Source organism: Pedobacter planticolens, from assembly GCF_014172375.1.
In the GTDB taxonomy this organism is placed as follows: Bacteria; Bacteroidota; Bacteroidia; order Sphingobacteriales; family Sphingobacteriaceae; genus Pedobacter; species Pedobacter planticolens.
Map to the genome: position 1 here is coordinate 1730143 of NZ_WNXD01000001.1, position 230686 is coordinate 1960828.

197 protein-coding genes, 2 tRNA genes and 1 other RNA gene (2 of these 200 running past the window's edge) are annotated in these 230686 nt (G+C 34.5%); 110 read left to right on the forward strand and 90 right to left on the reverse strand.

All coding sequences use genetic code 11. The features are described 5' to 3' along the window. From GM921_RS07045 to GM921_RS07080, 8 genes are all read left to right on the forward strand, one after another. Positions 1-453, forward strand: partial view of an IscS subfamily cysteine desulfurase gene (locus GM921_RS07045; RefSeq protein WP_182921888.1) — the 3' end only. The gene continues 759 nt to the left of window position 1, outside the view; the window shows 453 of its 1212 coding nt (coding positions 760-1212); its start codon lies beyond the left edge, outside the window; the stop codon is at positions 451-453. A 111-nt stretch (positions 454-564) separates the two neighbouring features. After that, a complete protein-coding gene (gene iscU / locus GM921_RS07050) occupies positions 565-978 on the forward strand; it encodes a Fe-S cluster assembly scaffold IscU (RefSeq protein ID WP_090992274.1) in 414 nt (137 codons plus the stop codon). Between the two features lie 86 nt (positions 979-1064). Beyond that, entirely contained in the window at positions 1065-1391 is a 327-nt protein-coding gene (locus GM921_RS07055; RefSeq protein ID WP_182921889.1) for a HesB/IscA family protein, read from the forward strand. Positions 1392-1525: 134 nt separating this feature from the next. Further along, the gene (locus tag GM921_RS07060; RefSeq protein WP_182921890.1) at positions 1526-3433 is read left to right on the forward strand and encodes an AMP-dependent synthetase/ligase; all 1908 of its coding nucleotides are present in this window, start codon (positions 1526-1528) and stop codon (positions 3431-3433) included. Between the two features lie 117 nt (positions 3434-3550). Continuing rightward, positions 3551-3844: a type II toxin-antitoxin system HigB family toxin gene (locus tag GM921_RS07065; protein ID WP_182921891.1), complete on the forward strand. Its 294-nt coding sequence runs from the start codon at positions 3551-3553 to the stop codon at positions 3842-3844. 2 nt (positions 3845-3846) lie between these two features. Continuing rightward, positions 3847-4203, forward strand: coding sequence for a helix-turn-helix domain-containing protein (locus GM921_RS07070; protein WP_182921892.1), 357 nt, complete (start codon positions 3847-3849; stop codon positions 4201-4203). Positions 4204-4305: 102 nt separating this feature from the next. Further along, the gene (gene lysS, locus GM921_RS07075; protein ID WP_182921893.1) at positions 4306-6015 is read left to right on the forward strand and encodes a lysine--tRNA ligase; all 1710 of its coding nucleotides are present in this window, start codon (positions 4306-4308) and stop codon (positions 6013-6015) included. A 123-nt stretch (positions 6016-6138) separates the two neighbouring features. After that, positions 6139-6351 carry a hypothetical protein gene (locus GM921_RS07080; protein WP_182921894.1) on the forward strand — a complete coding sequence of 71 codons (213 nt, stop codon included), beginning with the start codon at positions 6139-6141 and terminating at the stop codon, positions 6349-6351. 108 nt (positions 6352-6459) lie between these two features. On the opposite strand, the gene GM921_RS07085 is transcribed toward GM921_RS07080, so the two are convergent. Then, positions 6460-7002 carry an inorganic phosphate transporter gene (locus GM921_RS07085; protein ID WP_182921895.1) on the reverse strand — a complete coding sequence of 181 codons (543 nt, stop codon included), beginning with the start codon at positions 7000-7002 and terminating at the stop codon, positions 6460-6462. 83 nt (positions 7003-7085) lie between these two features. Here GM921_RS07085 and GM921_RS07090 point away from each other — a divergent pair, with 83 nt between their 5' ends. Together GM921_RS07090 and ung are read left to right on the forward strand one after the other, a co-directional pair. Continuing rightward, a complete protein-coding gene (locus GM921_RS07090; protein WP_182921896.1) occupies positions 7086-7610 on the forward strand; it encodes a TlpA family protein disulfide reductase in 525 nt (174 codons plus the stop codon). Between the two features lie 2 nt (positions 7611-7612). Continuing rightward, complete coding sequence (gene ung, locus GM921_RS07095) at positions 7613-8293, forward strand: uracil-DNA glycosylase (protein ID WP_182921897.1); 681 nt, start codon at positions 7613-7615, stop codon at positions 8291-8293. A gap of 21 nt (positions 8294-8314) precedes the next feature. Here the strand turns inward: ung and GM921_RS07100 are convergent, their stop codons facing one another. Next, positions 8315-8785 carry an Lrp/AsnC family transcriptional regulator gene (locus GM921_RS07100; RefSeq protein ID WP_182921898.1) on the reverse strand — a complete coding sequence of 157 codons (471 nt, stop codon included), beginning with the start codon at positions 8783-8785 and terminating at the stop codon, positions 8315-8317. A gap of 138 nt (positions 8786-8923) precedes the next feature. Here GM921_RS07100 and GM921_RS07105 point away from each other — a divergent pair, with 138 nt between their 5' ends. From GM921_RS07105 to smpB, 4 genes are read left to right on the forward strand one after another with little or no spacing between them, the layout of a single operon-like run. After that, the gene (locus GM921_RS07105) at positions 8924-9574 is read left to right on the forward strand and encodes a metal-dependent transcriptional regulator (RefSeq protein ID WP_182921899.1); all 651 of its coding nucleotides are present in this window, start codon (positions 8924-8926) and stop codon (positions 9572-9574) included. Positions 9575-9576: 2 nt separating this feature from the next. Further along, complete coding sequence (locus GM921_RS07110) at positions 9577-11436, forward strand: Nramp family divalent metal transporter (RefSeq protein ID WP_182921900.1); 1860 nt, start codon at positions 9577-9579, stop codon at positions 11434-11436. A 1-nt stretch (position 11437) separates the two neighbouring features. Continuing rightward, the gene (locus tag GM921_RS07115) at positions 11438-12268 is read left to right on the forward strand and encodes a transporter (RefSeq protein WP_182921901.1); all 831 of its coding nucleotides are present in this window, start codon (positions 11438-11440) and stop codon (positions 12266-12268) included. 9 nt (positions 12269-12277) lie between these two features. Further along, a complete protein-coding gene (gene smpB, locus GM921_RS07120) occupies positions 12278-12727 on the forward strand; it encodes an SsrA-binding protein SmpB (protein ID WP_173269703.1) in 450 nt (149 codons plus the stop codon). A gap of 93 nt (positions 12728-12820) precedes the next feature. On the opposite strand, the gene GM921_RS07125 is transcribed toward smpB, so the two are convergent. Beyond that, entirely contained in the window at positions 12821-13477 is a 657-nt protein-coding gene (locus GM921_RS07125) for a protein-L-isoaspartate(D-aspartate) O-methyltransferase (protein WP_182921902.1), read from the reverse strand. Positions 13478-13660: 183 nt separating this feature from the next. Here GM921_RS07125 and GM921_RS07130 point away from each other — a divergent pair, with 183 nt between their 5' ends. Then, the gene (locus tag GM921_RS07130; protein WP_182921903.1) at positions 13661-14341 is read left to right on the forward strand and encodes a hypothetical protein; all 681 of its coding nucleotides are present in this window, start codon (positions 13661-13663) and stop codon (positions 14339-14341) included. Here GM921_RS07130 and priA read toward each other — a convergent pair. Together priA and GM921_RS07140 are read right to left on the reverse strand one after the other, a co-directional pair. Then, the gene (priA, locus tag GM921_RS07135; RefSeq protein ID WP_182921904.1) at positions 14338-16815 is read right to left on the reverse strand and encodes a replication restart helicase PriA; all 2478 of its coding nucleotides are present in this window, start codon (positions 16813-16815) and stop codon (positions 14338-14340) included. The two genes, GM921_RS07130 and priA, sit on opposite strands and share 4 nt — an antisense overlap. Continuing rightward, on the reverse strand, positions 16815-17201 hold the full coding sequence (locus GM921_RS07140; protein WP_182921905.1) for a DUF423 domain-containing protein: 387 nt from the start codon (positions 17199-17201) through the stop codon (positions 16815-16817). The genes priA and GM921_RS07140 overlap by 1 nt, the downstream gene beginning before the upstream one ends. A 91-nt stretch (positions 17202-17292) precedes the next feature. On the opposite strand from GM921_RS07140, the gene GM921_RS07145 reads away from it, so the two are divergent. Both GM921_RS07145 and GM921_RS07150 read left to right on the forward strand, forming a co-directional pair. Next, positions 17293-18873: a hypothetical protein gene (locus tag GM921_RS07145; protein ID WP_182921906.1), complete on the forward strand. Its 1581-nt coding sequence runs from the start codon at positions 17293-17295 to the stop codon at positions 18871-18873. 4 nt (positions 18874-18877) lie between these two features. After that, entirely contained in the window at positions 18878-20290 is a 1413-nt protein-coding gene (locus GM921_RS07150; protein WP_182921907.1) for a DUF5723 family protein, read from the forward strand. Positions 20291-20397: 107 nt separating this feature from the next. On the opposite strand, the gene tsaB is transcribed toward GM921_RS07150, so the two are convergent. From tsaB to GM921_RS07185, 7 genes are all read right to left on the reverse strand, one after another. Further along, a complete protein-coding gene (tsaB, locus tag GM921_RS07155) occupies positions 20398-21087 on the reverse strand; it encodes a tRNA (adenosine(37)-N6)-threonylcarbamoyltransferase complex dimerization subunit type 1 TsaB (RefSeq protein WP_182921908.1) in 690 nt (229 codons plus the stop codon). 83 nt (positions 21088-21170) lie between these two features. Beyond that, complete coding sequence (yidD, locus tag GM921_RS07160; protein WP_182921909.1) at positions 21171-21401, reverse strand: membrane protein insertion efficiency factor YidD; 231 nt, start codon at positions 21399-21401, stop codon at positions 21171-21173. Further along, the gene (rnpA, locus tag GM921_RS07165; protein ID WP_182921910.1) at positions 21388-21783 is read right to left on the reverse strand and encodes a ribonuclease P protein component; all 396 of its coding nucleotides are present in this window, start codon (positions 21781-21783) and stop codon (positions 21388-21390) included. Before rnpA ends, yidD begins: the two co-directional genes overlap by 14 nt. Positions 21784-21845: 62 nt before the next feature. Next, positions 21846-22004: a 50S ribosomal protein L34 gene (gene rpmH / locus GM921_RS07170; RefSeq protein ID WP_055133745.1), complete on the reverse strand. Its 159-nt coding sequence runs from the start codon at positions 22002-22004 to the stop codon at positions 21846-21848. Between the two features lie 401 nt (positions 22005-22405). Next, entirely contained in the window at positions 22406-23140 is a 735-nt protein-coding gene (locus tag GM921_RS07175) for a LytR/AlgR family response regulator transcription factor (protein WP_182921911.1), read from the reverse strand. Next, complete coding sequence (locus GM921_RS07180; protein ID WP_235969791.1) at positions 23118-24179, reverse strand: sensor histidine kinase; 1062 nt, start codon at positions 24177-24179, stop codon at positions 23118-23120. The genes GM921_RS07175 and GM921_RS07180 overlap by 23 nt, the downstream gene beginning before the upstream one ends. 89 nt (positions 24180-24268) lie before the next feature. Continuing rightward, positions 24269-25078: a LiaF transmembrane domain-containing protein gene (locus GM921_RS07185; RefSeq protein WP_182921912.1), complete on the reverse strand. Its 810-nt coding sequence runs from the start codon at positions 25076-25078 to the stop codon at positions 24269-24271. 317 nt (positions 25079-25395) lie between these two features. Between GM921_RS07185 and GM921_RS07190 the strand changes: the two genes are divergently transcribed. Continuing rightward, positions 25396-27480, forward strand: coding sequence for a DPP IV N-terminal domain-containing protein (locus tag GM921_RS07190; RefSeq protein WP_182921913.1), 2085 nt, complete (start codon positions 25396-25398; stop codon positions 27478-27480). Between the two features lie 499 nt (positions 27481-27979). Next, a complete protein-coding gene (locus GM921_RS07195; RefSeq protein WP_182921914.1) occupies positions 27980-28852 on the forward strand; it encodes a ChaN family lipoprotein in 873 nt (290 codons plus the stop codon). A 42-nt stretch (positions 28853-28894) separates the two neighbouring features. Here the strand turns inward: GM921_RS07195 and mscL are convergent, their stop codons facing one another. Then, entirely contained in the window at positions 28895-29317 is a 423-nt protein-coding gene (gene mscL / locus GM921_RS07200) for a large-conductance mechanosensitive channel protein MscL (RefSeq protein ID WP_182921915.1), read from the reverse strand. A 163-nt stretch (positions 29318-29480) separates the two neighbouring features. Here mscL and rpoN point away from each other — a divergent pair, with 163 nt between their 5' ends. Next, positions 29481-30956 (forward strand): RNA polymerase factor sigma-54, encoded by a 1476-nt coding sequence (rpoN, locus tag GM921_RS07205; protein WP_182921916.1) that lies wholly within the window; start codon positions 29481-29483, stop codon positions 30954-30956. 71 nt (positions 30957-31027) lie between these two features. Here rpoN and GM921_RS07210 read toward each other — a convergent pair whose 3' ends face one another. The 3 genes from GM921_RS07210 to GM921_RS07220 form a co-directional block, all read right to left on the reverse strand. Continuing rightward, positions 31028-32041, reverse strand: coding sequence for a PorP/SprF family type IX secretion system membrane protein (locus GM921_RS07210; protein ID WP_182921917.1), 1014 nt, complete (start codon positions 32039-32041; stop codon positions 31028-31030). A 2-nt stretch (positions 32042-32043) separates the two neighbouring features. Then, entirely contained in the window at positions 32044-35697 is a 3654-nt protein-coding gene (locus tag GM921_RS07215; protein ID WP_182921918.1) for a PKD domain-containing protein, read from the reverse strand. Between the two features lie 74 nt (positions 35698-35771). Continuing rightward, a complete protein-coding gene (locus GM921_RS07220) occupies positions 35772-36227 on the reverse strand; it encodes a response regulator (RefSeq protein WP_182921919.1) in 456 nt (151 codons plus the stop codon). 119 nt (positions 36228-36346) lie between these two features. Between GM921_RS07220 and GM921_RS07225 the strand changes: the two genes are divergently transcribed. From GM921_RS07225 to GM921_RS07245, 5 genes are read left to right on the forward strand one after another with little or no spacing between them, the layout of a single operon-like run. Next, a complete protein-coding gene (locus tag GM921_RS07225) occupies positions 36347-38674 on the forward strand; it encodes an Rv1355c family protein (protein ID WP_182921920.1) in 2328 nt (775 codons plus the stop codon). Beyond that, positions 38661-39374, forward strand: coding sequence for a hypothetical protein (locus GM921_RS07230; protein ID WP_182921921.1), 714 nt, complete (start codon positions 38661-38663; stop codon positions 39372-39374). Before GM921_RS07225 ends, GM921_RS07230 begins: the two co-directional genes overlap by 14 nt. A 3-nt stretch (positions 39375-39377) precedes the next feature. Further along, complete coding sequence (locus GM921_RS07235; RefSeq protein WP_182921922.1) at positions 39378-41504, forward strand: sensor histidine kinase; 2127 nt, start codon at positions 39378-39380, stop codon at positions 41502-41504. Between the two features lie 9 nt (positions 41505-41513). After that, entirely contained in the window at positions 41514-42593 is a 1080-nt protein-coding gene (locus GM921_RS07240; RefSeq protein ID WP_182921923.1) for a hybrid sensor histidine kinase/response regulator, read from the forward strand. Continuing rightward, the gene (locus GM921_RS07245; protein ID WP_182921924.1) at positions 42583-42975 is read left to right on the forward strand and encodes a response regulator; all 393 of its coding nucleotides are present in this window, start codon (positions 42583-42585) and stop codon (positions 42973-42975) included. The genes GM921_RS07240 and GM921_RS07245 overlap by 11 nt, the downstream gene beginning before the upstream one ends. Before the next feature lie 447 nt (positions 42976-43422). Here GM921_RS07245 and GM921_RS07250 read toward each other — a convergent pair whose 3' ends face one another. The 4 genes from GM921_RS07250 to GM921_RS07265 form a co-directional block, all read right to left on the reverse strand. Further along, positions 43423-43719, reverse strand: coding sequence for a hypothetical protein (locus GM921_RS07250; protein WP_182921925.1), 297 nt, complete (start codon positions 43717-43719; stop codon positions 43423-43425). 272 nt (positions 43720-43991) lie between these two features. Then, positions 43992-44855, reverse strand: coding sequence for an OmpA/MotB family protein (locus GM921_RS07255; RefSeq protein ID WP_182921926.1), 864 nt, complete (start codon positions 44853-44855; stop codon positions 43992-43994). 160 nt (positions 44856-45015) lie between these two features. Then, positions 45016-47160, reverse strand: a complete 2145-nt coding sequence (locus GM921_RS07260; RefSeq protein ID WP_182921927.1) for a glycoside hydrolase family 97 protein — start codon at positions 47158-47160, stop codon at positions 45016-45018. Between the two features lie 136 nt (positions 47161-47296). Further along, positions 47297-47370 (reverse strand) — tRNA-Ile (locus tag GM921_RS07265). A 66-nt stretch (positions 47371-47436) separates the two neighbouring features. On the opposite strand from GM921_RS07265, the gene GM921_RS07270 reads away from it, so the two are divergent. The 4 genes from GM921_RS07270 (at position 47437) to GM921_RS07285 (ending at position 51783) form a co-directional block, all read left to right on the forward strand. Then, on the forward strand, positions 47437-48072 hold the full coding sequence (locus GM921_RS07270) for an HAD family hydrolase (protein WP_182921928.1): 636 nt from the start codon (positions 47437-47439) through the stop codon (positions 48070-48072). 50 nt (positions 48073-48122) lie between these two features. Then, complete coding sequence (locus GM921_RS07275) at positions 48123-48440, forward strand: DUF962 domain-containing protein (RefSeq protein WP_182921929.1); 318 nt, start codon at positions 48123-48125, stop codon at positions 48438-48440. 177 nt (positions 48441-48617) lie between these two features. Next, positions 48618-50891 (forward strand): catalase/peroxidase HPI, encoded by a 2274-nt coding sequence (katG, locus tag GM921_RS07280; protein ID WP_182921930.1) that lies wholly within the window; start codon positions 48618-48620, stop codon positions 50889-50891. Positions 50892-51393: 502 nt separating this feature from the next. Beyond that, positions 51394-51783, forward strand: a complete 390-nt coding sequence (locus GM921_RS07285) for a GreA/GreB family elongation factor (RefSeq protein ID WP_235969792.1) — start codon at positions 51394-51396, stop codon at positions 51781-51783. Between the two features lie 275 nt (positions 51784-52058). Here GM921_RS07285 and GM921_RS07290 read toward each other — a convergent pair whose 3' ends face one another. Beyond that, positions 52059-53243, reverse strand: a complete 1185-nt coding sequence (locus GM921_RS07290) for a proline dehydrogenase family protein (protein ID WP_182921932.1) — start codon at positions 53241-53243, stop codon at positions 52059-52061. A gap of 95 nt (positions 53244-53338) precedes the next feature. Here GM921_RS07290 and GM921_RS07295 point away from each other — a divergent pair, with 95 nt between their 5' ends. The 3 genes from GM921_RS07295 to GM921_RS07305 are packed head-to-tail and all read left to right on the forward strand — an operon-like array spanning position 53339 to position 55540. After that, complete coding sequence (locus tag GM921_RS07295) at positions 53339-53545, forward strand: RNA-binding S4 domain-containing protein (protein WP_182921933.1); 207 nt, start codon at positions 53339-53341, stop codon at positions 53543-53545. Further along, on the forward strand, positions 53545-54603 hold the full coding sequence (gene aroB, locus GM921_RS07300; protein WP_182921934.1) for a 3-dehydroquinate synthase: 1059 nt from the start codon (positions 53545-53547) through the stop codon (positions 54601-54603). Before GM921_RS07295 ends, aroB begins: the two co-directional genes overlap by 1 nt. A 1-nt stretch (position 54604) precedes the next feature. After that, positions 54605-55540: a sterol desaturase family protein gene (locus tag GM921_RS07305; protein ID WP_182921935.1), complete on the forward strand. Its 936-nt coding sequence runs from the start codon at positions 54605-54607 to the stop codon at positions 55538-55540. A gap of 808 nt (positions 55541-56348) precedes the next feature. Here the strand turns inward: GM921_RS07305 and GM921_RS07310 are convergent. Then, positions 56349-61244, reverse strand: a complete 4896-nt coding sequence (locus GM921_RS07310) for an MBG domain-containing protein (protein ID WP_182921936.1) — start codon at positions 61242-61244, stop codon at positions 56349-56351. A gap of 1140 nt (positions 61245-62384) precedes the next feature. Here GM921_RS07310 and GM921_RS07315 point away from each other — a divergent pair. The 6 genes from GM921_RS07315 to GM921_RS07340 all read left to right on the forward strand — a co-directional run bounded on the left by GM921_RS07315 (position 62385) and on the right by GM921_RS07340 (position 68696). Continuing rightward, on the forward strand, positions 62385-63218 hold the full coding sequence (locus tag GM921_RS07315; RefSeq protein ID WP_182921937.1) for a prephenate dehydratase: 834 nt from the start codon (positions 62385-62387) through the stop codon (positions 63216-63218). A 93-nt stretch (positions 63219-63311) separates the two neighbouring features. Continuing rightward, positions 63312-64448, forward strand: coding sequence for a chorismate mutase (locus tag GM921_RS07320; protein ID WP_182921938.1), 1137 nt, complete (start codon positions 63312-63314; stop codon positions 64446-64448). An 84-nt stretch (positions 64449-64532) separates the two neighbouring features. Then, complete coding sequence (aroA, locus tag GM921_RS07325) at positions 64533-65819, forward strand: 3-phosphoshikimate 1-carboxyvinyltransferase (RefSeq protein WP_182921939.1); 1287 nt, start codon at positions 64533-64535, stop codon at positions 65817-65819. 121 nt (positions 65820-65940) lie between these two features. Beyond that, positions 65941-67026, forward strand: a complete 1086-nt coding sequence (gene aroC / locus GM921_RS07330; RefSeq protein WP_182921940.1) for a chorismate synthase — start codon at positions 65941-65943, stop codon at positions 67024-67026. 164 nt (positions 67027-67190) lie between these two features. Beyond that, entirely contained in the window at positions 67191-67805 is a 615-nt protein-coding gene (locus tag GM921_RS07335) for a DUF1684 domain-containing protein (protein ID WP_182921941.1), read from the forward strand. Positions 67806-67949: 144 nt separating this feature from the next. Next, positions 67950-68696 carry a LytR/AlgR family response regulator transcription factor gene (locus GM921_RS07340; protein ID WP_182921942.1) on the forward strand — a complete coding sequence of 249 codons (747 nt, stop codon included), beginning with the start codon at positions 67950-67952 and terminating at the stop codon, positions 68694-68696. 350 nt (positions 68697-69046) lie between these two features. Here GM921_RS07340 and GM921_RS07345 read toward each other — a convergent pair whose 3' ends face one another. Beyond that, positions 69047-71386, reverse strand: a complete 2340-nt coding sequence (locus tag GM921_RS07345; RefSeq protein ID WP_182921943.1) for an ATP-binding protein — start codon at positions 71384-71386, stop codon at positions 69047-69049. 114 nt (positions 71387-71500) lie between these two features. Next, the gene (locus GM921_RS07350) at positions 71501-73927 is read right to left on the reverse strand and encodes an alpha-ketoacid dehydrogenase subunit alpha/beta (protein WP_182921944.1); all 2427 of its coding nucleotides are present in this window, start codon (positions 73925-73927) and stop codon (positions 71501-71503) included. 129 nt (positions 73928-74056) lie between these two features. Between GM921_RS07350 and GM921_RS07355 the strand changes: the two genes are divergently transcribed. Continuing rightward, positions 74057-74449 (forward strand): DUF1573 domain-containing protein, encoded by a 393-nt coding sequence (locus GM921_RS07355; protein ID WP_182921945.1) that lies wholly within the window; start codon positions 74057-74059, stop codon positions 74447-74449. 109 nt (positions 74450-74558) lie between these two features. After that, on the forward strand, positions 74559-75758 hold the full coding sequence (locus GM921_RS07360) for a pyridoxal phosphate-dependent aminotransferase (protein WP_182921946.1): 1200 nt from the start codon (positions 74559-74561) through the stop codon (positions 75756-75758). A gap of 55 nt (positions 75759-75813) precedes the next feature. Here GM921_RS07360 and GM921_RS07365 read toward each other — a convergent pair whose 3' ends face one another. After that, positions 75814-76377, reverse strand: a complete 564-nt coding sequence (locus GM921_RS07365) for a hypothetical protein (RefSeq protein WP_182921947.1) — start codon at positions 76375-76377, stop codon at positions 75814-75816. 100 nt (positions 76378-76477) lie between these two features. Between GM921_RS07365 and GM921_RS07370 the strand changes: the two genes are divergently transcribed. Continuing rightward, positions 76478-76813 (forward strand): winged helix-turn-helix transcriptional regulator, encoded by a 336-nt coding sequence (locus GM921_RS07370; protein ID WP_182921948.1) that lies wholly within the window; start codon positions 76478-76480, stop codon positions 76811-76813. Positions 76814-76926: 113 nt separating this feature from the next. Then, positions 76927-77293, forward strand: a transfer-messenger RNA (tmRNA) gene (ssrA, locus tag GM921_RS07375). Between the two features lie 73 nt (positions 77294-77366). On the opposite strand, the gene GM921_RS07380 is transcribed toward ssrA, so the two are convergent. The 5 genes from GM921_RS07380 to GM921_RS07400 all read right to left on the reverse strand — a co-directional run bounded on the left by GM921_RS07380 (position 77367) and on the right by GM921_RS07400 (position 81971). Then, entirely contained in the window at positions 77367-77984 is a 618-nt protein-coding gene (locus tag GM921_RS07380; protein ID WP_182921949.1) for a hypothetical protein, read from the reverse strand. 55 nt (positions 77985-78039) lie between these two features. Then, positions 78040-79329 (reverse strand): SMODS domain-containing nucleotidyltransferase, encoded by a 1290-nt coding sequence (locus GM921_RS07385; protein WP_182921950.1) that lies wholly within the window; start codon positions 79327-79329, stop codon positions 78040-78042. Continuing rightward, positions 79307-79903 (reverse strand): SLATT domain-containing protein, encoded by a 597-nt coding sequence (locus GM921_RS07390; RefSeq protein ID WP_182921951.1) that lies wholly within the window; start codon positions 79901-79903, stop codon positions 79307-79309. Before GM921_RS07390 ends, GM921_RS07385 begins: the two co-directional genes overlap by 23 nt. A 787-nt stretch (positions 79904-80690) precedes the next feature. Beyond that, entirely contained in the window at positions 80691-80891 is a 201-nt protein-coding gene (locus GM921_RS07395; RefSeq protein ID WP_182921952.1) for a hypothetical protein, read from the reverse strand. 216 nt (positions 80892-81107) lie between these two features. Further along, positions 81108-81971 carry a hypothetical protein gene (locus GM921_RS07400; RefSeq protein WP_182921953.1) on the reverse strand — a complete coding sequence of 288 codons (864 nt, stop codon included), beginning with the start codon at positions 81969-81971 and terminating at the stop codon, positions 81108-81110. A gap of 194 nt (positions 81972-82165) precedes the next feature. Here GM921_RS07400 and GM921_RS07405 point away from each other — a divergent pair, with 194 nt between their 5' ends. From GM921_RS07405 to GM921_RS07415, 3 genes are all read left to right on the forward strand, one after another. Beyond that, positions 82166-82456, forward strand: a complete 291-nt coding sequence (locus tag GM921_RS07405; protein ID WP_182921954.1) for a hypothetical protein — start codon at positions 82166-82168, stop codon at positions 82454-82456. After that, complete coding sequence (locus tag GM921_RS07410; RefSeq protein ID WP_182921955.1) at positions 82453-83028, forward strand: hypothetical protein; 576 nt, start codon at positions 82453-82455, stop codon at positions 83026-83028. The genes GM921_RS07405 and GM921_RS07410 overlap by 4 nt, the downstream gene beginning before the upstream one ends. Before the next feature lie 119 nt (positions 83029-83147). Next, complete coding sequence (locus GM921_RS07415; protein WP_182921956.1) at positions 83148-83780, forward strand: phosphatase PAP2 family protein; 633 nt, start codon at positions 83148-83150, stop codon at positions 83778-83780. A gap of 88 nt (positions 83781-83868) precedes the next feature. Here the strand turns inward: GM921_RS07415 and GM921_RS07420 are convergent, their stop codons facing one another. Next, entirely contained in the window at positions 83869-84384 is a 516-nt protein-coding gene (locus GM921_RS07420) for a hypothetical protein (RefSeq protein WP_182921957.1), read from the reverse strand. 323 nt (positions 84385-84707) lie between these two features. On the opposite strand from GM921_RS07420, the gene GM921_RS07425 reads away from it, so the two are divergent. The 3 genes from GM921_RS07425 (at position 84708) to GM921_RS07435 (ending at position 87498) form a co-directional block, all read left to right on the forward strand. Next, complete coding sequence (locus tag GM921_RS07425; RefSeq protein WP_182921958.1) at positions 84708-86096, forward strand: exonuclease domain-containing protein; 1389 nt, start codon at positions 84708-84710, stop codon at positions 86094-86096. A gap of 123 nt (positions 86097-86219) precedes the next feature. Beyond that, positions 86220-87098 (forward strand): AraC family transcriptional regulator, encoded by an 879-nt coding sequence (locus GM921_RS07430; protein ID WP_182921959.1) that lies wholly within the window; start codon positions 86220-86222, stop codon positions 87096-87098. After that, positions 87088-87498 (forward strand): DUF983 domain-containing protein, encoded by a 411-nt coding sequence (locus GM921_RS07435; RefSeq protein WP_182921960.1) that lies wholly within the window; start codon positions 87088-87090, stop codon positions 87496-87498. Before GM921_RS07430 ends, GM921_RS07435 begins: the two co-directional genes overlap by 11 nt. A gap of 90 nt (positions 87499-87588) precedes the next feature. On the opposite strand, the gene GM921_RS07440 is transcribed toward GM921_RS07435, so the two are convergent. Next, complete coding sequence (locus GM921_RS07440; protein ID WP_182921961.1) at positions 87589-88191, reverse strand: LURP-one-related/scramblase family protein; 603 nt, start codon at positions 88189-88191, stop codon at positions 87589-87591. Between the two features lie 170 nt (positions 88192-88361). Here GM921_RS07440 and GM921_RS07445 point away from each other — a divergent pair, with 170 nt between their 5' ends. Together GM921_RS07445 and GM921_RS07450 are read left to right on the forward strand one after the other, a co-directional pair. Further along, complete coding sequence (locus GM921_RS07445; RefSeq protein WP_182921962.1) at positions 88362-89207, forward strand: CvfB family protein; 846 nt, start codon at positions 88362-88364, stop codon at positions 89205-89207. Between the two features lie 399 nt (positions 89208-89606). Next, positions 89607-89810 carry a cold-shock protein gene (locus tag GM921_RS07450; RefSeq protein WP_182921963.1) on the forward strand — a complete coding sequence of 68 codons (204 nt, stop codon included), beginning with the start codon at positions 89607-89609 and terminating at the stop codon, positions 89808-89810. A 357-nt stretch (positions 89811-90167) separates the two neighbouring features. Here GM921_RS07450 and GM921_RS07455 read toward each other — a convergent pair whose 3' ends face one another. Next, on the reverse strand, positions 90168-91613 hold the full coding sequence (locus GM921_RS07455; RefSeq protein WP_182921964.1) for an ATP-dependent DNA helicase: 1446 nt from the start codon (positions 91611-91613) through the stop codon (positions 90168-90170). A gap of 52 nt (positions 91614-91665) precedes the next feature. Here GM921_RS07455 and GM921_RS07460 point away from each other — a divergent pair, with 52 nt between their 5' ends. The 3 genes from GM921_RS07460 to coaD all read left to right on the forward strand — a co-directional run bounded on the left by GM921_RS07460 (position 91666) and on the right by coaD (position 94018). Continuing rightward, positions 91666-92490 carry a DUF3822 family protein gene (locus GM921_RS07460; RefSeq protein WP_182921965.1) on the forward strand — a complete coding sequence of 275 codons (825 nt, stop codon included), beginning with the start codon at positions 91666-91668 and terminating at the stop codon, positions 92488-92490. Then, positions 92481-93023: an RsmD family RNA methyltransferase gene (locus GM921_RS07465; RefSeq protein WP_182921966.1), complete on the forward strand. Its 543-nt coding sequence runs from the start codon at positions 92481-92483 to the stop codon at positions 93021-93023. Before GM921_RS07460 ends, GM921_RS07465 begins: the two co-directional genes overlap by 10 nt. A 533-nt stretch (positions 93024-93556) precedes the next feature. Continuing rightward, positions 93557-94018: a pantetheine-phosphate adenylyltransferase gene (coaD, locus tag GM921_RS07470; protein ID WP_182921967.1), complete on the forward strand. Its 462-nt coding sequence runs from the start codon at positions 93557-93559 to the stop codon at positions 94016-94018. Between the two features lie 333 nt (positions 94019-94351). On the opposite strand, the gene GM921_RS07475 is transcribed toward coaD, so the two are convergent. Beyond that, on the reverse strand, positions 94352-94807 hold the full coding sequence (locus GM921_RS07475; RefSeq protein ID WP_235969793.1) for an NUDIX hydrolase: 456 nt from the start codon (positions 94805-94807) through the stop codon (positions 94352-94354). A 154-nt stretch (positions 94808-94961) separates the two neighbouring features. On the opposite strand from GM921_RS07475, the gene pyrE reads away from it, so the two are divergent. The 7 genes from pyrE to GM921_RS07510 all read left to right on the forward strand — a co-directional run bounded on the left by pyrE (position 94962) and on the right by GM921_RS07510 (position 108427). After that, entirely contained in the window at positions 94962-95627 is a 666-nt protein-coding gene (gene pyrE, locus GM921_RS07480; protein ID WP_182921969.1) for an orotate phosphoribosyltransferase, read from the forward strand. A gap of 22 nt (positions 95628-95649) precedes the next feature. Beyond that, positions 95650-96048: an SRPBCC family protein gene (locus tag GM921_RS07485; protein WP_182921970.1), complete on the forward strand. Its 399-nt coding sequence runs from the start codon at positions 95650-95652 to the stop codon at positions 96046-96048. 184 nt (positions 96049-96232) lie between these two features. Beyond that, positions 96233-98896 carry an alpha-L-rhamnosidase gene (locus GM921_RS07490; protein WP_182921971.1) on the forward strand — a complete coding sequence of 888 codons (2664 nt, stop codon included), beginning with the start codon at positions 96233-96235 and terminating at the stop codon, positions 98894-98896. Positions 98897-99317: 421 nt separating this feature from the next. Then, positions 99318-101912 (forward strand): ATP-dependent chaperone ClpB, encoded by a 2595-nt coding sequence (clpB, locus tag GM921_RS07495; protein WP_182921972.1) that lies wholly within the window; start codon positions 99318-99320, stop codon positions 101910-101912. A gap of 101 nt (positions 101913-102013) precedes the next feature. Continuing rightward, positions 102014-104524: a carboxypeptidase-like regulatory domain-containing protein gene (locus GM921_RS07500; protein WP_182921973.1), complete on the forward strand. Its 2511-nt coding sequence runs from the start codon at positions 102014-102016 to the stop codon at positions 104522-104524. 71 nt (positions 104525-104595) lie between these two features. After that, complete coding sequence (locus tag GM921_RS07505) at positions 104596-107121, forward strand: carboxypeptidase-like regulatory domain-containing protein (RefSeq protein WP_182921974.1); 2526 nt, start codon at positions 104596-104598, stop codon at positions 107119-107121. Between the two features lie 646 nt (positions 107122-107767). Further along, entirely contained in the window at positions 107768-108427 is a 660-nt protein-coding gene (locus GM921_RS07510) for an outer membrane beta-barrel protein (protein ID WP_182921975.1), read from the forward strand. Positions 108428-108500: 73 nt separating this feature from the next. Here the strand turns inward: GM921_RS07510 and GM921_RS07515 are convergent, their stop codons facing one another. Both GM921_RS07515 and GM921_RS07520 read right to left on the reverse strand, forming a co-directional pair. Continuing rightward, complete coding sequence (locus GM921_RS07515; protein ID WP_182921976.1) at positions 108501-110156, reverse strand: M28 family metallopeptidase; 1656 nt, start codon at positions 110154-110156, stop codon at positions 108501-108503. 82 nt (positions 110157-110238) lie between these two features. Next, positions 110239-112743 (reverse strand): S9 family peptidase, encoded by a 2505-nt coding sequence (locus GM921_RS07520; protein ID WP_182921977.1) that lies wholly within the window; start codon positions 112741-112743, stop codon positions 110239-110241. A 270-nt stretch (positions 112744-113013) separates the two neighbouring features. On the opposite strand from GM921_RS07520, the gene GM921_RS07525 reads away from it, so the two are divergent. Beyond that, entirely contained in the window at positions 113014-113895 is an 882-nt protein-coding gene (locus GM921_RS07525) for a polysaccharide deacetylase family protein (protein WP_182921978.1), read from the forward strand. 81 nt (positions 113896-113976) lie between these two features. On the opposite strand, the gene GM921_RS07530 is transcribed toward GM921_RS07525, so the two are convergent. From GM921_RS07530 to GM921_RS07540, 3 genes are all read right to left on the reverse strand, one after another. Then, positions 113977-114429, reverse strand: coding sequence for a 3-oxoacyl-ACP synthase (locus GM921_RS07530; RefSeq protein ID WP_182921979.1), 453 nt, complete (start codon positions 114427-114429; stop codon positions 113977-113979). A 107-nt stretch (positions 114430-114536) separates the two neighbouring features. Beyond that, positions 114537-115115, reverse strand: coding sequence for a nitroreductase family protein (locus tag GM921_RS07535; protein ID WP_182921980.1), 579 nt, complete (start codon positions 115113-115115; stop codon positions 114537-114539). A gap of 57 nt (positions 115116-115172) precedes the next feature. After that, complete coding sequence (locus tag GM921_RS07540) at positions 115173-115724, reverse strand: hypothetical protein (RefSeq protein WP_182921981.1); 552 nt, start codon at positions 115722-115724, stop codon at positions 115173-115175. Between the two features lie 95 nt (positions 115725-115819). Between GM921_RS07540 and GM921_RS07545 the strand changes: the two genes are divergently transcribed. After that, on the forward strand, positions 115820-117442 hold the full coding sequence (locus GM921_RS07545) for an ABC-F family ATP-binding cassette domain-containing protein (protein WP_182921982.1): 1623 nt from the start codon (positions 115820-115822) through the stop codon (positions 117440-117442). Positions 117443-117790: 348 nt separating this feature from the next. Here the strand turns inward: GM921_RS07545 and GM921_RS07550 are convergent, their stop codons facing one another. Then, the gene (locus GM921_RS07550) at positions 117791-118294 is read right to left on the reverse strand and encodes an FKBP-type peptidyl-prolyl cis-trans isomerase (RefSeq protein WP_182921983.1); all 504 of its coding nucleotides are present in this window, start codon (positions 118292-118294) and stop codon (positions 117791-117793) included. A gap of 214 nt (positions 118295-118508) precedes the next feature. Next, positions 118509-118706: a hypothetical protein gene (locus GM921_RS07555; RefSeq protein ID WP_182921984.1), complete on the reverse strand. Its 198-nt coding sequence runs from the start codon at positions 118704-118706 to the stop codon at positions 118509-118511. 110 nt (positions 118707-118816) lie between these two features. Here GM921_RS07555 and GM921_RS07560 point away from each other — a divergent pair, with 110 nt between their 5' ends. Continuing rightward, positions 118817-120358 carry a P-loop NTPase fold protein gene (locus GM921_RS07560; RefSeq protein WP_182921985.1) on the forward strand — a complete coding sequence of 514 codons (1542 nt, stop codon included), beginning with the start codon at positions 118817-118819 and terminating at the stop codon, positions 120356-120358. A 37-nt stretch (positions 120359-120395) separates the two neighbouring features. On the opposite strand, the gene GM921_RS07565 is transcribed toward GM921_RS07560, so the two are convergent. Beyond that, the gene (locus GM921_RS07565) at positions 120396-122405 is read right to left on the reverse strand and encodes a thioredoxin domain-containing protein (RefSeq protein WP_182921986.1); all 2010 of its coding nucleotides are present in this window, start codon (positions 122403-122405) and stop codon (positions 120396-120398) included. 148 nt (positions 122406-122553) lie between these two features. On the opposite strand from GM921_RS07565, the gene GM921_RS07570 reads away from it, so the two are divergent. Both GM921_RS07570 and GM921_RS07575 read left to right on the forward strand, forming a co-directional pair. Further along, positions 122554-123651, forward strand: a complete 1098-nt coding sequence (locus GM921_RS07570) for a mandelate racemase/muconate lactonizing enzyme family protein (protein WP_182921987.1) — start codon at positions 122554-122556, stop codon at positions 123649-123651. A gap of 227 nt (positions 123652-123878) precedes the next feature. Beyond that, on the forward strand, positions 123879-124472 hold the full coding sequence (locus tag GM921_RS07575; RefSeq protein WP_182921988.1) for a GIN domain-containing protein: 594 nt from the start codon (positions 123879-123881) through the stop codon (positions 124470-124472). A 46-nt stretch (positions 124473-124518) separates the two neighbouring features. On the opposite strand, the gene GM921_RS07580 is transcribed toward GM921_RS07575, so the two are convergent. Next, positions 124519-125349 carry a glycoside hydrolase family 25 protein gene (locus GM921_RS07580; RefSeq protein ID WP_182921989.1) on the reverse strand — a complete coding sequence of 277 codons (831 nt, stop codon included), beginning with the start codon at positions 125347-125349 and terminating at the stop codon, positions 124519-124521. Positions 125350-125433: 84 nt separating this feature from the next. Next, positions 125434-126804 carry a dipeptidase gene (locus tag GM921_RS07585; protein WP_182921990.1) on the reverse strand — a complete coding sequence of 457 codons (1371 nt, stop codon included), beginning with the start codon at positions 126802-126804 and terminating at the stop codon, positions 125434-125436. A gap of 175 nt (positions 126805-126979) precedes the next feature. On the opposite strand from GM921_RS07585, the gene GM921_RS07590 reads away from it, so the two are divergent. From GM921_RS07590 to murA, 7 genes are all read left to right on the forward strand, one after another. Then, positions 126980-127942: a GDSL-type esterase/lipase family protein gene (locus tag GM921_RS07590; protein ID WP_182921991.1), complete on the forward strand. Its 963-nt coding sequence runs from the start codon at positions 126980-126982 to the stop codon at positions 127940-127942. 54 nt (positions 127943-127996) lie between these two features. Further along, the gene (locus GM921_RS07595) at positions 127997-128530 is read left to right on the forward strand and encodes a PH domain-containing protein (RefSeq protein WP_182921992.1); all 534 of its coding nucleotides are present in this window, start codon (positions 127997-127999) and stop codon (positions 128528-128530) included. Next, positions 128530-130035 (forward strand): PH domain-containing protein, encoded by a 1506-nt coding sequence (locus GM921_RS07600; protein WP_182921993.1) that lies wholly within the window; start codon positions 128530-128532, stop codon positions 130033-130035. Before GM921_RS07595 ends, GM921_RS07600 begins: the two co-directional genes overlap by 1 nt. Positions 130036-130072: 37 nt before the next feature. Then, the gene (locus GM921_RS07605; protein ID WP_182921994.1) at positions 130073-130522 is read left to right on the forward strand and encodes a WapI family immunity protein; all 450 of its coding nucleotides are present in this window, start codon (positions 130073-130075) and stop codon (positions 130520-130522) included. Positions 130523-130671: 149 nt separating this feature from the next. After that, positions 130672-132957 carry an ATP-dependent helicase gene (locus GM921_RS07610; protein ID WP_182921995.1) on the forward strand — a complete coding sequence of 762 codons (2286 nt, stop codon included), beginning with the start codon at positions 130672-130674 and terminating at the stop codon, positions 132955-132957. A 269-nt stretch (positions 132958-133226) separates the two neighbouring features. Continuing rightward, positions 133227-133907 (forward strand): DUF4290 domain-containing protein, encoded by a 681-nt coding sequence (locus tag GM921_RS07615; RefSeq protein WP_182921996.1) that lies wholly within the window; start codon positions 133227-133229, stop codon positions 133905-133907. A gap of 41 nt (positions 133908-133948) precedes the next feature. Beyond that, positions 133949-135274, forward strand: coding sequence for a UDP-N-acetylglucosamine 1-carboxyvinyltransferase (murA, locus tag GM921_RS07620; protein ID WP_182921997.1), 1326 nt, complete (start codon positions 133949-133951; stop codon positions 135272-135274). Positions 135275-135455: 181 nt separating this feature from the next. Here murA and GM921_RS07625 read toward each other — a convergent pair whose 3' ends face one another. Together GM921_RS07625 and dprA are read right to left on the reverse strand one after the other, a co-directional pair. After that, the gene (locus GM921_RS07625; protein WP_182921998.1) at positions 135456-136817 is read right to left on the reverse strand and encodes a pyridoxal-phosphate dependent enzyme; all 1362 of its coding nucleotides are present in this window, start codon (positions 136815-136817) and stop codon (positions 135456-135458) included. Between the two features lie 132 nt (positions 136818-136949). Next, on the reverse strand, positions 136950-138041 hold the full coding sequence (dprA, locus tag GM921_RS07630; RefSeq protein WP_182921999.1) for a DNA-processing protein DprA: 1092 nt from the start codon (positions 138039-138041) through the stop codon (positions 136950-136952). A gap of 146 nt (positions 138042-138187) precedes the next feature. On the opposite strand from dprA, the gene GM921_RS07635 reads away from it, so the two are divergent. Both GM921_RS07635 and GM921_RS07640 read left to right on the forward strand, forming a co-directional pair. Continuing rightward, a complete protein-coding gene (locus GM921_RS07635; RefSeq protein ID WP_182922000.1) occupies positions 138188-138556 on the forward strand; it encodes a BlaI/MecI/CopY family transcriptional regulator in 369 nt (122 codons plus the stop codon). Beyond that, on the forward strand, positions 138556-140532 hold the full coding sequence (locus tag GM921_RS07640; protein WP_182922001.1) for a M56 family metallopeptidase: 1977 nt from the start codon (positions 138556-138558) through the stop codon (positions 140530-140532). The genes GM921_RS07635 and GM921_RS07640 overlap by 1 nt, the downstream gene beginning before the upstream one ends. Here the strand turns inward: GM921_RS07640 and rsmG are convergent, their stop codons facing one another. Then, complete coding sequence (gene rsmG / locus GM921_RS07645; RefSeq protein WP_182922002.1) at positions 140533-141168, reverse strand: 16S rRNA (guanine(527)-N(7))-methyltransferase RsmG; 636 nt, start codon at positions 141166-141168, stop codon at positions 140533-140535. Between the two features lie 39 nt (positions 141169-141207). Beyond that, a complete protein-coding gene (locus GM921_RS07650) occupies positions 141208-142329 on the reverse strand; it encodes a glycosyltransferase (protein ID WP_182922003.1) in 1122 nt (373 codons plus the stop codon). Positions 142330-142520: 191 nt separating this feature from the next. On the opposite strand from GM921_RS07650, the gene tgt reads away from it, so the two are divergent. The 7 genes from tgt (at position 142521) to GM921_RS07685 (ending at position 151882) form a co-directional block, all read left to right on the forward strand. Further along, the gene (tgt, locus tag GM921_RS07655) at positions 142521-143651 is read left to right on the forward strand and encodes a tRNA guanosine(34) transglycosylase Tgt (protein ID WP_182922004.1); all 1131 of its coding nucleotides are present in this window, start codon (positions 142521-142523) and stop codon (positions 143649-143651) included. After that, positions 143652-144755 (forward strand): LptF/LptG family permease, encoded by a 1104-nt coding sequence (locus GM921_RS07660; RefSeq protein ID WP_182922005.1) that lies wholly within the window; start codon positions 143652-143654, stop codon positions 144753-144755. It begins immediately after the preceding gene. A 1-nt stretch (position 144756) separates the two neighbouring features. Then, on the forward strand, positions 144757-145650 hold the full coding sequence (locus GM921_RS07665) for a DMT family transporter (protein WP_182922006.1): 894 nt from the start codon (positions 144757-144759) through the stop codon (positions 145648-145650). Between the two features lie 797 nt (positions 145651-146447). Beyond that, the gene (locus GM921_RS07670) at positions 146448-149258 is read left to right on the forward strand and encodes a TolB family protein (RefSeq protein WP_182922007.1); all 2811 of its coding nucleotides are present in this window, start codon (positions 146448-146450) and stop codon (positions 149256-149258) included. A gap of 37 nt (positions 149259-149295) precedes the next feature. Beyond that, positions 149296-149577: a LapA family protein gene (locus tag GM921_RS07675; RefSeq protein ID WP_182922008.1), complete on the forward strand. Its 282-nt coding sequence runs from the start codon at positions 149296-149298 to the stop codon at positions 149575-149577. 817 nt (positions 149578-150394) lie between these two features. Then, positions 150395-150808: an EamA family transporter gene (locus GM921_RS07680; RefSeq protein WP_182922009.1), complete on the forward strand. Its 414-nt coding sequence runs from the start codon at positions 150395-150397 to the stop codon at positions 150806-150808. A gap of 69 nt (positions 150809-150877) precedes the next feature. Further along, positions 150878-151882, forward strand: a complete 1005-nt coding sequence (locus tag GM921_RS07685) for a YncE family protein (protein WP_182922010.1) — start codon at positions 150878-150880, stop codon at positions 151880-151882. A 65-nt stretch (positions 151883-151947) separates the two neighbouring features. Here GM921_RS07685 and GM921_RS07690 read toward each other — a convergent pair whose 3' ends face one another. The 14 genes from GM921_RS07690 to ispE form a co-directional block, all read right to left on the reverse strand. Then, complete coding sequence (locus tag GM921_RS07690; RefSeq protein WP_182922011.1) at positions 151948-154983, reverse strand: efflux RND transporter permease subunit; 3036 nt, start codon at positions 154981-154983, stop codon at positions 151948-151950. Further along, positions 154983-155909, reverse strand: coding sequence for an HlyD family efflux transporter periplasmic adaptor subunit (locus GM921_RS07695; protein WP_182922012.1), 927 nt, complete (start codon positions 155907-155909; stop codon positions 154983-154985). Before GM921_RS07695 ends, GM921_RS07690 begins: the two co-directional genes overlap by 1 nt. Before the next feature lies 1 nt (position 155910). Then, positions 155911-157197, reverse strand: a complete 1287-nt coding sequence (locus GM921_RS07700) for a TolC family protein (RefSeq protein ID WP_182922013.1) — start codon at positions 157195-157197, stop codon at positions 155911-155913. A gap of 46 nt (positions 157198-157243) precedes the next feature. Continuing rightward, a complete protein-coding gene (locus GM921_RS07705) occupies positions 157244-158038 on the reverse strand; it encodes a phosphatase PAP2 family protein (RefSeq protein ID WP_182922014.1) in 795 nt (264 codons plus the stop codon). A 10-nt stretch (positions 158039-158048) separates the two neighbouring features. Continuing rightward, complete coding sequence (locus GM921_RS07710) at positions 158049-158456, reverse strand: hypothetical protein (RefSeq protein WP_182922015.1); 408 nt, start codon at positions 158454-158456, stop codon at positions 158049-158051. 329 nt (positions 158457-158785) lie between these two features. After that, positions 158786-160033, reverse strand: a complete 1248-nt coding sequence (locus GM921_RS07715) for a sensor histidine kinase (RefSeq protein WP_182922016.1) — start codon at positions 160031-160033, stop codon at positions 158786-158788. Continuing rightward, a complete protein-coding gene (locus GM921_RS07720) occupies positions 160030-160707 on the reverse strand; it encodes a response regulator transcription factor (RefSeq protein WP_182922017.1) in 678 nt (225 codons plus the stop codon). Before GM921_RS07720 ends, GM921_RS07715 begins: the two co-directional genes overlap by 4 nt. Positions 160708-160948: 241 nt before the next feature. Then, on the reverse strand, positions 160949-161539 hold the full coding sequence (locus GM921_RS07725) for an HD domain-containing protein (protein WP_182922018.1): 591 nt from the start codon (positions 161537-161539) through the stop codon (positions 160949-160951). 1091 nt (positions 161540-162630) lie between these two features. Beyond that, positions 162631-163515 carry a PorP/SprF family type IX secretion system membrane protein gene (locus tag GM921_RS07730; RefSeq protein ID WP_182922019.1) on the reverse strand — a complete coding sequence of 295 codons (885 nt, stop codon included), beginning with the start codon at positions 163513-163515 and terminating at the stop codon, positions 162631-162633. A gap of 1 nt (position 163516) precedes the next feature. After that, a complete protein-coding gene (locus tag GM921_RS07735) occupies positions 163517-168088 on the reverse strand; it encodes an MBG domain-containing protein (RefSeq protein WP_182922020.1) in 4572 nt (1523 codons plus the stop codon). A 343-nt stretch (positions 168089-168431) separates the two neighbouring features. Then, positions 168432-170168, reverse strand: coding sequence for a helix-turn-helix domain-containing protein (locus tag GM921_RS07740; protein ID WP_235969794.1), 1737 nt, complete (start codon positions 170166-170168; stop codon positions 168432-168434). A 174-nt stretch (positions 170169-170342) separates the two neighbouring features. Beyond that, the gene (locus GM921_RS07745; RefSeq protein WP_182922021.1) at positions 170343-171506 is read right to left on the reverse strand and encodes a trans-sulfuration enzyme family protein; all 1164 of its coding nucleotides are present in this window, start codon (positions 171504-171506) and stop codon (positions 170343-170345) included. A gap of 71 nt (positions 171507-171577) precedes the next feature. Next, the gene (locus GM921_RS07750; protein WP_182922022.1) at positions 171578-171994 is read right to left on the reverse strand and encodes an OsmC family protein; all 417 of its coding nucleotides are present in this window, start codon (positions 171992-171994) and stop codon (positions 171578-171580) included. Positions 171995-172070: 76 nt separating this feature from the next. Continuing rightward, positions 172071-172874, reverse strand: coding sequence for a 4-(cytidine 5'-diphospho)-2-C-methyl-D-erythritol kinase (gene ispE / locus GM921_RS07755; protein WP_182922023.1), 804 nt, complete (start codon positions 172872-172874; stop codon positions 172071-172073). Positions 172875-173085: 211 nt separating this feature from the next. Between ispE and GM921_RS07760 the strand changes: the two genes are divergently transcribed. From GM921_RS07760 to GM921_RS07785, 6 genes are all read left to right on the forward strand, one after another. Further along, positions 173086-173880, forward strand: coding sequence for a thymidylate synthase (locus GM921_RS07760; RefSeq protein ID WP_182922024.1), 795 nt, complete (start codon positions 173086-173088; stop codon positions 173878-173880). 88 nt (positions 173881-173968) lie between these two features. Beyond that, a complete protein-coding gene (locus tag GM921_RS07765) occupies positions 173969-174343 on the forward strand; it encodes a four helix bundle protein (RefSeq protein WP_182922025.1) in 375 nt (124 codons plus the stop codon). 28 nt (positions 174344-174371) lie between these two features. Next, the gene (locus tag GM921_RS07770) at positions 174372-174860 is read left to right on the forward strand and encodes a dihydrofolate reductase (protein WP_182922026.1); all 489 of its coding nucleotides are present in this window, start codon (positions 174372-174374) and stop codon (positions 174858-174860) included. Between the two features lie 111 nt (positions 174861-174971). Then, entirely contained in the window at positions 174972-177932 is a 2961-nt protein-coding gene (gene secDF / locus GM921_RS07775; protein WP_182922027.1) for a protein translocase subunit SecDF, read from the forward strand. A gap of 378 nt (positions 177933-178310) precedes the next feature. After that, positions 178311-179615: an NAD(P)/FAD-dependent oxidoreductase gene (locus GM921_RS07780; RefSeq protein WP_182922028.1), complete on the forward strand. Its 1305-nt coding sequence runs from the start codon at positions 178311-178313 to the stop codon at positions 179613-179615. Positions 179616-179686: 71 nt separating this feature from the next. Further along, complete coding sequence (locus GM921_RS07785) at positions 179687-180532, forward strand: hydroxymethylglutaryl-CoA lyase (RefSeq protein WP_182922029.1); 846 nt, start codon at positions 179687-179689, stop codon at positions 180530-180532. A gap of 17 nt (positions 180533-180549) precedes the next feature. Here GM921_RS07785 and GM921_RS07790 read toward each other — a convergent pair whose 3' ends face one another. Beyond that, on the reverse strand, positions 180550-180966 hold the full coding sequence (locus GM921_RS07790; protein ID WP_182922030.1) for a hypothetical protein: 417 nt from the start codon (positions 180964-180966) through the stop codon (positions 180550-180552). Positions 180967-181338: 372 nt separating this feature from the next. On the opposite strand from GM921_RS07790, the gene GM921_RS07795 reads away from it, so the two are divergent. Beyond that, a complete protein-coding gene (locus GM921_RS07795; RefSeq protein ID WP_182922031.1) occupies positions 181339-181515 on the forward strand; it encodes an RNA-binding protein in 177 nt (58 codons plus the stop codon). A 66-nt stretch (positions 181516-181581) separates the two neighbouring features. Here GM921_RS07795 and GM921_RS07800 read toward each other — a convergent pair whose 3' ends face one another. The 3 genes from GM921_RS07800 to fbaA all read right to left on the reverse strand — a co-directional run bounded on the left by GM921_RS07800 (position 181582) and on the right by fbaA (position 183698). Next, complete coding sequence (locus tag GM921_RS07800; RefSeq protein WP_182922032.1) at positions 181582-182007, reverse strand: GNAT family N-acetyltransferase; 426 nt, start codon at positions 182005-182007, stop codon at positions 181582-181584. Further along, positions 181973-182482, reverse strand: a complete 510-nt coding sequence (locus tag GM921_RS07805; protein ID WP_182922033.1) for a low affinity iron permease family protein — start codon at positions 182480-182482, stop codon at positions 181973-181975. Before GM921_RS07805 ends, GM921_RS07800 begins: the two co-directional genes overlap by 35 nt. 136 nt (positions 182483-182618) lie before the next feature. Further along, complete coding sequence (gene fbaA / locus GM921_RS07810; RefSeq protein ID WP_182922034.1) at positions 182619-183698, reverse strand: class II fructose-bisphosphate aldolase; 1080 nt, start codon at positions 183696-183698, stop codon at positions 182619-182621. Between the two features lie 186 nt (positions 183699-183884). Between fbaA and accD the strand changes: the two genes are divergently transcribed. The 3 genes from accD to GM921_RS07825 all read left to right on the forward strand — a co-directional run bounded on the left by accD (position 183885) and on the right by GM921_RS07825 (position 186685). After that, complete coding sequence (gene accD, locus GM921_RS07815) at positions 183885-184730, forward strand: acetyl-CoA carboxylase, carboxyltransferase subunit beta (RefSeq protein WP_182922035.1); 846 nt, start codon at positions 183885-183887, stop codon at positions 184728-184730. A gap of 395 nt (positions 184731-185125) precedes the next feature. Next, the gene (locus tag GM921_RS07820; protein WP_182922036.1) at positions 185126-185884 is read left to right on the forward strand and encodes a DUF6882 domain-containing protein; all 759 of its coding nucleotides are present in this window, start codon (positions 185126-185128) and stop codon (positions 185882-185884) included. Between the two features lie 318 nt (positions 185885-186202). Continuing rightward, entirely contained in the window at positions 186203-186685 is a 483-nt protein-coding gene (locus tag GM921_RS07825) for a hypothetical protein (RefSeq protein ID WP_182922037.1), read from the forward strand. Positions 186686-186843: 158 nt separating this feature from the next. On the opposite strand, the gene GM921_RS07830 is transcribed toward GM921_RS07825, so the two are convergent. Further along, a complete protein-coding gene (locus tag GM921_RS07830; RefSeq protein WP_182922038.1) occupies positions 186844-187452 on the reverse strand; it encodes a fibronectin type III domain-containing protein in 609 nt (202 codons plus the stop codon). A 1116-nt stretch (positions 187453-188568) separates the two neighbouring features. Here GM921_RS07830 and GM921_RS07835 point away from each other — a divergent pair. The 8 genes from GM921_RS07835 (at position 188569) to GM921_RS07870 (ending at position 194544) form a co-directional block, all read left to right on the forward strand. Then, positions 188569-189048: a hypothetical protein gene (locus GM921_RS07835; RefSeq protein ID WP_182922039.1), complete on the forward strand. Its 480-nt coding sequence runs from the start codon at positions 188569-188571 to the stop codon at positions 189046-189048. Positions 189049-189529: 481 nt separating this feature from the next. Further along, positions 189530-190234 carry a leucine-rich repeat domain-containing protein gene (locus GM921_RS07840; protein WP_182922040.1) on the forward strand — a complete coding sequence of 235 codons (705 nt, stop codon included), beginning with the start codon at positions 189530-189532 and terminating at the stop codon, positions 190232-190234. A 203-nt stretch (positions 190235-190437) separates the two neighbouring features. After that, on the forward strand, positions 190438-191061 hold the full coding sequence (locus GM921_RS07845; protein ID WP_182922041.1) for a hypothetical protein: 624 nt from the start codon (positions 190438-190440) through the stop codon (positions 191059-191061). A 251-nt stretch (positions 191062-191312) separates the two neighbouring features. Next, the gene (locus GM921_RS07850; RefSeq protein ID WP_182922042.1) at positions 191313-191747 is read left to right on the forward strand and encodes a hypothetical protein; all 435 of its coding nucleotides are present in this window, start codon (positions 191313-191315) and stop codon (positions 191745-191747) included. Positions 191748-191931: 184 nt separating this feature from the next. Continuing rightward, the gene (locus GM921_RS07855) at positions 191932-192285 is read left to right on the forward strand and encodes a ferredoxin (RefSeq protein WP_182922043.1); all 354 of its coding nucleotides are present in this window, start codon (positions 191932-191934) and stop codon (positions 192283-192285) included. Positions 192286-192298: 13 nt separating this feature from the next. Next, the gene (locus tag GM921_RS07860) at positions 192299-193072 is read left to right on the forward strand and encodes a hypothetical protein (RefSeq protein ID WP_182922044.1); all 774 of its coding nucleotides are present in this window, start codon (positions 192299-192301) and stop codon (positions 193070-193072) included. Between the two features lie 201 nt (positions 193073-193273). After that, complete coding sequence (locus GM921_RS07865) at positions 193274-193999, forward strand: N-acetylmuramoyl-L-alanine amidase (protein WP_182922045.1); 726 nt, start codon at positions 193274-193276, stop codon at positions 193997-193999. A gap of 80 nt (positions 194000-194079) precedes the next feature. Continuing rightward, positions 194080-194544 (forward strand): YciI family protein, encoded by a 465-nt coding sequence (locus tag GM921_RS07870; protein ID WP_182922046.1) that lies wholly within the window; start codon positions 194080-194082, stop codon positions 194542-194544. A 1037-nt stretch (positions 194545-195581) separates the two neighbouring features. Here GM921_RS07870 and GM921_RS07875 read toward each other — a convergent pair. The 7 genes from GM921_RS07875 to glmM form a co-directional block, all read right to left on the reverse strand. Then, complete coding sequence (locus tag GM921_RS07875; RefSeq protein ID WP_182922047.1) at positions 195582-196586, reverse strand: cytochrome d ubiquinol oxidase subunit II; 1005 nt, start codon at positions 196584-196586, stop codon at positions 195582-195584. A gap of 2 nt (positions 196587-196588) precedes the next feature. Next, positions 196589-197920, reverse strand: a complete 1332-nt coding sequence (locus GM921_RS07880; RefSeq protein WP_182922048.1) for a cytochrome ubiquinol oxidase subunit I — start codon at positions 197918-197920, stop codon at positions 196589-196591. A gap of 359 nt (positions 197921-198279) precedes the next feature. Continuing rightward, positions 198280-199179, reverse strand: a complete 900-nt coding sequence (locus tag GM921_RS07885; RefSeq protein WP_182922049.1) for an MBL fold metallo-hydrolase — start codon at positions 199177-199179, stop codon at positions 198280-198282. A 67-nt stretch (positions 199180-199246) separates the two neighbouring features. Beyond that, complete coding sequence (locus GM921_RS07890) at positions 199247-199450, reverse strand: hypothetical protein (RefSeq protein ID WP_182922050.1); 204 nt, start codon at positions 199448-199450, stop codon at positions 199247-199249. Between the two features lie 439 nt (positions 199451-199889). Then, entirely contained in the window at positions 199890-200090 is a 201-nt protein-coding gene (locus tag GM921_RS07895; protein WP_182922051.1) for a hypothetical protein, read from the reverse strand. 620 nt (positions 200091-200710) lie between these two features. Further along, entirely contained in the window at positions 200711-201859 is a 1149-nt protein-coding gene (locus tag GM921_RS07900; protein ID WP_182922052.1) for a cysteine desulfurase family protein, read from the reverse strand. A 26-nt stretch (positions 201860-201885) separates the two neighbouring features. Continuing rightward, positions 201886-203274 (reverse strand): phosphoglucosamine mutase, encoded by a 1389-nt coding sequence (glmM, locus tag GM921_RS07905; protein WP_182922053.1) that lies wholly within the window; start codon positions 203272-203274, stop codon positions 201886-201888. A gap of 270 nt (positions 203275-203544) precedes the next feature. Here glmM and GM921_RS07910 point away from each other — a divergent pair, with 270 nt between their 5' ends. Genes GM921_RS07910 through GM921_RS07920 form a run of 3 tightly spaced genes read left to right on the forward strand, consistent with a single transcriptional unit; the run spans position 203545 to position 205555 of the window. Next, entirely contained in the window at positions 203545-204276 is a 732-nt protein-coding gene (locus GM921_RS07910) for a class I SAM-dependent methyltransferase (protein ID WP_182922054.1), read from the forward strand. Continuing rightward, a complete protein-coding gene (locus GM921_RS07915) occupies positions 204273-204836 on the forward strand; it encodes a phosphatase PAP2 family protein (RefSeq protein ID WP_182922055.1) in 564 nt (187 codons plus the stop codon). Before GM921_RS07910 ends, GM921_RS07915 begins: the two co-directional genes overlap by 4 nt. Continuing rightward, entirely contained in the window at positions 204836-205555 is a 720-nt protein-coding gene (locus tag GM921_RS07920) for a ZIP family metal transporter (RefSeq protein WP_182922056.1), read from the forward strand. Before GM921_RS07915 ends, GM921_RS07920 begins: the two co-directional genes overlap by 1 nt. A 159-nt stretch (positions 205556-205714) precedes the next feature. On the opposite strand, the gene GM921_RS07925 is transcribed toward GM921_RS07920, so the two are convergent. The 9 genes from GM921_RS07925 to GM921_RS07965 form a co-directional block, all read right to left on the reverse strand. Further along, the gene (locus GM921_RS07925; RefSeq protein ID WP_182922057.1) at positions 205715-206164 is read right to left on the reverse strand and encodes a MarR family winged helix-turn-helix transcriptional regulator; all 450 of its coding nucleotides are present in this window, start codon (positions 206162-206164) and stop codon (positions 205715-205717) included. Continuing rightward, entirely contained in the window at positions 206164-206343 is a 180-nt protein-coding gene (locus tag GM921_RS07930; protein ID WP_182922058.1) for a DUF5522 domain-containing protein, read from the reverse strand. Before GM921_RS07930 ends, GM921_RS07925 begins: the two co-directional genes overlap by 1 nt. After that, entirely contained in the window at positions 206343-207299 is a 957-nt protein-coding gene (locus GM921_RS07935; RefSeq protein ID WP_182922059.1) for an MBL fold metallo-hydrolase, read from the reverse strand. The genes GM921_RS07930 and GM921_RS07935 overlap by 1 nt, the downstream gene beginning before the upstream one ends. Positions 207300-207315: 16 nt before the next feature. Next, positions 207316-207906, reverse strand: coding sequence for a dephospho-CoA kinase (gene coaE, locus GM921_RS07940; protein ID WP_182922060.1), 591 nt, complete (start codon positions 207904-207906; stop codon positions 207316-207318). Then, positions 207906-208853 (reverse strand): CdaR family protein, encoded by a 948-nt coding sequence (locus tag GM921_RS07945; protein WP_182922061.1) that lies wholly within the window; start codon positions 208851-208853, stop codon positions 207906-207908. The genes coaE and GM921_RS07945 overlap by 1 nt, the downstream gene beginning before the upstream one ends. Before the next feature lie 71 nt (positions 208854-208924). Beyond that, positions 208925-209251 carry a preprotein translocase subunit YajC gene (gene yajC, locus GM921_RS07950; protein ID WP_182922062.1) on the reverse strand — a complete coding sequence of 109 codons (327 nt, stop codon included), beginning with the start codon at positions 209249-209251 and terminating at the stop codon, positions 208925-208927. 111 nt (positions 209252-209362) lie between these two features. Then, entirely contained in the window at positions 209363-209812 is a 450-nt protein-coding gene (locus GM921_RS07955) for a DUF1573 domain-containing protein (protein ID WP_182922063.1), read from the reverse strand. 26 nt (positions 209813-209838) lie between these two features. Then, positions 209839-210789 carry a transcription antitermination factor NusB gene (gene nusB, locus GM921_RS07960; protein WP_182922064.1) on the reverse strand — a complete coding sequence of 317 codons (951 nt, stop codon included), beginning with the start codon at positions 210787-210789 and terminating at the stop codon, positions 209839-209841. Between the two features lie 40 nt (positions 210790-210829). Then, on the reverse strand, positions 210830-211918 hold the full coding sequence (locus tag GM921_RS07965; RefSeq protein ID WP_182922065.1) for a Glu/Leu/Phe/Val family dehydrogenase: 1089 nt from the start codon (positions 211916-211918) through the stop codon (positions 210830-210832). 103 nt (positions 211919-212021) lie between these two features. Between GM921_RS07965 and GM921_RS07970 the strand changes: the two genes are divergently transcribed. The 4 genes from GM921_RS07970 (at position 212022) to GM921_RS07985 (ending at position 216374) form a co-directional block, all read left to right on the forward strand. Then, entirely contained in the window at positions 212022-213812 is a 1791-nt protein-coding gene (locus GM921_RS07970) for an ABC transporter ATP-binding protein (RefSeq protein WP_182922066.1), read from the forward strand. A 39-nt stretch (positions 213813-213851) separates the two neighbouring features. Continuing rightward, complete coding sequence (locus GM921_RS07975; protein ID WP_182922067.1) at positions 213852-214397, forward strand: LemA family protein; 546 nt, start codon at positions 213852-213854, stop codon at positions 214395-214397. Between the two features lie 492 nt (positions 214398-214889). Further along, complete coding sequence (locus GM921_RS07980) at positions 214890-215222, forward strand: DUF3276 family protein (protein WP_182922068.1); 333 nt, start codon at positions 214890-214892, stop codon at positions 215220-215222. Positions 215223-215459: 237 nt separating this feature from the next. Further along, positions 215460-216374 (forward strand): serine hydrolase, encoded by a 915-nt coding sequence (locus tag GM921_RS07985; RefSeq protein ID WP_182922069.1) that lies wholly within the window; start codon positions 215460-215462, stop codon positions 216372-216374. Between the two features lie 134 nt (positions 216375-216508). On the opposite strand, the gene GM921_RS07990 is transcribed toward GM921_RS07985, so the two are convergent. Continuing rightward, on the reverse strand, positions 216509-216970 hold the full coding sequence (locus tag GM921_RS07990; protein WP_182922070.1) for a DUF5362 family protein: 462 nt from the start codon (positions 216968-216970) through the stop codon (positions 216509-216511). A 122-nt stretch (positions 216971-217092) separates the two neighbouring features. Between GM921_RS07990 and ychF the strand changes: the two genes are divergently transcribed. After that, complete coding sequence (ychF, locus tag GM921_RS07995; protein WP_182922071.1) at positions 217093-218187, forward strand: redox-regulated ATPase YchF; 1095 nt, start codon at positions 217093-217095, stop codon at positions 218185-218187. 703 nt (positions 218188-218890) lie between these two features. On the opposite strand, the gene mgtE is transcribed toward ychF, so the two are convergent. Continuing rightward, complete coding sequence (mgtE, locus tag GM921_RS08000; RefSeq protein WP_182922072.1) at positions 218891-220267, reverse strand: magnesium transporter; 1377 nt, start codon at positions 220265-220267, stop codon at positions 218891-218893. Positions 220268-220394: 127 nt separating this feature from the next. Here mgtE and GM921_RS08005 point away from each other — a divergent pair. Next, positions 220395-220466 (forward strand) — tRNA-Arg (locus GM921_RS08005). Positions 220467-220621: 155 nt separating this feature from the next. Here the strand turns inward: GM921_RS08005 and GM921_RS08010 are convergent. The 4 genes from GM921_RS08010 to GM921_RS08025 all read right to left on the reverse strand — a co-directional run bounded on the left by GM921_RS08010 (position 220622) and on the right by GM921_RS08025 (position 227187). Further along, positions 220622-222031, reverse strand: coding sequence for an efflux transporter outer membrane subunit (locus GM921_RS08010; protein WP_182922073.1), 1410 nt, complete (start codon positions 222029-222031; stop codon positions 220622-220624). Positions 222032-222135: 104 nt separating this feature from the next. After that, the gene (locus GM921_RS08015; RefSeq protein WP_182922074.1) at positions 222136-225303 is read right to left on the reverse strand and encodes an efflux RND transporter permease subunit; all 3168 of its coding nucleotides are present in this window, start codon (positions 225301-225303) and stop codon (positions 222136-222138) included. A gap of 9 nt (positions 225304-225312) precedes the next feature. Continuing rightward, positions 225313-226509: an efflux RND transporter periplasmic adaptor subunit gene (locus tag GM921_RS08020; RefSeq protein ID WP_182922075.1), complete on the reverse strand. Its 1197-nt coding sequence runs from the start codon at positions 226507-226509 to the stop codon at positions 225313-225315. Between the two features lie 78 nt (positions 226510-226587). After that, positions 226588-227187 (reverse strand): TetR/AcrR family transcriptional regulator, encoded by a 600-nt coding sequence (locus GM921_RS08025; protein WP_182922076.1) that lies wholly within the window; start codon positions 227185-227187, stop codon positions 226588-226590. 198 nt (positions 227188-227385) lie between these two features. Here GM921_RS08025 and GM921_RS08030 point away from each other — a divergent pair, with 198 nt between their 5' ends. Both GM921_RS08030 and GM921_RS08035 read left to right on the forward strand, forming a co-directional pair. After that, positions 227386-228621, forward strand: a complete 1236-nt coding sequence (locus GM921_RS08030) for a YaiO family outer membrane beta-barrel protein (RefSeq protein WP_182922077.1) — start codon at positions 227386-227388, stop codon at positions 228619-228621. 6 nt (positions 228622-228627) lie between these two features. Continuing rightward, on the forward strand, positions 228628-229785 hold the full coding sequence (locus GM921_RS08035) for a hypothetical protein (protein WP_182922078.1): 1158 nt from the start codon (positions 228628-228630) through the stop codon (positions 229783-229785). Between the two features lie 430 nt (positions 229786-230215). Here the strand turns inward: GM921_RS08035 and GM921_RS08040 are convergent, their stop codons facing one another. After that, positions 230216-230686, reverse strand: the final stretch of a protein-coding gene (locus GM921_RS08040) for an LTA synthase family protein (protein WP_182922079.1). 1581 nt of this gene lie beyond the right edge of the window; only the last 471 of its 2052 coding nucleotides appear in the window; the start codon falls outside the window, past its right edge; the stop codon is at positions 230216-230218.

Genomic DNA, 230686 nt, shown 5'->3' on the forward strand with positions numbered 1-230686 from the left:
GCTTGCGAATTGTGTCGTTTAGAAATGGATGAAGAAGCAACACGTTTATCCGCATTGCGTGATAAATTAGAAAGTTCTTTAACTACCATGGAAGAAAGTTATGTGAATGGTAACACAGCACATCGTTTACCACATGTTGCAAATATTTCTTTTAAATATGTAGAGGGTGAAGGTTTAATGATGGCGATGAAAGACTTAGCAGTATCTTCTGGATCTGCTTGTACATCTGCTTCATTAGAACCAAGTTACGTGTTAAAGAGTTTAGGTTTATCTGATGATTTGGCACACTCTTCTATCCGTTTCGGGTTAGGTCGTTTTACTACTGAAGAAGAAGTTGATTACGCAATAGAAAATACGAAGAAAGCCGTTAACCACTTAAGAGACCTTTCTCCACTTTGGGAAATGTTTAAAGAAGGTATCGACTTGAGTAAAATTGAGTGGGCTGAACACTAGAATTGAAATTACAATTGAAGATTGACGAATTACGATTTCAAATCTCCAATTAAAAATATTGAAAATGATTTTAGAAAATCGTAAATCTAAAATCGCAAATCCAAAATCAAAATGGCATATTCAGAAAAAGTAATGGAACATTATACCAACCCTCGCAACGTTGGTACTTTAAATAAAGACAGCAAATCTGTTGGTACAGGTTTAGTTGGCGCACCTGAGTGTGGAGACGTTATGCGTTTGCAAATTGAGGTTGATGACAATAACGTAATTACAGATGCGAAATTTAAAACATTTGGCTGTGGTTCTGCAATTGCATCTTCTTCTTTAGCTACAGAGTGGTTAAAAGGAAAAACAATTGACGAAGCGTTAACTATCGATAACATGGATATTGTGGAAGAATTGGCTTTACCACCAGTAAAAATTCACTGTTCTGTTTTGGCAGAAGATGCAATTAAATCTGCCATTAACGATTATCGCGTTAAAAATGGTTTAGAAGCATTTGAATTAGCTAAATCACACCACTAGTTTAATTTGAGGTTTTAGATTGACGATTTTAGATTAGCCACATGCCAGTCAAATCGTACATCAAAAATCGTAAATCGTAAATTAATATGATTACTATAACTGATAAAGCAAAAAGCAAAATTGATCACTTAATGCATGATTCTGAAATGGGTTCTGATTACTTTTTACGCGTTTCTGTAAAAGGTGGTGGTTGCTCTGGCTTATCTTATAATTTAGATTTTGATAACGAAGCGCAAAAAGGCGATCAATTTTTTGAAGACCGTGGTATTAAAATAGCCTTAGATATGAAATCATTTTTATACCTAGCTGGTACTGAACTTGATTTTACCGATGGCTTAAATGGCAAAGGATTTGCCTTTAATAACCCCAACGCTAGCCGCTCTTGTGGTTGTGGCGAAAGTTTTTCTGTTTAATATACATTTATTAAATTTCCTAGAGGGCATCGATTTTTCGGTGCCTTTTTTGTTACCCATTGTATAAGCTAGCTTGTATTATTAAAGCGAAAAGTTTATCATTGTTATTCCAAAACAAACCAAATAGTTAACACATGGTCTTATTTACTAAATTTTCTACTGTTCCTAGTTTATTACGTAACGTAGTAGAAAATATTCATCAACCTGAAGAAACCTTTTTAATTCATAAAAAAAATACAACTTGGGAGGAAATTTCTTTCAAGGATACTTTACTTAGAGCAGATTCTATTTCAGCTTTTTTTTTAGAAAAAGGTATTGCCAAAGGCGATAGATTAGGTTTGATGATTGAAAATTCACCAGAATATGTGTATTTCGATCAAGGTATACAACAAATTGGGGTAATTAATGTATCCATCTACCCTACTTTATCAGAACATGAAGTAGCCTATATTATTAATGATTCGGGCATAAAAGCTTTATTAGTTGGTAATCCATTTCTATTTAAAAAAGTATTAAAAATTGCCGAAAACTGTCAAGAGTTAAAATATATTATTCCTGCATTTGCAGGATATGAGAAAGTTGCAATCCCAGAAGGAAATAAAACCGAAATCATCAGTTTTACTACATTATTAGAAAAAACGGTAAGCAAAGCTGAACAAGAACAAATTGATACACGCAGAGCAGAAGTTTTACCATCAGATGTTTCCTCATTAATTTATACATCGGGCACAACTGGTACTCCGAAAGGCGTAATGCTTACACACAGTAATTTTGTAGAAAACGTAAATGTTTGCTTACAACAAATCCCTGTGATTGATGAAACTGAAACTTTCCTGTCATTTTTACCACTTTCTCATGTTTTTGAACGCACCGCGACTTATCATGTATGTTGTGCACAGGGTTGTAAAATTGCTTTTGCTCAGAGTTTAGAGTTATTGGCTAAAAATATGGGCGAAGTAAGGCCAACAGTAATGGCTTGCGTACCTCGTTTATTAGAACGTATTCACGATAAAGCCATTAAATCTGGCACTGCTGCTGGCGGATTAAAAGCAAATATCTTTAATTGGGCTTTAGAAACTGGAAAAAATTATCGTCATGCAAAAGAAGCTGGCAAAAATGCGGGTTTAATCTTAGGAGCAAAAAAAGCCATTGCAGAAAAATTAGTATTCAGTAAAATCAAAGAAAAAACTGGCGGCAGATTAAAATTCATGATTTCAGGAGGCGCTGCCTTACCTAAAAATGTGGGTGAGTTTTTTGGTGATTTAGGCATCAAAATTTTAGAAGGATTTGGTTTAACAGAAACATCACCAGTAATGTCAGTAACTGAATATCACCGTCAGGTTTACGGAACTGTAGGTCGGGTCATTCCTGGTATTGAAGTCGGAATTCAAGATATAGAAACAAAGCAAATCATTAATATACAAACGCATAATACATTTAATGAAGATTTTGAATGTGCCGAAGGTGAAGTAATTGTACGTGGGCATTGTGTGATGAAAGGTTATTTTAACAAACCTGCAGAAACTGCCGAAGCCATTGATAAAGACAAATGGTTCCACACTGGAGATATTGGCCGTTTTTACAAAGGTAATTTGCAAATTACAGATCGTTTGAAAAATATGATTGTAAATGCCTATGGCAAAAACGTGTATCCAACTCCTGTTGAAAACATCTATTTAAAAAGTCCAAAAATTGATCAGCTATTCTTAATTGGCGATAAACGCGAATTTATTACGGCTATAATTATCCCTAACAAAGAAACTTTACAAGAAACTTTTAATTTAAAGGAATCATTCTTCCAAGAGGAAGATTTATTTATAGAAAACCAAGAAATTAAAGATTGGTTTGAGAAGGATATTAAGAAAATTTCTAACGAGTTGGCCAAATTTGAACGCATTAAAAACTTCAAAATTAAACGAAATCCTTTTAGTATTGATGAGGGAGAAATTACCCCAACCATGAAAGTTAAGCGTAGGGTTGTAGAAAAGAAATATGCCGAAGCGATTAATGAAATGTACCAAGAAGGCGTTGAGGCAGACTAATTAACAAAAAAAAGATGTCATCCTGAGCCTGTCGAAGGAAATCTTTTTTGTTGCTCAAATTCCTTCATTAATTAATTTCCCAATTCGGGAACTTTTATCTACCTTTGAGTTAGTGTCTTGAGAATAATTGCTAAAAAAATCCTTCGAGAATTTTGGATTAAACATCCAGATTGTGAGGAACAGTTAAAAGCTTGGTATCAGGAAACTGAAAACTCAGACTGGATTAATCCTAATGACGTTAAAAAAGATTATCCTTCCGCCAGTATATTAGGCGATAATAGGATTGTTTTTAATATTAAAGGGAATCATTATCGAATAATTATTAAGATTAACTACGATTACCAGATGATTTGGATTCGCTTTATTGGTACTTACGCAGAGTATGACAAAATAAACGCAGATAAAATTTAGCAATGAATATTAAACCTATAAAAAACGAAACTGATTACGAACAAGCTTTAAGTAGGCTTGAGGTAATTTTCGATACAAAAAAAGGTTCTCCTGAAGGAGATGAATTGGAAGTATTAGGGATATTGATTGAAAAATATGAGAATGAGTATTTCCCTATAGGCTTACCCGATCCAATTGAGGCTATCAAGTTTAGAATGGAACAAATGGGCTATAATCAGACTGATTTAGCGAAAGTTGTAGGATTAAAAAGTAGAGCTAGTGAAATTTTAAACAGAAAACGCAAACTATCTTTAGAAATGATTAGGCAATTGCATGAAAGCTTAAAAATCCCGACAGAAGTTCTAATTCAAGCATACTAATTTTCTAAATTTCTAACCCAAAATCTGCGCATCTGCGGCTTTTATAATTAGCCATTACCATAAACGCTAGTAAATCATTACTTTTGCAAAAATATACAATACATGAGTACAGGATTATCAGAACAGGAAATATTACGTCGCGATTCATTAAAACAACTTCGCGAATTGGGCATCAACCCATATCCTGCAGAAGCTTACGAAATAAATGCTAATGCAGCAGACATTTTAGCTAATTACGAAAAAGATAAAACAGCCTATAAAACGATCAGCCTTGCTGGAAGAATAATGGGCCGTAACATAATGGGAGCGGCATCCTTTGCTGAGTTACAAGATGCAACTGGTCGTATTCAAATCTATTTAAAACGTGATGAGCTTTGCCCTGGAGATGATAAGACATTGTACAATACGGTATTTAAAAAACTATTAGATATCGGTGATTTCATTGGTATCGAGGGTTATGTTTTCACTACTCAAACTGGAGAAATTTCTATCCATGTAACTAAATTCACTGTACTTTCTAAATCTTTACGTCCTTTACCAATTGTAAAACGCGATGATGATGGCAACGTTTATGACGGGTTTACTAATCCAGAATTGCGTTACAGAATGCGTTATGTAGATTTAACTGTTAATCCAGATTACAAACAAATTTTCATTAATCGCTCAAAAGTGATTAATACCATGCGTAATTACTTCGACAACCAAGGTTGGATGGAAGTAGAAACACCAATTTTACAAGCCGTACATGGTGGAGCAGCAGCTCGACCATTCGAAACACATCACAACACCTTAGATATGCCATTATTTCTTCGCATTGCGAATGAATTATATCTAAAAAGACTAATTGTTGCTGGTTTTGATGGCGTATATGAGTTCGGTAAAATGTTCCGTAACGAGGGTATGGACAGAACACATAATCCAGAGTTTACATCAATGGAAATCTACGTAGCTTACAAAGACTACGTTTGGATGATGGGCATGGTAGAAGAATGTTTAGAGAAAATAGCAGTGGCCATTCACGGAACGCCTGTTGTAAAAGTAGGTGAACATGAGATTGATTTTGCTGGTCCGTACGAGAAACTAACTATGTACGAATCAATTCAAAAATATACAGGAATAGATGTTTCTGAGATGACTGAAGCTGAGCTTGTACAAACTTGTAAAGACTTAGGTATTGCTACCGATGATACGATGGGTCGTGGTAAATTGGTTGATGAGCTTTTCAGTGAGAAAGTGGAAGCAAATTTAATTCAGCCTACTTATATCACAGATTACCCAATCGAAATGACTCCGTTAGCCAAGAAACACCGTAGTAAAGATGGTTTAGTAGAACGTTTTGAATTATTTGTAATGGGTAAGGAAATTGGAAATGCTTATTCTGAATTGAACGATCCAATTGACCAAAAAGAACGTTTTGAAGAACAATTAAAATTGGCAGCCAGAGGCGATGATGAAGCAATGGCAATGGATGATGATTTCATTCGTGCATTAGAATATGGAATGCCACCAACATCAGGTTTGGGTATTGGAATAGATCGTTTGGTAATGCTAATGACGAATCAATCTACGATACAAGAAGTATTGTTTTTTCCGCAAATGCGTCCTGAAAAGAAGAAAATAGAACTTACACCAGAAGAAACAGAGTTGTTTACGTTGGTTAAGGAAGGAGAACAATTTCTTTTAGCTGATGTTAAAACAAAACTTACTGATTGGAGCAATAAAAAGTGGGATACAACTTTAAAAGCCCTAACTGGAAAAGGAGTTTTAAAAGTTACAAAAACTGATGATGGCTTATTTTTATCACGCAAGTAATGGATAATTAGATATTCTAGTATAGATATCTCTTAACAAAAGCATAACAAAAACTTAAAGGCTTACGGTATTAATTATCGTAAGCCTTTTTTAATTTTAAGCCGTTAACCAATACTTCGTAAGATGAATAGTTCAAGTTTAGAAATTACCGAAAATCAATACTGCATTAAATTGAGTAAAGATACATTTGATCTTTCCCTTGTTCGCCAATTAATAAAGCGCATACAAGCGGAAGAGCTATTTTTTAGTCGTAAGAATGAGAGTTTAGACGATGATATCATCAGCAGAACATCATCAGAATATGATGAGAATTTTGATAGATTGTGCGATAAATAAGAAAGTCTGAAGACCGAAAGTCCGAAGATATAGAATCAAAAAATCCGAGTGTCAAAAGTAATATTAACTTTCTGACTTCTCGGACTTTTCTGTCTTTCGCACTATTTCTTAACGACTATAACGTACTTGCGTTTGTTTATCCATTAATCCCATCTGATCTTTCATTTGTTTAATTTGATCAGCTAGCAATTTATTTTTATCTGCTTTTTTAGCTTCAGCAAGATACATTGTTGCTTCACGTTTATTTCTTTTTCCCATGGCAATACCTGCTAAGCTTAATTTAGCTAAAGCAACGTTATGATCCATGTGTAAGCCTAAACTTAATGCTTGTTTGAAATATTTTTCAGATTTCATTGGTGCTTTTCTAGATTCGATTAATCCAATTAGCAAGTTATAATAACCGTGTTGTACTCTATTTAATTCTTTTTCGTAATTCTTTATTCTTCCTAAAAATTGTTCAGCCTTTGGCATATTATCTTTACGCAAAAACCACTGAGCAATAAGCATGTTTTCATTATAGAAATAAGTGATGAAAATAAAAATGCTAAGAAAGACTAAAAGTATTCCCCAACCCCAAAAACCGAAAATCATGAGTGCAATTGCTGCACCTACAAAAGCGAAACCTATAATGAGACGTATTAAATTTGGCATAGTTTTAAAATATTTGTGCAAATATCGTGTTTAAATACCAAAAATTAGATTTAAAATTTATAATTTCAACAAAAAAATATAATATGAAGAACATATTAACAGGCCTAATCCTCTTATTTGCAATGAACGTAGGAGCGCAAGAATTAAACAAAAAAATTGAAGATCCAAATAGACACAAACAAGTGATGTTGAACGAATGTACAAGAGAAGCGATTACGAGCTTTGCCGAATTTAAAGAAAGCTACGACCCTAATTATGCTAATTATAAGCCAGATTCTACTTCATTAGATCAATTGAGCAAGCTTTTAAAAGGTAAAAAAGTAACCATTGTTTTAGGTACTTGGTGCGGTGATAGTAAATTTCAAGTTCCTCATTTTTTAAAAATTATGGATGCTTTAAAATTTGACATTGATAAAATTGAATTTATTGCTGTTGATGGTACAAAACATTGTGAAAACGGTTTGATTGACAACCTTAAAATCACCAATGTACCTACCTTCATCTTTACAGATAAAAAAGGAACTGAGGTTGCTCGCATTACTGAAAGACCACAGGAAACTTTAGAAAAAGATATGCTTAAAGTATTAGCTGTTGCTAAAACAAAATAGGTATGTCGACAGCTTTAGAGCCTGGATGGCTAAATGTTTTAAGCGATGAGCTAGAAAAACCGTACATTAAAGAATTGAAATCCTTTTTGCTGGAAGAAAAGCAAAAAGGATTTACTGTTTACCCCCAAGGTGCAGATATTTTTAATGCTTTTAATCACACTCCATTTGATAAGGTTAAAGTAGTTATTCTTGGACAAGACCCGTATCATGGTCAAAACCAAGCGCATGGATTATCATTTTCTGTTCAAAAAGGCGTCCCTACTCCTCCGTCTTTAAAAAACATGTATAAAGAATTGTTGGATGATATTGAGGGTTTCAAAATCCCGAATCATGGCAATTTAACTACATGGGCAGATCAAGGGGTTTTATTACTCAATGCAACATTAACTGTTAGAGCTCATGAAGCGGGTTCTCATCAAAATAAAGGCTGGGAGAAATTTACAGATCACGTAATTTCAGTTTTATCTGCTCAAAAAAGCGGCTTAGTATTTTTATTATGGGGACGATATGCTCAACAAAAAGAAAGTCTAATTGATACTCAAAAACATCATGTACTTAAAGCTGCGCATCCATCACCATTTTCTGCATACAATGGCTTTTTCGGATCGAAGCACTTCTCAAAAGCCAACCAAATTCTTGTAAAGGAAGGGTTAAAACCAATTAATTGGCAAATTTCGGATTAACTAATTTTGTAATTCTTAATTCTAGTACTCCAAAGGTACTATTGGTTCTTTTTTAGTAGTCGACATAATCATCATCGTCTGGAATGTTTTTACAACAGAGATTTTGCTGATTTTATCCATAATTAAGCGTTCATAAGCCTTAATATCATTTACGTAAACTTTTAATAAAAAATCTGCCTGACCAGTTACGTGATGGCATTCTGTAATCTCTTTAATCTGATTTACTTCATCTAAAAAGATTTGAATAGTATTGTTTTTATGAAAGTCTAATTGAACCTGAATAAAGGTTTTAATGCCTAATCCTAGTTTCTCTTCGTCAACTAAAGCATGATAGCTTTTAATATAGCCAGCCATTTCAAGCTTACGCACTCTCTCTAATGTTGGAGCAGGAGATAAACCAATTTCTTGTGATAAGAGTAAATTGGTAATCCTTCCATTTTCTTGTAAGAGTTTAAGAATTTTAAAATCGATTTTATCTAATTCTGTTGCCATAAAATAGGGATTATGTTCAAAGGTAGCATACTAAGCTTAATAAGCCAAATTTTATTCTACAAACTCTCAAAAATATTACTTTTTATTTTACAAAATATTTTTTAGATTTGTCTAAATTTAAAATTAGACTAACAAAAAATGCAATCGTATACTGAAGAGAATTATCTTAAAATAATCTATCACCTTTCGGTAATTAGTAATCCGGTACAAACTAATGCCATAGCAGAACGTACGCAAACTAAAGCGGCATCGGTAACAGATATGCTTAAAAAGCTTTCAGATAAAGAATTGGTAGATTATGTAAAATACCAAGGTGTTACTTTAACAGAAAAAGGAAAGTTGATGGCAATTAATATTGTGAGAAAGCATCGCCTTTGGGAGGTTTTTTTAGTTGAGAAATTAAATTTTAAATGGGATGAAGTCCATGAAGTAGCGGAGGAGCTGGAACATATTAATTCGACTTTGTTAACTGAAAGGTTAGATGAATTTTTAGAATTTCCAAAAGTAGACCCTCATGGAGACCCAATACCAGATCAGTATGGGAATTTTGCAGATTTATCTTTTATCAAATTAAGCAAGCTTAAGGTTAATGATAAAGGAACAATAACAGGCGTAAGTGAACACTCCTCTCCCTTTTTAAAACATTTAGAAAAACTGGGGTTAACCTTGGGTAAAAAAATAGAAGTATCTGAAATTATAGATTTTGATGGTTCTGTGGAACTATTAATAGACTATAAAAAAATAAACATTAGCAGAGAAGTTGCACTACACATTTTAATTAGCAAATAAGCATGAACCAGAAACAATCATTAAGCGAAGTACACCAAAGTGTGGCAACAGATAAACGCAAAGGCTGGAGAAGAATTTTAGCATTTATTGGTCCAGCATATTTAGTTAGTGTTGGCTATATGGACCCAGGGAATTGGGCTACAGACATTGCTGGAGGTAGTAAATTTGGTTATCAGTTAATCTGGATCTTATTAATGTCTAACCTAATTGCACTTTTATTGCAATCTTTAAGTGCTCGATTAGGTATTGTTAGAGGATTAGATTTAGCACAAGCGTCAAGAAATGCATATCCAAAATGGGTAAACTTTCCGCTGTTTATTTTAGCGCAAACGGCAATTATTGCATGTGATTTAGCTGAAGTAATTGGGATGGCAATTGGTTTAAACTTACTATTTGGTTTGCCGTTAATTTGGGGGATTTCAATTACCATATTCGACACTGTTCTTTTACTATTTCTCTTAAACAAAGGAATGCGTAAAATGGAAGTCTTTATTGTTTCGATGGTTTTTATAGTTGGCGTTTCTTTTCTTGTCGAAATGTTTATTGTAGAGCCAAATTTAAAAGATGTGATAAAAGGTTTTGAACCATCTATGCTTTCTGGGCAAGCCTTATACATCGCCATTGGTATTATTGGCGCCACCGTAATGCCTCATAATTTGTATCTACACTCTTCTTTAGTACAAACTAGGAAATTTGAACGCGATGCCAAAGGAATAAAAGAAGCTATCAAATTTAATTTTATCGATACTGCAATTGCCTTAAATCTTGCATTTTTTGTAAATGCGGCTATCTTAATTTTAGCGGCGGCGGCTTTCTTTACTAACGGATTTCATGAAGTTGCCGAAATACAAGATGCACATAAATTATTGAGCCATATTTTCGGACCAGTTGCTCCTGCTTTATTCGCCATTGCTTTAATTGCTGCTGGACAAAGTTCTACCATAACAGGAACTCTAGCTGGTCAGATTATCATGGAAGGGCATTTGAATTTAAGAATTCAGCCATGGTTACGTCGTTTAATTACACGGTTATTAGCCATTATACCAGCATTTTTTACCATTTTATTATTTGGAAATGATGCTTTAGGTGGTTTATTAATATTAAGTCAGGTGGTATTAAGTTTACAGTTGGGTTTTGCCATCATTCCGTTAATACACCTTACTTCTGACAAAAAAGAAATGAAAGATTTTACCATTAAAACTTGGGTAAAAGTTCTGGCATGGATGAGTGCTGTAGTAATTGTTAGTTTAAACATTAAATTGGTTGTCGAAGAAATCTCAGGCTGGATTGCCGAGTCAAATGGATGGTATATTTATGCAATTGTAATTCCTCTTGCGGTTGCGATTGGTTTGTTACTAATCTACATTTTCATCTATCCATTTATTAATAAAAATCAACGAATTGGAAATGTACCACACGGAGATGCTTTAGCAATTGAGCATGTGGATAAAATCAATTATAAAAAGATTGGTATTACTGTAGATTTCTCTAAAAATGACCGAAATACTATTCGCCATGCGCTAATTCAAGGTGGTAAAGAAGCGCATTATTACCTCATTCATGTTGTTGAAACAGCAGCAGCCCGTTATCTCGGCAAAAATGTAATGGATCACGAAACTCAAACAGATACTGAAAATTTAGAAAAGTATAGTCTTAATTTAAAGGATTTAGGTTATGAATCTAGTTCTCATATTGGATTTGGGGGGACAGCAAAAGCCATAGCTGAAATTAGCGAGCAAAATGGAATTGAGTTATTAGTGATGGGCGCTCATGGTCACAAAGGCTTGAAGGACTTAATTTTTGGTACAACTGTAGATTCTGTTCGACATAAAGTGAATATTCCAGTTTTAATTGTAAGGTAAGATGAAAAAAATAATACTACTATTAATTATCGCTACAGTTACACAGAGTGATGCTTTTAGCCAAACTGAAACTCAAAAAAAATATACATTATTTAATCCAGTACCACGAGAAAAAATGCGTGATATGTCTACAGATAGGCCAGATATAACCGAAAGTCCTAATTCTGTTGATGCAGGCCATTTTCAAATTGAAACGGATTTATTTAAAACAACACGCAATAAAAGCAATGGAATTACATCAATAGAGAATAATTATAATTTAGCTAATTTAAAGTTAGGATTAACACATAATACAGATTTACAATTAGTTGTTGGAACTTATGTTAACTCATATGAAAAAGATGCAGTAGATAAAAAATTTAATACTTCTTCTGGCTTTGGCGATTTAACAATTCGTATAAAACATAATTTATGGGGAAATGATGGTAGCAAAACTGCTTTTGCTTTAATGCCGTACATCAATTTACCAACGAGCAAGGAAAATAAAAATATTGAAGGTGGAATTGTGTTTCCTTTGAGTGTGGATTTAGGAAATGATTTTGGTTTTGGCACACAGGTACAAGTTGATGTTTTAAAATCTGTTCAAAAAAGCGGGTATCATGCTGGCATTTTGCAATCTGTTGTACTAGGTAAAGAGTTGACTAAGTCTTTGGAAACATTTGTTGAAAGCTACTATAACTATGATTTTGAAGATAAAAAGTTCGACTTATCATTTAATGGAGGTTTTGGATATTCGGTCACGAAAAATTTAAAATTTGATGCAGGATTTAATCTTGGATTGACCAAAAACACAGATAAAGTTTATTTTATCGGCTTTTCTTTCAGATATTAGCGCTTTATTATGAAAAACGACATCCAAATAAAGAATAAAAGAGCCTACTTTGATTACCATGTTTTAGAAAGTTTTATTGCCGGAATTGCTTTATTGGGCACCGAAATTAAAGCAATAAGACAGGGTAAAGCAAACATGACGGATGCTTTTTGTATGTTTATTGGCGATGTATTGTATGTAAGAAATCTCCATATTTCAGAATATAGCCACAGCTCTTTTCATCACCATGATATTAAAAGAGACCGAGTTTTACTCCTTAAAAAGAAAGAACTTAAAAAGCTAAAGGTTAAAGGCGAAGAAAAAGGTTACACCATTGTTCCATTACGAATTTTTACCAACGAGAGGGGTTTTGCGAAAATAGAAATCGCACTAGCACAAGGTAAAAAAGAGTTTGATAAACGCGATAGCATTAAAGATCGTGAAAGCAAACGTGAAATGGATAGAGCGATGAAGGTTTAGTTTATTAGTCATTGGTTCATTTGTGTCATTGGTTCATTAGTGTAAAGCGCTTGACCCAATGAACTAATGAGCTATTTCAACAAGTGAACTAATTTACCACGCTTGATCTCCAACTAATGGCACAAATCTAAATGTATCAAGTTCTATTCTATCAAAGTCATTTTCGCTAACGCGGATAACGGTAATCATTTTTTGAGATTTTTCATCCCCTACTGGGATAACCAAAATACCACCAATTTTTAATTGTTTTAATAGAACTTCTGGAACAAACGGAGCGCCAGCAGTTACAATAATTTTAGCATACGGAGCATGTTCTTCAATACCTTTAGAACCATCACCAAGAAAAAAATTAGCTTTATAGCCCATTCCTGGTAATACTTTTAGCGTATGAGCGTAAATACTTGGCTGACGTTCGATAGTGAAGACTTTCGCTCCTAACTCCATCAAAATACAAGTTTGGTAACCAGAACCTGTCCCAATTTCTAGCACTTTATCGCCTTTTTGAATGTGTAATAATTCCGTTTGGTAAGCAACAGTATAAGGCTGAGAAATAGTTTGTCCATCCCCTATCGGGAAAGCAATATCTTTATAAGCTTGGTTCCAAAAAGTTTCGTCAAAGAAGAAATGGCGTGGCACTTTACCAATTGCTTTTAAAACGCGTTGATCTGAAATACCTCTTTCTTTTAGCAACTCAACTAGCTTTTTTCTCGCCCCTTGCTCTCTGTAATTATCTATAAATTTATATGCCATCTGGGCTCAAAAATAGTTTTTTGAGCTCTAATGTACCTAAATTCTCACGATTTTAAATGTAATTAATAGCTAACGAACACAAAATCAACCTTAAAAAATTATTCTTGACAGTATGCGAACGCATTGCTTGTAAGTGGTAAATAATTTCTATTTTTGAAATTGAAATTATTTATCTTCATCCCTATGAAAAAATTACTATTTAGTATTTTTTGTTTATTTGTTTCTTGTTCTGCATTCGCTCAAATTGACGGAAATTATAATTATAGTATTGGCGTTAGAGGCTACAGTTCTATGCAAATGCCAAAAATATTAAATCAAACTAATTCTCAAGATTACACCGATACTTATTTTAATGGCGCATTAGTTAAGTTTAACGATAATCAAATTAGCTTTAGATTAAATGGTAATTATTTCAGAAAAGATATTTCCTTTTATAATGAATGTGAAAGTTGCGAAATAGCAAAAGGAACAATGAGCGATTACTCTTTTAAAGTTGGTTTTGAAAAAACTCTGAATTATGCTAGGATACAGCCTTACTTTGGCTCTGATGTGGGTTTTCGTGCAAACCGCTTTACTGGTGAAATTAAAACTGCTAATCCCAAAAATATGACCATGCCTTACAATGTTGATGCAGAAAAAAATGGTTTTGTTTTTGCTCCTTTAATTGGGATTAGGGTGAGTCCAGTAAAACAAATATCTTTCTTCGCAGAAACAAGCATGGATTTCTATTATTCTTATGAAAAACAAGAAAAAATCCAACAAGATGCTGCTAATACTACTTCGTTTGCGAAATACAATAAATGGGAGTTTTTGCTAAATCCAATTTCAATTGGCATACAAGTCCATCTAGTAAGTAGAAATTAATACGGATCTACATCAATTTGTATAATTACGCTTTTAAAGTTTTTTTGAGCGTTAAAATCCTTAATTGTTTCTTTTAATACTGCTTTTACTTTTTGTATAGCTGCATTTTTCTCCGTTTTAATAATAATCTGTTTAATGTAGTAATTCCTAATTCTAGCAACTAATGGTTGTTCTGGACCAAGAATTCTATTACCTAACTGAGATTTTAATGCGTTAGCTAACGTTTGCGCCGCAAGATTTAACACATTTGCATCCTTATGTTTTACATTGATAAAAATTAAGCGGGTAAATGGCGGATAATTGAATTGCTTGCGTTCAGCCATTTCATCGGTATACATTTCATGGTAATTATTTTCAATTACCTGTTTAATAATGCGATGCGAATCATCATACGCCTGTATACAAACTTTACCTTGTTTATCTCTACGTCCAGCTCTACCTGCTACTTGAGCTAATAATTGATAACTTCTTTCAAATGCTCTAAAATCTGGATAATTGAGTAAAGTATCAGCGTTAATTACCCCAATTAGACTTACATTATCAAAATCTAAACCTTTGGCAACCATTTGTGTACCAATTAAAATCTGTGTTTTCTTATCCTGAAAATCAGAAATGATTTGCTGCATTCCATTTTTTGTACGCGTGCTATCTAAATCTAGTCTAGCTATTTTAACATCAGGAAAAATAAGACTTAATTCCTCTTCTATCCTTTCCGTTCCAAAACCTTTTTGCTCAATATGTACCGAACCACAAGCCGGACAAATATTTATACTACTTTGGTGATAACCGCAATAATGGCAATGTAATTTACCGCTGGTTTTATGAAAAGTTAAACTTACATCGCAATTCACACACTTTGGTGCATACCCACAAGTTGCACAAATTAAAATAGTTGCATAACCTCTACGGTTTTGAAATAAAATAATTTGCTCTTTATTTTCCAACGCAGTCGACATGTCATCTATCAATACACTGGTAAAATACGATGTCATTTTTTTACGTTTGGTCTCTTCTGCTATGCTAACTACTTCTTGTAATGGCAATTGCACTCCTCCAAACCGTTCATTTAAAGTCACTAATCCATACTTCTCAGTTTCTGCATTGTAATAACTTTCTATGGATGGAGTTGCCGAACCTAAAACGACTTTAGTTTGATGCAAATGCCCGAGAAAAACGGCAGCATCTCTAGCCTGATAGCGAGGGGCTGGTTCATGTTGTTTGTACGATGATTCATGTTCTTCATCTACCACAATTAATTTTAACTCTTTAAATGGTAAAAAAACCGCCGAACGAGCGCCAAGAACAACTTTATATGAACCATTTAGTACTTTGTTCCAAATTTCTACTCGTTCGTTATCATTAAATTTAGAGTGATATACGCCTATTTTATCTCCAAAATAGCGCTTAATTCGTTCCACAATTTGTGTGGTTAGTGCAATTTCTGGCAAAAGAAAAAGTACTTGTCCACCTTGCGAGATTGCTTTTTCAATTAACTTAATGTAAAGCTGAGTTTTACCAGAAGCCGTAATCCCATGTAATAGCACAACATCTTTGTTTACAAACTGAGTTTCAATCTCTTCAAAAGCTTTTTGTTGCGCAGTACTCAATTCAAAATTAACTTCAAATTCATCATCCGAATCATTTAAACGACTAACTGGTCTTTTTTCTACACTAAATATTTCTTTATCTAGTAATGATTTTAATGCCGCTTGTCCACTCCCACTTTCTTCCAGTAATAGTTGTTTCGGAATTGATGTTTCGTCTTTAGAAAGCTTCAAATAAGCTAATAACGCATCTAATTGTTTAGGAGCACGTTCTAAAACTGAGAATAATTGCCTCAGATTTTCTTCTTCTTTATAAAAAGGATTTAGGGTGATAAATGATTTTAATAGTGGTTTATATTTTTCTATTACTTCTTCTGCAACATAAATAGCTTCTTTTGCAAGTAAAGAATTTACAATTGGATAAACTGTTTTCTGTCCTAACAATTCAATCACATCATCAATACTGATGCGTTGTTGTTTATGAAGAACACTAATAATTAAACTTTCCTTTTCGGTTAAAACCAGTTCGTTTGGCAATTCATCCTTAAGTACTAAAATAGTTTCGCTCGCTAATTTTAGTCCCGTAGGTAAAGCAGCAGCCATTACATCGCCTTCATTACATAAATAATAGGATGTGATCCAATCCCAAAACTGAAATTGTTTATCCGTAATTACGGGATGTTCATCTACAACATCAATAATATACTTGGCCTGATAAAATTCTGGTGGTTGCTGACCAATAGTTTTTACTAAAGCCGTATAAATTTTGTGTTTTCCAAATTGAACAACAACTCGCTTACCAACGGCAACTTTATCATTTAATTCAAAAGGAACGCGATAAGTATAATTTATAGCTAGCGATAAAGGTAATATCACTTCTACAAAAAGAGTTTCTCTTTCAGAAAAATCCAGTGTATCTGCAAATTGCATTATTTATCTTTTAGTGCTGCTAAAAACAGGCATACCCATCCTAAAATAAAGCATAAACCACCTATTGGAGTTACTGGGCCAACAAATTGAGTTATTGCTAAATGATAAGCATCTTTCAATGCTAATACATAAAGTGAACCAGAAAATAGAATGATACCAAGCGAAAAGAAGATGAATGAAAACCCTATTAGTTTATTTTTATAGCGGGCAAATGTAGATAAGTAAAGTAGCGCAAAAGTGTGATAAAACTGATATTCTACTCCTTTTTGCCATATTTCTAAAGAAGGTGCACTTATTAAATTTTTAAAACTGTGCGCACTAAATGCGCCCAATATAACTGCTAAAGCTCCAAAAAAGGCAGCAGTAAGAATAATACGTTTGTTCATGAGTTATCGGCTTTATACAATTGCTAAATTAACAAAATGCCCTTATAATCTCTGTAATCCTAAAATTAAATTAAATTTGTAGGTAACAGTCATGAAAAGAATATACATAACGCTAGGAGTTTTATTATTAGGGATGATTGCAATGGCTTATCTCTATTTTTCTAACTTAAATACGGAGACAAATGCAGGCGATTTATCCTTAAATGCAGTAGCTTCAAACTCAAGTATTGTTTTCAGTTTTGAAAATGACAAAAGCTTCTACGAAATTTTAAGCGGACAAGAATTATTTCAACATATTTTAGGAGAAAGCAAAGCGAAAAGTTTTAAATCCTTAAGAGAAAATCTAATATCTCAGCCAGAAATTAATAAGGCAATTGATGGTCAAAAAGTTTATGTAGGTGTTTTAGCTGGTGAGGGTAATCAAGTAGATTATTTAATTAGCGCACAGCTTAAACCTAGTAGTGAGCCTCAAAAAATAGTAGTCGCCTTAAATTCTCAAAAAGCGAAAATCAATAAAATTGGAGATATTTATCAGCTTACATTTGTTGATAGTACGACCTGTTTTCTAGGTATAAAAGATTTATTAGTCGTGATTTCAAATACACCAAAAGTTATTCAGAATATACTTAAAGAACAAAGATCGACAGATCCAACTTTTGCAAATTACATCAAATCCAATAGTCGTTTTAATAAAAATACGTTGGCTAATCTTTACATCAACTTCAATAAAGTTCCTTTTCTTCTAAAAAACATTCTAAACAGCAATATAAACGGAGAATTAAATATCTTCAATAAGCAGAATAGTTTTGCTGCTTTAAGTTATAATTTTAGTAGAGAGAAGCTTTTATTTAACGGCAATACTGATGTGAATGACTTAAATAGCTATTATAAATTATTTACCACAGTACCTGAACAAAAAATAGTTATAGATAATATACTTCCTCAAAAAACTGCGAATTATACTATTTATACCATTAATGATTATAAAAGTTGGTTTGAGAATTTAACAGCTTGGTTTGCAAAGCGAAAAACGAGCGAAAACGTACCTAAAAATATCAAGGCAATTAATCAAAAATATAGGTTGGATTTAAATGAGATATTTCCAAAATATTTTAAAAATCAATTTGTTACTTTTCAATTAGGTAGTGGAGAAAAGTTTGGTGCAATCGCTTTGGTTAATGGAGAAAAAGTAAGTCAGCTTTTGTTGGATTTAAGTGCAGATTACGCACCAGACGTTAAAATATTTAAAGAATCTAATATTCCATATTCTTTTTTTGGTGATCCATTTAAAAAATTTGAGAGACCTTTTTACACCATTATCGATAATTATATGGTGATGGCAAATAATGCGAGCAGTATACAGGTATTTTTAAGTCGCTATAAAAATAATGAGTTGTTAATTCACGATGAGAATTATACTGATTTTAGAGATCAATTGTCATCATCTGCAACCATTTCGTTTTATGTAAATAATAAAAACTCAGCTGATATTTTTGGACGTAATTTAAAATCGCCTTATTTTAAACAATATCAATCTAAAACTGGCTTTAAAGAATTTGATGCATTTTGTTATCAATTATCTGGAGATAATGGTAAATTTTTAAGTAATTTACTGCTGTATAAAGAACCAGAAAAATCACTTAAAACTGATAGCTTACAGGTAAATCCGTAATTAGATGAAGAAAAAATACATTTTACTAGTCGGATTTTTATTTATCATTAGCACTTTGAAAGCGCAGCAATTTGCATTATTTAACACTAAAACACAGTTTGATGCTTTTGAAAACCCCGCTGCAAAATCTTTTACATTAGATAGTTCTAGCAAATTCGCATCTAATTTTTTCCTTCCAAATTTTAGTATCAACGCCGCAAATAAAGGAGATGCCGCAGGTGTGATACGAAAATCAATTAACGAAAATATTTATGATACGCGTGCTTTACCTTTAGGAACAGGAAATGCAAATGCCTTTTATCAAAACACTAATATTTATCTGTTAACATTTAGAATTTTTAGCTCGTATAAATATAATCAGGAAGTAGGTTTTGCATGGCAAGTACGCTCTGATTCTCATATTGATTATACGAATGAAACGCTAGCAATTTTTGATAATTATAAACGCTTTGATCAAGGACCTTATACCGATGTTTTTAATAATGATGGCTATCAGCAATCTTATCATCAATTTAGTGTTAGCATTCGAGAAAATTATAATAAAAGACTTGCTTTTGGTATTAAATTAAGTTTATTAAGTGGTATAGCTTACAATTCATTACAAATAAATAACTCTTATTTTTATGCCGATGCAAACGACAGATTAGATATTGGAGTAAACGGAACGTATAAAGGAAGTTTTCTTTATAATGATGAAATATCAAAGAAAACATTCTTTCCTACTTTTAAAAACCCTGGTGCATCTATCAGTTTAGGAACTACTTACACTTCCAAATCTGGTTATTTTTTAATGGGAAACATTAAAGATTTAGGATTGATTAGATGGAGCAAAAGTTCTTATGTGGCTAATTTTAATACAATTAAAAGCATATATGATGTTTCTACAAAAAGTAGTAGTGAAATAAATAAAGAGATTACAGCAATAGCTAAAGATGTAGTTGAGAATAAATCATTTATTACCCCAACCAATGCAAAGGCAGATTTTTTAATCTCCAGAACTTTTAATTTCTATAAACCAAATTTAATTGTATCTAAAAACTTATTTTATCCTGGCGGAGATGTGGCACTAGTTAACACTTTTAAAATCAACAGCCTATCTGCAAGCGTAACGCCAGTTTATAATTTAAATAACTTTATAATGGTTGGATTACAAGGAATGTATCAAACCCCAAATTTCGAGTTCTTTTTAGGTACAGATAACATTGGCAAAACTATTTCCTTAGCAAAAGGTTTGAGTAAAAGTGATGCCACAATTGGCTCTGGTTACAATGGCGGCTCTTTCTATATGGGTTTAGGCATTAAATTTGGTCGTACTGTAAATCACCCACAAAATTTAAGCACAATGCCGGGCGTAAATGGAGAGAAGGTTTACAAAGGAGTTTTTAGAAGTTTATTCAACTTCTTTAAAAAGAGTTAAATTTCAAACTAAAACAGGATTTCATTGCCGCTGATGCGCAGATTTTTTGGAGTATAATACTGTATTAATCTGCTAATCTGTGGCTAAAAATTAACCTTGCAAATTCTCTATATTAATTTTTGTTTCGGTGTTGTAAATACAAAATCCTTTAAGTAAAAAGGTTCAAAATAAGCTACATCTTCAAAAACCTTGTTCTCGAAAGCTTGGTAAGCCAAACCGCTCATATTTGCTGCAGAATTAAAATTCAACGTAGAAAAATGTGCATTTTGACTATCTAATATCGTTTCACATTTTGCAGCACCATCTCCAATAAAAGTTACATAATTGCTATCTAACTCTAACACAAAACTCTTCTCATCAATAATTTTAGCATTAACTGAAGCTACTTCATGTAATTTATTGTTATAAACTGCTGTAAAAACTTCCATTCTTCGGGCATCAATCATTGGGCAAATTAAACCACCATAATTCTGATGTTGCGCTAAAAACCCACTAGCCATCATCTGTAAGGTATTAATACCAATTAACGGCTTATCTAATGCAAAACACAATCCTTTTGCCGTAGACACACCAATACGTAAGCCTGTATACGAACCTGGACCTTTACTAACAGCTACAGCATCTAAATCTACGTAGTTTAGCTTAGCAGTTTGCATCACCTCTTCGATAAACAAAGTCAAACTAGCAGCATGTATATTTTGAGCTTTTTCTTCTTTTAATGCAATAGTTTCTCCATTTACAGCTAAAGCAACAGAGCAAACTTGGGTAGCGGTTTCAATTTGTAAGATGGTTGCCATTGTGCAAAGATAATTAAGATAGTCTATAGTCTGAAGTCCGTAGTCGGATTTTACTCAGGACTATAAACTTTAAGACTGCAGACTCAAGGAACAGGATCATGACCATGTTTACCCCATGGATGACAGCTAGCAATTCGTTTTAAAGTAAGCCAGCCACCTTTAAATGGCCCATGTTTTTTAATAGCCTCTACGCCATATTGTGAACACGTTGGAGTAAACCGACAACTTGCACCTAATAAAGGCGATAGCAATAATTGGTATGCTTTAATAATGCCCAAAAACAACCACGAAAACAATAACTTAATTATTTTCATTTGGTATAATTTGAGCGATTAACTTTTTAAATGCAGCAGCTAATTTCTTTTCGAAAAAGGCGTATTCATATTTTTCTTTGCCTACAAACTGTAAAGACAACAGCAATAAATCATTACGATTTTCCAATGAAGCATACAACTGCTCTTCTTTTTGTAAACGATAAGCTTCTCGAGTTCTACGTTTAATTAGATTACGATCTACCGCATGTTTGTAACGCTTTTTAGCCACATTAATAACCACTTGTGCAGGGTATTTATGTGGTTCATCAACAAAAAGAAAGGTAATGCGAAATGGGTATAACAAAAAAGAAGAACCGTTTTTAAATAGCAAGTCTAATGACTTTTTGCTACACAACCGTTCTTCTTTGTTAAATTTGTTCATGCTTTTTGATTGCAATTTTGCAGATAGACTGCTAACACCTAAGATTAGGTGGCAATCAAAAATTATGCTTTATGACGACGCTCGTCAGAAACTGATAATCTTTTTCTTCCTTTTGCACGGCGAGAAGCTAATACTCTTCTACCGTTTGCTGTAGCCATTCTTTCGCGGAAGCCATGCTTGTTTCTTCTCTTTCTTTGCGAAGGTTGGAATGTTCTTTTCATAACTGTATAATATCTTAACTAGAGTTTTTAAATAAGAGGTGCAAATATAACGCGATTTTTCTATAAATGCAAGCAGCAATTAGTTTTATTTTTTAATTAATCTGAAAATTCATAAAGCCTACTCAACAAAACTTAAAAAAATCATTTATTATTTTGTTTTTTGAAGAGCAAAACCTGTAATTTTTAGGTTAATTCTGCCCTGCTTTACACTACAAGCTCCAATAAAGAATTGGAGGCTTTTCATTTCAATCAGGTCTATTTAAGTTAGGTTTGCGCTAAAATTACCAAATTTTCATTCCGTCATTTCGAGCGCAGCCGAGAAACCATTAAATTTACAGTAACTTGCTGAAAAGATTTCTCCACAAGGTCGAAATGACGAGGAACATTGCCAAAAAATAAAACTACAACCCCAGCGCCGCTTTCAATTTCACATAACCAGTTTTACTTACTGGCAACCAAATACCCGATTTTAACAACACTACATAACTATCTTTCTCTTTCAGTTCTATTTTGGTTACTTCTGCCAAGTTAATAATGTACGAACGATGAATGCGAATAAATTGTTCTGCATCAAGAGTTTGCTCAAAGAAACTCATTGTTTTGTTTTTATGGAAATTACCTTCAGTAGTGCTCAATTTTACGTAATCATCATCTGCTTCTATATACTGCAATTCTGTTACTGGAATAATTTTAATTACACCAGCATTTTTAACCACGATACGATTATTTTGCGCTGGTGATAAAGCGGCCGTTTCTAATAATTCATTGCTACTTTCGCCTTTGGCTAGTTTAGCTGGTAATTTTTGCATCGCCTGATCGAAGCGACTTTTTTCAATAGGTTTTAGTAAATAATCTACCGCATTAACTTCAAAAGCTTTAATGGCATATTCATCAAACGCGGTGGTAAAAATTACTGCAGGATGTTTCTCAACCAACTCCAACATTTCAAAACCACTAATTTTTGGCATTTGAATATCTAGGAAAATAAAATCTGGTTGGTGTTGATTTATGGCTTTTAACCCCTCAAAACCATCGCTGCATTCGGCAACAATTTCTATATCAGGATACGATTTTAAATAATGTTTAACTACGTCCCTTGCTAAAGCTTCGTCATCAATTAGTATCGTTCTTATCATCTTTTTGAGGTATTTTAAGCGTAGTAATATACAAATTATTGTTTTGTGTTTCGGTTTGCAACAAATTACTATCTGCAAATAACAAGTATAATCTACGTCGTATTGCAGATAAACCAAACCCAGTCCCTTTGCTTGCTGTCATTTCTGGATCGTATGGGTTTGCTACACAAATCACCAAAGCATTATTTTCTAATTTAACTTTTATGGTTATGGTTATGGCTGCAGAAGTATTGTATAATCCAAATTTAATTGCATTTTCTACAATGGGTTGTAATAAGGTGCCAGGCAAACATAAACCCAGCGTATTTTCTTCAATTTGTACGTCAATTGTTAATCGGTGACTAAAACGTACTTTTTCTATGTCTAAATACAATTGAATGTATTCCATTTCTTCGGCTACGTTTACCCAAACTTCATCATCACGCTTTAAAGTACCGCGTAAAAAGGCCGCTAATTTGGTAATCATTGTACCAGCTTCTGTTGGGTTTACAATGGTTAATGCATACACCGAATTTAAACTATTGAATAAAAAGTGCGGTTGTAATTGATGTCTTAATTTATTCAGCTCTGCTTCTTTTGCTAAATTTTGAGCAGCTAATAAACGACCTTGAGTTTCAGATTGCTCTTCTAACCTGTACCATAAAATATTTGCTAAAGCACACCACGTTAAACATAAAAAAGCAATTATAGCTCTGTATGGCAAAGAAAAATCTAAAAATAATTGATATTCCTTTTGATTAACAAAGAGATAATTAAGTCCATATTTTGCCAAAAAAACAATAATTGCAGTAAGTATTGCGGTTAAGAGCAGCAGAAATAACATCCTCTCATTTTTAGGCTGATAATAGCCTAGCATATTGCTAATAATTATACAGCCAATGGCCAATAGACCATTACTAATTAGGCTATCGGCCAAGGCAATTTGCCAATTAAAATCTAATGTATAATAAATAAGAATGGCGCAAAGGACAGTCCAACAAGCTAGAATTGTGCCTGAAACTACTTTTATTTGATTTATAGATAATGGGGTTGTAGTCAACTGATTTACGATTTTAGATCCGAGCTATCGGATTACGATTTACAATTTAGCATAACGACATAGCTAATCTATGCCTTCTCAACTCTCAGTTAATAATTTCTAATATCTACCCCACCAAACAGCGCTATCCCTCTAATTATTAAAATCTTACTTTGTCCTTCAACTATTGGCTGAACACTTCTTTTATCATCTAATCCACCAAAAACTGCTGTTACTTCTGGTTTTACAATCCATCCTGGCGGGATAATAATTTTACAGCCCCCAAAAATTGCAGTAACATCTATAATAATTTCACCTTCAAAATCTGCTTGAGTTAAGTTCAAATCACATCCCCCAAAAACTGCAGTTATTTCTCCACCCTTAAAATTCTTAGAATAAATAGATTGATGACTTCCACCAAAAACATTTACAGAATCTAGGTAATCATTGCTATTCGTTTTTTTTTCGTCGGTTGATGATGTAACGGGCTCTGCCTCTGTATAAGTTTGATAAGAATCGGGTTCTCCAAACTTTCTTCTCCATCTTTTACCTCTTCTTCTCCAGCGTTCATCCCTATGGCTAAAATTGCTTTTAGGTTTAAGAATGATAAATAAACCTAATATGACCAACATGGCCGGAAAAATGACCTTACCAAAATTGATATCATCACCAAATATTTTATCTAATGTAAAAAACGAGCCAATCAAAATCATTATAAACCAGCCACCACCTCTAAAGTTGTGCTTAACCCCAACAAATAAGCCTATTATGATTAAAAGATTACTCCAAGACCACAACCAGCGAGGAAAATCAAGCCCTAAATTATCGAGCAATAAAAGTGAACCTATACCAACTATTAACAAACCCGCCCAAACCTTGCCAGAACGATTTGCTATATCTTTATTATTATTATTTTCCATTTTTATTTTCTTATTGTGATGCAGTGAGTTTATTCATTTCCCTTCATCACGATTCCATTTTGTGTTATAATTATAGTCAAATGTAGAATGAACTTTCGCATTAGCAAATAGCAGTCTGCTATTTAGGAGTTAATTCTCGGTAAAAAGCATTAATTACTCGGTAAAAAATAAAAAAATCTAGTGTTTAGTTTAACCGTTAATATTAAATCTTCAATCTATAGAAACACCAAACTCAATTTTAGTATACGATTGGTTAATTTTCGAGAAATAACGCTTTCATTTAAACACTAACTTCATCGCCTTAAATTAAATAAAACATGAAATTAATAAACTTTCCTTTGTTGCTAATTCTCCTATTTGTAAATTTTACTGCAAATGCACAAGGAACATTACAAGATTATCAGCGTGCAGAAGAGATGAATGGAACTTTCCAGAAAAAAATCTACAATTCTCCTTCCGATATTAAATTTGATAAGGAAAAAAATCAATATACCTATTCTAACACTACTTTAACGGGCATTATTTATAAAACTATTGATGCGAAAACTTTTAATATCACTACCAATTCACAGCCAATAAGTAACGCTCAACCTACTAATACTGATCGTAGAAATAGACGAGTGGATCCTGAAAATATATCGCCAGATGGCAAATGGATAGCTTTTATTAAAGAATTTAATGTTTATATTAAGTCTACAGATAATAAGAAAATAGAAATTCAATTAAGTTTTGATGGTACCAAAGGTGATACTTACGAAAATGATTTAAAATGGGCGCCAAACTCAAAAAACTTAGCAACGTATAAAGTAACACCAGGTGTAGAACGACTTTTGTATTTGATAGAAAGTTCGCCTACATCGCAATTACAACCTATTTTACAAACTAGAAACTATCCAAAACCAGGAGATGTTTTGCAACAAAGGCAGCCAGCACTTTTTAATATCGACACTAAAAAACAAGTACTTATTGATGTTTCAAAATCGGCAAATCAATACTATGTAACTGATATTGTTTGGCGCAAAGATAGTCGTGCCTTTACTTTTGAATACAATCAACGTGGGCACCAAGTTTATGCAATAATGCAAGTAAATACACAGGGTGATATAAGTGAAATTGCTGGCGATCATGCAAAAACTTACTTTTGTTATTACTCGAAAAAATACCGCTACGATGTAAATGATGGTCAAGAAACCATTTGGATGAGCGAACGCGATGGTTGGAACCATTTATATTTATACGATGTAAATGGAAATGTGAAAAATCAGATTACGAAGGGTAATTGGATTGTAAAAGGAGTGGTAAATGTTGATGAAAAAACCAGAACAATTTTATTTGAAGGTTGTGGAATGGAAGATGGACAAGACCCCTATTTAGTTCAATATTATAAAATTGGTTTTAATGGCAAAGGTTTGGTAAAACTTACCACAGAAAACGGTAACCACAAGGCTGTTTTTAGTGATGATTATTCGACGTTTATAGATACGTATTCTCGAATAGATGAACCACAAATTACTTTACTACGTGATGGGAAAACAGGAAAAATTATAAAAGAATTAGAAAAAGGCAATGCTGATGATCTTTTAAAAACTGGATGGAAAATGCCTGAGGTTTTTACCGCAAAAGGTAGAGATGGCAAAACTGATATTTGGGGAATGGTCATTCGTCCAAGTAATTTCGACCCGAACAAAAAATATCCAATTATCGAATATATTTATGCTGGCCCACATGATTCATTTGTACCGAAAAGCTTTGCAAACGATAGCCGTGGAGGATTACATGAACTGGCTGAATTGGGTTTTATCGTTGTACAATGTGATGGAATGGGGACATCTAACCGTTCAAAAGCTTTTCAGGATGTAAGCTATAAAAATTTAAAAGATGGTGGTTTTCCTGATCGTATTTTATGGATTAAAGCACTTGCTAAAAAGTACAATTATATGGATACAAGTAGAGTTGGCATTTTTGGCAATTCGGCTGGAGGACAAAACTCTTTAGCAGCACTGTTATTTTATCCAGAATTTTATAAAGTAGCGGTTTCTTCTTCTGGTTGTCACGATAATAGAATGGATAAAATATCTTGGAATGAACAATTTATGGGTGTACTTGGACCACACTATGCCGAAAATAGTAATGTAGAAAATGCATATCGCTTGCAAGGTAAACTGCTCTTAATTTTAGGCGAGTTGGATGATAATGTAGATCCTTCATCAACTTATCAAGTTATTAATCAATTAATTAAACACAATAAAAATTTTGATTTTCTATTTGTCCCAGGAATGAAACATTCTTTGGGCGGCGATTATGGCGAACATAAAAGAAGAGACTTTTTTGTAAAAAATTTACTAGGTGTAGATCCTCCAGAATGGACTTGGAAACCCAATATAACCATACCTAAATCATAGCATTTATTTCTATTCGATTAATAATTTCTCATTTAGTTTACAACATAGTTGATTTTCGGTAAAAAGCATTAATTAATCGACAAAACATCAACATTCATTTGTTTTTAAATCAGATCCTTATAGCCTCCACAGAGACTAGTTCGATTCTTGTTCGGGAAAACGGCCAATTTTGACAAATTGCCTAAACCAAAATCAGCAGGTAACCTAAACCAAGCCCGAGCTTGATATGAACTCTACCAGAGCATAAGTCGCGGTAAGGTCGCTATAAGGTCGCCTTAGTATCGCGGTAAGCATAAAGAAAAAAATTAGAAACTCTAACGGAAATCGTTGTATAATGAATAGTTTTTAAATATACTTTTTTTACGGGAAAGGCTCATTCAATTACCTGTTATTTTACTGCTAATTTTAATATCCCTATGCACCCAGTAATACAAATGGCTTGCAGTAAAATTATTTGTTAATTTAGGAGATCTAAATAATTACGTATTAATTAATAAATATGAAAAGATTTTTCAGCATTGTTGTTTTGTTTTTACCGTTGTTGGTAAGCGCTCAAGACATGAACCAACATTATAAAGTTTACGATGTAAAGAAGCAAAAAATTGTAAGTCTTGATGATATTGTAACCGACTTAGGCAATGCAAATGTCCTATTTTTTGGCGAAGAACATAACGATTCTACTGGCCATTATTTGGAGGCTGAGCTATTTAAAAAGATTGCCACAGCTTATCCTGGAAAGGCAGCTTTAACTATGGAAATGTTCCATACCGATGTGCAACCAGTAATTAATGAATATTTAAAAGGCATTATCTCAGAGAAAAACTTTATTAAAGAAGCTAGAGCTTGGAATAATTACAAAGATTATAAACCAATGATTGAATTGGCAAAGCTAAATCAATTAGATGTAATTGGTGGTAATGCTGCTGCTAGATATAGTAACGCTGTTACACGTGGCGGATTAGAAATTTTGAATCAATTACCAGAAAGCTCTAAACAATTCATTGCACCATTACCTATTGATACAGCCACTGGGCGATACAAAGATAAATTTACAGAAACGTTAGGCGGTCACAGTATGGGTGGCATGAAAGTTTACCAAACACAAAATTTTTGGGATGCTACAATGGCTTGGAGTATTGCAAAATATGCTAAAAACAATAAGGATAGGAAGATTTTTCAGGTGAATGGTCGCTTTCATAGCGATGAGAAATTAGGTACATTAGCAAAGCTGAAAAAATATGCGCCTAAATTGAAAATCTTAAATATTTCTGCTTTTTCTGCAGAAGACTTTGCTCAACCTGATTGGAATAAATACAAAGATTTAGGAGATTACATCATTGTAACCGATCCTACTTTGAAAAGAACCTTTTAATAAAAAAGCCCTCCAAATAAAATCTGGAGGGCTTTTTTTATGTTATTTATTTTTCAATAAATCTCTAATTTCACCTAACAAAACCTCTTCTTTTGTTGGTGCTGGCGGTGCAGCTGGTGCAGCTTCTTCTTTCTTTTTAGCAGCTTCTGCAGCTCTTAAAACGATAAAAATAAATAGTGAGATAATAATAAAATTAATAATTGCTTGTACTAAGTTACCATAAGTTAAACACGCTGCTCCAGCGGCTTTAGCTTCTGCTAAACTCTTGTACGATTCCCCATTTAAAGCAATAAACTTCGTCGTAAAGTCTACTCCTCCAGTTAAAACTCCTACTATTGGCATGATGATATCATCAACTGCTGACCCAACAATTTTACCAAAAGCGCCACCAATTACAACCGCTGTTGCAAGGCTTAGCACATCACCTTTCATTAAAGATGCTTTAAAATCTGCAAAAAATCCCATAGAATATTGTTTTTAGTTTAATTTAATAGAAATAAAAATATTAAAAATATCGGATTAAGCAAATTAAATTCCTAAAAATTAAAAAAAAGAATAATGATCGCCTTTTGCCTTAAGTTTAAAGCAAATGCTTATTTTTGGAAATTAAAAACTCCTACTTCTAAATATGCTAAAGCAACACTTACAACAAAAACTATTACAAAAGTTATCTCCGCAGCAAATACAATTTATTAAGTTGTTGCAGGTACCTACTGTTGCTTTAGATACGCGTATAAAAGAAGAATTAGAAGAAAATCCTGCATTAGAGGATCCTAGCTTAATGACTGCTGATGAACCAGTAAGTGAATATGATGATTTGAATGAAGATCGTGATGATTTTAATTCAGAATCAAAAGAAGAAAGCAGCACAGATGAATTTAACGTAGAAGATTATTTACAAGACGATAATACCAACGATTACAGCACTTCTTACAACAATGGCGATGACGATGAGGAGAAAAAAGAAACTCCAATAGCCATTGAAAGTACATTTTTTGAAAGTTTACAAGAACAATTAGACTTAGTTCCTTTATCTGATACAGATTTTATTATCGGTAAGCAAATAATTGGAAGTTTGGATGACGATGGTTATTTACGTCGCCCGATTACTTCTATGATAGACGATTTGGCTTTCTCGCAAAACGTAATGATTGAAGAGGAAGATGTATTGGAGATGCTTAAAGTGATTCAAAGCTTTGATCCTCCAGGTATTGCTGCCCGCGATTTACAAGAATGCTTATCGTTACAATTAAAACGGAAGGATGTTAATAATCCGATTATTAAAAAAGCTATTGCTATTGTAGAACATCATTTGGATGAATTTACACGTAAGCATTACGATAAATTAGAAAAATCTGTTGGGCTAAATAATGATGAATTAAAGGATGTAGTTGCTGAAATATTACGTTTAAATCCTAAACCTGGAGATTCTAATCAGGTTACGACTAAACAACTACAAATTATACCAGATTTCCATATCAGCAATAATGATAGCGTTTTAATTTTAACCTTAAACTCTAAAAATGCACCAGAATTAAGAGTAAGTCGCTCTTATATGGATATGTTTGATCATTACGATAAAGCTGCCCAAAAAGATAAGAAAATGAAGGAGGCAGTTCAATTTGTAAAACAAAAGCTTGATTCTGCTAAATGGTTTATTGATGCAATTAAACAGAGACAGCAAACTTTGCTTAAAACAATGAATGCCATTATGCATTATCAGTATGAATATTTTTTAACTGCTGATGAACGTAAAATGCGTCCGATGATTTTAAAGGATATTGCTGATAAAATTGGAATGGACATTTCTACCGTTTCTAGGGTGGCCAATTCTAAATATGTACAAACAGAATTTGGGACCTTTTTATTAAAATCATTCTTCTCTGAAGCTATTCAAACCGAAAGTGGTGAAGAAGTTTCTAATAAAGAAGTAAAGAAAATATTGGAAGATTGCATTGGCAATGAAGATAAACGTAGACCTTTAGCAGACGAAAAATTAACTGAAATCTTAAAAGAAAGAGGTTATAATATCGCCAGAAGAACGGTTGCTAAATATCGCGAGCAAATGAATATTCCTGTTGCACGATTGAGGAAAGAACTTTAGTCAGTTTTCAGTTATCAATTTGCAGTATACAGTTCAAACTGCCAATTGAAAACTGCAAATTGAAAACTGAATCACCACATTCTCATGGTACTCATTACCTGGTACACATTATTCAACTGTAAACCCAATACAATTTCATGACTACCATAACTCACTTTGTTTAATTGTGAGGTTGTAAAATCATATGAGTAGGTTAAATTGATCAGTTTACTAATGTTTAATCCTGCCATTGCAGAATAAGAGTCGTTATACCTGTAGCTTCCACCAATCCAAAAGCGATCTTTAAATGCAACTTTTAAATTTGCATCTACAGATACCGGTGTAGGGCTTACATATTTAATCATGACTGAAGGAATAGCCGAAATCTCTTCATCAATAAATAATTTATAGCCTGCAGTAAGGAAAGCGTGAGGAACTTCTTTTCCGCTATTGTAATTCGGATCACTGGTAAACGCTAATTTTTGAGGTAAGATTTGTTGTACAGAAGCGCCTGCAAAAAATCGTGCACCGTACAACCACACACCCATGCTTAAATCTGGTTTAACCTGACTAGTAATTGTATTATTTAAAGCTGGGTCATTTGGGTTTTCTAAAGTGAGCTCATTCACATTTAACCCTATTCGGGTAATTCCAACCGCAGCACCAACAGATAAATTCAACGTGCCTGATAATTGCAGATGATATGCGTAGGTTAAATTTGCATCTAATCTAGAAATCGGCCCTGCCTTATCTAAAACTACTGTGGCGCCCATACCATGATGTGCTGGTGACGCAGTATAATTTTGCATGTAATTATCACTCATGGGATCATCCCCTTTTTCTGGCATAGATAAAGGATTTTTCCATAAATAATCGCTACCTAAACTCCAATGTGCAGAGGCAAAAGTAGTTTGTGGTGCACCATCAATGCCCGACCATTGTTTCCGATAACCAGCTTTAAAATCGGTATAATTTTCTATTCCACTTAAAGCGGGATTTAACAAATAATTGTTAAAAATATACTGCGTATACTGCGGTTTTTGCTGACCAAAAGCAGATAGGCTTATCCCAATTATAAAAATGAAGATGTAGTATTTTTTTTTCAAAACTATCTTATAATGGTTAAATTTCCTGTTATACTTTTTCTTCCGCTATTTGGATTGATAATATAGTAATAAGTTCCGACAGGTAATGCCTGATTTTTATAGTTTCCATCAAATGGTACTGAATATCCTTTACTACTGAAATAAACGCGTTGCCCATTTCTATCAAAAACCTCTACACTACTATTCGGATAGGTATCCAAATATTTTACATTCCAAACATCGTTAACACCATCACCATTAGGCGTAAAACTATTTGGTGCATTTACATTTTGTAACACATAAACATACACCTGATCTACTGTTGTACAACCTTGATCTGAAGTAACTGTTAACGTATATTCTGTGTCAACTTCTGGTTTCGCAATGGGATTTAAAATATCATAGGCACTTAAACCAATAGTTGGTGTCCATTTATATTTTAAGCCAGTACCAGTAGCTTTCGCATCCATTTTTTTCTCACCACCTAATAAAATATAAAAATCTGCACCTGCATCAGTTGTAGGAATTGGATAAACCTCAATATCTTGTCCAATACTTACTGTACAACCATTTTGAGGAATAAATGTGTATGTTAGGTGATGTACACCTGGACCAGCAAGTTTCGGATCAAAGGTTCCATCTGGTTTTATACCTGCGCCACTATATGCACCTGTCCCAATTATTCCTGAGCTTTCAGCAGCTTGATTTATGATGATATTACCAATATTCTCACAAACTGGAAGTATAGCCGCAAAAGTTAATTGCGGAGCTGGTTTTATGGTAATATTATGAGTAGTAAAGAGAGTGCAACTTTCGCCAGAATAAGCTACTAATTTAACGGTATAGGTTTTATTTGTATTTCCTCCAAAAGGAGCATAAGTTAAAGCTATATCATCACTTATTGGAAGTTTTGGATATGGGACGATAATGAAGTTTGTAGGATTGTTTACAAAATCTGGATAAATTTCTACTTTGGTTACATTTCCAAAAGCTGTTGCCGATGTGCTGTTAATAATCACATCTTTACCGCTACATAAATTTGCTTCATTTTTTACTGTGAAATCGGCTTTAGTTACTGCACCATTTACTGTAAATGGATAACTTTTTTCATCGGTGCAACCATTTATATTGGTAATTGTAAGTTTGACGGTATAATTTCCAGTTGCTGCATAAGCATGTTTACCATCTTTAAGTATAGAAGAGTTATTTGCAACTCCAGAAGTCGGGTCTCCAAAATCCCATAAATAAGTTAAACCAACTTCTGTTCCATTTTGGTCTTTTGACTTATTAATGAAATTGGCGAAACCATCAGCCAAACAAAAATCTGGGGTAGTGAAATCTGCGATTGGTAAACCAGTAACTATTATATCATGATAAACTGTACTTGTACAACCCTTATTAGATGTAGTGGTTAAGGTAATTTTATAAGTACCTGCTGTTGTATATGGATGATTTGGAGAGGACGCATCTGGTCTATCGTCGCTTGCACCATCGCCGAAATCCCAATGCCAGTTTGTTATTTTGGCATCCGTAAAAACTGCAGTACTAATTGTAGATGCATCTGTAAATGTAAAAGGTGTATTTATGCAAGTGCTAGGGACAGAAAATTTTGTTTCAGGAACAGGATATATAGTTATGTCATGGGGAACAACATCCGACATACAGCCATTTTCTGCGCCAACGCTAAGTTTAATAGTATAAGTACCTTGATTTGTAAACGCGTGTTTTGGGTTTTGTTCTGTCGATGTATTTAATGCTCCAGATGCAGGATCTCCAAAATCCCAGAACCATTTTGTAATTACTTTTCCATCAACGTTTGGATTACTAGCATCTGTAAAAGTAACTTCTTGGTTAGCACATTCTTCCGTAGCAACTGTAAATAATGCTTCAGGCAAAGGATCAACAGTAAAATCAATACTTAATGTCTCAGTAGCTCCACAGGCATCTGCAGATGGCTTTGTAGCTGTTACTAAAAAAGTATAATCTCCAGGAGTAGCGTATTTAATAATGCTAGGATATTCATAAGAATAATAATCTTCACCATTAGGCCCTTTAAATGGGCCCTTAATGAGTGCTGGATCTGGTGGGCCATCAACGAGAGGATGTCCATCTATTTCCCATTTTAAATTAGTAGCTAGGTATGGTAAATTTACTTTCAACTTCATAGATTCATCAATACAACCCACGTTAATTGGTTGATTTGTACTCGCATTTTCAGTTTGAAAAGTAAAATCTTGAATATTTGCTCCTGCTAAATAGGCATACGATTCAATATCTCCATAACCATAAGCAATAGCAGAAAAACCACTAGCAGCCGTAAGTCTATGTTGAGGTTGTGTACCAGTTACATTTATAATTATGTAACTATATTCAGCATCGATCGCAGTAAACCCTGTTACTGGATTACCATCTAATCGAAAAGAACTTGCATCAACAGTTTTGATGATGACATTTAAGAAGTATTTATCAATATTTGTCAAATTACCAACTACTGCTTTCAAATCTGAGAAAACTGTAATATTATTTAATGTTTGCTCTACAGGATTTAATACTGTAATCTCTGGATCACCTAGATATGGTTTATTATTGCCACTGTTATTGATATTGCAGTTCTGAGATGTTTGGTACTGAGCTACGGATATTGGCTTATCTGCCGAAATTACATTTGCTGTAGTTGATGAAAAAGAATAGACATATCCTTTTGGCAGTAAGCTACTACCATTTATAACAATTATACTTCCATTAACTGTTAAAGTTGTTTTATCTTCTCCAATAATCACCTTTAATACATCGGTATTACCATTAATAGTATTATAAAAAGGCGCTGTTACAAATTTTTTACCCCATGCACTCAAAGGAAAAAGTTGCTGATATAAATTATCGCCACTACTACCTCTTGGACCGCCCTGTTGACAAAAGGCTGCCCAGGTATTACCAGAAAACACTGCAATTGGCTTGCATCCCTCAACCGACTTAATATGGCTACCTGTTAAATCCTCGTTATTTAAAGATTGATATTGATAAATCTGTCCTTTTTTAAGTGTAATTTGGTAAGGAACACCGCTTTGGCGTTTCCCATATCTCTCATTAGCTGTTGGTGTGATATCTATTTTTGTATCATCTTCTGTAGCGATAATAGTAAACTCAGCATAGCCCGAGAAGGCAGTACCTTCATTCTTATAGCTATAAGTATAATATTCTTTACCTAATGTATTTGATGGCAAAACCATAGTGCCTCCAGTACGCCTATTATTAGATATCACACTATATAAAGAAATGGGCTCATCAGTTATCACATGTATCGCTTTATCTACCTCATTTACTACATCATCAGAACTACCTATATAAACAAGGGGTTGTCCAGTAGCGTTAGGATCAATAGTAATTGGCAGACAAGTGTTAGCTGCAATTGAAGTATTTGGAGCAGTAGTACTACTTTGAATTAGCGTATTCCCTATATAAATTTGATAATTAGTAACTTTATCTGCTGATAAAAACAATGTTAATCGAGATGCTAAATCATCTACATGTCCGCTATAAGCAACCCAAAAATCTTTTCCCTTATTAGATGTATTCTGCGCTAGCACATTTTGAGAGAGCCCAAGCAATAGAAATAAAGTAATAACCAGATAAAGTTTCTTTATCAAAGCATTACCAATCAAAAGTTTAGAGCGCATTTTACAATAATAATATTTATTTACATACTAAACTGATGATTTTTAAGGAATTATTAAAATAGATTTTTACATCTCTAAGAAAGTAAATTCTGCCGAGCGATAAACTCAAGCTGTCTGTTAGCTACTAATAATTTCTCTGTAAGTTCTTTATTCTCTTTCCGAAGCGTATAAATTTCAATTGCTTTTTCAATGTTAATTCTTAAATCCTCTTCCATCCAAGGTTTTTGAATATACCGATAAACCTGTCCTTTATTTATCGCATCTATAACTGCATCTATATCGGTATAACCAGTTAAAATCATCCGTATCGGATCAGGATGTGCCTCTAAAATAGAAGCCAAAAACTCTACTCCTGTAGTTTTCGGCATCCGCTGATCGGTTATAATAATATGGATATCTTCTTTATCTAAAATTTTCCTGCCTTCATCTGCAGATTCGGCTGTAAAAATTTTATACAATCTACGGTAAGTGGCTGCAAATGCACTTAAATTGTGCGGCTCATCATCAACATATAAAATGTTCGTGCTCATTAGGGATCTTTAATAAAAGATAAAAATACTTTTTTATTATAACTCTTAAAAGACTAATTTAGTTGTTTTAACATTTAATTCAGTTTTTATTATTAACACGTAGCTATTCAACACACAAAATGTCCTCTAAAACTGGTTCTAACCCATCTTTATCTCAGCTCATTACACAAACATCAACGCAAAATAACGTTTACAAACCTGTATTTTTTAATCTGAGTGATAACATTCAAAAAACAGAGTTTGAAACATTAATTTCCAATAAAAACAACTTACAAGTATACGATCACATCTACACTCAAGTAGAAGAACTAATAAAATGTCTCCATCCTACTATCGTTTTCTTACCACCAGCAGAATTAGCTAAAGCAGTCGAAAATCATTTTGGAGATAAACCTCAAGAAGAATATGGCGTTTGGGTTTATTATCCATGGACAGAAAAATTAGTTCATTTATTAGATGAACAAGAATTTGCTTTAGTTCGTACCAATAGAAATAAACATAAAATTACCGAGAAAGAGCAAAGCTTACTTTCTCAAAAAAAGATCGGTGTAATGGGCCTTTCTGTCGGGCAATCTGTTTCATTAACATTGGCTATGGAACGAGGTTTTGGCGAGTTACGCATTGCGGATTTTGATGAATTGGATTTAAGCAACATCAACCGAATTAGAACTGGCGTATATAACCTTAAAATCAAAAAAACAGTTATTGTAGCCAGAGAAATTGCAGAAATTGATCCCTACTTAAATGTAGTGTGTTTTGAGGATGGCATTACCGATGAAAACCTAGATGATTTCCTTACAAAAAACGGTAAATTAGATTTGCTGATAGATGAATGCGATAGTTTCGATATCAAAATCAATTCTCGAAACAAAGCAAAAGCGTTGGGCATACCTGTATTAATGGAGGGAAGTGATAGAGGAACTATTGATATCGAAAGATTTGATTTAGAACCTAACCGACCAGTATTACACGGAATGGTGGAGCATTTGGACATGAGCAAATACAAAACGCTCTCAACAATGGATGAAAGAATTCCGTATATAACGGCCGTTACAGGTGTAGAAACGTTATCTCCACGCATGAAAGCTTCTGCCGTTGAAATTATGGCTACGATTTCTACTTGGCCTCAATTAGCAAGTGCAGTTACCTATGGTGGTGGTATCACAGCCGACCTTTCTAGAAAAATATTATTAGGCAACCTTAGCGTTTCTGGTAGGTTTTTTATAGATATGGATGAGCTAATAAGCGATTCTATTCCTTCAGCACCAGTTACCGAAGTTAAAATCATCGCTCCTCTTCAAACACCAGAGCTGGAAGAATTTATTACAACGCATCAATTAGCATTTGAAAAAGAAACCAATCCTATTTCAGATGATATGCTTAATCAATTAATCGAAGCCGCAGCTAAAGCACCATCTGGCGGAAATAACCAACCTTGGAGATGGCATTATAAAAATGGTTTATTACATCTCTTTTTAGAAAAAAGTGCTGCACAAGCCTATTTAGATCCACAATACATTTCTTCTTACATTTCTTTGGGTGCAGCAATAGAAAACCTTTTATTAACCGCAGCCAATTTAAAGTTAAGTGTAAACTGGCAATTAACACCTCAGCTTGCTCCAACACATATAGCTTGGTTTAGCTTTGCAGAAAATCATTCAACAAGTGAGCAAGAAAAGCAATTGGCTACACAAATTGAGTTAAGACATACCAATAGAAAAATTGCTCCACGACAAGAAATAGAGGCAACAGAGTTAAATCAGTTATCAAACTTGGTTACACAAATTCCTGATGCAAAATTAACGTGGCTAACAAATCCAGAGCAAATTAAAGGTTTAGGCGCTATTGCTACACATACAGATTTATTAAGGATGTTTATTCCTGCTGCGCATGAAGATTTCATTACCAGAGAAATGCGCTGGAATATAGATGAAGTAACTGCAACAGAAGATGGAATTGGTATTCACACATTAGATTTAAGCAATAACGATCAGATTGGAATACGATTATTAAAAGATAAAAAGATGATTGCCTTTTTACAGCAAATAAATGGCGGCAGTGGTTTTAAACGACTATCAATGCAACAATTTATGGCTTCATCTGCAATCGGATTAATTACCATGCCAAAAGGCGCTATCAATTCTTTTATTGAAGGAGGTATGGCAGCAGAAAAATTATGGCTTGGTGCAACAGCGTTAAACCTACAAATCCACCCTGTGAATGTACCTTTAATCTTTTTCTACAAAAATTCGATTGAAGATAGCCTACCTATTCCGTTAGAAAGCAAAGCACAATTAACACAAGCCGAGCAAGGGTTTAAACAACTATTCAGCGTAAAAGACAGTGAACAAGCTATTTTTATGTTCAGAATATTCAAAGCTACACCATCTCCAGAAAGAACCATCAGAAAATCAACCTCTAAAATATTCTCCATTGGAAGAGCATAAACCACATATTGATAATTTATATTTCAAAGCATTTAGAGCGGTTGATAATCGCGAAGCCTGCATGAAATTTATAGAAGGTCACACGCATGTGCTAGAAATTTTTGGGATTACCCAAATTACATCTGCAAAAATAGATTGGGTACTTAATCCAGATGTGTTTGTAATATTAGTTACAGCAGAAGAAGGTGGAAAAGCACTTGCAGGTGGAAGAATACATCAAGCAAATCGCAAAAACCCTTTACCTATTGAAGATGCGGTTGGTTACATGGACGACCGTATTTACAAAATGGTTGCCGAAAGAACCGATGCTGGTACAGGTGAACTTTGCGGACTATGGAACTCTTGGGATATTGCAGGTTTGGGCATTGGCAGTATGCATTTAAGTACTGCGTGTGTTGCTTATGCAGATTTAATTAATTTGAGTACTCTTTTTGGTTTATGCGCACCAGCAACCTATCGCAATTCTATCAGAGGTGGCTTTAGGGTAATTAATGAAATTGGTATCAACGGAAAATTTTATTATCCAAAGGAAGATCTTACCGCAACCTCTATTTTAGTTGATGATATTAAAGGATTACCTTTAACTCACGAACCCGAAAGAAGTATAGCAATGCACATGAGAGCTAACTCAATTACACAACAGCAAATACAATCTAAAACTGGAGAAAATATTACTTTACATTTTGATTTAACCATCTAAAGCATGAAAATATTTTTTCGCTTTCTCTTCTTTTTCGCTTTTACCTTAAGTTTTTTAAACGCAAATGCAGTAGTTTATAATGAGGGTATCGTAGAAAATGGTTTTACCCCATCCTTTTACAGAGATGGAACCAATAAAGCAAAATTAAAGCAACTAGTAGATAAGAAGTTTACACCCATTAAAACAGAAATCTTCAACTTCGGTTTAGATAGCGCTACCTACTGGATTAAAATGACCAGGCAAAATGATAAGACTTTTGATAGTGATATTTTATTTATAGATCAATCCAGGTTAGCACTTGCAGAAATGTATATATTGAGGAAAGACAGTATTTTTCAAATAAACCCACACAACTCTTCTCTTTACACAAACAATAGTTTAACTCAAGGTAAACTATTTAAACTCCCAGCATTTATTCATAAGGATGACATCGTTTTTTTAAAGCTACGTGCTACCGAAACTTTTTTAGCCCCAGTAAGTATTAGAGATGAAGGTTCTTTGTTAAACATTTTCTCCTTACGTGGTATTATTTTCGGTTTTTACACAGGCATAATGGTCATCATGTTTGTGTATAACCTTTTCCTATTTATCATTATTAGAGATAAAAGTTATTTATACTACATCTTTTATATCCTTTTTACTTGGCTAACACAAATTTCAATACAAGGTTATTCATCAAAGTACTTTTGGGCACATGGAAGCGTATTAGATAATTATTCGGTCGTCTTATTTTCAAGTTTAACACTCGTTTTTACCAGTTTATTTACATTATCATTTTTAAATACAAAAGTATTTTCTAAAACTTGGCATAAGTTAATTACCATTTTCTTTTACCTCACCATAGTCAATCTAGCTGTTTTATATTTTTCTGGCATCTATTATGCATTTATTACAATGCAGTTTTTAACCATTACCGGAACAATACTTGCATTATCGGCCGCTAACTTTGTGTATTTTAAAAAGCATTTTAAACCAGCTGGTTACTATTTAGTGGCATGGTCTGTTTTGCTTATTGGCGCAATACTCTTCATCATGAAAGATTATGGCGTTATACCTTACAATAACTTCACCATTTACCTTTTACAAATCGCATCTGCAATTGAGGTAATGTTGCTTTCTTTCGCATTGGCGGATAAAATAAACTTCTTCAAAAAAGAAAATGAAGTTGCACAAGCACAAGCCTTAAACGCATCATTAGAAAATCAAAAACTAATTAAAGAGCAAAACATCGTCTTAGAAAAAAAGGTACAAGAACGAACAGAAGAATTGCAAAACACAAATTCTACACTCAACGTTACCTTAACCAATTTAAAAGACACGCAATCTCAACTAGTAGATGCAGAAAAGATGGCAGCATTAGGTCAGCTAACTGCAGGCATTGCGCATGAAATTAACAACCCAATTAACTTTGTAACGTCCAACATTAAACCGTTAGAATTAGACATTAACGACTTAAAAGAGATTATTACCAAGTATGAAGAAATAGATTTCGATAAAGATGTAAAAGAACAAGTAGAAGAAATTGAAGCGTTTAAAAAGCAAATAGACCTCAACTTTGTTAATAATGAAATCTCTTCACTCCTATCAGGCATCAGCGAGGGCGCAAAACGTACAGCAGAAATTATTAGAAGCTTACGCAACTTTAGTCGCATAGATGAAACCGATATGAAACCTATCGACCTCAACGAAGGTTTACAATCTACCCTAGTATTGGTACGAAACAATTTACCCGATAACTTAACCGTAATTAAAGAATACGGCAACCTGCCAAAAGTAGAATGCTTACCTGGAAAAATCAATCAGGTGTTTATGAATTTGGTATCTAATGCCATACAAGCCATAAAAACCAAAGAAATACAACGCGAAGAAGAGTTTTTAACCATTAAAACTTGGTATCAAGATCAGCAGGTAAAAATTAGCATAAAAGATACAGGGATAGGGATGACAGAAGAAACGAAACATCGTATCTTCGAACCGTTTTTTACCACTAAAGATATTGGCGAAGGTACTGGATTAGGCCTTTCTATCGTTTTTAGCATTATCGAAAAGCACAAAGGTCACATAGATGTTATCTCTAAGCTTGGCGAAGGAACAGAATTTATTATTACCTTGAATATAAATCCGCAATAACCCAACTCAATGAAAACCCCAAGCGTAAGAGTTTTATATATTGACGACGAGGAAAACAACTTAGAGGCCTTTAAAGCCAGTTTCAGGCGGCAATATGAAATTTACACAGCCATTTCAGCTGCCGACGGTTTAAAGATCCTTCAAAGTGTAAATGTGCAGGTTGTAATTGCCGACCAGAAAATGCCAAACACCACTGGGGTAGAGTTTTTTAAAAGCATTACAGAAACCTTTCCAGATCCAATACGTATACTTTTAACAGGTTATACAGATATAGAGGCATTGGCCGATGCCATAAACCATGGACATATTTACCGCTACATTACCAAACCTTGGAACGATCTTGAGTTACACAATTCTATAAAAAATGCCTACGATGCCTATAAAGCTAAAATAGATTTACGCAATAAAGTAGCCGAATTAGAGAAAACCAATGATGAACTAAACCGCTTTATTTACAGTATTTCTCACGAATTAAGAGCCCCACTAGTTTCGGTAATTGGAATAGTGAGCTTGGTAAAAATGGAAGGCCTATATAATTCTAGCGGCGAATATTGGAGCCTAATAGAAACCTGCTCTAACAAACTTGACTACTACATTCAGAAAACATTACAATACTATAAGAATAATAAAACGGTAACAGATGAGAGCCCAGTTGATTTTAAAAAACTAATTTCAGAACTGATAGACGTTTACTCTTATACCGATAAAGACACACGCTTTACAGTTAATGTAGATCAAAAAGTAGACTTTAAAGGCGATTTATTTAGAATTGAAGTCATATTAGGTAACCTCATATCTAATGCCATTAAATATCAAAAAGCAGCCGAGCTAAACAAAAAGGTTAATATAGATGTTGAAGTAAGTAAGGAACTAGCGCAAATTAGCATTAGCGATAACGGAATGGGTATTTTAAACGAACACCTAGAGAAAATATTTACGCAGTTCTTTAAAAGTAAAGTTCATCACGGTAGTGGTTTAGGGTTATTTATTGTAAAAGAAGCGCTAAATAAAATAGAGGGGCGCATATCAGTAAGTTCAGATCTTAATCACGGTACCACTTTTAAAATAACAATACCCAATGCAAAGTGATAATAAAAAAGTAATGTTAATTGATGATAATGAGATTGATTTAAAAATCAATGCAAAGCTCATTAGCATCACTAAATTATTTGAGGAAATTATTATTTGTCAATCAGCAGAAGAAGCATTAGATTATTTGAGCCGAAATATGAATGATGATGATAAACTACCTAATTTCATATTATTAGACATTCAAATGCCAGAAATGGATGGCTTTGAATTTTTAGAACAGTACAAAAAATTCTCTACCGCACTTACCGATAAATGCCCTGTGGCCATGCTATCCTCTACCCTAGACTTTGGCGATACCCAACGAGCTGAAGCAAATCCCTATGTAATAAAGCTGTTAAAAAAACCGCTTTCACCTAAAGAGCTAGCGGAGTTAATATAATACGATTCGTCATCCTGAGCGTAGTCGAAGGACCTTGTTTTTGTGATCCTGACCTGTGCCGATTTCACATCGGCAGCGTAGCGAAGGATCTCTCTTATCTTCTACATGTCCGTCATTGCGAGGCACGAAGCAATCTTTCTCACTTAGAACTTTAATCATTTTGCATTTGTAGCCTTATTTTATGCACCTTGTCATGCTGAGCGTAGTCGAAGCACCTTATTAAATCAGTAAAGCAAAACCAGCACCTTCATCACTCCCAATAGCCCTGCTTTCCTTTACAATCTTTTTGTGTCAATGTCTTCCGTCATTTCGAGCGCAGCCGAGAAATCTTTGGCACTGCATTCAGCAACAGATATTCGCAACACAAAAAGTATTTTCACTCCAATCAGGTTTAAAGAACTCAAAACAGTGCAACAAAACAACACCTGCCAATAGAATATTGTCAGCCTAAGCATAGTCGAAAACACCAACCACCATAAAACTGTCAGTCTGAGCGTAGTCGAAGACATCCACAAAAAGAACTAAGCCATCATAAAAAAGAACTGAGCCATCCGCAAAAAGAACTGAGCCATCCACTAAAAGAACTAAGCCATCCGCAAAAAGAACTGAGCAATCTACTAAAAGAACTAAGCCTCCAGCAAAAAGAACTGAGCCTCCAGCAAAAAGAACTGAGCCATCCACTAAAAGAACTAAGCCTCCAGCAAAAAGAACTGAGCCTCCAGCAAAAAGAACTGAGCCATCCACTAAAAGAACTAAGCCTCCAGCAAAAAGAACTGAGCAATCTACTAAAAGAACTAAGCCTCCAGCAAAAAGAATTATGCGTTGTGGATTTTGCGGATTTGAAATCCGCTATTATCAAATAGTTCGAGATGCGCTGCGCTAACATCTCGAACAGCTTACGTTATTTACCTCGTTATCATTACGAGGTACAAAGCAATAACGGCAATACTAAAACCAACAAAAAAACCGTGACCTGTATACAACAGATCACGGTTTCAACTAAATAAATAACAGCCTTACGGTTTAGTCTCAGCAGGTGCTTTACCAATTAACTCCATAAATTGATCTAACTTAGGGGTAATAATAATCTGTGTACGTCTGTTTTTGCTTTTACCAAGATCGCTATCATTACCAGCAACCGGATTATACTCTCCCCTGCCGCCAGCAGTTAAACGTTTAGGATCTACTCCATAAGTATTTTGTAAAGATTGAACTACTGATGAAGCTCTCAACGCACTTAAATCCCAGTTGTTTCTAATGTTTACTTTAGAGATTGGCACATTATCGGTATTACCCTCAATTAACACATCGTAACCTTTATAATCGGTTATAATTTTAGCAATTTTACTCAATGTTGCTCCAGCTTTATCTGAGATTTCATAACTACCAGATTTATACAACATATTATCTGAAAGAGAGATGTATACTACACCTTTAAGCACTTTCACATCTACATCGCTCATTTCTTCCCTGCTCAACGATCTGGTTAAATTGTTGGTTAAAACCACATTTAACGAATCGCTTTTGTTCTTGGCATTTACCAATTGTTGTATGTATTTGTTGGAACTGTTTATCTCATCAACCAATTTAGAAATGTTAACATTACCCTGACTGGTAGAGTTTAAACATTTATTTAATGCAGCTTGCAGTGCTGCAGCATTAGATTTTTCGGCTGCTATTTGTTCTTCTAAACTCTTAATTCTAATTTTTGAGCCAGATACTTCGCTTTCGCTAGCCTGTAACTTCTGATTAAGTTCTACATTACTTTGTTGCAGTTTAGTATTATTGGATTGCAATTCGGCAAACTTCTTATTACTAACGCAACCTGCACCTAGCGTGACTATAAAAAGTGCCGCTGGTACTATTATTGAAAATTTCATAATTATATACTTTTAGGTAAAAGATTACCTAATTAACAAAGTAGCACTCCGTAAAGTTTTAATTTCAATAATAATGCGTAAAATGATGATGAACTATTTAAAACAAAAAGCGCTCTGCAAGTAATTACAGAACGCTTTTTTTAATGTTATTTATTTCTAATTATAACTTCTTTAATCCTTTAGTTTGTGCTTTATCTGCTTCGGTAAAGCTAATGGCAAATCCTCCGCCAGGTGCGGCAAATTGCGACAGTTTTGTTTGGTCTGTTACTACAACCTTAATAATTACATAAGCCTGAGGGTTTGTTTTGTAATGCGCATCTTTTGCATCAGCATAAATAGTAGCAATGTAGGTTTTACCTTTATCTAAGAAATCGAGTTTAAACTGCGCAGTGCGAGAATTATCTCCGTTTACACTTCCTAAAAACCATTTACCTGTACCTTTCGCTTTACGAGCAACAGTAATATACTGACCTGGTTCTGCTTCAATGTATTTACTATCATCCCAATCTATGGCTACATCTTTTATAAACTGAAAAGCATCGGGAAAGCGATTGTAATTTTCTGGAAGATCTGCCGCCATTTGCAAAGGGCTGTACATAGTTAGATACAAGGCTAGTTGATTAGCAATGGTACTATTTACATGCGAAGTATTACCAGGGTTTAGCTTGCTGATATCCATTTCGAAAATACCAGGCGTGTAATCCATCGGACCTCCTTGCAAGCGTGTAAAAGGCAAAATAGTTACGTGATTAGGTTTAGAACCTCCAAAAGCTTGATATTCGGTACCTCTAGCAGATTCATTTCCAATTAAATTTGGATACGTACGAGCAATACCTGTAGGTCTGACAGCTTCATGCGCATTCACCATAATTTTATATTGTGCTGCCTTTTCTATTGCATATTGATAGTGATTTATAATCCATTGGCTATAATGGTTTTCGCCTCGTGGAAGTATATTGCCTACATAACCGCTTTTTACAGCATCGTAATTATTGGCTTTCATGTATTTGTAGGCAGTATCTAAATGGCGTTCGTAATTACGTACAGACGACGAGGTTTCATGGTGCATAATCATTTTAATGCCCTTCGATTTTGCGTAATCTCTTATCTCCGCCATATTAAAATCTGGGTATGGTGTTACAAAATCGAACACATAATCTTTTGAGTTGCCATACCAATCTTCCCAACCTTGATTCCATCCCTCTACTAAAACTCCTCCAAAACCATTCTGTGCAGCAAAGTCTATGTATTTTTTAACATTAGCCGTATTAGCGCCATGCTTTCCGTTTGGTTTTGCTTTGCTGTAATCGGTTATACCTAATTGTACCGAAGGAAAATCATCTGTATACGCCCATGAGCTTTTGCCAGTAATCATTTCCCACCAAACGCCTACGTATTTTACTGGTTTAATCCACGAGGTATCTTCAATTTTACAAGGATCATTTAAGTTATAAGTCATTTTTGAGGCTAAAATATCACGAGCATCATCACTTACCATAATGGTACGCCAAGGAGTGTTGAAAGGAACTTGAATATAACCTTTATCGCCTTTTGCATCTGGGGTTAGCCACGATTCGAAAATCATATTTTTATCGTCCAAGTTTAAGTGCATGCATGGATAATTGATTAATGCAGCCTCATGTAAATTAATGTAAAGTCCATCGGCAGATTTCATCATTAATGAAGTTTGTACGCCAGTTGGTGAAAATGCAGTTTGAGAAAGATTTTCTGTTCTCGCCTTTTCGGCATAACCACGTATCTCTGAAAGCTTTGAGGTCGTGTAATCGTACTCCTGAGTATCGTAATCTCCTGCTATCCAAAATGCAGTATGATCGCCTGCCATGGCAAATTGAGTTCTTTCTTCTTTAATTACAAAATAGGTAAAGCCTTTTTGGGTAGGAAATTCATACCTAAAACCTAAACCTTCATCAAACAAACGAAAACGAATTAATAACTGTCTGTTGGTTCCTTTTTGACTCAGGGTTACTGCGCATTCGTTGTAATGGTTACGAATGGTTTTCACTTCGCCCCACACAGGTGTCCAGTTTTCATCGAAAGTAGATGATTGCACATTGGCAATTGTAAAATCATTTAATAGCGATTTCTGGTCATTTTTTAGTTCTAAACCCAACTTGCTGGTTTTAATAACTGCTTTGTCTTTATAAGTTAAATTATAAGTCGGACTACCATCTGCTAGCAATGCAAAGTTCATGATCAATTTCCCATTCGGGGATTTAAGTTGCTGACCAAATGCAAGGCAAAAAAATGCAAGGGTTAAATATGTTGTAAATAGAAACTTCTTCATGTTAGGAATTTGTTAAACTGTAATTGGCTCTAATCTAATGATAATATCTTTTAGCTTCAAAATGGCTTAAAGTATTGTGTTGATACTTAAGGGCATAAAAAAAGCCTAATCAGTTAAGATTAAGCTTTTTAAATTGTGGGCCCACCTGGGCTCGAACCAGGGACCAAAAGATTATGAGTCTTCTACTCTAACCAACTGAGCTATAGGCCCCGAAAACCGATTAGGTTTTGCGAGTGCAATGTTACATATTTGCATCGAATTTTGGAAACCCTTTTTATGGAAAAAATAAAAAATATTATTTTCGACTACGGTAATGTTATTTTCGAGATTAACTTTAAACGTACTCAAGCTGCTCTATTACAATTAGGTATCGCCAATGTGGAAGAGTTTTTTGCCCATAAAAAACATAATCCAATATTTGATAATTTTGAGACCGCAGCTATTACTCCGGCAGAGTTTAGAGCAGAAATAAGAGCTGCAGCCAACAATACGAACCTTACTGATGCACAAATTGATGAAGCTTGGAATAGTTTATTAATTGGTGTTTCGGGCAATAATCATGAAGTTTTGTTAGACGTTAAAAAGAAGTACCGCACTTTTTTATTGAGTAACAACAACGAAATTCACTACGATTGGATTATCAATTACATAAAAAAAGAGTTTGGGATAGCTAATTACGATAACCATTTCGAAAAAGCTTATTTCTCGCAACACATGCGTTTGCGCAAACCCAATGTTAATATATTTGAGCAGGTAATTAAAGAAAACAACTTAAATCCTCAAGAAACGCTTTTTATAGACGATAGCCCACAACACATAGAGGGCGCAAAAAAAGCTGGTTTACATACTTTGCTAATGGATGTTCATCCAGAAAAGTTGAACGATTTTTTACACCAGCATCATATTTTATAAAAGATAAAGCAAGATATTTTCTTAAATTTAATGCTGCAAATAGTCAAGAAATGAGCGAAAAAAGATTTACATCCTTAAAAGAATTCTACCCTTTCTATTTAACGGAGCATAGAAATTTTACTAGTCGAGTTTTACATTTCATCGGAACTGGGTTACTCATTTTATCCTTATTTACTGGCGTATTATTTCACGACTGGCGGTTTATAGTAGCCATTCCTTTTATCGGTTACGGTTTTGCATGGGTTGGTCATTTCTTCTTCGAGAAAAATAAACCAGCTACTTTTCAATATCCATTGTATAGTTTAGCAAGTGATTTTATCCTTTTTTGGGATTTATTAAATGCCAAACAACCGTTTAGAGTCAAATAGTTTTTACCTATACCGCTATAGATAAAAAGCTTTTGCTTTGACAATCCATTCTATATAGATTTGTTTATAACGAGAAATTAATTAACTGTAAATTGAATTTATAGTTGAAATACTTTCGTTAAATTTACTACTAGCTCTTTCGAAAGAATTAGTACCGATAAACAAAAAAATTGAACTATGGAAAACGATCCTAACGACATCAGCAAATGTCCATTTCACAATGGCAGCCTAAAAAGTAATGTAAATAGTGGCGGTACAAAAAACCGCGACTGGTGGCCAAATAAACTGAATTTACACATGCTTCGCCAACATTCTTCTTTATCAAACCCAATGGGAGATGATTTTGACTATGCCAAAGCATTTAACAGCCTAGATTTAACAGCTGTAAAGAAAGATTTGGAAGCACTAATGACCGATTCCCAAGAGTGGTGGCCAGCAGATTTTGGTCATTACGGCGGGTTATTTATTCGCATGGCATGGCATAGTGCTGGTACCTATCGTATAGGCGATGGTCGTGGTGGTGCCGGGCAAGGTCAACAACGTTTTGCACCTTTAAATAGTTGGCCAGATAATGTGAGTTTAGATAAAGCTCGTCGTTTGCTATGGCCTATTAAACAGAAATATGGTAATAAAATTTCTTGGGCAGATTTAATGATCTTAACAGGAAACGTTGCTTTAGAATCAATGGGATTTAAAACTTTTGGTTTTGGTGGCGGACGTGCAGATGTATGGGAAGCCAGCGAAGATATTTATTGGGGTTCTGAAACCACTTGGTTAGGTAACGATGATCGCTATTCGAGAGGATCAGAAGGTGTTGCAGGGCATGGCGTTTTAGTTGCTGATGAAGATGCGGACGGGAGCAAACATTCACATGATTTAGAAAAACCATTGGCAGCTGCTCACATGGGTTTAATTTATGTAAATCCTGAAGGGCCAGATGGTAATCCAGATCCAATAGCTGCAGCAAGAGATATTCGTGAAACTTTTGCACGTATGGCAATGAATGATGAAGAAACCGTAGCTTTAATTGCTGGTGGACATACTTTTGGAAAAACACATGGTGCTGCACCTTCAGATCATGTAGGTAAAGAACCTGAAGCTGCAGGTATGGAACAACAAGGTTTCGGCTGGAGCAATAATTATGGTACTGGTAAAGGACCAGATGCAATTACGAGCGGATTAGAAGTAACTTGGACAACCACTCCTACACAATGGAGCAATAACTTTTTCGAGAACTTATTTGGTTTTGAATGGGAGTTGAGCAAAAGTCCAGGCGGAGCACATCAATGGGTGGCAAAAACTACAGAAGAGATTATTCCGGATGCGTACGATGCTTCTAAAAAACATAAACCTACCATGCTTACCACCGATTTATCGTTAAGATTAGATCCGGCTTACGAAAAGATTTCTAGACATTTCTTAGAGAACCCTGATCAATTTGCAGATGCATTTGCTCGTGCTTGGTTCAAACTAACACACCGTGATATGGGACCTCGAGAACGCTATTTAGGTCCAGAAGTACCTGCTGAAGTATTGCTTTGGCAAGATCCAATTCCAGCCGTTGACCATAAATTAATTGATGATACTGACATTGTTAGTTTAAAAAGCACAATTTTAGCAAGTGGTTTATCTGTCTCTCAATTGGTTTCAACCGCTTGGGCTTCGGCATCTACTTTCCGTGGTTCTGATAAACGTGGAGGAGCAAATGGGGCTCGCATTCGTTTAGCACCTCAAAAATATTGGAAAGTAAATAATTCAGCTCAGCTTGATAAAGTGTTGAGTGCTTTAGAACAAATCCAAAAAGACTTTAATAGCGCACAAACTGGAGGTAAAAAAGTTTCCTTAGCAGATTTAATTGTCTTGGCAGGATGTGCAGGTGTAGAAAAAGCAGCCAAAAGCGCAGGTCAAGATATTACTGTTCCTTTTACTCCTGGTCGTATGGATGCCTCACAAGCAGAAACCGATGTAGAATCTTTCAGTGCAATGGAACCAATAGCAGACGGTTTCCGTAATTACCAAAATGCAAATTACAGAATTTCTACAGAAGCACTGTTAGTTGATAAAGCTCAACTATTAAACTTAACTGCTCCCGAAATGGCTGTGTTAGTTGGCGGCTTACGTGTATTAGATACGAACTTTGATCAATCTAAAAATGGCGTATTTACAAATAAACCTCAAACATTAACTAACGATTTCTTTGTGAATTTGCTAGATATGAATACGGCATGGAAATCTACCGACAAATATCAACAAGTGTTTGAAGGCAGAGATAGAAAAACAGATGAACTAAAATGGACTGGAACTCGGGCCGACTTAGTATTTGGATCTAATTCTGAATTGAGAGTAATAGCCGAGGTTTATGCTAGCAGCGATGCAAAAGCTAAATTTGTAAACGATTTTGTAGCCACATGGGACAAAGTCATGAACTTAGATCGTTTTGATTTAGTATAGTATTAAAATAAGCACTTTGTCAATCTTATACAGATTGACAAAGTTTAAGATTTACTTTTGCCAAATACTTCAAACTTTGACAATCTAAAAAAAGATTGTCAAAGTACATACAATATAAAATCCCATGCTAATTCGATTAGCTGGGATTTTTTGCTTTATCTTAATTAGGTCAATTCTGCATTTATATTTTGAATTATCAATATTCAAAGGCATATTTGCTACATGCATACCCTAAAACAGTTGTTTCTTAACCTCATTTTCGCCTTTAACAAAAGGCAAGTGCTGGCGTATGCTGTTTTAAATAGCACATTATCGCGAACAAATTACGCGATAGGCTTTACTTTCCAAACTACAAGTAAAGACTTTATTAAGTAACCCCGGGTTCTATTCAACCTTCTTTTTTAACTCGGGGAAATAAGTATTACTTATTCATTTCTTTTCCTTTTTAATTCAAAACTGCGGCAAAACCGTAGACTTATTTATTTACCTAATTTTTTAGATGATGAAAAAATCAATCCTACTTTCAAAAAGTGATTTCAAATTTTTAAACGAACATTTTGAAAAAGCAATCATGAGCGATTACAACAAATCTCGATTGAGAGCTGAAATTAAAGATGCTACTATTTTTAATGACGAAGATTTACCTGCTAATGTTGTTTCGCTACATACCGAAGCCACTATTGTAAGTACAGCCGACCATAAAGAGTTCGTTTTTAAAGTGGTGAAACCCAAAGATGCAGACATTAAAGTTCAGAAAGTATCCATATTTGCGCCTATCAGTATTGCGTTATTAGGTTATCAAACCAATGATTTAATTAATTGGGAAATGCCCGATGGAATTAAAGAATTTAAAATATTAAAAGTAAGACGACTTACAGCTTCAGAAAGCTAAATCAATTGATATTGAATTATGTATAAGCCTGTGTTCACAACTGAAATTATTGATTGAGCGCAGGTTTTATTATTTTTACAGCGTGAAAACCGAGAAATTAGAAAACATCAAAAAATGGAGCAAAAAGCTCGGCTTTTGGGGCTTTCTATTTTTCTTTGTTAAAGGATTAGTTTGGCTAGCTATTGGGTATTTTGCACTTAAATGATAAGTGAACAATGATTAGCTAACATACGATAGGCGCTCAGTCTTTAATCTTTACTCTTTTGTCCTTGTTCTTACAACCTTCTCCTAGCTTTCTCTTTACTAATTAAACCCAATTCTCTACCTGTTTGTCCAGCAACCGAAGTATTTTCTTGAGCTCTTCTAAATAAATAAGGCATTACTGCTTTAATAGGGCCATAAGGCACATATTTAGCTACATTATAACCAGCATCAGATAAATTGAAACTTAAATTATCACTCATACCTAATAACTGTGCAAAATAGGCATGCGGATGGTTATGTGGAATATTATTTTCATCCATCAACTCTGTTAACAAACGAGAGCTTTCTTCATTATGCGTACCACAAACAAATCCAATTTGATCTATATGTTGTACGCAAAACCGTAAACTTTCATCGTAATCTTTATCAGTAGCAGCTTTATCAGGTTGTATTGGCGATGGATAACCCATTTCTGCTGCACGTTTACGTTCTTTTTCCATATACGCACCACGCACCATTTTCACACCCAAAATAAATCCTGTTTCTTTAGCAATTAGGTAATCCGCTTTTAAATCAGCCAATTTATCATGGCGATATAGTTGATACGTATTGTAAACAATCAACTTTTCTTTATTGAATTTGGTCATCATTTCCAATGCCAATTCATCAATTGTATATTGCACCCAGCTATCTTCCGCATCAATCATTACTGGAACTTGCTTATCAAATGCAGCCTGACAAATTTTTTCACAACGAGCTTTTACTCTTGCAAATTCTTCAGTTTCTGTAGCTGTTAATGCTTGTTTGGCATCTAATTTCTCCAATAAAGCAAATCGGCCAATGCCAGTAATTTTAAAAACGGTAATCGGCACTCTTGGATCTCCATCTGCTCTATTTATCGTTCTAATAATTTCTTCACATGTAAAATCGAAAACTTCTTCCTCATCTTCTCCTTCAACAGAGTAATCTAAAATAGTTCCAACGTGCCCCAAACTCAACTGTTCAATGGTATGTTCGCATTCGTTGATGGTTTCTCCACCACAAAATTGTTTAAAAATGGTAGCCTTAATTGCGCCTTTAATCGGAAAACCAATATTCAACAAGAAATTAGTAATCGGCGGACCAACCTGAGTTAAAAAATTACTGCTAATGATTTTAAACAGCCAATAAGCTTGGTTTAATTCACCGTTGGTTTTGTTGCGAAACGCGATTTCAGTATTGTCAAAATTGATTTTTTTTCTGGGCGATAGTTCCATTTTAATGTTTTGGTTAGTCAGAAGAGTGCAAAAATATAAATTACAACCATTGTTAAGGCAAAACACTTTATAAATAATTGTAAATTTGCACCACAATGATAAAATTCAAACTCGAAGGCGAATTTATTCCGCTAATTGCACTCTTAAAAGCAACCGCATTGGTACAAAGTGGTGGCGAAGCACAAACCGTTGTAGAAGATGGTTTGGTAAAATACAATGGAGCCGTAGATTATAGAAAACGTCTTAAAGTTCGCATTGGCGATAAAATCGATTTTATGGGTAAAATAATTGAAGTAATTTAATGGAACCTATAAAAAACGCCGATCATTTTATTTATTTCGAAACAGGTTTAAGCCCGTTGAAAGAGCTTTTAGACCAAAATAAATACAGTAAAGTATTTGTTTTTGCAGACACCAATACAGCCGAATTATGTTTGCCTACGTTTAGATCTTTTTTAGATGATTTAGAAGATTTCGATATCATAGAAACCGACCCAGGTGAGGAAAATAAAAACATCGATTTCTGTATCGGTATTTGGAAAACCCTATTAGATTTTGGTGCCGATCGTAAATGCCTGATGATTAATTTAGGTGGTGGCGTAATTACCGATATGGGTGGTTTTGTAGCCTCAACCTATAAAAGAGGGATAGATTTTATCAATATTCCAACTACACTCCTTTCTCAAGTTGATGCTTCCGTTGGCGGTAAAACCGGAATAGATATCGATAATGTGAAGAATATGGTGGGCACTTTTAGTTTACCACAAGCTGTTTTTATCGAAAATACTTTTTTAACCACGCTCTCTAAAAGAGAACTGTTATCAGGCTTTGCCGAAATGATAAAACATGGTTTAATTAAAGATAAAGCCTATTACGAGCGTTTAAAAACAAGTAATTATGAAGCTTTAATTCCAGAAGAAATTTACCGTTCTATCCAAATTAAAAACGAAGTAGTTACCGAAGATCCTTTAGAAAAAGGCTTGCGTAAAATCTTAAACTTCGGTCATACTATAGGCCATGCCGTAGAAAGTTATGCCTTAACAAATAGCAAAAAACCGCTAACTCATGGCGAAGCAATTGCAATTGGTATGGTTTGTGAAGCCTATTTATCTGCAAAATACTGCAATTTAACAGCCGATGAATTAACAGATATTACTACATACATCTGTTCTATTTATCCAAAATATAACATAAAAGAAAAAAGCTTTGATACACTTTTAGAGTTAATGCAAAGCGATAAAAAGAACGAAGACGGGCAGATTATGTTCTCGTTGCTAGATAAAATTGGGCAGTGCACATTTAACTGTCGTATAACAACGGCTGATATTTTAAGCAGCTTAACATACTACAATAATTTATAAAATGAAGTTTACCGGAAGCGATATTTCTGTAGGTGGTTTATTCGGTTTTGTAATCGTTTTAACCTTGGTTGAAATGTATATTAGTTACGTACACGATAAAAAAATATACACCAAACGCGATACTTGGACCAACATTTACTTAATGACCGTTGCTGTGGTGATTAACCTATGCATGAAAACTGCAACCTTCTTTTTGTTAGCATATTGCTATCAATTCAGGTTATTTCAAATCTCAAATATCTGGGTTTATTGGGTAGTTTTAATTCTAGCGCAAGACTTTTTATATTGGTTTTTACATACCGTAGGGCATTATGTACGCTTTTTTTGGGCAATGCATGTTACCCATCACTCCTCAGAACATTTCAATTTAACTACCGGTTTCCGTTCCACAGTCTTCGAACCTTTGTACCGCGTTTTCTTCTATTTGCCACTCGCTTTTATGGGTTTTACTGCGTTAGATATCCTTTTTGCCTATCTCGTAACTCAAATTTACGGCAACTTAGTACACACACAAGCTATTGCTAAAATGCCTGCTTGGTTCGAATATATTTTCGTAACCCCATCACATCATCGCGTTCATCACGCTAGTAATGTGCGTTATTTAGATAAAAATATGGGCATGGTACTTATTTTATGGGATAGATGGTTTGGTACTTTTCAAGCAGAACTACCAGAAGATGCCATAAAATACGGTTTAACTACACAGCCAAAAGATACTGGCCCAGTTAATATCATCTTCCACGAATTTATTGCCTTAAAAAACGACGTTAAAAAAGCGCCAACCTTTATCGATAAGATAAAATATATGCTAAATCCACCAGGATGGAGCCACGATGGCAGTACAAAAGTTGCTAAAGTAATGCAACAAGAATTACACGAGCAAGAACGAGTAAATCATAAGATTATTCAATCAGATCAGTTTCTAAAACAAGCATAGCTAGTATCGTCAGTACCAGCCGATAGATTAAAAATTAGGTTTTCATTTACGTTCATCATTCCCAACTTGATCCGATAGCTATCGGAATTCACGGGAAGGACGAGCATGCTGGCAGGTTTTTAACATTAAGAAATGAAGAAGAGTTAAGCGGTGAGGTCTTTTTTACACTCGTCATGCTCAGCTTGACTGGGCACCGTAAGGCAATAAGAGGTTTTTACGCATTACGGTTCCCGTTTTCACGGGAAGGACGAACATGGTGGCTGGTTTTTAACATTAAGAAATGAAGAAGAGTTAAGAGGAGTGAGATCTTTTTTTTTGCGCCCGTCATGCTCAGCTTGACTGGGCACCGTAATGCGGAAGTAGGGTTTTAGCCTCACCTTATGAATGTGTGGGTTAAAAGCAGTACCTGTGCTTTCCCTCTCCGATTGGAGAGAGAGGTAGGAACGGTACAACAACCACCGACAATGATAGGGTGAGGTTTTTTTTACGCCCGTCATTGCGAACTGAAGGGATGGTTTGAGTGAGGGGGTGAAGCAATCTTTGTTGAGGGGAGAAATAACCTAACAAGTATGAAAGATTGCTTCGCCTCGATGAAAAATCGAGACTCGCAAGGACGAGCAGGATTGTTGAAAGGACGGAAAACGAGCAACGAAAAACGAATTTAGTAAGGGGTTTTTCACGCATTACGGTTCCCGTTTTCACGGGAAGGACGAGCATGATGGCTGATTAGGGTGACAGCCGATAGCCTAAAAAACAAAAAAGGAGGCCTATCTTAAGCCTCCTTTTTATCATTTTGTTTGGTGTTCTTTTATTCGTTAACAATGGTAATAAAGCTTTTGATTTTGCCAAGCTCTTTTCCAAAATCAATAATGTAGTAATAGGTGTTATTTGAAAGTGGTTTGCCATTGTAAGTACCATCAAAATTATTCTGATAATTCTCACTCACAAAAACAACTCGACCTTCTCTATCTACAATGGTAAGCTTCGCTGTTGGGTACTGGTCTAAACCTTGTATCACCAATTTATCATTTATACCATCTCCATTAGGTGTTAAAATGTTATTGGCAACTAATTTAAATTCATCTGCAGATTTTAGCATAACACTTAAAGCGGCTGGTACAAAACTTACTATATAATTGTTGCCAGCAGTTAAACTTCCTTGCCCAATAGCATAGGTACCAACACTTTCTCCCACAACACGATCTAAGTTTCCAGTGAAAACATCTGTACCTAGTAAAGCTGGGCTATAAATATAAGTCAACACAGGATCAACATCACCAACTTCCTTAGTCATTGCATTGGCCGTAATAGTAATTGGCGCAGGGCTCACAACCAAATTTGCTCCTGCTAGGGTTATGGTATATTTCAGCCCTGCTGTTAAACTGCCTTGACTGATCGCATACATCCCGACATTTTCTCCAACTGCTCTGCTTAATGTTCCACTTAGTGCATCTCCAGGTATAAGACTACCCGAAGTTATGCTATAGGTAAATATAGGGTCAATATCGCCGTAAACTTTTGCTTTTGCATCGGCAGTTAGGGTTAACGGAATTAAATTAATAACAAAACCCGCACTGTTAAACTTCACTATATAATCGTTACTTAACGCCAATGTGCCTTGAGTTATCGAATAACTTCCAGGCACTTCTCCTGCTGTTCTGCTTAACGAAGCTGTAAATACATCGGCACCGATCAGTACTGGTGTGTGAGTATAGGTTAAAGCTGGATCGGCAGCGCCATAGGCTTTATTTTGTGTATTGGCTGTAACATTTATAGTTAGTTGGTTTATAGTAAGCGTTTGGCTTGTTTGCGTCGCCGCAGCATACGTTCCATTACCACTCTGGTTGGCATAAATGGTAACCGTACCTGCATGTAAAATATGAACTTTACCGTTTACAATGGTGGCAATGTTATTATCGCTGCTGGTATAAGTAACTGCAAAGCCCGAACTTGCCATTGCTCCTGCATCAAAATCTGCATCGCCATAGGTTTTATTTCCTAAAGCTGCGAAAGCAATGGTTTGATCGGTTATAGGTACCGACCCAACCTGTGGTGTTGCACTAACCTCGTTAGAATAATCACTTTCATTCCCCGAGGCATCTCTTGCCGTAATGCGGTAATAATAAGTTGTACCGTTGGTTAAGTTAATATTAGTATACGCTAATGCACTTGCGGCAACGTTGGCTATAAAGGTAGTTGGGTTTGGCATTGTACCTGCATATACTTTATATCCAGAAAGATTATTATCTGCAACTGGTTGCCAGGCTAGCTTAACTAGGGCATCTCCTTCATTAACGCTTAAATTTTGTGGTGCTAATGGAGTTCCATCAATTGTTAACGTTGCACTAGCAAAAGGTAAACCTGCCAGTTTATATTGCAAGCCTGTATCATTTATTAAGTTTAACGTTAATGAACCATCATAACCTGCGGGAACATCGAGTGTAACAATCCACGAATTAGGGTCATTTGCATCTACTACTACTGATAAAATTGTAACTCCCCCTACTCCTCCTGTTGTTTGCACATTAAAATTGGCAGCTGTTAAGCCAGTTAAGGTAATTGGAAATTCAACACGATATAATGCGTTACCTGGTGACGGCATTGGGCTTGCCACCAAAAGCTGTATGGCGGTAATACTTGTGGGTATATCCACACTTAATATGTTTCCCACAATAGTTGTGGTCAAATTATCTGAGGCAACTACAGCATAATAATATTTGCCTGGGGTTTGATTTATTAAATCAGCTGAAAAATTTACAAATCCTGCATCTTTTGCTATGCTGGCGACGGGAATTAATGCACCTTTTCCGTTTGCTAAATTTGGCTGTGTACTATACAGTAAATCGGCTAGTACTCCATCTATTTTTGCTTGTACCGAACCGTTTAAAGTTGCACCCCCAGCAACAATATTGGTTGCAAGTAATGTGGTGCCTACTATATTTAGATTAACAGCAACAATTTCGCCATCAAATGGAAGAGTAGTTGTTATTGGTGCCGATAAATTAGTGGCATTAGCTAAGAAAAGTTGAACGGTTCCATCATTATTAACTGAACCTAAATCTACCGTAACTTGCCATAAATTAGCAACAATTGGGTTTTGTTGTACATTACTTATGGTGGCATTGGTTACCCCGCCAGTTTGTGTTACTGCAAAATTAGCAGCAGTAACACCGGTTACTGGTTTTGAAAACTCAACGCTATAAACTACCGTACCATTATCGGTACTGCCCGTATTTGGGTTAGGAGTAATTGTGGTAATGCCAACAACGCTTGCCGAAAACACCTGTGCTCTAACAATTTTGCCTCTAAATTGATTACCAGAACCATCTTGCGCCACTACACGGTAATATAGATCTGCATTGAAATTACTTGTTAAGACATAACTGGCTGTTTTTGTTGAATTTGCAGCAACCTGTTGATTATTTGTCGCACCTACCCAGATAAATGAGCTTAAATTAGGATCGGTACCATACTCAAAACCAACCGAAACATTAGTAGCATAGGTTTCTACATTTCCATAAAAAGCTACACTTGTTTTGGTTAGTATATCTCCTGGTAAAGTTTCTAATTCTACAGGTACTACTATGTTATCTACAGCAACAATTTCACCTGCAAATGGTAAGACATTACTTATTGGTGTAGCTATGTTAGTAGCATTGGCTAAGGAAACTTGAACTGTACCGTTACCAGCAATTGGACCTAATGACACCGCAACCTGCCATAAATTAGCATTAATTGGGTTTTGCAGTACATTGCTTATGGTGGCATTGGTTATACCGCCCGTTTGTGCTAGTGTAAAATTGGCAGCAGTAAAGCCTGTTACTGGTTTTGAAAACTCTACTTTATAATATACTGTACCTGTACTGCCATTATTTGGATTAGTTGAATTTGTGGTAATGCCAACAACTGTTGCAGGTATGATAATTTTAACAATTTCTCCTTTATATTCGTTATTAAAACCATCTGTTGCTACTACGCGATAATATAAATCTGCTGAAAAATTACCTATTAAGTCATATCCCGCATATTTTTCGTTATTTACAAGAACATGTTTATTACTCGTAGCATCTACTGAGGTAAAAGTTGTTAAATCAGGATCGGTACCATACTCGAAACTAACATCAACATCAGCAGTAATAGCTTTTATATTACCATAAAAAGTGGTGTTGGTGGTTGTAGTATTAGTTGCTGATAAAGTTTCTACTTCTGCCGGTGCGGTTTGGTTGTTTAATGCAACAGTTAACCTCGAGTTAGTAGCAATATCGAGAGTTGTTACATCTTGTTTTCCATCTCCATCTATATCTACAGCTGTATGATATCTACCTGCAAGCGGAATATCGAAAAGCACAGCTGGAAAAAATTTCCCTGGAATAGTATTGTTGTTTTTTAACACTGCAAATTTATCAGCACCTCCTGTTGTTAAAGCCACCAAAATATCAGGGTAGCCATCTCCATCAAAATCTGAAAATGATAAATTATCGACGGCCGAACCACCACTATAAATATCTTCTGCTGCAAAATTATCGCCACCTAAATTTAGTTTTACGATTACTTTGTCATTATTATTTCTAAAGATAAGATCTGGAAGATTATCGTTATTTAAATCAGCAACTTTAATCGTATTGTTAGTGGTACTAGTTAAAGAAGATGTATGAACAAAACCAATTTGTCCTGGAGTTGAAGTATTCTTCAAAAAATTATAGTCTTGGCTACCTGACATGTTAATCACCAAATCAGGTTTCCCATCTAAATTTCCTAAAAAATCACCAATGGCCATATAGAAAAAGCCCGAAGCAGTTGGACCAACATCAAAACTTTCAGCAACATCAAATGCCAAATTCCCGTTAATTGAGGTATTTCTATATACAGAAACGGTGTTTACTGGTTTCGCAGCTGTATGCCAATTCATTTTTACCAAATCTAATTTACCGTCGCCATCAATATCTGTGGCTTCTAAGCTTGCGCAAAATTCTCCAGCTCCATTATTAAGTGTTATTTTGTCTTCAAAAGCAATAGGAGCATTTAAAGATGCTGAAGCGTTTAAAAATACATGGATATCTCCAGTTGAAGAATCAACTGAGGCAATATCCATTAAGCCATCTCCAGTTAAATCGGCTACTGTTATAAAATCAGGCAGTGGTGTAGTTAGCGTTATTGGTGCAGCAAAAGAAACTTGACCAACTGATGATGTATTGGTATAGACTCTAATTTCGTCTGCATCTCTAATGGCAACAATTAAATCTATATCTCCATCTCCATCTAAATCTTTTGGGAAAACAATTTTAACTCTTTGAGGGCTTGCAGCACTACTTATTATTTCTTTCTGGTTTGCTACATCGAAAGATATTTGCCCCAAATTGGTATAAGTTAAATGAAAAGCAAAAGAGGTATTGGCAGTTAGCCTAGTGGCTAAATTGGTAACAGAAATTAACTGATTATCTGCTCCTACTGGTGCTACAACAACTAGTTGATTGGCAGATATCACATGATCTACTTGCGCCATTGCTGCTCCAAAAAACACCACATTCATTGCGGGATTTGTACTAAAATTGGTACCCGTTATGGTAACTAATGTACCAACCTTACCACGTAAAGGGCTAATAGTTGTTATTGTAGGTTTCTGTGCGCTAACTTTTAAGGTTAAGCAGAAAAGGAATAAGCAGAGCAAAAGCACTGACAAAAGTTTAGATAAATGTTTTTTCATAAAGTAGCTAATTATTCTATTCGGAAAGCCAATTCTTTTGTAATGATTGAATCCGTAGTAATTTAATTAGCAAAATTATGGTGTTGCCTTATGGGATAAAATCATCTTTTGGGGTAGTATTATGGTAGGCTTAGTTTGTAGAAACTTAAAAGAAGGCAGCTATTTTTTGAGAAACTCATCTATATAGCGAAAAAGCTATAACCTATAATTTTGCTCGTCATCCTCGTGAATCCTAATAACTATCGGGAGGGAATCTTAAAGCGTAAAAATTATCAACTTAGTGCATTATGATGCCCAGTCAAGCTGAGCATGACGCGATAATGTTGAGAACGTGGTGATACTCGTTCACTACGCACTGCTCGTCTTTGCACTCCCAATTTTTCATCGGGAGTGGCAATCTCCACATTCATAATTTAATAGCAGCAATGGGGTTGTACCAACTTAAGGTTTGCTTCGTGTTAAGGTGCTATTAACACCATACTAAGTCCACCGTTAGTCCGCGTTATTAGCTAAAAATGCGGACTATACGCGGACTAACTGCGGACTAACTATTAAGATGACCTAAACTTAACCCTAGTTTGTTTATAGGGTGAGGTTTTCTCTGCGCCCGTCATTCCCAACTCGATTGGGGATCGTAATGCAATAAGAGTCTTTTTTACGCTTTAGGGTTCCCGTTTACACGGGGATGACGAGCATGGTGGCGGGTTTTTAACATTAAGAAATGAAGAAGAGTTAAGGGTGATGACTTTTTTTTGCACTCGTCATGCTCAGCTTGACTGGGCATCGTAATGCAATAAGAGGTCTTTTTACGCTTTAGGGTTTCCTCTCGATAGCTATCGGGATGCACGGGAATGACGAGCATAGTGGTATATATAGAAACCTCACAGATTTTAAAAATTAAAACAATATTTAATTTTGTTCAAATTATTTTCACTTATCTATTGACAAATTAAATTCTGTATTGTACATTTGTCAGCAACAAGAAAAAAATGCAATTAACAAACACATATTACTTTGGTTACTTTTACTATTTTAGTAAGAGCCGGGGCTAGTATGCAAAAAGATAGATAATAATATTGAATGTATATAAAAAGTCCCGGCCTAAAGCCGGGACTTTTTTTGTTTAACGCTTAACGCAAAATGAAAACAAAAACAAGGGTAGCCATACAAGGTATTAAAGCATCGTTTCACGAAGAAGCAGCATTTAAGTTTTTTGGTAGAGATATCGAAACCATCGAATGCAATTCATTTAAACAAACTTGTGAGAGCTTAGAAAATGACAAAGCCGATTTCGTAATTATGGCCATAGAAAACTCTATTGCTGGTAGTTTATTACCCAATTACACCTTAATTAGAGAATATAATTTTGCCATAAGTGGCGAAGTTTATTTACCTATTCAATTGCACTTAATGGCTTTGCCAGGTGTTAAGTTTAAAGATATTAGGTTTGCAACTTCTCACCCTATCGCTATAAGACAGTGTGTCGATTTTTTTGACGACTACCCGAATATTCAAGTCATTGAAAGTAATGATACTGCGGCTTGCGCCAAAAAAATTAGAGACGAGCAATTAACCGACACTGTTGCAATTGCGAATACGTTAGCCGCAGAATTATACGGATTAAACATCATTGAACGTAGAATAGAATCGAACAAGAAAAACTACACTCGTTTTCTAATCCTTCAGAAACAAAAAATAGAAGATACAAAAGAGATTAACAAAGCATCTATTTGTTTCCAAGTTGGCAACCACGTTGGTGCACTTTCTAAAGTATTAAACATTTTCGCAGAGCTGAATGTAAACTTAACTAAAATACAATCGATGCCTGTTTTAGGCAAAAGAAACGAGTACTATTTTTATGTAGATATGGAATGGAGTAACATGGAAAATTACGATACCGCCATTCGCAAAGCCTTAAAATATACCGTAAACTTTAACATTATGGGCGAATACGTGAAAAACGACACCGTTTAAAACAGTCCGAAAGTCCGGAGACGGAAAGTCCGAAAGACATTTCTAAATACTAATTACTATATACTAAATACTTAAAAAATAAAATCCCAAAAAATGAAATTACAATTAAACATCCAACCTTTAGATAGCTGGATAAACATCAAAAACGAACCCTTACTAATTTCTGGTCCTTGTAGTGCAGAAACTGAAGAGCAATTATTAACCACTGCACATTTATTAGCAGCAACTGGAAAAGTTAGCGTGTTAAGAGCTGGAATTTGGAAACCTCGTACTCGTCCAGGAGAGTTTGAAGGTATTGGAAGCATTGGTTTAGAATGGTTAAAACGTGCTAAAGCAGAAACTGGTTTACCAACAGCTGTTGAAGTTGCCAATGCAAAACACGTTGAAGAAGCGCTTGCAGCTGGTGTAGATATCCTTTGGATCGGTGCTCGTTCTACTGTAAATCCGTTTACTGTACAAGAAATTGCTGATGCTTTGCAAGGCGTAGATATTCCTGTATTGGTTAAAAATCCTGTAAACCCTGATTTGCAACTATGGATTGGTGCTTTAGAGCGTATCAACAAAGCTGGAATTACTAAATTAGGTGCTATCCACCGTGGATTTTCATCGTACGAAAAAAGTCCTTTCCGTAACGAACCAATGTGGGAATTAGCCATCCAATTAAAAACTTTATGTCCAGAATTGCCAATTATTAACGATCCTAGCCACATTTGTGGTAACCGTGAGTTAATTCCTTACATCGCTCAAAAAGCATTAGATTTAGATATGCAAGGCTTAATGATCGAGTCACATTTAGATCCTTCAATTGCATGGACAGATGCTAAACAACAAGTTACTCCTGCGGCTTTAGCAGAAATGGTGAGCAAATTCTCTTTACGTCAGCCTGAATCTAAAAACGAAGAGTTTACAGATAAATTAGCTGATTTAAGAAAAGAAATTGATAAAATCGATGATTTAGTAATTCAGAAATTAGCTGAACGTATGAGCATCACTCAAAAAATTGGTGAATTTAAAAGAGATAACAAAGTAACTATTTTACAAGTTAACCGTTGGGATGAAATCATGAAAAAACGTACTGCATTTGCAAAAGCGTTGAAATTAGATGTAAACTTTACGGAGAAATTTTTAGAATTGGTTCACGGTGAATCTATCCGCAGACAAACAGAAATTATGAACGCTGGCAAAGCCGAAGCAGGAATTGCTGCAGAAGCACATACAGAAGTTAAATAGTCATTAGTTCATTGGTCAATTGTTCATTAGTTCAATTGATAACATGTCTAACTACTAAATACTAATTACTATATACTAAAGAAGATGTCCAAAAACGTATTGCTTTCTTTTAAAGGAAACAAACAAATTGATACCGAAATTAAGTTAACAGGTTCTAAAAGCGAATGCAATAGAGCTTTAATTATCAGTGCGTTGAGCAAAGGCTCAGTTAGTGTAGATAATTTATCCGTTGCTGCTGATACTGTTACACTTAACAAAATACTCAAAGAGTTGGGAGAAAAGAGCTTGGAGTTGGGAAATATCTCAAATCTCAAATCTCAAATCTCAAATCTAGTTGATGTTGGCCCTGCCGGTACGGCAATGCGTTTTTTAACTGCTTATTTAGCTATTCAAAATGGCAATTTTTTATTGACTGGAACGGAAAGAATGAAACAACGGCCTATTGGGATTTTGGCCGAAGCTATAAAAAGTATTGGAGGGAATATCACCTATGTAGAAAACGATGGTTTCCCTCCTCTACAAATTTCTGGTCCGTTAAAGCAAACCAGTCCAAAAGTTAAGATAAAAGGAGATATCAGCAGCCAATATATTTCGGCTTTGCTAATGATTGCCTCATCCCTCCCATTGGGATTAACTTTAGAAATTGAAGGAGAATTAACATCCAAACCGTATGTAGATATGACTTTGGCGATGTTAGAACAAGTTGGAATTAGAAATGATTGGCATGAAAATACCATCACTATCGAACCTCAATCTTTTAATACCGCTAAATTATATGTAGAACCAGATTGGAGTGCGGCTTCTTACTGGTATGCTATTGCGGCATTGTCCGATGAGGCTTCTATTTTCTTGCCAGGATTAAATGGTTATAGTTTGCAGGGCGATAGTAAAATCACCGAAATTATGGCAAACTTTGGCATCACTTCTCAGTTTAAAAATGGTGGTGTTTTCTTGAAAAAAGAACCTAAAAAGATAGAGCGCAAAATTTTCGATTTAAAAGAATGTCCAGATTTAGCGCAAACCATTGTAGTTATTTGTGCAGCTTTAGGTCATGATGCAACCTTTACTGGATTAGAAACCTTAAAAATTAAAGAGACTAATCGTGTATTAGCGTTACAAACAGAATTAGCTAAAATTGGCGTGAAGTTTATAGAAAAGAATTTAAGCTATAAATTAGATTGCTCGGGACTACATTTCCCAGAGAAAATAAGCATTAGTACTTATGAAGATCACCGCATGGCGATGGCTTTTGCTCCCTTAGCTCTAAAAATTAACACCGTAGAAATTGAAGAAAAGCAAGTAGTTGAAAAATCTTATCCTTATTTTTGGGATGATTTGGAGAAAGCGGGATTTGAAATAAAAGAGATATGAGAAGTGAGATTTGTGATATGAGAAATCAAGTAATCCAATAATTATAAATTAAAAAAATTGAAAGTAGTGTAGAGACAATGTCTCATATCTAACTTCTCAAATCTAACATCTAAAAAAAAACATGGCAGGTAACTCATTCGGAAAATTATTTAAAATAACCACTTTTGGCGAATCGCATGGTGTAGCCATAGGCGTAATTATTGATGGTTGCCCTGCAGGATTGACAATTGATTTGGATTTTATTCAGTCGGAATTGGATAAACGCAGACCAGGTCAGTCTAAAATTACAACGCAACGTAAAGAGAGCGATACGGTTCAGATTTTATCTGGAACATTTGTAGGAAAAAGTACAGGAACACCAATTAGTTTGTTAATTCCGAATGAAGATCAACGTTCTAAAGATTATGGACATAACGTAGATGTGTATCGGCCTTCACATGCCGATTATACCTATGATGCAAAATATGGCATTCGTGATCATCGTGGTGGCGGTCGTTCATCTGCTCGTGAAACTGCTGCTCGTGTAGCTTCAGGTGCAATTGCGAAACTGTTATTAAAAGAATTTGGTGTTGAAATTTTTGCTCATGTAACCTCAGTTGGAACTATTGTTGCACCAAATTTAGAAAGCAATGATGTATCAGCTTTGCTAGAAAAAAGAGAAGAAAATATAGTACGTTGTGCTGATCCTGCTACTGCAAACCAAATGATAGATTTTATTGATTCGGTTCGTAAAGACGGTGATACCGTTGGCGGAAAAGTAGGTTGTATTATTAAGAACTGTCCTGTAGGTTTAGGCGAACCTGTGTTTGATAAACTCCATGCAGATTTAGGAAAAGCAATGTTGAGCATTAATGCAGTGCATGGTTTCGAATATGGTTCTGGTTTTGCAGGCAGTGAAATGAGAGGTTCTGAGCATAATGATATTTTCCTAGCGGGAGATAAACCTAAAACATTAACCAATTTTTCGGGTGGTATACAAGGTGGTATTGCAAACGGAATGGATATTAATTTTGTGGTTGCTTTTAAACCTGTGGCAACTATTATGCACAATCAACAAACCATCAACTCTGCTGGCCAAGCTGCAGAAATTAAAGGAAAAGGCAGACATGATCCTTGTGTGGTGCCAAGAGCGGTTATAATTGTAGAAGCAATGGCGGCTTTAGTATTGGCAGATCATTTATTAAGACAACGTAGCAACCGTCTGTAGGATTCATTGGTTCATAAGTTCATTAGTATTCACAGTCCGTCATTCCCGCAAAAGCGGGAATCCTAATGCAATAAACAAGTCCTATCTTCGCATTACGGTTCCCATCCGATAGCTATCGGATCAAGCTGGGAAAGACATTACGATTTTCTTATCTTTAATCAATTATGCGAATTAAACTATCTCTTCTGGCAGTATTCATTTTCATTAGCTTTGCTTCTTTTGCGCAAAATTACAAAGAGCAAATTACTAAACATCGCGAAGCCTATAAAGCAGATTTCATTAAAGAAACTCGTTCGCCTTTAAAAGAAGCTGATTTGCAATACCTACATTTTTTTGATGCAGATAGTACGTATAAAATATCAGCGGCTGTAGAAATATTGAAAAATGAGAAGGTTTTTAATATGCCTACTTACGATGGCACAAGTAAAGAGTTTATCCGCTATGCGCAAATAACATTTATGTTGAAGGGCAAAAAACTGAAAATGACATTATATAGGAACATTAGCTTACTTACTAATCCAACTTACAAAGATTTACTGTTTTTACCTTTTACAGATGAGAGCAATAATAAAACTACCTACGGCGGTGGTAGATATATCGATTTATCTTTAAACGATATTAAAGATGGCTTTGTGGAGGTAGATTTTAACAAAGCATATAACCCCTATTGTGCGTATAGCGATGGATATAGATGTCCAGTTCCGCCAGAAGAAAATGATTTAGCTATTGCTATTTTGGCTGGTGAAAAAAGCTATACTGGCACTAAAAAGCATAAATAAATTCTTTCCTTAGTATCAGCCTGGTACATAAATTTGAAATTTAATTTACTGTAATACAGTTCTGTAGATCAAGTTGTAAGAAATTTACACCTTTTAGATTTATAATATCTTAAATTAAGCGCTCTTTCAACTAGTATTAATTAAATGACGAGCTATACGTGCCTAATTGTAGATGATAATGAGATTGAACGCGATGCCATAGAAATGTATCTGCGCAAAATTAATAGGTTAGACATTAAGGCTGTTTGTAGTAATGGTATTGAGGCAGCAGAAGTATTAATTAACGAACCTATAGACATTGTATTTTCGGATATTGACATGCCAGAGTTATCTGGGATGGGACTATTAAAAAGCATAAAGAATGCGCCTGTTTTCATTTTTATCACTTCATTTACAGAATATGCTGCCGAAAGTTTTAATCTCGATGCATTAGATTTTATCGTAAAACCTGCAACTTTCGAGCGTTTATTAAAAGCCAGCACAAAAGCTATAGAATATTTAGACCTTAAAAAACAGGCAAGTTTAAACAGTAACCCTAATCCAATACCAGAAACTGCCGACCATTTTTTTATTAAAGAAACCAAGGGTTTTACACGGTTAAATTATGATGATGTAATTTATATTGAAAGCATGGGCGATTTTTCGAAGATATATACTGCAACGGACAAGCACATTACCTTGGTAAATCTTAAAAATTTAGAACGTCAACTTCCTTCTTTTTTTGTAAGAGTTCATAAACAATATATTATTAATCTTAATCAGGTTTCTACCATTACAAACAACGAAATTATATTAAATCACAACAATACTGTGCCTGTTAGTTTAACAAATCGACAAGAATTATTAGAGAAAATAGCTAACAAAACTGTATCTAGGCATAATAAATCCTAACTATTTTGATCGTTTAACCATCCTATCCTTATTCATCCCCTGATGTACTAAGTAGATAAAAAAATTCCCAAAGAATTTCCCGTAAGCTCTCATTTTTGTAATACTCATTGTGCAAAATCAATTTTTGTAATACTTATTGAATACAATTTCAGAAAAATTCGTTGTTGTTTTTTAGTTAGTCGATGAAGTCAATGAGATAGTCGATGAAGGGATGAGTGTTGTAGATGTGAATTATCATTTCTTTGATAATCCTGTATTATAGGCACAAAGCCTAAGCTCATCGTCATGCTGAGCGAGCTTGCACTGAGCGTAGTCGAAGTGAAGCATCTTTTAAAGTTTTCCTAACATAATTAAAGGTTTCTCGGCTGCGCTCGAAATGACGGAGAGACTTGATAAGAGTTTGGCAATGATAAAGTGAAAACACTCCCTTTATTCTCCTCACTTTCAACATGTAAAGAGCCATTCATTAATGTTGTAAATGTTTTGCATAGCACCAATCCAATTCCTGTACCTTTTTCTTGGTTGGTACCCATCGTGGTTTTTCCTATTTCTTGGTAACCTGAAATATTAAAGTTTTCTACTTGATTTTTAAGTAGACCAACTCCATTATCAGTCACAGCTATAGCAATCATATTACCCGATATTGAAGAAGAAAGTTTAATAGTTTCATTTTTTGCAGTAAACTTTATTGCGTTACTAATTAAGTTTCGCAAAACTAGTGCAGTCATATTCATATCGGCCAAACAAATACTGCCCGATTTAATTTCATTCACAATCGTAATGTTCTTTTGAATTGCAGTTGCATGTAGTGCATTAATTACTTCTTGGGCGCATAACTGAACATCGAACTTTTCTATAATAGGTTTAAAACCCTGCATCTGACTTGAAGCCCAATTCAGCAAGTTTTCCATCATTGCAGAAGTATAGCCTAATGTAGTTTTTAAATGCCCAGCATATTTTGTTAGCTTTTCTTGGTTGATATTCCCTTCTTCTAACAATTGGATAAATGAAATTAGCGAGTTTACTGGCGTCCGCATATCATGACTAACCACACTAAATATGCGATCTTTTACCTTCCCTAATTTCTCTAATTCTACCTTTTGCTCAGATACAATTTTATTCAGCTTTGCTGTTTTACGTTGAGTATAATATACAAATAGCGCAGATCCTAATAAAATGGAAGCTAATATTCCTAATATCAAATTTACGTTTCTATTGAATTTTAATTCCGTTCGTTGCAAACCAATTTGCTTATCTTTTATCTCCTTCTCTAACTGTGCTTTTAATTGTTGTTGCTTCAATAAATTTGACTGAGATTTCTTTTCATTCTCTAAATCAGCTTGTCTTTTAAGAAATGTTAACCGTTGTAAGGTCTTTTCTTGATTGCTTAACAACAGTTGTTGCTCTTGTTGTTTAGCCAATAGAACTTGGCGTTGCAATTCACCATTAGTAATTTTTTGCTTAAGTTGATAGTCGTTTTCCTTGATCGAAAAGTCAAGCTGTAGGCGCCGTCTTGTAATTTCCCTCTCTTTTTCTTGATCAATAATTTGCTCTTTAACTTTGATAAAAGCTCTATAATTGACTAATGATTGATTGTAATTACCTAACTTTTCATCGTTCTCGCTCAAAGCCTCATAAGTGTCTTTCTGCAATACCAATAATTTTTTATCAATAGCTATTTTTAAAGCTTCGTTTAAAAATCCAGCAACTTTTGTGTATTCTTTATTACCGGTGTATAATTTAGCCATAGCTATCAATCCTTTCGCATATCCTTCATCATCTTCAAGAGACTTATATAGGTCAATTGATTTTTGCTGGGATTGTAACGCTCCGGCAGTTTCTCCCATCGCCAGTTGAATCTCCCCTATCCTGCTGTTAGCACTAGCTGTTAATGCAACATCGGCTATAGAATCGGCAATTTTTAAAGATCGTTTATAATTTTGAAGCGAAAATTTTAATCGTTCACTGGGACCAATTCCAATTTTTATAATTTCCGCTTCGGGGGCTTCAAAATAAATTGCACCAACGCTGGCATAACCTACTGCTTCTCCCCGTGCAGATTTATCTTTAATAAACATATTCAATCCCCTCTTTACGTAAGGCATTGCATTACTGTACTGCCCTAAACTTTGGTAGGTTTCACCTATATTGAGGTAAAGGCCACTTAAATTTTCATCATCCCCTAGTTGTTGATAGATAGCAACCGCTTTTTGATTGGCTTCTAAGGTTTTCACATAATCTGGGACTAATGTATAAAGTGCACCCAGATTTTGATAAACAGCTGCTACCCAATCAAGGTCGTTCGCTTGCCTATATTTTTCCCGACATTTAGCATAGAGATTTTCTGCTTTAAGAATATCACTTCTACCATGGAACATTAATGCCCACCGATAGTAGATACTACCAGCCCAAGCCGGCTTATGTAATTTATCTGCGAAAGATATTGCCTTGAGAGCCGCATCTTCAACTCCTTTGTCATTTTTTTTAATCCGCTGCTGCTGGATAAGAATGTTTTTCAGAATCACAAACTTAACCGAATCTTCTTTAGGATGGTTTTTGTTTACTTCGTAAAGACTGTCTAGTTTCTGTTGAGGAGATTTTACTTGTGCAGATACCGTAATGCTGATTAAAAGTAAACAACAAACAAACAAACAGGTTTTGGAGATGAGGAGCGCAATTTTATAATTCATCCTTTAAAATAAGTTACGGATGAATTTAGAAACAGTTTTCCGTTCCAAAAAATGGGTTAATAGCATAAAATGATCCAAAAGGGTTGAATGGATCAATATAAGTAGAATTGTTGATTAGTTAAACAAATCTGGAAATTGTTGTGGTTTGCTTTCGTTCATCATCGCATACACCGCTTCAATTACATCATCAACCGAAGGTTTGCTAAAATAATCACCATCAGAACCATAAGGTGGGCGATGCGCTTTTGCTGTTAAAGTTTTAGGCTGAGCATCTAACAAGTAATATCCTTGTTGCTCTTCCAAAATTTGTTGCAAAATAAATGCACTTCCACCTCCAGGTACATCTTCATCAACCACTAATAATTTATTGGTTTTTTGTAGCGATTTTTTGCAAAGCTGATCAATATCAAACGGTAAAATAGTTTGCGGATCTATAATTTCGATAGATATACCTAATTGTTCTAATTCTTCTGCAGCTTCTTCAACAATGCGAAGTGTAGAACCATAAGTAACCACAGTTAAGTCAGTTCCAGTTTTAATGAGTTCGGCTTTACCCAAAGGGATGGTAAACTCTCCAACATTATCAGGTAGTTTTTCTTTTAAGCGATAGCCGTTTAAACATTCTATCACTAATGCAGGTTCGTCAGATCTAAATAGTGTATTGTACATGCCCGCAGCTTGCGTCATATTACGCGGAACACAAATATGTAAACCACGTAAAGCACCCAAAATTACACCCATTGGCGAACCAGAATGCCACACTCCTTCTAAACGATGACCACGTGTGCGCACAATAAGTGGCGCTTTTTGTCCGGCTTTGGTGCGGTAAGATAAACTTGCCAAATCATCACTTAAAATATTCAAAGCAAATAACAAGTAATCTAAATATTGTATTTCGGCAATTGGACGTAAACCACGCATAGCTAATCCTATACCTTGTCCAATAATCGTCATTTCTCTAATACCAGTATCGGTAACTCTTAGCTCACCATATTTAGCTTGTAGACCTGAAAAACCTTGATTTACATCTCCTATTTGTCCTAAATCTTCGCCAAAAGCAACTAAACGTTGATCTCTTCCAAAGTTAGAATCGAAACATGCGTTTAACAATTCTCTGCCATCTAACATTTTACTGCTTTCGCTATATTCAGCGGGAATCACATTTACTAAAAACGGACTTTCTTTTCCGTCGGTAAATAGCTTAGAATTGTATTTTTCTTCGTTGATACCTGCTTGTTCTTGGTACCATTTTATTAAAATGTCACGCTCTGCTGATGGAGAATTAATACTTTGACGAATTGCTTTTCTAGCAGATGAAATCACTTCTCTTCTTAATGCATCTGGTGTTGACGCTAATTGATTAGAAATTTTAGTTAATATCGGGTTGCCATTTGCAAAAGCGTTAATCATATTAATTACTTCGCTTTGCTCTTGTTTAATGCTTTCTAAAAACTCGTTCCAAGCTTCTTTTTGTGTATTACGTACAAACAGTTTAGCTTCTTCTTCTAATGCAATTAAATCTTCATCGGTAGCAATAGCAGATTCTATCATCCATTTGCGCATTTGCAAAATACAATCGTGCTCTTTTTCCCATTCTAATCTATCTTTTTCTTTATATCGCTCGTGTGAGCCAGAAGTAGAATGACCTTGGGGTTGTGTAACCTCAGTAACGTGTATTAAAACAGGTACATGTTCAGCACGGCAAACATCAATTGCCCGTTGGTAGGTTTCGCATAAAGCGGGATAATCCCAACCTTTTACTTTAAATATTTCGTAGCCGTTAGTGCCTTCTTCTCTTTGAAAACCTTTTAATATTTCTGAAATATCTTCTTTAGTGGTTTGATATTTTGCAGGAACAGAAATTCCATATCCATCATCCCAAACTGAAACTGCCATTGGCACTTGTAAAACCCCAGCTGCATTAAAAGCCTCAAAGAAAACACCTTCTGAAGTAGAAGCATTGCCAATGGTGCCAAAAGCAACCTCGTTTCCATTTACAGAAAAGTTTTTAAGGTAATCTAACTCAGGGTTTTGTCTAAACAGTTTAGATGCATAGGCTAAACCTACCAACCTCGCCATTTGTCCGCCAGTTGGCGCAATATCTGAAGAACAGTTTTTAATATCTGTTAAATCTTTCCAAGAACCATCCTCATTTAGAGAACGTGTTGCAAAGTGGCAATTCATTTGTCGCCCTGCAGAAGAAGGATCTGCTTCTACACTTGGATTTGCATATAATTGGGCAAAAAATTCCTTTATTGTGGAAATTCCTGTCGCAAATGCAAAAGTTTGATCGCGGTAATAACCAGAGCGCCAATCACCTTTTTTAAACGCTTTTGCCATTGCTATTTGCGGAACTTCTTTACCATCGCCAAAAATGCCAAACTTCGCTTTACCAGTTAACACTTCCTTTCGACCAAGCAAACTGGCCTGACGGCTCTCGAAAGCTATTTTATAGTCGTTAATTACGATTAACTTAAAGTCATCGAAACTTAATTCTGAAGCATCAATCTGATTAGTGGTAAGTTTTCCATCTGACATCATAAGCAATTATGGTTAGGCGACAAAGATACAATTCTTTCTAATTATGACTTAATATGCTGGGCAAATAATATTTGGAATACTTTTTGTTTTAACCTTTAATATATTAAATTTGTTAAAAGCGAAATGACCATGAAAAAATTAATTCTGTTAGCCGTTCTGATATTAGGTGTTGGAGTGATTGTAAATGCACAAACTAAACCTGCCGAGTTTAAATTTGATACTGAAACCCATGATTTTGGCAAAGTAACTTTAAATAAACCAGTGGTTTATACCTTTAATTTCACAAACATTGGTGATGCTCCTCTTATTATTACAAAGGTAGAAACTACCTGCGGTTGTACTGTTGGAGAATACACGCAAACCCCCGTTAAAAAAGGCGAAAAAGGCTTTGTAAAAGTTACGTTAACTCCTGCAGGATCTCCTTTGCCATTTAATAAAGCAATTACATTAACTTCTAATGCCCGTACAACAACTAAGGTGTTATATGTTAAAGGTGAATCGATAGAAGGAAGCACCAAATAAAATTTTATAATTAATAAAATAAAACTTTCGTTAATGTGATGGTTTTTATTCTTGACATTTATTTTACTTAAAACCCCGTTTTTATCACGGGGTTTTTTAATTTTGTGCCATGCCAAAAATATCAGAAAAAGGGTTACAAATGCCCGCATCACCAATTAGAAAACTTACTCCATTTGCAGATAAAGCTAAAGCAGCAGGTAAAAAGGTATATCATTTAAATATCGGTCAGCCAGATATTGCTACACCAGAAGGTATGTTAAATGCTATAAAGAATATAGATTTTGATGTTTGGGCTTATACTCCATCTGAAGGCACATTAGCATATAGAACTAAATTAACTGAATATTATAACAAATTGGGTTATAACATTACACCAGAAAACATTTTGGTAACGGTGGGTGGTTCTGAGGCTATTACTATTGCTATGCAAACCTGTGTAAATGAGGGTGATGAGATTATTATTCCAGAACCTTTTTACGCAAACTATAATGGTTTTGCTTGCATGAGTAATGTAGTGGTTAAACCTATTTTATCGTATATAGAAAATGGTTTCGCTTTGCCAGCTATCGCAGAGTTTGAGAAATTAATTACGAATAAAACTAAGGCTATCATTATATGTAACCCAAATAACCCAACGGGATATTTATACTCGAGAGAGGAATTAGATGCCTTAAAAGCTTTGTGTTTGAAATATGATTTATTCTTGTTCTCTGATGAGGCTTATCGTGAGTTTTGCTACGATGGACGTGAGTTTATCTCGCCAATGCATTTAGATGGCTTAGATGAAAACGTAGTGATTATGGATACCGTTTCTAAACGTTACAGTGCTTGCGGAGCTCGTTTAGGTTGTTTAATTACAAAAAACAAGGAAGTAATTGCATCAGGATTAAAATTCGCACAAGCGAGATTAAGTCCGGGTATGGTAGAGCAAATTGCTGGAACCGCAGCTGTTGATACACCAGATAGTTATTTTGAGGAAGTAAATAAAGAATATACGTTACGTAGAGACACCTTAGTAAAGCGCTTAAATAACATTGAAGGTGTATTTTGCCCTAACCCGGGTGGTGCATTTTATGTAGTAGCGAAATTCCCTATTGACGACGCTGATGCTTTTTGTCAGTGGATGTTAGAGAGTTTTGACCATAATGGTGCTACAGTAATGATGGCACCTGCAACAGGATTTTATTCTAGCCCAGGAAGTGGCAAAAACGAAGTAAGAATGGCTTACGTTTTAAATACTGATGATTTAAATGGAGCTATGGATTGTTTGGAATTAGCTTTACAACAATATCCTGGAAGAACAGTTTAATTTTCAGTTAGCGATTTTCAAAAGCCACTTTTAATAAAGTGGCTTTTTTTATGTTTTATGCTTTTATCATGGGTATTTGCAAATTGGTTGGGCGATTTTCTTCGGTATCAAAACCACGTCCATCTACATTTCTGGCACCCCAAAACATCATTCCATTATAGAGATATATTAAATCATATTCTTTAAAAATTTGACCTTCTGCCAAACCAAATGGAGCAAATGCTTTACCTAAAATATCTTGTGTTTCGCCTACTTCCCAAACTTCAAAACCCTTAGTAAATTGATTCAACACATCTGTAAACCCTTGTACTAAAGGCGTTACTTCATAGGCTAAATCTGCTGTAAAATCTACTTTTTGTGCATCCAAAGCAATCGGGTGTTCGCCTATCCATTGCATACGACCTTTGAGGTACATTTTTACCAATGGGATTTTACCAAAAGGGTCGGCATAATTGATTACCGTAAGTTCAAATACATTATCTGCTGCTAAGGCAAATTTCCTCGAAAGGTAAAATGGTTTTAAACTTCCATCAGCATTTTTTGTATTGCTTGGGCGCACCTCTACGCTAATGCTTTTCCAATTACCTATTGCTTGATGTTGTATTTGTGCTACTGTCATGATAATTAAATCTTTAGGTTTCTTATACTATAAAAGTGATATTTTTGTTTAGAAAAAAAAAGTGGTTTGCATTTTAGGGATAGTACATTATTTTAGGCTAATGGATAACAAACGAAAAAACAAAGATTTTAATCCTTACAACTGTGGTGTAACCCATTTTCTAAATAAAGTGGGCGGCAAATGGAAAGTATTGGTAATTCATGGAATTAACAATGGATATAACCGTTTTAGCCTGTTGCAAAAGGCTATTCCTCACATTAGCAAACAAATGCTAATCAATCAATTAAAAGAATTAGTAGAAGATAAGATTATTGAACGTACTGAATTTGTTCAAATCCCACCAAGAGTTGAATACCATATTTCAGCCTACGGAAAAACACTTTTACCAGTAATCTTGACTATTCAAGAATGGGGATTAAAAGATATGAAGGCCTAGTTTTAGATCAAATTGGCATTTATTTTGTATATTTGTAGCATAGAACAAGGATAAAGGAACAATGATTGAAAATTTTACTCAGGACTAAAGACTTTATACTCAGGACTAAAAAAGGGGCCGTTTTGGATTTGACAGGGTGGCGCTAAGTATGTTAGCATGCAGTGCGTTGTACGGAGAGCACTTAAAAGAGAACGTTCAAAACAATAATTGGCGAAAATAACTACGCCTTAGCTGCTTAATTTAGAATTAAATAGCTTTTGTCTCGCTAACTGCTGCATTGTTAGGTTAGTAATAGAGGCATCGAAATAACAGCGCTAGCTTTTGTAGGGTACGATACATTTGCGAAACAAAGTACCTAAGGAGAATGTTAAGGTCGGTTTCCAGCCCGACTGATCCCGACAACTAATTGGAAAATAAGCATGTAGAAGGTGTAATTTATCACACAACTGGACAAGGGTTCGAACCCCTTCGGCTCCACAAAGTAACTTGACAATCAAATAGTTACATAATTAACACCCAATTTTACACCCATTAAAGTGTAGTTGGGTGTTTTTTATTCGTTATAATTTTCTTGTAGATATTTTTTAACGGCGCTAATAGTGTCTATCGTAATTTTCTGTTCTGCATGTTTATTATAAAAATTTCTCAACTCTATTGATAAACTATCATCTATATAAAGAAACTTTTCAACAACTAAACTTAATGGAAATTCAAGCTTAACTTTGAAAAAAAGATTTAATTTATTGTTAAGTAAAACCTGTTTTTGCGCCTCAATTTTACTTGTATGAATTAAATTGTCAATTACATTGATAGACTTAATTAAATAAAAAATATTATCTGTTTCTAATTGGAGTTTAAAGAACGCAAAAGCATCTTCATTAGTCCTATACCTATCTAAACCTTTAGCATACTTAAATAACGCTCTTGTCCCGTAATGATTTTTATCATTTTCAACTAACATATAACCATCCAAATCAGCTTGTAATCTTTCAAAAAGGCTAAGAACTAAATCCAAGTCGTTCTTACTTGCCTGAATTTCATTTGTTCTTCTCTGTTCTCTAAAAGTTTTCACAAGAAGTATAATTGTAATTATTGTAACTGTAATGATAATCCACTCTGAAACATTACCCCAAGTATTTGAATTAAAAATTCCAAAATTATTTATGTCCATTATTAAAAAATTATTGTTTCCAGTAAATTTAGTGAAACGTTTGATTCTGCTGATGTTAAAAATCAGATATCGGAACCTCTATTCTATCCCTAGCGACACAAAAACCATCTTTGATAATATAGCACTCCACAAAATGCGCTCCATCAAAACTTGACGTTTCATTGCGAACATTATCAGATGAATTACTTTTTATTAATTGTCCTCTTACAGACCACCTATCTCTTGCGAACTCACCTTCGTTTTTCACTTTCCAAAAAACATCAAATGGTTCTGGAGTATCGGTTTTGTCAATAAAGAATTTAAGTTTCTTATTCTTTTTAAGTCTAAGCATATCTCTTAGAAGTGCAACTCTATCACCATCCTGAGTAACTTGACAATCAATTCTTAAGAAATGATGAATATTTAAAGGATACCTTTGTTCTATATACTCTTCCGTAGCTGAATAATTCTGGCTTCTTTCTTTAACTTCTTTAGGATAAGGAAAATATTTCCCGAAAACTTTTCTCCATACCTCATAGACCGTGCTATTATCATCCTTTGCAATTGCATCCTCAATATTTTTTAACGCCTTACTAGCTTTTGCTTTAAAGTTAGAGTTCTTTTTATATACCTTCTGATTACTTCCTGGGGCATACCAATATTTCCTATCAGTATTAATTTCCTTTAAGTAAGCGAAAAAATCTTTTACCAAGTTTGGATAATCATCATATTCAATAGATTGATATTCATTATTTTCAATGAAAAAATTAAATACAAAAGTGTCAATTAGCAAGCCATTAATTACTATCCCACACTTATTTTTCCAAGCACGCACAATCCTGCAAAGATTTATAATATTATCGTTATTAGCATCTTCATTCAAATTTTCTATTGCTTCCGCCTCTGGCACTGGATTAGTTCTTTTCCAGCTCCCACCATTATTAGAATCAGGGTAAGTATATGAACCATCATTTTCCAAAAAAGCAGGACAAACTTCTATATAATCATTTTGAAATTCTACTACAACAACTTGTCCATCACCACGAACTTTAGATGTAGAATAAGTTTTATAAATAGAGTCTGCAACGTCTTGGAGAAGCTCCTTTTGACAATTGCCAGAACGATTATTGTATTCAGCATACATTCCATCTGGAAGAACAAATATTATATCCAAATCGCTTATGCCATCAATTGCCGTATTTCTACCGTAACTTCCTATATAAGTGCCATTTTCCGTATTGGAATCGAGCTCATGAAAATCAGTATTTAATCTTTTAGTAATGGAGGAAAACCTATTAATAATAGACTCATTGTTGTTAATTGTTAAATTCTCAACAAATTCTTTAAATATTTGAGCAGAGTCCATTTGAAATATAAATTGTTAAAAAAATTACAGCTAGAATTAAGAAAAATGCTTTTAATGAGTTTGGAAACTTGTCTTTGAAAAATTTAAACTTTAATTGTTCATCAACCCAATCAATTTGCATTTCATAGAAGAATTTGAAATGTGCATGCCATTGCGACATAAATACTTGTTTACTTATTGTATGTATATAATATTCATTCAATAGTGCCTGATAGTCATTTTCATAGTTATTGTATAGAAAATTTGAGTCAGCCTTGACAATATAATACATATCACGTAAGCGATTGAATATTTTTGTTAATCTAATCCCTTCTATCTCATATTCCTCTAATTTGCTTTTAAAACTATCTGCATAAAGTATAGCTATACCTACGATAATCATTAAAATTGACAGCTCTTTATTAAAACGCATGTGTTCATACGCCATTTGAATTACTCCAACTCCTAAAGAAATAAATCCAACCCAACTAGGAAGTTTGTTTATTATATCGTAAGAAGCAAAATTTTTCTTTGCACCAAAGCCTATATTAAAGCCATTGGTTGCCAAATTTCTTAGGAAATCGTCTTTTGTCAATTTTTCAAATTTTAAATAGTTATAACCAATTGATTATCAATACCAAATTTAACTAATTTTTTTAGTATTCCATTTTTGTTTAATGATAAGTTATCAACAGTTTAACTTTTATGTACACTATATTGTGCAATTAGAAAACGGGTTATTTATTGTCGTGCCAAGTAAGAAATCTAGATATAGAGACAACCACCATTATGAATATAACATGCAAAATCGGGACATACCACTAAGAGCTGGAAATCCGATTAAAAAGAGTTCTGTAATTTCCCAGTTTGGTTTGAGTGTTCCAAAGAATCACTTAAATCCATTTTAAAAATCCAGGTCTCCAGACCAGAATACCGCACTACATAAATAGTATTGGTAAAAGCCCATTTCTTTCTTCATAATAATCTACAGCGCTACTGTATTTATAATACTGGGCCCCTTTGACCAAACCAGCTCTAACAGGGTTTTCATGTAGATAATTTAACCGCTATTCCATCATATCATTTGAATTTACTTCTATTGGGCGGTTATCTTGTTGCCATCGTTCAGTTTTTCATTTGTTTTGTCTGTAAGTTATTTCCAGACAAAGTCTTCGTACTTTAGGTTATAATTTATTGACCGCAAAAGCGAACACTTAAACCAAAGGGGCTCGACAGAAGACATCGCTAAGAAATTGTTTCCCTTATCAGTCATTTTTAGCTCTATTTAAAAGGTCGAACCCTAATTTTAGTGGTAAGATTTTGTTTCGCCTGTATTTTTCCGTTTTTCCCAATGGGAAAAGGGCTTTGCGTAATGTGAAATGTCAATTGCGCAATGGGAAATGTCCTTTGCGTGATGGGAAATGCTCTTTGCGTAATGGGAAATGTCCTTTGCGTAATGGGAAATGTTCTTTGCGTGATGGGAAAAGCTCTTTGCGTGATGGGAAAAGCTCTTTGCGTGATGGGAAAAGCTCTTTGCGTGATGGGAAATGTCCTTTGCGTGATGGGAAATTGGCATTTCCCATCGGGAAAAACCAAATTTCTGTATCGAAACGTGCTTAAACTACAGGATTTTGACCAAATTGAACATGTTTTGTAGCGAATGGATACGGATAAATAAAAACAACTAATTTTGCCTATTTATATCGTATTTATACTGCTTTTACACGAATTATGCTGTTAACTACTGCAATTAGTGCTAATTAATTTGTTTTTGGTAAATAGCCAAAAAAAATAGCTCCCTATTTCAACAAATGAACCAGCGTTCTAATCGCTCCATCAAACTTCCCTAACTCAAAATTCTGAGGGTCATCATGCCCATCTGGAATGCCATCATCTAAAACTGCATGAAAAGTTGGGATTAACCATTCTCCTTTTCTAAAGCTTGCAACGATATAGATAAGCGCCAATCTTTTATATTGAAGATCCGTAAAGCCGGGAATTATTGCAATGGCATCATTCTTTTTACCAGGGTCGGCAATACGTGGTTGAATAACTTCAATATGAATGAAACTACCCACCACGCTTTTATTAAGCAAAGGGTTTTTTATAGGGCTTTCGAATTTTGTAGCGTGAATTTGCTGACTTAAATTATTTGATGTAATTGAAGCACCCAATCTATTTATAAAAATGTGTGTAAATTTAAATGTTCGTTTATTATCTAGTCTATTGCCGCTCCATGAAACAGAATCTATATTAATTGGAAAGGCTGTTGAATCTTTTAAAAAATTACTTGTATCATGAATTACAAAATAACTTGCCTTTATTCCTGAAACAGCACATATTGCTGAATCTAAGGATCCTCCTATTTCTTCATCAGCGATATTTGATGCATTTAAATATTTTTGTAGTTTCTTTTTACGAACTACTTTAATTTCTCCATTTAAAATTGAGTCTAGGAAAACAGGTAGCGTAGTTAACGTATCTCCTAAATGAGCATATTTTTGAACATAGCGTAGTAAATAGGTAGCTTGTTGATGATTTGTGCCAACAAATTGCATTTTCTCTGTATCAAATTTCGCAGTTAGTTTAGATTGCCCCATCGCTTGGTAGCTATAGGTGATTGATAAGAAAGCCAGAATTAGGGCTCTAGTTTTATTAAGCATAAGATATTTTCTAATTAGATACTACAACCTAAATTAGGTTATTTTAAGTAAATACTCATTATTCTCGAATGTAATTTCTGCGTTATAGTACATGTAAGAAGCATTTTTATACAAAATACCTAGAAATGAGTATTGCAATAAAAGCTATACCTGATTAATTTTAGTTAACTAATTAAACAAATAAATTAATCGCTATGAAACAGACTAGAAAATTTTTATTATTTGCAATGGCACTACCTATATTAGCTGCTAGTTGTGAACTGCTAGGCGCAGAACCAGAAGAAGAAGAGGCAAAAAAAGTTGATAATTCGACTTACACTTATTCTTATACCTGTTATACTGGTGGCTCAAAAAACACTATTCAAATCCCGAATAGGTTATCTGCTGCATGTAAGGCAAATTGGGAATATTATGCGAGAACGTATGGATGCAATGATGCAGACAATTTTGCGACCGCTGAAAGTAAAAAAAGACAATGTCCATGAGAACTTTCCTATTTATCCTATTCATTTGTGCTTTGGGCTCGGCGCAGGCACAAATTAAATTAACATCGGGGCAATATACTACGGAAGATGGTTATTATACGGTTACCATTAATTTCGATCAAAACAGTTTGACTTTAATTGAACCTAATAGAACTTCTGTTTATACAAGAGTTGAGGGAAATGTGTTTAGATTTATTCATCCAACTAATAAAATAGATTACCGTATTGAGGTGATGGATCCATCTACAATTCAAACTTTTAAACCTGGCGTTAACAATAGTCGATATACGATTAGGTTAAGTAAAGGTGATGCGACGGCGAATAATGAACAGTTTAAAACTTATTTCGCAATGGCAGAACGCTATAAAGCAAAAATGATTTCGGATAAAAAAGATGCGCAATTATGGTCGTTTTGTGCAGCCGCAGCTATGGCAAGAAGTAGTATGAATGATGAGGGCTTTAATGATTACGCGAACAAGATTTCTCTATCTATCAAACAAATTATCATTAATAAAGCCAAATGCCCATGTGAGGATGCAATTCCTACGGAAATATGGAATAAAGCGAATTAGTTCTAAGTTAAATGCCTCTCATTAAAGCCTCAGAGAAATCTGAGGCTTTTTTAGTCTAAGCGCCTGATGCCCATAAATAATTTCCTTAACTTTGATTTAACCGAATGTAAAAAACACAGATGCAGCAAAAACGTATTGTCTTATTAATTACTTTATTGGCGTTAATTACCAGCTTTATTCTGCTTAGCATTTTCGTTGTTTATTATCCTGTTCCTACACTTGATTTAAAGATTTCTTTATTTGTTCAAAAATATCATTCAGATGTTTTGGATAAAATTATGTTGGGCATCAGCTTTTTTGGAGAGCTACCCTACTCTTTACTGATGGTAGTTATCGTCGCCCTGCTCTTTTATTACTTCAAATACAAACGTGAAGCTTATTTCATTCTTTCTATTTTGCTTTCGGGATTACTTATTTTAGGTATAAAAAATATAATTGATAGACCTAGACCAACGGCATTTTATGTTCGCTTGGTAGAAATAAATAGGTTTCAGAGTTACCCAAGTGGGCATGTACTTTCGTATGTGTTATTTTTTGGCTTTATGATCTTTTTAATGAGGAAGCTAAAGCATCTCCCACTAATCACTAGAAGAATAGTAACTTATTTCTCCGCTTTTTTCATCGCAACCATTGCTTTCTCTAGAATTTATTTAGGCGCACATTGGTTTTCAGATACGTTGGGAGGATTTTTATTAGGCTTAATTTGCTTATTTCCACTTTGCTTTTTCTACTTAAAAAAGAAACGGGGATAAAGCCTTGACCCTATCCCCGTCATCTAAATTAACGCTCTCGTATATATAGACGCTCATTTATTTAGTTTATTGTGTAGAACTTATTTTTTTATTCCAATTTTAAAGAATTCCAAAATTTGTTCTTATCAGCTTCGTGTGAACTTTGATAGGTTTCCATAAATGTGATGGTATACATTTTAGCATTTATATAAACCGTTAAAATATGGGCGATGTTATAATCTTCCTTTTCGCCTTTTAAATCAAGCTTTATACGATAAGCTGGTTTACCTTTAAAAGTAGTAATCGATTCGCTTAATACAACAGCGCCTGGGCTACCTCTTAACATTCCGCTTTTAAGGATTTGATAGGTTTCTTTTCGTTTTAATTGTTCTGTTAATGTATTTACATCTGCCCCTAGTTTTTTTAAATCGGTAATCATAGCCATGCATTGCGCTGTAGAATCTACAGTTGCAATCCATACGTGCTTACCTTCGAATATAGTTTTTTCAGGTTTAGAGGGAAATGAAATCGAAACATTTTCATCCAATTTTACAAGTTCCCAAGCGAATGTCGAAACAAATAAAACAGGTGCAAGCAGTAGGAATAGAATTAATTTATGTTGCATTTTTTAGGATAAGCAACTAAGATATAGGATAATAAAGGCAGATGCAATACCTAATTGTATGTATTTCGATTTGCCACTAAAAAAGAGACGGAGATAAAGCTATTGCCCTATCCCCGCCATCTAAATTAACGCTCTCGTATATATAGACGCTCATTTATTTACTTTATTGTATGGAGTTCAATTTTTTTTATTTTATGACAATCTAACCTTTCTTATAAAATATTTGTTATTGATTATCCTTTAGAAAAAAGAGTTTATTAAAAAACTAAATAGCCTTTTATTACTAATTTTTTTAGCATACATTTGTTTAACCATTGAATTTTATGTTATATGCAGTTGTAGATATTGAAACCACTGGTGGCTATGCGGCCGCTCACGGCATTACGGAAATCGCCATATACATTCATAATGGGCAAGAAATTATAGAAAGTTATGAGACGTTAATCAATCCTCACCAACATATTCCAATACACATACAAGCGCTAACTGGAATAGATAATGAGATGGTTGAAAATGCGCCAGATTTTAGAGACGTAGCTGATAAAATTTACAGTTTATTACACGATAAAATATTCGTAGCACATAATGTAAATTTCGATTATTCTTTTGTTCGACATCACCTAGAAGCCTGTGGTTATACCTTAAGTCCTAAAAAATTATGTACGGTAAGGCTTAGTCGTAAGTTATTTGCTGGCTTACCCTCTTATAGTTTGGGCAAACTTTGCACTTCTCTATCCATTCCTTTAAACAATAGACACAGAGCTGGCGGAGATGCTACTGCAACTGCTATTTTACTAGCCATGCTTATCAAAAAAGATACAGATGGATTAATTAATGATACGTTAAAACGAACTTCGGCAGAGCAAACTTTACCACCTAATTTGCAAAAAACAGAAATAGATAAATTACCAAATACACCTGGTGTATATTATTTTAAAGATCAGAAAGGGAAAGTAATTTATGTTGGCAAAGCGAAACAACTTAAAAAAAGAGTATGTACTCATTTCACTGGGCACAGCATTAGCATGCAACGACAAAACTTTTTAAGAACTATTCACAGTATAGATTTTCAGACATGTGGTACAGAGTTGATGGCTTTTATTTTAGAAGCGGCAGAAATTAAAAAGCTTTGGCCCGAGAATAATAGAGCGATGAAACGTTTCGAACAGAAATATTCGCTGTATAGTTTCGAAGATCAGAATGGATATATCCGCCTCGGTATTGATAAATACCGAAAAAATGGAATGGTGTTGTATAGTTTTAACAATTTATTGGAAGGGCATCAATTATTGAGAACCATTGTAGCTGAACATTCGCTTTGTGAAAAGTTATGCTTTATTCAAACTACAAAAGCAGCGTGTACACATTATGCAACTAGCGAATGTAACGGTGCATGTATTGGAGAGGAAAGTGCTGAGGATTATAATTATCGTGTTTTACAAGCTATGACAACATTGCAAAACCTTCTTCCCTCTTTTGCGCTGATAGATGAAGGAAGATCTGAAGATGAGAAAAGTTGTTTATGGATAGAGAAAGGGAAGTTTTATGGCATGGGTTATATTTCTGAGTATTGTGATGTTACTGATTTAGAAACCTTAAAATCTGCCATTACGCCTTATCCATCTAATGATTACATTATGAACATGATTTTAACGCACAGCAATCAATTCCCTCAAAAAAAGATACCTCTGATACTTGAAACGGTAATCTAAGCTTAAGTCTAGCTTATAGATTCTTCGCTTTCTCTCTGATTGGCAATAAAGAATAAGTAAAAAGTACCATTTTTACTAGAGATTACACCTTTCATAACACATCCTGAATTGGTACTTTTGTATATGAAAAATGATATCCCTATTTACGATATTCAAAACCTCAAAGCGTATAAACACGATGGGATTTTTGTAAGTCGATTTGGGCATTATTCCAAACAACATGAGCATTTACATTCGGCACATCGCCACACATTTTTTCATTTAGTATTTTTTACCGAAGGAAGCGGAAATCAACATATAGATTTCAAAGAATTTGATGTAAAACCAGGTCTAATTTATTTTATGATACCTGGGCAAGTACACAGTTGGAGTTTTGATACAGAACCTGATGGGTATATCATTAATTTTTCTGCCGATTATTTGAGTTCATTCTTATTAAAACCTGATTATTTAGAAACTTTTAGCTTTTTTAACGGACAACCGGATTCTCAAGTTATTGAATTACCAGCGGAAGTTCAGCATACCATTACTTCAATCTTTGAAGATATTTTAAAAGAAGGACAAATCGAGCAACCTGTTAATGATGATTTGGTTAAAACGCAATTAATTCGATTATTTATTGAAGTTGCCAGAACGAATAGCGCTACTCAAAAAACTAATTCTTACAATCATACTTTGTTGAAGAATTTCAGAAACTTAATAGAAAAAAACTATGCTCAATTAAGGCTTCCTAAACAATATGCAGAATTATTATACATTACGCCAAATCATTTAAATGCGCTGTGCAATGATTTTTTAGGGATATCTGCAGGAGCATTAATTAGAGATCGAGTGGTTTTAGAAGCGAAACGTTTATTAATCAATTTAGATTTAAGAGTTTCGGAGATTGCTGACAAGTTGAATTTTGCAGATCAATCTTATTTTATCAAATTCTTTAAAAAATACGAAGGCATTACGCCCGAAAAATTCAGGAAATTAAATACTACACAAAATGGAAACTAATAAAGAATTACATATTTCTCAATGGAGTGGATTTGCAAACGCTAAATGCCCACGTTGTAGAGTTGGCAATGTATTTACTGGACCAACATATGGATTTAAAATTCAGAAAATGAATGAAGTTTGCCCACATTGTCAACTTAAATTTGAACGTGAGCCAGGGTATTTCTACGTTGCCATGTTTGTAAGCTATGCCATGAATGTTGCCGAAATGATTACAGTAAGTGTGGCAGCGTATATTTTAGGTTTACAATTAAATCATGATAATTTATGGTATTATGTAGCTTTACTATTCTGTACTACGCTGTTGTGTTCGCCTTTTAATTACCGCTATTCTCGAATGGTTTTATTGTATTGGTTATCGCCTGGCTTACATTACGAGCCAAAAAGAAGTTTGAAATAGCACTAAAGGTTTTAGCCGCAGATTAACAGATTTTTGAAGATATATCTAGCATAAAACGCCATTAATCTGCTAATCTGCGGCTAAAATAAATTACTTACTTTCTTTAAGCACCATATCAATAGTAATCGCGGTAGCAACAATAGCTACTTTCTGCTTATTCTCCGCGTAAGTTGGATCTATTGAAACATTATATTTATCGGCAGTAGTAAAAATCTCTTTTAATGCCCCTGCCCATTTCTTACTGATTTTACCCATTTCTACTCCTGCAGCATTTTTAATGGTAAAATTCCAAGCTTTCCAGTCGCCTGTAATTTGTGCAATAGTTTCTCCAGTACTTGGCTCAGAAATGATAAAAGTTGGTTTAAAGAATTTAAACTTTTGTTTAATCAGACCTATCTCTACCCCATTTGGATCGGTAACAATAATTTTCGACATCCAAAATGTCCAGCCTCTGCTAATTGTAGCTTGTAATTGATCATTTGTATCCGTTATTTCTAACTGGAAAGGCATCATTGCTTTGTTAATAAGAATGGTTAAAAACTTATGCCATCCGCTCATTCGTTGTTTAATTATGCCTATTTGAGCACCTTGTTCATTGTAAACTTTGTATTCATTCGTAAACTTTAAAAAGCTCACCTTCTCATCGATAAAATATTCATCGCCTAGAAAAAATGTTGGAATTTGTTGATTCATTAATTAGTTTTTGTTTTGAGTTTATGTCAACTAAAGTACTTAATTTTTTAGTTGAATGACTACAATCTCTCCATTTTTTAGCTACTTAACCACACCTAAAGATTGCGTATCTTTGCAAAACGAAAATATAAACAGTCATTGAAGAAAATGGCTTAACTCAAAATTAAAAAATGATAGAAATAGGAAAATATAACGATTTAAGAATTGCCGCTAAAAACAGTGATGGCTTAAGTTTATCAGATGGGGAACGAGAAATTTTATTACCCTACTCCGATGTACCTAAAAACGCTGAACTCGGCGACAATATAAAAGTATTCGTATTTATTAATAAGGATGGAAACACCATTGCAACCACAAAACAGGCTTTAGCAGAAACTGATGATTTTGCTTATTTAACTGTGGTTGATGCGAGTGAAGATGGTGCTTATTTAGATTTAGGTATTGGAAAAGATATTTATGTTCCAGTACGTGAGCAAAAAAGAGCAATGCATAAAGGAGAAAGTTATGTGGTTTATGTTTACTTAGACGAAAATAATCAGCGGATGCTTGCTTCTTCTCGATTGGATAAATTTATTGAGGAAGATGATTTTGATTTTGACGAAGGTGATGAGGTGAGCTTATTAATTAGTGAACAAACCGATTTGGGCTTTAATGCCATCATCAACAATAGATATATTGGGCTTTTATACCATAACGAATTGTTTGCCAACTTAAAACCTGGCGAAAAACGTAAAGGTTGGATTAAGAAAGTGCGTATTGAAGGTAAAATTGATTTGAGCTTACAACCGCTTGGTTATAGCCATATTCTTGACACTAAAGATGTACTGTTAAAAGAGTTAAGAGAAAACGGAGGTGTAATTGCTTTAGGCGATAAAAGTACTCCTGAGGAGATTTATGAGCGTTTTCAAATCAGTAAGAGTGCATTTAAAAAAGCAACTGGCGGTTTATATAAAGAGCGTATAATTGCAATTAGCGATAGAGAAATTAAATTAGTAGTAGATCATTTGGCAGATTAGTTTACAAGTCTGTACTTTGTCAATCTTTTACAGATTGACAAAGTTTATAATACAATTTGCTTTTTAAACTTTTTTATAGGCTATTGTCATCCTGAGCTTGTCGAAGGATTTAGGAAAAGGTCTTCGACAAGCTCAGACTGACATACAAATATTCCAACCCTAATTTAAAGAGTAAAATAAATAAAAATAGTTTGAGCTAGAGCAAACCTTTTTGCCCTATTAAACGTATTTAATAATGAGTAGAATCTACTTAAGGGAGTTTTTTTGTGAGGTGCGGCTTGTGAGGGCTGCACCTTTTCTTTTTTCTTTTAGGTTACTAAATTGTAATTGTATGAAAATTATTTAACCTTTTATATTGAAATTGTTATCTTCACTTTTTAATTTAATAATAAAGAAGTTATGACAGGTACAGTAAAATGGTTTAATGATGCAAAAGGCTTTGGTTTTATAACCCCAGAAGAAGGCGGTAAAGATATATTCTGCCACCATTCTGCGATCCAATCTTCAGGACAAAGATCTCTGCAAGAAGGACAACAAGTTGAGTTTGAAGTAAAAGACGGCAAAAAAGGCCCGGAAGCTGAAAACGTAAGAGTAACCGGATAAGTAGAAATTTTTATTTATTTATTTGATGCAAAGAATGCCATCTGCCTCAGGTCGATGGCATTTTTGGTTTTATACTATTTCTTTTGCCACTGATTTACAGATTAAATTGATTCTTTTGCCGCAGATGCGCAGATTAAGCTAATTGATTTTACTACTTGATTTTATTGATAGTTTATCTCAAAAAATCTGTTAATCTGTGGCTAACTTTATTTATTCTTTTGCCACTGATTTACAGATTAAACTAATTCTTTTTGCCGCAGATGCGCTGATTAAAAACTAATTAGTTCTATTGATAATTAATCTGAATTTATGTCAAAAAAATCTGCGCATCTGCGGCTTATTCTTCTTAGCTAAACCTTACTCTTCTTGACTTGTAGCAAACAAGCTTTGCGAAAAATTCACTAAAAATAATTCCTTTTTAGCTCTAGTTAACGCAGTGTACAACCATCGTAAAAAATCAAGATCTATCATTTCATCAGTTAAATAACCTTGATCTACAAAAACAGCATCCCATTGCCCACCTTGCGCCTTATGACAGGTTACCGCGTAGGCAAATTTGATTTGTAAAGCATTGTAATATGGATCTACTTTAATCGCTTCCATTTTATCCCGTTTACTATTTAAATGACTATAATCTTCCATTAAACCATCAAAAAGCTGTTTGCTTTTTTCGTAAGGAAGATTTGGCGTTTCCGCTTGTATCGTATCTAAAATTACTTTGCATGAAATAACTCCAGCATCTGGGAAATCTAAAAACTCTAAATTAACTTCGGCAAACCGCAAACCATAACGCTCCTCTTCCCTCCTCACTCTAACCACTTTCGCCATATCGCCATTGGCAATAAATGCAGTTTCTGGATTATCGGGCAACCAAAAATAATTATTACGCACCACCATAATTTGGTCGCCACCACTCAATTCTTCATCCCTATACAACAACCTAGCCCTAATCTGATTATTATACACATTCGCCGATTTATTAGAACGACAAACCATCAACGAGTTTTCAATACCAAACTTGCTGTACGCATATTCTAAACCCTCCACTAACTTTATTCCAGTCATGCTAAAAATGTCCTTATAGCTTTTAGTGATAAACTTTGGCAAAGGCGTTTTATCCTTATCGTGATTATTAATTAATTGGCGTAGCATAGTTGCGTTGGCCAAAATACCTGATTTCTTTTCTTGTCGCACCACTTCTTTCAACTCAACAGCAGTAACTTTCAACCCAAAATTATCAATCAGATATTTTTCATTTAAAGCTGGGCTATCTATACTGCCAACTGGTGGAAGCTGGGCTGTATCGCCAACAAATAACAACGAACAATTTTTATCCTTTCCAGTTGGTGCAGGCTGATAAACAAATTCTATTAAATCTTTTAAAAACGAAGAACCATTTTGCGGATTCCATTCATCGGCTATCATGGAAGCTTCATCTACAATAAAAAGCGTGTTTTCCACTAAATTTGGCGCTAGCTGAAAAGCCATCTCCGTAGAAACTGCACTCCGTTTCCTGTAAATTTTCTTATGAATAGTTAGCGCTCTTTTATTAGTGTAACTACTAATTACTTTCGCAGCTCTACCTGTTGGCGCCAATAAAACCACTTTTAAGTTGAATTGAGGTAAAGCTTTAACCAATGCCGCTACCGAAGTCGTTTTACCCGTACCCGCATATCCTCTTAAAATAAAGCACTTATTCGTTTCATTTTTCACTAAAAAAGACGTTGCTTTAGCACAGAAAACCAATTGTTCTTCGGTAGGTTTAAAAGGATACGATTGGGCAATGATATTGGCTTTATCCATTTAGCAAAGATGCAATGGTAATGTTATAGAAAAAAGTTATTTTTGCCAACACATGAACAATAACAACAGCATTTTATTAATAGACCCAACATTTGATCCAGCTACAGCATCAGCCTGTAATTTATTGGTAAAAGTGGGCTTAGATAGTTTTTCTTATGCCATACTAAATAAAGAAACTAACCAAGTTAGTGCTGTTTTTGATGAACAAGAATGTGAAAATGGCGCTCAAAAGTTTGCAGAGCGATTAAAAACAGATTCTTATTTAACCTTACCTTATCAGGATGTTAAAGTTGCTGTTCATACACAAAATGCTATTGCTGTTCCAAATGACTTATATAATGAGGATAGTTTAAACGCACATACTCAGTTCTTTACCGAAGCACCAGTTGGCGATTTATATACACAAACTCAACATCATTTTGGTTTTACAACCGTTTTTTCATTACCAAAAACCACCAATGAAACGTTAACTAGTTTTACTGACGGAAAAAAATATTCGCAGCATGCTGGTTTATTGGCATTAGCCGAAAAAATAAATGAAACAGCTTTACTATTAGATTTTTCTGTCGGATCATTTAATGCACTTTATATCCAAAATCAGCAAGTTGTTTTTCAGCAATGCTATGAAATAGACAACCAAGATGAGTTTAATTATTATGTTTTATTAATGATTAACCAATTGGATATCAATACAAAAGAAACTAATTTACAATTGAGCGGAATTATTCACGAAGGTGATGATAAATACAATTGTCTACTAAAATATTTCAGCAAAGCTGATTTTATTGCTGCAAGCAACAATCTCGACAAACAAATATTAGATGATATGCCAGCGCATTATTACAGCAGTTTATTAGCTCTTGACCAATGCGTATAATTGGCGGGAAACTAAAGGGAAGGCAATTTAATGCCCCAGCAAACTTGCCTGTTCGTCCTACTACCGACATGGCAAAGGAGGCTTTATTTAATATCCTCTACAATACTTACGATTTTGACGAATGTGATGTTTTAGACCTTTTTAGTGGCACTGGAAGCATTTGCATTGAATTTGCATCAAGAGGAATAAAGCATGTAACTGCTGTTGATAAACATCCTGGTTGTGTGGCTTGGATAAAATCTGTAGCAGAAAAATTCGAGTTAACTCAAATTGCACCTCAAAAAGCGGACACGTTTAAATTTCTAGAACAGGATAACCACCAGTATAACATCATTTTCGCCGATCCACCTTACGATTTACCGAATATTCCAATGATTCCTCAATTGGTGATGAAACATAATTTATTAACAGAAAATGGCACTTTAATCGTAGAGCATCCACCTTTTTTAAAATTAAATAACTTGGCTGGTTTTACCGAAGTACGCAAATACGGAAATTCTTCTTTTAGTTTTTTTGAAAAGGTTGAAGGTTAAACGCAAAGAACACAGAGATTTTCGCAGAGAACACTAAGAGCTGAACGTCCTTGCTAGGTACGAAGCTCCAAAGGAGCGCCAATGGTACAATCTTACAACGATGGGTTAATTTCTAATGCTTTAAGATTGCTTCGTACCTCGCAATGACGAAAAATTTCAACTTTTCGCTCCCGACTTTCTTCCCTTTATTAGAATTTATATTGAATCGCAATTAACTTAAAGTTAATTTTAGAGCGTAATCGCCGCTGTATTTTCTGGTTTTTCGTTCTGCTTTTACAGGGTGTTAACAAGGTGATAACAGGGTGGTAACAGGGTCATTATAGGGTTAGCTACCTAGTTAACTTATAGTTAAATACGGGTAAGCATCTTTTCTATATATTCTTAACTGTTAACCAATATATTTCTGATATTAATTTAGAAATCCCATCTATAATAAAACAGTTGATTATACTAATTGGCGGACTTAACAATGCTTTCTGCTTTAGTCTTTCAGCTTAAACCTATATATTTACCGTATTGAAAAACACAAAACGATGAAAATTGCTTTATTTCCGGGCTCATTTGACCCAATTACCATTGCTCACGTAGATATTTTGAAGCGAGCTTTGCCTTTATTTGATCGCATTATTGTTGGTATTGGTTTAAATAGTTCAAAGCAAAATTTTCTTTCTGCCGAAAAAAGAGAAGAAATGGTACGTACCATTTTTGTAAACAATCCAAATGTAGATGTTCAATTGTATGAAGGTTTAACAGTTGATTTCTGCAGAAAAATTAATGCAAAATACATGGTTAGAGGCATTCGCTCTGCATCAGATTTTGAGTACGAAAGAGCAATTGCACAGATTAATCAAACGATGATGCCAGAAGTTGAGACTATTCTTTTATTAAGTAAACCTGAATATTCAGCTATCAGCTCAACAATTGTTCGTGATATTTTAAGAAACAATGGCGATGTTAGTCCCTTTGTACCAAAAGAAGTGATTGAGTTTTTGTAAAAGTTATTATGCTAGTTATATTCGGTAGTTCGATAAAATTACTTAACTATTTTGAAGATGATTTTTCAACGTGTGAGAATTGTAATCAAACCGGAGTAACTTATAGAATTGTTCAAAAATATTACCATGTTTTCTGGCTTCCTGTTTTTCCATTGGAAAAATATACTGGAATGAGTTGTAATAATTGTAATTACAGTAGAGATAATATCATAAGTGAAAACTCGGCTACGTATGAGAAGATTTCAAAAACCCCTATATATCTTTATTCTGGGTTGATAATTTTTATATTGTTAATTTTAAATGTACTCTTTGCTGTTGTAATGACAACGTAATTTAAACCAAACTCTCCGCCTTCAACACATCCAATATCAACGGATACGTATTTTTCATTTTAACTTTAATACCCAATGGCGCAACCCAAGAAGCGGTTGTAATTCCTTCTTCTTTTTGAGGAATTAATTTTGGACTTCCTTTAACAAACATTTTGTACCAGCTAGTTCGTTTCAAAATTACTTTTCCACCTAATTCATAAATATGATAGGTTTTGCATAAACGTTCTTCGCGTTTTTCGATTTTCACACCACACTCCTCTTCAACTTCTCTAACCGCAGTATCTTTAACTTTTTCGCCCTTTTCTACCTTACCTTTTGGCAAATCCCACTTTTTATTTCTAAAAATAAATAAAAATTCGCCCTTAGCATTTTCTACTAAACCACCTGCCGCTTTAATTAGCGTTAGCTTTTTTTTGATAGATTTCAGCAACTCTTTAGGCGTTTTGGTAATCAGCATATAGTGCTTCTGTTTACTTTTTTTTAAATTTCTATAAAATGTTATAAAATCAAAATCCTCTGTGTCAAGCTGTTGAATTTTCTCTAGTTGCTTGGGTACTGTAACACCTATAAACAAAGTATTATCGTTAATATAAATTCTGTATTTTTGAGCCATGTATAATAAAAGTGATATTGAATTAAAGGTAGCTGAATTTTTATTACAAATAAAAGCAATTAAATTACAACCTAGCAATCCATTTACATGGGCATCTGGCTGGAAGTCCCCAATTTACTGCGATAACCGTATAACTTTATCGCATCCATCTGTTAGAACATACATTCGTCAAAAATTAGCGCAGCTGATACAAGAAGAATATGGCGCTGTTGATGTAATTGCTGGAGTAGCCACTGCAGGTATTCCGCAAGGAGTTTTAGTTGCACAAGAATTAGGTTTACCATTTATTTATGTGAGATCTAAAGCAAAAGAACACGGCACTGGAAGTTTAATTGAGGGAGAAATTGTAGAAGGCCAACGCGTTGTTGTTATTGAAGATTTAATTTCGACAGGCAAAAGTAGTTTACAAGCTATTGATGCTTTACGTGCCGCAGGCTTATCTGTTGCTGGTTTAGTTGCAATTTTCACTTATGGATTTGATCAAGCAGATGAAAATTTTGCAAATGCGAAATGTCGTTATTCTACGTTATCTAATTATTCTACATTAATTAAATATGCTGCAGAACATAGTTTTATAGCACAAAACGATATAGATTTATTAAACAAATGGCGTGAAACTCCTTCAGAATGGGGAAAAGACACTAGTGTAAATTCTGAATCTTAATTTAATTATTAAAACACATTATATGACTGTTATTGAAAGTGCTGTTGAAATAAATTTACCTGTTGATAAGGTTTATAATTTTTTGGAAGATTTGAATAATCATCAACAGTTAATGCCTGAAAATATTTATAACTGGTCTTCTACAGCAGACGAAGCTAGTTTTACCATTCAGAATATGGCAAAATTAGCTATTAAGATTGCTAACCGTGTGCCAAATAGCGAGCTTACTGCTATTCCGACTGAAAAACCACCCTTTGATGTGGAATTAAAATGGACTGTTGTCCCTAACGATAATGGAGGTACTACTGCAAAACACATCATTTCTGCAGATTTAAATATGATGATGAAAATGTTAGCCGCTGGTCCGCTTCAAAAATTGGCTGATCATCAAACCAAGAAATTAAAAGAAATTTTGGGGTAAATTCTTATTTAAACGTTTTCGTCACCCTGAACTTGTTTCAGGGCCAGTTAAATAGATGCTGAAATAAATCCGATAGCTATCGGATCAGCATGACGTGGTTTCAAAAACACTTCTAAATTAATGGAAGTGTTTTTTTATGCCTTAAAATTTAATTAATATCTTAGGTAGAAATAACCCAATTCAAATGCTATCATCCAACATTTTTAGAGTTTCCGTTGTTCTTTTCTGCTCGTTTGCTTTTTCAACTAGTTTTGCTCAAACCATCATTAATTTAAAAACAGAATATCTAATTAACCCCATCGGATTAGACAATCCAAATCCACGTTTTACTTGGCAAATGGCGGATAACAGAAAAGGAGCAAAACAAACTGCGTACAGAATTATGGTGAGTACGGATTCTGTTGCCTTGTTACAAGGAAAAGCAAACCAATGGAATACAGGGTGGTTACAAACAAGCACTTCCTTAAAAATTTATAATGGTCAGTCATTAAAGCCTTTTATCAAATATTTTTGGCGTTTAGATGTTGCTAATCAACTTAAAGTGATAAATACCAAATTAGCCAGTTTCGAAATGGGAATGATGGGCGGGAAAAACTGGCAAGGTTCATGGATTTCTGATAATGAAAATCCTAAGCTTAAACCTGCCCCTTATTTCAGGAAAACTTTTGAAACTACTAAAAAGATAAAATCAGCTAGGGCTTATATCGCTGCTGGTGGATTATACGAGCTTTCTTTAAATGGCGAAAAAGTTGGAAATCATAGAATGGACCCGATGTATACGCGTTACGATAGACGAACTTTATATGTTACGTATGATGTTACCCATCAATTGAAAATAGGCAAAAATGCTATTGGCGTATTGTTAGGTAATGGTTGGTACAATCATCAATCTACTGCAGTATGGGATTTTGATAAAGCACCTTGGCGCAATAGACCAACATTTTGCCTTGATTTAAGAATCACTTATACAGATGGAACTATAGAAACCATTAAATCTGGTAAAGATTGGAAAACAGCTTTAAGTCCGATAATTTTTAACAGTATTTACACCGCTGAACATTATGATGCAAGATTAGAACTTGATGGCTGGAACAAAGTTGGTTTTGATGACAGTAAATGGAAACGAGTAATTTATCGCTCTGCGCCTTCCCGTAATATTGTGGCTCAGGCTTTACACCCCATTAGAAATATAGAAGAAATTACTGCAAAAAGCATTAAAAAATTTAATGATACCACTTATCTATTCGATTTAGGTAGGAATATTTCTGGAGTGAGTAAGATTAAATTAAATGGTCCAGCAGGAACTGTGGTTAGATTAAAACATACAGAAAGACTTTACTCGAACGGCAGAGCCGATCTATCTAATATTGATGTGCATTATCGCCCAACTGATGATAAAGATCCTTTTCAGACAGATATTTTAATTTTAAGCGGAAAAGGCGAAGAAAGTTTCATGCCTCATTTTAATTATAAAGGTTTTCAATATGTTGAAGTAAGTTTAAGTCGGCCAATTGAATTGAAAAAGGAAGATTTGGTTGGTTATTTTATGCATAGCGATGTGCCTGTTATGGGAAGTGTAAAAGCATCAGATCCATTAATTGACAAAATATATTATGCTACCAATAATTCTTATTTATCGAACTTATTTGGTTACCCAACCGATTGTCCGCAACGAGAAAAAAATGGCTGGACTGGTGATGCAGCAATTGCCATAGAAACAGGATTATATGGTTTTGATGGCATTACGATTTATGAAAAATGGTTAGCCGATCATAGAGATGAACAACAACCAAATGGTGTTTTGCCTGCCATCATTCCGACCGATGGTTGGGGTTATGAATGGGCAAATGGACCAGATTGGACAAGTACAATTGCTATTATTCCTTGGAATATATATCGGTTTTATGGTGATACAAAAATTTTGAAAGACAACTATGAGAACATCCGTAGATATGTAAACCACATTGATGAAACTTACCCTACTGGTTTAACTAGCTGGGGTTTGGGCGATTGGGTGCCTGTAAAATCCGTTTCGCCAGTTGAGTTGACTTCGACTTGTTATTATTATGCAGATGTCGTGATTTTAGCTAAAACAGCAAACATTTTAGGCAAAGCCGATGATTATAAAAAGTACACAGACTTGGCTTTAAAAATCAAAAATACTTTTAATGCTAAATACTTAAATAAAACTACTGGCATTTATAATACTGGCTTACAAACAGAATTAAGCGTTCCTTTATTTTGGGGTATTGTACCTGATGAAATGAAAGCCAAAGTAGCAGAAAATTTAGCTAAACGCGTTGAAGCTGATGGTTTCCATTTAGATGTTGGATTGCTAGGAACAAAGGCCATTTTAAACGCTTTGAGTGAAAATGGTTATGCTGAGATTGCTTATAAAGTTGCTGCTCAAAAAACTTTTCCAAGTTGGGGTTGGTGGATTGCCAATGACGCAACAACTTTGTATGAAAACTGGCCAATTGATGCGAAATCGGACATCTCAATGAACCACATTATGTTTGGAGAAATTGGTGCTTGGTTGTATAAAGCTCCAGGCGGCATCAAGCCTGATGAAAACCAACCTGGATTTAAGAATGTAATTCTGCAACCTTATTTTGTTGAAGGGTTGAGTTCTTTTGAAGCTACTCATGATGGTCCGTATGGTAAAATAATTTCTTCTTGGAAAAGAGTAGGAAGTGGAATTAATTATAAAGTAACTGTTCCAGCAAATTCTAGCGCAACTGTGAAACTAGAGATTGTAAGGGATAGAAAGATTTATTTAGATGGGAAGATTATTGCTGGAGGAACTTTTAATTTGCAGGCTGGAGAATATAACATTGAATTGAAATAGTTTGGCATTTTTTATTTGTTCCGTTGGCTGAAGCCAACGGCAATGAAATTCTTTCAAAGTTCAATAGTAACATCTTCATTGCCGTCGGTTTATGCAATTTATATTGGGCTTTAGCCACATCCTAAGAACTACTGACTTTGTTAAATAAACCTTATTGAAATGGAAATATTTTGTCAAGCTGAGCGTAGTCGAAGCTCAAAATATTGGAATGGAAAGAAGGACTACATTAGCCAAGAACCACTACCATTCTTTTCCTTACTTCGACTACGCTCAGTATGACAATTAAAATCTGTGCAGACATTTTTTCAGTATAAATTACTTATTTACAGACAATTAGTCTTTCTAAACTAAAACTAACAGACAAAATTTCCGATTGCCAAAGCAAAAAGCGAATGGCATTTGTTTTGATTTAAAAGGAAACATGAACTTCAACAATTTTACTATAAAAGCTCAAGAAGCAATTCAAAAGGCTTCTGAAATAGCACAGGGCAATCAGCAACAGGCTATTGAAACGGCACACTTGTTAAAAGGTTTGCTTACTGTTGATGAAAATGTGGTTTCTTACGTGCTAAAGAAACTAAATGTTAACCTAAATTCTGTTAATCAAAATTTAACAGCTGCAATTGAGAAACTACCAAAAGTTACTGGCGGCGAGGCTTATTTATCATCTGGTGCAAATAGTGCATTGCAAAAAGCACAATCTTATTTAAAAGAATTTAAAGATGATTTTGTATCGGTTGAGCATGTATTATTAGGCTTATTGGCTGTTAATGATGCGACTTCTAAACTATTAAAAGAGCAAGGAGTTAACGAAAAAGATCTTAAAAAAGCAATTGTAGCATTGCGTGGCGATAACCATGTAACGGATCAAAATGCAGAGGCGACCTACCAAGCTTTAAACAAATATGCTCGTAATTTGAATGAATATGCTGAAAGCGGAAAATTAGATCCGGTTATTGGTAGAGATGAAGAAATTCGTCGTGTGATACAGATTTTATCACGTAGAACGAAAAACAATCCGATATTAATTGGTGAACCTGGTGTTGGTAAAACTGCTATTGCCGAAGGTATAGCCTTTAGAATTATAAAAGGTGATGTGCCCGAAAACTTGAAAACTAAAACTGTTTTCTCGTTAGATATGGGTTCGCTAATTGCTGGTGCAAAATATAAAGGCGAGTTTGAAGAACGCTTAAAAGCCGTTGTAAAAGAGGTTACACAAAGCGATGGCGACATCATTTTATTTATTGATGAGATACATACTTTGGTTGGTGCTGGTGGTGGCGAAGGTGCAATGGATGCCGCAAATATTTTAAAACCAGCTTTAGCGAGAGGCGAATTGAGAGCAATTGGCGCTACAACTTTAGATGAGTATCAGAAATATTTAGAGAAAGATAAGGCCTTAGAACGTCGTTTTCAAAAAGTAATGGTGAATGAACCTGATACACAAGATGCGATTTCTATTTTGCGTGGTTTAAAAGAGCGTTACGAAACTCACCATAAAGTGAGAATTAAAGACGAAGCGATTATTGCTGCTGTAGAAATGTCGCAGAGATATATTGCAGATCGGTTTTTACCAGATAAAGCGATTGATTTAATGGATGAAGCGGCATCGAAATTACGCATGGAGATGGATAGTGTGCCTGAAAATGTGGATGCACTTGATAGAGAAATCATGCGTTTAGAGATTGAACGCGAAGCTATTAAGCGTGAAAAAGACGATAATAAAGTTAAGGAACTTTCTGAAGAGATTGCCAATTTATCTGCAGAACGTGACGAATTAAAAGCAAAATGGCAAGGTGAGAAAGATTTGGTCGATGCTGTAAACAATCAGTTAGAACAAATTGAACATTATAAATTAGAAGCGGAACAAGCGGAACGTGCTGGAGATTATGGTAAAGTTGCCGAAATCCGTTATGGAAAGATTAAAGAAGCGCAAGATAAAGTTGAAAAACTGAAAGTTGATTTAGAAAGTCAGCAAAGCGATAGCAGAATGCTTAAAGAAGAGGTGACTGCCGATGATATTGCGGGTGTAGTTGCTCGTTGGACGGGTATTCCTGTACTTAAATTAGTTGCTAGCGAGCGTGAAAAACTATTGCATTTAGAGGATGAATTGCATAAACGTGTTGCAGGACAAGATGAGGCTATTGAAGCAATTTCGGATGCGATACGTAGATCTAGAGCTGGTTTGCAAGATAAACGTAAACCGATTGGTTCGTTCATTTTTTTGGGTACAACTGGTGTGGGTAAAACCGAATTAGCAAAAGCATTGGCCGAGTTTTTATTTAACGATGAAAATGCCATGACCAGAATTGATATGAGTGAATATCAGGAAAGGCATGCGGTTTCTAGATTGATTGGTGCACCTCCAGGATATGTTGGGTATGATGAAGGTGGACAATTGACAGAGGCTGTTCGTAGAAAACCATATTCGGTAGTGTTGTTAGATGAGATTGAAAAGGCTCACCCAGATGTATTTAATATCTTATTGCAAGTATTAGATGATGGGCGTTTGACGGACAACAAAGGTCGTGTAGTGAACTTTAAAAATACCATTATCATTATGACTTCTAACATTGGTTCTCATTTAATTCAGGATAACTTTAAAAAATTGGATGATGAAAACAGAGAAGAAGTAATTGCCAAAACGAAAAACGAATTGTTCGAGCTATTGAAACAAACTATTCGTCCGGAATTTTTGAATAGAATTGATGAGTTGATTATGTTTACTCCTTTACATAGGGGCGAAATTAGAAACATTGTGGACTTACAATTTAAACAGGTGCAAGAAACATTAGCGGAAATGGGTATTACGATTACTGCAACTCCTGAGGCTTTGGATTGGTTAGCTGAATTGGGTTATGATCCTCAGTTTGGTGCTAGACCTTTGAAACGTGTGATACAGAAAAGGATTTTAAATGAGTTATCGAAATCTATTTTAGCTGGTACGGTGGATAAGGATAGCAAAATAAAGCTGGATATGTTTGATCATCAGTTTGTGTTTTTGAACGAGAAGTAATTGGTTAATATAAAAAGCCGCAGATTTTCATCTGCGGCTTTTTTATTGTGTTTAAATTTTGAGAAATTAAATTGTACCTTAGTTTACACACATTTGAAAACATGACTAAAACTACTCGTGTATGGCTTATTGCTATACTTCTAACACTATCGTGCCTCTCATCCTATGCTCAAAATTCATCTTCTGATCAAAAAAACAACAAAAAAGACACGTTAAATTTTGGACCTGAAAAGTTATATCTCCAGTTCGATAAATCAACCTACATTATGCCCGATACCATTTGGTTTAAAGCATATCTTGTAAATGCTAGTACCTTAGACAATACTGGACCAAGTGGTTTAATACATACTGAATTGATTGATGAAAGCGGAAGAATTGTAGCAAGCAAGGCATTTAATACAATTTTAGGAGTTACTTGGGGTAGTTATAAAATAGATAAAGAACAAATGAGCTCTGGCAATTATACATTTAGGGCTTACACCAACTGGATGCAAAACTTTGGAAGTGAATTCTTCTTCATCAAAAAGATAACGATTTTGAATGCGGATACCACAAAAGAATTGAAATCAAAGCAAGATCTCTTACTCATTAAACCTGCAGTACCTAAAATTGCAAAAAAACCAGAAAACAATACTAAGATTGATATTCAATTTTTGCCAGAAGGAGGAAACCTTCTTGCTGATAAGCCACAAAGAATAGGTTTTAAGGCGGTAGCAATTAATGGAAAAGGTCTTCTAATAGCTGGTGGTATATATACAGAAAAAGGTGATAAAGTAGTTGATTTTAAAAGCAACACAAAAGGTATGGGCTATTTTAGCATGGTACCAAATAGCGGCATAAATTACGTAGCAAAAGTTGTAGTAAACCAAGAGAATTATACCATAAACTTGCCAAAAGCAACAACTAGTGGTGCGAGCTTATTGGTAAATAATCGTTTCCAATCTGATTCTATTGGGGTTCGGATATTTTCTGAACTAAAAGACCAAGAAATTACCATTGTAGCAAAATCTAGAGGTATTATTTATTATTCTGTAGCATTACAACCTAATATTAAAATTACTGGATTGATGATTCCTAAAAGTAATTTACCTTCTGGTGTTTGTCAGATTGCTTTATTGGATGCTACTGGAAAAACGCTAAATGAAAGAGCATTTTTTGTAAATCATCATGATCAATTAAAAATATCAACAGAACAGAATTTTCAGACTTACAAGCCAAGAGATAAAATTTCGTTAGCTATTCGTATCAACACTAAAAGCAATGAGCCAGTTGCCTCTACTTTTTCAGTTGCTGTAACTGATGATGACCTTACACAAGGGGTTCAATCGGAAAATAATATCCTCTCTTATCTACTATTGAGTTCAGATTTAAAAGAGCATATTGAAAATCCTATTTCGTATTTTGAAAATGATAATGAGCAAACACATGCCGATTTAGAGGCGTTAATGCTTACTCAAGGTTGGGTCAAATACAATTGGGAGCCCTCAAAAAATATCGCTTTTAAGCCAGAAAAAACATATACCATAACTGGTAGTGTTATTAATGGATTAAATAACCCCTATCCTAGTGCAAAGGTTTCTTTAATGAATCATAAATCATATGTTTTTGCCAATGCATTGACCGACCAAGAAGGTAGATTTAGCTTTGACAAGTTTCCTCCGATAGAGAAAACTGCACTTACTATTAGGGCATTAAATAGTAATGATAAAAAAGGTTCGTTAGCTATTCGATTGGATGAGTTTAAGGCTGCTGATTTTAAACCTGCTACTGATGAAAATTCAAATGTTGAAATTGCTCAAATCTCAAATCATATCATGAGTATTAAACAACAGGAACTAAATTATTTAGAGGGAATTGGACTTAGAGAAGTAGAAATTAAGGGTGTAAAAAAGGTTGAAGCTTCAAAAAATTTAAATGGAAGTGGAATTGCGGATTTAGTTTTAGATAAAGAAATAATAGATAAAGACACGAAACAAAGTGTGCTTGACCTTTTGAGAAGAAATATTAAAGGTTTTAATGCTAGACCTCAAAGGAGTTCATCAGGTATTATTAGTCAAAATATTGAATATCATTATCAAAATTTTTATCTCAAATTTATTATTGATGGTATTGATTTAGATATTAACTATGATGCGTTTTCGAACCCGCAACCTAATCAACATTTTAATTTTATTAATGAGTACTTAGATCAATTTATGAAAGCTGATGACATTAAAGGAATTGAATTAATGTTTTCACCAAGTAAAGCGAATCGGTACCGAAGTGCATATGGCGCCAATTCTACTGATATAGCATTCATAGAAATTACTACTAAATCTGGTAGTGGCCCTTACACTAAAAAATATGCAAATGTAGTTAGGTTACAAGCACAACCATACGGTGAAAGAAGGGTTTTCTATAGTCCGCTTTACACTCCAGAAAATGTTAATTCTGCTAAACCAGATTTTCGATCTACCGTATTTTGGCAACCAAATTTGGTTACTGGCGATGATGGAATAACCGATATTTCATTTTATGCGACTGATAGAAAAGGAACGTATACCGTTTGGTTGGAAGGCACTGATATGCTAGGTCACTTTGGTTATAAAACCATGAAATTGACCATAAATTAGTAACCCCACAGGTTGGAGAAGTAATCTTTAAGATTTGATAATTAAATTGTATTTTAGTTATACAATTTTTTATGATGCCGAAACTTCAAACTCTTTTATTATCGCTTCTTTTTGTGTTTAGTTTAAGTCAATCGACTTTTGCGCAAACAGCAGATTCTAAATCAGGAGTTATTAGTGAATATGATCGGATTAGAGAAATTGCTCCGAGAGAGAAATTATATGTTCATTTTGACAAAAGTGTTTACACTCCTCAGGACACGATTTGGTTTAAGGGTTATTTAGTTAATGCGAGTTTCCATGCTTACTCTCAAATAAGCGGATTGATTTATACTGAGATGATTAATTGGAATGGTGAAGTTGTGCAGACGCTTTCCTTGCCTACTGTTTTGGGATTAACTTGGGGTGCTTTTCCTTTAAAAGAAGATAAATATCCGCCAGGCAATTACACTTTTAGGGCTTATACTAATTGGATGCAAAACTTTGGTGATACCTACCTCTTCAAAAAAGAAATTAAAATTTTAGCTATAGATGCTAATCAAAAACCAGCTGTAACTAAGTCTAAAGTTATTGCTGAAAAAACATCATCATCAAATGATGCTAAAAGAAATAAGCAAGAGGTAGATATTCAATTCTTACCTGAAGGAGGTTCGTGGGTTGCAGATTTTCCTCAGAAAATGGCTTTTAAAGCATTAGACAAATCTGCTAAAGGCATTGAAGTGAGTGGTGAGATTTTAGATTCGAAACAAAATAAGGTGACGGAGTTTAAGTCTAATTTTTTAGGAATGGGCTATTTTACATTATCGCCATTGCTAAATGAAACTTATACTGCAAAGGTTAAATTAGGAAATGAATTAATATATAAAAATTTACCTAAAGCAATTGCAGCAGGTACGGTGATTAGCCTTAGAGACAATAATGCATCCGATTCTTTATCAATTGCGCTATCCTCTACTCTAGTTGACCAAAAACTTATTTTATTAGGTCAGTCTAAAGGTTTATTGTGTTTTGTTGCTAATATTAATGCAAATACTAAAGGAAAGACGATTAAAGTATCAAAAGATATTTTTCCGACAGGTGTTTCTCAAATTCTTTTAATGAATGATAAAAAAGAGGTGCTTAATGAAAGGAATTTCTTCCTCAATCATAATGATCAATTAAAAGTTAGTATTTCTTCCAAATCGCTTGAATATACGTTGAGAGATAGTATTCCCATTCATATTAAGGTTTCGGATTATTTAGGGAAACCTGTATCGGGTTCTTTTTCAATGGCGGTTACAGATGATAATCAGGTTTCAAAAGATAGTTTGAATGATGAAAATATATTGAGCTATTTATTAATGACTTCGGATTTAAAAGGACAAATAGAAAAGCCTGGTTATTACTTCCATCAGCAAAATGAACAAACGAAAAGTGATTTAGATGCTTTGATGTTAACTCAGGGGTGGGTAAGCTATAACTGGGATGTTAACAAAAAACTAACTTTTAACGCTGATAAAGAATATACTATAAGCGGTAAAATTACGAACGTAATGAGCAAACCGAGTGCAAATGCTAAGGTTATTTTATTAGGTAAAAACAAAGGCGGGATGATTTTAGATACATTAACAAATCAAAACGGTGAATTTGTTTTTGATCAGTTACCCCCTATAGATAGTGCTTCTTTTGTAATTCAGGCGAAAAACGCGAAGGGAAAGGCAGGTACATTAGGAATTACTGTTAATGAGTTTGTAAGGCCACCTATTATCACTGCTAAGAAAAAAAATAATGTTGAAAACAATGAAGTATTTGATAGCGTTGGGGTAGCACAAATTATAGCGAAAAACCAAGTTTATGAAGCTGCTTTAAAAGGCGGAATATTGTTAAGAGAGGTTAAAATAACTGGGAAAAAGACAATTAAAGACTCGAAAAATTTGAATGGTGCTGGTAAAGCATCTCAAATTTTAACTGAAGAGGATTTAACTCCTATTTATAAAAAAACATTGCTTGAAGTATTGCAAGAAAAGATAAAAGGTTTTAGAGAAGGTAATAGAAAGGGCAATGGAATAAGAGACTTTTTTGTAAATGGAGATCAAGTAAAATTTATATTTGATGGTATTGATCTCGACTTTTTCTATCAACCACCTAGCTTTCCTTCAAATAATGATTACTATTTGTATGTCAAATCATATATTGATTACTATAATGCAGAGGATATAAGAGGGATTGAAATATTATCTAATGGTTACAGCTTTAGATATAGAAATGAGTATATGAGTCCAATGGATCCTAAAATGTATGCATTTATTGAGGTTACTACAAAAACTGGGACAGGTCCATTTTTAAAAAAAGCGGCTAATATGTATCTCTTAAAACCTATTAATTATGGAAGTGATAGGGTTTTTTATAGTCCGAAATATACTAGTGTAAATAGAAATGATAAATTTTTAGATTATAGATCAACTATTTATTGGAACCCAACTATTTTAACTAATACTAATGGCGAGGCTGATGTATCTTTCTTTTCGGCTGATAAGAAAGGAAATTATACAGTTTGGATTGAAGGAACCGATACTGAAGGAGGTTTGGGGGTTAGTGTGTTGAAATTGAGTATTAAATGATTGGTTTTTTAGCTCGTCGTTGCAAGAGTGCTTTCTTCTCCATCGTAGCCGCGTCATTGTGAGGCACGAAGCAATCTTTCTTGCTTACTTTATTTTTTAGCTCGCCGCCGCTATGGCTCTTTCGTTTTTCATGAGTGTTTATTTTAGGGGTATTCAAGAATGCTTCGCAGTATCTCTTGATAGAAAAGAAACAAAAGATCAAGGCTTAGTATCATCTCTTGGATTAAGCTATCAAAACTTTTAGGGCTACAGAATAAGGTCCCGATGAAGGATCGGTACTGCATTCTGTTTTGGAGAGTGATTTTTGAAAGTTGGTGGGGAAGTTTTAATGCTTTCTCCTTCGGGATGCTACAAGGCCGGTCCTCGTTCTTGGGGAGGGGTTGTGGTTTAGGAAGGGTTGTACGGCCGTCTTTGCGATCCCGATTCTTCATCGGGAGTGGCAATCTCCTATTTGTAATTTATTGTCCTTGTTGTAAGCAAGAAAGAGATTCCCGCAGTCTGTGAAAAACCTCCTTCGTAAAGACTGAGATATTTTTTTTCGCATTGATTATCAATATTTTGGATTGTTTATTAGCAGAGTAACTAAAATAATAGTTTTTATTTGGTTATTTCTTTTTATCATTGATAAACACTAAAACACATACAAATGAAAACTAAATTATTTATCATGGTTGCTTTATGCGCCACCGCGTTCGCAGCTAACGCACAAACAGAAAAGGGGAAAAGTTTAATTGGAGGCTCTTTTAATTTTTTTACTGCAAATGCAGAACAAGGAACCTCAACTCTTAAACAAAATGAATTTTCTATTGGTCCTAATTATGGATATTTTGTTAGTAAAAATTTAGCCATTGGCTTAAATGTAAGTTACAGGTATTCAAAAAATTCTACTGCTTATACACAGCTGACAGCAGTTAATGGATCTTACATAAATACAATAATTACCCAAACTCAAAAACAAAATACCACTAACATTGGGCCATTTATTCGTTATTATGTTGATATAACAGAAAAATTTAAATTCTTTGGTCAATTTAATGCAAGTGTTGGTTTTGGTAAGGTAGAAAATATAATTACAAATATAACCCCATCGACTAGTAAAAGCACTGCGTATAATGCTAATATTACTCCATCATTTGCTTTTTTCCCAACTAAAAAGATAGCCGTAGAGTTGGGCTTTGGACTACTTTCTTACTTTAATTCTACCAGCAAATACGAAGTAGCTACCGCTGAAAAGTCTAAAAATGAAGGTTTTAAATTTGGTTTTGATGCTGTTAATCCTACAGTAGGAGTTAACTTTCATTTTTAAGAAAACAAACTCTAAACACAAAAAAGCCGCAGGTGAATAGTTCATCTGCGGCTTTTTTATTTGAATGAATTATTTATTTCATGCTCTTTTCTCTGATTGCTTTAAACTCACTACCTTCTTTCCAACTTGGGAAAGTGGTTTCATTGCTTAGACGATAACCTACATCGAATAGTAATCTTAAATCTTCTACCATGCCTGAGAAATCCCATTTGGCTGGTTCAAAATTATCCGCAGGTGCATGATAACGATTGGTGGTATAATCTTCTTTTTGCGCTTTGCCCCAAGCTAATCCGTGAGCTACATTATCGTCGCCACCTTCGGTATATAATGCTGGAATACCTACTTTTGCAAAGTTGAAGTGATCTGATCTGAAGTAAAATCCTGCAGATGGATTGGAATCTTTAACGACAACCCTACCTTGTTTTTTAGCGGCTTCTACTAAATAATCTTCTAGTTCGGATTGACCTAAACCAACTGCAATAATATCTTTTGTTTTTCCGCTGGCCGACATTGCATCGATATTAATGTTGGCAACGGTTTTATTAACTGGAACCAATGGATGTGCCCCATAATACTCTGAACCTAATAAACCTTGTTCTTCTGCGGTTACCGCTAAGAACAGAATAGAACGTTCGGGTTGTTGTTTAGCTTTTTTAAATGCATCTGCCAATACTAATAAAGCGGCAGTTCCAGTTGCATTATCTACTGCTCCGTTGTAAATCGAATCGCCATTTACAGCTTCGCCTTTTCCTAAATGATCCCAATGACCAGAGTAAATGATATACTCATTTGCCCTTTTTGTGCCTGGTAAAATTGCTGCCACATTGTGAGAGATAGATTTTTTGATGGTATTGTTAATGGTGGTTGATAGTTTCAATCCTAAATCGACTGGTTTGAAACCTTTTTTACCAGCTTGCACCATCAAATCAGCTGATTTACCAGCCATTTTAAACATTGCTTTTGCTACATCTTGAGTAATCCATCCTTCTAGTAAGGCTCTCGATTTATTACCATCCGCAGCCTCAAGATATAATTTAGATTTTGACCAGCCACTTCTTACTACTGCCCAAGGATAACTTGCTGCTTTGTCTTCGTGAATAATAATTACGCCTGTTGCACCTTGACGGGCAGCTTCTTCAAATTTGTATGTCCAACGACCGTAATACGTCATTGTTTTACCTTTAAACAGAGTTGAATCTAAAAAGCCTGGATCGTTTACCATTACTACAACGGTTTTGCCTTTTACATCTAAACCTTCGTAATCGTTCCATTTGTATTCTGGCGCAACAATTCCGTAGCCTGCAAAAACCATATTGGAGTTTTCTACTTTAACCTGATTGGTTACATGACGAGTTGCGCCTACAAAATCATCTAAGTATTTGAGCGAAGTTGAACTTCCACTAGTTGTTTTTAGAATTAAATCTGTTGGTGTAGATTTGATATCTACCATTGGTACATCTTGAAAATAGCTACTTCCATTGCCTGGTTTTAAGCCCAGCTTTTCAAATTCTCCTTTTAGATAATTGATAGTTTTGGTTTCACCTTCGGTAAATGGTTTTCTGCCTTCAAAATCATCGGAAGCTAAAACTGCAATGTGTTTTGAAAAAGCAGTATCATTTATTGCTTTTAGAGCAACTGAATCTGGTTGGGTATCTGTTACGTTTTTGTTTGATTGACAGGATGCAAAAGCGATTGCACCAAAAGCCAGTAATACTAGTTGTTTTTTCATATTTAAAGTTAGTAGTTTTAGGTTATAAGCCGCAGATGCGCAGATTAAAAAGAATCTGCGCATCTGCGGCTATTTTTTTATTTTACTGTTTTCGTTCTACTTCCCTATCCATCTCTGTGATATTTACATTAACGGATTGAGAGAAATCTCCTAATAAATAGTTGTTAAAATAATCGGCTAAGCGCCAGAACATGTATTCTGTCATGTCACCAAAACCGTGACGTTGACCTGGAACAATCATATAATCGAACCTTTTACCTGCTTTTATAAGTGCATTTGCTACACGAATTGAGTTAGCTGGGTTTACATTATTATCTACATCGCCATGCATTAATAATAGGTGTCCTTTTAGGTTTTTAGCTAAATCTGGGTTTTTATCAATGGTGTATTTAAAAGTGGTATCGCCTTTGGCTGAAACAATTTCTTTAACGCCATGATGTTTTTCGCTCCACCAACGGTTGTAAATGCTATTATCGTGATTACCGGCTGCTGAAACTGCAACTTTAAAGAAATCTGGATACACTAAAAGTGCTGCTGTTGACATGAAACCACCACCAGAATGACCTGTAATACCTACTCTATTTGCATCAACAAAAGAGTATTTATCTGCCAGTTGTTCAATTGCAGCTTTTTTATCTGCTAAACCATAATCGCGTAAATTTCCGTAGCCATAGGTATGATACCATTTAGAACGAGCAGGATTACCACCTCTATTACCAACCGTAATTACGATATAACCAAATTGCGCCAAACGATCTACTCTATCCATGCTACGACCAAACGATTTATTTACCGCTTCGGTTTGCGGACCTGGATAAACATACTCTATAATTGGATATTTTTTAGTCGGATCGAAGTTAAATGGCTTGTACATTACACCATAAATATCGGTTACGCCATCGTCTGCTTTAACTTTAAATGGTTCTGGGAATTTATAACCTGTTGCCATTAATAATGATAAATCTGCGGTTTCTAAATCCATCACTTTATTACCTAAATTATCTAGTAAAACTGATTTAGGAACTGTGTTTACTCTAGAGAAATTGTCAATCACAAACTTAGCTTCATCGTTCATGTTTATAGCATGATCAAAATCGCCAGCGTTTAATAATTTCATTCCAGTACCATCAAAATTAATGCGATACAGGTGTAAATAGTAAGGATCTTCTTTAGTTTCGCGACCGTTTGCAGTAAAGTAAAGTACGCGGTTTTTTTGATCGATATTTACGATGCCTTCGCAATGAAATGCGCCAGAAGTGATTTGATTTTTCAATTTCCCGCTGCCATCAAATAGATAGAAATGTCCCCAGCCATCACGCTCACTCCAATGAATAATTTCTTTTCCGCCATCAATTAAACCAGGTCGTTGAACTTCTACATAAGTGTTAAAACGTTCGTCTATAAGTTGAGTAACTGCTCCCGTTTGAATATTAATGGTGCAAATATCAATTCGTTTTAAATCTCTACTGGTACGTGAGAAATAGAATTTTTCATTATCGCCTAACCAAATTGACGGGCGAAACTCATTATCTCTATCCTTATTTAAATTCTCTTTGCCCCAACTAGAAATGCTCTGATCTTTAAAAGCAGTAGTATTGATAGTTTTTTGAGTTTTAGCAGCAAAATTAAATAGCACAAATTCATCAATTGGAGATTCCTTTTCTCCTGGCATTTGATATTTGTAAGTTTCTAAAGTTGGTCTGCCAGCGCTTACGCTATTGATTACCCAAAGATCTTTTACTTTTCTAGAGTCAGTTCTATCTAACACAAAATATTTAGCATCTGGCGACCATAAAACATAAGCTCCACGTCTTTTTTTATCGTTTTTAACAACTTCTTCGTTGTTTTCGCCATCACCATCGCTACCATACGAGTAGAATTTTACACCATCTTTTGTGAGTTGATGTTCTACAATGGTACTATCATCTTCATTTTTAACAGCTTTTAAATAATTGGCTTTATCCATCCAATACAAGTTGTAATTACGTGAGAAAATTACGGCAGAAGAATCTGGTGCAACCGAACCCCATGATGGTTTTGCTTTAGGTTTATCGTAGTTTTTAACTTCCGTTAATTTATTAGTAGCCAATTCGTAGTTAAAGAAATAGATTTTCTTTTGCATTGAATCCGCAGCTTTTTTGTCTTTTCTATCTTTTTTTAACTCGTCTATTGTGCTTTTTATTTCGAAATTTATGCTCTTTTCGTCTTTTGCAAACTTTAAATTTTCGATTGGCAAATGTTGTGCATCAAAAGGATCGCGAATAATCAGCGTGATTTCTGCTGCAAGTTTCGCATTATCAAAAAGTAGTTTTTTACTTTTTAAAGCTGGTTCAACAATATACCATTGCTTTCCGTTTGGTGTTTCGAACTGGTACCAAAATCTATTGCTCAGTTTTAACCAATGTGGATCAACAGTTGTTGAATAAATTATTTTTCTCAGTTTAGTTGGAGAAAAACGAGATGCTGCCTGATAATTAGCCTTTTCTGGCGCTTGAGTAGTTTCTGTTAATGAAATAGTTTTTGTTTGAGCAATTGCTTGGATGCTCAAAACTAAAAGTAAAAACAAGAGTGAGTAGAGTTTCTTCATTGATGATTGTTAAGGGATAAATAAAAGGCCTAATTTATTTAAAATGTGCTTTTAAACATTGATTTATTTGTAATAAAACAGTTAGAGGCAGCAAATTATTGAACATTTATAATTTTATCCACACTGTGATAATTTCTCTAATAAATCTATCTTGTTTTTATAGTTTTGTGTTAAAGATTATACGATGAAACCATCATGATTTTTCAAACCACACAATGGTATAAATAAATCTGATAGCTTCATCACAAATGAAAAACATATTATAAATAGATGAAAACAAATTTCTTATCCCTTATAGCAGCAGCGCTGATTTTAGTAGCGAGTTGCCAATCTAAATCACAGTCTGGTACAAGTGAAAGCACAAAAGATAGTACTTCACAAGAAGCTGCAGTCGATGGAGCTTCCACAGAAAAAGTTGATGTTTCTAATATAAAAGTTGCTGATGCGAAAACAATTTTAGCACGCAAGCAGGTTCCAATTTTATGCTACCACCAAGTTCGTAACTGGAAAGCTACCGATGGCAAAGTTGGCAAGGATTACATTGTAGAAATTCAGAATTTTAAAGACCAAATGAAAATGTTGGCGGATAGCGGTTACCACACTATTTCGCCAGACCAATTGTATGCGTATTTGAATACTGGAGCAAAATTACCTTCAAAACCTATTATGTTAACTTTTGATGATACGGATTTAGATCAGTTTACTATTGTTAATCCTACATTGAAAAAGCTAGGTTTTAAAGCCATGTATTTTATTATGACGGTTTCCATTGGTAAAAAAGGGAAATTTGTTGATTATATGAGCGCAGACCAAATTAAACAACTTGCCGATGAAGGAAATGTAATTGGAAGTCATACTTACGATCACCAAAACTTTAAAAAATACACTGGTAAAGATTGGGAAACTCAAATAGATAAACCAACTAAAAAACTGGAAGAAATTACAGGCAAAAAAATGAACGAATTTGCTTATCCTTTTGGTTTATGGAATGCGGAAGGAATACCTGAGTTGAAAAAACGCGGTTTTAGAATGGCTTTTCAATTATCTACCAAACGTGATGAAAAAGATCCATTATTTACCATTAGAAGAATTATTGCTAGCGGTTATTGGAGCCCTAAAACATTAAGCAATAGCATTAAGAATAGTTTTTAGATAGCTTGTCATTCAGAGCGTAGCGAAGAATCTCTTAACCGCTTTATAGATTCTTCGCTACGCTCTGAATGACAAAAATTTTTAAGCTACTTCCTTAATTTGATATTTCTTCCCATTAAAATCGAACTCACCACCTTTTTGTTTACCCAATAGTAATTTACCAATTGGAGAAACCGCAGATATAGCAAAAACAGTTTCATTACCTAAATGTAATTGTCCGGCACTAATACTCAAGTAAAAATTACCTTGGTTAGTGTATACTAAACTCCCGTTGCGAGCTTCTTCAGAAAAAGGCGCATCTTTTAAAGAGCTTAATACTTTATGATTTTCTTCGGCATCAATTAACAGCCTTTTATTTCGGTCTATATCTTGTTGCATCATTTCGCGACTAGTTTCATATTTATCACCAGCACTACTTTTTGTATCGTCGTTACTTGCTTCACGAGCTTGTTGCAAAGCAGTTTCAGCCGTTTGTATGCGTTCGTTTATAAAATCTAAACAGAGTTGATATAGGGATGATTTGATTTCTTGCATAGTTGGTTAGTTAAGCAAACTAAATATATTAAAATTTAAGTTGCAATACCAAACATAGATTAGTTTTTGCTGACTTACTTATTAAGCGGTAATTGTTGGGGTAAAAACTATTTTTCTAGCCATTTAACTTTATCGGCCATAGCTGTCCTGCTTGCTTCACGAGGTTCTTCGTTATGGTATCCCATATAAAATAAACCATAACATTTTTCATTTTCTTCAAGATTTAAAAAATCTCCTAGATCATCTATTAGAGGTGGAGAACTCCAATACGCACCAATGTTAAAGGCTTCGGCAGTTAATGCTATATTTTGTACTGCGCAGGCTGTTGCGGCAATTTCTTCCCAAGCGGGAACTTTATCTGCATTAAATTGAATGTTAATTGCTAAGATACAATCAGCTTGTGCTGTTTTTGCTGAAAAGCTGTCGTACTTTTTTTGCAGAAAACTTCCAGCAGGAACTGTTTCTTTATACAAACGACCTAACTCCGCTCCTAGCTTTGCTTTTGCTTCTTTTCTAATCACCACAAAACGCCAAGGCTGAGTTAATTTATGTGTTGGTGCATAATTAGCGCTTTCTAAAATTTGCTCAATAATTTCTACTGGAATTTCTTTTTGTATATAGCTATCAGGAAAAATGCTTCTTCTTCCTTTTATGATTTCGGTTAAAATTTCGGGTTTGTTGCTCATTGAGCAAAAATAGAAGTTTAGCAATGTTAAAATGTTATTTAGTTGTAAAGTAATTTGCTATTTCAACTGCTTCCTTATCTGTTTAACTTTTGCGTAAAATGCGATACTTTCTTTATCAACCAAAAAATCCATTGTTTGTTTCAATTCTTCTTTAATCCAGCTATGTTTTGAATTAAGATTGGCTAGAATATTTAAACAATGAGATTTAATGGCTACAGGAACTTTCTCGTCAATTAACCAACTAAAAACAGTTTCAACTAAGGTGTCAGTGTCGTACTTGTTTATAATTTCCTTTGCAGTTTGTGGTGCGTTTTTCTTGGTAATTAAAGTTAGTATTTTACTGTAATGCCTCCGACAAGAAAGATTATTTTGTTGAGGAAATTTCTCTAGAAAATAGAGAATGTGTGGTAAAAAGCGTTCTAAATTGGTAATGCAAATAGTTTCTAAAATCCAAGAGGCTCTAAAACCAATTTTCTCCTCTTTATGGAAGGTTAAATCAATTAGATCTTGAAATGAGAAATCACTTTCAGAGATAATTTTAGTCAATTCATCGACTGTTTTCTTCGATAAAGTTGATTTGATTATAGTTAAAAGTACATCGCTTTGCATAACTCAAAATTAATAAATCTAATTGTATTCAATACTACTACTAACTAGCAATTGAGCAATAAATTAACTACCTTTGCACCTTATTTTTCAGCAACATGATTTCAGTTTCTAATCTATCCTTACGTTACGGCAAACGTACTCTTTTTGAAGATGTTAACCTTAAATTTACCCAAGGCAATTGCTATGGTGTAATAGGTGCTAATGGCGCAGGTAAATCTACCTTTTTAAAAATTCTGAGTGGCGAAGTAAACCAAACAAGCGGTTCTGTGGCTTTTACGCCTGGCGAACGCATGGCGGTTTTAAAGCAAAATCATTATGAATTTGATGAAAACACAGTAATTGAGACCGTTATGATGGGACACAAGGAATTGTATGACATCATGATTGAAAAAGACGCTATTTATCTAAAGGAAGATTTTAGCGATAAAGATGGCGAACGTGCTGGCGAATTAGAAAATCTTTTTGCAGAGAAAGATGGCTGGAATATGGAAAGTAATGCAGCTACTTTATTAAGCAATTTAGGTATTAAAGAAGAGCATCATTATAAATTATTGAAAGAATTAGATGGTAATCAAAAAGTGCGTGTGTTATTAGCGCAGGCTTTATTTGGTAATCCTGATATTTTATTATTAGATGAGCCTACCAACGATTTGGACATTGATACTATTGCTTGGTTAGAGAATTTCTTAGCAGATTATCAAAGTATTGTATTGGTTGTATCCCACGATAGACACTTTTTAGATGCGGTTTGTACCCACATTGTGGATATAGATTTCAGCAAAATGAATATTTATTCTGGTAATTATACTTTCTGGTATGAATCGAGCCAATTGGCATTGAAACAACGTAGTGATCAGAATAAAAAACTTGAAGAAAAAGTTAAAGAGTTACAAGAATTTATTCAGCGTTTTAGCGCAAATGCTTCTAAATCTAAGCAAGCGACTTCTCGTAAAAAAGCATTAGATAAAATCGATATTTCTGAAATCAAAGCATCTAGCAGAAAATACCCTGCTATTTTGTTTAACAATTTAGGTCGCGAAGCAGGTGATCAGATTTTACAAGTTGAGAATTTAAGTAAAACCGTTAATGGCGAAGTTTTATTTAGCGGTGTAAACTTTATGGTAAACAAAGGTGATAAAATTGCTATTCTTTCTCAAAATAGTTTAGCTACAACTGCATTTTATGATGTTTTAGCTGGAAGAGATACCAGTTATAAAGGAGATTTTAAATTTGGCGTAACCATTAGCACAGCTGATATTCCGAATGATAATTCTAATTATTTCGAAGGAAAAAATGAAAATCTAGTTGATTGGTTACGTGAATATTCTGGAACAGATGCCGATGAACAATTTGTAAGAAGCTTTTTAGGCAGAATGCTTTTCTCTGGGGAAGAAGTACTTAAAAATGTAAAAGTGCTTTCTGGAGGCGAGAAAATGCGTTGTATGTTCTCAAGAATGATGTTACAATTAGCCAATTTGTTAATGTTCGACGAACCTACAAATCACTTGGACTTAGAATCGATTACTGCATTAAATAATGGAATGAAAGATTTTAAAGGCACCGTTTTATTTACTTCACGAGATCATGCGTTAACAGAATCAGTAGCTACCAGAGTTATTGAGCTTACACCAAAAGGAAGTATTGATAGAATGATGACGTATGACGATTACATTAATAGCGAAGAAGTAGCAAAATTGAGAGAAGAAATGTATAAATAATTTTTTTGTCATGCTGAGCTTGTCGAAGTACACAGATCCTTCTCTTCATTCTGGATGACAAACGTTCTTAGAAATAAAAAAGCCTTGATTTAACAATCAAGGCTTTTTAGTTAATAGTATTTTTATCGCTATTCATTTTATCAGCGTACTTTTTTAGTTTATCACCACTGTACTTTCTGTTTTTCACATAATCATACCACCTATACATTCGATATACAACTAGCGGCAATAAGATTATGAGAAATAATATAAACTCTATTTTCATCAGATTTCGATTAACTAAACTAATTAACATAAAAAAGCCTCGATAAATTATCGAGGCTTTTTCTTTTATATCTTTGAAACTGATTAATGACCAGAATGACCATCAGCACCATGAGCGTGACCATGACTTAATTCATCAGCAGTTGCTTCACGTACTGTTAAAATTTTACCAGCAAAAATTAAGTTTTTACCAGCCATTGGGTGATTTAAATCAACAGAAATAATTTCTTCGTGTACACCTGTTACACCAGCACGAAATTGGTTACCTTGGTTATCTTGTAAAGGAATTACATCACCAACTTTTGGCAATTCACCAGCTTCTTTAAACATATCAATTGGCAAATCTACATGAGCAGTTGCATCTAGTTCACCGTAGCCATCTGCCGGAGAAAGTTCAAAACTATACTCATCGCCAGCTTTTAAGCCAGCTAAATGCTCTTCAAATTTAGGCAACATCATACCTACGCCATATAAAAATACTAATGGCTGTTCTTCATTTGCTTTTTCAACAAAAACTTGCTGACCTTCTGGAGTAGTAGTGTGTAGTTCATAAGTTATAGACACTACTGTATTCGAATTAATGTTCATTCTTAATGGTTTTTTATGTTTTGTATTGCCTCGGCAACCGTTTTAACTGGCTTTGGCATTTTTATTTTGCATTTATTTATGGATTTTAATAGTCCTTTTAATAAATGTTGCGCAAAGATAATCTAATTATTAGGTTAACAAAAAAGGTGTTTAATTGTTGCAAAAAAAATGTTTAAATTCCCAATAAGCAACACGTGGAAGTTTTATGAATTGCTTATTTTCTGTTTTTGATTTGTTCATCAATAAACTCTTCTCGAATTTGTGCCAATTCTTTTTGCTTTTCAGCGATTTTAGCCACAGCAATATGCTTTTCAGTTTTATCTCTAATTGCAGAATAAGCTTTTTTCAGCTTAGCTATTTCTTTAACTAAAGATTTTCTCTTTGCAATAATGCCTTCTTCTTTTTCTAACATAGCGCAATCTACCCAAATTTAGACAGATGACCCTCTATTAGTAAATAAGATACTTAATTATTTAGTTATAATGATCAAAATAAATCTGTAACTTTTCAATATCTTTAGGAATGAATGAAATTCTAATCGATAATTCCTCAGTTGAAATTGAGTTTACAGAACACCTCAAACAAACTGATAATAAACGTATATTATTTACCGCTTCATTTGGTTCTGGAAAATCCTTCTTTCTGACAGAATATTTTAGACGAAATAAAGACTATCTTGACATAACGTTATATCCTGTGGATTATTCTGTCAGTTCAAATGAAGATATTTTCGAGATAATTAAATATGACATCATTGATTCGCTATTTGAAAAGTATGCGAAGGTTTTAGATTTAAAAATAGAAGATTTCTCCAATCTATTAATAGCACAAAGTTTTTTGGCAAATAAGATAGACTTAATGCCACTGGTTAAATCAATAATAAAAAGCAGTTTCATTGATGCAGAACAAATACTAGGTGTACTTGAGGCCTCAAAAAACATTGCATCACAATTTCATAATTACAAAAAGGAACTAAGTGGTGATGAAAAGAGCCTATTATTGTCTTATATGGAGGGTTTTGAAAATAAAAAAGGTTCAATCCGAGAAAATGATGAGATAACATTATTAATTAACAACTTCTTAACCAGAATTAAAAGTAAAAAGAGAGGGAAAAAATTCGTTTTAATTATAGATGACTTAGACCGTTTAGACCCAGAGCAAATTTTTAGATTATTCAATATTTTCACAGCTCATCATGACAGCCGAAAAGACATTAATAAGTTTGGGTTTGACAAGATTATATTTGTTTGTGACTTAAACAATCTAGAATTTATGTTTCACCATAGATATGGTCTAAATTCAAGTTTTGATGGCTATATTGATAAATTTTACTCCCATAAACCATTCTTCTTTAATCATCGGTCTTTTTTAAAGGAAAAAGTCAGTATATATCTAACAAAAAATTTAGAGAACACAACTGAGAAAACTTTTAACAATAATATACAAGAAACACTATTTGGATTAAGTAGTGACTTCTTTCATACTATGAAAAGTCTTAGCAACAAAATGATTGATAATGACTTGTTAAGAGCTAGGAATTTTCAGAAATTTAAAGCTTACGCTTTACCTAGTAAGAGTATTAGGATTGGACATCGTGAATTCTCACCAACAAAATTTCCACTGTTAGTAATGTGTTATTTGATGCAGCAATTTTTTCCAAGAATTGAGGATTTAATAAACTCAGTTCATACTTTATCTCATCAATACGATTCTAATTATGAAGTAAAGTCAAATTATAAGTCATTAAATTGGGAAATGTTATTAATAAGTTATTCAATACCTTTTTTTATTGAAAACTTGGAAGATATGAATTATAGACATAATAATGATAAAAGTTATTTTGTTTCAATAAAAAATGAATTTGACAAAATAATCTTTTTAGAATACAGAGTTAATGAAAGTCTAATGTATGATTATACCTCATTTACTTTTACGAAAGCAGTTGGCAACAATATGACGGTTAATAATCAATCTACTGAACAGCCATTTTCCAAACCCAATCCATATCACATTGTTGAACTTGCATTAAGAAATTGCCTCATCAATGAGTACATTCAAAACTAAGTACTTAATAATATTTCAGCTTAAAAATTCAAAAAAATTACTGTATTTTATTTAATGCCTCAGCAACAGTTTGTACCGGCAATTGACAAGTTTTATTTCGGCATATATAAATTTTTGTTTCGTGGCTTTGCTTATCCTTCAGCAAAGGGAGTTCGCTTTTCATTCCTCCTAATGTTATTTTATTAGGGATATAGAAGTTATTTAGCTCATTTTTAACTTCTTGCACATCAAAACCTACAACTGCAATTTCATTTATACCATACACTTCATTTAATAATTGAATACACCAGTTTGAATACGCCGAACCGTAAGCTTTAATTCTAGGTAAAACCGATTTTAGCATAGCTGATGCCTTTTCACGGTAACTTTCCTCATCAAAAAACAAACCTAGTTTTTGAAGATTTTGCGCCATAACAGAGTTCGATGCTGGTATCACGTTATCCATCACTTCATGTTTACGAGCAATTAATTTTTCGCCATTACCAGCAGTATAAAAGAACATATCGTTTTCTTCATCCTTAAAATTTAACAAAACGTAATTAGTTAAGTCTTTTGCTTTTGCTAACCAATTTTCATCGAAATCTACTTCGTACAATGCAATTAAAGCTTCAATCATAAATGCATAATCATCTAAAAATCCAGGAATTGATGCTTTTTCATTCTTGTAATTACGATATAATCCTCCATCTTGTGTAGCCATATTTTTTAAAATGAATTCTGCTGCTTTTTTTGCTCTGGCGTAATATAATTCATAATCTAAAACTTGCGATGCATCTGCCAATGCTTTAATCATCATCGCATTCCAAGCAGTTAAGCATTTATCGTCTAAACTTGGTCGTATTCTTTTACTTCGCTCATCTAATAATTTAGCTTTTGCCAAGGCTATTTTATCGTAAAGCGTTTCCGCATCTAGCTGATGTTTGGCTAGAAAATCTTCATCATTGATCGTTCTCCTTAAAATATTGGTTTGTTCTTCCTCCCAATTCCCTTCTTCGGTTACATTAAAATAATCGCCAATTAATTCGGCATCTTCTCCTACAATCTCATCAAAAACTGATTTATCCCATACATAAAATTTTCCCTCAACACCTTCGCTATCCGCATCTAAAGCAGAATAAAACAAACCATTTTCTGCACTCATTTCTCTAAAAACCCAATCAATAGATTCTACTATCACTTGTTTAAACGGCTCGAACTTCAAACATTGGTATGCTTCTGTATATAAGCTAATTAGCTGTGCATTATCGTACAACATTTTCTCGAAATGAGGAACATGCCATTTATCATCAACAGAATATCGAGCAAACCCTCCTCCTATTTGATCATAAATCCCGCCCATTGCCATGCTTTCAAGCGTGGTACAAACTGCAGTAAACGAAGCTTCATCTGGAGTTAAAAAACTATATCGAAGTAAAAAGCTCCAATTATTTGGTAAAGGAAATTTTGGCGCTCTATTATATCCGCCTTCTGTGATATCAAAATGACGTTTCCAAGGTTCAATTATTTCCGCTAAATGCGATTTATCAAATACAACTTCTTCTGTGGAAGGAATTATTTTCTCTGATTGTTGAATACCATCTGTTAATCGCTCTGCATAATTTTTAGCTTTATCAGGTTCATTTTTCCAGAGGTCTGATACATTTTCTAAAATATTAATCCAGTCGTTTTTTCTAAAATAAGTGCCCCCATAAATCGGTCGCTGATCTGGCAAACAAATGGCATTTAGTGGCCAGCCGCCATTTCCATTCATTAATTGTACAGCCAACATATAAATTTGATCTATGTCTGGTCGCTCCTCTCTATCTACTTTTATGCAAACAAAATTTTGGTTCATTACTTCGGCAACTTCATGATTTTCAAAACTTTCGTGTTCCATTACATGACACCAATGGCAAGCCGAATAGCCAATACTTACCAGAATCAATTTATTTTCTCGCTTTGCTTTTTCTAATGCATCAACTCCCCATTCATGCCATTCGACAGGGTTATAAGCGTGTTGCAATAAATAAGGAGAAGAAGCGTGGATAAGATTGTTGGGTTGTTGCATAATAGATTTGAGTATTGAGATATGAGATTTGAGACATAGTTTCTCGCTCTTGTAAAATTATAAATTATCTATTTACCTATTGGGATTAATTATTGTTTTTTACTTTAGTATTCTCAAATCTCATATCTACTGTCTCATATCTTGTAAAATGAAAATCACGCATACCGAAATTTATCGTTTTAGCATCCCAATGGAACCTTTTGTAATTGCAACTGGTACTATGCATTTTGCACAAAATGTGTTCATCAGAATTTATACTGATTCGGGTATTTATGGTGTTGGCGAATGCTCAGCTTTTCCGATGATAGTTGGCGAAACCCAAGAAACGTGTTTGGCAATGGCTAAAGATTTCGCACAGATTTGGAAAGGGAAAAATCCGTTGGAAATACCTGAACGAATGCAAGATTTACTGGCGTATGCCGATCATAATGCAACTATAAAAAGTGCTTTTGATATGGCTTTGTTTGATATCGCTGCTAAAAATGCGAAACAACCTTTATATCAATTTTTAGGCGGGCATAAAAGAACCATTGAAACTGATATGACGATTGGTATTGATACTCCAGAAGGAATGGCAGGCAAAGCGATTGAATATCAAAAAAATGGATGTAGAATTATTAAAATCAAGTTGGGTAAAAAAGTAAATGAAGATATTGAACGCGTAAAACAAATAAGAGCTGCCGTAGGTGATGAAATGATTTTACGTTTAGATGCGAATCAAGGTTGGAGTTTTGATGATGCGCTTTTTGCTTTGGGCGAATTAGAATCTGTAAATATTGAGTTTTGTGAACAGCCAATGCGTACTTGGTTTGATGATAAATTACCTGAATTGGCGTTAAACTCTCCTATTAAATTAATGGCCGATGAAAGCTGTTATAATCATCATGATGCTCGAAAACTGATTAATAGCAAGGCTTGCGAGTACTTGAATATTAAATTTGCTAAATCTGGAGGGATTTTAGAAGCACAGAAAATACATGAAGAAGCTTTGCAACATGGCGTAAAATGTATGATTGGAAGTATGTTGGAAAGTAGAATTGCGTTAAGCGCAAATTTACATTTTGCTTTGGCCAGTCCAAATGTGGTATTTTTTGATTTAGACACCTGTTTACTAGGTCATTTGGTTGATCCAGTTATTGGCGGGTTAACTTACGATGGTTATTTTCTATCTGTTCCAGAAACCATTGGTATTGGCGCAGATGCTGATGAAGAGTTTTTGAAAACTTGTGAAAATTGGGTGGTTTAATTTTTTTAGCCACAGATTCGCACAGATAAACACAGATTTTTATACTGTAAAATTATCTTATTAACAGGATCTGTGTTCATCCTTTTTATCTGTAATTAATTTTTCATCGAACTTAAAAACCCGTTCGTCGATAATTACGAAGTTTTCGTATAATAACGCTTAGTAGCATGCAACTTTTTTTGATTGTGGTCGTCTTATCTACAAAACACAAACAAATTATAGAAATCATGAAAACTTCAATCAAAACCCTTTGCGCTACTGGCTTAATCGCATTAGCAACAATCTCATCAGCAAGTGTTTACGCAAACACTCCAGTAAACGAAACCTCTATTTCAGCAAGTGCTGTAAAAATTTCTTCCATTAATAAATTAAAAGTTAGCGGAAACGTAGAAGTAACCATTGTTCAGAATTCAAAGTCTAATGTTTTATTCACAAATGAAGGAAATGAAGACGTTTTAGTAAAAAAAATAGGCAATTCGATCTGCGTAAGTTCAAAAAACAAAAATCAAACTGGAAAAATTACGCTTTATGTTGATGACATTTATAGAATAGAAGCTTCAGAAAATGCCTCTATACTAACAAACAATGCATTAACTTTCAAATATCTTCAGGTTTTCTTATCAGATAATGCATATGTGCAATTGAATGCAAAAACTGAAAATTTATATACCACCATTACAGGATCATCGAAATTAGATTTAAAAGGATCAACAGATTCATATACTATTGACATGGATAAATCTTCTAGAATCAGTTTAAACAGATTTCAATCTAAAAAAACTGAAATGAAATCTACAGTATATGTAGCTAGCAGAGGCTAAGAAATAGTGAAAATTTAAAAAGCCTATCAAATTTTGGTAGGCTTTTTTATTGGATTAAAATTTTTGTAAACGCTAAACTATCTCCATTAAAGGCATTAAAATCCACAATGTGATTAATTCCATTAATACTGGCTTTATCAGAATGTTGCCAGAATTTCCAAGTATTTGTAGGCAGTTTTAGCTTAGGCTGATGATAATGTGCTACCCAAAAAGGATAATCATCGTAAAAACCCATTAAATTATCTTGATAGAATTTAAGTCCAGAATAAATGATGGGCTTAACTTTTGTTTTTTCTTCAATTTGAATGATGAAAGCATTTAACTCTTTGCGCATCTTTTCTGGAGAAACACCATCTAAACTTTCTATATCAACAACTGGAGGTAAATCTCCTTTTTCAAAATTAGCAGTTTGCAAGAAAAAGTTGGCTTGCCACAAACCCGATCTTTTTGGTCTAAAAAAGTGATACGCTCCTACTTTTACTCCTGCCTTTGGTGCTTCACGCCAGTTTCGCTGAAAATATGGATCTACATTTAAAATTCCTTCAGTTGCTTTAATAAAAGCGAAAGTAACATGTACATCATCTTCCTTCATTGCTTTTACCTTTTGCCAATCTATTTTTCCTTGATAATAAGAAACATCAATACCATGAACGGTATATTTCTTCGGAATTTTGATATTGAAACTTTCGTAGGTTCGGTAGTTTTTATCTTCGCCCGGATGGCGTAACCAAAACCACGTTGAGGTAGCAATTTTTACTACGTAGCCATAATAAAATGGAGATAATAGCACTAACAAAATACCAGCAATAGCAAATTTTAGCTGTAACGATAAGCCTTTGCTTTTTTTTCGAGAAGGTTTTCTTTTCTTGACTGGCATTTTATTTTTAAACCATATAAGAAATATAAGTTCATTTAAGTATGATGGCTTATATTTTCTTACATTCCTTATATGGTAAATGTTTTACTTGCTTAATTCAGCGTAGTATTTATGAAATAATGGCAACGTTTCAATGCCTTTGTAGTAGTTATAAATATCGTATTTTTCATTTGGCGAGTGCAAAGCATCACTATCTAAACCAAAGCCAAACAATACCGATTTAATACCTAAAACATCTTCAAATAAAGCTACAATAGGAATACTTCCTCCGCCACGGGTTGGAATTGGCTTTTTACCAAAACTATCTTCGATTGCTTTTTCTGCAGCACGATAAGCCACGCTATCTGTTGGTGTAACTACAGGTTCGCCACCGTGATGTGCAGTAACTTTTACTTTCACATAATCTGGTGCAATACTTTCGAAATGTTTAGTAAAAATAGCTGCAATTTCATCAGAATTTTGATTTGGCACTAAACGCATAGATATTTTTGCATTTGCTTTACTTGGCAAAACTGTTTTAGCACCTTCGCCAATATAACCGCTCCAAATTCCGTTTACTTCTAACGTTGGTCTAGTTCCTGTGCGCTCTAAAGTGCTATATCCTTTTTCGCCCCAATCTGCTTTAATATCCAAATCCTCTTTGTATTCAGTTAAATCGAATGGAGCGGAGTTTAAAGCTTTTTTCTCATCATCCGTTAATTCTACTACTTTATCGTAAAATGCAGGAATAGTGATGTGGTTATTTTCATCGTGTAAAGAAGCAATCATTTTGCATAAAATAGTTGCCGGATTTGCTACTGCGCCACCATAAACCCCAGAGTGTAGATCGCGGTTTGGACCAACAACTTCTACTTCCATGTAGGCTAAACCACGCAAACCAGTTTCAATTGATGGATTTTCCATCGAAATCATTGATGTATCAGAAATTAAAACCACATCAGCTTTTAATCGCTCTGTGTTGGCTTTCACAAAAATACCCAAGTTTGCAGAACCTACTTCTTCTTCACCTTCAATCATAAACTTAACGTTACAAGCCAACGTATTGGTTTTCATCATTAACTCGAACGCTTTTACATGCATATAAAACTGTCCTTTGTCATCACAAGCACCACGAGCGTAAATTTTACCATCACGTACGGTTGGCTCAAAAGGAGGTGTTTTCCATAATTCTAATGGATCTGCAGGTTGCACATCATAATGTCCGTAAATTAAAACTGTTGGTAGCTTTGCATTAATAATTTTCTCTCCATAAACTATCGGATAACCTGCTGTTTCGCAAATTTCAACTTTATCAGCACCAGCATCTTTTAATTTCTGTGCTACAAAATCAGCTGTTTTTAACACATCACCTTTATATTTGGGGTCGGCACTTACCGATGGAAAACGCAACAATTCAAACAACTCATCTAAAAAGCGTTGTTTATTGTCTTCAACATATTTTTTGATTTCTTGCATAACATTTATATTTTGAACAAATATAGGTTTTTAGGCAAAAGCATTATTAAAACAATTAAATGAAAAAATGGTTAAACATTTTTAACTAAAAGTAAATCAAGTCTATAAAGCATTTGTAATAATCATATATTTGTATTTTAACACTCACAATTTGCGCTATATAATATTTTAAGGGATGGGATTTCGGGCGATAGCGCTATTTTTTGCACTTATATTAGGTTTTTTCTTTAGGTCTGCTGCTCAAATTACTGGAGCCAGTTGCCCTGAGTCTGCCCAATATTTTTCAAAAGACAGTGTAAATGTGGTCACTTTTGGCGCAAGTACCGTTCAAGGTGTAAATGGGATTGATTTTCAATCATATTTAACCACCAATTTTATCAACTGTTATATTGGTAAAACGATCAATATTCAAAAATATGGAGTCGCTGGAGAAACTACCGGACAAGGTTTATTGAGAATTGACAATGCTATAGCTGGAAAAACGGGTTTTATTGTGCTGTTAATTGGTGCTAACGATGCCATACGAATTGAAGCTGGCCAGCAAAAGATTTCAGAAACAGAAACTAATATGAGAGCACTTATTGTTCACTCATTAAACCAAAACTTGGTGCCTATTGTTTGCACACTCCAAAACTTTGATGATCGTAAAGATCCTCGTTTAAGAAGAGTAAATACACAAATAAAGCTAATTAACGACATTTATAAGAAATTGGTAATAGAGTATGGTATTTATTTGGCCGATATTAATGCGGTTATACGTAGGGATTTTTCATTGTATCAGGATGATATTCACCCAAATGCTCGTGGCAATAGATTAATAAGTTTTGTACTTTTTGATACGATTAATAAAATTATTGCTGAGAAATTCCTGCAGTTTACAGTAACTCAAAACTATCCAAACCCTGGTAGAGATATAACTTCTATAGACATTATTATGCCTCAATCTGATAAAGTAGAGTTTAAAATTTACAATCTGCAAGGTAAAGCTATACAAACTGTACTTAACGAGTATTTAAATACTGGAAAACATACTATTCAGCTAAACTTATCATCATTAGCACCTGGCGTTTATATTTATAGAATAATTTCTAGCACTGGTTTATACGCTGCCACAAAAAAAATGATTGTAATTCGTTAGTTTAAATAGTTTTGTTCCTCCTATATTTAGCTAAACAAAATTTAAACAGGCATTATGGAGGAATTTACAAACGAAAATATAGATTTAAACAAGCTCCCACACTATCAAGAAATAACGCTTACTGCTCCTCACCCCAATTATTGGAAAGTAATCCTGATTAATATCTTCATTTTTTTATTTCTTACTGGCGCAGGCTTAACGTTGTTTTTGATATTTAATGATGAAGTCAAACCTCAACGTCTGTTTATTATCGGCGCTTATTTAATCATTGTAATCCTGATTTTTGTGCTATATAGAGCTAGTTTCAAAAAGAGAGGATTCGCCCTGCGTGAAAAAGATATTATATACAAAAGTGGCATTATTGCTGAAACAACAACCATAGTTCCATTAAACAGAATACAGCACGTAGCATTAGATGAAGGTATTTTCTCAAGAATTTTCAAATTAGGAAAACTTCAAATATTTACTGCTGGCGGTCAGTCTGGTCATTTACATATTGGTGGTATTGAGATTGAAAAAGCAAGAAGCATTAAAGAAATGTTATTGAGAAAACTAGATCAAATAGAAACTTTAGCTGAAAATCAATAATGAATTACGATTTCAGTAAACCACAAAGACAATCAGGCTTTGGTATCATTTTGATGGCTGCCAACACTTTACAACATTTAATTAGGGCATTAATTTTCCCCTTAATTATTGCTTTTGCAAAATTGGATAAACAATATCTGGCCTATATCGGACTTGGATTATTAGGTTTATTAATTATTCTTTTCGTTTATTCTTATTTCAATTATCGAAATTTTACTTTCTTTTTAGATGAACAAAAACAAGAATTCGTCATTAATAAAGGCATTTTCAATAAAACCCAGTTAACTGTTCAATTAGATAAAATTCAGCAGGTAAATATTAACCAAAACTTGTTGCAAAAAATCATCGGGATTTATGGTTTAAAAGTAGATACGGCTGGCTCTGAAGGGCAAGAAGTTAGCATTAAAGCCATAGATGAAGAAATAGCTAATAGCTTAAGGGAGCATTTACTAAGTAGAAAAAGTATTGCCAATAATGAAACTTCTACTCCAAAAACTGCAAGCGTTCAAGAAGATATTCCTTTTCTAAAAGTTAGTTTGGGCACTTTATTTAAGGTTGGTTTAACCTCCAATTATGGTAGTACTATTGCATTGTTATTAGCTTTTATTTATCCTGTATTTCATAATGCTAAAGAGTTTTTAAAAGCTTTTGATATGGACAAAGGGCAGGTAGAAAATGCTGTTGAAAGCTTGTTTACGCTTTTTTCGATTGGTATTTTAGTCGCTGTGTTTCTGTTTCTTATCCTTGCCATTAATGTGATTAGAACATTAGTTAAATACTTTGATTTTCATATTAGCAAACACAAACATTCACTGTTAATATCTCATGGTTTCTTCGCCAAGAAAAATACATTGTTAAGTCCTAATAAGGTTCAGATTACTTCATATAGTCAGAATTATTTTCAAAAGAAAATGAACTTACTGAATATGAATTTGAAACAAGCTTCATCTGGTGAAGCCAAAAAAGGGAAAGATTTGGAAAGTAATAATTTGCAAATACCTGGTTGTAATCCTACAGAAAGAGATGAATTGATAAAAATGATAATGGGAGAAATTCCTGCACAGGGTAAAACATTCCTTCCAAATTGGAGGTTTTTAAACTTGCCGATCTTTTTTAGAGTTGTATTTCCTGTCGGGATATTTATGATTTTGTGGGCATATATTCCAGCATTAAAACCTTATTATCCAGCCGCCATAATCTATTTCTTAATGGCAATACCGATGATTTTCATCAGTTATAAAAGACATCGATTAACAGTTAACAAAGAGTTTATCGTTAAAAGAAGTGGTATATGGGATGTTAATCATTCATTACTTTTCCCACATAAAATACAAGCGATTACCACATTTCAATATCCTTGGCACAAAGGCGTAGATGTTGGCCATGTTAATTTACATACAGCTGCTGGCGTTATCCATTTCAAATACGGCAATTATACCGAGATTAAAAAGTTGGTTAATTATTGGTTGTATCAAATAGAAAGTGGTAGTGAGGAATGGATGTAAGGCGATAATACGAAAATATTTTTCCTAGATTTATAATATGGAAGGTTTTATCATTAGAGGAGAGGGTGGTTTAATTTCTTTATCATTTGAAAAAGTATTTGGTTTTCCAGAAACGACTAGTTATTTGGGTGGATATGATTTACAGGCATCAATAACAATTAAATCAAGTTGTTTTGAGGTGAAATCAACCATGTATACCTCAACTGGCGAAATTTATTTATTTTTTGATCAACTTAAAAATTGTAATGAAAGATTAGATGGAACAGCTAAATTTGCCTCTTACGAAGGAGATTTAGAATTTTTAGCTGCATTTGATCATGCTACTGGTCATGTTTCTATAAAAGGTTTTTTCACTGAACACGAATTTAGCAACTGTTTAAATTTTGAGTTCAGTTCAGATCAAACATTTATGACTACAACTATTAAAGAACTCCAAATTCTATTTCAAAAGTATGGAGATGTGAAAGGATTAAGTCTTAATAGATAATAATCCTCAATTATCTATTAGACTTCTACCTTTGTTTTCCAAAAACATCAAGGCCATACGCTGTGCAATTATACACAATCTATTTACCAACACCTTTTCATAACAGCGCATAAATTTCTTATTTTTGAGTTTCAAAAGAAGGAACGGATTTGGATTATTTAGCAGGATTAAACCCACAACAAAGAGCAGCAGTAGAAAACACACAAGGACCAGTAATGATTGTTGCTGGTGCAGGTTCGGGCAAAACGAGGGTTATTACGTACAGGGTTGCGCATTTAATAGAAAAAGGCGTTGATGCGTTTAATATTTTAGTACTCACATTTACCAACAAAGCCAGTAAAGATATGCGTGAGCGTATTGGAAAAGTGGTTGGTAGTGAGGCTAAAAACATTTGGATGGGGACTTTCCACTCTGTTTTTGCAAAAATTTTACGTGTAGAGGCCGAGAAAATCGGTTATCCGAGCAACTTTACCATTTACGATACTGATGATAGCAAAAGTTTAATTCGTTCGATATTAAAAGAGATGCAATTAGATGATAAATTGTATGCTGCAAACGTGGTTTATAATCGAATTTCATCTGCTAAAAACAACTTGGTTTCTGCATCAGAATATTTAGAAAACAGTCAAATTCAAGCTGAAGATGCTGGAAATAAACGTCCTCTTTTAGGGTTGATTTACGAAACATATGCTAAACGTTGTTACAAAGCTGGCGCAATGGATTTTGACGATTTGTTGTTTAAAACTAATGTTTTACTGAAAAACCATCCCGATGTTTTAAATAAATACCAACATAAGTTTAAGTATTTAATGGTTGATGAGTATCAGGATACTAACTTTTCTCAATACACCATTGTTAAAAAATTGGCTGCAGCGCATCAAAACATTTGTGTAGTTGGTGACGATGCACAAAGTATTTATGCTTTCCGTGGGGCAAATATTCAGAATATTTTAAATTTTGAACGCGATTACCCTGATTTGAAAGTTTACAAATTGGAACAAAATTATCGTTCTACGCAAAATATAGTGGAAGTTGCCAATAGCATTATCGCTAATAATAAAAATCAATTAGAGAAAAATGTATTTTCTGATAACGAAAAAGGCGACAGAATTAAAGTTTCGAGGGCTTTTTCTGATAACGAAGAAGGTAAATTAGTTGCCGAAGCTATTGTGCAAGACCGAGCAAATAGCGGATTAAAATACCATGATTTCGCTATTTTATACCGTACCAATGCTCAAAGTAGAGCAATGGAGGAAGCTTTGCGCAAACTGAATGTGCCCTATAAAATTTATGGTGGTTTGTCATTTTATCAACGTAAGGAGATTAAAGATTTAATTGCGTATTTCCGTTTAACTTTTAATCCGGCAGATGAAGAAGCAATAAAACGTGTAATTAACTATCCTCGTCGTGGTTTAGGTGATACAACCGTAGAGAAAATATCAGCCGCAGCAGACCAACATGATGTGACGATGTGGCAAGTGATTTGCAATCCGCAGCAGTATATTCAGGGCAGAATTGCAAATCAGTTGAATGATTTTGCAGTTATGATACAAAGTTTTGCAGCTGAATCTAAAAAATTAGATGCATACGAAACTGCTTTATATATTGCACAACATTCGGGAATTTTAAAGGAATTACATACTGATGATAGCGTTGAAGGTCGTTCTCGTTATGAAAATATACAAGAATTATTGAACGGGATTAAGGAATTTGCAGAGCGAGAAGATATTGAAGATAGAAGTTTAGCGATTTTTATGCAAGACATCGCTTTGCTGACCAATGATGATAACGATAAAAACAAAGATGCAGATACGGTTTCCTTAATGACCATTCACTCTGCCAAAGGTTTAGAGTTTAAAAATGTATTTATTGTTGGATTGGAAGAAAACCTCTTCCCTTCTCAAATGTCTTTAACTTCAAGGACAGATTTAGAGGAAGAACGTAGGTTATTTTACGTAGCCATTACTCGGGCAGAGAAGAAATTAACGATTACATACGCTACTTCTCGTTACCGTTGGGGAACATTAACTTCTTGTGAACCAAGTCGTTTTATTAATGAAATTAATCCTTCTTATTTAGAATTAGAGGTTGTAAAACCTGCAAAAAGTAATTTCGGAGAAAATAGTTTTGATGGTGAGCGTAAAACTTGGAGTCAACAACGTGAGTTTACTCCAAAACCTACAACAAGCACAACTACAATTAGACCAAAAACGACTTCTATTTTACCAAAAGCGCATGTACCAACTCCTGGTTTTGCTCCAAATGCATCAAATGAGTTTCAAAATGGAATGGATGTAGAGCATGAAAAATTTGGCTTTGGAAAAATTGTAAACTTAGAAGGTACTTTACCAGATGTGAAAGCGACTGTGTTTTTTCAGGGATTGGGTAATAAACAGTTGTTATTGAAATTTGCGAAATTGAGAATTGTTAAATAAAGATTTAAAAAGTAATTAACCACAAAAGGCACAATAGAAAACAAAAACTAGTATTATTAATTTTGTGACCTTTTGTTTCTTTTGTGGTTCGATTCGATTTTAACAATTAATTACATATCTTTGAAGCATTAAGGGCTTCAGCATTTCGATGAATTCTTAACCAAAATTTCTTATTAAAATATCGCTCTGGTTTTTCAACCACGTATTTTTTGTTTTGGTTATTTCATAATGTGCCCAACAATAACTATTTTCAACACTAAATTTATTCAATGAATTTCGATTATAATACAACTCGTAGCGACTTAATTTTGGCGGAGTATGGTCGTAATGTACAAAACATGGTGAAGTACATTATAGATTTACCGACTAAAGAAGAACGCAATAAATATGCACAAGCAGTAATAGATTTGATGGGTTTTTTAAATCCGCACCTGCGTGATGTTGCAGATTTTAAACATAAATTATGGGATCATTTGCACATCATATCTGATTTTAAGATTGATGTAGATAGCCCATATCCAAAACCGAATCCAGAAGCAGCGCAATTTAAGCCAGCACATATTGGTTATCCCCAACAAAAAATTAGGTATAAACATTATGGTAAAACTGTAGAAAAACTGATTGAGAAAACGATTGAGGAAGAAAATCCTGAACGTAAATCAGCTATGGTACAGGGCATTGCTAACTTTATGAAAATGGCTTATGTGCAATGGAACAAAGACAATGTTTCTGATGAGGTGATTTTTAAAAATTTGCGTGAACTTTCTGGAGGTAATTTAGAACTCGACGAAAATGTAAACTTGCAAAAAGTTGAGTTTAGACCTCAAGTAAATAGACCAAGTAATAATAATCGTGGTCGAAACAACAACAATAAAGGGCGCCAAAATAATAACAACAATAATAATGGTGGGCGCCAACAGAGAAATAATAACCCTAAACAAAGACATTAATCCAATTCTATCGTTATTATTAACGAGATAAATACAACCAAATGAATGCATTCGAAATTATAGGTGGCAAAAAATTAAAAGGTGAAATCACTCCGCAAGGGGCGAAAAATGAAGCACTGCAAATTCTATCTGCTGTTTTATTAACCGACCAAAAAATTACCATTAGCAATATTCCAGATATTAAAGATGTAAACAAACTGATTGAATTATTAGGAGATTTAGGGGTACTAGTTGAACGTATCAACAAAGACACCTATACTTTTGAAGCTAAAGATATCAATCTAGATTTTTTCGAATCTGATGTTTTTAAAGCTAAAGGTGGCGGTTTACGTGGTTCTATCATGATTGTTGGACCACTATTGGCTCGTTTTGGCAAGGCTGCAATTCCTAAACCAGGTGGTGATAAAATTGGTCGTCGTCGTTTAGATACACACTTTATTGGCTTTGAAAAATTAGGTGCAAAATTTGTTTACGATAGCAAAAAAGCATTTTTTAATGTTGATGCGACTAATTTAAGAGGTGCTTACATTTTATTAGATGAAGCATCGGTGACAGGAACTGCAAACATTGTGATGGCTGCTGTTTTGGCTAAAGGAACTACAACGATTTATAATGCTGCTTGCGAGCCATATTTACAGCAATTATGTAAAATGCTTAACCGTATGGGCGCAAAAATATCTGGTATTGGCTCTAATTTATTGACTATTGAAGGCGTTACTAAATTAGGCGGAACCGAACATAGAATGTTACCAGATATGATTGAAATCGGTTCTTTCATCGGTTTGGCTGCCATGACAGAGTCTGAAATTACTATCAAAAATGTATGTTATGATGAGTTGGGTGTTATTCCTGAAGTTTTCAAAAAACTGGGAATTAAACTAGAGCGCAGAGGCGATGACATTTACATTCCATCTCAAAAACATTATGAAATAGATACTTTTATTGATGGTTCTATTTTAACCATTGCCGATTCTCCTTGGCCGGGATTTACTCCAGATTTATTGAGTATTGTTTTAGTTGTGGCTACTCAAGCTAAAGGAAATGTATTGATCCATCAGAAAATGTTCGAAAGTCGTTTGTTTTTTGTAGATAAATTGATAGATATGGGTGCGCAAATCATTTTATGTGATCCACACCGTGCTACAGTAAATGGGATTAATAAGAAATATCAGCTTCGTGGAATTAGCATGACTTCTCCAGATATTCGTGCTGGTGTTTCCTTATTAATTGCCGCTTTATCTGCTGAAGGAACATCAACAATTTATAATATTGAGCAAATTGAGCGTGGCTATCAAGATATAGACATTCGTTTACGTGCTTTAGGTGCGCAAATTAAACGCGTAGAAGGTTCTGGCCCAAGCCATTAAAAGGTTTTGGATTTAAAAAAACAATTACATAAAAACGCCTGGGTAACAATTTACTCAGGCGTTTTTTTATGGCTTATCGTCATTGCGAGTCTCCGATTTTTCATCGGGACGAAGCAATCTTTCTAATCATGAAAGATTGCTTCGTCGCTGTGCTTCTCGCAATGACGAACGTTTTAGAACTCTATCCCCTTATCGCGTTAATAATATCGTACTGCGTAATAATTTCAAATTTACCATCTTCTAATTCGACTAAAACAGCACTATTTTCTTTATTAATTAAAGTTGAAATTCTATCTATTGACGTATTTAAATCTACAAATGGGAAAGTTGCACTCATGATTTCGTTTACAGGAGCAGATTTCAAACTTGGATTTTCAAGCAATGCTTTTAAAATATCGCCTTCAGCCAATTTACCTACCAACATCCCTTTTTGCGTTACTGGGATTTGCGAAATGTTAAGCGTATTCATGGTGTTAATTGCTTCAAGGATTGTTTTTTCACAATCTATCGTTACAATTTCTGAAAGTTCTTTTTTAGCAATGATAGTTCTAGCTGTTAACTTTTCATCTTTTAAGAAACCACGTTCTCGCAACCAATCTTCGTTATACATTTTGCCCATATAACGACTTCCATGATCATGGAATATAACCACAACCACATCTTCTGGCTTTAATTTATCTTTTAACTGCAATAAACCGGCAATCGCTGAACCTGCAGAATTACCTGCAAAAATCCCTTCTTTACGAGCAATATCGCGAGTCATTAAAGCAGCATCTTTATCTGTTACTTTTTCAAAAAGGTCAATCACATCGAAGTTTACATTTTGAGGTAAAAAATCTTCTCCAATACCTTCGGTGATGTACGGATAAATCTCATCCTTATCTAAAATTCCAGTTTCTTTATACTTTTTAAAAACTGAACCATAGGTGTCAATTCCCCAAACTTTAATATTTGGATTTTGTTCTTTCAAGTATTTTCCTGTTCCAGAAATTGTGCCTCCAGTACCTACACCAACCACCAAATGAGTTATTTTACCTTCTGTTTGTTTCCAAATTTCTGGTCCTGTTTGTTCATAATGCGCCTGGCTATTTGATAAATTATCGTATTGATTTGGTTTCCAAGAATTTGGCACTTCACGCTCTAAACGCGATGAAACAGAATAATAAGAACGAGGATCTTCGGGCTCAACATTTGTTGGACAAACAATTACTTCGGCACCAAATGCACGTAAAGCATCAACTTTTTCTTTTGATTGTTTATCTGTTGTGGTAAAAATACATTTGTAACCTTTAATGATGGCAGCCATTGCCAAACCCATGCCTGTATTACCTGATGTACCTTCAATTATTGTTCCGCCTGGTCTTAATTTGCCGCTTTTCTCAGCATCTTCAATCATTTTTACCGCCATGCGGTCTTTAATCGAATTACCAGGATTAGTTGTTTCAATTTTAGCTAAAACCGTAGCCGGAATTTCTTTAGTAATGTTATTTAATTTAACTAATGGTGTATTACCAATCGTTTCGAGAATATTATTATACCACATGTTACAAAAGTACAAAATGGCAATACGAATTTTACAAATTAATATTTATTAAAAACTAAATTCTGCAATTTAAAATTACAAAGAATATTATTCTATAATCTACCTATTAAGTATACTATAAATACTACAAAATTAGGCGAGCTTATATATTTTACCAGGGAGTGAAATTAAAATCCCCTGCATTTCTAACGTAAGTAGTGCAATAACGAGTTTACTTTGTGGGAGATTTGTTTTTAAACTTAGTTCATCTACATGAATTGGATTGTCGCGTAGTATATTCACGATTTGCTGTTCATCTTTAGATAAATTAAATGGCAATTGTGATTGAACTTCAGTTTTCGTAGCCTGCTCATCATCCCAACCTAAATAATAAATTAAATCTTTTGGGTGATTAATTAATCCTGCCCTATTCGTTTTAATTAAGAAATTACACCCCTCAGAAAATTCATCATTCACTCTTCCTGGAAATGCATATACATCTTTATTGTAAGAATTGGCCAATTCTGCAGTAATTAAAGCCCCACCTTTTATAGATGCTTCAACCACTACCGTTACATCAGAAATACCAGCAATAATTCGATTTCTTTTCGGGAAATTCTCCCGATCTGGATTTGTACCTGGCAAAAATTCGGTGAGCAAACCACCATTATGCACCATTTTTTGGGTCAACTCTTTATGTACAGCCGGATAAATTCTATCCAAACCATGCCCTAATACACCAACGGTTGGCACTTCGAAGTTTAAACTTTCTTTATGGGCGGCTGCATCAATACCATGAGCTAATCCACTCATAATTACTACATCGTAAGGCTGCAAAATTTCTACCAATTGTTTACAAAGTAGCTTACCATAATTAGTTGCGTTTCTGGTGCCAACTATGCTTACAATTCTATGGTGATTTAAATTGGCAGTGCCTTTATAATAGAGCAATAATGGCGCATCATAGCAATTTCTTAATCTTTTTGGATAATTATCATCCGCATAAAACAGAACCTCTATCTTATGTTTCTCTATAAAACTTAAATGTTCTTCGGCTTTTTGTATCGCATCGGTATGTAAAATAGCATTTGCTCTTATTTCTCCAATGCCTTCTATCTTTAAAATTTGTTCTTTAGTTGCTTTAAATACTGCTTCTGCACTTCCGAAGTGAATTAGGAGATTTTTGGAGAACATTGGTCCTACTCCTTTTATTAAACTTAAGGCTATTTTATGTACTAAACTCATTAAATCTAAAATAGATTCAAATACATCATTTATAAAGAGTTTAATTTTAATAAACTATAAATCAGCTATTTAAAATTAAACTACAAAAATAGTTTGTTAACTATAAAAATAGTAGTAAATTTAATTAACCTTTAAGAAAATAAATAATGAGAGAGTTAACAAAAGCGGAAGAACAGGTAATGCTTATCCTTTGGGAAATGAAGGAAGGCTTGGTTAAAGATGTGATTGATAAAATGGAACCTCTTAAACCTGCCTATAATACGGTATCGACTGTAATTAGGGTATTGGAAGGGAAAGGTTTTATTTCGCACAACGCAATTGGCAATACACATATCTATTTTCCGCTTATTAGCGAAGAACAATACAAGCATTTTGCATTTGATAAGGTGATGAATAATTACTTTGAAAATAACTATCAGAGTTTAGTATCCTTTTTAGTGAAAGAAAAAAATATGGATATGGAAGAACTTGATGAATTAATTGCATTGGCAGAAAAACTTAAAAACAAGAAATAATGGATTGGTTATATTATTTGCTCGAAGCAAATCTGTACTTGCTTATTTTTTACGGATTTTACCGTTTGTTTTTGCAAAACGAAACATTTTATAACAGCAATCGCTATTTTTTGCTGTTAAGTAGTGTAACGGCTTTTACATTACCTATACTACAATTAGGTTTTCTAAAACCTACACCGATAATAAATAACATTCTGTTTCCACCACCAATACCGTATGGTGAAGAAATTGTTACAGCAATACCAACTACTACCCCAGCAGTAGAAACATTCAATTTCACAGACTACCTCTATCCTATTTACCTGTTTATCGTACTTTGTTTTGCGCTCAAATTAATTTTTAGCCTTTCAAAAATAATTAGCATTTGGTTAAAGGCTAAAAAAGCCAAGACTGGAAATGTTACACTAATAGAATTGAATGAACAAACAACAGCTTTTTCATTTTTCAATCTTTTATTTATTCATCCGCATCTGGCAGAAAAAGAAACTGTTTTAAATCACGAAATGGTGCATATAAAACAGAAACATAGTTTAGATATCTTATTCTTTGAAGTTTTACAGATGATTTGCTGGTTCAATCCGATTATCTATTTCATTAAAAAAGACATTAAACTGTTGCACGAGTACATTGCTGATGAGTTGAGCACTAATTCTGGTTTACAAAAACACGAATATGCGATGTTCCTCATCGAAAACTCTTTTGGCATTGTACCCACCCCTCTTACAAATCAAATTTTCAATCAATCAATATTAAAAAGGAGAATTAACATGTTAAACAAAAAAAGAACGGCAGGCTGGGCTAGGCTCAGGTTGCTGCTAGCGCTCCCCTTAGTCGGAGCAATGCTTTGTGCCTCTACAATGGCATTTACAAAAGATTATGGTTATGTAGATTTGCTTCCGGAGAAAAGTAAAGCTGTAGCGCCAGTCCAAGAAAATCCAACAGTAAAAGACATCAAAAAACAAAATCCAAAGGTTCAAAACATTAAAAGAGATCAAGTTAAATTTCCGCCACCGATAGTTATGCTTTATTCTAAGGATAAGTTTTATGTACGATATGGTAGAGACAAAACAACAGGAAAACCTGTTTTGCGTGAACGAAAATATATTTTAATTAATGGAAAAGCAGTAAAGGACATCACAACCTTTTATGGTGTTTATAATGCTGATAATGTAAAATATTTTGCCAAAAATGAGGCAATTGCTAAATATGGTGTAAATGGCCAATATGGTGCAGTTGAAATTACGGGAAAAGATATTAAATACTTTACTCAAATAACATTACCACCTCCTCCACCTAAGCAAGACCAAATTAAATTCCCTCCACCAATTGTAAAGCCTGATGGAAAAAATGTGAAAAGACCACCTGCAGTTGAGCCACCTCCACCAGGTTACAAACCTAAAACAGATCAAATTAAGTTTCCTCCACCTGTTGTGATGCCAGATAATCAAACAAGTTTTCATCCAAGAAATGCATATAAACACGATGGAAAAACATATATCCCAATCGAGGTTGATAAAAGATATATTGTAATTAATGGAGAAGCTGTAAAGGACAATAGTAAATTTTGGGGTGTTACAAATACAGAAACCATAACTTTCTTAAGTGTAAATCAAGCCATGAAAGTTTATGGAAATGATGGGAAAAATGGAGCTGTTGAAATTACAGGAGCAAATATTAAATATTCAGCAGCCTTAACTGGAGCTCCACCGTTTTATGGAAAACTAACGTTAAATCGTTCTGCTGGAGATTTATTGAAAATTCCAGATTCTGATGCTGCTCTAAAAACTTTAACAGTTTACAATAGCAAAAATGCAATTGTTTACAACACTACTGATTATTCAGATAATTGGGATGGAAAAACCGGGAATTATCAGAAAAATGATGGTGTAAAAATTCCCGCAGGAATTTACACTTACTTTATGAAAATTGATGGTAAACCATTCGCCAACAAAAGAGGACAAATCACTATTAAATAACTATTGTGGTATATAAACCACAAACTTAGTATCAAAAAATTCCTCCTCAAAATAAGCTGAAAGCGGATACAACTCTGCTTTCAGTTTACTTTCTTTAATCTCTTCAGTTAAATCACCTCCTTTTAAATAGAGAATCCCATTTGATATGGCATTCTTATTTTCTTTGGCAAACTTTCCACGTATCCATGGATAAAAATCTATTAAACGAGTAACCGCCCTAGAAACCACAAAATTATACTTATCGGTTATTTGCTCTGCTCTTAAATGGCTTGCTTTTACGTTCTGCAAACCTAAAGCTGCAGCAACTTCTGTAACTACTTTAATCTTTTTTCCAATAGAATCTACCAAATGGAAATCAGTTTCTGGAAATAAAATAGCTAAGGGAATACCTGGAAAACCACCTCCAGTACCTACATCTAAAACCCTCTCACCTGCTTTAAAGCTGCAAAATTTAGCAATAGCTAATGAATGTAAAATATGGCGTTCATATAACTCATCAATATCTTTTCTAGAAATAACATTGATTTGCGCATTCCAAAAACTATACAAATCGTATAATTGCGCAAACTGAGCAATTTGCTGTGCTGTTAAATCTTTAAAGTATTTTAAAATGATATCAGGTTTAATTTCAGACATAATGAGATGAACTAATGAACCAATAAGCTAATGAACCAACTATTTCCACTGTACTTTTTTAACAAATATAGATAGAATGGCATTAAACACTAAAAAAACAAATAAAATGATATCTAATATGGGAAACCACCAGCTTAATTCGCCATAATTTAAACGTTTTAATAAGCGAGGATAAATGAAACTTCTAATGAAAATACTTAATGCAAATACACCTAAAGCGATATAAAGAGTTTCAGGAAAACATAACAATGCAATACCAAAGACATAAAACAAAAACTGAACAATAATCTGCAAGGAAAGTATAAACTGATGTTTCGATTTGTAAAGTTTACCCGCACCAAAATGTCTTTTCTTTTGTCTTAAATACTCAATAAATGTGGCTTTAGGCTCACTCCAAACTTGAGTTTCTTTATTAATTCTGATTTTTGTATTGCTCCTATTTGCATTTGCATTTACGAAAAGATCATCATCCCCCGATGGGATATGCATGTGCGCTGCAAAACCTTTACTTTTAAAGAATAGTGATTTTTTGTACGCCATATTTCGACCTACGCCCATGTACGGCATTCCTTTTAGGGCAAATGAAAGATAATTTACCGCGGTAAAAAATGTTTCGAAACGAATTAAGCTATTTAACAATCCTCGTTTTTTAAAATATGGAGAATAACCTAATACTATTTCTATGGTCTCATCTTCAGGTTGTTGCATACCCATTAACCAATTTGGCGAAGCTGGTTCACAATCTGCATCGGTAAAAACCAACCATTCATAACTTGCAGCCTTAATTCCCATTGTTACTGCAAATTTTTTACCCGCAATAAATTTTTCTCCATCAGCAACAGAAACTACTTTAAGCCTCTCATATTTCTTTGCAAACTCTTTTAAAATGTCGGCTGTGCCATCCCAAGAACGGTCATTAACTACAATAACCTCAAAATTTGGATAATCTTGTTGAAGAATAGTTGGTAAATATGTTTTTAAGTTTTCTGCTTCATTACGGGCACAAATAACCACACTAATGGGATTTTTAGCCTCTTCAGGAATAGAATCAACCTTAACCAAAGCCAATTTCAAATGAACAAACAAGCTAAAATAAAGCTGAACAAGAAAGCAAAAAGCTAATGCGCCGAGTAGGCAAATCTCTAATAAATTTAATTCCACGATGTATTTTTGAAAGCTAGCAAATCTCTCATTTTTAATCTGTAATGTGGCTTTATGTTGATAATTTTTTGTTATTCATCATTCGTTGTTCGTTATTCGTCTTCATCTGTGCAATAAACAACGAGGAACGAGAAACGAATAACGATTATTCTTGCTATTTTTGACAGATTTTTGAAGAGGATATAACACATATGAAATTTACTTTACAGGCTAACGACCCATTATCAAAAGCCAGAGCAGGAACAGTTACAACTGCGCATGGCGATATTAAGACACCAATTTTTATGCCTGTAGGTACTGCCGGAACTGTAAAAGCGGTACACCAAAGAGAATTAAAAGAAGACATTAAAGCGCAGATAATTTTAGGAAACACCTATCATTTATACCTCAGACCAGGGTTAGATATTATAGAACCAGCAGGTGGTTTACATAAGTTTATTGGCTGGGATAAACCTATTTTAACCGATAGCGGTGGTTATCAGGTGTATTCTTTAAGCAAAGTGCGTAAAATTAAAGAAGAAGGCGTTACTTTTCGTTCACATATAGATGGTTCAAAACATTTGTTTACACCAGAATATGCAATGGATATTCAGCGTACAATTGGCGCAGATATTATTATGGCTTTCGATGAATGTACGCCATATCCTTGCGATTATAAGTACGCCGCCAACTCTATTAACATGACTCACAGATGGTTAAAGCGTTGCTGCCATCGTTTTGATACGACTGAACCGAAATATGGATTTGATCAAACGCTTTTCCCTATTGTACAAGGTTCAGTTTATAAAGATTTACGTGTAAAATCTGCTGAATTTATAGCTTCAATGGGTCGTGAAGGGAATGCAATTGGCGGTTTATCTGTTGGTGAACCAGCCGAAGAAATGTACGGAATGACGGAAGTTGTATGCGATATTTTACCTGCGGATAAGCCCAGATATTTAATGGGTGTTGGTACGCCAATTAATATTTTAGAGAATATTGCGCTTGGTGTAGATATGTTTGATTGCGTAATGCCAACTAGAAATGCTCGTAACGGAATGCTTTTTACCCGAAACGGGATGATTAACATTACCAACAAAAAATGGGCGAATGATTTTTCACCAATTGATGCTGAAAGTGATTTACATGCAGATCAAGTATATTCTAAGGCTTATTTAAGACACTTAATGCACTCTAAAGAAATGCTGGGCTCACAAATTGCTACGCTCCATAATCTGCATTTTTATTTATGGTTAGTGAATGAAGCTCGAGAAAAAATCATTTCAGGAGAGTTTTACGCTTGGAAGAATAAAATGGTGACTATATTAGGTAATAAATTGTAAATGAATTACATCAAGCAGCGGTTAAAGATTATTGATAGCTTTATTATAGGCAAATACTTAGGCACATTTGTGTATACCTTGGTTTTGTTTGTAATTATCATTGTGATATTTGATCTTTCTGAAAAATTGGATGATTTTTTGGAAAAGGATATGACGATTTGGGAAACCATTACTCAATATTATGCGGGTTCTATTCCGTTTTATGTAAACATGCTGTCGCCGTTGATTAATTTTATTGCGGTTATATTTTTTACGGCTAAAATGGCCGATCAAACTGAGATTGTACCTATTTTAAGTGGAGGAGTAAGTTTTAATCGCTTTTTAAGACCTTATTTTATCTCTGCATTTATCATTTTCTCTGTTAATTTATTGTCGAATTTATACATCCTCCCTTATACCAATAGGATTAAAAATAAGTTTGAAAACGAGGTAGTGGATAAGGATAAAGCCTATACGAAGACGAATATCCACATGAAAATTGATAAGAATACTTATATCTATATTGAAAGTTTTGATAATAAAACGAATATAGGCTATCGTTTTTCTTTGGATAAATTTAATGGCGATATCCTTAAGAAAAAGTTAGTGGCTGATCAAATTGCGTATGATTCCGTTAAAAAAGTATGGAAATTAAGCAATTATACAGTTAGAAATGTAGATGGGCTTAAGGAATCAATGGTTTACGGGTCTACTTTACAAAAAGACACTATTTTAGATATGAAACCCGATGATTTTTCTGTTTATTCGAACGTTTTCGAAAGCATGAGCGGAAAAGAATTATCAGATAAGATTAAAAAAGAACGAACTAGAGGCTCTGGTATCATGAGCGATTTGTTGTTTGAACAATATAAACGATGGTTTCAGCCTTTATCAGCTTTTATATTAACCTTAATTGGCGTAGCGCTATCCTCTCGTAAAGTGCGTGGCGGCGTAGGTTTACCACTCGGAATAGGCATTATTTTGAGTTTCGCCTACATTGTTTTTAATCAATTTGCTAAGATGTTTTCTACAAAAGGCGGTTTATCTCCATTATTAGCCGTATTGCTACCCACCATATTCTTTGGTCTTTTAGGGTTGTATTTACTTAGAAGAGCTCCAAAATAAGATGAAAACTGATGTCAAACCCAACGAAAACAGAAATCTCCTTATACTACACCTAACCGTTTTTATTTGGGGATTTACAGGCATTCTAGGCGCATTAATTTCTATAGATGCGGTACAAATGGTCTGGTATCGTGTTTTAATAGCTAGCATAAGCCTATTCGCTTATTTTATGCTGAGCAAAACCAGTATTAAAATAAGCAGAAAACAATTTCTCCAGTTTTTCTTTACAGGAAGCATTGTTGCTTTGCATTGGATTTTCTTTTTCCATTCTATTAAAGTAGCTAATGTATCGGTTAGCTTAATCTGTTTATCATCTGTAACCTTGTTTATTGCAATTTTAGAGCCTATTATTAAAAAACAAAACATTTCTAAAGGCGATATCTTCGTCGGTTTATTAATCATTTTAGGCATTTACCTTATCTTTAAATTTGAAACTAAATACACCGTAGGGATAATTTTCGGACTTTGTTCTGCAGTAGCAGCAAGCTTCTTTTCTACCATAAATTCAACATTAGTACAGAAAACAAGTCCGAGCATAATAGGCTTTTACGAAATGGCTGGTGCATTTTTCTGGATTACCGTCTATCGTTTATTTGATAATAGCTTATTAACTGAAAGCTTCAATTTAAGCGCAATGGATTGGTTTTATCTCATCGTTTTAGGTACCGTTTGTACAGCTTTAGCTTATGTAGCTGGTGTAGGTGTAATGCGTACCTTATCTGCCTTTAGAGTGGCATTAATTACCAATTTAGAACCTGTATATGGCATTGCTTTAGCCTTTCTTTTGTTTGGAAGTAAAGAACATATGACTTCTGGTTTTTACTTAGGTTCGCTGTTAATTTTGGCTGCAGTGTTCTTGTATCCGATCTATAAAAAGCGCAAAAATCAGAGTTAATAGCTGCCTCGATTCGATTATTTCAATTAAAATAAGTTCTCCTCTACGCACTCGTCATTCCCAACTCGATTGGGAATCGTAATGCAATAAGAGGCTTTTTTACGCATTACGATTCCCGTTTTCACGGGAATGACGAGCAGGAATCAAAGCTACCTACCTCAACTCAATGCATCATTCCTAACATGATTGGAAACCCTAATACAATAAGAGGCTTTTTTTTACGCTTTACGATTCCCGTTTTCACGGGAATGACGAGCAAAAATCAAAGCTGATAACCCAACTCCTACTAGGGTAGGGGATACGATTTTCACATCAAAAACAAGGCTTAAAAACAGCTCATTTCTCCTTACAATTTCACTCCTAAAAACGGATAGAAAAGTAATCCATTCCCTCTCTTATTTACCTCCTAAATCTGGAGTGTAAAAGAGGTGTAAAAGCATCTATAAAACCCTTGATATTTACCTTATTTCCTTCACAAAATCGTGTTATTCTATTTCGTTTTAACTAACAAAAATGCATACATCTTTAAAAAGTAGCAGAAAATTTTTGCTTTAAAATCAACATAAATAGTGTATCTTAACATCAACAAATTACGGAGATAGCACATAAGATGAAAATCTCCGTTTAACGCTCTTAATCACTTAATTTTTACATAAATAGTAGTTAATAGTGTTAATTATATAAAACACATAATAAATTAAAAATCAATACATTAAAATATTTAACATAAAGTAATAAATAATTTAAAGTAAGGATTTAAAAAATTATAAAACTAACAATTTTAGCATCATCCTTAAATGAACATAAATAAACAGTATATAAAATTGAAAATCAGTATTTTAAATATAGTATTATTAAGTTTTATTTCAGTTAGTAGTTTTGGGCAAATTTTCGACAGTGAACAAAACCCACTTAGTGTAAAATGGAGACAAATTAACAGCAATGGCTTCACACTCATCTACCCTACCGAGTTAGAAAAAGAAGCACAAAGAATGGCAAATACCATCGGCCATATTTACCCCCAAGTTGGACAAAGTTTAAACCGTCAAAAAACAAGCATTCCAATCGTGTTTCAAAACCGCGGAACACTAGCAAATGGCTTCGTTCAATTGGCTCCAAAAAAGGTGCAATTTTACACCACTCCTCCGCAGCAATTTGATAGTCAAGATTGGTTAAATAATTTAGCTGTTCATGAGCTTAGACATGTGGCGCAGTTCGACAAAATTACTGGTGGCAAAGCACACCCTTTTCCAGAAGAAATTTATTTCGCCTACATGGGCTTAAGCATCCCGACTTGGTTTTTTGAAGGCGACGCCGTAAGCACCGAAACTTCATTAACAAATGTTGGTCGCGGTAGGCAGCCTTCATGGATCATGCCTTTTCGTACTTCGCTACTCAGTGGAAAAAAGTTCTCGTACTCAAAAGCGTATTTCGGATCAAACAAAGATCAAACGCCCGGCTATTATCAAATGGGATATTTAATGGTTTCGAGCCTTAGAAAAGAATTTGGCAAAAATATTGTAGATAGTCTACTCACAGCTATTCATGATCGCCCACTTAGATTATATCCTTTTTCTCAAAGTTTAAAAGAGTTTACAGGAAATACGACTAGAAAATATTATTTAAAAACAGCTACCCAACTCGAAAACGACTGGAAAAAGCAAGATGAATTAAATAAGAGCGAAAATTACAAGAGCTTAAATCGCCCTGCGAAATATGCCAGCAGTTATTTTTTACCCACTGAATTAGCGAACCAACAAATACTAGCTTTAAAGCAAACTAAAGCAGAAACCGCAGCTTTTGTGGTGATTGATGAGGATAAAAACGAAAAAGAACTTATTAAAATCGGCTATCAGGAGCAACCTTGGTTTAGTTATGGCAATGGCATCTTGGTTTGGGACGAGATACGATTTGACCCACGTTATAAACAAAGAAGCTACAGCGTAATTTGCATGTATGATTTTGCTTCAAAAACAAAAAGACAATTAACTTTTAAAACTAGGCTCTTCTCTCCTGCTCTTTCTGGCGATGGAAAAAAAATAATTGCTGTACAAATCGATTTAAGCAATCGAAGTAATTTGGTAGCGCTTGATCCGCAAACTGGAAAAATTACAACAAACTATCCAAATCCTGAAAATTTAATCCTACAAACTCCTGCGTTGAGTACAGATGGTTCTCAACTATGTTGGACTAGCATAAATGAGAAAGGAAAATCGCTTTGGCTAAAAGATAAAACTGGAAAAACAACCCAATTAATATCCGAAACAAATCAGCAATTAAGTAGGCCAGTATTTATTGGCGAGGAGATTGCATTTAACGCGTCTCTAAACGGAATTGACAACATTTATAACGTTAGCCCTATCAGCAAAAAAATAACGGCGCTAACAGCCGCAAAATACGGTGCTTTTAATCCGAGCTTATCTGCCGATGGCAAATCAATCCTCTTTAACAATTACCAGTTAATGGGCTATGAAATTGCAAAAACGCCTTTATCGCCTAAAGAAATTCAAGAAAATCACTTTGTATACTTTGGCGCAGCAGCGGAAAAACAAGAAAACACGGTCAACGTTTTTAAAAACATTCCCGATAGCACTTACCAATCTAAATCTTATCAACCCTTAGCTCATCTTTTTAATTTCCATAGCCTAAGTCCGACAATAGATGAAGATGATAGATTAGGTTTACTATTAAAATCTAATGATTTATTAAACATTTTCGATTTTTCGGCAGGCATTAACTATTACAGCGATTTAAGAAAAGTAGCCTACACCGCTGGCTTTAGCTATAAAAGTTTATATCCTATTTTAAGCACAACTTTTACTAACCGACCTCGAACTGCTTTTTACAGATTAGGGAATGCGATAAATCAAGCAAATTGGCGGGAAAACTATCTTGATATAAAAGCGACAGTACCGCTTAGTTTTAGTACCTACCATCGCAATTATGGCTTTTTGGCAGAAATAGGCGCAAGTTACACACAACGAAATTTTGCACCAAAAGAAGCTTTGCTTTTTAACAAAACCATTAAATTCCCGATGAATTATAAACTAGGTTTTAGTCATAGTGTACGGGCTGCAGAACGAGATGTAGCTCCAAAATGGGCGCAAATTATTAATTTAAGTTATTATAATCAGCCTTTCGATAAGCGGTTAACTGGCGACTTATTTGCTTTTGAAAGCGCATTCTATTTCCCTGGCATTGCTAAAAATCATTCTTTTATGGCAAGTTTTGACTATCAAGAAAGTAGTGGCATTTTAAAATTTAATAATGAGATTAATACCGTTTATGGCTATGGACAAATTAATGCTAAAAGCGAATTAAGAAATACGTTATTGCTGAATTATCGCTTTCCATTTGCTTTCCCCGATGCAGAAATTGGCTCTTTAGCCTACATCAGAAACCTTAGAGGTGGAATTTTTAGTCATTATGAAAACATTGGTACGGAAACAAACTTAACACAACCTAAAACTTTTGGCTTCGAATTGCGTAGTAGTATAAACCTGTTGCGTTACCAGCCCGTAGTTGATTTAGGCGCAAGAGTGGTATTTGTTAATAAAATCTACAATCAAAATCCTATCTTAGAATTACTTTTTAACTACAGTTTTTAACGCCAAAATCTCCCAAAGGGGAATTATTTAAAATAAAATGAAAGCAAAAACTATTTTCATCATTGCCATTACTGCCCTTTTAACCATTTTCTTAATGATAAATAGCGACCCAGTGGAGTTTAATTTCATTATTGGCGCTCCTATCCCCATTTCAAAACTCATTGTAATTGGCATTTGCATCATCATTGGCTTTATTTTGGGTTTTTTAGCTGGCAGACCACGAAAAACAGTAAGTAGTTATGATCAAGAGATTGAAAAACATCAATCAAGTGAAAGTAAATCGACGTTAAGCGACGAGGATAGGGATTATATTAGCTGAGCGGTTAGGCTTGTCCATTAATAATTTTTCTCTTAAAATCAATTATTGTATTCTTCGGTCGTTACCTTATCTAACCAAACTGTTTCAATTGATTTGACTTGCTAATTTATTCTGATTTACATCAGTAGCTAGTAGAAGCAGCTTTAACTAAGAGCCAACGCATGAGCTTACCTTAACTCTTGGCAGCCGAAAGGTCAAATTTTGTTTTCCTTGATGAAAAAATAACCAACGAGATCAAGTCAGGAACGATGCTACCACACTTAAGACTTATACATGGCCCGCCGCTCCTATCTGCATTAAGCTCTTTTGGGCATTGGCAAAATGAGAGAACTAAATATTAGCCCAGAACAATGCCTTTTGTGAAGGTCTTCTTCGAGTCTCCTTCGGGACTTGCTCGAGAAAAGGGGCATTTTCTCGAGCATGACTCGAACAAGACCTTAACAAGACCTAATGAAATGGATATTTTTTAACCTATATCCTAGCTTGCTCTAGTAGCAGTTGATTGTGCTATAATCTTAAGTTTTTCAGACAAACTCATACCGCTTCTTTAACGTTTTTAAAAAACGCTCAAAAACCCCAGCATAATGCACCTTTAAAACCGATAGCCCACATTTTTATAGCGATAAAGGAATTGCATTAGAGCCGTATCTTCTAGGTTATCTAATAGGTAGAACTGTGTTGGTGCAGTAGCCGACCTGATGAAAAAGAGGGTATGTGCTGCATGTGGCTCAAATACTTGCCCATTTACACTAAAATTGTTAAATAGAATAGAAATGCCTTAACATTTTGGTATCTTGAATTACAATTACAAAAAACTATGTGGAAATTATATGCTGTCCTTTCTGCGGTTTTTGCTGCTGCAACTGCCATTCTAGCTAAGATTGGAATTAAAGGCATTAACGGGAACATCGCGACAGCTATTCGTACTATTGTTATTCTTTTTATTGCATGGGGAATTGTTTTAGCTAGTGGCGAAATACGTGAACTTAAAACGTTAACCAAAAACAATTTAATTTTCTTAGCCTTATCAGGAGTTGCCACAGGTTTATCATGGATATTTTATTTTAAGGCCTTAGAAACTGGCAATGTGTCTAAAGTTGCACCAATAGATAAACTAAGTGTGGCAATTGCCTTAGGTCTTGCTTTTTTAATTTTAAAAGAACCTATTGATGCCAAAACATTGGTAGGTGCCCTATTGGTGGTTGCAGGTAGTATTATTATCATTTTATAATCACACTGATTTAAAACTAACTACAGGATTACTACAGAGTGTTTGATTTTATTTATAAAAAGATAAATCATGAAACATAACATTCTTACACTGGCGCTGTTAATGAGTTTAAGCGCTGCTAGTTTTGCTCAACAAAAAACTGGTCTTCATATTGTACAAACCCATAAAATACAAAGTGATGGCGGTTGGGATTATCTTACCATTGATCAAAAAAATAATAACTTATATGTTTCACATGGCAACCAGGTTAACATTCTTAATAAAAATACTGGCGATTCAACTGGTGTAATTCATAATACCATGGGTGTACATGGAATTGCTATTGCCACTCCTTTTGAAAAAGGATATACGAGTAATGGAAGAGCAGGAACGTGTACAGTTTTTGATTTAAGCACTTCATCGGTAATAGGTCAAGTTACGGTAGGGCAAAATCCAGATGCTACTTTTTTTGATGATTTCTCTAAAAAGGTAATCGTTTTTAACGGCAAAAGTTTAGATGCAAGTATTATCGATCCGCAAACAGATAAAGTAGTGGCAACAATCCCGTTAGGAGGAAAACCAGAAGCTGGTGTATCTGATGGCAAAGGGAAAATATATGTAAATATTGAAGATACCGGAGAAATTGTATGTTTTGATGCGACTACTTTTAAGGTTTTATCGAGGTATAAACTTAAAGGTGGCGAAGAACCTAGTGGTTTAGCTATTGATAGAACAACATCACGGTTATTTACAGTTTGCGCAAACAAAGTGATGCTTATTTTAGATGCTAAAACAGGCAGACAAGTTTCAACTTTACCCATTGGGGATGGTTGTGATGGTGTGGTATTCGACCCTATCTTAAAAACTGTATACAGCTCTAATGGCGAAGGAACTATTACTGTGGTTAAGGAAGTAACTGCCGACAAATTTGTGGTACAAGAAACTATTGCAACTAAAAGTGGTGCCAGAACAATTGCATTAGATGCCGTTACTCATCATCTTTTCTTGCCTACCGCAGAGTTTGAAAAAGCTACAGGAACAGGGCGTCCGAAAAGAGTATCAGGAAGTTTCCAAATTCTTGAAATAGGAAAATAGCAGATTTATTTTTTAACCACATAGAAACATAGCTAATGTGTATTACAACTATGTTATCTATGTTTCTATGTGGTAATCTCTTTACGATAAAACTTCCGAATTAAGCTTGGCAACACAATCAATAAAAGCGGTAGTGCAATAATAAACCCACCTATTACCGAAATGGCTAATGGCTGATGCAATTGCGCTCCTGCACCAATACCAAGAGCCAATGGCATTAAAGCTATAATTGCACCTAAAGCCGTCATCAGTTTTGGTCTTAATCGTGTAGAAATAGCAAAAGTAATCGCATCATCTACACTTTTTTCATGTAGGGATTCCTTAAACTGCAAGAATGTGAAAATGGCATTCTCACCAATAATCCCTACAATCATTATTAAACCTGTATAGCTACCTACATTGAGCGGTGTATGAGTAATAAACAAGGCTAAATAACTACCTGATATACCTAACACAGCAATTAAAAGTATTAAAAATGCAATTTTAAAATCCTTAAACAGGAATAATATCACACTAAAAACTAATAAACTAGAGGCAATTAGAATGGTCAACAATTCAGAGAAAGATTGTTGTTGTTCTTTGTACGCACCACCATATTCGATATGATAACCAGAGGGCAAATTGATTTTAGCAGTTACCGCAGCCTGAATAGCTGCCATGGCACTGCCTAAATCTCTATTATCTAGTCTTGCGGTAACCACGCCAATTGATTGTAGGTTTTCGCGTTCAACTTCTGCGTTTCCAGATTTGATTTCGACTTTTGCTAAGTTCTGAATTGGAATTGCTCTTCCATCTGGTAAAAAGATTTTAAGACTACTTACATCGGCTACGCCAAAACTCTTACTATTTGGATACACCATACGGATGGGAGAAAGTTGTTGCGTATCGTACAAATTGCCAATTAAATTACCTTGCATAGCGGTTTGTACTTGCATTTGAAAACTTTCTGGCGTTATTCCATATTGGGCTAAGGTGTTAAAGTTTGGCAAAATGTTTATGGTTGGACCAGAAAGTATAATGCCATCAAATACATCGGCGGTTCCGTTAATATGTGTAACCACATCAGAAACTTTTCTTGATAGTTCTTGTAATTTTTCTTGATCATTCCCAAAGATCTTCACTTCAATTGGCTGCGTAGAACTCATTAAATCGCCAAGCATATCTCCTATTACCTGACCAAAATCTACAATTAATGCAGGCTGCGTACTTTCTACATGTTTTCGTATTTCTGCAATTACATCATCGGTACTTTTACTCCTATTGTGCTTCAATTGAATCAAGTAATCGCCAGTATTGGGTTCAGTAATAAAGAAACCCATTTGCGTTCCTGTTCTTCGAGAATATGCTTCTACTTCTGGTATTTTAACCAATTCTTTCTCTACTTCTCTTAATATTCTATCCGTTTCTGCTAAGGAAGTTCCGGGCGGTGTGGCATAATCTAACACAATACTCCCTTCATCCATTTCTGGCAAAAAACCAGTTTCTAATCGTGGAAACACAAAAACAATTGAAACAATAAGCAGTACAATAAATATAAAGCTGATGTAGCTACGCTGGAAAAAATAACCCACCCATTTTTGAGATTTAACCTCATGTACTATGGGTTTTACATTGGAGGTATTTTGTTTTGAGTTTTTAGTGAGTAGTAAATAAACAACAGGCAAAGCCATCCAGGTGACAAAGAATGAGCAAACCAAAGTAATAATCATGGTGTTGGTCATTACCTGAAAATAAGAACCAGCAACACCTGTCATCAATACAAATGGAATAAAAATAACAATGGTACTAATAGATGAGCCCAACATAGCTGGGAAAAGGTAATTAATCGCCTTGCTTAATAGATTTACCGTTGGCTCTTCGGGATGTTCCTCATGCGTTCGGTGAATTTGCTCAACAACTACAATTGCATCATCTATAATTAAGCCAATAGCCGCAGCAATAGCGCCTAAAGTCATGATGTTTAAAGAATAACCGATAAAATATAAAGCAATTACCGTTAAACAAAGTGTAATTGGGATGGTGATGAGTATGGTAGTACTTGCTTTTAGCGATCTTAAGAAAATAATGGCGACAATAATGGCTAGCGCCAATCCAATCCAAAGGCTATCTCTTACACTTTTAACAGATTCATTTACAAAATCTGCTTGTACATAATAAGGTTTAATTAGTACTCCGGCAGGTAAAATACTTTTCAGTTTACCAACTTTAAGCGACATCTCTTTAGAAAGATCAACCAAGTTGGCATTAGGCTGTTTAATAACCGCTATTAAAATTCCATCCTTTCCGTTGGCATTAATTCGGGTGTACTCTACACTTTCCTGTATTTTTACTGTGGCTACATCTTTAAACTTAACAATTCTGTTTCCTCTCCTAGTGAGCACTAATTCTTCTAAATCAGCTTTGCTTTTAACTGTTGCATCTGTTACCGATAAGTACAAATAGTTAAATTCGGAAACGTAACCGTTAGATTTAATAAAATTAGTTTGACTTAAGGTGGTATTAATCTGTTCGGGAGAAACACCCAATACCTGCATTTTTTGAGGATCGAGTTCTATCCAATATTCTTTGGTTTTCCCGCCAATCACTCTAATTTCAGAAACGCCATCTACTTGAGATAAAAAAGGTTTAACGGTGAAGTCTGCTATCTTTTTTAATTCTACTGCCGATTTAGTATGACTTTCTAAACTGTATCCACTTACAGGCAAAATAGATGGATTCATTTTCTCGACAGAAATATTTACTCCGGCAGGTAATGATGCGGTTATTTTTGCTATTTGCGCTTCAATTCTCTGTTGGCTTAAATCAATATCGGCACCTGGATTCATGTAAGCAGATAATTCACAACTTCCTCTGCTTGTTGTACTTCTTACCAATTGAAGGTCTGGTACTTGTTTTACTGCATTCTCTAATGGCCGAGTTACGGTGAGCACCATTTTATCAACAGGTTGCAACTCTGCCTCTGCAATAATTTTTATTTTAGGGAAAGTAATTTCAGGAAATAATGATGTTTTTAACTGCTCAAAAGAATACACACCGCCCAATAAGACAATAACGAGTACAGCTAGGATAGGGTTTTTATGGGAGATGAAAAAACTCTTCATTATTTCAAAATTTTAACTTTCGCAGTATCTGCAATGCCATAATTCCCACTAGTTATAATTCTATCCTTTTTATCAAACTTAGGCGTAATTACTTCTATCAAACTGTTGTTTTCAATGCCTTTTGTAACGTTAACTTTTACAGCTGTAGAATCATTTATCATTTTCATTACCCAAAACTCGTCTTCTGTTTCATTTGCTAGCACAGCTGATTTTGGCAATACTTGCGCATTTGGATGATTAAGTTTAGTCAACCTAACTTTTGCAATTAAGCCTTCGGGGATAAGATTACCAGCATTTACTTTAATGATATAACGTTGGGTTTGCGCTAAAGAATCAACTGCTGGCATTGTTCCAGCAAGAACACCATTCATTTTTTGTCCATCGGGTAATTCGATTTGCAAATTGTGATTACTTTTAATCAGTTGGGTATATTCATACGGAAGATCTAATAAAAACACCAAACTGTTTCGGTTGCTGATGGTTGCCAAAGCCTCTCCATCTTGCACATAATCTCCTTTTTGATGATTAACCTGAACAATCAACCCAGATTGTGCGGCACGAATGTTAGAAATACCAGAAAACTTTAAATCTGGATCTAGTTTATTTACACTGTTGCCAATTGCCTTTGCTTCTTTAGTAATTAAGCTAAACAGAGTTTGCCCGCTACTTACTTGTTTGCCCGTTTGTGCATTTGCAGTTAGCACATATCCGTTAATATTTGCTTTAACAAAGCTTTTTTCTAGGTAGGCAGAAACAGCTGTTACTTCAACCGATTCGGTTAACGAACTATCACTTATTGTAGTTACTTGAACAGGTGTAATTGGATCTGGTGCTTCTTCAGATTCGGTATTGGCTGCAGGCTGACAAGAAGCAAGAACGAGTAAACTAAATGCACCAAACGCTAAAATTTTAAAATACCTATCCATGTTATTTATTCCAGTAATTAAATTGATTAATTAATTTCAGACGATTAATATTAGTTTGCCTGAGCAGGTTTTGTGCAGCCATGTAATTGTTAATAGCGATAATGTAATCTGCCACTTTCACATCTCCTGTATGCAATAATTTACTATTCACATCTATTAAACCTTTTGCGAACCTAATTTGCTCGTTAATTTGTGCAGATAATTGATCTGTATTGCTGATCTGTTTAGAGAGCATATACAATTGTTGTTTTTGCTGGCGGATGAAGAAATCTTTATACGTGCTTGCCGTAAGTGTTGAGAAACCTAATTTATCGTATTGCATTTTCTTTTGATGGCCATCATAAATAGGAATAGACAACGTGAAGCCCACACTTGCACCAAAGTTTTTATAGGGTTGCAGTATAAATGAAGAATTATAACCGCTATTGGCGTAAACACCTAGCTTTGGTTTATAATTTAAATCGATAGCTTGCTTTTGGTTGATGTATTTAAGGCTATCAATATCAAATCTTTTGGTAAAAAAATCATTCTCTGTCAGTAAAACTGGATTTTTTAATGTTGGCTCTGCTAAAACAGCTACGGTTGTATCTGTAATTCCTGCTAAGTAATTAAGCATTGCATAATCGCTTTGATATTGAAGTTCGGCTTGCTTTAAAGTTAACTGCTGTTGTTGCAACGTCACCAGAAAAGTAAGGTATTCTGATTGTTTATAGATATTATTCCTAGTTAGTTCTTTTAATAAAGTCTCTTCCTTTTTTAATAGTGTAAAAACGTTTTTATTAAAATTCACATCTTGCTGACTTGCATAAACTGCAATGTATTGATCTGTTATTGATTTATTTAAATCGAATGTAGAAAGCTCTCCCGCATATTTAATAGAATCGCTTTGTAGCTTTATACCTTGTAACTGATTACTAATTTTCTTCTTGTTTAGCAGATCATAATTTACGTTTAGTAATGCTTCTAAAACTTGACCATTAGATAGCGCTTCATCATACCCGTAGCCTTTAATTATAGGTGCATACATTCCGGCAGAGCTTGCAGTAACTTGTGGTTTTGCAGTGGCTAAAACAAGTAAGCTATCAATTTTAAGCGCTTGCTTTTGGTTTTTGTAGTCTTTTAAGGTTGGACTAGATTTAACCGCTTCTTGAAGAAAATAATCGATATTTCGAGTAGGATTTTGCGCCTTTATTGCTGAAGGCAAAAGCATTGCAATGCAACAGATGATTAGAAATTCTTTAAAAATTATCCAATTACGCATTTTACGAATAGCAAATAAATATCTCATTTAGCTACAAATTAGCTATCAAATATGGAGCAAATCTGTAGTTACGTTAAAAAGTATAGCTCGCCATTAATCCATTTGCCCCCTCTTGTCTATAAGGCATTACCGATAAATTTGTAATATCTTTCTTAGTAAATATTCTTTTTAGATGAGGATAAATTAGGTATGAAAGCTTAGTAGAGACGATACCGAACCCTGCTCCCGCTACCACATCGCTAAACCAATGTTTGTTGTTATACATTCTAAGTGTTCCCGTTGCTGTTGCAACAAAATATCCTGCGTAGCCAATCCATGGCGATTTATATTTAAACTCTTGGTATAGAAATTCTGCGGATGCAAAAGCCGATGCCGTATGACCAGATGGGAAAGAATTATTGCCCGATTCATCTGGTCTTAATCGATGCACACCTTGTTTTACAAAATGAGTAGAAAGGCCCATTATTGCTGCTGAAGTTACATATAACATTGAAGCATCAAATAGATTATGCCGTCCTTTTACCCCTGCAAAGTTAAGTCCCCATACAGCAATTGCTGGTGCAAACTGCGCATAGTCATCAACATGAGCAGCAAACTGTGGGTGATCTTCTTGTAATTCATACCGAGTACTTACATCCAACTCCTTCAATGCGCCATGATTATACACTGCAGCAAAACCATACCCAATTAAAACTGCTGGCGCAATAAAATGAACTGCCCTAAACCTTTCGGGCTTAATTTCTGCTGTAATATTTTTAATGGCTATCGGATTTAGCCTCACATTTGAAGTAGTATCTTGCTGTTGAGCAAAACAAGTAGTTGCTATACAAATTAACAGCAAAAACCCTATTGCATTTTTTAAACCCATTTAAACTCCCTTATTTTTTAACTGGATTTCCTTTTGCATCAAACAAAAGATCTTTACCATTTACCTCTGCCTCATAAATCACAGTACCATCTGCTTTGGTTATTTTAGCAGCTTCAGTAATTTTTTGACCTTTCAATTTCATTTTAACTGCATCTGGAAATTCAGCAACTTTAATTTCAGTTTCGGTTTCAGTTACTACACCGTTTGCAGTATAAACTTCAGAAGTTTCTTTACCGTTTAATTTAAATTCCGCTTCATAATTTGTCTCTTCTTTTGTCCAGCTCACTTTTGTAGAAACATGATTTTTAGCGAAAGCAGATGTTACTGCTGCTGGCACTTTACTTGCATTTAGTTTTTGTGCATAGCTTGCTGACACTACAAAGCCTAGCATTAATAGTACTACTATTATTTTTTTCATGATTATAGAATTTTACATAAAGTTAATTTTCAATTCTATAGTAATTCTGTAGCTGACTTACTTGCTAACCTGAATTCGGTTATTTTATTTTAAATTAAATAATAGATTCCTTCTACGCTCGTCATTCCCGTGAAAACGGGAATCGTAATGCGGTTGCAAGTATATTACCGACTACCGCATTACGTTTCCCAGTCAAGCTGGGAATGACGTGCCAATCGAGTTGGGAATGACGAGCAAGATTCCACTTAGCTACAGGACAGAAAGACGACCGTTCATACAAAAAGCCCTATAGATTTTTCTAAAACATATTATTAGTCGAACTCAGGTTACTAAAAATGAATGGTAAAAGAATGCTTTTCATTATGATAGGCATACGCTATCGTGAAACCGTATAGTGCACAAATTTGCTTTGAAATGGCTAAGCCTAACCCTAATCCTTCTGATGGAGCTGATTTAGAAAACCGTTCAAAAAGCTGATCATTTAAACCAACATCTTTACCAGTGTTAATTAGCTGTAATGAGTTTTTTTGCAATATAATTTCAATAGTTCCTCCGGTGTGATTGTGCCTAACTGCATTACTAAAAAGATTGTTCATGAGTATATCTGCTAAATATCTACTCATTTTTAATTGACAGGCATCTAATTGCTTAATTAGTTGAAGTTCATCTTTTTCAAAAAGCTCTTGAAACTGCCTAATCTTACTTTCCAGCAATTCTTTCATGTCAATATCTTGCAAATCAGGAATAAGGTTGTTTTCTATTTTAGCCAGCAGTAATAACGATTGATTAAGCCTTGATAAACGACCAACTCCTTGGTAAATATCTTCGAGCAATGCGCCTTGTTGTTTGGTGAAGGATTCGGTTTGCAGCAAAGAATCTAATTTAGAATTGATCACAGCAAGCGGTGTCATCATTTCATGCGAAGCATTATCTGTAAAACTTTTTAGTTCTTTATAATCTTGTTGAACCCGAGCTGCCATCGCGATAGCAGAATCATTTAGCTCATTAAATTCATCAATTTTAGTTGGCTCCCTATTAATTTTACCCATTCTCGATACTTCATAGGTTTTCATCTGATTTAAGAGCGTATAAAATGGTTTCCATAATCTATTCAATACAAAGCGATTAATTAAGATTAAGCTGATTAGCAAAAAGCAGGTTATACCAAGGGTGATGAATAAAATTATCCGCACTAAATCTTCTGATTCAACTCTTGATTTTGTTATGGTAACTATATATTTTTTCCCGTTTAGGTTAACAGTCGTAATTAAACTCCTGCCAGGTTCAACTTCCTGTTCTTTTGCATTATAATAGGTAGTATAGCTAAACTCTCTAGGCTCATTATTGTTTCCTGCATCTTTATAATGAACTTGTTGATCTATATAACTAGCGGGTAGCGGAAGTTTTTGATAGGTTTTTACATATTGATTAATTTCATTTTCCTCAACCGCTAAATCTTTGTCCAATTTTTCAGTTAATATAAAATGGATAACCACGTAGTAGATAACTCCGGTAATTATTAAAACAACCAGAGAGGTAAGAATATTTACCTGATTATATCTACTTGATAATTTCATGCAGCTCCAAATTTATAACCAATACCATACACAGAATGAAGATAATCCTTTCCGCCTGCTTCCATTAATTTCTTACGGAGATTTTTAATATGTGTATAGATAAAATCGAAATCATTAGCAATATCCATTTCATCGCCCCATAAATGTTCGGCCATTGCATTTTTAGTTACTACTTTACCTTTATTTGATAGGAAATAAACCAATAAATCAAATTCCTTTCTGGTTAAGGTTACTAGTTGTCCATTAACAGTTGTTTGCATGGCAAAAACATCAACATTAATCTCGTTAAATACAATCACATTATTTCCATCAAAATTTTTGCGACGAACAATAGCACTTACTCTCGCTTTTAACTCAGATAAATGAAAGGGTTTAACCAGATAATCATCAGCTCCTAAATCCAGCCCTGCTAATTTATCGTCTAAAGAATGTCGAGCAGAAATAATTAGCACACCATCTTTTTTCTTTAGGCTTTTAAGTTCTCCTAGCAAATTTAAGCCTTCCCCATCAGGCAATCCTAAATCTAAAAGAATACAATCGTAACTATAAAGGGCAATTTTTTCAGATGCAGTTCTATAATTTGTTGCATACTCACACACATTCCCTTCCTCGGTAAAGTAAGTTAATATACTATCTAAAAGCGCCTGCTCATCTTCTATAATTAAAATTTTCATGCTATATAAAGTAATGAAATTTATATGTAAATGCCCAATACAATACCGAGATACTTCTTTTTAACCTCAACCCGATTAATAATAGAGCTGCTCGTCATTGCGAGTCTCCGGTTTTTCATCGGGACGAAGCAATCTTTCATGATTAGAAAGATTGCTTCGTCGCTGTGCTTCTCGCACTGACGATTTGACTATATAACAACTATCATTTTTGTCAAGTTATTAATCGAACTCAGGTTTTTAATTAAGGAACCTGCAACAGTCTCTTAATATTTTCTTCTTTTTTAGGTTGAAGATTTACTTGGGCGTAAGGTGTAAAATACTGATGAAACTGAAGCATCTCCCAGTTTATGCCATCCCACTGTTTTTGGGTGTAAGTAAGACCGATGATTTCTTCCCATTCTTTTTTTAGTGCTGTAGCAAAATCTGAGTATCGCTCAGAAGAAAAATGATAGAAATCAGCATCGCAAACTACCATTTCTATTAAGTTTGCAGGATTCTGAGGATACCTAGTTGCTAAAATACAAGAGCTAACATCTGCTATTTTCTCATTTGCTATGCCTAAACCGGCTAAAAATTGTGTGGCAATTTCTATACTAACCAGTTCGTGATCTTTATACACGTCTATATAACCAGTATCATGAAACCAGGCTGCGAGCATAACAATCTCCATCTCTTCTGTTGTTAAACCAGATTGAGAACCTATTTCTTGTGCCGCAGTAACCACATAACTGGTATGTAATGCATTATGAAAATAAAGTTGTGGACTTAATTTCTCTTTAAAAAGCTCTGTTACAAACTGACTAACTGCTACAATTAAATCTTTAAAATCCATAGTCCTTCTTCTCGGTACAAGATTAAAGATGAAATCTGTAGAGATGTTGAAGTATGCTAAAATGTGTCGTCATGCTGCTTATCTAAGCATCTTTTAAAGGTCTTCGACAAGTTAATTTTCTAGGGCGTAAGGTATGCAAAGCAAATCACCTTAATGTAAATGAAAGGATTTGACCAGTATTGATAGTAAATGAGACTTTTGAGACTAATTGAGACTTTTTTGATAGTATTTATTGGATGCCTAATTACATTATTTTCTTCATAAAGCGCCATAACAGGTTTTAAAAGGCTTTTTTCTAATTTATATTTTCATTTTGCATGACAAAAAAAGAACATTTCCCGACAGGAAAAGGGTATTTCTTATCGTATTATGTCAATCATTTACTCTACTTGAGACATTTCTTATCATATTATGGTTAAAATATGGCGTATTATATCAACCATTTAACAGACAACGTCCATTGTTTGTCGTACAATGGACGTAATATGTCAACAATTTCCATTTTCTGACATATTATTAGAAATGTACACCATTAAAATTCGGGTTAGCCTTATCAAAATTTACTTTGTCAATCTTTTTTTTAGCTAGTCAAAGTTTGAAGAGGCTTATTTGAAGAAGTTTATAAGCATAAAACCTAAGCTCGTCGTCATGCTGAATTTATTTCAGCATCTTTCATGTCATAAAGACCCTGAAATAAATTCAGGGTGACGAACGTTCATATCAAACTCAGGTTTATAAGTTAGTAAACTTTGTCAATCTGTAAAAGATTGACAAAGTAGATAGGATTTACTATCGCATTACGATTCCCAATCAAGTTGGGAATGACGCAACCAAGGCAGGGTTGACAAACAATATCCATTGTATGTGATACAATTAGAAATTTACACCATTAAAATTCAATTTTAAATTTGTCAAGGTTACTTTGACAATCTTTTTTTTAGATTGTCAAAGTTTGAATAGGCCTATAAGGTTAATAAACTTTGTCAATCTGTAAAAGATTGACAAAGTAGATAGGATTTACAAGCGCATTACGATTCCCAGTCAAGCTGGGAATGACGCAATCAAGTCTGAACTGACAAGCAATAACCAATTTAAAACCTACCTCTTACATTAATTTCAAATGTACCGTTGGTATAATTATTTAAAGATGAAGTTTGTGTAGTGTACGAACCATTAATTAGGTATTTGCGTTTGTAATCCATCCCTAAACCAAAGCTTGCACTTTTAGAACTGTGATACATCGCCATTAAAAGAACCTGTTTATTGGCTATAGCAAATTGCGAACCTGCATCCCAAACATTATCAAAACCTTTTATGCCTCTGTATACTACTTTGGGTTCTATTTCTACGCCATCCATACCTGCACTAATTTCTAGTTTATAGCTTAAGGCTGTATAAAATGTCGTTACATCCGCCAGTTTAATTTCATCCCGTTTAAATAAGGTTTTTAGATTAGGCAAAACGCCTTCTAGTTTAAAACTGTTTGTGGTGTAAGCTAAACCAAAATCGCCATCTATATAGGTTTTGCGTTCGTTGTATTCTGCAGCTAAAGGATCATTCGAATTACCTACAATATCATTATTAGATAACCGTTGGTTCATAAAACCTAAGGACAGACCAAAATGCAACTGCTGGTTATCACCATTTAAGGGCAAATGATAGGCATACGTACCTACCACCCTAGTCTGGCGTTGTAGACCTGCTTTATCTAAATTAACGTTTAAACCCAATCCTACCTTGTTTGTGCTGTAATCTGCCGTTAGGCTTTGCTGAACAGGTGAGCCAGGCACATTGCTCCACAACTTACGGTAAGATAAGTTTGCGCTTAGCCCTTTTGTCTCTCCAGCAAATGCTGGATTACCCAAATAGGTATTGATATAATATTGCGATGAAAGCGGAATTAGTTGCGCTTTTGCTGTTGATATGGTTAGGAGCATGGCAACCGAACCAAAAATTATGTTAAGTAATGATTTCATCTTATTGTTGTCTAATCAAAGTGATAAATCCTTTTTGTTTTAATTTGTCAGTACCAAAATCTATGACGAAATAATAGGTTCCTTCGGCTAAAGCATTACCATTATAGGTTCCATCCCAAGTATTGCTATAACCTTTTTTGGTGTACAGGATTTTGCCAGAAGCATTAAATATGGTTACCATATTGTTGGGGTACATATCAATGTTTTTAACCACCCAAAAATCATTTATCCCATCACCATTTGGTGTTAAAAGATTAGGCGTTGTTATGGCTTGGAAATCGTTTCTAACTTCTACACTAAAACTTTGCGATTGACTACAATTACTTGCATTGCTTGCAGTAACCATATATATAGTACTTTCTGTTGGTCTTACAGTAAGGACCGCAGAATTTTGACCAGAGATAATCCCATTTGCATTGCTCCAAGTATAGATAGTACCTCCACTGGCAGTTAACACTAAAGTTTCGCCTTTACTAATGCTATTACCATTGCTACTACTGATGCTCACTTGTGGAAGTGCATTAATAGTTAATGTTCCATTGACGTATGTAAATGTATAATTTGTAGCTAATCCGCCCGTTGGCGTTAATACATAATTGCCACTTGGCGAATTACTCGTTGCAGTTGTACTTATAGTTGGTTTAGTACTTAAGCTATTTGCATTATCGGTGTTTTTAAAGCCTGCATAGGTTAGACTAAAAGTAGGCAAGCCGCTACTTTGGCAAATTTGTTTGTTATCTGCAGTAACAGTTAATGCAGCTTTGCTAATGCTTAAATTAGCAGCATTGTAGGTTATCGTGTAATTCGCACCTGCAGATAATGTATTTTGATTAATTGTATAATTCCCTGCATTCTCACCTACTGTTCTACTTAAACTTCCTGTAATTACATCTGCACCAACTAATCCTGTTGAAACGTAGGTTAAAGTTGGATCCGCATCGCCGTACACCTTGTTTTTGGCAGCAGCGCTGATGGTCAACACTTTGTTGATGATAGTTAAATTAGCAGCATTGTAAGTTATCGTATAATTCGCACCAGCGGATAAAGAACCTTGATTAATACTGTAATTCCCTACATTCTCACCTGCTGTTCTACTTAAATTTCCTGTAATTACATCTGTTCCTACTAATCCTGTTGAGGTAAAGGTTAAAGTTGGATCGACATCGCCGTATACTTTGTTTTTGGCAGCAGCAGTTATGGTCAGTATTTTGTTGGTGATAGTTAAATTAGCAGCGTTATAAGTTATCGTATAATTCGCACCTGCGGATAATGTATTTTGATTAATTACATAATTACCTACATTCTCACCTGTTGATCTACTTAAACTTCCTGTGGTAGCATCTGCACCAACTAATCCTGTTGAGGTAAAGGTTAAAGTTGGATCGACATCGCCGTATGCTTTGTTTTTGGCAGTAGCCGTAATAGTTAATGCTTTTGGAGTAATGGTTAAAGATTGTTGTACACTACTATTTTCATAATTAGAATTACCCGTTTGATTAGCCGTGATTAATGTGCTTCCTGCTTTAAGAATATGAGCCGTATTCCCTGTAATCGCAACAACTGTTGGATCAATTGCAGTATAAGTAATTGTTAACCCTGCCGATGATTGCGTAGCACCAAGTGTAAAATCTGCATCACCATAGGTTTTGGCAGCAATTGTACCAAAAACAATAGACTGGCTACCTTTTGCCACAGTTATACTAAAATTAGCCGTAGCTGTATTAAAACAAGTTTGATCTGTAGCCTTAATGCTGAAATTATATACACCAGCAGTAGTTGGTGTACCCGATAACACACCATTTGTTGCAAGCGTAATACCAGGAGGAAGTACATCTGTACTACTGTAGAGATATGTACCACTTGCACCAGTAGCCGTAATGGTTTGTTGATAATTAATAGCAACAGTTGCAGCACTTAATGTTGCTCCTGAAAGTGCAACAGCACTAGGTTCTGTTAGGGTGAACGTTTTTGTGGTTTGGCATAAATTGGCATCTTTTATCGTTACCGTATATGTACCTGCACTTAATCCACTTGCTATTGCTCCTGTTCCGCCAGACGGTGCCCAAGAATAAGTATATGATCCAGTCCCGCCAGATGGGGTTACGGTTGCCGTTCCATTCGTACCTCCATTACAAGTTACATTTGTTTGTGAAGTAGTTGCCATAATGGCATTTGGTTCGGTTATGGTAACGCTTTTTGTAATCAGGCATAGATTAGCATCTTTTATGGTTACCGTATATGTCCCCGCAGCTAGTCCAGTTGCAGTAGCTACAGTTCCACCAGATGGAGCCCATGAATAGGTATAAGCTCCAGTTCCACCAGATGGGTTTGCCGTTGCCGAACCATTAGTACCACCATTGCAAGTTACATCAGTTTGTGAAGTAGTTGCTGTAATAGCACTTGGCTGTGTTATAGTAAAATTCTTAACTATAGAACATCCATTACTAGAAGTTATTGTTACACTATAATTTCCAGCACTTAAGCCTGTAGCTGTAGCGGCATTACCACCAGATGGAGACCAAACATAGGTAAAAGGCCCAGGAGCCCCAGATGGAACAACAGTTGCAGTACCTGTATTCGAACCATTACACAAAACATTTGTTTGCGACTGGGTAGCGGTTAATGTATTTGTACTAGTTATTGTGAAATTTTTGGTCAGTATGCATCCATTGGCATCAGTAACAGTTACTGAATAATTACCTGCTGTAAGCCCAGTTGCTAAAGAAGCACTACCACCAGATGGTAACCAAGAATAAGTATACGAACCTGATCCGCCAGTAACAGTAACAGATGCTTGCCCAAACGATAAACAAGTTGCATTGATCTGGCTGGTTGTAGCGGTTAAAACTGCCGGTTGATTAATTGTGAAATTTTTAGTAGTTATACATCCTTTGGCGTCGGTAATAAGTACCGAATAATTCCCTACAGTTAGCCCAGTTGCTGTAGCAGCAGTTCCACCAGAGGGCGACCATAAATAGGTATAACCAGCTGTACCACCAGAAGCTGAAACACTTGCCGTCCCAGTTGCGCCACCATTACATAATACATCTGTTTTTGATGTTGTAGCAGTTAAAAAAGTAGGTTCGGTAATGGTAACACTTTGTGTAGTTTGACATAGGTTTGCATCTTTTATAGTTACCGTATATGTGCCAGCTGCTAGTCCGCTTGCCGTTGCAGCTGTTCCGCCAGATGGTGCCCATACGTATGTATAAGCACCTGTACCTCCTGTAACATTTACTGTTGCCGAACCATTAGTACCGCCATTGCAACTTACATTAGTTTGGGCACCAGTTGTAGCAATTAAAGCTGAAGGTTCGGTTATAGTAATGTTTTTACTAATTTCTGAGCCGTTGGCATCTCTAATGGTACAAGTATAAGTACCAGCGCTTAATCCACTTGCATTTGCCGCCGTTCCACCAGATGGCGACCACACGTAGGTATAAGGAGTAGCCCCACCACTTGCAGTTACTGAAGCTGTTGCGTTACTGCCACCATTACAAGATACATTAGTTTGAGTTGTTGTAGCATCTAGTGTCGCATCGATTGTATAGGTAAAAATTTTGGCAGACGGGAGAGCACAGGCTAGCTCATACGTAATAATTATTTGCCCTGTCCCATTTTGAAATCCCTGTGTATGTGTTACCGCAGTAGCCAACGAAGCAGTATAACTGCTACCACCACCTCCGCCACCATAAGCTGCGCCACCACCACCATAATAACCACCACCACCACCACCAGAGGCGGTACCAGCCCCGCCAGCATTACCGCCTACACCTAATATCCCTGCTGTTGCAGGAGAGGTTCCTGCTGCTCCTCCTGCAGATTGAGTTCCTCCTTGCCCTACAGCTGTACCTGTTTGATTACCACATTGAAATCCAGTTCCACCAATCAAACCACCACCGACCCCTCCAGGCTCAGCATTCGTACTACAATTATTTCCACCACCACCACCACCACCGGCAACAACAATCCTGTCAGTTAATGCCACTCCTCCTATTCTGATATCAGAGGCACCACCACCACTAGGTTGCGCAATACCACCACCGCCATTTCCACCGCCATTGTAGCCAATACCCCCTACAAAAATATATAGCGTTTGTCCAGCAGTAACTGGATAGTCAGCCACAACCCTTCCCCCATTCCCTCCCAAGTCATCTGGTTTTGTACCTGGTTGATTATAAATACCATCTCCCCCTTTTGACCCTCTTACATCTACCTTGATACTTGTAACTCCAGCGGGGACAACAAATGTTTGCATTGCCCCTGTATAACTGAATGTCTGATTGGCTTCAAACTTAGGTGTAACCGTTATTGATGCTATTATTGAATTCGTTCCAGCATTTGTGGCATTAAAAGAAGGAAGATTTCCCGTACCATTTGCCGCCAAACCTATGCCTGGATTAGAATTAGTCCATGAGTAGATTACGTTTGAAGCTGAACTTGTAAAATTAACAGGAGCTGTAGTGGCTCCATTAATGGCTCTCTCATTTTGAGGCTGATTCATTGGTGGGCATTGTGTATAACCATATTTAGCTACAATACATAACACTAAAATCAATAGTAAATTCTTCATATTGGGAACGTTAATTATTGGATATTTTACAATAGATAAAACATAAATCTAAATTTGTGCTACACGGTAAGAAAAGTACAACCAGATTAAAATCATTAGGCATATTGATACTAGAATGATGATAATGGGAATAATTGGTTTTCCTTTAGGCTTTTGCATAACCAAATCTGCATTTAACTAGTAAGCAACACAAGGATTTAGGGCGGACAAAAAAGCGGACAAGGTTAGTTCATTAGCTCAATTGTTCATTGGTTCAATGGTTATTATTCAAGTTTGAACTGAAAACTGAAACAATTAACTGGAAATTGAAGATTGTTAACTGAGAATTGTAAACTGAAAACTGTTAACCGTATACTGAATTTAAGCTACAGATATACTCTTCGAGTGTTTGCCCTTCGGGGATGGCGATACGCTGTTTTAAACGACGTTTGCTTCGGGTAACACTTTCTTTGCTGATCCCCAACATACTGGCCATTTGTCTATCGCTAAGTTGTAGACAAATTAAGCTGGCCAATCTTTCTTCGGCTGGGTTAATATGGGTAATAAGTGATTCTAAACGAACAAAAAAGCCAGGATAGGCATTGGAAACCATTTCTTTAAATTTTTCCCATTCTCTATCGGTAACCAGCACATAGTTTAGCAAAGTAGTGCTTATATTTTTTTCTTCTGCATCGGTAGCATGAGATTTGAGCGCCTTATTTAAGGAATAAATCAGCCTATCTTTTTCTAAAATATTTTTACTAAAAGCAATTACTTGTTCACGTGCTTCTAACATTTGCTTTTCGGTTTCTTTTTGCTTTCTCAATTGTTCTTCTTGTCTATAGTTAGCTCGAATACTAGCTCTACTATAAATTAATATTGCAATTATGGTTAGCAAAATGATACCTATTAAAATAAAATTCCGGAGCAATTTTTCGCGACTAAGTTTGTTATTGGTTTCATCGTAATTACCCTGCAAGTTATCAAAAGCCATTTGTGAACTTAGTCTATCTAATTTGCTAGCATTAATTTCTGCAGTTTGCTTCTCCTTTAACTTCTGGTAGCGATTATTGTATACTTGTGCGCTATCGGGTTGACGTAGATATAGGTAACTCTCTGCAATTCCTTTCAACGCACTAATCTGTTCATTTTCATCATTTCCTTTTATAGCATACCGCAAAGCCGATTTCCATTTACTATTGGCCAATTCATAATTATAATGCTTAAAATCAACTTCAGCCAATATATTTTGTGCAATGGCAGCATTATTTAGCATCTTATTTTCTATACCTACATTAAGTTGTTCCTTTACTAAAGGTAAGCCTTGTGCTTCCTTTCCTTGCATTATAAAGGCATGGCCAATATTTCCTCTTGCTATACCCAACCATAATTTTTGAAATGCTGGCGAAGGATCAGGCTTTTTAGTAAGCGTGTCAATTATCTGTTGATAAAAATAAATGGAACTGTCGCATTTACCCAATTTGAGGTAAGAAGCTCCAATCATATCTAATTGAAAAAGATACACTCTGGGATCCCATTTTTTCACGTCTACATTTTTAAAAGTGAGGCATTCTCTACCAAATGAAATGCTCTCCTTATAGTCTTTAGTATGAAACAGTGCATAACTGATATTAAAGAAACGATTATGTACAAATGAAAAATGTTGGAAGCCAATCTTTCGCTGTAGCTCAACTGCTTTTAAATTATACAACAGAAAATTGCTTGGTTTACCCAAATTCAGCTGTGCAAATAATGCATATAATTCTGCTTTAAGTTGATTGTCTTTTAGACTATGTGCGATTTCTATTGCTTTAGCCAGCAGGTTATAATCGGCATGGGTTACGGGTTTACCATACTCTTGCCTACCCAAAATATCATACATTAATATTCTTACTTTCAACCGATCATCTGGATGTTTATCTAGCCAAGCATATAATGCTTTTCTCTTTCTTTGAAATTTACTACTGTCGCTTCTAACCTTTAATTCTTCATAGGTTTTTTCAGCGAGATGAGTTTGCGACGTATCTGTTACTTGCCATGCGGTTATTAGGTGCTTTATTTCGATATCTTGTGCTTTTACTTTAAAGAAAAGTACTTGCATAAAAATAATAGCAATTAAAGAGAGCCGCATCAAGAATGTAAATTAGGGATGTTTTACACGAAAATACTGATAAATATCAGTAAACGACAAGGTGAATACACAAAAAAAGAGTAAACTTTTAGGTTTACTCTTTTTGCAATTTTGAATTCTAAACTGTTAATTGAGAACTGTTAACTAGGCTAACGCATCTTCAATATCTTTCAAAATATCATTAATATGTTCTAAACCGATAGAAAGACGAATAGAACCTTGTTCTATACCAACTTCTAAACGTTGTTCTTCTGTTAGTTTACTGTGTGTACTTGTTGCTGGGTGCGTAGCGATTGAACGCGTATCAGCCAAGTTTGCAGAGATCGAAAACATTTTCAGTCCGTCCATAAATTTACGAGCGCCATCAATTCCTCCTTGTACCACTATAGTAACAATACCTCCACCTTGTGTCATTTGCTTTTTAGCAATTTCATATTGAGGATGTGATTTTAAGAATGGATATTTTACCAATTTAATTTTCGGATGTTTTTCTAAATATTCGGCAACTTTTAAGGCATTCTCGCAATGGCGATCCATACGAACTGCTAACGTTTCTAAGCTTTTAGATAATATCCAAGCATTAAACGGTGATAAAGATGGTCCACTATGACGAGCAAACGCAATAATATCAGCTATTAAAACTTTACTACCTAAAATAATACCACCAAGCACACGACCTTGTCCGTCAATATATTTTGTTGCCGAGTGAATAGAAATATCAGCGCCTAATTTAATAGGCTGTTGTAAATAAGGAGTTGCAAAACAGTTATCAACTACAAATAAAACGTTATGTTTTTTTGCTAAACCAGCTAAAAATTCTAAATCAATAATATCAATACCAGGATTTGAAGGTGTTTCTACAAAAATCATTTTGGTATTCGGTTTAATCAACCCTTCCCAATCTTGAGGTTTGTCTAAGTCGGCATAATCAAAAGTAACACCCCATTTAGCAAATACAGTAGTTAATAATTGGTGCGTTGAGCCAAAAACCGAACGACTTGAAACAATATGATCACCGCTTTTTAGAAATGCTCCAAAAGTGGTAAAGATGGAAGCCATTCCAGTAGCTGTAGCAAAACCATCTTCTGCTCCTTCTAGCAAGCACATTTTTTCTATAAACTCCGAAGTGTTTGGATTAGAATAGCGGCTATAAACGTTTCCCTTCTTTTCATTAGCAAATAAGGCACGCATCTCTTCAGCATCATCAAATTTATAACTTGAGGTAAGGTAAATAGCTGAAGAATGTTCTTTATGGCTGCTTCTTTCTATTTGAGAGCGGATTGCAATGGTTTCAAAATTTTCGGACATGATATGGTTTATTTGTTCATTACTATTATTGGTTCAATAGTAATGTCTTTTGCGTAAAGCAGTTTATTAATCTATTTATTAATTGTATAGGTAAAGTTTATTGTTGCAGAGCGACCTAAAATGTTTGAAACAGAGCAATATTTTTCAAATGTCATTTGTAAAGCTCGTTCTACTTTTGTTGTGCTTAAATCGCCAAATAAATCAAAGTGAATATTAATTACGTCAAAAATTGGCGGCATTTCTTCGTCTCTTCTTGTGGCTTTGATACTAATTTTAATATCATTTAAAGGTTCTTTTTGCTTGGTTAACACGTTCACCACATCAATGCCGCTACAACCACCTAAACCAACAAGCAAAGTTTCCATTGGTCTAAAGCCTTTTCCTTCGCCTCCAATTGCTGGCTTTGCATCTAACTCAACCTTAAATCCAGCTTCGTTACTTGCTTCAAAATTAAATTTCCCGCTTTTGCGGATTAGATTTATTTCCATTCCTTTAGTACAAAGTATTTAGTAATTAGTATTTAGATATGAGCCGCTTTGATCTTTCAGCTTTTATCTTTTTGCTTTAAATTCCATAAAAAACCTGATTCTCTTTTTCTAATTCAGAAAGTTGAATTGGTTTTTCGAAAATGGCGAAAACAGATGAACCGCTACCACTCATTAGCGCAAATGTAGCACCTGCAGCATAAAGCTTTGTTTTTATTTCGTCAATTTGCGGATATTTTGCAAAAACTGAAGTTTCAAAATCATTCACAATCTTATCTCTCCACTCATTCAAAGGCAAATGTATCAATTCTTTTAGGGAAATTAAAGGCTGCTTTACTTTTACATTCGCATAAGCTTCGGCAGTTGAAACATGCACAGGAGGTTTTACCAACACTATAAAGTAAGCTGATAAATCAATTTCTATATCTTCAAATTCATCGCCTTTGGCAAATGCATAAGCTGGTTTATTTTCAATGAAAAAAGCACAATCTGCGCCTAAATTTCTAGCATAGCTTTGCATTTTTTCAATTGACAAACCCAATTTAAACTTATCATTTACGAGTTTAATTAAAAATGCTGCATCTGCCGAACCACCGCCTAAACCTGCACCTACTGGAATATTTTTCAATAAAACGATTTGCTGATTTGGCAAATTAAAATCAGTTTGTAATTGTTTAAATGCTTTTAAGCAAATATTATCATCGGCTTTGCCAGGAATATCAATACCTTTTATAATACAACTGGTTTCTTCAGCATCAATTAATTCTACTACATCATATAACTTAACTGGATAAAAAACAGTTTGAAGGTTATGGTAGCCATCATCTCGTTTTTCAGTTAAGAACAAGCCTAAATTTAGTTTAGCGTTAGCAAATGATAGCATTATTATTTTTATTTTGTCATCCTGAGCCTGTCAAAGCATAGAATTACGATTTTTGGGTGTGTGATTTGAAAGTAAACCCTATTGCAAACATACAAATTGTAAATTATTTATAAATAGTTGGAAAAACTCCACAATGTGGAAAAAACATAAAACGTACAGACTTTAAAATTTTTAGTTTTGTAATAGGATTTTTCTTCCTCCTTAAAATAAGATGAAACAATATTTAGATTTAATGCAACATGTGCTAGATCATGGCACACAAAAGCACGACCGCACAGGAACAGGAACGATTAGTGTTTTTGGTTATCAAATGCGTTTTAATTTGCAAGATGGTTTCCCGATGGTTACGACCAAAAAATTGCACTTAAAATCTATTATACACGAATTAATTTGGTTTTTAAGTGGCGATACAAACATTAAGTACTTAAAAGATAATGGTGTAAAAATTTGGGATGAATGGGCGGATGAAAATGGGAACTTAGGCCCTGTTTATGGTTCGCAATGGCGCAGTTGGCCAAAACCAGATGGAGAGAAAATTGATCAGATTACTCAAATCATCAATACCATAAAGAACAACCCCGATTCGAGAAGAATAATTGTTTCTGCTTGGAATGTTGCCGAAATAGAAAACATGGCCTTACCTCCTTGCCATGCTTTTTTTCAGTTTTACGTAGCAGACGGCAAATTAAGTTGTCAATTATATCAACGCAGTGCGGATATATTTTTAGGCGTACCTTTTAATATTGCTTCTTATGCACTATTAACTATGATGGTAGCACAAGTTTGCGATTTGCAATATGGCGATTTCATCCACACACTTGGCGATGCGCATTTATACAACAACCATATCGAGCAAGCCAATTTGCAATTGAGTAGAGATACTAAAGCCTTACCTCAAATGCATATTAATCCGGCCATAAAAAACATCTTCGATTTTAAATTTGAAGATTTTACTTTGGAGAATTACGATCCACATCCACATATTAAAGGGGTAGTGGCGGTTTAGTTAGTTCATTAGTATCATTGGTTCATTAGTATAGCTAATTGATCATACACAGTTTATATCATCCCTAAGAAGATTTAAACAAAAAACAATGAGCTACAATAGAATTGAGGATTTAGAAGTTTATATGCTGGCAGAAGAATTTTCCAATGAGGTTTGGGATGTTGCCGCTAAATGGGATTATTTTGCAAAAGACACTGTTGGCAAACAGGTTTATAGGTGTGCTGATTCAATAAGTGCGAACATTGCTGAAGGATATGGTCGCTTCCACTTTAAAGAAAACAAAAATTTCTGCTATTATAGCAGAGGATCAATCTTAGAAACTAAATCATTTCTAAGAAAAATGAAACACAGAAGCTTGGTTACAAGTGAAGGATATGAGAATTTATTCAATAAATTAGAAATTATTCACATCAAGCTTAATGCTTATATAAAGTTTATTGGAAAAAGATCGGTAATCGATTGAACCAATGAACAATTGAACTAATGAACCAATGAACAAAGTAACCATAGTAGTAGCCATTTCAGAAAACAATGCCATTGGTAAAGACAACCAATTGTTATGGTATTTACCTGCCGATTTAAAGCATTTTAAAGAAATCACCACTGGTGGTACTATCATTATGGGGCGCAAAACTTACGATTCGATAGGCAAACCATTACCTAATAGAAGAAATATTGTAATTACACGTAAAACAGATTTAGAAATTGCAGGTGTAGAAGTCGTAAATAGTTTACAAGAAGCATTATCACTTTGTGAGCAAGAAAAAGAAGTATTTATTATTGGCGGTGCTGAGATTTATAAACATGCTTTAGTATTTACCAATCGGATATATTTAACAACCGTTCATCAAAGTTATGAGGCCGATGCCTTTTTTCCAGAACTAACTGATAATGAATGGGAAGAAATCAATCAAGAATATAACGAAGCTGACGAAAAAAATAATGTAGCTTACACTTTTTCAACATTAGAACGCAAATAGCGAAATTTCCTTAATAAAATTTCAATAAGATACCTATTATTTAAAAAAATAATTAGATTTGCCGACTTGTTTAAAAACAGCATACTATAGAAAAAAATAATTTACAAACAAATGCAAGGTAAAGGTTTTATTAAATTTATGGCAATACTATTAGGTATTGTCTGTCTGTATTCTCTCTCATTTAATCTAGTTACTTATAACGTAGAAAAAGATGCCAAAGCTTATGCTAAAGGCGATGTGGCGAAAGAAAAAGCGTATCTGGATTCGATGGCTACTGTAGCTGTTTATCCTGGTTTAGGGCTAACGTATCAACAAGTAAAAGGTAAAGAGATTAACCTTGGACTTGATTTAAAAGGCGGAATGAATGTTACGATGGAGATTTCGTTGGCTGAGCTGACTAAATCTTTAGCTGGTAATACTGCTGATGCTAACTTTAATCAGGCAATACAAAACGCACAAACTCAAATGAACGCTGGTGGAAAAGATTTCATCACTTTGTTTGTTAATGAATACGAAAAACTTGCACCTAACGGGAAATTAGCAGATTTCTTCTCTAATCAAGATAATGCTAGTCAGTTAAAAGCTAACGCAAGCAACGATGACGTTAAAAAATTCTTATCTAAAGAAGGTACTAGTGCAATAGATCGTTCATTTACTATTTTACGTAGTCGTATTGATGGTTTTGGTGTTGTTGCACCTAACATGCAAAAACAAGAAGGTTCTAACAGGATCTTTATTGAAATGCCAGGTGTGCAAGACAAAGAACGTGTTCGTAAATTATTACAAGGTTCTGCTGAATTACAATTTTGGCAAGTTTATCAAAACGAAGAAGTTGTTAATATTTTAGAGAACATTAACAAAACACTTGCACTTACTATAAAAGACACTACAGCTGTTGCTACTGCTAAACCTGCTGATACCGCAGCGAAAGGTAGTAAATTAGCTAATTTGACTAAAGGTGCTACTGTAAAAGATACTTCAGCAACTGCTCAAAAAGCAGAAGCAACTAAAACTAATCCTTTATTTTCGCTATTAAGTATTCCAACATATACTGCAGAAAATGGTCAACCAGCTTTACGCCCAGGACCAGTTGTAGGTTGGACTTTACAAAAAGATACTGCTAAAGTAAAAGCATTTTTTGCTAGACCAGAAATTAAGTCATTAATTCCAGGCACCATGAAATTCATGTGGAGCTTGAAACCAATGGAAGGTAGCAAAGCATTTGAATTGTATGCTATTAAAGTTGCTTCCTTAGACGGAAGACCTGATTTAGGTGGCGAGGCGGTTTCTAACGCAATGCAAGGGTACGATCAGAAAAACAGACCAGAAGTAACCATGTACATGAACAGCGATGGTGCTGCGAAATGGAAAAAAATTACTGCTGATGCATCTGCTGATCCTAACAATAAAAAAGCAATTGCTATTGTATTAGATAACACGGTTTATTCTGCACCAACTGTACAAAATGAAATTCCGAATGGTGTATCTTCTATTTCTGGTAGTTTTACCTTAGAAGACACTAAAGATTTAGCTAACATTTTAAAAGCTGGTAAATTACCTGCTCCTGCTAAAATCGTTTCAGATTTCGTGGTAGGTCCTTCATTGGGTCAACAAGCAATTGATAGCGGTTTATCATCATTTGTAATTGCATTCGTTGTAATTCTAGCATTTATGGCTTTCTATTACAATAAAGCTGGATGGGTAGCCAACCTTTCGTTATTAATTAACTTATTCTTTATTATGGGAGTGCTAGCTGCGTTTGGAGCTGTACTTACCCTGCCTGGTATTGCTGGTATCGTATTAACAATTGGTTTATCAGTAGATGCGAACATTCTAATTTTTGAACGTGTACGAGAGGAACTCGCCCATGGCAAAAATACAGCAGTTGCAATTAAAGAAGGTTTTAAACATGCAATGCCTTCAATTATTGACTCGAACGTTACCTTATTTATCTTAGGTATTATCCTATTCATCTTCGGTACAGGTCCTGTTCAAGGTTTTGCTACTACATTATGTGTGGGTATTGTAACTTCATTATTTGCAGCAGTTTTAATCTCTCGTGTAATTTTTGAAGGTTTATTAAGCAAAAAAGCAACTATCTCTTTTGATAATAGCATGACTAGAAATGCATTTAAAAATATTGCTTTCAACTTCGTGGGACATAGAAAGTTATATTATGTTATTTCTTCTGTAATTATTCTTGCAGGTATTGGTTTTTACATTAAAAATGATGGCTTAAACCTAGGTGTAGATTTTAAAGGTGGTAGAACTTACATGGTTAAGTTCGACAGAAAAATGAACACTGAAGAGGTGACTAAGAAATTGGTTGCTAACTTTGAAAACGAAGAAGCTTTAGTAAAAACTGCTGGAACTGATAACTCATTAAAAATTACAACTCCTTACCACATTACAGATCAAGATCCTAATGCTGATAAAATTGTTGAAAATGCATTAAGAAAAGGATTAACAGAAACTGGAGCTAAGTTTGAAATTGGAAGTTCTCAAAAAGTAACACCAACTATTGCGAGTGATATTATTTACGGAGCTTACGGAGCAATCTTATTCTCTTGTATTGTAATGTTTATTTACATCTTGGTACGTTTTAGAAAATGGCAATATGGTTTAGGTGCGGTTATCGCATTATTCCATGATGTGTTATTGGTAATTTCATTATATACTATTTTAGACGGTGTATTGCCTTTCCCATTAGAAATTGGACAAGATTTTATTGCAGCTATTTTAACGGTAATGGGTTACACCATGACAGAAACTGTAGTTGTGTTTGACCGTATTCGTGAGAAATTAGGTGAAGCTGGTAAAACTGATGTATATGGTGAAGAACGTAATACATTAATTAACTTCGCACTGAACAGTACATTAAGTCGTACCATTTTAACTTCATTAACTGTATTTTTTGTGTTAATGGTTATCTTCGTATTTGGTGGAGATAGTATCCGCGGATTTATATTTGCCTTATTAATTGGTCGTATTATCGGTACATATTCATCACTTTGTATCTCTACACCAATTGTAATTGATTTATCTAAAAAACACGCAGATCCTGTTAAATAGATTTTAATTCTCATAAAATATAAGGGTCTCAAAATTTGAGACCCTTTTTTTTGTTTTAAAACTCCCATATTACCACGAAGAACATGGAGAAAATCACAGAGAAAATAGAGAAGTTGAAGGTTATAAAAACTAAAAACTCCATGTTCTCTGCGTTAAAATCTAAACCACAAAGAACATAGAGAAAACCACGAAGAACACAGAGAAATTGAAGACCATAAATCTAAAAGCTTAAAACTCCATGTTCTCTGTGCAAACTCAGCGAACTCAGTGTTTAAAAAACCGTTCGGTAAAACACCAACCGAAAGTTAATTAGGGTGAGGTTCTCAATAACTTCCTATATTTGTTAAACTAATTGATAGGTTCATTAGTTGTTCTACTATGGAAAACGGAAAGCAAAAAATAGTTATTGTTGGTGGAGGTTTTGGCGGTATAGAATTAGCTAAAAAACTTCGAAATAAAAACGTTGATGTTGTTATACTCGATAAACACAATTACCACACGTTTCAACCCCTGTTGTATCAAGTTGCAAGTGGAGGTTTAGAGGCAGATTCTATCGCTTTTCCAATCCGCAAAATATTTAAAGGACAAAAAAATCTAACTTTCAGAGTTACGGAAGTAGCTAAAGTAATCCCCGAAGAGAATAAGTTATTAACTACCATTGGAGCAATTCATTACGATCATTTAGTTATCGCAACCGGTTCAACTAGTAATTTTTTTGGTCAGGCAGAAATAGAACAAAATGCAATGCCGATGAAATCTATTCCAGAAGCATTAAATCTGCGTAGCTTAATTTTACAAAATCTAGAAGCCTCCTTAATTGCAAATGATGATCAAACTGAAAAAGAATTATTAAATTTTGTAGTGGTTGGTGGCGGACCAACTGGTGTAGAAACTGCTGGCGCCCTTGCCGAACTTAAAAAACATGTACTTAAAAACGATTATCCAGAACTGGATATTCATAAGGTAAATATTTATTTAATTGAAGGATCGCCTGAATTGTTGGGTTCTATGTCTGTAAAAGCACAAGAAAAGTCCAAAGAATTTTTAGAAGAACTGGGCGTAACCGTACTTACCGAAACGAGGGTAAAAAGCTACGACGGCAGAGTAATTTCATTAATTGATGGAAGATCTATCCCCTCTTCTACTGTAATTTGGAGTGCTGGGGTTAAAGGTGTAGTGTTAGATGGTTTAAAAGCCGAAAGTGTGGTACGAGGTAATCGTCTAAAAGTAGATATCATTAACAGAGTTGAAGGTTATCAGAATATTTATGCCATTGGCGATGTTGCCGCAATGATTACTGATGAAACGCCAAACGGACACCCTGGAGTTGCGCCTGTAGCGATACAACAAGGAAAATTATTAGCTAAAAACCTCATCAATCTTATTGAAAATAAACCAATTGAAGCTTTTAAGTATTTTGATAAAGGCGCAATGGCAACGGTTGGTAGAAACAGAGCAGTTGTAGATATTAATAAAATCCATTTTCAGGGTGTATTTGCTTGGTTTACGTGGATGTTTGTGCACTTAATGACCTTAGTTGGTTTCAGAAATAAACTCGTTGTTTTTGTAAATTGGGTTTGGAGTTATTTTAGTTATGATAGAGGTACACGATTGATTATTAGGCCTTTTAAAAAGTCGGAAAGTCCGGAAGACGGAAAGTCCGAAAGTTCAGCAGTTCATTAATCATTGGTTCATTTGCCTAGGCGAACAACAAATCTAAATACTAACTACTAAATACTTTGTACTAAGAAAAAATGAAATTAATAGAATGCCCTCGTGATGCCATGCAAGGTTTACACGATTTTATTCCGACAGCCTTAAAAGCAGAATACATTAATCTTTTATTGCAAGTAGGTTTTGACACCATTGATTTTGGAAGCTTTGTTTCTCCAAAAGCTATTCCGCAATTGCGAGATACAGCAGAAGTTTTAGCACAATTAGATTTAAGTACAACTAAATCTAAACTATTAGCTATTGTAGCAAATTTAAGAGGAGTTGAAGCAGCTGTTCAGCACCAGCAAATTACATATCTCGGATTTCCTTTTTCTATATCAGAAACCTTTCAGCAGCGGAATACAAATTCAAGTATTGCTCAATCTTTAAACACAGTTGAAGAAATGCTTAATCTGTGTGATAAACATCGAAAAACAGCTGTGGTTTATTTATCAATGGGTTTTGGTAATCCTTATGGGGATGAATGGAATGTAGAGATTATAGAAAAATGGGCTGATGAATTGATAAATAAAGGCGTAAAAATACTTTCTCTAGCAGATACTACTGGTGTTTCTACACCAGAAAAAATTGAAACCATTTTACCTGCATTACTAAAGAAATTCGATCAAACAGAAATTGGTATTCATTTGCATAGCACTCCTTTTACTCGATTAGAGAAAATTGAAGCTGCCTATAAAACGGGTTGTACTCGTTTTGATAGTGCGTTAAAAGGTTTTGGTGGTTGTCCAATGGCAGCAGATGATTTAACAGGAAATATGGCTACAGAAGATTTAATCTACTATCTACAAAGCAAAGGTGAAGATTTAGGTTTAAATATGGACAAATGGCAAGAAGCGATGTTATTGTCATCCAAAGTGTTTAATTGAGTGTAAGGTATTTCTATCTATTCTTGAGCATATGTTTTTAGATCATAGAAACTGCCTAAAAAAATCCTATTATTTCTTTTTACATTCCCTTTTCCTGAATTATAAATAGTGATTATATAGTTATATGTACTTCCAGATAGACCTGAAAGTGCATCTATTGTAAATACTGTTTTCTCACTTTCCTGAATGTATTTTACATCGTACTTTATTATTTTATAAAACTGATTATCGCTGTACTCAGACTTATCTGTAAGTACCAGATGCGATAGCATTTTATCCGTAAAAGAAAAACTATAGTACTCGTTGCAGGTGGCTTCTTTTCCTTCCTCTGTTTCATATCTATCGCCACGGAAGGCAATACCTTTTAAATTAGCAAATTGTGCGAAAGCTGTATTGCAGAATACTGCAATGATGAGCGTTAATAAAAATTTCATAACAGTTGTTTTAGTTAATTATCTTATACTAAATATAACTACTAGAAAACAACTAACAAATTTTCAGAGGTAAAATCTTATTGTTTAGCCAATGAAGCGATTTTGTAATTCCTAGAAACTGTTTAAAAATGAAACCACATAGGCACATAGGGTATTTAACTTGTGGGATAGGAAGATAAATTTGCTAACACCTGCCTGCCGGCAGGCAGGTAGCCTTTATGTGCCTATTGCAATGCCTTTAGGCATTCTATGAGGTCTTGGCTTTCATAAAAACTATGTGCCTATGTGGTTATGTTAATTTTGAGTGAAATTTAGGCAGCTTCCCAGTAAATCGAGTATATTTAAGAAAGATGAAATCTAAATTAATTTAAAATGGATAAAAAAGTAATCGATGGAGCTTCTTGCAATGTAGTAGCTGGTACACATGCAGGCAAATCGGGTGTAATTAGGGATATTAACACTAGTAAAACTGGGCATTTAACCATCACAGTAGTACAAGAAAATGGTGTTAGATTTAAAACGCTAGCAAAAAATGTAGCTGTGGTTTAGCTCTTGCTTGCAAAATAGCTGAAAAGAATATCTTAATCTTTCTTAAATCCTTACTATTAAAAAGTCCTAAACCTTTTTCACCATTTTAAAATGCTGAATACCCGCCTCTTCAAACTGATCACCTTCTGCAACAAAACCAAATTTAGCATATAAACTCATGGCATCTAATTGAGCATTTAAATAAATATAGCTAGCATCAGAAGGTAAATCATCCAACGCAGTTGCAATTAAAGCTCTCCCCACTCCTTGCCCTCTAAACTCTTTCAACACAGCAAAACGTTCTAATTTATAGCCGTTATCTGTTTTTCGCCAACGACAAGCTCCACAAGGTTGATGATCTGATAACGCTAAAAAATGAATAGAAACATCCTCATTTTCCCATTCTAATTCAGGCGGACAATTCTGTTCATCCACAAAAACTATTTTACGAATGGCAAAAACTTTTTCTAACTCTTCTTTAGTGGTCGCTTTTTGTACTTGAAGTGTGTCCATTTTTTCTTTCTTTTTTAGTGCCTTTAATTTTTGTGAGTTTTAATTCGTTCAATTCTTCCGCTACATCTATAGAGTGCGAGCAATGTATATCCGTTTCTTTCTTCGCTAATTTAGCTATTGTTACATAAAACTTATGCAACTGATCTAGTTCTGCTTCGGTTAAATCTTCAATATCAACCATTCTATTACTGGCATGTTCATGTGCTGCAATTAATTCGTTCAGCTTTAATTGAATGGCCTTACTATCTTTATTTTGAGATTTTTGAATTAAAAAAACCATTAAAAACGTAATAATAGTTGTCCCTGTATTAATTACCAATTGCCAAGTCTCCGAATAATCAAATACTGGACCTGTTAATGCCCATAAAATTACGATGGCTGTTGCTGCTAAAAAAGCATAAGAACTTCCTGTAAATCGCGTTGCGGCATTCGCAAAGTTTTCAAATAAATTAGTGTTCTTTTTTTTGCTTTTCATTTTCAACTATTAATTTATACTCAGTTGGCGAATATTAATTGATTATTAATGCCACAAAAAAGCGTAACAAGTTATTTATCCTGTTACGCTCCTCTGTCTTAAAACAATTAAGTTTAAGAAAATGTTTGCAATCGTTTTACAATTTATCGTTTGCGTTAATGCAGTTTAAATCTTCAAAAGCGCCAGTTAAACGTTTCACAAATTCTTCCTCGCCTTTGCGTAACCAAACACGTGGATCATAATATTTTTTATTTGGTTTGTCATCTCCATCCGGATTACCAATTTGACCTTGCAAAAATGCTTCGTTCGCTTTGTAGTAATCTAAAATACCTTGCCAAAATGCCCATTGCATATCTGTATCAATATTCATTTTAATTGCTCCGTAAGAAATTGCTTCTCTAATTTCTTCTTGTGAAGAACCAGAACCACCATGGAATACAAAATTGATTGGTTTCTCTGCAGTTAAGCTATATTTTTCTTTGATAAAATCTTGAGAGTTCTTCAAAATGATTGGTTGTAATTTCACGTTACCTGGTTTATACACACCATGTACGTTACCAAAAGCAGCTGCAATGGTAAAACGATCACTCACTTTACTCAATTCATCATACGCATAAGCAACTTCACTTGGCTGCGTATATAACTTAGAGCTATCTACATCGCTATTATCAACACCATCTTCTTCACCACCAGTTACGCCTAATTCAATTTCAATGGTCATGCCCATTTTGTTCATGCGTTTAAAGTATTCTACACAAACTTCCATGTTTTCTTCAATTGGTTCTTCAGAAAGATCCAACATGTGCGATGAAAATAAAGGTTTACCTGTTTCAGCAAAGAATTTCTCACCATGTGTTAAAAGGCCATCAATCCAAGGTAATAATTTTTTAGCAGCATGATCTGTGTGTAAAACCACAGCAACACCATAATGCTCTGCTAATAAATGCACATGCTTAGCTGCAGAAACCGCACCTAACACGCAAGCATTTAAGTTATCATTATTTAATGTTTTACCTGCGTAAAACTGTGCACCTCCATTAGAAAGTTGAATCATTACAGGAGAATTTACTGCTTTTGCAGTTTCCATTACCGCATTAATAGTATTGGTTCCTGTAACATTTACCGCTGGTAATGCAAACTGATGTTTCTTAGCCTGTTCAAATAATTCCTGAACGGCTGCTCCGTAAATTACGCCTTTATAGCCTTTTAAACTCATTTCTATTTAAATTTGATATGTCGAAGTTATGAAAAAAATTAAGAAAACAACAATTTTTACCTAAGTGTACTTTTTACAATAACTATGGTTAGTTTTATAACAATTGTTGTAAAACACTTCATCAAAAACACATGTCATTGTTAAATAATTTTTTGTTTCTTTGTACTCGCATTTTTAACTAGTAACATGGCTTGGTTTAAGAGAGAAAAAAAAGGTATCAGCACCACTACCGAAGAAAAGAAAGAAGCACCAGATGGCTTGTGGAATAAGTGCCCAAATTGTAAAAAAGCATTGCATAGTGCCGATTTAATAGAAAACAAATACGTTTGTCACTATTGCGATTATCATTTACGCATAGGTTCTAAAGAATATTTTCAGGTTCTTTTTGACGATAATAAATTTACCGAATTGTTTGCCAACCTAACTTCTGGCGACCCGTTACAATTTAACGATAACAAACCTTATACAGAGAGAATAGTTGAAAGTCAGGCCAAAACAGGCTTAAAAGATGCTATTCGTGCTGCTCATGGTAAAGTTGATGGTCAGGAATTAATGGTTGCCTGTATGGATTTCGCTTTTATTGGCGGTTCTATGGGTTCGGTAGTTGGCGAAAAAATTGCTCGTTCTATCGATTATAGCATCAAAAACAAAGTGCCATTTTTAATGATTTCTAAATCGGGCGGTGCTCGTATGATGGAAGCTGCATTTTCTTTAATGCAAATGGCAAAAACATCGGCTAAACTAGCTTTGTTAGCTCAAGCTAAAATCCCTTATATTTCTTTATTAACTGACCCTACAACTGGTGGTGTTACCGCATCTTATGCCATGTTGGGCGATATTAATATTGCAGAACCTGGTGCGTTAATCGGCTTTGCCGGACCACGAGTAATTAAAGAAACGATAAAGAAAGATCTTCCAAAAGGATTTCAAACTTCTGAATTTGTATTAGAGCATGGCTTTTTAGATTTTATTGTTGATAGAAGACAAATGAAAGCTAAATTGGCTAGTTTCTTGAAGATGATGAAGAATTAAATAGTTCATTAGTCATTTGTTCAATAGTTCATTGGGCAGGTTGTCTAACTAATGACACGAGTGAATTAATTAGTTCAATGGCTCATTTGTTCATTAGGCAAAATGTCAAACTAATGAACAAATGATACTAATGACACCAATGAACTAATCATATTTAGAAAAGCAGGGCTTGAAATTCTTAGGAATGTCAGCCCTGCTTTTTGCTTTACTTCGTGTTCGCTCCAATCAGGTTTAGGTTACGCAGGCTTTTATAGCTATTTAAGGTTTCTTGCAAACGTAAAAAACATTTAATAATCGGATATTAAACGGTTATATTCGTTTATAAATGCTTAATATGCTATTAAGAAGTGCCAAGCAGGAAGTTACCAGTAATTTTAACGATATAACAAGATAAATTGGAAACCATAGACTATAACTCTTTTGCTAAGAAATGTGTTGATGACTTAAAAAGTCTGCAAGACAGATTTCAAGAAGAATATGACTTGAACTGGTATGAAAATTGGTTTTACAACCAAGCGACAGGGTTGCTTACTTTTTCAAGCAATGAGGTAGAACTTAACTTTAAATATTTTGAAGTAGGTAGCTTTTCAGAAAAATTAAACACTTGGATGTGGTCTTGGGACAATGACGACACTCTTGACAATGTAAAAGAGAAGACTAAACTCATAAAACGATTTGGACAAAGGTCTAATTTTTCAAGACTTACAAACGGCTGTTTTCAAAGTGATGAATTCGAAGCGTGGGAGTTTACTGCCATTGCAACCAAAGTTACAAATGGTATTGGCGTTTACAGACCCGTTAACCACGAACAACTTCAAATATTTTTGGTCATAACAGAATTTGTTGACAATGAAGTTGCACAAAATATTAAAGACAAATATGTCCAATGCGATATTCATGAATATAAAAGAATAGCATTTGTTTGTCAGCATCTAAATCACACATCCAAAATAGGATTTGAAGAAGCATTTGAAACTTCTGAGGACATGGAGCTTATGGAGGAGGAGGATTTTCAAGCTTGGTGTAACGAGTGTGAAGTCGTTCGACTAAAAGAAGGAGAATGGAATGACAAGTCAATGGAGTTCTCTGGAATAAAGTTGGTTTGCGAGAAATGTTATTTTGAAATGAAAGAACTAAACCTTGGGCACAGATAACTACCACTAATAGTGCCTTGGCAAGTGCGGAAAATCCTTCTCCAACCTTTCCAATCTTTTAGTAATTTTAGCTTAACCTACCCACTCTAGCGCAAGCGTCTCGCTTGTGCTACAACATATCAATTTATGTTGTCTAAAATCCTATATTTAATTAATGAGTGTGAAATATAAGATAGGGATATTAAATTGATTAGTTAAAGTTATTTTTTATATTTAGTCACAAGCGAGACGCTTGCGCCAGACTGGGGTTTATAAATACTTAATATCCGATTAAGTAGCACCAATCTAGAAGGCTAAAACGAAATTCGTCTATAAATAATGAAAATATCGACATTGCTATTATTTATTTTTCTTTTCAGCTTCTCTGGAATTTATGGACAGACAAGAATTATTTATGAAAAAGTAATAGACGAGCATCTAGAAACAATACCAGCTGTATGGATTCAAAATTCTGATTCTATTATTTTAGCTAAAACCGACCTTCAAGGAAAATTTAAAGTCGAAATTTCTTTAAAAGAGACTAAATTAATAGTTAGCGGGCTTGGCTATGAATGGACAACTATACAATTACCACAGGAATGTGGAAATTTAGAAATCATATTGCTTTTAAGTTCGACCTATGATTTTATGTCATTTAGAAAAATTGATAGGCAAAGAAGAAAGCAGTTTAAAAAATTAACTTTTCTCCATAATGAGGCATACAAAAAAGGTCTCTTCTTAAATATGGAACCTTGTTATAAACAGGAATTTATTCCGATAAGATCTAGATCAAATAAATTTAGAAAGGATAAACAAAATTAATAAAAGCCCAACCGCTAACAGCAGGTTTAAAAAATTGCAGGCGAAGTACGCTCACAATCACGGCTAAACTTTATCCCTTCTACATCCTCAAGCAAACTTAAAAAGCCATTCTAACCTAAATTAGAATGGCTTTTGTTTTACATTAACCTAAGTATTTTTTATAAGATAAAGCTTTTAAGTATATCGCTGTATATACGTTCATTTGCACTTCCAGCGGCTATAACCCGAAATTCATATTCTAATCCGCTAGTTAATGGTTGTAACAGCACTGCGCTTTTTGTTGAGAGAAAGTTAGTCCATGCTTCAGTACCTACCACACGATACTCATATTGATACATCCCAGCACCTTTAATTTTAGTCAATTTTACAGTAGCCATACCCTTTTCCATAGATTTTGCACTAAAACCAGTAGGTTTTGGTAAAATTCCAACCGGATTAACTGCTTTTGATAAACTAAAACCAGAGCTTAATAAAATTACTTCATTGTCATTACCATAAATCAATACATAATGAAATAATTTAATTAAAAGCGCTTCTAATTGTTCTCGTGCTTCGTTTTTCACTGCTATCTCTGATTTTCCACCATTTTCTGCATCACTTAATGCAGCGGTATAATCATTGTCTGCTGCCGTAATTTCGCCTAAAGACGGCACAGGTGTTGCAAAATATGCATTCGCAGTCATGCTATTAATAATAAATTTGGCTTTGTTACTTAATTCTGTATCACTGTAACGGGAAAAGCTGGTTACAATTTTTGGTTTAGACATTTTTTTATGTGTTAATACCATAGCGATCTTATGTTGTATCTCTAATTCATTTTAATAAGATAAGAGCTATACAAGCTATGGTTGGGTTTTTAAAAGATAGATTATTTAGTATTTATCAGCTTTAGCTATCCAATTTGTTCATAAGCATTTTGCTTTTGTTCATAAGCATTTTGTTTTTGTTCATGAACATTTTGCTTTTGTTCATGAACATTTCCTTTTTGTTCATAAACATTTTGCCTTTGTTCATGAACATTTCTCTTTTGTTCATAAACATTTTGCTTTTGTTCATGAACATTTCTCTTTTGTTCATAAGCATTTTGCTTTTGTTCATGAACATTTCTCTTTTGTTCATAAACATTTTGCTTTTGTTCATGAACATTTCTCTTTTGTTCATGAACAATAAGCTGTTATGATCTTAAATTGGTAGGATTAAAAAAGCTAACATTGTATATGCGCTTTAAAACTAAGGGGGTAAACCTGCTTTTTGCTCAGGCAAGAGAACAACTATAAATAATAGGTTCTTTTTAAGATTAAATTGGGCATCACTTACTTTTAACTCCATAGTTTTTGTTTTTTGCTTTACAGCAAGGTTTAATACAATACTAGAGGGATGATAAAAAGCAAGTGTTTATTGTTACTACAATTAATACCTTCTTTCTATTTCGAAAGTAAGTATTAAAATGAGTAAAACAAATTATTTATTTTGCAAGACATTAACTATCAGTTAATTAAGTTTACTTTAAAGAAATAAAGCGGGAGCAAATAGCAATAGACAAGGTTTTTTTAAAGTGTTAATTTTTGTTAATGTTGCTTTTGGTTCTGTGCATGTCCGTCATTCCCGTGAAAACGGGAATCGTAAAGCGGTAAAAAGGCTTGCTAGCATTAAGATCCCCAATCAAGTTGGGAATGACGAGCGTGTTATTAGAGTGTCGTCTTTGCAATCCCGATAGTTACCGGACAGATTTAGAAAGCAAAGGCTTGTTTCAAACGCAATAACATTTAATAATCGGATATTAAACGGTTATATTCGTTTATAAATGTTTAAAACGGATAACTTGCGCCGTGTAGGGAGTTAGTGGCAATATTCAAAGACAGACAAACAATAAAGGGAAAGCAATGAAAATAAATATTATAGCTTTATTAATACTCATTACAGGACAGACATTTGGACAAACAAGTCCCAAAGTCATTTTCTTTTACAAACCCTACACCAACAGTAGTGAGACAAATTTGTATCGAGACACATTAGTTAAGTTTGACTTTAAGACACAATATGAAAACATAGAAAATGCTGACATTGAAAAAGAAGTTCAAATCGCATTGTTACATAATGACTATAGAATAGTTGGAATAAGTGGTAATTCATACTTATATCCAGGACTTGAGGGCGGATACAAGACAAACAAAGACGGAACAAAAGCTTTTATAGGACTTGACCCAAAGTATAAGAGCTACATTAAAAAATATGGTTTCAAAGTTATTCAAGGAACAAGTGATTCTATGAATCCGGACAACCCACCAATGCAAGGGGTTGCTTATGAATACGCTAAAAAATATAACTTGCTACTGTTAGAAAAAATGAAGACGAAGAAATAATTAGGCACAGCAAAGCTATATTTTATAATGAATTTCTAATCAGATGAACAATTAATAAGGACAATCAATGAACAATCGACGCAAGCTTCCTCGCATTTTCTTCGTGATTACTTTCTTTGGGGTCATGAACTTTTTAGCAATGTTAAGTAGCCCCGCTTGGGCAAACATCCGAGGAGTAGATGTTGTGCGCCTCATCGGTACAGGGATGTGCTTTGGAGCTGCAATCGTTTTTGTGGCATACTTTCTAGACGGTCGCTCATCCTGAAGACTAGGAATTCTGCGCAACAATGTATTCCCTAACCTATCCGTTAAAGTTATTTTTCATATTTAGTCACAAGCGGGACGCTTGCGCCAGACTGGGCACCAGCAAGGCAAAACCTAAATCACCTTCGAGCCGATAGTCGTAGATTAAACGATAAAATCGATTCTTTTTAATAAACTTCAGTAAATTTAATACTAATTATCAACCAGAAAATCTTAGATGAAATACATAATCGCAATCTTCTTAGCAACTTCGATATTTTACCAGTCTCAGGTTCTGACATTTAAAAATCAAGCTTTAAGAAATTCTATACTAAAGAAATACCCAGAAATTGATTTGAATAAAGATGGAAAGATTCAAAAAAATGAAGCTGATAAAGTTAAAAAACTAAGTTTAATGGAAGAAAACTTACAGAATGTTGAAGATTTAAAATTCTTTAAAAACTTAGAAAGACTTGTGTTGACAACAAATAAGATTGAAAGGTTAAATTTTAATGGATTTAACTATTTAGAAGAACTTTATATCGCTAATAACAAGTTATCTGAACTGAATATAGCTAATATGCCCTCACTGAAATCTTTGGCGTGCGGACAAAATAACTTAACAAAAGTTTCAGTTAAAAATTGTCCAAGTCTTGAATCAATAAACATGATGAATAATCAAATTCAGAACCTAGACCTTTTTCCTTTTACAAAGCTCAAATACTTGGCAATACAAAACAATAAACTTTCCAGATTAGATATTTCAAAAAATCTTGAGCTTCAACAAATAATCATTAATGGGAACAGCATTAAACAGGTTGATATAACTAAAAACCTAAAATTGAAGATGAATAATCTTTATATAGACAATAATGTGAAAATTCAAGGAACTGATGAACAAATGAAAAATTACAAAACAGCACCAAAAGTAATTCAGAACTAATTAGCACAAGGCTAGCGAGCGCCTGTGGCGTGTGAATAATATAAGGTTTTGTAAGCGATCCGGAGCATTAGAAATATAGTAGTACAGTAGATTACTTTTAGTGGAAAAGATACGATTGATATTGAGTATCTATAATATTTTAAAGGTACACGTCACAAACGTGCACCAGCAATAGGGCAACTCATAATGCCAAACCCAACGAAATGAAACAACAAAAAATAAAGCGAGCTATTAATATTATAATTTTGAGCATCACTCTGTTAATTAGTGCTTGCGTTACAAACAAATATATCCCAATTAAGAAAAGAATAATTGAGTTTGACACATTAACATTGTCGGATGTATTAGAGTCAGAAAAGAGAACAGGTTCGAAAGATATAACACCAAATCATTTAATTGGAATTGGAGAAGGAATTTATCCTAACAAACATAAATTCATTCTAAATACACCAAGAACTTTTAAGATAAAAGAACTTCCAAGTTTAGAACTGGAAACCGAATATTTTTACACAAAAAATGACAGTTCAGTTAAAGTTATTCTTTATCAATGGGACTATCTGAAAAATGAAGAATTAGAAAATCAGAAGAGAGATCGATTAACTGAAAAAGTCGAAGTATTTCAAGACAAATTTCATAAACTAAGGAAAGAATTAACAAATGAACTTGGCCTACCAGTACATAATAACATTGAACAAAATAATATATCCAGTGGAACATTTAGAGATGGCATCAAATGGAAAAGTAGTAATGGACTGAATGCTTATTTATTTATGTTTGGCAATAATAACGGTTATAGACAAATAAGACTTGCCATTTATAAGGAATAGCTTTTAATAGCATTGCGTGTAATTTCCCAAGGCTAGCGCACGCCTGTGGCATGTGAAATAATATAAACTTTGTAAGCTGCTCGGAGCATTGGAAATATAGTGGATTAGATTACAGTTAGTGGAAAAGATAGGATTGATATTGATTATTTATAATATTTTAAAGGTACACGTCACAGACGTGCACCAGCAATAGGGAGTTACCAGCAATGTTAATTGCCCCAACAAAAACAAACGATTAGAATTTACAACAAATGGCAATTCAGCATAACAAATTACATCAAGATATAATAATTACAACGGATAGCTTTTTTAATTCTATTTCATTTGACAAAGATGCTGAAAGTTGGATGTTTAATTTTAAGAATAACGTTTCCTTGTTTGCGGAGACACTTTGGCGAATTTTAAAAGATGGTCAAATAATTTTGGTTTCAGCAGACCAAGGACAACAATTTGGTTTACCAAAGCCTGTTGATGTAGTTATTGAACTTTCAAATTTGTTGGCAGGAGAAAAACTAACTGAAATTAAAATTAAAAAAAACACTGCGGACTTAGTTTTAACTTTGACAGGTAGTTTAGAAATAGAGGTTTTTATTTCCTCAGGGGGTTACGAATCTTACAGTTTGTACACCAACAATAGACGATATATAGGAATGGGAATGGGCGACATTGCAATTTTTAATACTTGACAATAAATTAAAATGAAAAATACTGCTGGTAATAGCGGTTTTGCAAAATTGACAGACAATCTTCTTTCAAATGTTACACTGCATAATAATTCATCTTAACTGCCGCCATTCGCCAAGCTACAAAGCGCTATAAGCAAGCGTATGACAACGAATAAATCCACTTTAACCAAAACATCTACTTTTAATGAATATTTTTAAAAATCTATTTAGAAGCTCAACAAATTCAAATCCTAAATACTTAACAGGACCTAGACCTAGACATGAACTAAATGTTCAAGGCGACTTTTATGTTGAAAAGGATTCTTGCACTTTATGTGGAGCGCCTGAAGTAGAGGCAATGGGCTTAATGGCACATTCTGCTGGAGGTTGTTATTTTATTAGACAACCTGAAACAGAAGAAGAAATAGAACAAGCAATAAATGCTATTGCTGTATCTTGTGTTTCAGCAGTTAGGTATGGTGGAACAGATCAAAAAATAATTAAAAGACTTTATGCTCTAAAGTTAGAATCGGAATGTGATTACATTATGCCTATCTAACATATTTCATAATATGATCGAAAATAATAAATATTTAAAAAAGCTCAGGATTATAACATTTGCTTTTGGCATAATAGCCATCTTAAGTAGCTATTCGCTATCTGTAACGACTTTTGCCTATGGAACTGGGGACAATACTCTGCTAATCCTTTTATTATATCCTATTCTAATTATCTCTACTATTTTAATTATTGTGAAAGTAAGGTTCGGGTTCTATTTGACTTTGGCAACATCATTAATGTATTCAATCTTGCTAACTCAAGAAGTAGAAAAATATATAATCTTCGATACTCAAAATATCATCTTGCTTCCCGTACTATTATTGCCTTATGTATGCTTTATAATTCTTATTTCGTTAACAATTATTTACTTGACTGCAAATCTGAAATATTGGTTAAGATGGAGAACTGCATCAATGATATGTGCGGTTGGTTTTTTTATATTCATCATAATCGATGCTTACAGCAAGAACTATAATGACACCATATTTATTGATGCAGAAATTGGCAATGGAGGTAATATAAAACTTAATTGCAAACCAGGTTTTGGAGATGCAAGGGTTTTTGTCATCAATGTAGAGTCAAAATTGCTAGAAAAAGAAATAAAAGCAAACGGCGAATACTATCAAGGAAGCTATTTTCTTAGCAATACAAAAATTATAAAAAACTTTCGATTCAATAAATTGAGATCAATAACAATAAAAAAGATTGGAAATCATAAGCTGTCGCAAGAACTCACGTGGAATAAAGAGAAATTAAAGGGAGAACTTGAATTTCTATATCCATAATCTTGACAACAGAAAGGTTAACGCTTAGGCAATTATCAACCAATGGTGGGCAAAATATTTTTGCTTTCTAAATCATGAAATTTAACATTAAAGAATTAAGATAAATTAAGACTTCATTCTTCTTCATTTCTTAATGTTTCAAAACTCTTTAAATTCTATTTAAACGAAAATCTTTATCTTAGTTCATCAAAATATCCTGCTATGAAAAACCTAATTCTGTCCGTATTTATATTTACCGTACTCTCTAGCTTTACCATCAATCGTTTACATAAAGATAAAGCAGTTATTATTTGGCAACCCTCCCATCAAACCGATACAGGTGTAGATTTTAGTGAAGCAGCAACCTGTAATGCCATAGCTGAAGCTGCAATGGCTACCAAACCTAAATTAAAAGAATATAAAGTTTGGAGTTTAAATCAGGAAGGTTTGCACCATAACAATGTAGGTAGCAACACGGTTATTGAACATACTTCTGCTATACTAGATGGTAAAATTTCGGGCTATGCCTATGAGTTACAAGAAGCGAACAAGAAAAAACCTGATGTTTTTATTGCAGTTCATAACAACGGCGGCACAAAACGTCATGCCATTTGGGGTTTTATACATGAAGGTGATCCATATGAAGCAGAAAATAAAGAATTAGCAGCCAGATTAATTGCAGCAGTAAGTAGCGCTACCGATTTAGAAAACAGAGGAGTACAATTAGATAGCTCTACAGGGAGAAATGATTACACGTGTAAAACTACTGGCAAACGTGGTTTTTATAGCTTAGATGAAAATGTGAATACTGCAAAATATAGAGTGCTGTTAGAAATTGGAGATAATGGAGTAAGCAAAGCATTCTTGGAAAACCCTGCTAATCAGAAAAAAATTGGGGAAGCCATAAAAACAGAACTAACCAAATGGTTAAAAGAAAAAGGTTTATAGAAAGTGGGAAATGGTGAATAGTAAATAGGGAAATAGACTGGATGCTTAAAATTGAAGGTTTTATAAAAAATAAATAGGTTATGAAAAAAATTACGCTCTTACTATTGTTATTATCTGTGGGCTTACTTGTAAATGCTCAAGAGAAAAAAATAAACCCAAATTACGATGAAGCTTTAGCTAAAAAATATGGCGCCGAAGAAAACGGCATGAAAATGTATGTTTTAGTCATCCTTAAAACAGGAACCAACACAACTGCAACTAAAGTCGAAACAGATAGTGCTTTTGCTGGCCACATGGCGAACATGGGTAGATTAGTAAAGCTTAATAAACTAATAGTTGCTGGTCCATTAGGTAAAAACGATAAAACCTATCGTGGTATTTTTATTCTAAACACGAAATCATTAGATGAAGCCAAAGAAATTTTAGCAACCGATCCGGCTGTAAAAGCTAAATTATTAGATGCCGATATCATGAACTGGTATGGCTCTGCTGCACTTGCCGAATACTTAAAGGCTGAAGATAAAATCTGGAAAGCAAGAAATTAAATTATTGTGAATTTGTTAAGTAGGCCATGAAAATCTCGTCCTTTCGACTGGAGCGCCAGCCTCTTCGGCAGGCAGCGAAACGGAGAAATCTTTTTACCACATAGGTACATAGGTTTTAATCACAACTTGTCCCGAGTTTTTCGGGAGACAAAAAGGATAAACACAGATTTAATTGCACAGTCGAAAGATTTAGCTTCGCTGAGCACTTCGTGGTTCTCGGCTGCGCTCGAAAAGACGAACGAACTAAAACATCATACCAACTCAATTGTTTGACTTTTCCTAAGGTCGTCATACCCAACTCGATTGGGTATCGTAATGCGAAATATATTTCTTCTTAATGCTTTAAGGTTCCCGCCTACGCGGGAATGAAAAATATCTCGTCCTTTCGACTGGAGCGCCAGCCTCTTCGGCAGGCAGCGAAACGGAGAAATCTTTTTACCACATAGGTACATAGGTTTTAACCACAGACAAAAAGGATAAACACAGATTTAATTGCACAGTCGAAAGATTTAGCTTCGCTGAGCACTTCGTGGTTCTCGGCTGCGCTCGAAAAGACGAACGAACTAAAGCATCATACCACCTCGATCCGATAACTATCGGATGGGTATCCTATGGACACATCTTGTTAAGCACCTTTCTTTGGCTATTTGCAAGGGTTCCGTTCAAAAAAAACTGTCCTCCGCCAAGAACGACCGTCAATCCCCAGTGCCAGCCAATCAAAAAAACAGGCGCACAAAAGAACAAATATCACTACCGAACCTTAAACGCAGTGGTTTTGTGTTCAGTTTTGCAACTACTTTCATTTATCACTCACAAACAAAACGCAGTGATGTTGTTTTTTTGATGCGTAGGGATGTGTGAAAAGGCACATCGGGTGGATTGACAAGCATTTTTGCATACTTTTGATGCCTCAAAAGTTTGATGCCTTGCGGCATAGAGCATAAATAAAACTAAATTTTGTGTCCACACGATAGGTACGTACGTACCGCCTACGCGGGAATGACGCAAGGCAAAAAGAAAAATTAGAATAAAATAGCTTACTCTTCTTTCTGCTGAAACTTATAAAACAAATACCCTAAGAAAGGTAGAATCAACAAACTTCCTAATAACAATCCCCAACCTAAACTATCAATAGTTTTTATAGGTGCAATGCTCTCAAAAAGTGAAATTTTATCTCCGTTTTTTAGTCGGATGAAGTTTGGAAAGTGAGCGTAACTGATGGCTAATAAAATCATCGTTACCTGAAAACCTGCTAAAATGCGCAATACTTTTGTTTTTCCTTTTAGCAATAAATACCATAATAACACGAGCGATAAGCTTGCTAAGGTTACAGCAATTAATCCGATGTTATTTTTAAATACCCAATCTATTAAGGGTACATTTTGCATTTTAGCGGCAATAAAAACTAGTGCTCCAAACAGCACCGCAGCAACGTTCATAAACTCTGCTTTTTTTATAAATCTCTTTTTATCTGCATCAGCTTTGCTCTCTCCTATTAAATAAATTGCTGCTAAAAACCCACATAAAGCAACAGTAAATAAACCGACCGCTATAGAAAACCAGTTTAACCAGCTAAATATATAGGCATCTACAAAAGTAGTAGCTTCGGTATCTATCTGACCAGAAAGTACGCTACCGGCTATAATACCAAGAAACAAAGGTGTAATGAAACTAGAATACTTAAAAATTCGATTATACAGCCATTGCATGTCATCTTTAACGGCATCATAATGTCTAAATACAAAAGCAGTTCCTCTGGCAATAATCCCAATTAACATAATTACCAATGGGATATGTAAATAAACCGACATGGTGCTATATATTTTAGGAAATGCGACAAATAAAATCACAACTGTAATAATAAGCCACATATGGTTTGCTTCCCAAACTGGTCCGATGGCATGATACATTGTATTACGTGTTTTGCTTCTGTTTTTAGATGACGTAAATAATTCGATAATACCTGCTCCAAAATCGGCCCCGCCTAATAAAAAGTAAAGCAAAATAGCTAAGCACAAGAAAGAGATGACAACATATTCCATAGCTATTTAGTATTTGATGGTGTTTCTGATGGATTATATAAAACGGGCACCATTTTAATTTGCCTGTAGAGTAGAAAGATGACAATTACGCTAAGCGATGCATAAATTGCCGAAAACAAATAAAACGACCATGCGATACCAGGCATTGGTGTAACGGCATCTTTGGTACGCATAATGCCATAAATTATCCAAGGTTGTCGACCAACTTCTGTAACAACCCAACCTGCTTCTAAGGCGATATAACCCAAAGGGATGGCGCAAACAAATAACCATAATATCCATTTTCGTTCTAGTAAAGATTTTTTACGCAACAGCGTGATAAAATAAGTAAGGGCAATGAGCACCAATAAACTGCCAATGCCTACCATAATTTGAAAGGCATAATGTGTTACCGCAACTGGTGGATGTTCGTTTTCTGGAATTTTATCTAAACCTTTTACTTCTGATTTGAAATCGCCATGCGCTAAAAAGCTTAATGCACCTGGAATTTCAATGGCATAATTTACTTTTTTGTTCTTTTCATCTACAATACCCCCAATTAATAAAGGCGCAGGTTTTTGTGTTTGATATAAGGCTTCCATGGCCGCCAATTTTGCAGGTTGCCTTTTAGCTACATCTTTTGCAGAAATATCTCCACTTATTGGTTGCAAAACAGCGCAAATGGTGGCAAAGGTGGCAGCAATTTTAAAAGCTTTATAATGGAAGTCTTTGTTTTGTTTTTTTAAAATCATTAACGCATGAACACCTGCAACAGCAAAACCAGTCGCTGTAAAAGCGGCCAAACACATGTGCAACGCCTGACTAAACCAAGCTTTATTAAACATGGCTGCAATTGGATCTATGTTTAAATATTGTCCGTTTACGAAATCAAAACCTGCTGGACTATTCATCCATGCATTGGCTGCAACTACCAAAATACCTGATGCTAGTCCGCTTACGCCAACTACTACACCAGTAAACCAATGAAACCATTTGTTTAATTTGTTCCAGCCGTAAAGGAAGAAACCTAACGCAATTGCTTCAATAAAGAAAGCTGTTCCCTCTAAAGAAAAAGGCATACCGAAAATTGGTCCGGCATGTTCCATAAACTTTGGCCAAAGTAAACCCAATTCGAAAGAAAGCATAGTGCCAGATACTGCACCTGTAGCAAAAAAGATGGCTACACCTTTGCTCCAAGCTTTCGTGATGTTTTTATAAACTTCGTTATTGGTTTTAAGCCATTTGTAGTGTGATACCGCCATAAAAAATGGCATCACCATACCGATACAAGCGTAAATAATATGAAAACCCAATGAAAGGGCCATTTGTGAGCGGGCTGCTAAAAAATCATCCATATAAAAAGGATTTAATAGTACAAATATACCCGATAGGATTGTGGATTTCTTTAGTTATCAGCAGAATAGCTAATAAATTTTTAATATGGAATGTTTATAAATTGTATAAAAATAGCCGCAGATGCGCAGATTATAACTAAATAAATCTGCGCATCTGCGGCTAAAATGTATTTGATAAAACTAACCTACTGTTAATTCTTGATATGCTGCAGTTAAACTTCTTGCTATTCCATCGCCTTGCCATTCTGGTGCACCAGGAATACTAGTTGCTTTTTTAAGATTGTATAAAAATAGCCGCAGATGCGCAGATTATAACTAAATAAATCTGCGCATCTGCGGCTAAAATGTATTTGATAAAACTAACCTACTGTTAATTCTGTATATGCTGCTGTTAAACTTCTTGCTATTCCATCGCCTTGCCATTCTGGTGCACCAGGAATACTAGTTGTTTTTAAAATCTCCTCTTTCGTTTTACCAGCTTTAATTTCGGCGCTCACAAAAGTTAATAAAGATTGCAAGTAATTTTGAAAGGCTTTAACATCAGCTTTGCTACCGGTAACCTTTTCTGGATCTAAACTATGTCCCCAAACAAATAAGGTATCGTTATCAAATTGTTTTTGAATTTTGTCTAACGCGATTATCCAGTTTCCAATGTGAGCACCATTATCTTTATCAATAAATGGATAACGACGGTTGAATACTAAATCGCCCACATGTACAATGTTTGCATTTTCGAAATGATAAACAACATCACCATTGGTATGACCTGAGCCATAATAATAGGCGCTTATTTTTTCTTTTCCTACTGGAGCCTTCCAGCCTTTACCAAAGGTGATATCTGGGAAAAGCTGTTTGTCTTCGTTTTTAGCTTTCTCGGCCGCTAGCTTTTGATTAATTAGCGAGTTTTGATGTGCTACCACATGTTCGGTTAATCCTTTAAAAGCAATGTTTCCAGAAGTATGGTCGCCATGATGGTGTGTATTTAATAAATATTTGAATGGTTTTTCTCCAAGTTTCTTTAATTCTTCTATTACATGTGGTGCAGAGGTTGGAAATTGTGCATCGACTACAACAAAACCATTAGAACTATTTAGCCAAGCGATGGTGCCGCCTTGTTCGATAAAAATACCTACATCATTGCGTAAGGCTTTAAACTGATAGGCTCTTGCTAAGTTTGTGCTTGCAAAAACATCTGACTTATAAAAGGCAAGCATTGCGGCTGCTAATGCTGAATTCTGAATAAATTGTCTTCTTTGCATTGTAGGGAAAATTAAAAACCACGAAAAAATTGTCGTGGTTTAAATTTAGTAAAATAATGGTTATTATTTAAACGCCTGTACCTGGTGTTGTTCCTGGTTCATGACCATCGCCGAATGAATTATGCGTACGGCCGTGTTTCTTTTCAAATTTACTAGTGATGTTTGAAGACGAATTTTTCTCGATGTTTTCTTCGTTCCTCACTTCTTCTTTTTCGATATCTGGGGTAATCAAATCATTTTTAACTTCCCTGTGTTTTTTAGTTGTTTCCATGATCTTGTTTTTTTAAGTAGTGTTACTAAATAACAATGCTTAAAAAATATTGTTTTGAATTTTTAGCTCGCCACTGCTGTAGCTTTTTCATTTTTAACGAGTGTTTATTTTAGGGGTGTTCAAGAACGCGTCGCAATATCTCTTGCCAAAAGATCAAGGCTTTATGCCCGTCTTTGCGAGGCTTGTTTTTCACAAGTCGTGGCAATCTCCTATTTGTAATTTACTTGTTGTTGTTTTTATAGCATGAAGGAGATTGCCACTCCCGATGAAAAATCGGGATCGCAAAGACGAATGTGTTATTATAATGTTGCAGGTGCCAGTACAAAACTTGCAGTTGCCAATACAAGAGTTGCAACTCGCGTCAGCATGAGGCAATAGAAATAACTATCCCACATTTAATGGCGATAAATATAAATTGAAGCTCAACTAGAATTAGCTCTTAAAATCCTGTTCCTGGCATTATACCCGGTTCATGACCATCGCCAAATGAATGGAAGCGCCTACCATGTCGTTTACTAAAATTTAAAGTAGTTTCGACAGAGGAAGAGTTCCGTTCAAAGTTTTCTACGTGTCTCTTTTCTTGTTTGTTTTCGGCTTGCAAATTGCCTTTTTTGCCGTTTTTGTGTGCATTCGGTTCCATAAGATTCATCAGGTTATGGATAAGATGCTTTGCATAACTTATCCTAGTAAAACAAAATTTAACGCTATTCAATTCTTGTTTTTTCTTCTTTTGTGAAGAAAAACTATCCTTAAAACAGTTTAAATTGATGAGGATGAAGCTTAACCTTAACTCTGGTGTGTATTTTAAGGTTTTTGAAAAGGGATTTTGCTTTCTAAAAATTAACTCCGACCTGGAGTTTTTTAACATAAACTTAAACCGCTTTATTTAAATACTATATTAAATATACTGATTTTTAATAAGATAGCATATATTTCAACTTATTTTTTTTGCGCTATGATTTTGGCATTTCGCTATGGGATGGCTTATAGTAGCACAAGCTTTGTTTAATTAAACCCGATTGTAGTGGAAATACTTTTTGTGCTGCGTTGTCTTGACTGAAGTGCGATGTCCAAAGGTTTCTCCACTACGGTCGAAATGACGGCGAAGTGTTCATACAAAAAGATTGAAACGAAAAGCGGGATTGTTATTGCTATGGGAAATTGCCTTTTCTTTTCAATAAAAAAGCCTTAGCGTAAATGCCAAGGCTTTTTTTAGATTCTTTGACAAGCTCAGAATGACAAACTTGCTCGTAATGACGATTAAGCTAACGCATTCTGTTTCACTACCATTTTAACTTTTTCTAATACGTAATCTAATTCTTCTTTAGTGGTGTATTTACTAAAAGAAAAACGTACCGACGGGCGATTAGGGTCTGCTTTTATGCCGTTTAAAACGTGTGAGCCAATGTTTGAACCTGATGAGCAAGCGCTACCGCCTGAAGCACAAATGCCATTAATATCTAAATTGAATAACAACATATCTGCCATGTCCATTTCTGGAAAAGATACGTTTAATACGGTATAAAGGCTTTTGTCTGCATCTGTTTCGCCATTAAAAGCAATACCAGGAATTTCAGCAATTAATTGTTCTTTTAAATAATCTTTTAGCGATTGGATATAAGTTTGGTGCTCGTCCATTTCTTTATATGCAATTTCTAGGGCTTTGGCTAAACCTACAATTCCATATACGTTTTCAGTACCACCACGCATATTGCGTTCTTGTGCACCGCCATAAATCATTGGTGGAATTTTAATGTTGCTGTTTACATATAAAAAGCCAACTCCCTTTGGCCCGTGTAGTTTATGAGCTGCACAAACGATGAAATGAGCTTTTAATTTACGTACATCATGTGGGTAATGCCCCATGGTCTGAACGGTATCTGCATGGTAAATTGCGTTATATTTTTCGCAGATATCGCCTACCTTTTCCATATCGGTTAATGTACCTAATTCGTTGTTGGCATGCATTAATGATACAAAAGTGCGTGGGTTATTTTGTAATAATTCTTCTAAATGGTTGTAATCGATATTACCCTTTTCATCAATATTTACGAAGCTCAATTTATCTATCACACCATCTTTTAGCAACATATTTAAGGTATGTTCTACCGCATGATGCTCTATTTTAGAAGTGATGGCATGTTTAATGCCATAGGCAGAAATGCCACAACGAATTGCTGTATTATCTGCTTCTGTACCACCTGAAGTAAAAAATATTTCTGATGGTGAAGCATTTAGCAAACCAGACACAGTTTTTCTGGCTTTTTCTACCAGCGTTCTTACTTCGCGACCAAGTGCATGTATGGCAGATGGATTTCCGTAGAAATTCTCCATTACATTGGTCATTTCGGCAATAACTTCTTTGTCTAATGGTGTGGTTGCGGCATTATCTAAATAAACCCTTTTCATTTTAATATGATTATACTGATGTAGTATTAGTTGAGTTGTAATATTTCTTTAATATCTGATATGATTTTGTTCGCCAAACCTTCGGCTACAGTTTCATTTTCAGCTTCGCTATAAATACGGATAATTGGTTCTGTATTTGAACGGCGTAAATGCACCCATTCGTTTGCAAAATCAATTTTTAAGCCATCTATTGTGCTTGTTTTTTCGTTTTTATATTTCTCTTGTACTTTAATTAATAAAGCATCGATATCCATTTCTGGCGTAAGCGTAATTTTATTTTTAGAAATATGATATTGTGGATAGGTACTACGTAATAATGAAATAGATGTACCCGCTTTTGCTAAGTGCGATAAAAATAAAGCAATACCAACTAAAGCATCACGGCCATAATGTAATTCAGGATAGATAATTCCACCGTTGCCTTCGCCACCAATAATTGCATTTGTAGCTTTCATTTGGTTCACTACATTTACCTCTCCTACTGCTGATGCGTTGTAAACACCACCTGCTTTTTCGGTTACATCTCTTAAAGCACGGGTTGATGATAGGTTGGAAACTGTATTACCTACTGTGTTTTTAAGAATATAATCTGCAACTGCTACCAATGTATATTCTTCGCCAAACATGGTTCCATCCTCATTTACAAAACAAAGACGGTCTACATCTGGATCTACTACAATACCTAAATCGGCTCTTTTTTCTTGTACAACTTTAGCAATTTCTGTTAAGTTTTCTGGCAAAGGCTCAGGATTGTGAGGAAACTCTCCATTTGGCTCGCAATATAATTCATAAACGGTTTGTACACCTAATGCTTTAAGCAAAGCTGGAATAAAAATACCTCCGCTTGAGTTCACACAGTCAATTGCAATTTTGAAATTTGCTTTTTTAATGGCTTCTACATCTACCAAAGGTAAAGCCAAAATTATATCGATATGTTTTTGTAGGTAGGTATCGTTTGCAACAACTTTACCCAATTCGTTTACATCTGCAAAAGCGAAATCTGCATTTTCTGCTATTTCTAAAACTTCTTTTCCGTTGGCATCGCTAATAAATTCGCCATCTTCATTTAATAGTTTTAGGGCATTCCACTGTTTTGGATTATGACTAGCCGTTAAAATAATTCCTCCGCCAGCTTTTTCTAAAGGAACAGCAATTTCTACAGTTGGCGTGGTAGATAAACCTAAGTCTATTACCTCGATACCTAAACCTTGCAGTGTACCAATTACTAAATTATTAACCATTTCTCCCGAAATACGGGCATCACGACCAAGTACAATTTTTTTATTTTGAGTTTTGTTAATTACCCATGAACCATAGGCTGCAGTAAATTTAACAATGTCGATTGGGGTTAAACCATCACCAGCTTTTCCGCCAATGGTCCCTCTAATTCCGGATATAGATTTTATTAAAGTCAAGTTCTGTAGATTTTTTCAAAAATAATAAAAATTTAAGGAATGACCTTCTATTTTAACACACATGAAGGTAATAAAATGAATGTATTGCAGGTATTAAGCCGCAGATGCGCAGATTTAAATAAGAAACATTAAATCTCTATGTATTATCGACATAATGAATAAAATACAAAATCTGCGCATCTGCGGCTCATGCTAAAAAAATTTAAATCCATATCTGTTGCCTACAATGTACTATATTTGCTCATCACAAAACGTTAACTCATCAGCGAAATGCAGCGAAAATGGTTTCAATATTGGTTTAATTCTCCTTACTATCATATTCTTTATAGTCAACGGAATGATGAAGAAGCAGAGTTTTTAATTGATAATCTGTCTGCATATCTTAAACCCAAACTTAATAGCAGAATACTGGATATCGCTTGCGGAAGAGGTCGTCATTCTATTTACTTAAACAAAAAGGGATACGATGTTACGGGAATAGATTTATCTGAACAAAGCATTAAATATGCGCAACAATTTGAACAGAAAAACCTGCACTTTTATGTGCACGACATGCGCAAATTAGCTTACATTAATTATTTTGATTTTGCGCTAAACCTGTTTACAAGCTTTGGTTATTTTGATACTGAAAAAGATCATGTAAATGCACTAAAATCCTTTAGAAAAGGATTAAAAGAAGATGGTGTTTTGGTGATTGATTATTTTAATACACAGAAAATAATTAAGAATTTAACTAATCAGGAAACTAAAACGATAGATGGAATTGAATTTCATTTACACAAATTTGTTGCTGATGGAAAAATAATTAAGCATATTAATTTTGAACACAAATTAAAGGCATATGCTTTTGAAGAACGTGTGCAAGCTTTTTTATTATCAGACTTTGAGCGAATGTTTAGCAAAAGTGGATTAACAATTACTGCTGTTTTTGGAAGTTATGCATTAGAGCCATTTGATGAAACAAAATCAGATCGTTTATTACTTGTTTGTAAAAAAGCATGATAGCAGAGTTACAACAGTTTGATACGGAGTTGTTTTTGAAAATTCATCGCGGTTTAAGCAATGAGTTTTTCGATTGGTTAATGCCATTAATGAGAAACCGCTTCTTTTGGTCGCCGTTGTACCTTTTTATCATTGTATTTTGCATAAAACATTATAAAAAACAAGGTTATTATATGATTTGCATGCTCTTGGTAACTTTTGCCATGGGCGATTTAATTGCATCGAGACTTATAAAACCTACTGTTGCACGAATAAGACCGTGTAATGAGGTGAGTTTATCAAAAGAAATTATTCATCGAGTGCCTTGTGGTAGCGGTTATAGTTTCCCATCTTCTCATGCTACAAATCATTTCGGGATTGCGGTATTTTTAATCTGCCTTTTTTATAGCAGATGGAAACCTATTTTACCTTTAGGTTTGGCCTGGGCATTTATCATCAGCTTTGCGCAAATATATGTTGGCGTACACTACCCTATTGATACGTTTGCGGGCGCCATATTAGGAACTTGCATTGGTTTATTTACCTATTATCTTTACAAAAAATTTCAACCTAAGGCTTAATGGAAATCTGGAAATTTCTCGTTTTATTCTTTTGTGCTTTTTTAGGAGGCTTAGCTATCTTTTTAGTAAAGAATGATAAGTCGCAATTATTAAAACTCATTCTTTCTTTTAGCGGTGCGTATTTATTTGCCATCACCGTTTTACACTTAATACCCGATGCTTACAGTGGACCTGATAAAGGTGAAATTGGTATATTTATTTTAATCGGCTTTCTTTTACAAATATTTTTAGAACAATTTTCTGAAGGTGTAGAGCATGGGCATATTCACAAACACCATGATGGGCATATTTTTCCATGGGGAATTATGATTAGTTTGTGCTTACACGCTTTTTTAGAAGGAATGCCTTTAGCAAAAGACCAAAACAATGAATTGATATTCGGTATCGCTTTACATCATATTCCTGCTGCATTTGCATTAGCTAGTATTTTAGTTCAAAATCATTTTAAACCAAAAGGAGTTGTTTTTTACATTATTCTTTTTGCTGTAATGGCACCTGCCGGGTATTACTTCAGCATCAGCTTAAGTAATGGCAGCATTAGCGGAATGGAGCCTTATTTTAACAAAATGATGGGCATTGTAATTGGGATATTTTTACATATCTCTACTACCATTCTTTTCGAATCAAGTGCTGATCATAAAATTAACAAACGCAAAATGTTAGCCGTTTTATTAGGTATTGGAATTGCATTGGTTGGTTTTTATAGTGCAGGGCATTAATTTTTTGGACTGCATAGCACCACGAAATACCTAACTTACTCGTCTTTCCCGTGAAAACGGGAATCTTAATGCGTAAAAAAGCCTTCTATTGCATTACGATTCCCAATCAAGTTGGGAATGACGAGCGAATTTAAATAATCGAACTCAAATTATTACCTCTTACCCCCTCATTTTATCTAATAATACATTTAATTTCTCCGCTTCTTCTGCAGTAAGATTAGGCGCTATTAACGTAGAAAAATCTATTTTTTTGCTTATTTCTTTTAATAGTGATAATCCGTTTTCAGAAATGATGATATCTACCGCTCGTTTATCGTATGTATTTACAGTTTTCTCAACGTAGCCTTTTTGAATTAATCGATCTACAATTCTAGAAGTATCGCTCATTTTATCTACTATTTTAGCTTGAATTAAACCTACGGTAGATGGACTTGGATATTGAGCTTTGATGATTTTTAACACATTGTATTGTTGCTGAGTAATATCAAATGGTAGTAAAGTATCTTTTACTTGCTGGCTACTCCAATGAAAAGTGTGCGTGATGTTAACTAAGGTTTTTTGAAAAATGTTTTCTGGATTTGATGTTTTTGTTTCTTTTTGTACTAGCATTATTTGTTTTTCGGTTGGTTAGGTAATAGATGTGAGGTTTTCTGACCATTATCTTTCCCATAATTCCACGGACAATGTTTGCATTTATTCTTACAGCAATACCCCCTTTTAAGGTGATAAGCCGCTGTAAAAACCATTAGACCATCTTCGTTGAGATAATAATCAATACCTTCTTCCATTAATTAAGCAATTTAACGACCAAATTAGGAGCAAAATAAGATTGTAACTGTGTGCCACTGCCATGAGTTGTCCAAACCTGCTTAGGCGCTACATTTTTTATAGTTTCTAAAATTGCTTTCCAATCCACGTGATCCGAAATATACAATTGAACTTCGTTTTTACTTTGTAAGTGTTTCCACCCTGTGGCAAAAATTCTGACCACATTTATTGCTTTTATATAACTGTTAAAAACCATTGGAGGTACGATGTAAACCATATCAGAATGATTGTTTTTCATCACTTTTCTATCGTAAACTTCGTATTTACCGAGTTGCATTCCTAGTTGCTCATAAATTTTTACAAACGGCATAATACTGTGATGTACCAATATTCTTTTTTCTGGGCAATGCTGATTTATCATAGCAATTAAACGTTGACTTTTGCCAAGTGCATAAGCGCCCAACATGATATTCTGTTTTACATCGTTTAGCTTTTTTATTTCAGCCACCGCATCAGGGTGTTCAGTTTCTGGATTTGCAAACGTAGTTTCAGTAATGAGTACATCTGCATTTACAAACTCAATCGGTTCACATGTCGCATCTTCTTCCAACTTGTAATCTCCAGTATATAAATAGTTTACACCTTTATAACTCATCAATACTAAAGCAGACCCTAATATATGCCCAGCGGGATAAAAACTTATTTCAACTCCGTTTACTGTAAATTTTGTATGGTATGATTTGATGTGGAAATCTGCTGCTGCGAATTTCTTATACCGATGTTGCATAAAAACTGATGTCGCTTCGGTACAATACACATTTTGATTTCCTCCAATTGCGTGATCGCCATGTGCGTGAGAAATTACGGCATTTACTACAGGTTCTTTTGGATCTAAATAGAAATTTCCGTAGCTACAAAATAGGCCAGTTTTAGTTTGAACGATAAAATCGTCTATAATTTGAGTGGGGTTTGACATAATTTTAATTTAGCAGCTACAGACTCAAAAACTGCTGGTGTAAGTCTAAAACTTGTAGAATAACTGAGCTCTTTTCGGTGTTATCAATAAAATAATCAGCCATTTTAGCTTTTTGTTCGTCGGTAAATTGTTTATCCATTCGAGCTTGCACTTGTGCTTCTGTAACTCCGTCGCGTTGCATTACTCTAGCCAATTTTAAATTTAAAGGCGCAGTAACTAGTATGTTTTTATCGCACATTTTATACGAACCACTTTCAAATAGCAAAGCTGCTTCTTTAAGTGTATATGGTACAGATTGTGGCATCTCCTTTTCCCATGTATCAAATGCTCTAAATACAGCTGGATGAACTAATGAGTTTAATTTTTCGAGCTCAGTCTTATTATTGAATACAATATTTGCGATATGTTTATTGTTTAAAATCCCATTAGGTGAATAACTTGCTGCACCAAATGCTGATTTTACACCTGCTATTAAAATTGAGTCTGTCACCATTAATTCCTTGGCAACAGTATCAGCATAAAAAACAGGGATACCCAGCGTTTCGAACACTTTGCAAACAGTTGTTTTACCGCTACCAATTCCGCCTGTTATTCCTACTTTTAGCATTATTTTTCGATAATAAAATTGATTTTATTAGGCGTTACGCTCAACAATTTGCAATAATTTGGGAAACGTGTAATCTTAACAGAAAACTTATGATGACCTAATTGTTTCCACTCGTTTACATCTACTGTGGCTTCTATAAAATCTTCATCAACTTCTTGATAACTTGATAGCGCAACCATAAACGTAACGGCCACTTTTTTTGGATATAATTTAATATCGTAAAAATCTTTGTTATTGATTATGTTAAGTGGTACTTCCACCGTTTTCTCTGTAAATTCATCAACAGGAATTTTTACACCAACACTACTCGGGTAAATGCTAATATTATTTGAATTATTTTGCTTGATTGCAATTCTGGTGTTGGTAGGTTTTTGTAAATCGTCTAATTTTAAGGTATCTGTATACCACATTGAAATTTTGGCCAATTCTTCTTGCGGACCAGAAATATTTACATAGGCCGGCGTTAAATGAATTTGATTTGAAATTCCGTATTGCTTCACAAAACTAAGATTTGACACCAATTTTATAGGCACACGCTTATTTGTCCGTTTAGAAAAATCGAAATATAAGGTGTCTGGTTTAATGGAAATAATTTTCTGAGCGCTTCCTAATTGCTTATTAATTTGTGGCAATTGCTCTGAAAATAGAATGAAATTTCGATTAGTTAATTTCTCTAAACTTACCGTAATTGACTGAGGTTTAATGCGTAAACGCGAAAAAAGCAATTGCCATCCGGTACCTTCAACTTGCAAATCAACTATATCTGGTTGTAAAGGTTTAAATGCTTTTTTTTGTGGTTCATCTTTGTATATCAACTCTGTTTTAGCCGTATACACATATTTATTATTAAGCGCCATAAATAACCAAGCAGCTATTGCACAAAGTAAGCAGGTAATGAGTAATACAAAACGCTTGCGCTCTATTTTAGTTAATTTAATAAACGGCATGGTGTAAATTTACAAAAAAAAGCCGCTCTCTCGAAATTACGAAAGAGCGGCTTTTTACTATAGAAAACTTCTTATGCTTTTGGAGTTGCTGCTGTTGTAGCTGCCTTAGTTGCATCTAAAGAAACTGCAGATTTATCGAAACGGATTTTTGTACCACCTTCTACTTCAATTAAAAAAGTAGTATCGTTAGCACCTACAATTTTACCGTGTATACCTGCGGTAGTTACAATTTTATCGCCTATACCCAAACCTTCAACTAATTTTTTATGGTCTTTAGCTTTCTTTACTTGTGGTCTAATCATAAAGAAATAGAAAACAATCATAATTAATACCATTGGTATGATTGTACTATATAGGCTACTTCCGCCTGCTGCTTGTAAAATTACTGGTGATGTCATTTATTTTGTGTTTAATTGTTTATTGGTTAATGGTTTATTAGTTGATGGTTGATAGCCTACTTGATTAAACATCCAATCTATGGACTATAGACCATGAACTATCAACTTATTTTATTTTGGTTCTTTAACCTCGCCTACCAAGTGCAATTTGTTTGCTTCTGGATTTGCATTAGAAGTTATTGTAACTACTTTATCTTGCATTCCCATTTTCCCTGTACTATCAAATGTTACTTTAATAACACCTTCTTCACCTGGCTTAACTGGTGTTTTTGGATATTCTGGAGCTGTACAACCACATGTAGCAGTTGCATCTGTAATAATTAATGGAGTTTTACCTGTATTTGTAAATTTGAAACTCGTTTGTACTTTTTCACCTTGTTTAATTACACCAAAATCGTAAATTTCTTTTTCAAATTTAACTTTAGGCGCATCTTCTGCTAAAACTGCAGGTGCAGCAGCGCTAGTTGATGCAATAGCTTTTTCTTCAACTGTTTTAGAAGCCTTTTGTTTACAAGCTGTAAAGGCAATTACAACGAATGCGATGGCGAATATTTTCTTCATTAGATTCTTATTTCTTTTTAAAGGTATTAATCTTCTATCAAACCTCTACCTAATTTTTTAATACTATTTGTTCTTTTTAAATCGTTTAAAATCTTATCCAAGATACCGTTTATAAACGAATTACTTTTCGGTGTACTGTAATCTTTTGATAATTCTAAGTACTCGTTAATAGTTACCTTAACAGGAATAGATGGAAAATTCATCAACTCACAAATGGCCATTTTCATTAAAATAGTATCCATTAATGCAATTCTTTCCGATTCCCAATTCTTAGTTCGCTCTGCAATTAGTTCCTGATAAGCGTTATCATTTTTCAACGTATACGCAAAAAGATCTTTCACAAATCTGCTATCTTCCACCCAGTCGGCACTAATTGGAGTTAACTTATTTTTAAAAGGATCTTCAGAAGTGAAGTTTTTTAATGTTTTAGCAATCATGCCTTGCATTACTTCTCTATCTACCGACCAGTTGATGAATTTATCTTCAAATGCTTGAACAATATTTAAGTTCTTCAATAAAATTTTACGGAAAATAAACTTGATGATTTCTTTAGAACTTTCTAACGTTTCATCTCCTTCTTCAAGATAGGCTGCATATTCTTTCGTATCTTTTAATTTGATAAAGATAGATTTTACCAATTCTGGATCTGCATGCCAGTTTACCTGATATTTATTAATAGCCGCAGTATATTCTGGATTTTGCTTTAAAGTTACTGCAAACTTATTGTGCAATAATTTCTGATTTGGATTTAAATCTTCTGCAGTTGGCAAGTGCTTGCTTGCTCTTTCAATTGCATCGTTTGCGGTATATTCCGTTACATCTACCAATAAGGCAAGCATACGGATATACATTTCGTAAACACTATCAATACTTTGCATTAAAGTTTTTTGACTGCTTACTACATCTTTTTTTTCTGTCATGTGCCAAGCAAAAATATTTTGCAAAGCTTTGATTCTTAGGTGCCTTCTGTTTAACATGAATGTAAGAACGAGTGGTAATTTCTACCGTTTATACTAATTAATATGATGATTTTATTTTTTTAATGTCGCTTATTCTTTTTTCCGCAATGCGAGCCGCAGCTAAATTAGTAGGTATTTTTTCAGACTTAGATAATTTAAATACTTCGCGAGTAGCATCGTAAATATGCTCAGTTAATTGCATGGTACGTTTTTTACCAAACCCTGTTAATTCAGAGTAGCAGTTAATTAAACCTCCAGCATTAATTAAATAATCTGGCGCATATAAAATTCCTTTATCCAACAACAACTGACCATGAACATCTTCATCTGCTAATTGGTTATTTGCCGAACCAGCAATGATAGAGAATTTCATGTTTTTTATGGTTTTATCATTTAGCGTAGCTCCCAATGCGCATGGCGAATAAATATCTGCACCAATGGTGAATATTTTATCTGCGTCAATCGGTTTTGCTTTGTATTTACGGGCAACTTCATGCAAACGCTCTTCATTTATATCGCTAATGTAAACTTCAACGTTTTCTTGTCTCAATAAATCAACTAAGTGCTCGCCAACATTTCCAATACCTTGTACCACTATAGATTTTCCAGCTAACATATCGGTACCAAAAACTTCTTTAACAGATGCTTTAATTCCAAGAAAAACTCCTTTAGCAGTATACAATGCAGGATTACCAGCACCACCTAACGATTCAGGAACACCTGTAACATGGCTTGTTTCCATGCGGATGTACTCCATATCTCTAGTCGTAGTACCCATATCTTCGGCAGTGATAAATTCACCGTTAAGATTTTTGATAAAACGACCATAACTTCTCATTAAAGCCTCTGTTTTATTCTTTCTAGAATCTCCAATGATCACTGCTTTTCCGCCACCTAAATTTAATCCAGTAATGGCAGATTTATAGGTCATTGCTTTTGATAAACGCAACACATCTTCTAAAGCTTCTGCTTCAGAACTGTAATTAAACATACGTGTTCCGCCTAAAGCAGGGCCTAAAGTTGTATCATGAATAGCAATAATGGCTTTTAATCCGGTATCGGGATCATTGCAAAAAACCACTTTTTTATGGCCTGATGCGCTTAATTGGTCTAAAACGGAAGTGACGATAGAACTAGTACCAGACATACAAATTTGTTGAATTGACGGTGGCAAAATTAAGATAAAAAAACCATTATTTTACTTTGTTTTTATTAAAAAAAGAAACTCTTTTGGCTAACTTTACCAACTGATGAAACATCTTCTTTATTTAAACAAATACTTCTATAAATATAAATGGTGGATTATTCCTGGAATTGTCTTCGTCATCATTTCAAATATTTTTGGCGTAGTACCAGCCCAAGTTGTTGGTCATGCATTTAATTTAATTACCGAAAATATTTTAATCTATCAGTTATTTAATGGCTTTGATCGTCAGCAAATTATCTATGATATTTTCAGTTATAGCTTATTCTTTTTTGGCGCACTCATATTAGTAATGTACCTCATCAGAGGATTGTTTTTATTTTTTATGCGACAAACCATCATCCTCATGTCGAGGCATATTGAGTACGATATGAAGAATGAAATTTATGCGCATTATCAAAAATTAAGCCTTGGTTTTTATCGTCGAAATAATACTGGAGATTTAATGAACCGTGCTACCGAAGATGTAAATAGAGTACGAATGTATGTTGGACCAGCTATTATGTACACCATCAATACAGCTGTACTTTTCTGTCTAATTATCTATTTTATGTTCGATGTAAATAGTAAATTGGCTATTTATTGTTTACTGCCACTCCCAATTTTAGTTGTTACCATTTACTATGTAAACACAATCATCAATCAAAAAAGCGAACGAATTCAAGAGCAGCTATCGCGATTATCGAGTTTTGTACAAGAGCGATTTTCTGGCATTCGAGTGATTAAATCGTACGTAAGAGAAGAACAAACTCAATCTGTTTTTGCAGATGAAAGTATTGCTTATAAGAATAGTTCTATGAATTTGGTTAAAGTTCAGGCATTGTTTTATCCTACAATGCTTTTATTAGTTGGTTTAAGCACTATTTTAACCGTTTATATAGGTGGAAAGCAAGTAATGGAAGGTTCCATCACCCCTGGTAACATTGCAGAATTTATAGTTTACGTAAACCAATTAACCTTTCCAGTAACCATGTTGGGTTGGGTGACTACGCTAATACAAAGAGCGGCGGCATCACAAAAGCGGATTAACGAATTTTTACAATTACAACCAGATATTACTTCTGGCACAGCTGAAACACCAGTTTTTGATGGAAAAATTAGCTTTAAAAACGTAAGTTTTACTTATCCAGATACTGGAATTGAAGCCATAAAAGATGTAAGTTTTGAAGTAGAAAAAGGGCAATTTTTAGCGGTAATTGGTAGAACTGGATCTGGAAAATCTACGTTAGCAAATTTAATAATGCGAATGTATGATACTGATAGTGGCAAAATTGAAATTGATGATATTGAATTAAGAAATTTAAATCTTACTAATTATAGAAATCAGATTGGTTTTGTACCACAAGAAGTATTTCTTTTTTCTGATACCATTAAAAACAACATCGCCTTTGGCTTAAGTGAAGTTAAACCTGGTCAGGTTGAGAAAGCTGCGCAAAATGCGGCTGTATATAATAACATTATAGATTTTGATTTGAAGTTCGAAACCATGCTTGGCGAACGTGGCATTACGCTATCTGGCGGGCAAAAACAGCGTGTTTCTATTGCAAGAGCATTAATAAAAGAACCTAAAATATTAATATTCGATGATTGTCTTTCGGCAGTTGATACCAAAACCGAAGAAGAAATATTAGGCAATTTGGGTCAAATCATGAAAGGGAAAACCTGTATTTTAATCGCTCATCGCATATCCACTATTAAAAACGCTGATAAAATTATTGTGCTAGATGATGGAAAAATTATTGAACAAGGCACACATCAAGAATTGCTTAACAAAGGTGGCGTTTATACAGAAATGTATGATAATCAGTTATTAGAAGAAGAGAATACCTCAGTTTAGAAGTGATCAGTAATTATCCTTTAATTAAACTAAAAGAGAATGAAATATATAAAAGGCTGTCTAATTACATTAATAATCTTTGTTGGAATTTGTGCGGCTGCATGGTTTCTATTCCGACGAAATACTAAAGAAAATCTGGAAATTCTAAGTAAAAAAGTTGAACAGAATTGGGGGAAATATGTTGAAAACATACGAGAAAGAAATACAGAATTAGCTAAACAAGAGACAAAAAGTGATAGCTTAAAATATTATCTAGAAAGTTCAAAAAAATTCAGCTACTCGACAGAATACTCAAACAAAATTGAATTAAATGAATATAAATTAAATAAGATTTTAATGTCAGATAGTTTGAAATCAAATTTGAATGACAAACTCAATTTGAGCTTAGATAATTATGATCAATCTGTAAAAGAATACAATATTTACAGAGTTACATTTCCAAATTCTATAATTGCTCGAAAGTCAAAATTCCGTAGAAATTACAAATATTTTGTTGTTAGATATGGAATTGAAAATGAAAAGGCAATGATTAGAAAAAAAGAGATGGAAAATTGGGTTAAGAATGGCGGGGCCATGCCTAAATAATAACTACTTTAAATATTGAAAGAACCTTTGTCATAAAAAATGTATATTTAAAAACCATCCCATCTACAACGATTTTCCGTTACAATTTCTATTTTTTTCTTAATACTTACCGCGATACTAAGGCGACCTTGTAGCGACCTTACCGCGACTTATGTTCTGGTAGAGCTCCTATCAAGCTCGGTATTAGTTTAGGTCACCTGCTGGTTTTGGTGTATACACTTTTCCAAAAGTGGACATTTCCCCGAACATGAATCGAACTAAGTACGAAGTTGACCAGTATGCATATTAACTAATTATGCATATCAAATTCAAGGCACTATTATACCGTAAACTACGTAAAATTGGTTTCATCAGCTTCGTTAAAAGATAAACCCTCTTTACCTCAAATAGTATTATTTATTAATTTGAACAATTACTGTACTTTCTATTTTGAACTTTAATAATTATTGCTTTATATTTACCCCAACCTTAAACTAATTACAACACACAACAATGGGAGATTTTGACAACAAAGAGAGAGAAGAGGTTTTTTCCAAGAAAGTAAGAGCTGGTAAGCGAACTTACTTTTTTGATGTAAAAGCAACACGTTCAGGCGATTATTACCTAACCTTAACAGAGAGCAAAAAGAGATTAGAGGATGGTGTTTTTGTAAAACATAAAATCTTTTTATACAAAGAAGATTTCGAAAAGTTTACTGAAGGTTTAACAGAAACTGTTGAGTACATTAAATCTCATCAAGAAGTAGTTGAAAAACGCTACGAATATTCTGAAAATGCAGAATATAACCACGCTCCAAAAACTGAAAGCGACGATTTTTCTTTCTAATTAAAGGAATAACATATAAAAAGTCCTCTGATATAACATCGGGGGATTTTTTTTGCCCCGTCATTCCCGGGAAAACGGAAATCGTAATGCGTAAAAAAGCCTCTTATTGCATTACGATTCCCAATCAAGTTGGGAATGACGACCAAGCTACAGGGCAGGTTGACGAGCGTAGAGGATAAACTTTTTTAATAAATAATAAACTGAGGTTATTATATTCGTTTAACCAAAATCATTAACATGAAATTATTTAAACTGCTGTTAATTTTACTTTTTATTAGTTCTCACCTATTTGCACAAGAAGAAAAAACAGATGCTAAGCTCACTAAAATGCTAGCAGAAATGGCCAAAGGCTTTAATGGTGATGTTGGTATGTATGTGAAAAATTTAAAAACAGGTAAAACTGCCAGTTTTAATGCAGACACCATTTTCCCTACGGCAAGTATGGTTAAAGTACCTATCACCTGTGGTATTTTTAATAAAATAGAAAAAGGCGAGCTCAGTTATCAAGCACAGCTGATTTATAAAGACAGTTTATTATACGCTGGAGAAGACATTTTAGGTTCTTTTAAAGATGGAGAAAAGATTTGGCTCAGTAAGGTTTTGATGTTAATGATTACTACAAGCGATAATACGGCAAGTTTATGGAGCCAAAGTTTGGCAGGAACTGGAACGGCGATAAATGAATTAATGGAACAAAACGGATTAAAATATACACGCGTAAATTCTAGAACGCCTGGCAGAAGACAAAATCAGCAGGAATATGGTTGGGGACAAACTACACCAAGAGAAATGGCAACATTGTTAATGCTTATTCGCAATGGAAAAATGATTAGTCCAGCGGCATCAGAACGGATATACCGTAATTTAATTCGTATTTATTTTGATAAGGAAGCATTATCTGAAATTCCTCCATATGTGCAAGCAGCATCAAAATCTGGTGCGGTAGATGAAGCCCGTTCTGAAGTGGTTTTAGTAAATGCACCACATGGTGATTATGTATTTTGCATTGCTACAAAAAACCAAAAGGATACTTCATGGGCCCATACTAATGAAGGAACCACACTAATAAGAAAGCTTAGTAAAACCTTATGGCATTATTTCGAACCAAAATCTGATTGGAAACCCGCAGCTGGAATGGAGAAATATTATTAAGCTTTGGGATTTTGATCGTCATTGCGAGTCTCCGATTTTTCATCGGGACGAAGCAATCTTTCCCAACTAGATAGATTGCTTCGTCGTTTCACTCCTCGCAATGACGCGATACACAAAGAAATATCAGCTATTAACTAAACCTTAGCCATTATCGAAGAAATAATTGCAAGTACATATAAACTAATAAAAATGATAGTCAATATGCCCCAATACTTAAAAAGCGATTTCAGTTTACTAAGCGCATCATTTAAACTACCTTGTTCTCCGTACAAAACGCCATGTTTAGCTTTAGTAGAATATTTAAACAACAATAAACTCGGATAAAAAACGGCAAAGGCATACACCAAGCAAATCACGGTAAAAAAAATACTTCCAAACTTACCCAATGGCCCAGCCATAAGCATAATCTCTGGACTAGTATTCATGGCAGCACCAATTGTAAATGCTCCGATAATCATAATACCCGTAAAAACAAAACCTACAATAGCTAAAAAACCTGCCCATTTGGCTATTTCGTAAATATAACTACGTATTTCTTCACTCACTACCAAGGTGGTTTGTTCATGTGTTTCGGTCGTCTCTTCTAAGTTTTCCATTTTGGTGTCTTTATATTGATTTTCAAAGATAAACATAATAAATATTAATATCTTTGCGCCCTTTGGGCAAATAGTCAATAGACTATAGTCCATGAACTATTTACAAATAATTAAAGATATAAATGGCATTACAATGTGGTATAGTTGGCTTACCAAATGTGGGTAAATCAACCTTATTTAACTGTTTATCAAACGCAAAAGCACAGGCTGCAAATTTTCCTTTCTGTACTATAGAACCTAATATTGGTGTAATTACAGTACCAGATGATCGTTTAACTAAACTTGCAGAGCTGGTAAAACCGAATAAAGTGCAACCTAATACTATTGAGATTGTAGATATTGCTGGTTTAGTAAAAGGCGCATCCAAAGGTGAAGGTTTAGGTAATCAGTTTTTAGGAAACATTAGAGCAACTAGCGCTATTATACATGTTTTACGTTGTTTTGATGATGGTAATGTAATACATGTAGATGGTTCTGTAGATCCTATTCGTGATAAAGAAATTATTGATACTGAATTGCAGTTGAAAGATTTAGATACGGTTGCTAAGCGTATACAGAAGGTGGAGAAAATGGCTAAAACCGATAAGGATGCCAAAAGAACTTTCGACATATTAACTTTGGTTAAAACCCATTTAGAAGCTGGCAAATCTGTTCGTACTGCAACGTTAGAGAAAGACGACTTCGATTTTATTGAAGAGTTGGGTTTACTTACTCAAAAACCTGTAATGTACGTTTGTAATGTGGATGAGGCTTCGGTAATTGACGGAAATAAGTATGTTGATTTGGTTAAAGCGAGCGTAGCTGATGAAAATGCTGAGGTTTTAGTGATTTCTGCAAAGATTGAATCTGAGATTGCAGAATTGGAGAGCTATGAAGAACGTCAGGAGTTTTTGGCTGATTTAGGTTTAACGGAATCTGGTGTAAATAAATTGATTAGAGCGGCGTATCGTTTGCTTGATTTGTATACTTACTTTACTGCTGGCGTGCAAGAGGTTAGAGCTTGGACAATTACGAAAGGTTTTACTGCCCCACAAGCTGCTGGCGTTATTCATACTGATTTCGAAAAGGGTTTTATTCGTGCAGAGGTTATTAAATACAATGATTTTATAACGCTTGGTTCTGAAGCTGCTTGTAAAGAGGTTGGGAAGTTAGGCGTTGAGGGTAAGACTTATGTTGTTGAAGATGGTGATATTATGCATTTTAGGTTTAATGTGTAAGGTTTAACTTGTTTAAAGTATAATGAAAAGCTATCTCGAAAGGATAGCTTTTTTTGTTGGTTATGGCAGTCGTCTTTGCGAGGCACGAAGCAATCTTTCTTGCTTCGTTTTATTTCGTCATCCAGAGCGCAGCGAAGGATCTCTTTTGTAGCTCGCTACCGCTTTTACTCTTTTTCGGTTCGCCGCCACCGATGGCTCTTTCGTTTTTCATGAGTGTTTATTTTAGGGGTATTCAAGAATGCTTCGCAGTTTCTCTTGATATAAAAGAAACAAAAGATCAAGGCTTAGTATCATCTCTCGGATTAAGCGATCCAAACTTTTAAGGCGACAGAAAAAGGTCCGATGAAGGATCGAACTGCTTTCTGTCTTAGGCAGTGGTTTGTTAAAGTGTTTGCTAAAGTTTGAATGCTTTCTCCTTCAGGATGCTACAAGGCCATATGACGTTCTTGGTAATGATTGTGGTTTGGGAAGGTTGCAGGGCGGTCGTTATTGCTTCTGTGTCCGTCTTTGCGAGGCTTGTTTTTCTCAAGCCGTGGCAATCTCCTACTTGTAATTTACAACTTATATTTTTTGTACCATGAAGGAGATTGCCGCAGTCGGTGAAGAATCTCCTTCGCAAAGACGAAAATTGCATTTACTTTTCGAAAAGTTTATTTAGGTGCTTCGACAAGCTCAGCATGACAGGTGTATAAACAGTATAGCCTTAAAGCAATACTCCTTTTAAGACTAAAACAGCGATACTAAAGTAAATTACAATTCCTGTTACATCGACCATGGTGGCGACGAATGGTGCGGATGAGGTGGCGGGATCGAGCTTTAAACGTTTCATAATAATTGGCATCATAGAACCAATTAAACTACCCCAAAGCACAATGCCTATTAGGGTGAAAAAGATAGTTAAAGCAATTAAAAACCAATGTGTGCCGTAATTATAAAGATCGAGGTTTTGCCATAAGGATATTCTGATAAAGCCGATTGTACCTAGTATTAAACCTAACAGTAACCCTGAAATTAGTTCTCTGCGCATTACTCGCCACCAGGCTGCGATGGTTACTTCGCCTAATGCCATAGCTTGGATGATTAGGGTTGATGCTTGGGAACCGCTATTACCGCCGCTACTCATAATTAAGGGGATAAAAAGAGAAAGAACTACTGCTTTTTCGAGTTCTATTTCGAAGTGCTGCATAGCAGTTGCGGTGAGCATTTCTCCTAGGAAAAGAACGATGAGCCAGCTTGCTCTTTTTTTAACGAGCTTTAAAATAGGCATGTCTAAATAAGGTTCGTCGAGTGCTTCAGTACCCCCTATTTTGTGCATGTCTTCGGTGTATTCTTCGTGGGCAATCCACAAAATATCATCAATAGTTACAATACCTAAAAGGATATTCTGATCGTCAATTACAGGTAAAGCAACTCTGTTATTCATTCTGAAAACGTTAATTGCTTCTTCTTGTGGATCGTTTACTTTTAAGGCAATTAGGCGGTTATCGGTTAGTTCTCCTATTTTAACTTCAGGATCTGCTAGGAGGATTTCACGTATTCGAATATCATCTAAAAGCACTCCATCTTTATCAATTACGTATACCACATCTATGGTTTCAGAGTTTTTGCCGTAACGACGAATGTGTGAGAGTACTCGATTTACTGTCCAATCTATTTTTACAGCAATAAAATCGGGCGTCATTAAGCGCCCAACACTATCTTCTTGGTAGCCTAATAGGTTTAATGCTTCTTTTCTGTCGTTATCTTGAAGCAGGCTAAGGAGTTTTTTAACTGCATCGCCTTTGAGTTCTCCTAAGAGTGCGGTTCTATCATCTGGCGGTAATTGCCTAATGATTTCGGTTAGTTTATTGTTTTGGAGTTTTTTAATGATCCGCTCTTGCGTAGGGAAATCGAGGATACGAAATACGTTTACGGCTCTTTTGATGGAGAGTGTTTCGATGAATTTAACGGCATGTTGTGGAAGTTCATCTATTAAATGCTCTACATCTGAAATGTTGAGTTCGTTTAAATAGGTTTTTAACTGCCTATCACTATCGTTTTCTAACAATTGTAATATTTCGTCTACTAGCAGTTCTTCCATAACTTTATAATTAAATTTACATCTTCTTTCTGTTTACATCGTTCTGCAAAAGTGGCTTTTTCTTTTCAGAAAAGCCAATTATTAATATCCAAAATAGTTTTATATTTTTGCGAGGCGATAAATATTTGTTCCCGTAGTTCAATGGATAGAATTATGGTTTCCGGTACCATCGATATGAGTTCGAATCTCGTCGGGAACACATTATAAAAAAGGCTTGCAATTAATTGCAGGCCTTTTTCTGTTTTTAAGGGATTTTAGCCACCGATGTGCACAGATAAACACAGATTTAAAGATTAACTCGTAATTTTTAGTGCATTACGATGCCCAGTCGAGCTGGGCATGATGACCGAAATATTACTGCCAACCGCCGCCTAATGCTCTATACAAAGAAACACTAGCATTTAATTGTGCAGTTTTTAGGGTTGTTAAATCTAATTCGCCTTGTAATAAGTTGCCTTGAGCTGTAATTACCTCTAAGTAATTTGCCATTCCGCTTTTAAAAAGTAAGTCTGAGTTTTTAACTGCTAACTGTAAAGTTTTCACTCTGTTTTGTGCAATTGAATACTCAGATTTAAGGTTAACGATTTTAGCTTGTTCGTTAGAAACTTCCACCACAGCTCCAATTACAGCTTGCCTGAATAATAAAACCGATTGATCTCTTTCTACTTTTGCTAGTTCGAATTGTGTTTTTAACTCTTTACGCTGAAAAATTGGTTGGGTAATTCCGCCGCCAACAACTCCAAATAAAGAAGCTGGAATGTTAAACCAATTGCTCGCTTGAAAAGAATTTAAGCCGCCACTAGCAGAAATAACTAGGCTTGGGTATAATTTTGCGTTTGCAATACCAACTTTAGCATTTGCGATTTTTAAACCTAGCTCTACATTTTTTACATCTGGTCTGATGCTTAACATCGTTGCTGGAACGCCAGTTGCTAATTGCTCTGGAATAGTTAATTGTTCTAAAGTTGTTGCTCGCTCTATTGCAGAAGGAAATTTTCCTGTTAAGGCACTTAAAGCGTTTTCTTGAATGCTTATTTCTGATGTAACTTGAGGAATGAGTTGTGACGCTCTTAATTGTTGTCCTTCTGCTTGTTGAATTGCCAATGAGGTAACTTGACCGGCATCAAACTGCATTTTTATCATTTTTAATGTATTGTTGTTTAACTCTACATTTCTTTTTGCAACAGCTAATTGTGCATCAAGCATTAGCAATCTGTAAAAACCCGAAGCTATATCTGCTACAATTCTAGTTTGTACTGCTTTTTTAACTTCGGTAGATTGTAGATATCCAGCGTATGCTGCTTCTTTTTGCCTTTTAATTTTACCCCAAATATCTGCTTCCCAAGTCAAAGCTAAATTTGCGTTATAATCTTCAATATGGCTTGTATTTAAAAATTGAGAAGTGCTTAATCCGTTTAAACTATTATCTGATGGACGATTTGAGCTTGCGTTAACTTGTAAATTCAATTGAGGAATATTACCCAATTTCGCTCTTTTCAAAATCAATTCTGCTGCATCGATATTTTTTAAGGCAATTTGTAAATCGAAGTTTCTAATCAATGCGCTATCAATTAAATTCAGCATTGCTGGATTATTAAAAAACTCCTTAATAGGTAATGCACCAATGCTAGCATTATCACTAGTTTCTGCACCTCTAAAATTGATGGGCACATCTTTAATTGGTGTTGCAATGTCTTTTGTAAGACCACAACTGCTTAACACCAAAAGCAAAATTGCGAGAGAACTATTTAATATCGTTTTCATTTTATTTATTTTTTTAATTGTACCATTTCCTTAACCACTCAGCAATAAGTGGTAAGAATTCGCTCAAAACAACTTGTTCTTGCTGTTGTGTTTGTGTATTTTGGTTAGTTTCCATGATCTTCTGAATGATGTTCTGCATGTGCAACTGCTAATGGTGCACCCGTAATTTTTTCTTGTAAAAACTGGAAGATGATAAACAATACAGGGATGACGAATACGCCTAAAACAACTCCAAAAACCATCCCTCCTGCTGCTGCAATACTAATAGAATGATTTCCTAAAGCTGATGGACCAACTGCTCTCATCATCGGAATCATACCTACAATAAATGCTAATGAAGTCATGATAATTGGACGTAACCTTAATTTTGCTGCTTCCAGAGATGCTGCTAATAAAGATTTACCTGCTCTTCTTCGCTGAATAGCAAACTCTACAATTAAGATTGCATTTTTTGCGAGCAAACCGATGAGCATAACGAGCGCAACCTGTACATAAATATTGTTTGAAATTCCTGTTAAGCCAATAGCTGCAAATACGCCAAATATGCCTGTCGGAATGGAAAGAATTACAGCCCAAGGTAAAATGTAACTTTCATATTGAGCTGATAACAAGAAGTAAACAAACAATAAACAAAGGATAAAAATGATTGCCGATTGTCCGCCAGAAGAAAGTTCTTCTTTGGTCATTCCAGAAAATTCATAGCCATAACCACCAGGTAAATGTTTAGCTGCAACTTCTTCTACTGCTCTAATTCCATCGCCAGAACTGTAACCTGGTTTTGTCATTGCGTTTAATCCGATTGAATTAAATAAGTTGTAACGTGATGCAGTTTCTGGTCCGTAAACTCTTTCTAATTTTACTAAAGTATTTAGAGGAACCATTTCGCCTGTGTTATTTTTTACAAATACACCATCCATTGCAGCTGCATTAGCACGATCTGTTTTATCTGCCTGAACAATTACTCTATAATATTTACCAAAACGGTTAAAGTCTGATGCTTGTGCACTACCAAAATAAGCTTGCATGGTTTGCAAAATATCTTTCACACTTACACCCAATTGCGCTGCTTTAACTTCATCTAGTTTCATTTCTAATTGAGGATAATCAGATTTGAATGATGTAAAGGCAAAGGCAATTTCAGGACGCTTCATCAGCTCAGCTATAAAATTGTTAGAGACTGCACTAAACTTATCTAACGATCCACCAGTTTTATCTTGCAACACCATATCCAATCCATCAATATTGCTAAAACCTGGTACAGTTGGAAAAGTGAACACAAAGAAATTAGCACCTTTAATGGCCGATAATTTGCCCCTAACTTCGTTCATAATGCCATCAATATCTTTTATTTTACCTCTGTCATCTGTTAATTTCAACAACACAAATAATACTCCTGATGATGGACTAGAGGATTGTGTAAGCATATTGAAACCTGATAAACCCATTAAGGTTTGTTTAGATTCCATTGAACCCAATAAACTTTCTGCTTGTTTAATTACCTCAGTTGTACGATCTAAAGATGCACCTGCCGGCATTGATAATGAGATGGCTAAAAAGCCTTGATCTTCTGACGGGATAAATCCTGATGGTGTTCTTTTAATCATCACACCTGTAGCAATAATTACCGCAGCCAAGCCGACTAATGTTAACCAACGGAAACGAACTAAAAATCGTAACGTGTTAGTGTATTGATTGGTAATTTTCTCAAATCCTGAGTTAAAGCCTGCAAAGAATTTCTCTTTAAACGTTTTCTTTTCCGTACCTGCGTGATGATTTTCTTTCAAAAACAACGCCGCCAAAGCTGGACTTAACGTCAATGCGTTTACTGCAGAAATTACAATCGCAATAGCCAAGGTAAAGGCAAACTGTCTGTAAAATAAACCTGTGGAGCCTTCCATAAATCCTACTGGTAAAAACACAGCAGACATAACTAAGGTGATGGAAATAATTGCTCCCGTAATTTCACTCATCGCAGCAGCCGTTGCAGCTTTTGGCGCCAAATGACGATGCTCCATTTTTGCGTGTACCGCCTCGACGACCACAATCGCATCATCGACGACAATCCCTATGGCTAAAACCAAAGCAAAAAGTGTTAATAGATTGATGGAGAAGCCGAAAATCCACATAAAGAAAAACGTTCCTAAAATGGCTACAGGTACTGCAATGGCAGGAATTAATGTAGAACGGAAATCTTGCAAGAAGATAAACACTACGATGAAAACTAAAACAAAGGCTTCAATTAACGTATGAATTACTTGATCAATAGATTGATCTAATGAGTTTTTAGTATTATATAAGATTAAATGTTTTACACCTTTTGGAAAATTCTTCGCAGATTTATCCATCAGTTTTGCAATGGCAATCTGGATTTCATTAGAATTAGAACCTGCCAATTGAACCACACCAATATTTACACCCGGTTTGCCATTTACTCTTGTAAAATTGGTATAAGAATACGCTCCAAATTCAATTCTAGCTAAGTCTTTCAATCGTAAAATAGAACCATCTGGGTTTGCTTTGATAACCATTTCTCCATATTGATCTGGCTTGTTTAATTTCCCTTTATAGGTAATCACATATTCAAATGACTCTTTACTGCTTTCGCCAAATTTACCAGGCGCAGCTTCTAAGTTTTTATCTTGAATAACAGCCATTACTTCTTTTGGCGTTAATCCGTAGGTTGCCATTTTCGAAGGATTTAACCAAACCCTCATCGAGTAATCTTTATTACCGCCAAAAATAGTAGCAGAACCTACTCCAGGTATTCTTTTAATATCTGGAATGATATTTATTTGTGCATAATTGGCTAAAAAAGTTTGATCGTAGTTTTTCTCGTCATCCGTGAAAAGATCGACCACCATAATTAAACTATTCTGTTGTTTAGCGGTAGTAATACCAGCTTGTACTACTTCTGTTGGTAATTGACTTGTTGCTTGCGAAACCCTGTTTTGAACATTTACTGCAGCTTGATCTGGGTTGGTGCCCAATTTAAAGTAGACAGAAATTACTAATGAGCCATCATTACTTGCAGTAGAGCTCATGTAACTCATGTTTTCAACACCATTAATAGCTTCTTCTAATGATGGAGCAACTGAACGCAACACAGTTTCTGCATTTGCACCTGGATAAAAAGCCATAACCTGAACCGCAGGCGGCGCAATATCTGGAAATTGTTGTAGAGGCAATTTAGATAATCCTAGTACACCTAGAATTACTAAAAGGATAGAAATAACCGTCGCTAAAACCGGTCTGTTTAGAAATATTTTGAACATCTTATTTTATTATTTATTTGAGGCGTTATAAGCCGTTACTGCTTTTGCTTTTTCAGGTTGAATTAAATCTCCTTCTTTTAAGCTTTCGAAACCTTTAGATACAATCTGGTCTCCTGATTTTAAACCATCTTCTACCAAATAATTGGTGCCGCTTGTACCAAGCACTTTTATAGGTTGTTTACTAATTTTGTTGTCTTTGCTTACTGCGAATACAAATACCTTATCTTGTATTTCGATTGTTGAAGCTTGCGGAACCAAAAGGATATTGTTGTGTTCTAAGCTCATTCTTACTTTGCCAGTATTACCAGATCTTAATAAACCTTGCGCATTTGCAAAGCTGGCTCTTAGAGTGATTGCACCTGTTGTTTTATCAAACTGACCATCAATCATGTCGATTTTTCCTTCAGATGGATAAATTGTTTGATCCGCTAAAACCAATGAAACCGAAGGCAAATGTTTAATTCTATCTGCAACCGAATTACCTTGATATTTTGCATTGAAGTTGATAAAATCTGTTTCTGCTAAAGAGAAATACACATGTACTTCGTGAACATCAGAAAGTTGGGTTAAAGATTCAACATCTGTTGGACCAACTAAACTACCTTGTTTTTTAGGCAAACGTCCGATATAACCACTTATTGGCGCTTTAATTTGAGTGTAGTTTAAATTGATTTGCGCACTATTAACACCAGATTTTGCTTGTTCTACATTCGCTAAAGCTATTTCATGTGCCGTTTTTGCAGTTTGCAATTGGAAAGCAGAAACTACCTTCGCTTGAACTAATGGTGTTAACTTATCAATTTCAAGTTGTGCATTTAAAACAGCTGACTTTGCAGCTTGCAAGGCAGCTTTTGCATTATTTAATTGTGCCCTAAAAGGAAGTTCAGAAATTTGAAATAACAATTGACCTTTGCTTACTAATTGTCCTTCGTTTACAAGAACTCTGTCTATTGTACCAGCAATTTGCGGACGGATTTCTAAATCAGTTGCACCTTGTATAGATGCTGGATAATCTACAAATGTTTCTTGTGAACTTTGGCTAACGGTAATTACTGGTAATGATGGCGCAGGTGCTGCAGCCATTTGATCTGGAGCATTTGTGCAACTAGCTAAAAATAAGACAACTGTAATTACTAACAGAATTACCCATTCGTTAAATAATTTAACATTGTTAGATATTGGAGCATGTTTGGAGATATGATTCATAATTATTGAGATTTTAATTGTTTACTTTAACGTTTATAATTTATCTAACAGCGTTAGATTATCGGGCAAAAAAAAGTTTTAGTCGTTTATGGTTTTAATAATTGCTTTAATTGCACTTCTCAAAATTTGCTGATTAATTTCATCATTAGCACCTTTTTGAACAAGGTTGATTGAGATTAAGCCGTGTATTAACGACCAAAAAGTATAATATTTTAAGCAAGAAGTATCTTCAGACACCGGTTGTTTGGTTAGTAATTTTTCAATTGCATCATAAAACAAATCGGTTGTGTATTCAGCTTCAGGCATTTTAGTGTAGAGTTCGCAACAATTAACTTGCACTCCATACATCAATTGGTAAAATTCCTTCTCTTCAAAAGCAAACTCCCAATAGGCTAACCACATTGCCTCTAATTGTTCTTCTGGATCTTCTTTACTATCTCTGGCAGCTTTTACCTTAACACCTAAATGCATATAACCTTGTCTGGTCAATTCAAATAAAATGCCTTCCTTATTCGAGAAGTATTCGTAAATAATTGGAGCGGTGTACTCAATTACATCAGCAATTTTGCGCATACTTAAAGCAGCCCATCCCTCTTGTTTTACAATTTGCAAAGCAGCATCTAAAATACTCTTACGAGTATCTTCTTTTTGACGCTGTATTCTTTCTTTACTTCCCATTGGTTTGTTAAATACTATAAAATAATCTAACACTGTTAAGCAAATGTAGAAACAGTTTTGAAAATGCATATCATTTATTTGTCAGATAAATTGAAAAGTGGGTTTAAGCTATTTATTAGCCTTTTTTATTTAGTTATTTATCTTGCAGTTTTTGCTTTTTTACCTAACTTTAAAGGCATCCCTAATTCCTAAACATAAATGAAATATAGTTTATTACTGTCCCTATTTATACTTCTATTTTGTATTACCGGTGTAAAAGCGCAATCGGCAGATGATCTTTTTACACTGGCTCGTAAAGCTGCATTTGATGAAAACAATTATCCGAAAGCCATTTCTTTAAGTAAAACGGCCCTGCAAGGAAGCCCTGATTATGCTGATATCCGTGTATTTTTAGGTCGTTTATATACTTGGTCTAAAAAACCAGATAGTGCTCGTTTGGCTTTTAATGAAGTAATTAGCAAACAGCCTGCTTATGAAGATGCATATGTTGGTTTGGGTAATTTAGAATTTTGGAATGATAATTCTGAAAAGGCATTGGATGTGGTTAATACTGGGCTTAAAAATGCACCTACTTCTGAACCGTTACAGTTGTTGAAGGCAAAAGTATTGAACGATTTGAGACGTTGGCAAGAGGCTGATGTGGTGGTGAGTGGTGTTTTAAAGAATAACCCTACGTTAACTGAGGCTCGTTCTTTGGCGAGTAGAATTAAAGAGAATAGTGCAAAAAACAAAGTAAGTTTAAGCTACGATTATATCTATTTTGATAAACAATTTGATGATCCTTGGCATTTGGTAAGTGTTGATTACGGTAGACAAACTAAATATGGGTCTATTATTGGTCGAGTAAATTATGCCAATAGGTTTAATACGAATGGATATCAGTTTGAGGTTGATGCTTATCCGCATATTTCGAATACTTTTTATGCGTATGTAAGTGGTGGTATCTCGAATACGGCTGGAGTTTTCCCGAAATATAGAGCTGGATTTTCGCTTTACGCTAATTTACCTTTGAGTTTTGAGGCTGAAGCTGGCTTTAGACTTTTACATTTTAGCGATAACACTTGGATTTATACTGCATCTGTAAGTAAGTATTATAAGAGCTTTTGGTTTAATTTTCGAACGTATTTAACTCCTTCAAATAATTCTGTTTCTCAATCTTATGCCTTAACTACACGCTATTATTTTGGTGGGGTTGATGATTATTTTAGTTTGGCGCTTGGTACTGGTTTATCTCCAGATGATAATCAGAATAATGTGTTACTTAATTCGAGTACTTATCGCTTAAAATCGAACAATATATCTTTAGGTTATAGAAAATCTATTAAAACATTTAATGTATTGATGCTTAAGGTGGGTTACGATAACCAAGAATATTTGAAGAATACAAAGGGTAATCAGTTAGATTTTGGCATTGGTTATTTAAGGAGATTCTAATTTCTTATGAAGAAAAACAAGTTGTTATTGGCTTTATGGTTAATACCTGCCACACCTATACTCATGCTGATTGTTTGGTTTTTTATGCCAAAAACAAAATTGGTGGTTGCCATTGTTGATAAAACTGTTTTAACGAGCGATGGTCAAGAGCATATTTCTTTAGATTGGGTACTTAACCAGGAAAAGTATACAAAGACCAGCGAAAAAAGATATAAAGTAGGTTCGGATTATTATGGTTTTTTCCCGAAGGATAATGAAAAATTTAGACTGAAAGGTTTGGAGCGTTTTAGCCCTAGCCAACTTGAACAGCTAAGTGAGGATGCTAACCTAGCCTACTTTACAGATACGTATGGCATTTACAAGAAAGAATGGTACAATCAACATACTGATCAAAGAAGTTCTGGAATACTATATGGCGGCTTGAGTACTCGTGATTTAGATTTTTTGGAGCTGATGAAAGCTAAGCGTAAGTTGATTATTACGGAGTTTAATACGATTGGATCGCCGACGAGTACGGAAAACAGAAATAGGTTTGAACAGCTTTTTGGTATGCATTGGACGGGTTGGACTGCTCGGTTCTTTAATAGTTTAGATACTGCTGTGAATACAGAGTTACCTATTTGGTTGGTTCGTAATTATAAAGCTGCTAATGGAAAGAAGTGGCCTTTTAAACGAGCGGGTATTGCATTTGTGAGTGATTTTGATCAGGTTGTTATTTTAGAAGATACTACTCATTTAAGTAATCCGTTGCCGTATATTATTAGTTCTAAATACGGGCAGGAGAAATTCTCTTTACCTGAAAAAATTAAATATCCGTTTTGGTTTGATGTTATTGTACCAAATGAAAAGGTTAATCAACGTGTTGCCGATTTTAAAATCTATCTTAACCAAAAAGGGAAAGCTGAGTTGAAAAAATATGGTATTCCAGAAAGTTTTCCGGCTGTATTAATGCACAATGCTAGCGATTATCAGTTTTACTATTTTTCTGGTGATTTTTGTGATAATCCGATTTCTATGACTTCTTCTTATTTTAAAGGAATAGGTTTTTTCAAATTTCTACTATACGATACTCAAGACCCAATGGAGCGTAAAAGTTTCTTTTGGAATTTTTATCGACCTATGTTGACTACTATTTTAAAAGATGAGGTAAGTAAGAAGAGGTAGTTTGTTGACTGGTTAGGTTTCTTTTTTAGCTCGCCGCCGCACAGGCTTGCCTCGGCTCTTGACAGCCGAAGGGGCAAGTTACTTTTTCCTTGATGAAAAAGTAACCAAAAAATCAAGGCTTAGTATCATCTCTCGGATTAAGCGATCAAAACTTTTAAGGCAACAGAATAAGGTCCCGATGAAGGATCGGAACTACATTCTGTTTTGGGTTTTGGTTTTTGAAAGTATTTGCACAAGTTTTAATGGCTTTCTCCTTCGGGATGCTACAAGGCCAGTCCTCGTTCTTAGGAATGGCTTGTGGTTTTGGTAAGGTTGGTAAGGTGGTTACGTCATTGCGAGGTACGAAGCAATCTTAATGCAATAGTTAAGTAGTTTTGCTAGTGTTGTAAGATTGCTTCTGTTCGCAATGACTAAACGATTATAACTCTTATTATTTTAATAATGGGCTATACTTTTTGATTAGGGAATCGGGTACTATTTTAGCGCCGTTTGCAATTTTATTGTTTCGTTTTTTAAAGTTATCAAATGCATTTTTTAATTGATTATAAGTTGTTTCATCTTCTATTGAAACTTCTTCCATTGCATTATTTAGCTTGAATAATGAGTTTCCATTCAAATGATATTCGCCCATTACAAAATCTAGCATATCTGTTTTAGTTTGTATCATTGGGTAATTATGTACATTTCTAAAGCTGCGAGCGGTATCTAAACCTTGCCCTATCCAACTTGTAACTGAAGGTGTTTTAATGGCATAGTTTTTCTTTAAAAAAGCTAATAGACTTGGAGTGATATCAAAATGTGTAGAAATAGATTCCATTTGCGCTGTACGTTTTAACATTGGCGAATAGATTATTAATGGCACATGATATCGATCTATTTTATTACTCATTGGAATTTCTGG

What these genes read in the sequence shown, in the direction of transcription:
- yajC (WP_182922062.1), bottom strand. Translation starts at nt 209,251, where the DNA reads ATGACATCACCAGTAATTTTACAAGCAGCAGGCGGAAGTAGCCTATAT.
- GM921_RS07670 (WP_182922007.1), top strand. Translation starts at nt 146,448, where the DNA reads ATGAACATAAATAAACAGTATATAAAATTGAAAATCAGTATTTTAAAT.
- GM921_RS07105 (WP_182921899.1), top strand. Translation starts at nt 8,924, where the DNA reads ATGCAATCGTATACTGAAGAGAATTATCTTAAAATAATCTATCACCTT.
- GM921_RS07070 (WP_182921892.1), top strand. Translation starts at nt 3,847, where the DNA reads ATGAATATTAAACCTATAAAAAACGAAACTGATTACGAACAAGCTTTA.
- GM921_RS07680 (WP_182922009.1), top strand. Translation starts at nt 150,395, where the DNA reads ATGTGGAAATTATATGCTGTCCTTTCTGCGGTTTTTGCTGCTGCAACT.
- GM921_RS07915 (WP_182922055.1), top strand. Translation starts at nt 204,273, where the DNA reads ATGATAGCAGAGTTACAACAGTTTGATACGGAGTTGTTTTTGAAAATT.
- GM921_RS07675 (WP_182922008.1), top strand. Translation starts at nt 149,296, where the DNA reads ATGAAAGCAAAAACTATTTTCATCATTGCCATTACTGCCCTTTTAACC.
- GM921_RS07090 (WP_182921896.1), top strand. Translation starts at nt 7,086, where the DNA reads ATGAAGAACATATTAACAGGCCTAATCCTCTTATTTGCAATGAACGTA.
- GM921_RS07510 (WP_182921975.1), top strand. Translation starts at nt 107,768, where the DNA reads ATGAAAACTAAATTATTTATCATGGTTGCTTTATGCGCCACCGCGTTC.
- GM921_RS07765 (WP_182922025.1), top strand. Translation starts at nt 173,969, where the DNA reads ATGAGCTACAATAGAATTGAGGATTTAGAAGTTTATATGCTGGCAGAA.
- GM921_RS07080 (WP_182921894.1), top strand. Translation starts at nt 6,139, where the DNA reads ATGAATAGTTCAAGTTTAGAAATTACCGAAAATCAATACTGCATTAAA.
- GM921_RS07890 (WP_182922050.1), bottom strand. Translation starts at nt 199,450, where the DNA reads ATGGAAACAACTAAAAAACACAGGGAAGTTAAAAATGATTTGATTACC.
- GM921_RS07660 (WP_182922005.1), top strand. Translation starts at nt 143,652, where the DNA reads ATGAATTACATCAAGCAGCGGTTAAAGATTATTGATAGCTTTATTATA.
- GM921_RS07450 (WP_182921963.1), top strand. Translation starts at nt 89,607, where the DNA reads ATGACAGGTACAGTAAAATGGTTTAATGATGCAAAAGGCTTTGGTTTT.
- GM921_RS07240 (WP_182921923.1), top strand. Translation starts at nt 41,514, where the DNA reads ATGAAAACCCCAAGCGTAAGAGTTTTATATATTGACGACGAGGAAAAC.
- GM921_RS07455 (WP_182921964.1), bottom strand. Translation starts at nt 91,613, where the DNA reads ATGGATAAAGCCAATATCATTGCCCAATCGTATCCTTTTAAACCTACC.
- GM921_RS07615 (WP_182921996.1), top strand. Translation starts at nt 133,227, where the DNA reads ATGAATTTCGATTATAATACAACTCGTAGCGACTTAATTTTGGCGGAG.
- GM921_RS07335 (WP_182921941.1), top strand. Translation starts at nt 67,191, where the DNA reads ATGCGAATTAAACTATCTCTTCTGGCAGTATTCATTTTCATTAGCTTT.
- GM921_RS07060 (WP_182921890.1), top strand. Translation starts at nt 1,526, where the DNA reads ATGGTCTTATTTACTAAATTTTCTACTGTTCCTAGTTTATTACGTAAC.
- GM921_RS07195 (WP_182921914.1), top strand. Translation starts at nt 27,980, where the DNA reads ATGAAAAGATTTTTCAGCATTGTTGTTTTGTTTTTACCGTTGTTGGTA.
- GM921_RS07405 (WP_182921954.1), top strand. Translation starts at nt 82,166, where the DNA reads ATGAAACAGACTAGAAAATTTTTATTATTTGCAATGGCACTACCTATA.
- GM921_RS07935 (WP_182922059.1), bottom strand. Translation starts at nt 207,299, where the DNA reads ATGTCAAACCCCACTCAAATTATAGACGATTTTATCGTTCAAACTAAA.
- GM921_RS07725 (WP_182922018.1), bottom strand. Translation starts at nt 161,539, where the DNA reads ATGGATTTTAAAGATTTAATTGTAGCAGTTAGTCAGTTTGTAACAGAG.
- rpoN (WP_182921916.1), top strand. Translation starts at nt 29,481, where the DNA reads ATGCTAAAGCAACACTTACAACAAAAACTATTACAAAAGTTATCTCCG.
- GM921_RS07880 (WP_182922048.1), bottom strand. Translation starts at nt 197,920, where the DNA reads ATGGATGATTTTTTAGCAGCCCGCTCACAAATGGCCCTTTCATTGGGT.
- GM921_RS07505 (WP_182921974.1), top strand. Translation starts at nt 104,596, where the DNA reads ATGATGCCGAAACTTCAAACTCTTTTATTATCGCTTCTTTTTGTGTTT.
- GM921_RS08030 (WP_182922077.1), top strand. Translation starts at nt 227,386, where the DNA reads ATGAAATATAGTTTATTACTGTCCCTATTTATACTTCTATTTTGTATT.
- aroC (WP_182921940.1), top strand. Translation starts at nt 65,941, where the DNA reads ATGGCAGGTAACTCATTCGGAAAATTATTTAAAATAACCACTTTTGGC.
- GM921_RS07925 (WP_182922057.1), bottom strand. Translation starts at nt 206,164, where the DNA reads ATGCTAGTACAAAAAGAAACAAAAACATCAAATCCAGAAAACATTTTT.
- GM921_RS07565 (WP_182921986.1), bottom strand. Translation starts at nt 122,405, where the DNA reads ATGCAACAACCCAACAATCTTATCCACGCTTCTTCTCCTTATTTATTG.
- GM921_RS07430 (WP_182921959.1), top strand. Translation starts at nt 86,220, where the DNA reads ATGAAAAATGATATCCCTATTTACGATATTCAAAACCTCAAAGCGTAT.
- GM921_RS07350 (WP_182921944.1), bottom strand. Translation starts at nt 73,927, where the DNA reads ATGATGTCAGATGGAAAACTTACCACTAATCAGATTGATGCTTCAGAA.
- iscU (WP_090992274.1), top strand. Translation starts at nt 565, where the DNA reads ATGGCATATTCAGAAAAAGTAATGGAACATTATACCAACCCTCGCAAC.
- GM921_RS07980 (WP_182922068.1), top strand. Translation starts at nt 214,890, where the DNA reads ATGGGAGATTTTGACAACAAAGAGAGAGAAGAGGTTTTTTCCAAGAAA.
- GM921_RS07295 (WP_182921933.1), top strand. Translation starts at nt 53,339, where the DNA reads ATGATAAAATTCAAACTCGAAGGCGAATTTATTCCGCTAATTGCACTC.
- GM921_RS07400 (WP_182921953.1), bottom strand. Translation starts at nt 81,971, where the DNA reads ATGCTTAATAAAACTAGAGCCCTAATTCTGGCTTTCTTATCAATCACC.
- GM921_RS07245 (WP_182921924.1), top strand. Translation starts at nt 42,583, where the DNA reads ATGCAAAGTGATAATAAAAAAGTAATGTTAATTGATGATAATGAGATT.
- GM921_RS07555 (WP_182921984.1), bottom strand. Translation starts at nt 118,706, where the DNA reads ATGTTAGAAAAAGAAGAAGGCATTATTGCAAAGAGAAAATCTTTAGTT.
- GM921_RS07395 (WP_182921952.1), bottom strand. Translation starts at nt 80,891, where the DNA reads ATGGGAAATGCCAATTTCCCATCACGCAAAGGACATTTCCCATCACGC.
- GM921_RS07535 (WP_182921980.1), bottom strand. Translation starts at nt 115,115, where the DNA reads ATGAGCAACAAACCCGAAATTTTAACCGAAATCATAAAAGGAAGAAGA.
- coaD (WP_182921967.1), top strand. Translation starts at nt 93,557, where the DNA reads ATGAAAATTGCTTTATTTCCGGGCTCATTTGACCCAATTACCATTGCT.
- ung (WP_182921897.1), top strand. Translation starts at nt 7,613, where the DNA reads ATGTCGACAGCTTTAGAGCCTGGATGGCTAAATGTTTTAAGCGATGAG.
- GM921_RS07110 (WP_182921900.1), top strand. Translation starts at nt 9,577, where the DNA reads ATGAACCAGAAACAATCATTAAGCGAAGTACACCAAAGTGTGGCAACA.
- mscL (WP_182921915.1), bottom strand. Translation starts at nt 29,317, where the DNA reads ATGGGATTTTTTGCAGATTTTAAAGCATCTTTAATGAAAGGTGATGTG.
- GM921_RS07345 (WP_182921943.1), bottom strand. Translation starts at nt 71,386, where the DNA reads ATGAATTATAAAATTGCGCTCCTCATCTCCAAAACCTGTTTGTTTGTT.
- GM921_RS07055 (WP_182921889.1), top strand. Translation starts at nt 1,065, where the DNA reads ATGATTACTATAACTGATAAAGCAAAAAGCAAAATTGATCACTTAATG.
- GM921_RS07945 (WP_182922061.1), bottom strand. Translation starts at nt 208,853, where the DNA reads ATGCCGTTTATTAAATTAACTAAAATAGAGCGCAAGCGTTTTGTATTA.
- GM921_RS07585 (WP_182921990.1), bottom strand. Translation starts at nt 126,804, where the DNA reads ATGCAAGAAATCAAAAAATATGTTGAAGACAATAAACAACGCTTTTTA.
- GM921_RS07225 (WP_182921920.1), top strand. Translation starts at nt 36,347, where the DNA reads ATGTCCTCTAAAACTGGTTCTAACCCATCTTTATCTCAGCTCATTACA.
- GM921_RS07545 (WP_182921982.1), top strand. Translation starts at nt 115,820, where the DNA reads ATGATTTCAGTTTCTAATCTATCCTTACGTTACGGCAAACGTACTCTT.
- coaE (WP_182922060.1), bottom strand. Translation starts at nt 207,906, where the DNA reads ATGCTAAAAGTAGGAATAACAGGCGGAATTGGTAGCGGTAAAACAACT.
- aroB (WP_182921934.1), top strand. Translation starts at nt 53,545, where the DNA reads ATGGAACCTATAAAAAACGCCGATCATTTTATTTATTTCGAAACAGGT.
- GM921_RS07115 (WP_182921901.1), top strand. Translation starts at nt 11,438, where the DNA reads ATGAAAAAAATAATACTACTATTAATTATCGCTACAGTTACACAGAGT.
- ychF (WP_182922071.1), top strand. Translation starts at nt 217,093, where the DNA reads ATGGCATTACAATGTGGTATAGTTGGCTTACCAAATGTGGGTAAATCA.
- GM921_RS07795 (WP_182922031.1), top strand. Translation starts at nt 181,339, where the DNA reads ATGGATAAAAAAGTAATCGATGGAGCTTCTTGCAATGTAGTAGCTGGT.
- GM921_RS07580 (WP_182921989.1), bottom strand. Translation starts at nt 125,349, where the DNA reads ATGCCAGTCAAGAAAAGAAAACCTTCTCGAAAAAAAAGCAAAGGCTTA.
- tsaB (WP_182921908.1), bottom strand. Translation starts at nt 21,087, where the DNA reads ATGGCAACCATCTTACAAATTGAAACCGCTACCCAAGTTTGCTCTGTT.
- GM921_RS07290 (WP_182921932.1), bottom strand. Translation starts at nt 53,243, where the DNA reads ATGGAACTATCGCCCAGAAAAAAAATCAATTTTGACAATACTGAAATC.
- GM921_RS07260 (WP_182921927.1), bottom strand. Translation starts at nt 47,160, where the DNA reads ATGAAGAAGTTTCTATTTACAACATATTTAACCCTTGCATTTTTTTGC.
- GM921_RS07760 (WP_182922024.1), top strand. Translation starts at nt 173,086, where the DNA reads ATGAAACAATATTTAGATTTAATGCAACATGTGCTAGATCATGGCACA.
- GM921_RS07140 (WP_182921905.1), bottom strand. Translation starts at nt 17,201, where the DNA reads ATGAACAAACGTATTATTCTTACTGCTGCCTTTTTTGGAGCTTTAGCA.
- GM921_RS07730 (WP_182922019.1), bottom strand. Translation starts at nt 163,515, where the DNA reads ATGAAATCATTACTTAACATAATTTTTGGTTCGGTTGCCATGCTCCTA.
- GM921_RS07825 (WP_182922037.1), top strand. Translation starts at nt 186,203, where the DNA reads ATGAAAATATCGACATTGCTATTATTTATTTTTCTTTTCAGCTTCTCT.
- GM921_RS07305 (WP_182921935.1), top strand. Translation starts at nt 54,605, where the DNA reads ATGAAGTTTACCGGAAGCGATATTTCTGTAGGTGGTTTATTCGGTTTT.
- GM921_RS07235 (WP_182921922.1), top strand. Translation starts at nt 39,378, where the DNA reads ATGAAAATATTTTTTCGCTTTCTCTTCTTTTTCGCTTTTACCTTAAGT.
- GM921_RS07750 (WP_182922022.1), bottom strand. Translation starts at nt 171,994, where the DNA reads ATGGAAATAAATCTAATCCGCAAAAGCGGGAAATTTAATTTTGAAGCA.
- priA (WP_182921904.1), bottom strand. Translation starts at nt 16,815, where the DNA reads ATGCAATTTGCAGATACACTGGATTTTTCTGAAAGAGAAACTCTTTTT.
- GM921_RS07700 (WP_182922013.1), bottom strand. Translation starts at nt 157,197, where the DNA reads ATGAGATATTTATTTGCTATTCGTAAAATGCGTAATTGGATAATTTTT.
- GM921_RS07440 (WP_182921961.1), bottom strand. Translation starts at nt 88,191, where the DNA reads ATGAATCAACAAATTCCAACATTTTTTCTAGGCGATGAATATTTTATC.
- GM921_RS07460 (WP_182921965.1), top strand. Translation starts at nt 91,666, where the DNA reads ATGAACAATAACAACAGCATTTTATTAATAGACCCAACATTTGATCCA.
- GM921_RS07740 (WP_235969794.1), bottom strand. Translation starts at nt 170,168, where the DNA reads ATGCAAGTACTTTTCTTTAAAGTAAAAGCACAAGATATCGAAATAAAG.
- GM921_RS07850 (WP_182922042.1), top strand. Translation starts at nt 191,313, where the DNA reads ATGGCAATTCAGCATAACAAATTACATCAAGATATAATAATTACAACG.
- GM921_RS07835 (WP_182922039.1), top strand. Translation starts at nt 188,569, where the DNA reads ATGAAAATAAATATTATAGCTTTATTAATACTCATTACAGGACAGACA.
- GM921_RS07870 (WP_182922046.1), top strand. Translation starts at nt 194,080, where the DNA reads ATGAAAAAAATTACGCTCTTACTATTGTTATTATCTGTGGGCTTACTT.
- GM921_RS07355 (WP_182921945.1), top strand. Translation starts at nt 74,057, where the DNA reads ATGAAAAAATTAATTCTGTTAGCCGTTCTGATATTAGGTGTTGGAGTG.
- GM921_RS07840 (WP_182922040.1), top strand. Translation starts at nt 189,530, where the DNA reads ATGAAATACATAATCGCAATCTTCTTAGCAACTTCGATATTTTACCAG.
- GM921_RS07410 (WP_182921955.1), top strand. Translation starts at nt 82,453, where the DNA reads ATGAGAACTTTCCTATTTATCCTATTCATTTGTGCTTTGGGCTCGGCG.
- GM921_RS07885 (WP_182922049.1), bottom strand. Translation starts at nt 199,179, where the DNA reads ATGCAAAGAAGACAATTTATTCAGAATTCAGCATTAGCAGCCGCAATG.
- GM921_RS07690 (WP_182922011.1), bottom strand. Translation starts at nt 154,983, where the DNA reads ATGAAGAGTTTTTTCATCTCCCATAAAAACCCTATCCTAGCTGTACTC.
- GM921_RS07125 (WP_182921902.1), bottom strand. Translation starts at nt 13,477, where the DNA reads ATGGCATATAAATTTATAGATAATTACAGAGAGCAAGGGGCGAGAAAA.
- rpmH (WP_055133745.1), bottom strand. Translation starts at nt 22,004, where the DNA reads ATGAAAAGAACATTCCAACCTTCGCAAAGAAAGAGAAGAAACAAGCAT.
- GM921_RS07600 (WP_182921993.1), top strand. Translation starts at nt 128,530, where the DNA reads ATGAATTACGATTTCAGTAAACCACAAAGACAATCAGGCTTTGGTATC.
- GM921_RS07845 (WP_182922041.1), top strand. Translation starts at nt 190,438, where the DNA reads ATGAAACAACAAAAAATAAAGCGAGCTATTAATATTATAATTTTGAGC.
- GM921_RS07860 (WP_182922044.1), top strand. Translation starts at nt 192,299, where the DNA reads ATGATCGAAAATAATAAATATTTAAAAAAGCTCAGGATTATAACATTT.
- GM921_RS07320 (WP_182921938.1), top strand. Translation starts at nt 63,312, where the DNA reads ATGAAATTACAATTAAACATCCAACCTTTAGATAGCTGGATAAACATC.
- GM921_RS07420 (WP_182921957.1), bottom strand. Translation starts at nt 84,384, where the DNA reads ATGCAACATAAATTAATTCTATTCCTACTGCTTGCACCTGTTTTATTT.
- GM921_RS07175 (WP_182921911.1), bottom strand. Translation starts at nt 23,140, where the DNA reads ATGATAAGAACGATACTAATTGATGACGAAGCTTTAGCAAGGGACGTA.
- GM921_RS07515 (WP_182921976.1), bottom strand. Translation starts at nt 110,156, where the DNA reads ATGAAAAAACAACTAGTATTACTGGCTTTTGGTGCAATCGCTTTTGCA.
- pyrE (WP_182921969.1), top strand. Translation starts at nt 94,962, where the DNA reads ATGTATAATAAAAGTGATATTGAATTAAAGGTAGCTGAATTTTTATTA.
- GM921_RS07190 (WP_182921913.1), top strand. Translation starts at nt 25,396, where the DNA reads ATGAAATTAATAAACTTTCCTTTGTTGCTAATTCTCCTATTTGTAAAT.
- GM921_RS07520 (WP_182921977.1), bottom strand. Translation starts at nt 112,743, where the DNA reads ATGAAGAAACTCTACTCACTCTTGTTTTTACTTTTAGTTTTGAGCATC.
- GM921_RS07445 (WP_182921962.1), top strand. Translation starts at nt 88,362, where the DNA reads ATGATAGAAATAGGAAAATATAACGATTTAAGAATTGCCGCTAAAAAC.
- GM921_RS07920 (WP_182922056.1), top strand. Translation starts at nt 204,836, where the DNA reads ATGGAAATCTGGAAATTTCTCGTTTTATTCTTTTGTGCTTTTTTAGGA.
- GM921_RS07595 (WP_182921992.1), top strand. Translation starts at nt 127,997, where the DNA reads ATGGAGGAATTTACAAACGAAAATATAGATTTAAACAAGCTCCCACAC.
- GM921_RS07275 (WP_182921929.1), top strand. Translation starts at nt 48,123, where the DNA reads ATGAGCGAAAAAAGATTTACATCCTTAAAAGAATTCTACCCTTTCTAT.
- GM921_RS07525 (WP_182921978.1), top strand. Translation starts at nt 113,014, where the DNA reads ATGAAAACAAATTTCTTATCCCTTATAGCAGCAGCGCTGATTTTAGTA.
- GM921_RS07100 (WP_182921898.1), bottom strand. Translation starts at nt 8,785, where the DNA reads ATGGCAACAGAATTAGATAAAATCGATTTTAAAATTCTTAAACTCTTA.
- GM921_RS07715 (WP_182922016.1), bottom strand. Translation starts at nt 160,033, where the DNA reads ATGAAATTATCAAGTAGATATAATCAGGTAAATATTCTTACCTCTCTG.
- smpB (WP_173269703.1), top strand. Translation starts at nt 12,278, where the DNA reads ATGAAAAACGACATCCAAATAAAGAATAAAAGAGCCTACTTTGATTAC.
- GM921_RS07085 (WP_182921895.1), bottom strand. Translation starts at nt 7,002, where the DNA reads ATGCCAAATTTAATACGTCTCATTATAGGTTTCGCTTTTGTAGGTGCA.
- GM921_RS07150 (WP_182921907.1), top strand. Translation starts at nt 18,878, where the DNA reads ATGAAGAAAAAATACATTTTACTAGTCGGATTTTTATTTATCATTAGC.
- GM921_RS07770 (WP_182922026.1), top strand. Translation starts at nt 174,372, where the DNA reads ATGAACAAAGTAACCATAGTAGTAGCCATTTCAGAAAACAATGCCATT.
- mgtE (WP_182922072.1), bottom strand. Translation starts at nt 220,267, where the DNA reads ATGGAAGAACTGCTAGTAGACGAAATATTACAATTGTTAGAAAACGAT.
- GM921_RS07370 (WP_182921948.1), top strand. Translation starts at nt 76,478, where the DNA reads ATGGATAACAAACGAAAAAACAAAGATTTTAATCCTTACAACTGTGGT.
- GM921_RS07970 (WP_182922066.1), top strand. Translation starts at nt 212,022, where the DNA reads ATGAAACATCTTCTTTATTTAAACAAATACTTCTATAAATATAAATGG.
- GM921_RS07570 (WP_182921987.1), top strand. Translation starts at nt 122,554, where the DNA reads ATGAAAATCACGCATACCGAAATTTATCGTTTTAGCATCCCAATGGAA.
- GM921_RS07745 (WP_182922021.1), bottom strand. Translation starts at nt 171,506, where the DNA reads ATGTCCGAAAATTTTGAAACCATTGCAATCCGCTCTCAAATAGAAAGA.
- lysS (WP_182921893.1), top strand. Translation starts at nt 4,306, where the DNA reads ATGAGTACAGGATTATCAGAACAGGAAATATTACGTCGCGATTCATTA.
- katG (WP_182921930.1), top strand. Translation starts at nt 48,618, where the DNA reads ATGGAAAACGATCCTAACGACATCAGCAAATGTCCATTTCACAATGGC.
- GM921_RS07735 (WP_182922020.1), bottom strand. Translation starts at nt 168,088, where the DNA reads ATGAAGAATTTACTATTGATTTTAGTGTTATGTATTGTAGCTAAATAT.
- GM921_RS07475 (WP_235969793.1), bottom strand. Translation starts at nt 94,807, where the DNA reads ATGCTGATTACCAAAACGCCTAAAGAGTTGCTGAAATCTATCAAAAAA.
- GM921_RS07985 (WP_182922069.1), top strand. Translation starts at nt 215,460, where the DNA reads ATGAAATTATTTAAACTGCTGTTAATTTTACTTTTTATTAGTTCTCAC.
- accD (WP_182922035.1), top strand. Translation starts at nt 183,885, where the DNA reads ATGGCTTGGTTTAAGAGAGAAAAAAAAGGTATCAGCACCACTACCGAA.
- GM921_RS07705 (WP_182922014.1), bottom strand. Translation starts at nt 158,038, where the DNA reads ATGGGTTTAAAAAATGCAATAGGGTTTTTGCTGTTAATTTGTATAGCA.
- GM921_RS07780 (WP_182922028.1), top strand. Translation starts at nt 178,311, where the DNA reads ATGGAAAACGGAAAGCAAAAAATAGTTATTGTTGGTGGAGGTTTTGGC.
- GM921_RS07785 (WP_182922029.1), top strand. Translation starts at nt 179,687, where the DNA reads ATGAAATTAATAGAATGCCCTCGTGATGCCATGCAAGGTTTACACGAT.
- GM921_RS07930 (WP_182922058.1), bottom strand. Translation starts at nt 206,343, where the DNA reads ATGGAAGAAGGTATTGATTATTATCTCAACGAAGATGGTCTAATGGTT.
- GM921_RS07465 (WP_182921966.1), top strand. Translation starts at nt 92,481, where the DNA reads ATGCGTATAATTGGCGGGAAACTAAAGGGAAGGCAATTTAATGCCCCA.
- GM921_RS07310 (WP_182921936.1), bottom strand. Translation starts at nt 61,244, where the DNA reads ATGAAAAAACATTTATCTAAACTTTTGTCAGTGCTTTTGCTCTGCTTA.
- GM921_RS07640 (WP_182922001.1), top strand. Translation starts at nt 138,556, where the DNA reads ATGGATTGGTTATATTATTTGCTCGAAGCAAATCTGTACTTGCTTATT.
- GM921_RS08035 (WP_182922078.1), top strand. Translation starts at nt 228,628, where the DNA reads ATGAAGAAAAACAAGTTGTTATTGGCTTTATGGTTAATACCTGCCACA.
- GM921_RS07990 (WP_182922070.1), bottom strand. Translation starts at nt 216,970, where the DNA reads ATGGAAAACTTAGAAGAGACGACCGAAACACATGAACAAACCACCTTG.
- GM921_RS07360 (WP_182921946.1), top strand. Translation starts at nt 74,559, where the DNA reads ATGCCAAAAATATCAGAAAAAGGGTTACAAATGCCCGCATCACCAATT.
- GM921_RS08015 (WP_182922074.1), bottom strand. Translation starts at nt 225,303, where the DNA reads ATGTTCAAAATATTTCTAAACAGACCGGTTTTAGCGACGGTTATTTCT.
- clpB (WP_182921972.1), top strand. Translation starts at nt 99,318, where the DNA reads ATGAACTTCAACAATTTTACTATAAAAGCTCAAGAAGCAATTCAAAAG.
- rnpA (WP_182921910.1), bottom strand. Translation starts at nt 21,783, where the DNA reads ATGAACAAATTTAACAAAGAAGAACGGTTGTGTAGCAAAAAGTCATTA.
- ispE (WP_182922023.1), bottom strand. Translation starts at nt 172,874, where the DNA reads ATGCTATCATTTGCTAACGCTAAACTAAATTTAGGCTTGTTCTTAACT.
- GM921_RS07605 (WP_182921994.1), top strand. Translation starts at nt 130,073, where the DNA reads ATGGAAGGTTTTATCATTAGAGGAGAGGGTGGTTTAATTTCTTTATCA.
- GM921_RS07720 (WP_182922017.1), bottom strand. Translation starts at nt 160,707, where the DNA reads ATGAAAATTTTAATTATAGAAGATGAGCAGGCGCTTTTAGATAGTATA.
- GM921_RS07385 (WP_182921950.1), bottom strand. Translation starts at nt 79,329, where the DNA reads ATGGACTCTGCTCAAATATTTAAAGAATTTGTTGAGAATTTAACAATT.
- GM921_RS07145 (WP_182921906.1), top strand. Translation starts at nt 17,293, where the DNA reads ATGAAAAGAATATACATAACGCTAGGAGTTTTATTATTAGGGATGATT.
- GM921_RS07875 (WP_182922047.1), bottom strand. Translation starts at nt 196,586, where the DNA reads ATGGAATATGTTGTCATCTCTTTCTTGTGCTTAGCTATTTTGCTTTAC.
- aroA (WP_182921939.1), top strand. Translation starts at nt 64,533, where the DNA reads ATGTCCAAAAACGTATTGCTTTCTTTTAAAGGAAACAAACAAATTGAT.
- GM921_RS07800 (WP_182922032.1), bottom strand. Translation starts at nt 182,007, where the DNA reads ATGGACACACTTCAAGTACAAAAAGCGACCACTAAAGAAGAGTTAGAA.
- GM921_RS07540 (WP_182921981.1), bottom strand. Translation starts at nt 115,724, where the DNA reads ATGCAAAGCGATGTACTTTTAACTATAATCAAATCAACTTTATCGAAG.
- GM921_RS07270 (WP_182921928.1), top strand. Translation starts at nt 47,437, where the DNA reads ATGGAAAAAATAAAAAATATTATTTTCGACTACGGTAATGTTATTTTC.
- GM921_RS07485 (WP_182921970.1), top strand. Translation starts at nt 95,650, where the DNA reads ATGACTGTTATTGAAAGTGCTGTTGAAATAAATTTACCTGTTGATAAG.
- GM921_RS07435 (WP_182921960.1), top strand. Translation starts at nt 87,088, where the DNA reads ATGGAAACTAATAAAGAATTACATATTTCTCAATGGAGTGGATTTGCA.
- GM921_RS07975 (WP_182922067.1), top strand. Translation starts at nt 213,852, where the DNA reads ATGAAATATATAAAAGGCTGTCTAATTACATTAATAATCTTTGTTGGA.
- yidD (WP_182921909.1), bottom strand. Translation starts at nt 21,401, where the DNA reads ATGAAAATAATTAAGTTATTGTTTTCGTGGTTGTTTTTGGGCATTATT.
- GM921_RS07635 (WP_182922000.1), top strand. Translation starts at nt 138,188, where the DNA reads ATGAGAGAGTTAACAAAAGCGGAAGAACAGGTAATGCTTATCCTTTGG.
- GM921_RS07365 (WP_182921947.1), bottom strand. Translation starts at nt 76,377, where the DNA reads ATGACAGTAGCACAAATACAACATCAAGCAATAGGTAATTGGAAAAGC.
- GM921_RS07965 (WP_182922065.1), bottom strand. Translation starts at nt 211,918, where the DNA reads ATGTCTGGTACTAGTTCTATCGTCACTTCCGTTTTAGACCAATTAAGC.
- GM921_RS07130 (WP_182921903.1), top strand. Translation starts at nt 13,661, where the DNA reads ATGAAAAAATTACTATTTAGTATTTTTTGTTTATTTGTTTCTTGTTCT.
- GM921_RS07590 (WP_182921991.1), top strand. Translation starts at nt 126,980, where the DNA reads ATGGGATTTCGGGCGATAGCGCTATTTTTTGCACTTATATTAGGTTTT.
- GM921_RS07425 (WP_182921958.1), top strand. Translation starts at nt 84,708, where the DNA reads ATGTTATATGCAGTTGTAGATATTGAAACCACTGGTGGCTATGCGGCC.
- GM921_RS07805 (WP_182922033.1), bottom strand. Translation starts at nt 182,482, where the DNA reads ATGAAAAGCAAAAAAAAGAACACTAATTTATTTGAAAACTTTGCGAAT.
- GM921_RS07625 (WP_182921998.1), bottom strand. Translation starts at nt 136,817, where the DNA reads ATGTGGTATAATAATATTCTCGAAACGATTGGTAATACACCATTAGTT.
- GM921_RS08020 (WP_182922075.1), bottom strand. Translation starts at nt 226,509, where the DNA reads ATGAATCATATCTCCAAACATGCTCCAATATCTAACAATGTTAAATTA.
- GM921_RS07315 (WP_182921937.1), top strand. Translation starts at nt 62,385, where the DNA reads ATGAAAACAAAAACAAGGGTAGCCATACAAGGTATTAAAGCATCGTTT.
- secDF (WP_182922027.1), top strand. Translation starts at nt 174,972, where the DNA reads ATGCAAGGTAAAGGTTTTATTAAATTTATGGCAATACTATTAGGTATT.
- GM921_RS07560 (WP_182921985.1), top strand. Translation starts at nt 118,817, where the DNA reads ATGAATGAAATTCTAATCGATAATTCCTCAGTTGAAATTGAGTTTACA.
- GM921_RS08010 (WP_182922073.1), bottom strand. Translation starts at nt 222,031, where the DNA reads ATGAAAACGATATTAAATAGTTCTCTCGCAATTTTGCTTTTGGTGTTA.
- GM921_RS07895 (WP_182922051.1), bottom strand. Translation starts at nt 200,090, where the DNA reads ATGGAACCGAATGCACACAAAAACGGCAAAAAAGGCAATTTGCAAGCC.
- GM921_RS07255 (WP_182921926.1), bottom strand. Translation starts at nt 44,855, where the DNA reads ATGAAATTTTCAATAATAGTACCAGCGGCACTTTTTATAGTCACGCTA.
- GM921_RS07575 (WP_182921988.1), top strand. Translation starts at nt 123,879, where the DNA reads ATGAAAACTTCAATCAAAACCCTTTGCGCTACTGGCTTAATCGCATTA.
- GM921_RS07710 (WP_182922015.1), bottom strand. Translation starts at nt 158,456, where the DNA reads ATGAAAAAAATAATAGTAGTACTATTAATGCTAGGCTTTGTAGTGTCA.
- dprA (WP_182921999.1), bottom strand. Translation starts at nt 138,041, where the DNA reads ATGAGTTTAGTACATAAAATAGCCTTAAGTTTAATAAAAGGAGTAGGA.
- GM921_RS07380 (WP_182921949.1), bottom strand. Translation starts at nt 77,984, where the DNA reads ATGGACATAAATAATTTTGGAATTTTTAATTCAAATACTTGGGGTAAT.
- GM921_RS07910 (WP_182922054.1), top strand. Translation starts at nt 203,545, where the DNA reads ATGCAGCGAAAATGGTTTCAATATTGGTTTAATTCTCCTTACTATCAT.
- GM921_RS07185 (WP_182921912.1), bottom strand. Translation starts at nt 25,078, where the DNA reads ATGGAAAATAATAATAATAAAGATATAGCAAATCGTTCTGGCAAGGTT.
- GM921_RS07215 (WP_182921918.1), bottom strand. Translation starts at nt 35,697, where the DNA reads ATGCGCTCTAAACTTTTGATTGGTAATGCTTTGATAAAGAAACTTTAT.
- tgt (WP_182922004.1), top strand. Translation starts at nt 142,521, where the DNA reads ATGAAATTTACTTTACAGGCTAACGACCCATTATCAAAAGCCAGAGCA.
- GM921_RS07550 (WP_182921983.1), bottom strand. Translation starts at nt 118,294, where the DNA reads ATGAACATTAATTCGAATACAGTAGTGTCTATAACTTATGAACTACAC.
- fbaA (WP_182922034.1), bottom strand. Translation starts at nt 183,698, where the DNA reads ATGAGTTTAAAAGGCTATAAAGGCGTAATTTACGGAGCAGCCGTTCAG.
- GM921_RS07340 (WP_182921942.1), top strand. Translation starts at nt 67,950, where the DNA reads ATGACGAGCTATACGTGCCTAATTGTAGATGATAATGAGATTGAACGC.
- GM921_RS07490 (WP_182921971.1), top strand. Translation starts at nt 96,233, where the DNA reads ATGCTATCATCCAACATTTTTAGAGTTTCCGTTGTTCTTTTCTGCTCG.
- murA (WP_182921997.1), top strand. Translation starts at nt 133,949, where the DNA reads ATGAATGCATTCGAAATTATAGGTGGCAAAAAATTAAAAGGTGAAATC.
- GM921_RS07685 (WP_182922010.1), top strand. Translation starts at nt 150,878, where the DNA reads ATGAAACATAACATTCTTACACTGGCGCTGTTAATGAGTTTAAGCGCT.
- GM921_RS07415 (WP_182921956.1), top strand. Translation starts at nt 83,148, where the DNA reads ATGCAGCAAAAACGTATTGTCTTATTAATTACTTTATTGGCGTTAATT.
- GM921_RS07500 (WP_182921973.1), top strand. Translation starts at nt 102,014, where the DNA reads ATGACTAAAACTACTCGTGTATGGCTTATTGCTATACTTCTAACACTA.
- rsmG (WP_182922002.1), bottom strand. Translation starts at nt 141,168, where the DNA reads ATGTCTGAAATTAAACCTGATATCATTTTAAAATACTTTAAAGATTTA.
- GM921_RS07665 (WP_182922006.1), top strand. Translation starts at nt 144,757, where the DNA reads ATGAAAACTGATGTCAAACCCAACGAAAACAGAAATCTCCTTATACTA.
- GM921_RS07530 (WP_182921979.1), bottom strand. Translation starts at nt 114,429, where the DNA reads ATGCAAGAAATCAAATCATCCCTATATCAACTCTGTTTAGATTTTATA.
- GM921_RS08025 (WP_182922076.1), bottom strand. Translation starts at nt 227,187, where the DNA reads ATGGGAAGTAAAGAAAGAATACAGCGTCAAAAAGAAGATACTCGTAAG.
- GM921_RS07955 (WP_182922063.1), bottom strand. Translation starts at nt 209,812, where the DNA reads ATGAAGAAAATATTCGCCATCGCATTCGTTGTAATTGCCTTTACAGCT.
- GM921_RS07900 (WP_182922052.1), bottom strand. Translation starts at nt 201,859, where the DNA reads ATGAAAAGGGTTTATTTAGATAATGCCGCAACCACACCATTAGACAAA.
- GM921_RS07285 (WP_235969792.1), top strand. Translation starts at nt 51,394, where the DNA reads ATGAAAAAATCAATCCTACTTTCAAAAAGTGATTTCAAATTTTTAAAC.
- GM921_RS07790 (WP_182922030.1), bottom strand. Translation starts at nt 180,966, where the DNA reads ATGAAATTTTTATTAACGCTCATCATTGCAGTATTCTGCAATACAGCT.
- GM921_RS07855 (WP_182922043.1), top strand. Translation starts at nt 191,932, where the DNA reads ATGAATATTTTTAAAAATCTATTTAGAAGCTCAACAAATTCAAATCCT.
- GM921_RS07865 (WP_182922045.1), top strand. Translation starts at nt 193,274, where the DNA reads ATGAAAAACCTAATTCTGTCCGTATTTATATTTACCGTACTCTCTAGC.
- GM921_RS07830 (WP_182922038.1), bottom strand. Translation starts at nt 187,452, where the DNA reads ATGTCTAAACCAAAAATTGTAACCAGCTTTTCCCGTTACAGTGATACA.
- GM921_RS07220 (WP_182921919.1), bottom strand. Translation starts at nt 36,227, where the DNA reads ATGAGCACGAACATTTTATATGTTGATGATGAGCCGCACAATTTAAGT.
- GM921_RS07695 (WP_182922012.1), bottom strand. Translation starts at nt 155,909, where the DNA reads ATGGATAGGTATTTTAAAATTTTAGCGTTTGGTGCATTTAGTTTACTC.
- nusB (WP_182922064.1), bottom strand. Translation starts at nt 210,789, where the DNA reads ATGTTAAACAGAAGGCACCTAAGAATCAAAGCTTTGCAAAATATTTTT.